Origin of the sequence: Arsenophonus endosymbiont of Aleurodicus floccissimus (assembly GCF_900343025.1) — a bacterium.
Lineage (GTDB): Bacteria > Pseudomonadota > Gammaproteobacteria > Enterobacterales > Enterobacteriaceae > Arsenophonus.
Genome location: NZ_OUND01000001.1, coordinates 1 through 230686, shown reverse-complemented (window position 1 = coordinate 230686; position 230686 = coordinate 1). Strand labels below are relative to the sequence as shown.

General features: G+C 37.9%; 192 protein-coding genes, 5 tRNA genes, 2 rRNA genes, 81 pseudogenes and 1 other annotated feature (1 of these 281 cut by a window edge). Of the genes and pseudogenes, 118 read left to right on the top strand and 162 right to left on the bottom strand.

All coding sequences use genetic code 11. From position 1 onward, the window contains the following. Both ARADI_RS01205 and ARADI_RS01200 read left to right on the top strand, forming a co-directional pair. On the top strand, positions 1-237 hold the 3' end of the coding sequence (locus ARADI_RS01205; RefSeq protein WP_500781987.1) for a porin. It extends 885 nt beyond the left edge of the window; only the last 237 of its 1122 coding nucleotides appear in the window; its start codon lies off the left edge, out of view; its stop codon occupies positions 235-237. A gap of 247 nt (positions 238-484) precedes the next feature. Continuing rightward, on the top strand, positions 485-1675 hold the full coding sequence (locus ARADI_RS01200; protein WP_119710891.1) for an amino acid aminotransferase: 1191 nt from the start codon (positions 485-487) through the stop codon (positions 1673-1675). A gap of 101 nt (positions 1676-1776) precedes the next feature. Here the strand turns inward: ARADI_RS01200 and ARADI_RS01195 are convergent, their stop codons facing one another. From ARADI_RS01195 to ARADI_RS01170, 8 genes and pseudogenes are all read right to left on the bottom strand, one after another. After that, positions 1777-2409: an MBL fold metallo-hydrolase gene (locus tag ARADI_RS01195; RefSeq protein WP_119710890.1), complete on the bottom strand. Its 633-nt coding sequence runs from the start codon at positions 2407-2409 to the stop codon at positions 1777-1779. Positions 2410-2452: 43 nt separating this feature from the next. After that, entirely contained in the window at positions 2453-3001 is a 549-nt protein-coding gene (gene mepK, locus ARADI_RS01190) for a peptidoglycan L,D-endopeptidase MepK (protein ID WP_119710889.1), read from the bottom strand. A 386-nt stretch (positions 3002-3387) separates the two neighbouring features. Continuing rightward, positions 3388-3561: a L,D-transpeptidase family protein gene (locus tag ARADI_RS19330; protein WP_255420585.1), complete on the bottom strand. Its 174-nt coding sequence runs from the start codon at positions 3559-3561 to the stop codon at positions 3388-3390. Between the two features lie 128 nt (positions 3562-3689). Then, positions 3690-3935, bottom strand: coding sequence for a L,D-transpeptidase family protein (locus tag ARADI_RS19325; RefSeq protein ID WP_255420584.1), 246 nt, complete (start codon positions 3933-3935; stop codon positions 3690-3692). 87 nt (positions 3936-4022) lie between these two features. Then, positions 4023-4775: a L,D-transpeptidase scaffold domain-containing protein gene (locus tag ARADI_RS16990; RefSeq protein WP_238149058.1), complete on the bottom strand. Its 753-nt coding sequence runs from the start codon at positions 4773-4775 to the stop codon at positions 4023-4025. A gap of 505 nt (positions 4776-5280) precedes the next feature. Beyond that, positions 5281-8174, bottom strand: a pseudogene (gene mukB / locus ARADI_RS01180) (chromosome partition protein MukB); the annotation flags it as partial. 49 nt (positions 8175-8223) lie between these two features. Continuing rightward, a pseudogene (gene mukF / locus ARADI_RS01175) lies at positions 8224-9537 on the bottom strand (chromosome partition protein MukF). A 183-nt stretch (positions 9538-9720) separates the two neighbouring features. After that, the gene (locus ARADI_RS01170) at positions 9721-10131 is read right to left on the bottom strand and encodes a methyltransferase domain-containing protein (protein ID WP_182853019.1); all 411 of its coding nucleotides are present in this window, start codon (positions 10129-10131) and stop codon (positions 9721-9723) included. 404 nt (positions 10132-10535) lie between these two features. Between ARADI_RS01170 and elyC the strand changes: the two are divergent. Then, positions 10536-11308, top strand: a pseudogene (elyC, locus tag ARADI_RS01165) (envelope biogenesis factor ElyC). 34 nt (positions 11309-11342) lie between these two features. On the opposite strand, the gene kdsB reads toward elyC, so the two are convergent. The 14 genes and pseudogenes from kdsB to ansB form a co-directional block, all read right to left on the bottom strand. Beyond that, positions 11343-12092 (bottom strand): 3-deoxy-manno-octulosonate cytidylyltransferase, encoded by a 750-nt coding sequence (gene kdsB / locus ARADI_RS01160; RefSeq protein ID WP_119710888.1) that lies wholly within the window; start codon positions 12090-12092, stop codon positions 11343-11345. Between the two features lies 1 nt (position 12093). Then, positions 12094-12273, bottom strand: a complete 180-nt coding sequence (locus ARADI_RS01155) for a Trm112 family protein (protein WP_032116333.1) — start codon at positions 12271-12273, stop codon at positions 12094-12096. A 129-nt stretch (positions 12274-12402) separates the two neighbouring features. After that, positions 12403-12624, bottom strand: coding sequence for a cold-shock protein (locus ARADI_RS01150; protein ID WP_119710887.1), 222 nt, complete (start codon positions 12622-12624; stop codon positions 12403-12405). Positions 12625-13000: 376 nt separating this feature from the next. Continuing rightward, positions 13001-13993 carry a tetraacyldisaccharide 4'-kinase gene (lpxK, locus tag ARADI_RS01145; RefSeq protein ID WP_119710886.1) on the bottom strand — a complete coding sequence of 331 codons (993 nt, stop codon included), beginning with the start codon at positions 13991-13993 and terminating at the stop codon, positions 13001-13003. Next, positions 13990-15737 (bottom strand): annotated as a pseudogene (gene msbA / locus ARADI_RS01140) (lipid A ABC transporter ATP-binding protein/permease MsbA). Before msbA ends, lpxK begins: the two are co-directional and overlap by 4 nt. A 481-nt stretch (positions 15738-16218) precedes the next feature. After that, complete coding sequence (locus tag ARADI_RS01135) at positions 16219-16479, bottom strand: MBL fold metallo-hydrolase (RefSeq protein WP_119710885.1); 261 nt, start codon at positions 16477-16479, stop codon at positions 16219-16221. Between the two features lie 314 nt (positions 16480-16793). After that, positions 16794-17328, bottom strand: a pseudogene (locus ARADI_RS01125) (ComEC/Rec2 family competence protein). Between the two features lie 348 nt (positions 17329-17676). Beyond that, a complete protein-coding gene (locus ARADI_RS01120; RefSeq protein ID WP_119710883.1) occupies positions 17677-17970 on the bottom strand; it encodes a hypothetical protein in 294 nt (97 codons plus the stop codon). A 355-nt stretch (positions 17971-18325) separates the two neighbouring features. After that, positions 18326-18610, bottom strand: a complete 285-nt coding sequence (gene ihfB, locus ARADI_RS01115; RefSeq protein WP_032116330.1) for an integration host factor subunit beta — start codon at positions 18608-18610, stop codon at positions 18326-18328. Positions 18611-18658: 48 nt separating this feature from the next. Next, complete coding sequence (gene rpsA, locus ARADI_RS01110) at positions 18659-20332, bottom strand: 30S ribosomal protein S1 (RefSeq protein ID WP_119711600.1); 1674 nt, start codon at positions 20330-20332, stop codon at positions 18659-18661. Positions 20333-20472: 140 nt separating this feature from the next. Further along, positions 20473-21180 carry a (d)CMP kinase gene (cmk, locus tag ARADI_RS01105; RefSeq protein WP_119710882.1) on the bottom strand — a complete coding sequence of 236 codons (708 nt, stop codon included), beginning with the start codon at positions 21178-21180 and terminating at the stop codon, positions 20473-20475. Positions 21181-21355: 175 nt separating this feature from the next. Then, positions 21356-22642 (bottom strand): 3-phosphoshikimate 1-carboxyvinyltransferase, encoded by a 1287-nt coding sequence (aroA, locus tag ARADI_RS01100; protein WP_119710881.1) that lies wholly within the window; start codon positions 22640-22642, stop codon positions 21356-21358. 113 nt (positions 22643-22755) lie between these two features. After that, positions 22756-23844 (bottom strand): 3-phosphoserine/phosphohydroxythreonine transaminase, encoded by a 1089-nt coding sequence (serC, locus tag ARADI_RS01095; protein WP_119710880.1) that lies wholly within the window; start codon positions 23842-23844, stop codon positions 22756-22758. A gap of 125 nt (positions 23845-23969) precedes the next feature. Then, positions 23970-25017, bottom strand: a pseudogene (ansB, locus tag ARADI_RS01090) (L-asparaginase 2). Positions 25018-25056: 39 nt separating this feature from the next. Here ansB and ARADI_RS20470 point away from each other — a divergent pair. The 6 genes and pseudogenes from ARADI_RS20470 to pflA all read left to right on the top strand — a co-directional run bounded on the left by ARADI_RS20470 (position 25057) and on the right by pflA (position 30191). Beyond that, positions 25057-25952, top strand: a pseudogene (locus tag ARADI_RS20470) (YcaO-like family protein). 34 nt (positions 25953-25986) lie between these two features. Beyond that, positions 25987-26343 (top strand): YcaO-like family protein, encoded by a 357-nt coding sequence (locus ARADI_RS20465; RefSeq protein WP_369406910.1) that lies wholly within the window; start codon positions 25987-25989, stop codon positions 26341-26343. Positions 26344-26423: 80 nt separating this feature from the next. Further along, a pseudogene (locus tag ARADI_RS20460) lies at positions 26424-26969 on the top strand (hypothetical protein). A gap of 279 nt (positions 26970-27248) precedes the next feature. Beyond that, on the top strand, positions 27249-28100 hold the full coding sequence (focA, locus tag ARADI_RS01080) for a formate transporter FocA (protein WP_119711599.1): 852 nt from the start codon (positions 27249-27251) through the stop codon (positions 28098-28100). Positions 28101-28163: 63 nt separating this feature from the next. After that, positions 28164-29565 (top strand): annotated as a pseudogene (locus ARADI_RS01075) (pyruvate formate lyase family protein); the annotation flags it as partial. A 35-nt stretch (positions 29566-29600) separates the two neighbouring features. After that, positions 29601-30191, top strand: a pseudogene (gene pflA, locus ARADI_RS01070) (pyruvate formate-lyase-activating protein). Between the two features lie 260 nt (positions 30192-30451). On the opposite strand, the gene ARADI_RS01065 reads toward pflA, so the two are convergent. The 11 genes and pseudogenes from ARADI_RS01065 to lrp all read right to left on the bottom strand — a co-directional run bounded on the left by ARADI_RS01065 (position 30452) and on the right by lrp (position 40608). Then, positions 30452-30727 (bottom strand): M35 family metalloendopeptidase, encoded by a 276-nt coding sequence (locus tag ARADI_RS01065; RefSeq protein ID WP_119710879.1) that lies wholly within the window; start codon positions 30725-30727, stop codon positions 30452-30454. Beyond that, positions 30708-31019, bottom strand: coding sequence for a hypothetical protein (locus ARADI_RS01060; protein ID WP_119710878.1), 312 nt, complete (start codon positions 31017-31019; stop codon positions 30708-30710). Before ARADI_RS01060 ends, ARADI_RS01065 begins: the two co-directional genes overlap by 20 nt. Positions 31020-31090: 71 nt before the next feature. After that, positions 31091-32267 (bottom strand): annotated as a pseudogene (locus ARADI_RS21485) (RHS repeat-associated core domain-containing protein); the annotation flags it as partial. Positions 32268-33481: 1214 nt separating this feature from the next. Next, the gene (serS, locus tag ARADI_RS01050; protein ID WP_119711598.1) at positions 33482-34777 is read right to left on the bottom strand and encodes a serine--tRNA ligase; all 1296 of its coding nucleotides are present in this window, start codon (positions 34775-34777) and stop codon (positions 33482-33484) included. A gap of 110 nt (positions 34778-34887) precedes the next feature. After that, positions 34888-35636 (bottom strand): annotated as a pseudogene (locus tag ARADI_RS16980) (AAA family ATPase). Between the two features lie 107 nt (positions 35637-35743). Further along, positions 35744-36259, bottom strand: a complete 516-nt coding sequence (locus ARADI_RS16975; protein ID WP_238149057.1) for an AAA family ATPase — start codon at positions 36257-36259, stop codon at positions 35744-35746. Further along, a complete protein-coding gene (lolA, locus tag ARADI_RS01040) occupies positions 36237-36854 on the bottom strand; it encodes an outer membrane lipoprotein periplasmic chaperone LolA (RefSeq protein ID WP_119710877.1) in 618 nt (205 codons plus the stop codon). Before lolA ends, ARADI_RS16975 begins: the two co-directional genes overlap by 23 nt. Before the next feature lie 55 nt (positions 36855-36909). Beyond that, entirely contained in the window at positions 36910-37287 is a 378-nt protein-coding gene (locus ARADI_RS20430) for a DNA translocase FtsK (protein ID WP_369406965.1), read from the bottom strand. A gap of 186 nt (positions 37288-37473) precedes the next feature. Then, positions 37474-38382: pseudogene (locus ARADI_RS20425) on the bottom strand (DNA translocase FtsK); the annotation flags it as partial. Positions 38383-38610: 228 nt separating this feature from the next. Further along, positions 38611-40002: a DNA translocase FtsK 4TM domain-containing protein gene (locus ARADI_RS22070; RefSeq protein WP_369406905.1), complete on the bottom strand. Its 1392-nt coding sequence runs from the start codon at positions 40000-40002 to the stop codon at positions 38611-38613. 111 nt (positions 40003-40113) lie between these two features. Then, the gene (gene lrp / locus ARADI_RS01030; RefSeq protein ID WP_119710876.1) at positions 40114-40608 is read right to left on the bottom strand and encodes a leucine-responsive transcriptional regulator Lrp; all 495 of its coding nucleotides are present in this window, start codon (positions 40606-40608) and stop codon (positions 40114-40116) included. A gap of 545 nt (positions 40609-41153) precedes the next feature. Here lrp and trxB point away from each other — a divergent pair. The 5 genes and pseudogenes from trxB (at position 41154) to infA (ending at position 47085) form a co-directional block, all read left to right on the top strand. Further along, positions 41154-42119, top strand: a complete 966-nt coding sequence (gene trxB / locus ARADI_RS01025) for a thioredoxin-disulfide reductase (RefSeq protein ID WP_119710875.1) — start codon at positions 41154-41156, stop codon at positions 42117-42119. Between the two features lie 157 nt (positions 42120-42276). Next, positions 42277-44050 (top strand): annotated as a pseudogene (gene cydD, locus ARADI_RS01020) (heme ABC transporter permease/ATP-binding protein CydD). 1 nt (position 44051) lies between these two features. Next, positions 44052-45785 (top strand): heme ABC transporter ATP-binding protein/permease CydC, encoded by a 1734-nt coding sequence (cydC, locus tag ARADI_RS01015; protein WP_119710874.1) that lies wholly within the window; start codon positions 44052-44054, stop codon positions 45783-45785. 28 nt (positions 45786-45813) lie between these two features. Next, positions 45814-46532 (top strand): annotated as a pseudogene (gene aat / locus ARADI_RS01010) (leucyl/phenylalanyl-tRNA--protein transferase). 334 nt (positions 46533-46866) lie between these two features. After that, positions 46867-47085: a translation initiation factor IF-1 gene (gene infA, locus ARADI_RS01005; RefSeq protein WP_119710873.1), complete on the top strand. Its 219-nt coding sequence runs from the start codon at positions 46867-46869 to the stop codon at positions 47083-47085. Between the two features lie 68 nt (positions 47086-47153). Here infA and clpA read toward each other — a convergent pair. Continuing rightward, positions 47154-49451 (bottom strand): annotated as a pseudogene (gene clpA, locus ARADI_RS01000) (ATP-dependent Clp protease ATP-binding subunit ClpA). Positions 49452-49477: 26 nt separating this feature from the next. Then, a pseudogene (gene clpS, locus ARADI_RS00995) lies at positions 49478-49747 on the bottom strand (ATP-dependent Clp protease adapter ClpS). Positions 49748-50102: 355 nt separating this feature from the next. Between clpS and cspD the strand changes: the two are divergent. Beyond that, positions 50103-50315 (top strand): cold shock domain-containing protein CspD, encoded by a 213-nt coding sequence (gene cspD / locus ARADI_RS00990; RefSeq protein ID WP_119710871.1) that lies wholly within the window; start codon positions 50103-50105, stop codon positions 50313-50315. 82 nt (positions 50316-50397) lie between these two features. On the opposite strand, the pseudogene macB reads toward cspD, so the two are convergent. From macB to ARADI_RS00975, 3 pseudogenes are all read right to left on the bottom strand, one after another. Beyond that, positions 50398-52346 (bottom strand): annotated as a pseudogene (gene macB / locus ARADI_RS00985) (macrolide ABC transporter ATP-binding protein/permease MacB). 4 nt (positions 52347-52350) lie between these two features. Beyond that, a pseudogene (gene macA, locus ARADI_RS00980) lies at positions 52351-53470 on the bottom strand (macrolide transporter subunit MacA). 111 nt (positions 53471-53581) lie between these two features. Beyond that, positions 53582-55108 (bottom strand): annotated as a pseudogene (locus tag ARADI_RS00975) (DUF2813 domain-containing protein). A gap of 198 nt (positions 55109-55306) precedes the next feature. Between ARADI_RS00975 and ARADI_RS00970 the strand changes: the two are divergent. The 9 genes and pseudogenes from ARADI_RS00970 to artM all read left to right on the top strand — a co-directional run bounded on the left by ARADI_RS00970 (position 55307) and on the right by artM (position 60739). Continuing rightward, on the top strand, positions 55307-56206 hold the full coding sequence (locus ARADI_RS00970; RefSeq protein WP_119710870.1) for a LysO family transporter: 900 nt from the start codon (positions 55307-55309) through the stop codon (positions 56204-56206). 52 nt (positions 56207-56258) lie between these two features. Beyond that, on the top strand, positions 56259-56684 hold the full coding sequence (locus tag ARADI_RS16955) for an NAD-dependent epimerase/dehydratase family protein (protein WP_238149056.1): 426 nt from the start codon (positions 56259-56261) through the stop codon (positions 56682-56684). A gap of 57 nt (positions 56685-56741) precedes the next feature. Continuing rightward, on the top strand, positions 56742-57167 hold the full coding sequence (locus ARADI_RS16950) for a Rossmann-fold NAD(P)-binding domain-containing protein (RefSeq protein ID WP_238149055.1): 426 nt from the start codon (positions 56742-56744) through the stop codon (positions 57165-57167). Positions 57168-57287: 120 nt separating this feature from the next. Further along, the gene (locus ARADI_RS19320; RefSeq protein WP_255420583.1) at positions 57288-57470 is read left to right on the top strand and encodes a hypothetical protein; all 183 of its coding nucleotides are present in this window, start codon (positions 57288-57290) and stop codon (positions 57468-57470) included. A 14-nt stretch (positions 57471-57484) separates the two neighbouring features. Beyond that, a complete protein-coding gene (locus ARADI_RS19315) occupies positions 57485-57658 on the top strand; it encodes a DUF2867 domain-containing protein (protein WP_255420582.1) in 174 nt (57 codons plus the stop codon). A gap of 174 nt (positions 57659-57832) precedes the next feature. Next, a pseudogene (artP, locus tag ARADI_RS00960) lies at positions 57833-58560 on the top strand (arginine ABC transporter ATP-binding protein ArtP). A gap of 10 nt (positions 58561-58570) precedes the next feature. Continuing rightward, positions 58571-59262, top strand: a pseudogene (locus ARADI_RS00955) (lysine/arginine/ornithine ABC transporter substrate-binding protein). A 66-nt stretch (positions 59263-59328) separates the two neighbouring features. Continuing rightward, positions 59329-60072, top strand: a pseudogene (gene artQ / locus ARADI_RS00950) (arginine ABC transporter permease ArtQ). A gap of 17 nt (positions 60073-60089) precedes the next feature. Further along, positions 60090-60739: pseudogene (gene artM / locus ARADI_RS00945) on the top strand (arginine ABC transporter permease ArtM). A 371-nt stretch (positions 60740-61110) separates the two neighbouring features. Here artM and ARADI_RS00940 read toward each other — a convergent pair. The 4 genes and pseudogenes from ARADI_RS00940 to ARADI_RS00925 all read right to left on the bottom strand — a co-directional run bounded on the left by ARADI_RS00940 (position 61111) and on the right by ARADI_RS00925 (position 62833). Next, on the bottom strand, positions 61111-61269 hold the full coding sequence (locus ARADI_RS00940) for a hypothetical protein (RefSeq protein ID WP_182853016.1): 159 nt from the start codon (positions 61267-61269) through the stop codon (positions 61111-61113). Between the two features lie 133 nt (positions 61270-61402). Continuing rightward, a complete protein-coding gene (locus ARADI_RS00935) occupies positions 61403-61624 on the bottom strand; it encodes a hypothetical protein (protein WP_119710869.1) in 222 nt (73 codons plus the stop codon). Between the two features lie 261 nt (positions 61625-61885). Beyond that, positions 61886-62370 (bottom strand): annotated as a pseudogene (locus ARADI_RS00930) (type III secretion system chaperone family protein). A 178-nt stretch (positions 62371-62548) separates the two neighbouring features. Beyond that, a complete protein-coding gene (locus tag ARADI_RS00925) occupies positions 62549-62833 on the bottom strand; it encodes a DUF1418 family protein (protein ID WP_119710868.1) in 285 nt (94 codons plus the stop codon). A 161-nt stretch (positions 62834-62994) separates the two neighbouring features. On the opposite strand from ARADI_RS00925, the pseudogene ARADI_RS00920 reads away from it, so the two are divergent. From ARADI_RS00920 to ARADI_RS00900, 5 genes and pseudogenes are all read left to right on the top strand, one after another. After that, positions 62995-63253: pseudogene (locus tag ARADI_RS00920) on the top strand (GrxA family glutaredoxin). 557 nt (positions 63254-63810) lie between these two features. After that, on the top strand, positions 63811-64068 hold the full coding sequence (locus ARADI_RS00915; protein ID WP_182853015.1) for a DUF4354 family protein: 258 nt from the start codon (positions 63811-63813) through the stop codon (positions 64066-64068). Positions 64069-64604: 536 nt separating this feature from the next. Continuing rightward, the gene (gene ybjG, locus ARADI_RS00910) at positions 64605-65213 is read left to right on the top strand and encodes an undecaprenyl-diphosphate phosphatase (RefSeq protein ID WP_119710865.1); all 609 of its coding nucleotides are present in this window, start codon (positions 64605-64607) and stop codon (positions 65211-65213) included. Positions 65214-66163: 950 nt separating this feature from the next. Next, positions 66164-67474: a serine/threonine transporter gene (locus tag ARADI_RS00905; protein WP_119710864.1), complete on the top strand. Its 1311-nt coding sequence runs from the start codon at positions 66164-66166 to the stop codon at positions 67472-67474. A 148-nt stretch (positions 67475-67622) separates the two neighbouring features. Further along, positions 67623-68978: pseudogene (locus ARADI_RS00900) on the top strand (L-serine ammonia-lyase); the annotation flags it as partial. Positions 68979-69095: 117 nt separating this feature from the next. On the opposite strand, the gene ARADI_RS00895 reads toward ARADI_RS00900, so the two are convergent. The 8 genes and pseudogenes from ARADI_RS00895 to ARADI_RS00860 all read right to left on the bottom strand — a co-directional run bounded on the left by ARADI_RS00895 (position 69096) and on the right by ARADI_RS00860 (position 74634). Beyond that, positions 69096-69497 (bottom strand): hypothetical protein, encoded by a 402-nt coding sequence (locus tag ARADI_RS00895; RefSeq protein WP_147392331.1) that lies wholly within the window; start codon positions 69495-69497, stop codon positions 69096-69098. A gap of 29 nt (positions 69498-69526) precedes the next feature. Further along, positions 69527-69949, bottom strand: a complete 423-nt coding sequence (locus ARADI_RS00890; RefSeq protein ID WP_119710861.1) for a hypothetical protein — start codon at positions 69947-69949, stop codon at positions 69527-69529. Between the two features lie 493 nt (positions 69950-70442). Then, a pseudogene (locus ARADI_RS00885) lies at positions 70443-71659 on the bottom strand (serine hydrolase). 336 nt (positions 71660-71995) lie between these two features. Continuing rightward, a complete protein-coding gene (locus tag ARADI_RS00880; RefSeq protein WP_119710860.1) occupies positions 71996-72829 on the bottom strand; it encodes an SDR family oxidoreductase in 834 nt (277 codons plus the stop codon). A gap of 107 nt (positions 72830-72936) precedes the next feature. Continuing rightward, positions 72937-73374, bottom strand: coding sequence for a dehydroquinate synthase/iron-containing alcohol dehydrogenase family protein (locus ARADI_RS19310; RefSeq protein WP_147392330.1), 438 nt, complete (start codon positions 73372-73374; stop codon positions 72937-72939). A 10-nt stretch (positions 73375-73384) separates the two neighbouring features. Continuing rightward, positions 73385-73801, bottom strand: a complete 417-nt coding sequence (locus ARADI_RS19305; RefSeq protein ID WP_439647065.1) for a dehydroquinate synthase/iron-containing alcohol dehydrogenase family protein — start codon at positions 73799-73801, stop codon at positions 73385-73387. A gap of 54 nt (positions 73802-73855) precedes the next feature. Next, positions 73856-74017, bottom strand: coding sequence for an iron-containing alcohol dehydrogenase (locus tag ARADI_RS00865; protein WP_147392329.1), 162 nt, complete (start codon positions 74015-74017; stop codon positions 73856-73858). Positions 74018-74487: 470 nt separating this feature from the next. Further along, positions 74488-74634 (bottom strand): AcrZ family multidrug efflux pump-associated protein, encoded by a 147-nt coding sequence (locus tag ARADI_RS00860; RefSeq protein WP_032116287.1) that lies wholly within the window; start codon positions 74632-74634, stop codon positions 74488-74490. Between the two features lie 308 nt (positions 74635-74942). Between ARADI_RS00860 and ARADI_RS00855 the strand changes: the two are divergent. Continuing rightward, positions 74943-75732 (top strand): annotated as a pseudogene (locus ARADI_RS00855) (TOBE domain-containing protein). A 227-nt stretch (positions 75733-75959) separates the two neighbouring features. On the opposite strand, the gene ARADI_RS22065 reads toward ARADI_RS00855, so the two are convergent. The 8 genes from ARADI_RS22065 to ARADI_RS00820 all read right to left on the bottom strand — a co-directional run bounded on the left by ARADI_RS22065 (position 75960) and on the right by ARADI_RS00820 (position 82965). Next, complete coding sequence (locus ARADI_RS22065; RefSeq protein ID WP_500782282.1) at positions 75960-76163, bottom strand: YuaE family lipoprotein; 204 nt, start codon at positions 76161-76163, stop codon at positions 75960-75962. Positions 76164-76983: 820 nt separating this feature from the next. Then, positions 76984-77457 carry a carboxypeptidase-like regulatory domain-containing protein gene (locus ARADI_RS00850; protein ID WP_182853013.1) on the bottom strand — a complete coding sequence of 158 codons (474 nt, stop codon included), beginning with the start codon at positions 77455-77457 and terminating at the stop codon, positions 76984-76986. Beyond that, on the bottom strand, positions 77438-78067 hold the full coding sequence (locus ARADI_RS00845) for an Ig-like domain-containing protein (protein ID WP_119710855.1): 630 nt from the start codon (positions 78065-78067) through the stop codon (positions 77438-77440). The genes ARADI_RS00850 and ARADI_RS00845 overlap by 20 nt, the downstream gene beginning before the upstream one ends. Before the next feature lie 199 nt (positions 78068-78266). Continuing rightward, positions 78267-80543 carry an invasin domain 3-containing protein gene (locus ARADI_RS00840; protein ID WP_119710854.1) on the bottom strand — a complete coding sequence of 759 codons (2277 nt, stop codon included), beginning with the start codon at positions 80541-80543 and terminating at the stop codon, positions 78267-78269. A gap of 26 nt (positions 80544-80569) precedes the next feature. Continuing rightward, positions 80570-81142 carry a hypothetical protein gene (locus ARADI_RS00835; protein ID WP_500782280.1) on the bottom strand — a complete coding sequence of 191 codons (573 nt, stop codon included), beginning with the start codon at positions 81140-81142 and terminating at the stop codon, positions 80570-80572. 24 nt (positions 81143-81166) lie between these two features. Next, positions 81167-82270: an inverse autotransporter beta domain-containing protein gene (locus ARADI_RS00830; protein ID WP_182853012.1), complete on the bottom strand. Its 1104-nt coding sequence runs from the start codon at positions 82268-82270 to the stop codon at positions 81167-81169. 199 nt (positions 82271-82469) lie between these two features. Next, complete coding sequence (locus ARADI_RS00825) at positions 82470-82757, bottom strand: YuaE family lipoprotein (RefSeq protein ID WP_119710851.1); 288 nt, start codon at positions 82755-82757, stop codon at positions 82470-82472. Further along, complete coding sequence (locus ARADI_RS00820) at positions 82747-82965, bottom strand: hypothetical protein (protein WP_119710850.1); 219 nt, start codon at positions 82963-82965, stop codon at positions 82747-82749. Before ARADI_RS00820 ends, ARADI_RS00825 begins: the two co-directional genes overlap by 11 nt. A gap of 1411 nt (positions 82966-84376) precedes the next feature. Between ARADI_RS00820 and gpmA the strand changes: the two genes are divergently transcribed. Next, positions 84377-85117 carry a 2,3-diphosphoglycerate-dependent phosphoglycerate mutase gene (gpmA, locus tag ARADI_RS00815; protein ID WP_119710849.1) on the top strand — a complete coding sequence of 247 codons (741 nt, stop codon included), beginning with the start codon at positions 84377-84379 and terminating at the stop codon, positions 85115-85117. 52 nt (positions 85118-85169) lie between these two features. Here gpmA and aroG read toward each other — a convergent pair. The 56 genes and pseudogenes from aroG to ARADI_RS00615 all read right to left on the bottom strand — a co-directional run bounded on the left by aroG (position 85170) and on the right by ARADI_RS00615 (position 117582). Continuing rightward, a pseudogene (gene aroG / locus ARADI_RS00810) lies at positions 85170-86233 on the bottom strand (3-deoxy-7-phosphoheptulonate synthase AroG). Between the two features lie 195 nt (positions 86234-86428). Further along, a pseudogene (gene pnuC / locus ARADI_RS00805) lies at positions 86429-87149 on the bottom strand (nicotinamide riboside transporter PnuC). Positions 87150-87180: 31 nt separating this feature from the next. Further along, positions 87181-88167: pseudogene (nadA, locus tag ARADI_RS00800) on the bottom strand (quinolinate synthase NadA). A gap of 558 nt (positions 88168-88725) precedes the next feature. Further along, positions 88726-88986 (bottom strand): tail fiber assembly protein, encoded by a 261-nt coding sequence (locus ARADI_RS16935; protein ID WP_439647064.1) that lies wholly within the window; start codon positions 88984-88986, stop codon positions 88726-88728. Between the two features lie 6 nt (positions 88987-88992). After that, entirely contained in the window at positions 88993-89169 is a 177-nt protein-coding gene (locus ARADI_RS16930) for a hypothetical protein (RefSeq protein ID WP_238149054.1), read from the bottom strand. A 2-nt stretch (positions 89170-89171) separates the two neighbouring features. Next, complete coding sequence (locus tag ARADI_RS00790; protein WP_119710848.1) at positions 89172-89399, bottom strand: gp53-like domain-containing protein; 228 nt, start codon at positions 89397-89399, stop codon at positions 89172-89174. A 435-nt stretch (positions 89400-89834) separates the two neighbouring features. Beyond that, positions 89835-90191, bottom strand: a pseudogene (locus tag ARADI_RS16925) (phage head-binding domain-containing protein); the annotation flags it as partial. A 64-nt stretch (positions 90192-90255) separates the two neighbouring features. Further along, entirely contained in the window at positions 90256-90657 is a 402-nt protein-coding gene (locus ARADI_RS22060) for a P22-gp16 family phage DNA ejection protein (protein ID WP_500782278.1), read from the bottom strand. Between the two features lie 104 nt (positions 90658-90761). Further along, a pseudogene (locus tag ARADI_RS22055) lies at positions 90762-91511 on the bottom strand (P22-gp16 family phage DNA ejection protein). Then, a pseudogene (locus ARADI_RS22050) lies at positions 91444-92090 on the bottom strand (P22-gp16 family phage DNA ejection protein). The pseudogenes ARADI_RS22055 and ARADI_RS22050 overlap by 68 nt, the downstream one beginning before the upstream one ends. Before the next feature lie 148 nt (positions 92091-92238). Next, positions 92239-92436, bottom strand: coding sequence for a hypothetical protein (locus ARADI_RS16920; RefSeq protein WP_238149053.1), 198 nt, complete (start codon positions 92434-92436; stop codon positions 92239-92241). Positions 92437-92461: 25 nt separating this feature from the next. Further along, positions 92462-92998, bottom strand: coding sequence for a phage DNA ejection protein (locus ARADI_RS19300; RefSeq protein WP_255420581.1), 537 nt, complete (start codon positions 92996-92998; stop codon positions 92462-92464). Positions 92999-93098: 100 nt separating this feature from the next. Beyond that, positions 93099-93308 carry a phage DNA ejection protein gene (locus ARADI_RS19295; RefSeq protein ID WP_255420580.1) on the bottom strand — a complete coding sequence of 70 codons (210 nt, stop codon included), beginning with the start codon at positions 93306-93308 and terminating at the stop codon, positions 93099-93101. A gap of 125 nt (positions 93309-93433) precedes the next feature. Beyond that, positions 93434-94038 (bottom strand): annotated as a pseudogene (locus tag ARADI_RS00770) (P22-gp17 family phage DNA ejection protein). After that, a complete protein-coding gene (locus ARADI_RS00765) occupies positions 94016-94483 on the bottom strand; it encodes a DUF2824 family protein (RefSeq protein WP_119710847.1) in 468 nt (155 codons plus the stop codon). Before ARADI_RS00765 ends, ARADI_RS00770 begins: the two are co-directional and overlap by 23 nt. Beyond that, entirely contained in the window at positions 94483-94920 is a 438-nt protein-coding gene (locus tag ARADI_RS00760; protein ID WP_439647063.1) for a DNA stabilization protein, read from the bottom strand. Before ARADI_RS00760 ends, ARADI_RS00765 begins: the two co-directional genes overlap by 1 nt. Positions 94921-95012: 92 nt before the next feature. Beyond that, positions 95013-96428 (bottom strand): annotated as a pseudogene (locus ARADI_RS00755) (packaged DNA stabilization protein). Then, positions 96400-96882: pseudogene (locus ARADI_RS00750) on the bottom strand (packaged DNA stabilization gp4 family protein). The pseudogenes ARADI_RS00755 and ARADI_RS00750 overlap by 29 nt, the downstream one beginning before the upstream one ends. After that, positions 96863-97054 (bottom strand): hypothetical protein, encoded by a 192-nt coding sequence (locus ARADI_RS00745; RefSeq protein ID WP_119710846.1) that lies wholly within the window; start codon positions 97052-97054, stop codon positions 96863-96865. Before ARADI_RS00745 ends, ARADI_RS00750 begins: the two are co-directional and overlap by 20 nt. Before the next feature lie 47 nt (positions 97055-97101). After that, positions 97102-98373 (bottom strand): annotated as a pseudogene (locus ARADI_RS00740) (P22 phage gp5 family major capsid protein). 12 nt (positions 98374-98385) lie between these two features. Further along, positions 98386-99247 (bottom strand): annotated as a pseudogene (locus ARADI_RS00735) (phage capsid protein). A gap of 14 nt (positions 99248-99261) precedes the next feature. Beyond that, positions 99262-99423, bottom strand: a complete 162-nt coding sequence (locus ARADI_RS22045; protein WP_500781963.1) for a hypothetical protein — start codon at positions 99421-99423, stop codon at positions 99262-99264. A gap of 37 nt (positions 99424-99460) precedes the next feature. Further along, positions 99461-100231 (bottom strand): portal protein, encoded by a 771-nt coding sequence (locus tag ARADI_RS22040; RefSeq protein WP_500781961.1) that lies wholly within the window; start codon positions 100229-100231, stop codon positions 99461-99463. Positions 100232-100239: 8 nt separating this feature from the next. Continuing rightward, complete coding sequence (locus ARADI_RS22035) at positions 100240-100596, bottom strand: portal protein (RefSeq protein ID WP_500781959.1); 357 nt, start codon at positions 100594-100596, stop codon at positions 100240-100242. Further along, positions 100529-100687: a portal protein gene (locus tag ARADI_RS22030; RefSeq protein WP_500781958.1), complete on the bottom strand. Its 159-nt coding sequence runs from the start codon at positions 100685-100687 to the stop codon at positions 100529-100531. The genes ARADI_RS22035 and ARADI_RS22030 overlap by 68 nt, the downstream gene beginning before the upstream one ends. Positions 100688-100692: 5 nt before the next feature. Then, positions 100693-101097, bottom strand: a complete 405-nt coding sequence (locus tag ARADI_RS22025) for a portal protein (protein WP_500781956.1) — start codon at positions 101095-101097, stop codon at positions 100693-100695. Beyond that, positions 101039-101449 (bottom strand): portal protein, encoded by a 411-nt coding sequence (locus ARADI_RS22020; RefSeq protein WP_500781954.1) that lies wholly within the window; start codon positions 101447-101449, stop codon positions 101039-101041. Before ARADI_RS22020 ends, ARADI_RS22025 begins: the two co-directional genes overlap by 59 nt. Before the next feature lie 2 nt (positions 101450-101451). Then, positions 101452-101583, bottom strand: coding sequence for a hypothetical protein (locus ARADI_RS19290; protein ID WP_255420579.1), 132 nt, complete (start codon positions 101581-101583; stop codon positions 101452-101454). Between the two features lie 33 nt (positions 101584-101616). Further along, positions 101617-101898: a terminase large subunit gene (locus ARADI_RS19285; protein WP_255420578.1), complete on the bottom strand. Its 282-nt coding sequence runs from the start codon at positions 101896-101898 to the stop codon at positions 101617-101619. Positions 101899-101927: 29 nt separating this feature from the next. After that, on the bottom strand, positions 101928-102056 hold the full coding sequence (locus tag ARADI_RS19280) for a hypothetical protein (RefSeq protein WP_255420577.1): 129 nt from the start codon (positions 102054-102056) through the stop codon (positions 101928-101930). Positions 102057-102366: 310 nt separating this feature from the next. After that, positions 102367-102855: a phage terminase large subunit gene (locus tag ARADI_RS16905; RefSeq protein ID WP_238149052.1), complete on the bottom strand. Its 489-nt coding sequence runs from the start codon at positions 102853-102855 to the stop codon at positions 102367-102369. Positions 102856-102871: 16 nt separating this feature from the next. Then, positions 102872-103279, bottom strand: a complete 408-nt coding sequence (locus ARADI_RS00720; protein WP_119710845.1) for a terminase small subunit — start codon at positions 103277-103279, stop codon at positions 102872-102874. Positions 103280-103380: 101 nt separating this feature from the next. Further along, a complete protein-coding gene (gene lysC / locus ARADI_RS20410) occupies positions 103381-103554 on the bottom strand; it encodes an Rz1-like lysis system protein LysC (protein WP_439647062.1) in 174 nt (57 codons plus the stop codon). Further along, positions 103517-103903 (bottom strand): hypothetical protein, encoded by a 387-nt coding sequence (locus ARADI_RS16900; protein ID WP_119710843.1) that lies wholly within the window; start codon positions 103901-103903, stop codon positions 103517-103519. Before ARADI_RS16900 ends, lysC begins: the two co-directional genes overlap by 38 nt. A 4-nt stretch (positions 103904-103907) precedes the next feature. Further along, a pseudogene (locus ARADI_RS00710) lies at positions 103908-104383 on the bottom strand (lysozyme). Then, positions 104373-104462, bottom strand: coding sequence for a phage holin family protein (locus ARADI_RS16895; RefSeq protein WP_238149210.1), 90 nt, complete (start codon positions 104460-104462; stop codon positions 104373-104375). Before ARADI_RS16895 ends, ARADI_RS00710 begins: the two are co-directional and overlap by 11 nt. A 106-nt stretch (positions 104463-104568) precedes the next feature. Next, positions 104569-104820: a hypothetical protein gene (locus ARADI_RS20405; RefSeq protein ID WP_119710842.1), complete on the bottom strand. Its 252-nt coding sequence runs from the start codon at positions 104818-104820 to the stop codon at positions 104569-104571. Continuing rightward, complete coding sequence (locus ARADI_RS19275) at positions 104789-105097, bottom strand: hypothetical protein (protein ID WP_182853011.1); 309 nt, start codon at positions 105095-105097, stop codon at positions 104789-104791. The genes ARADI_RS20405 and ARADI_RS19275 overlap by 32 nt, the downstream gene beginning before the upstream one ends. Next, a complete protein-coding gene (locus tag ARADI_RS00690; RefSeq protein ID WP_119710840.1) occupies positions 105057-109583 on the bottom strand; it encodes an RHS repeat domain-containing protein in 4527 nt (1508 codons plus the stop codon). The genes ARADI_RS19275 and ARADI_RS00690 overlap by 41 nt, the downstream gene beginning before the upstream one ends. 122 nt (positions 109584-109705) lie before the next feature. Then, entirely contained in the window at positions 109706-109852 is a 147-nt protein-coding gene (locus tag ARADI_RS00685) for a hypothetical protein (protein WP_182853010.1), read from the bottom strand. Positions 109853-110224: 372 nt separating this feature from the next. After that, positions 110225-110443, bottom strand: coding sequence for a hypothetical protein (locus ARADI_RS00680; protein ID WP_119710839.1), 219 nt, complete (start codon positions 110441-110443; stop codon positions 110225-110227). 437 nt (positions 110444-110880) lie between these two features. Next, positions 110881-111328 (bottom strand): annotated as a pseudogene (locus ARADI_RS00675) (antiterminator Q family protein). Positions 111329-111339: 11 nt separating this feature from the next. Then, positions 111340-111528, bottom strand: a pseudogene (locus tag ARADI_RS00670) (RusA family crossover junction endodeoxyribonuclease); the annotation flags it as partial. Between the two features lie 33 nt (positions 111529-111561). Beyond that, a complete protein-coding gene (locus ARADI_RS19270; protein WP_255420576.1) occupies positions 111562-111696 on the bottom strand; it encodes a RusA family crossover junction endodeoxyribonuclease in 135 nt (44 codons plus the stop codon). Further along, positions 111697-111852, bottom strand: coding sequence for a hypothetical protein (locus ARADI_RS00665; RefSeq protein WP_182853009.1), 156 nt, complete (start codon positions 111850-111852; stop codon positions 111697-111699). A 161-nt stretch (positions 111853-112013) separates the two neighbouring features. Next, positions 112014-112223 carry a hypothetical protein gene (locus tag ARADI_RS00660; protein ID WP_119710837.1) on the bottom strand — a complete coding sequence of 70 codons (210 nt, stop codon included), beginning with the start codon at positions 112221-112223 and terminating at the stop codon, positions 112014-112016. Positions 112224-112268: 45 nt separating this feature from the next. After that, entirely contained in the window at positions 112269-112589 is a 321-nt protein-coding gene (locus ARADI_RS00655; RefSeq protein WP_119710836.1) for a hypothetical protein, read from the bottom strand. 3 nt (positions 112590-112592) lie between these two features. Further along, on the bottom strand, positions 112593-112733 hold the full coding sequence (locus tag ARADI_RS16885; RefSeq protein ID WP_238149051.1) for a hypothetical protein: 141 nt from the start codon (positions 112731-112733) through the stop codon (positions 112593-112595). 222 nt (positions 112734-112955) lie between these two features. Further along, the gene (locus ARADI_RS16880) at positions 112956-113285 is read right to left on the bottom strand and encodes a Rha family transcriptional regulator (RefSeq protein WP_238149050.1); all 330 of its coding nucleotides are present in this window, start codon (positions 113283-113285) and stop codon (positions 112956-112958) included. 183 nt (positions 113286-113468) lie between these two features. After that, entirely contained in the window at positions 113469-113663 is a 195-nt protein-coding gene (locus ARADI_RS20400; protein ID WP_369406964.1) for a DUF1187 family protein, read from the bottom strand. Positions 113664-113746: 83 nt separating this feature from the next. After that, positions 113747-115600 (bottom strand): annotated as a pseudogene (locus tag ARADI_RS00640) (toprim domain-containing protein). A 116-nt stretch (positions 115601-115716) separates the two neighbouring features. Then, on the bottom strand, positions 115717-116067 hold the full coding sequence (locus tag ARADI_RS00635) for a DNA replication O domain protein (RefSeq protein ID WP_147392327.1): 351 nt from the start codon (positions 116065-116067) through the stop codon (positions 115717-115719). 69 nt (positions 116068-116136) lie between these two features. Beyond that, positions 116137-116523: a hypothetical protein gene (locus ARADI_RS00630; protein ID WP_182853007.1), complete on the bottom strand. Its 387-nt coding sequence runs from the start codon at positions 116521-116523 to the stop codon at positions 116137-116139. A gap of 126 nt (positions 116524-116649) precedes the next feature. Continuing rightward, positions 116650-116916 (bottom strand): hypothetical protein, encoded by a 267-nt coding sequence (locus tag ARADI_RS00625; protein ID WP_119710832.1) that lies wholly within the window; start codon positions 116914-116916, stop codon positions 116650-116652. A gap of 9 nt (positions 116917-116925) precedes the next feature. Continuing rightward, positions 116926-117237 (bottom strand): CII family transcriptional regulator, encoded by a 312-nt coding sequence (locus ARADI_RS00620; RefSeq protein WP_119710831.1) that lies wholly within the window; start codon positions 117235-117237, stop codon positions 116926-116928. Between the two features lie 108 nt (positions 117238-117345). Beyond that, positions 117346-117582: a transcriptional regulator gene (locus ARADI_RS00615; protein ID WP_119710830.1), complete on the bottom strand. Its 237-nt coding sequence runs from the start codon at positions 117580-117582 to the stop codon at positions 117346-117348. A 109-nt stretch (positions 117583-117691) separates the two neighbouring features. On the opposite strand from ARADI_RS00615, the gene ARADI_RS00610 reads away from it, so the two are divergent. Further along, the gene (locus ARADI_RS00610) at positions 117692-118036 is read left to right on the top strand and encodes a helix-turn-helix domain-containing protein (protein WP_119710829.1); all 345 of its coding nucleotides are present in this window, start codon (positions 117692-117694) and stop codon (positions 118034-118036) included. 489 nt (positions 118037-118525) lie between these two features. Further along, positions 118526-118837 carry a hypothetical protein gene (locus ARADI_RS00605; RefSeq protein WP_119710828.1) on the top strand — a complete coding sequence of 104 codons (312 nt, stop codon included), beginning with the start codon at positions 118526-118528 and terminating at the stop codon, positions 118835-118837. 153 nt (positions 118838-118990) lie between these two features. On the opposite strand, the gene ARADI_RS00600 is transcribed toward ARADI_RS00605, so the two are convergent. Then, complete coding sequence (locus ARADI_RS00600) at positions 118991-119218, bottom strand: transcriptional regulator (protein WP_119710827.1); 228 nt, start codon at positions 119216-119218, stop codon at positions 118991-118993. Positions 119219-119670: 452 nt separating this feature from the next. Here ARADI_RS00600 and ARADI_RS00595 point away from each other — a divergent pair, with 452 nt between their 5' ends. The 15 genes and pseudogenes from ARADI_RS00595 to ARADI_RS00545 all read left to right on the top strand — a co-directional run bounded on the left by ARADI_RS00595 (position 119671) and on the right by ARADI_RS00545 (position 127076). Further along, positions 119671-120051, top strand: coding sequence for a S24 family peptidase (locus ARADI_RS00595; protein WP_119710826.1), 381 nt, complete (start codon positions 119671-119673; stop codon positions 120049-120051). 490 nt (positions 120052-120541) lie between these two features. Further along, positions 120542-120778 carry a hypothetical protein gene (locus ARADI_RS00590; protein WP_119710825.1) on the top strand — a complete coding sequence of 79 codons (237 nt, stop codon included), beginning with the start codon at positions 120542-120544 and terminating at the stop codon, positions 120776-120778. 202 nt (positions 120779-120980) lie between these two features. After that, on the top strand, positions 120981-121043 hold the full coding sequence (locus ARADI_RS22015; RefSeq protein WP_500782275.1) for a hypothetical protein: 63 nt from the start codon (positions 120981-120983) through the stop codon (positions 121041-121043). Continuing rightward, positions 121024-121239, top strand: coding sequence for a hypothetical protein (locus ARADI_RS22010; RefSeq protein ID WP_500782273.1), 216 nt, complete (start codon positions 121024-121026; stop codon positions 121237-121239). The genes ARADI_RS22015 and ARADI_RS22010 overlap by 20 nt, the downstream gene beginning before the upstream one ends. Before the next feature lie 114 nt (positions 121240-121353). Continuing rightward, complete coding sequence (locus tag ARADI_RS00585) at positions 121354-121620, top strand: antA/AntB antirepressor family protein (RefSeq protein ID WP_119710824.1); 267 nt, start codon at positions 121354-121356, stop codon at positions 121618-121620. A gap of 112 nt (positions 121621-121732) precedes the next feature. Then, entirely contained in the window at positions 121733-122110 is a 378-nt protein-coding gene (locus tag ARADI_RS00580; protein ID WP_182853005.1) for a hypothetical protein, read from the top strand. A gap of 659 nt (positions 122111-122769) precedes the next feature. Then, a pseudogene (locus ARADI_RS16870) lies at positions 122770-123462 on the top strand (Sak single strand annealing protein); the annotation flags it as partial. Next, entirely contained in the window at positions 123404-123613 is a 210-nt protein-coding gene (locus tag ARADI_RS20395) for a PDDEXK family nuclease (protein WP_369406904.1), read from the top strand. The pseudogene ARADI_RS16870 and the gene ARADI_RS20395, both read left to right, overlap by 59 nt. Positions 123614-123642: 29 nt before the next feature. Beyond that, positions 123643-123993 carry a YqaJ viral recombinase family protein gene (locus tag ARADI_RS20390; RefSeq protein ID WP_369406903.1) on the top strand — a complete coding sequence of 117 codons (351 nt, stop codon included), beginning with the start codon at positions 123643-123645 and terminating at the stop codon, positions 123991-123993. Continuing rightward, complete coding sequence (locus ARADI_RS00570; RefSeq protein ID WP_119710821.1) at positions 123945-124385, top strand: single-stranded DNA-binding protein; 441 nt, start codon at positions 123945-123947, stop codon at positions 124383-124385. The genes ARADI_RS20390 and ARADI_RS00570 overlap by 49 nt, the downstream gene beginning before the upstream one ends. Before the next feature lie 68 nt (positions 124386-124453). Next, complete coding sequence (locus ARADI_RS00565; protein ID WP_119710820.1) at positions 124454-124738, top strand: hypothetical protein; 285 nt, start codon at positions 124454-124456, stop codon at positions 124736-124738. Positions 124739-124783: 45 nt separating this feature from the next. Then, positions 124784-125203, top strand: coding sequence for an antA/AntB antirepressor family protein (locus tag ARADI_RS00560; protein ID WP_119710819.1), 420 nt, complete (start codon positions 124784-124786; stop codon positions 125201-125203). A 24-nt stretch (positions 125204-125227) separates the two neighbouring features. Next, a pseudogene (locus ARADI_RS00555) lies at positions 125228-125515 on the top strand (phage antirepressor KilAC domain-containing protein); the annotation flags it as partial. Positions 125516-125790: 275 nt separating this feature from the next. Further along, positions 125791-125901: pseudogene (locus tag ARADI_RS19265) on the top strand (helix-turn-helix transcriptional regulator); the annotation flags it as partial. 147 nt (positions 125902-126048) lie between these two features. After that, positions 126049-127076 (top strand): annotated as a pseudogene (locus ARADI_RS00545) (site-specific integrase). A 31-nt stretch (positions 127077-127107) separates the two neighbouring features. On the opposite strand, the gene ARADI_RS00540 reads toward ARADI_RS00545, so the two are convergent. From ARADI_RS00540 to sdhC, 20 genes and pseudogenes are all read right to left on the bottom strand, one after another. Further along, positions 127108-127183: transfer RNA gene (locus ARADI_RS00540), tRNA-Lys, on the bottom strand. 147 nt (positions 127184-127330) lie between these two features. Continuing rightward, positions 127331-128092, bottom strand: a complete 762-nt coding sequence (gene ybgF, locus ARADI_RS00535) for a tol-pal system protein YbgF (RefSeq protein ID WP_119710816.1) — start codon at positions 128090-128092, stop codon at positions 127331-127333. Between the two features lie 9 nt (positions 128093-128101). After that, a complete protein-coding gene (gene pal, locus ARADI_RS00530) occupies positions 128102-128602 on the bottom strand; it encodes a peptidoglycan-associated lipoprotein Pal (protein ID WP_119710815.1) in 501 nt (166 codons plus the stop codon). Between the two features lie 45 nt (positions 128603-128647). Beyond that, positions 128648-129940: a Tol-Pal system beta propeller repeat protein TolB gene (gene tolB, locus ARADI_RS00525; RefSeq protein ID WP_119710814.1), complete on the bottom strand. Its 1293-nt coding sequence runs from the start codon at positions 129938-129940 to the stop codon at positions 128648-128650. 138 nt (positions 129941-130078) lie between these two features. After that, the gene (gene tolA, locus ARADI_RS00520) at positions 130079-130933 is read right to left on the bottom strand and encodes a cell envelope integrity protein TolA (protein ID WP_119710813.1); all 855 of its coding nucleotides are present in this window, start codon (positions 130931-130933) and stop codon (positions 130079-130081) included. Positions 130934-130967: 34 nt separating this feature from the next. Continuing rightward, a complete protein-coding gene (gene tolR, locus ARADI_RS00515; protein ID WP_119710812.1) occupies positions 130968-131390 on the bottom strand; it encodes a colicin uptake protein TolR in 423 nt (140 codons plus the stop codon). Positions 131391-131407: 17 nt separating this feature from the next. After that, entirely contained in the window at positions 131408-132091 is a 684-nt protein-coding gene (tolQ, locus tag ARADI_RS00510) for a Tol-Pal system protein TolQ (protein ID WP_119710811.1), read from the bottom strand. Next, entirely contained in the window at positions 132088-132483 is a 396-nt protein-coding gene (ybgC, locus tag ARADI_RS00505) for a tol-pal system-associated acyl-CoA thioesterase (RefSeq protein WP_119710810.1), read from the bottom strand. Before ybgC ends, tolQ begins: the two co-directional genes overlap by 4 nt. 112 nt (positions 132484-132595) lie before the next feature. Next, a complete protein-coding gene (gene ybgE / locus ARADI_RS00500) occupies positions 132596-132895 on the bottom strand; it encodes a cyd operon protein YbgE (RefSeq protein WP_119710809.1) in 300 nt (99 codons plus the stop codon). 2 nt (positions 132896-132897) lie between these two features. Then, positions 132898-133020 carry a cytochrome bd-I oxidase subunit CydX gene (gene cydX, locus ARADI_RS00495; RefSeq protein WP_119710808.1) on the bottom strand — a complete coding sequence of 41 codons (123 nt, stop codon included), beginning with the start codon at positions 133018-133020 and terminating at the stop codon, positions 132898-132900. A gap of 12 nt (positions 133021-133032) precedes the next feature. Beyond that, positions 133033-134172, bottom strand: coding sequence for a cytochrome d ubiquinol oxidase subunit II (cydB, locus tag ARADI_RS00490; RefSeq protein WP_119710807.1), 1140 nt, complete (start codon positions 134170-134172; stop codon positions 133033-133035). A gap of 16 nt (positions 134173-134188) precedes the next feature. After that, complete coding sequence (gene cydA, locus ARADI_RS00485) at positions 134189-135751, bottom strand: cytochrome ubiquinol oxidase subunit I (RefSeq protein ID WP_119710806.1); 1563 nt, start codon at positions 135749-135751, stop codon at positions 134189-134191. 585 nt (positions 135752-136336) lie between these two features. Further along, positions 136337-137212 (bottom strand): succinate--CoA ligase subunit alpha, encoded by an 876-nt coding sequence (gene sucD, locus ARADI_RS00480; RefSeq protein ID WP_119710805.1) that lies wholly within the window; start codon positions 137210-137212, stop codon positions 136337-136339. A gap of 7 nt (positions 137213-137219) precedes the next feature. Next, positions 137220-138386 (bottom strand): ADP-forming succinate--CoA ligase subunit beta, encoded by a 1167-nt coding sequence (sucC, locus tag ARADI_RS00475; RefSeq protein ID WP_119710804.1) that lies wholly within the window; start codon positions 138384-138386, stop codon positions 137220-137222. A gap of 133 nt (positions 138387-138519) precedes the next feature. Then, positions 138520-139749, bottom strand: coding sequence for a 2-oxoglutarate dehydrogenase complex dihydrolipoyllysine-residue succinyltransferase (gene odhB / locus ARADI_RS00470; protein ID WP_119710803.1), 1230 nt, complete (start codon positions 139747-139749; stop codon positions 138520-138522). Between the two features lie 3 nt (positions 139750-139752). Continuing rightward, positions 139753-142579, bottom strand: a pseudogene (gene sucA, locus ARADI_RS00465) (2-oxoglutarate dehydrogenase E1 component). A gap of 283 nt (positions 142580-142862) precedes the next feature. Continuing rightward, positions 142863-143579, bottom strand: coding sequence for a succinate dehydrogenase iron-sulfur subunit (locus ARADI_RS00460; protein ID WP_119710802.1), 717 nt, complete (start codon positions 143577-143579; stop codon positions 142863-142865). Between the two features lie 36 nt (positions 143580-143615). Further along, positions 143616-145382 (bottom strand): succinate dehydrogenase flavoprotein subunit, encoded by a 1767-nt coding sequence (gene sdhA / locus ARADI_RS00455; RefSeq protein ID WP_119710801.1) that lies wholly within the window; start codon positions 145380-145382, stop codon positions 143616-143618. Further along, positions 145383-145727 (bottom strand): succinate dehydrogenase, hydrophobic membrane anchor protein, encoded by a 345-nt coding sequence (gene sdhD, locus ARADI_RS00450; RefSeq protein ID WP_119710800.1) that lies wholly within the window; start codon positions 145725-145727, stop codon positions 145383-145385. After that, positions 145721-146113 (bottom strand): succinate dehydrogenase cytochrome b556 subunit, encoded by a 393-nt coding sequence (gene sdhC, locus ARADI_RS00445; RefSeq protein ID WP_147392325.1) that lies wholly within the window; start codon positions 146111-146113, stop codon positions 145721-145723. The genes sdhD and sdhC overlap by 7 nt, the downstream gene beginning before the upstream one ends. Positions 146114-146673: 560 nt before the next feature. Between sdhC and ARADI_RS00440 the strand changes: the two genes are divergently transcribed. Then, positions 146674-147969: a citrate synthase gene (locus ARADI_RS00440; protein ID WP_119710799.1), complete on the top strand. Its 1296-nt coding sequence runs from the start codon at positions 146674-146676 to the stop codon at positions 147967-147969. A gap of 140 nt (positions 147970-148109) precedes the next feature. Here the strand turns inward: ARADI_RS00440 and ARADI_RS00435 are convergent. Together ARADI_RS00435 and ARADI_RS19260 are read right to left on the bottom strand one after the other, a co-directional pair. Further along, positions 148110-148857: pseudogene (locus ARADI_RS00435) on the bottom strand (Nif3-like dinuclear metal center hexameric protein). A 134-nt stretch (positions 148858-148991) separates the two neighbouring features. After that, positions 148992-149195 (bottom strand): annotated as a pseudogene (locus ARADI_RS19260) (YbfA family protein). A gap of 334 nt (positions 149196-149529) precedes the next feature. On the opposite strand from ARADI_RS19260, the gene kdpF reads away from it, so the two are divergent. The 8 genes and pseudogenes from kdpF (at position 149530) to ARADI_RS00380 (ending at position 159821) form a co-directional block, all read left to right on the top strand. Continuing rightward, a complete protein-coding gene (gene kdpF / locus ARADI_RS20385; protein ID WP_074167953.1) occupies positions 149530-149619 on the top strand; it encodes a K(+)-transporting ATPase subunit F in 90 nt (29 codons plus the stop codon). Then, positions 149620-151297 (top strand): annotated as a pseudogene (kdpA, locus tag ARADI_RS00415) (potassium-transporting ATPase subunit KdpA). 175 nt (positions 151298-151472) lie between these two features. Beyond that, positions 151473-153366: pseudogene (gene kdpB, locus ARADI_RS00410) on the top strand (potassium-transporting ATPase subunit KdpB). A gap of 13 nt (positions 153367-153379) precedes the next feature. After that, a pseudogene (kdpC, locus tag ARADI_RS00405) lies at positions 153380-153975 on the top strand (potassium-transporting ATPase subunit KdpC). A gap of 9 nt (positions 153976-153984) precedes the next feature. After that, a pseudogene (kdpD, locus tag ARADI_RS00400) lies at positions 153985-156703 on the top strand (two-component system sensor histidine kinase KdpD). Next, complete coding sequence (kdpE, locus tag ARADI_RS00395; RefSeq protein WP_119710797.1) at positions 156675-157307, top strand: two-component system response regulator KdpE; 633 nt, start codon at positions 156675-156677, stop codon at positions 157305-157307. Before kdpD ends, kdpE begins: the two are co-directional and overlap by 29 nt. Before the next feature lie 571 nt (positions 157308-157878). Then, a pseudogene (locus ARADI_RS20375) lies at positions 157879-158472 on the top strand (CDP-diacylglycerol diphosphatase). Positions 158473-159602: 1130 nt separating this feature from the next. Continuing rightward, positions 159603-159821: a hypothetical protein gene (locus tag ARADI_RS00380; RefSeq protein WP_119710794.1), complete on the top strand. Its 219-nt coding sequence runs from the start codon at positions 159603-159605 to the stop codon at positions 159819-159821. A gap of 431 nt (positions 159822-160252) precedes the next feature. Here the strand turns inward: ARADI_RS00380 and ARADI_RS00370 are convergent, their stop codons facing one another. Both ARADI_RS00370 and ARADI_RS19255 read right to left on the bottom strand, forming a co-directional pair. Beyond that, on the bottom strand, positions 160253-160825 hold the full coding sequence (locus ARADI_RS00370) for a LuxR C-terminal-related transcriptional regulator (protein WP_369406901.1): 573 nt from the start codon (positions 160823-160825) through the stop codon (positions 160253-160255). Positions 160826-160981: 156 nt separating this feature from the next. After that, positions 160982-161104 carry a hypothetical protein gene (locus ARADI_RS19255; RefSeq protein ID WP_255420575.1) on the bottom strand — a complete coding sequence of 41 codons (123 nt, stop codon included), beginning with the start codon at positions 161102-161104 and terminating at the stop codon, positions 160982-160984. Positions 161105-162047: 943 nt separating this feature from the next. Between ARADI_RS19255 and ARADI_RS00365 the strand changes: the two genes are divergently transcribed. The 4 genes from ARADI_RS00365 to ARADI_RS00350 are packed head-to-tail and all read left to right on the top strand — an operon-like array spanning position 162048 to position 164071. Beyond that, the gene (locus tag ARADI_RS00365; protein WP_119710792.1) at positions 162048-162809 is read left to right on the top strand and encodes a penicillin acylase family protein; all 762 of its coding nucleotides are present in this window, start codon (positions 162048-162050) and stop codon (positions 162807-162809) included. Between the two features lie 26 nt (positions 162810-162835). After that, the gene (locus ARADI_RS19250) at positions 162836-163114 is read left to right on the top strand and encodes a hypothetical protein (RefSeq protein ID WP_255420574.1); all 279 of its coding nucleotides are present in this window, start codon (positions 162836-162838) and stop codon (positions 163112-163114) included. 20 nt (positions 163115-163134) lie between these two features. Beyond that, positions 163135-163602 carry a penicillin acylase family protein gene (locus ARADI_RS00355; RefSeq protein ID WP_119710790.1) on the top strand — a complete coding sequence of 156 codons (468 nt, stop codon included), beginning with the start codon at positions 163135-163137 and terminating at the stop codon, positions 163600-163602. Continuing rightward, positions 163574-164071 carry a penicillin acylase family protein gene (locus ARADI_RS00350; RefSeq protein WP_119710789.1) on the top strand — a complete coding sequence of 166 codons (498 nt, stop codon included), beginning with the start codon at positions 163574-163576 and terminating at the stop codon, positions 164069-164071. Before ARADI_RS00355 ends, ARADI_RS00350 begins: the two co-directional genes overlap by 29 nt. Before the next feature lie 91 nt (positions 164072-164162). Here the strand turns inward: ARADI_RS00350 and ARADI_RS00345 are convergent. The 3 genes and pseudogenes from ARADI_RS00345 to seqA all read right to left on the bottom strand — a co-directional run. After that, positions 164163-164318: pseudogene (locus ARADI_RS00345) on the bottom strand (RNA-guided endonuclease InsQ/TnpB family protein); the annotation flags it as partial. Positions 164319-164449: 131 nt separating this feature from the next. Then, positions 164450-166087: a phosphoglucomutase (alpha-D-glucose-1,6-bisphosphate-dependent) gene (gene pgm, locus ARADI_RS00340; protein WP_119710788.1), complete on the bottom strand. Its 1638-nt coding sequence runs from the start codon at positions 166085-166087 to the stop codon at positions 164450-164452. A 65-nt stretch (positions 166088-166152) separates the two neighbouring features. Further along, positions 166153-166690: pseudogene (seqA, locus tag ARADI_RS00335) on the bottom strand (replication initiation negative regulator SeqA). Between the two features lie 619 nt (positions 166691-167309). Here seqA and ARADI_RS20370 point away from each other — a divergent pair. From ARADI_RS20370 to fur, 14 genes and pseudogenes are all read left to right on the top strand, one after another. Further along, entirely contained in the window at positions 167310-167525 is a 216-nt protein-coding gene (locus tag ARADI_RS20370; RefSeq protein WP_369406900.1) for a hypothetical protein, read from the top strand. Next, positions 167437-168428: pseudogene (locus tag ARADI_RS20365) on the top strand (ABC transporter transmembrane domain-containing protein). The gene ARADI_RS20370 and the pseudogene ARADI_RS20365 overlap by 89 nt, the downstream one beginning before the upstream one ends. 212 nt (positions 168429-168640) lie before the next feature. Continuing rightward, a complete protein-coding gene (locus tag ARADI_RS20360; RefSeq protein WP_369406899.1) occupies positions 168641-169393 on the top strand; it encodes an ATP-binding cassette domain-containing protein in 753 nt (250 codons plus the stop codon). Positions 169394-169404: 11 nt separating this feature from the next. Beyond that, positions 169405-170013, top strand: coding sequence for an HlyD family secretion protein (locus ARADI_RS20355; RefSeq protein WP_369406898.1), 609 nt, complete (start codon positions 169405-169407; stop codon positions 170011-170013). A 27-nt stretch (positions 170014-170040) separates the two neighbouring features. Then, entirely contained in the window at positions 170041-170265 is a 225-nt protein-coding gene (locus tag ARADI_RS20350; RefSeq protein ID WP_369406897.1) for a hypothetical protein, read from the top strand. Then, on the top strand, positions 170237-170533 hold the full coding sequence (locus tag ARADI_RS20345) for a beta-barrel domain-containing protein (RefSeq protein ID WP_369406896.1): 297 nt from the start codon (positions 170237-170239) through the stop codon (positions 170531-170533). The genes ARADI_RS20350 and ARADI_RS20345 overlap by 29 nt, the downstream gene beginning before the upstream one ends. Continuing rightward, positions 170493-170738: a hypothetical protein gene (locus ARADI_RS20340; RefSeq protein ID WP_369406895.1), complete on the top strand. Its 246-nt coding sequence runs from the start codon at positions 170493-170495 to the stop codon at positions 170736-170738. Before ARADI_RS20345 ends, ARADI_RS20340 begins: the two co-directional genes overlap by 41 nt. Positions 170739-171339: 601 nt before the next feature. Further along, a complete protein-coding gene (locus tag ARADI_RS16865; protein ID WP_119710787.1) occupies positions 171340-171678 on the top strand; it encodes an ABC transporter transmembrane domain-containing protein in 339 nt (112 codons plus the stop codon). 43 nt (positions 171679-171721) lie between these two features. After that, positions 171722-172105 (top strand): ATP-binding cassette domain-containing protein, encoded by a 384-nt coding sequence (locus ARADI_RS16860; protein WP_238149049.1) that lies wholly within the window; start codon positions 171722-171724, stop codon positions 172103-172105. Between the two features lie 154 nt (positions 172106-172259). Then, positions 172260-172388: a hypothetical protein gene (locus ARADI_RS19245; protein WP_255420573.1), complete on the top strand. Its 129-nt coding sequence runs from the start codon at positions 172260-172262 to the stop codon at positions 172386-172388. Between the two features lie 21 nt (positions 172389-172409). Next, positions 172410-172667 carry a hypothetical protein gene (locus ARADI_RS16855; protein ID WP_238149048.1) on the top strand — a complete coding sequence of 86 codons (258 nt, stop codon included), beginning with the start codon at positions 172410-172412 and terminating at the stop codon, positions 172665-172667. Positions 172668-172849: 182 nt separating this feature from the next. Continuing rightward, the gene (ybfE, locus tag ARADI_RS00315) at positions 172850-173131 is read left to right on the top strand and encodes a LexA regulated protein (RefSeq protein WP_119710786.1); all 282 of its coding nucleotides are present in this window, start codon (positions 172850-172852) and stop codon (positions 173129-173131) included. Between the two features lie 187 nt (positions 173132-173318). Continuing rightward, a complete protein-coding gene (fldA, locus tag ARADI_RS00310) occupies positions 173319-173849 on the top strand; it encodes a flavodoxin FldA (RefSeq protein WP_119710785.1) in 531 nt (176 codons plus the stop codon). Between the two features lie 160 nt (positions 173850-174009). After that, a complete protein-coding gene (gene fur, locus ARADI_RS00305) occupies positions 174010-174477 on the top strand; it encodes a ferric iron uptake transcriptional regulator (RefSeq protein ID WP_119710784.1) in 468 nt (155 codons plus the stop codon). Between the two features lie 76 nt (positions 174478-174553). Here the strand turns inward: fur and ARADI_RS19240 are convergent, their stop codons facing one another. From ARADI_RS19240 to nagE, 5 genes and pseudogenes are all read right to left on the bottom strand, one after another. Continuing rightward, positions 174554-174688: a hypothetical protein gene (locus tag ARADI_RS19240; protein ID WP_255420572.1), complete on the bottom strand. Its 135-nt coding sequence runs from the start codon at positions 174686-174688 to the stop codon at positions 174554-174556. Positions 174689-174756: 68 nt separating this feature from the next. Next, entirely contained in the window at positions 174757-174927 is a 171-nt protein-coding gene (locus ARADI_RS00300) for a hypothetical protein (RefSeq protein WP_182853003.1), read from the bottom strand. Positions 174928-175050: 123 nt separating this feature from the next. Further along, complete coding sequence (locus ARADI_RS00295) at positions 175051-175377, bottom strand: hypothetical protein (RefSeq protein ID WP_119710783.1); 327 nt, start codon at positions 175375-175377, stop codon at positions 175051-175053. Between the two features lie 369 nt (positions 175378-175746). Continuing rightward, on the bottom strand, positions 175747-177414 hold the full coding sequence (glnS, locus tag ARADI_RS00290) for a glutamine--tRNA ligase (protein WP_119710782.1): 1668 nt from the start codon (positions 177412-177414) through the stop codon (positions 175747-175749). 210 nt (positions 177415-177624) lie between these two features. After that, positions 177625-179644: pseudogene (gene nagE, locus ARADI_RS00285) on the bottom strand (N-acetylglucosamine-specific PTS transporter subunit IIBC). A gap of 347 nt (positions 179645-179991) precedes the next feature. Here nagE and nagB point away from each other — a divergent pair. The 6 genes and pseudogenes from nagB (at position 179992) to ARADI_RS00255 (ending at position 184089) form a co-directional block, all read left to right on the top strand. Beyond that, the gene (nagB, locus tag ARADI_RS00280; RefSeq protein WP_119710781.1) at positions 179992-180798 is read left to right on the top strand and encodes a glucosamine-6-phosphate deaminase; all 807 of its coding nucleotides are present in this window, start codon (positions 179992-179994) and stop codon (positions 180796-180798) included. Between the two features lie 95 nt (positions 180799-180893). After that, positions 180894-182072, top strand: a pseudogene (gene nagA, locus ARADI_RS00275) (N-acetylglucosamine-6-phosphate deacetylase). Positions 182073-182087: 15 nt separating this feature from the next. Continuing rightward, positions 182088-183314: pseudogene (locus ARADI_RS00270) on the top strand (ROK family protein). Positions 183315-183819: 505 nt separating this feature from the next. Beyond that, positions 183820-183896, top strand: a tRNA-Met gene (locus tag ARADI_RS00265). 6 nt (positions 183897-183902) lie between these two features. Beyond that, positions 183903-183987, top strand: a tRNA-Leu gene (locus tag ARADI_RS00260). A 29-nt stretch (positions 183988-184016) separates the two neighbouring features. Next, positions 184017-184089: transfer RNA gene (locus tag ARADI_RS00255), tRNA-OTHER, on the top strand. An 851-nt stretch (positions 184090-184940) separates the two neighbouring features. On the opposite strand, the pseudogene ubiF reads toward ARADI_RS00255, so the two are convergent. Then, positions 184941-186123, bottom strand: a pseudogene (ubiF, locus tag ARADI_RS00250) (3-demethoxyubiquinol 3-hydroxylase). Positions 186124-186315: 192 nt separating this feature from the next. On the opposite strand from ubiF, the pseudogene miaB reads away from it, so the two are divergent. The 20 genes and pseudogenes from miaB (at position 186316) to lipA (ending at position 206570) form a co-directional block, all read left to right on the top strand. Further along, a pseudogene (miaB, locus tag ARADI_RS00245) lies at positions 186316-187747 on the top strand (tRNA (N6-isopentenyl adenosine(37)-C2)-methylthiotransferase MiaB). Between the two features lie 43 nt (positions 187748-187790). Further along, positions 187791-188828, top strand: a pseudogene (locus tag ARADI_RS00240) (PhoH family protein). A 16-nt stretch (positions 188829-188844) separates the two neighbouring features. Next, positions 188845-189312 (top strand): rRNA maturation RNase YbeY, encoded by a 468-nt coding sequence (ybeY, locus tag ARADI_RS00235; RefSeq protein WP_119710780.1) that lies wholly within the window; start codon positions 188845-188847, stop codon positions 189310-189312. Positions 189313-189382: 70 nt separating this feature from the next. After that, the gene (gene corC / locus ARADI_RS00230) at positions 189383-190264 is read left to right on the top strand and encodes a CNNM family magnesium/cobalt transport protein CorC (protein ID WP_119710779.1); all 882 of its coding nucleotides are present in this window, start codon (positions 189383-189385) and stop codon (positions 190262-190264) included. Between the two features lie 5 nt (positions 190265-190269). Continuing rightward, positions 190270-191802 carry an apolipoprotein N-acyltransferase gene (gene lnt, locus ARADI_RS00225; RefSeq protein WP_439647061.1) on the top strand — a complete coding sequence of 511 codons (1533 nt, stop codon included), beginning with the start codon at positions 190270-190272 and terminating at the stop codon, positions 191800-191802. Positions 191803-191988: 186 nt separating this feature from the next. After that, a pseudogene (locus ARADI_RS16850) lies at positions 191989-192713 on the top strand (amino acid ABC transporter ATP-binding protein). 272 nt (positions 192714-192985) lie between these two features. Continuing rightward, positions 192986-195568, top strand: coding sequence for a leucine--tRNA ligase (gene leuS, locus ARADI_RS00205; RefSeq protein ID WP_119710778.1), 2583 nt, complete (start codon positions 192986-192988; stop codon positions 195566-195568). A gap of 17 nt (positions 195569-195585) precedes the next feature. Beyond that, complete coding sequence (gene lptE / locus ARADI_RS00200; RefSeq protein ID WP_119710777.1) at positions 195586-196137, top strand: LPS assembly lipoprotein LptE; 552 nt, start codon at positions 195586-195588, stop codon at positions 196135-196137. After that, entirely contained in the window at positions 196134-197174 is a 1041-nt protein-coding gene (gene holA / locus ARADI_RS00195) for a DNA polymerase III subunit delta (protein ID WP_119710776.1), read from the top strand. The genes lptE and holA overlap by 4 nt, the downstream gene beginning before the upstream one ends. Continuing rightward, positions 197158-197838, top strand: a complete 681-nt coding sequence (gene nadD / locus ARADI_RS00190) for a nicotinate-nucleotide adenylyltransferase (protein ID WP_119710775.1) — start codon at positions 197158-197160, stop codon at positions 197836-197838. Before holA ends, nadD begins: the two co-directional genes overlap by 17 nt. Positions 197839-198115: 277 nt before the next feature. Next, positions 198116-198433, top strand: coding sequence for a ribosome silencing factor (gene rsfS, locus ARADI_RS00185; RefSeq protein WP_119710774.1), 318 nt, complete (start codon positions 198116-198118; stop codon positions 198431-198433). 2 nt (positions 198434-198435) lie between these two features. Next, a pseudogene (rlmH, locus tag ARADI_RS00180) lies at positions 198436-198898 on the top strand (23S rRNA (pseudouridine(1915)-N(3))-methyltransferase RlmH). Between the two features lie 22 nt (positions 198899-198920). After that, positions 198921-200834: a peptidoglycan DD-transpeptidase MrdA gene (mrdA, locus tag ARADI_RS00175; RefSeq protein WP_119710773.1), complete on the top strand. Its 1914-nt coding sequence runs from the start codon at positions 198921-198923 to the stop codon at positions 200832-200834. 3 nt (positions 200835-200837) lie between these two features. Further along, positions 200838-201950 carry a peptidoglycan glycosyltransferase MrdB gene (mrdB, locus tag ARADI_RS00170; RefSeq protein WP_119710772.1) on the top strand — a complete coding sequence of 371 codons (1113 nt, stop codon included), beginning with the start codon at positions 200838-200840 and terminating at the stop codon, positions 201948-201950. A 201-nt stretch (positions 201951-202151) separates the two neighbouring features. Beyond that, positions 202152-202619 (top strand): endolytic peptidoglycan transglycosylase RlpA, encoded by a 468-nt coding sequence (gene rlpA / locus ARADI_RS00165; RefSeq protein ID WP_238149207.1) that lies wholly within the window; start codon positions 202152-202154, stop codon positions 202617-202619. A 109-nt stretch (positions 202620-202728) separates the two neighbouring features. Beyond that, entirely contained in the window at positions 202729-202902 is a 174-nt protein-coding gene (locus tag ARADI_RS00160) for a hypothetical protein (protein WP_182853000.1), read from the top strand. Positions 202903-203054: 152 nt separating this feature from the next. Then, positions 203055-204267: pseudogene (dacA, locus tag ARADI_RS00155) on the top strand (D-alanyl-D-alanine carboxypeptidase DacA). A 152-nt stretch (positions 204268-204419) separates the two neighbouring features. Continuing rightward, positions 204420-204683 carry a DUF493 family protein YbeD gene (ybeD, locus tag ARADI_RS00150; RefSeq protein ID WP_119710771.1) on the top strand — a complete coding sequence of 88 codons (264 nt, stop codon included), beginning with the start codon at positions 204420-204422 and terminating at the stop codon, positions 204681-204683. Between the two features lie 154 nt (positions 204684-204837). Next, positions 204838-205467 (top strand): lipoyl(octanoyl) transferase LipB, encoded by a 630-nt coding sequence (lipB, locus tag ARADI_RS00145; protein ID WP_119710770.1) that lies wholly within the window; start codon positions 204838-204840, stop codon positions 205465-205467. A 125-nt stretch (positions 205468-205592) separates the two neighbouring features. Further along, positions 205593-206570, top strand: coding sequence for a lipoyl synthase (gene lipA, locus ARADI_RS00140; protein WP_119710769.1), 978 nt, complete (start codon positions 205593-205595; stop codon positions 206568-206570). Positions 206571-206599: 29 nt separating this feature from the next. Here lipA and cspE read toward each other — a convergent pair whose 3' ends face one another. Together cspE and ARADI_RS00130 are read right to left on the bottom strand one after the other, a co-directional pair. Continuing rightward, positions 206600-206809, bottom strand: a complete 210-nt coding sequence (gene cspE, locus ARADI_RS00135; protein ID WP_119710768.1) for a transcription antiterminator/RNA stability regulator CspE — start codon at positions 206807-206809, stop codon at positions 206600-206602. Between the two features lie 195 nt (positions 206810-207004). Then, positions 207005-207487 carry a methylated-DNA--[protein]-cysteine S-methyltransferase gene (locus ARADI_RS00130; protein ID WP_119710767.1) on the bottom strand — a complete coding sequence of 161 codons (483 nt, stop codon included), beginning with the start codon at positions 207485-207487 and terminating at the stop codon, positions 207005-207007. A 307-nt stretch (positions 207488-207794) separates the two neighbouring features. Here ARADI_RS00130 and ARADI_RS00125 point away from each other — a divergent pair. The 13 genes and pseudogenes from ARADI_RS00125 to ARADI_RS00080 all read left to right on the top strand — a co-directional run bounded on the left by ARADI_RS00125 (position 207795) and on the right by ARADI_RS00080 (position 218955). Next, positions 207795-208021: pseudogene (locus ARADI_RS00125) on the top strand (glutaredoxin family protein). A 9-nt stretch (positions 208022-208030) separates the two neighbouring features. Continuing rightward, positions 208031-208444 carry a class Ib ribonucleoside-diphosphate reductase assembly flavoprotein NrdI gene (nrdI, locus tag ARADI_RS00120; RefSeq protein ID WP_119710766.1) on the top strand — a complete coding sequence of 138 codons (414 nt, stop codon included), beginning with the start codon at positions 208031-208033 and terminating at the stop codon, positions 208442-208444. A 19-nt stretch (positions 208445-208463) separates the two neighbouring features. Beyond that, positions 208464-208677, top strand: a pseudogene (locus ARADI_RS20335) (class 1b ribonucleoside-diphosphate reductase subunit alpha); the annotation flags it as partial. Further along, entirely contained in the window at positions 208672-208959 is a 288-nt protein-coding gene (locus ARADI_RS20330; protein ID WP_369406962.1) for a ribonucleotide reductase N-terminal alpha domain-containing protein, read from the top strand. The pseudogene ARADI_RS20335 and the gene ARADI_RS20330, both read left to right, overlap by 6 nt. 37 nt (positions 208960-208996) lie before the next feature. Continuing rightward, a complete protein-coding gene (locus ARADI_RS20325; RefSeq protein ID WP_369406894.1) occupies positions 208997-209155 on the top strand; it encodes a ribonucleotide reductase barrel domain-containing protein in 159 nt (52 codons plus the stop codon). Then, positions 209142-210546 (top strand): annotated as a pseudogene (gene nrdE / locus ARADI_RS00115) (class 1b ribonucleoside-diphosphate reductase subunit alpha). The gene ARADI_RS20325 and the pseudogene nrdE overlap by 14 nt, the downstream one beginning before the upstream one ends. A gap of 66 nt (positions 210547-210612) precedes the next feature. Next, positions 210613-211255: pseudogene (locus ARADI_RS00110) on the top strand (ribonucleotide-diphosphate reductase subunit beta); the annotation flags it as partial. Positions 211256-211804: 549 nt separating this feature from the next. Next, positions 211805-213006, top strand: a pseudogene (gene proV, locus ARADI_RS00105) (glycine betaine/L-proline ABC transporter ATP-binding protein ProV). After that, positions 212999-214050: pseudogene (gene proW / locus ARADI_RS00100) on the top strand (glycine betaine/L-proline ABC transporter permease ProW). Before proV ends, proW begins: the two co-directional pseudogenes overlap by 8 nt. Positions 214051-214123: 73 nt before the next feature. Then, positions 214124-215114: pseudogene (gene proX, locus ARADI_RS00095) on the top strand (glycine betaine/L-proline ABC transporter substrate-binding protein ProX). Between the two features lie 621 nt (positions 215115-215735). Further along, positions 215736-216194 (top strand): annotated as a pseudogene (gene mprA, locus ARADI_RS00090) (transcriptional repressor MprA). 149 nt (positions 216195-216343) lie between these two features. Then, positions 216344-217563 (top strand): annotated as a pseudogene (gene emrA / locus ARADI_RS00085) (multidrug efflux MFS transporter periplasmic adaptor subunit EmrA). Further along, positions 217564-218955, top strand: a pseudogene (locus tag ARADI_RS00080) (DHA2 family efflux MFS transporter permease subunit). Positions 218956-219042: 87 nt separating this feature from the next. Here ARADI_RS00080 and ARADI_RS00075 read toward each other — a convergent pair. Continuing rightward, on the bottom strand, positions 219043-220044 hold the full coding sequence (locus tag ARADI_RS00075; RefSeq protein ID WP_119710765.1) for a tRNA/rRNA methyltransferase: 1002 nt from the start codon (positions 220042-220044) through the stop codon (positions 219043-219045). A 448-nt stretch (positions 220045-220492) separates the two neighbouring features. Between ARADI_RS00075 and ARADI_RS00070 the strand changes: the two genes are divergently transcribed. After that, on the top strand, positions 220493-220732 hold the full coding sequence (locus ARADI_RS00070; RefSeq protein ID WP_147392323.1) for a type III secretion system chaperone family protein: 240 nt from the start codon (positions 220493-220495) through the stop codon (positions 220730-220732). Between the two features lie 130 nt (positions 220733-220862). Here ARADI_RS00070 and ARADI_RS00065 read toward each other — a convergent pair whose 3' ends face one another. Then, on the bottom strand, positions 220863-221093 hold the full coding sequence (locus ARADI_RS00065; RefSeq protein WP_119710763.1) for a hypothetical protein: 231 nt from the start codon (positions 221091-221093) through the stop codon (positions 220863-220865). A gap of 65 nt (positions 221094-221158) precedes the next feature. On the opposite strand from ARADI_RS00065, the gene ARADI_RS19235 reads away from it, so the two are divergent. After that, positions 221159-221284 (top strand): hypothetical protein, encoded by a 126-nt coding sequence (locus ARADI_RS19235; RefSeq protein ID WP_255420571.1) that lies wholly within the window; start codon positions 221159-221161, stop codon positions 221282-221284. Positions 221285-221575: 291 nt separating this feature from the next. Here the strand turns inward: ARADI_RS19235 and ARADI_RS20320 are convergent. The 7 genes and pseudogenes from ARADI_RS20320 to ARADI_RS00030 all read right to left on the bottom strand — a co-directional run bounded on the left by ARADI_RS20320 (position 221576) and on the right by ARADI_RS00030 (position 223623). Then, a pseudogene (locus ARADI_RS20320) lies at positions 221576-221920 on the bottom strand (hypothetical protein). Further along, positions 221907-222041: a hypothetical protein gene (locus ARADI_RS22005; RefSeq protein ID WP_500782269.1), complete on the bottom strand. Its 135-nt coding sequence runs from the start codon at positions 222039-222041 to the stop codon at positions 221907-221909. The pseudogene ARADI_RS20320 and the gene ARADI_RS22005 overlap by 14 nt, the downstream one beginning before the upstream one ends. Before the next feature lie 101 nt (positions 222042-222142). Next, positions 222143-222808, bottom strand: a complete 666-nt coding sequence (locus tag ARADI_RS00050) for a hypothetical protein (RefSeq protein WP_119710760.1) — start codon at positions 222806-222808, stop codon at positions 222143-222145. A 39-nt stretch (positions 222809-222847) separates the two neighbouring features. After that, on the bottom strand, positions 222848-223129 hold the full coding sequence (locus ARADI_RS00045; RefSeq protein WP_119710759.1) for a pentapeptide repeat-containing protein: 282 nt from the start codon (positions 223127-223129) through the stop codon (positions 222848-222850). Between the two features lie 76 nt (positions 223130-223205). Next, entirely contained in the window at positions 223206-223289 is an 84-nt protein-coding gene (locus tag ARADI_RS20315; RefSeq protein ID WP_369406961.1) for a pentapeptide repeat-containing protein, read from the bottom strand. After that, positions 223282-223440, bottom strand: coding sequence for a pentapeptide repeat-containing protein (locus ARADI_RS00035; RefSeq protein WP_119710757.1), 159 nt, complete (start codon positions 223438-223440; stop codon positions 223282-223284). The genes ARADI_RS20315 and ARADI_RS00035 overlap by 8 nt, the downstream gene beginning before the upstream one ends. A gap of 6 nt (positions 223441-223446) precedes the next feature. Beyond that, positions 223447-223623: a hypothetical protein gene (locus ARADI_RS00030; RefSeq protein WP_182852998.1), complete on the bottom strand. Its 177-nt coding sequence runs from the start codon at positions 223621-223623 to the stop codon at positions 223447-223449. 541 nt (positions 223624-224164) lie between these two features. Between ARADI_RS00030 and ARADI_RS19230 the strand changes: the two are divergent. Both ARADI_RS19230 and pssA read left to right on the top strand, forming a co-directional pair. Next, positions 224165-226722, top strand: a pseudogene (locus tag ARADI_RS19230) (bifunctional acetate--CoA ligase family protein/GNAT family N-acetyltransferase). A 193-nt stretch (positions 226723-226915) separates the two neighbouring features. Next, a pseudogene (pssA, locus tag ARADI_RS00020) lies at positions 226916-228272 on the top strand (CDP-diacylglycerol--serine O-phosphatidyltransferase). Between the two features lie 115 nt (positions 228273-228387). Here the strand turns inward: pssA and rrf are convergent. From rrf to ARADI_RS00005, 3 genes are all read right to left on the bottom strand, one after another. Continuing rightward, positions 228388-228512, bottom strand: a 5S ribosomal RNA gene (gene rrf, locus ARADI_RS21475). A 162-nt stretch (positions 228513-228674) separates the two neighbouring features. After that, positions 228675-230010 (bottom strand) — a sequence feature (23S ribosomal RNA rRNA prediction is too short). A 378-nt stretch (positions 230011-230388) separates the two neighbouring features. After that, positions 230389-230464 (bottom strand) — tRNA-Glu (locus ARADI_RS00010). 87 nt (positions 230465-230551) lie between these two features. Beyond that, positions 230552-230686, bottom strand: a 16S ribosomal RNA gene (locus ARADI_RS00005); the annotation flags it as partial.

Here is a 230686-nt window from a genome sequence, read left to right as displayed (position 1 = left end):
ATTAGGCTGAAACCATCTGTCACTTATGTCCAGTCTAAAGGTAAAGATTTACCAGGTACTAATAAGCAAGATTTAGTGAAATACGTTTCACTAGGTGCTTTCTACTATTTCAACAAAAACCTGACTGTAGTTGTTGATTACAAAATTAACCTAATCGATGGCAACAATGGCTTTGCTGATAAATATGGTATTGGCAGAGACAACCTGGTTGGTTTAGGTTTAGTTTACCAGTTCTAATTATCGCTTAACGGTTGATTTAACAGTAAAAGTGAAAACGTAAATTCAAAAAACAGCGCTTTAGCGCTGTTTTTTTATCAATTTATGTTAATTGGTAAAATATTGTTACTAGCTAAACAATATCAACCGAATCTAATATCACAAGTTTGCCTTATTTTTATCGCAGAGTGTTGGCAAATCATTTGCATCGCGTTAACCTGAGATCCCTCGATTACCAAATCACAATTGAGTCATTGGAATTATAAATATGTTGGAAAATATTATTGCTGCTCCTGAGGATCCTATTTTAGGTTTAGCAGAGAGTTTTAATGCTGATCCGCGTAAACAAAAAATCAATTTAGGTATTGGTGTTTACAAGGATGAGTCAGGGAAAACCCCCATTCTTACTTCCGTCAAAAAAGCAGAAAAATATCTGTTAGACAACGAAGTGACTAAAAATTATCTTGCTATTAGCGGGATAGCCGAATTTGCCACCGTTACTCAAAGCTTACTGTTTGGCAACAACCATCCAATAATTGCCGAAAATCGTGCCCGCACTTCGCAGGCGCCAGGCGGCACCGGTGCATTGCGTATTGCTGCTGAATTTATTGCTAAACAAACCTCTACCCAACGCGTCTGGATCAGCCAACCAACCTGGCCAAATCACCAGAATGTATTTAAAGCGGCTGGCCTGACGTGTTGTCATTACAATTACTATAATGCTGAAAAGCATAATCTGGATTTTGCTGGCATGTTAAGTAGCTTAGAAGATGCAAAACCAGGTGATGTATTATTGCTACATGGTTGCTGTCATAACCCTACCGGTATCGACCCAACACCAAAACAATGGGAAATTCTATCTACTTTGGCAGCTGAAAAAAACTTATTACCGGTTTTTGATTTTGCCTACCAAGGTTTTGCTAAAGGCCTGGACGAAGATGCGCAAGGTTTACGTATTTTTACCAACAAAAACCCTGAAATCATTATTGCCAGTTCCTACTCGAAAAATTTTGGCTTATATAATGAACGAGTCGGTGCCTGCACAATTATTGCCAATAATAGTGATCAAGCTGAGCGAGCGTTTAGTCAAATAAAATCGATTATCCGAGCAAACTATTCTAATCCACCAGCTCACGGTGCAGCCATTGTTACCACGATTTTATCCGATGAATTACTAAAGAAAGAGTGGATCGAAAAGCTGACAACCATGCGGCAGCGCATCCAACTTATGCGACAGCTATTTGTGAATACATTACAAGAAAAAAGCGCTAAGCAAGATTTTAGTTTTATTAGTAAACAAAACGGTATGTTCTCTTTTAGTGGTCTTAATGAAGAACAAGTCACTCAGCTACGTGAAAAACATGCTATCTATGCAATTAGTTCAGGTCGTATTAACGTCGCTGGCTTAACGTTAGAGAATATGGTTCCTTTATGCAAAGCTATCATTGACGTATTATAAACAAACACACTGTTAATTCAGACAATTACCGATTAGACCAATACCCTAATCGGTTTTTATTATTAAAAGCCTAACGGCGAAATTGTTGTAACTGAATAAAACTAGCCTTGTAAAAAGGGATTAAATTGCCGTTCAGCCGCCAAATTAGACATTGGCCCATGGCCAGAAATAAATTGATAATCATCACCAAGGGGCAAAATTTTTGTTTTAATTGAGTGGATTAATGTTGCATGATCACCTTTAGGGAAATCAGTGCGGCCAACGCCACCCTGGAAAAGCACATCTCCCATAGAAATTAGCTTATCTGCATGATTAACAAAGATAATATGTCCAGGCGTATGGCCTGGGCAATGTAGAACAGCCAGTTTGATGTCAGCAAAAGTAATTTCATCACCCTCTTGCAAGTAGCGATCTGGCGTAAAGTCTGGGCATTGTGACACACCAAACATTTGGCTTTGAATTGCCAATCCGTTGATCAAAAATTCATCTTCTTTTTGCGGACCATAAATTGGCACCGAGAAATGCGCTGCTAGCTCAGCACAACCACCAACATGATCAAAATGACCATGGGTTAATAAGATATACTGTAAATTTAATGAACGCTTTGTAATTTCTGCAATTAATTTTGCTAATTCACCGCCCGGATCAACAATAACGGCATCCAAGCTCTTTTCATCCCAAATTAGCGTACAATTCTGCTTAAAATCGGTTACAGGAATAATATCAAATTTCATATAGTAGTAAGTCCATTATTTAAATAAAAATTTATTTAATATCTTACCATTTTCTGACCGGTCCTGTATCAATATGGATAAAATTACTATTAGGATAATAGCCTACTCCACCTGCTCGCATTTTTAATGTTGCTTTGCGAATATGGTTAAGGTAGACCTCTTGGATATGAAAATCCATTGCTCGGCCATGGGTATGATAGCTGTTTTTAGCAACCCCACTGCTTTTACATCGAAGTGCATTATTGGTTTCGACTGAGCGATAGCCAGAAACTAGTTGAACATTTTTATTGGTTCCCATTAGTACTTGCAACAAATAAATCCGATCAAATAATTTCGGATCAATGATTTTAATTTTATTATTACGATGATCACGGAATAAGTGATTCAAACGGGTCAATTCAGCGTTATTATAACGACGACTATCAAAAAACTCAGTCTTAAGAAACTCACCAGTATGAAGATTTTCAAAGCGAAGAATCTTGGGTCGCGGGGTTGTTAATGCCGCAAAGGCATGTCTAGGTAATAAGCTAAAACCCAATGCTATTGCTCCATAACCTAACCATTTTCGTCGATTTTGATCAATATTGTCCATAGCCAATTAACTCAAATAAAAAGAAAAAAATAACCCCATTATCCGTCAAAATTTTGTTACCGCCTGAGTTTAGTCAGTTATTTTGCAAAAAACATAATTTATCACTAAAAACGATATTTATGCATCTATACTAAGTAAGTTAGAAAATAACACGTGATTGAAATTTAATATAAAAGAGGCTTTTGCCCCTTTTATATCATTTTTATCTATTAGTTAAGCGTGGATCTTATTTCATTTAAATAATTCTTCGCCCCATAAATGACATTGTCATAGCCATAAATATTATCCCTAAAATTGGCAATATTTTTGTTATCAACCTAGGCGGTTTGGTAATAAAGATAAATCGGTATCCTGCCTGGAATATTAATATAACGTTTGTCACCTAGCTAAAGCGCACCGTCAATACGCTGTTGATCCCAACTAGCTCGCGCCAGTAAAATTGATGCTAACACTGATGCCTTACTTACTCGTACACAACCGGAGCTAATTGAATGATTTTGCCGATTAAATAAACTATGGTTAGGGGTATCATGTAAGTAAATTGCATCAGAGCTTGGCATGTTGAATTTATTAACGGCCAAGGGCCATTGGATGGCCCTGGTGCCTGGCGTACACGATAGGGGAAGGATGAAGATGAGATGGCATTCGAATTAATTGAGTAAGGAACAATAGGATAGGCATCACGCTCCTAACCGGATAAAACCGTTAAGCCTCGGCGTGCAAAATAGCCTGGATCTCTTCTGGCTTGAGGCAAGATATCTTTACGAACCATGCTAACAGGAACATTCCAGGGTAGATTAATCACAACACTACTAAGTTCACTGCTCATTATCGGAATTTTACGATCAGGGCGCCCAACAATCACTTTATAATCTATAATCAATTGATTATTCGAATAAAAATGTAATGTATAAACCGGAATATTAACTAACATGCCAGAACTGCTTTCATTGGGAATAATTCTTAAGCGTTGGATATTAATCGCCAGTAAACTAGCCCTATCGATAGGTGAAGTGTTTAACTATTTTAATGTTGCGTTACCAATAATACCATCCGGCTCTAGTCCATACATTCGCTGAAATTGTTTAACTGCACCAACTAATAATCCATCATAACGGCGACTATTTTGATCAGTAAGTGGATCCTCCGTTAACACCCCATTGCGAGTTAAAATTTCACTTAAAGAAACCAGATCATTGCTTGCTTGGCCTGGCTTTAATAGGCTAGCCGTATTTATTTTAGGCCATATTTGTTGCTCTGATAAATAAGCCAACATCTTCGTTCTCATTGGTAAGTACGAGGCGTGTTGTGGTGCTAACGTTTTGAGCCAACTAACTAATTGTTTAGAATTAATCGCAGTTTGCCACCGAGAAACGGCAGCAACCGTCGGCTCACGAAGTTGATAAGGCGTTTTTTGATATAACCAATCTTTACCATTAAATTTTACATTACATATAAAATATAAATAACCCAACATAGCATCTGACAAAATAATATCTAGTTCCATCTGATTGAGTTGTTTATTTTTTACTAATAGGGATAGCCATTTACCAAACTGAGGCTGAAAACCGGCCAACGCTAATTCTGCTAACTGCTGCTTAAATTCTAATACCACTGCTGCTTCATCCCACAATGGTTGTATATTATTTTCAGCATAGAGCTTAGCTAATCTGTCGGTATATACTAAATTAGGACCTTGTGATAAGAAGCCTTGCAGCTGCTGACGACTTTTTTGTATCTCTTCAGCAGTTACATTTTTCTGCTCAGAAACCAAATTGGTTAAAGGAACTTAGATATTTGTGGTTGTGTTTATTTGCGCGAGCTGTCCACACGCTGGTATTATTGTCAATATTACACAGCCTATTAATGAAGCACGCATAGTGTTGACTCGTTTATTTGCCATAATACCACCTTTATAATTCATTTTTATTGTTAATACCAGAGTAAAAAATTTATCTTTAGAAGGTTAAAATTAACTAATCTGTTGTGGTTTATTTGATACAAATTTAAATAATTTTTTATTTAAAAATAATCATATTTATAAATTAATTTATAACCTTCACTGATAAAGTAAATTTTCATTTAAAAAAATCCCATAAATTTTAGATTTAATACTTATTAAAAATTAAATTACTAACCTACTATTTAAAATATAATCTCCGATCACTTTATTTTCAATTGCAATATTTAATTTACTTTTAAAACATACCTGTAACAAAAAACCGCTATCATGAAATAGCGGTTGTTAAAATATAAAAATAAATTTTTACTACTTGAAATTAAGTGACAGCAGAAGATATTTTTAACTGTTTATCTTCTTGTCCAAAACCTTTCAAACCAACGACATGAACATGCTCCTGTTGGCCAAATACCTTACGTACCAGCTTATAAATCGTCCCTTTTTACGGACTGATATTTTCAGGCGCAGCAATAATTAATTGCATTTTTTAATCGTTCACAAAGTTCAAATAATGTTGCAATCGATTTAGCATCCAATCGAGCCGCTTCATCCAGGAATAAGAACCTACAAGGTAAAATATCTTTACCTCGTAATCATTATGACTCTTCTTCCCAACTCTGTACCACCATCACCAAAATTGACATGCCTGTACCAATTGCTTCTCCCGTCGACAGCGCGCCACTTTCAGCTTTGAGCAACCCATCCGAACCACGATTAACTTCAACATCCAGTTCTAGATAATTACGATAATCGAGTAATTCTTCACCAATTGTTTGAGGCAGGCGTTGGCCAATATCTAGCTGAGGGTTTAAACGTTGATAAAGCTTTGCCATCGCTTCAGAGAATGTCAGACTTTTATTTTTAAACAGATCCTGATGATGTTCGTGCTCTTCTGATAACACATCAAGTAGTGATTCATGACTTTGTCTAATATTAACATTAAGCCGAACCCCTTTTACCTGTCCAAAAGCAACGGACTGTAGCCCTTGGTTAAGCAGGCGGATGCGATTTTGCTCACGATGGATCGTTTTACGGATAATATTTGCCACACTTTTCGCACTAATGGCCAATTTTTGTTCACGGGCCGGCAGTTCTTCTGTCAAACGTGCTAATTCAATTTCCATTTGTTCAATCGCATCAACCGGATCATCAGTACAAATAATGTCTTGTCGAATACGCTCACGTAAATGTTGATAAACCGCAATAAAGAACGCTACTTTACGCTCTGGTCGTTTAAGATCTTAGAGGCACGTAAATACATCACGTAAATGTTCATTATGCGCTACTGCTTGTCTAAGCGCACCTAGTGCTTTATCTGACATCGAACGTAAACTATCACCATCCATATAAGCTAATTCACGCCGATGTAAACGACGCTCTACACCGTTTTCTCTAACCATATGCATTACAGCACCACCAGCCAGATTTACCGGATACCACCTGCTCCCGAAGTTGGTAATAATCCCGCTCTAATTTGCGTAATTTTTTCTGGCAATTGTCCATTTCAGCTTCACAAAATGCGATCTGTTTTTCCAATTGGTTAATGCGCGAGCGATTAGCATTTACAGCTTCATAAAGTTGGTCTTGGCGTTTGCGTGCCGGTTTTTCAGCATTGCTATCTGCTTGAACGCCAATCGCTTTTATTTTAGACTCTAATTCTCTTAGCATATCCTGCTTAGTTTCATAAGAGCTACGCAGTGAAGCTAATAGTTGATTAAATTGCGCCGTTTTAGTTTGTTGTTGCCTTAGCTGTTCATGTGCCTGACTACGCTCTTTTTCAGCCTGTTCCAGACGCTTTCGGAGTTTATTATTTAAATCGGTATTTTCTGACAGCATCTCCGTCGAGTCGTTATAGCTAAAATGAGCGCGACGTTGAGCAACTTCAATTAAAGCAAAAGATTGCTGTTTAGATTGTTGCTGTAACTGTTTGACTTGTTCATATTCATGACGTAATTGCTCATGCTGCTCAGGATCACTTTGTAGGACGTTAGCTATTGTCTCTAATTTTGCTAACGATTTTACATGCTTATGCAAAAAGTGCCCTGCTTCTTCTGTCTCTGCCAATGCTTCACGGATTTCTTCAATCCCAGAGACTAGCGTTTCATCCATTAACAAATTAATTTTTGGCAACAATCGGTTTAAACTCGACAAACGTTCTTTGGTCGCAGTATGTTGCTGTTTTTGTTGTTGTGTTTGTACTTCAAATTGAGCTAACTAGCGCTCAAACACATTTTTACGTTGATTTAAGGAACGAATTTCAGCTTCTGGATCGGCATCAAAATCCACCGCCAGATGTTTACCGATAAAACCACTAAATGCATGATGTGCGCGCTGTAATTTCTGCATATCAAATGGCAGAGTCGCATAACGCTCAGCTAGGGTATCTCTCTCTTGGCTCAACATCTCCAGCTGATTTTCACGCGCCGCCGGACCAAATAGGGGCACTTCAGGGTAACGAGAAAAACGCCATTGACGTTCTGGCGATCGCACTAATACTCCCTGGTCAAATTCTTCTGCATTAAACACCCTATCATCAAAAGATTGCGGATCGCCTTCAATAAAATAGACATCATCAGGACATTCGGCTATCAATTCACCAAGCTGTGAGTGAATTTTTGCTAGCTCAGGAATAACAATACCATGTCTTGCTGAGCCATAGAGCGCTGAAAAATAAGGCGCGTCATCAATAGTAATATCATCATAAATTTCAGATAACAAAATACCACCAAGCCGTTCAGCTAGGCCAAGTAGGCGGTTATCGTCAGCGCCGCTCGGTTGACTAAGATGAGCTATCTGTTGCTCTAATTCACGCTTTTGACTAGCGACTTCATCACGTTCAACTGTAATTTCACGTTCTTGTTCCAACAATTGCTGTAGATGCTCAGTAATTTCATGACTATGGCTAAAACTATCATTAGCCTGCACAGTTAATTGATTAAGAGTATCTTGTGCTGCCAGCCAAGTAGGTACTTTTTTGGTTAGGGTTTGAATTTTTTGTTTGATCTGCTCAAGCTCTTGACGCATTAACATGCGATGCTCACTACTTTCACTAAGAGAAATACTCAGTTCCTCTTGCTGAGCTTCTAATTCTTCTAGTAGTGTCGTTAACTCATCTGGCTGATATTGCTGTTCAAAATCCATCAAAAAGGCATGATTATCCAGATCATCAATGCCAATATGACGCCCAGCTCGAAACTGGCTATCCAATTCAGGGAAAAGGGAGCTGACTAAAGCTTGTGCCAATTTTACTGGCATAAATTGTTCAATATTTATCGATGACATGTGCCTGTACCTTGGCTCCGTAATCATTAATCGCTAACCATTCAGGGTGGATACCTGAGAAATCCGCTTCTGCTATACCTAACTTAACTGCCTGATCGACAATAATACGCGCAACATCAAAATGCCGTTTCTGTGGATATTTAGTCAAGTATTCACGTAATATTAAACCAATATCCAATGTATGCTGATCTTTCTTATAACCAGCCAATGCCTGCTCCATTATCTCAATCAGTTATTCATTAATCTCATTAAATTCTTCATATTCCAGTTCAGCTGGCAACTCACCCGTCACTTCTTCATTACTCAATACCATATCTTCATCACGCACATCAAACAATCGTTCGGCATTGGCTACCGTTAATGCCCAAGGATCGGTAAAATAATTTTGCACCGAGAGGTGTAGGCGTTGTGAAAATATTCTATTTTTATCCATATCGATGGCAGTACGAATAAATTTGTGCACATGGCGATCATAGCCAATCTAGAGGTCGATAGATTGTTGCCCCCAGTTAATAATTCGATCAAACTTACTTTGTAGATCAAATACTAGCTTATCAACCAATTCTGAACCATTGGCCTCTTGGATACGTAACAAATTAGTCTGTAATTTATCACCAGCCGCTTCTAGCGTGTCTTGTCATTCACGTAATGTGCCGGAAGTTTCCGTTAAAAGTTGTTAACAATTGGCAATCGCTGCCTGCCAATCCTGACTGAGTAATGCGGAGATGTCTTCCTTTACACTATTTTGCTGTTCATCCATCACACACTGTGACATATCAATACTGTCAAAAATTTCTGCCACCGAATATTTTAATAGTGCAAAGACATGGAGATGCTAATGAAATTCATCTCCCCCTTCTTCTGGGGCATCCGCTGCTCGACTTAATTTACCAGCTACTATAGAAAGTTGCATAGATAAACGTAAGGAAGAAAATTCCCGCTGGCGAATATAATAATCACTGATACCTATACCAAGTGGCGTTAAACGATAAATTGCATTACCTTCAATGATTTCACTTGAAAAACAATTAAATAATTTCTGCCTTACCATATCATTAATGGCATAATTAGCTCTAGAAGTAACCGTTTCTGCGGTCTGCTCGAATCCTTTACTGACTTCACGAAAAGCATCAATTAATTCACCTTCACTCATTTCGCCATCAAGCCGCTCACTATTAAGAACAGCAACAGCCAATAAAAAGGCCAGACGCTCAGCAGGTAATGAGATTGAAAAATTATTTTTCCGCGACCAGGATACCAATTCCGGAACAGTCTGGGAAAATTCACCTGTAATTCATCCTTTCACATAGACTTGCATGCCATAACATGAATATAGCGCCCCAGATCAATATAGGGTTGTTGTCGACAATAACGCTGCTCCAAAGCAAGCAACGCCGGAAAATCTTTATTTTGTAACTGACGGTTTTGTAAATAATCATGAAAAACCCGTACACCTGTTTTACCAACTATTCTAAAATCAAATTCTGCCAGCCATTGATATACTGTTTCTGGTAATAACGGATTTAGAGGGGTAAGTGAACGTTTGCGGCGGCGCTAAATGGAAGTTACCTAATACAGCATTTCTCATCACCAACCCATTTACATTATAAAACATGATAGAAAATGCACCACCTGGGTTAATTATATCCGCTAGGGTTTTTATTGCAGATTTTTGTTCACTGATCCATTCAATAACTGCATGAAACAATACTAAATCAACTGCTCCCATTTCTGTTAAATATTGCGTAATATTTTGAACCGAAGAGTGAATAAATTGCATATTATGGCTTACTTTTTTCTTCAGCCAATAATTTGGCGCGTTCAAGCATTGTTGCCGAAATGTCACAAACAATAACTTGATGCTCCATCGCAGCCAGTTTGCTTGCAAAAAAACCTTCCCCCCACCTGAGTCTAATATCTTTAACGGCTTATTTGGTAATAAATCAAGCAAAGAGTTAAGATCCTACCAAATAACAGCTTTGCGTATTTTTGCCTTGGTTGTACCATAAATATTTTGTGTAAACTTATCTGCAATATCATCAAAATTGCGATCTACTATGAAAAAATACCCCGATAACCACTATTATAAAACTTAATCGCCATTGACGATAAAATATCTATTCAACCTACATATTGTTAATAAAAAACAATAATATTTTCATTGAAAATGATTTCTATATTAATAATTTATTAACTATTATCTATATGATTAAATTATACTATACTCGATAAATTGATTAACTAGGATTGAAACATGTTGTTTACATTAAAAAATATATTAGTGCGCTTTTAATGTCATTACCTTACCTCTCCTTATTTTAATTAGCTTCATCGGATTATTACTACTTTGGTTCACTCATGGGCAAAAAAGTGGCAAATGTTTAGTCTCCTTTAGTTGTTTAACTATTTTATTACTAAGTCTACAACCTGTCGCTGATAAATTACTACTATCGTCAGAATGTTTGTTTAACAAACGCTATGAACTTTTACACCCTAAAAAAAAGACATCCAATATATCGTTGTACTTGGAGGTGGATTTACTTACAACCCTGATTGGCCGCCAAGCGCTAACCTTATTAATAATAGCCTGGCTAGAGTGACGGAAAGAATTAGCCTTTATTCTCAACATCCAAGGGCTAAATTAATTTTTACTGGCGGGCACGGTAACAATTTAATTAGTAATGCTGAAGTGACAGCAAAAGTAGCTCTATCTTTAGGAGTACCAGAAACAGCCATAATTACCTTAAGCACCCCCAGAGATACCCAAGAAGAAGCCTTCGAAGTAGAAAAATCGTTGGCCAGCAACTTTTTCTATTGGTGACTTCAGCTAACCATATGGCACGCGCTGAACGTTTCTTTATAGCTAGAAATATGCATCCCATTACAGCACCCGCCAACCAACTTGCCATTACCTCACCATTGCAACCCTGGGAAAAATTTTTCCCATCGATTTACTTTTTTCCCACTCAGAACGCGCTTGGTATGAATTTATTGGCTCAATATGGCAGTCAATAAAAATTGACAATACCCAACCTCTAATGCTCAGTTCCAATGTAGTGGAATAGATAGTTTTTTATAATTGATGACATCAGAATAATTTTAACTAAGAAAAAATGCTTTTCGAATAGCATCGAGATCCTGCTGATTATCGACTCCAGGCCCTGGTGTTTTAACTGCCAGGGCAACATGAATTTTTTCACCGTACCACAGTACACGCAACTGCTCAAGGATTTCTATCGTCTCTAACGGACTTATCGACCATTGGATATAACGACGAATAAAACCGGCCCGATAAGCATAAATACCGATATGACGCAAAAAATGCTGGCCAATTTCCATTTTACTAACAGCAAAGCGATCACGTTCCCAGGGAATCGCCGCTCTGGAAAAATATAAGGCATTGCTCTGTTTATCCGTCACGACTTTTACAATAGCCGGATCAAATACTTCGTGTGGATCGTTTATCGGTGCCGCTAATGTTGCCATGCCGACGTTATTTAGCATCAGATTACTAGATAATTGATTAATTATTTCTGGTGGGATTAAAGGTTCGTCACCTTGTACATTGATAATAATTTCATTATCAGAAAACTTATATTTTTCAATAACTTCTGCTAATCTTTCAGTGCCTGATTGATGTTCAACGTTGGTCATGCAAACTTCTCCATTGGCCGCTTGCACCACATCAAATACGGCCTGATGATCAGTCGCCACAATAACTCGCGTCGCATCTGATATTAGCGCTCTTTCCATTACTCTAATAATCATAGGTTTGCCATGAATATCAGCTAACGGCTTGCCGGGTAAGCGATTAGAAGCAAAACGCGCCGGAATAATGACTGTAAACATGTTACTTTTCTTCATCTAAAGGCAACTCACGAGCCTCTTCTTTTAATAATACCGGTATGTTATTACGCACAGGATAAGCAAGATGATCAAATTTACAGATAAGCTCTAAATTTTGTTTATCATAGACTAGTTTGCCATGACAAATAGGACAAGCAATGATATCAAGTAGACGGTGATCCATATATTCCTCATCAAAAACGTAATTTAAGATGAAACCAGAATAGCATAAGCATGCATCACCGTTAACTTTAATATCTGCTCTAATGTGTATTTATCAGTAATCTGGCAAATTGGCAGCTAACTTTTTAGGTTAAAATTCATAAGCGATAACATCAGCGGCAGCAATGCCATAAGCGTTACGCGTAACTGAAAATTCAACACACTGGCCTTTTTTAAGCCATTTATTTTTAGTGTTCGCAATAGCTCGACGATTAACATAGATATCTTGACCGCCATTCACTGGGGAGATAAATCCATAGCCTTCTTTTACATCAAACCATTTTACGCGACCCATTTGTAATTGTAATGTCATAATAAAACTCCTTTTGTTCACTAGGTGACAAAATTTCATTTTCTCCTAGTGCTCCCTACTCTTTTATTAAGCTTTCGACAGAAACCCCATTTTTTCTTTCACCAAATACCCTTAATGTCAGAGTAGTATTATTATATAAAAAAACACCAACTCAGTAGTGTTTATTGCTATTTAGGATCTGTTTAAACATCAAACAACCCAACACATGCCAAATTATTCATTACTAGAGTTTATCAATCAGATTTGATACTAAATAAAATTAAAGGGTTTTGTATTAATGAAATAATAGCTGGCGTGGTATAATTGAAATGAAGTCACTACATTGTTGGATTCCTAACTAGATTCCATTTATAGATAACATGATAATGTTATTATTTCAAGCATTTTTACCAGACTTGACCAATTCATTAATGGCGAAAAGGGTTTTTCCTGCTCCAGGCTGTGCAAGTTGGGCATTTACTGGCAGATACCACCAATTTAATTGAGCAAAATGAAAACATTTCACTGCATCCTTTTCAGTCATTAATAATGTTTGATGATCAGTCACTAAGGTTGATAATTTAGAAAATTCATAACACTGGTGATCAGCGAAAGCGTGTGTTGCAATTAATGGCACTCCTTTTTGTTCAAGACTTGAAAAAAAACGTGCTGGGCGCCCAATTCCTGCAATGGCAACAACTTGCTCCAATTCACAGACGGAGCGTTTTTCACCGGTCAACATATTGATAGCAATATCGCCTGTTAACTGCATGGCAATCTCCCCATACTTAGCCATACCACCATTAGTAATAACAGCATTAACGGTATTCAAACGATATTGACACTCACGTAATGGACCAGCAGGCAGCAGCCAACCATTGCCAAAACGACGGATACCGTCGATAATAATGATCTCAAAATCCCTTTGCAGTGCATAATGCTGAAGACCATCGTCCGTAATAATAACATCCAGTTTTTGTTGCTTGAGTAGCATCTTAACTGCGTCTACTCGTTTAGGAGCAACTGCTACTGGCACACCAGTTCGCCGATAAATTAACGCAGGTTCATCGCCAGTTTCTTTTATTGATATACTTTCATTAACTAATAGCGGATAAGAGGTTGCTTTACCTCCATATCCACGGGATACAACACCAACACGATAACCTCGTGATAAAAGCTGCTCAACTAACCAAATAACAACCGGTGTTTTACCGTTACCGCCGACAGTCAAATTACCCACAACGATAATAGGTATCGGCGCTTTCCAACTAGAGAAAATTGCCAAATGATAGCCAAGGCGTCTTAATCCAATAATCATGCCATATAATATCGACAACGGCAGTAGCAAAAGATATAGCCACGAACCACCTAACCATATTTTATCAATCATTGTTTAAATTGCATGCTATAAGTTGAGCATATGCCCCATCGCTCTTAAGTAGCGTTTGATGGGTACCTAGTTCAATAATTTTACCATCCTGAATAACTAAAATTTCATCTACATTTTCTATTGTCGAAAGACGATGGGCAATAATAATCGAAGTCCGATTTTTCTGTAACTCGTCCAATACGGCCTGAATTGCCCTCTCTGACTCAGTATCAAGCGCAGATGTAGCTTCATCAAGAATTAATATAGATGAGTTATGTAATAAAGCACGCGCAATCGCAATTCGTTGGCGCTGCCCACCAGAGAGCATTACACCATTTTCACCAATAACGGTATCTAGTCCATTATCCAGTTTTTTAATAAAGTCCATCGCATAAGCCATTTTAGCGGCTTTTTCGATCGCTTTTCGACTGAAACGACCATCGGTTGCGTAAGCAATATTATTGGCAATAGTATCGTTAAAAAGATAAACATGCTGAGAAACGAGTGCGACTTGACTACGTAGAGAGCTTAAAGTGTATTCACGTAAATCATGATCATCAAGCAGTATTTGACCTTCATTAACCTCATAAAAGCGGGTAATTAGATTCGCGATAGTCGATTTTCCTGAACCTGATCGTCCGACTAAGGCAATGGATTTTCCTGCCTGAATTTTAAAGCAGATATCATGTAATGCAGGATGCTCTTTTGTTGCATACTTAAAGGTAACATGTTTAAACTCTATTTCACCTTTCGCTTTTTTTAAGGTTAATTTACCCTCGTCTTTTTCCTGCTCCATATCTAAAATGGTAAACAATGTCTGGCATGCGGCCATACCTCTTTGAAATTGTGCATTAACATTTGTTAATGACTTTAATGGGCGCATCAGTGCAAACATGGATGAAAAAACCACACTGATAGTGCCTGCTGTCAATGTTTGCATAACTTCAGGAAAACTCGCAATATAAAGCGTGAATGCTAATGCTAAAGAGGCTATCAGTTGGATAATAGGATCAGAGATAGAAGATGCCGTCACCATTTTCATCGTTTGCCGACGCATATGATTACTCACTTCGCTAAAACGCTCAGTTTCAACTTTTTGCCCACCAAAAATCAAAACTTCCTTATGGCCTTTTAACATCTGTTCCGCACTAGCAGTTACTTGTCCCATGCCAGTTTGCATACTTTTACTAATATTCCTAAAGTGTTTAGAAACCGAGCGAATAGTTAACGCAACAATAGGAGCAATAACAATTAATATTAGTGAAAGATGCCAACTGTAATAAAACATCAGCCCAAACAGACCGATAATGTAAGCGCTTTCTCGAACAATAGTGATTAAAGCGCTAGAGGAAGATGAAGCGACTTGCTCAGAATCATACGTTATGCGAGAAAGTAAAGTTCCTGTCGACTGCTGATCAAAAAAAGAAACCGGCATCCCCATCATATGGCCAAACAAACGCCTACGCATATTCATTACGACTTTACCAGAAACCCAGGCAATACAATAATTGGAAATAAAACTCGATATTCCTCTTATCAGCATCAGCCCCCATATAGCAATGGGTAACCATTTTAGTGTGCTGTTATCAGCTTTACCGAAACCTTCATCAAGCAAAGGTTTTAATAAGGAGATCATGAATGCATCGCTGGCAGCGTTAATAATTAACGCAACAGCAGCTACACTTAATCCCAGTTTAAATGGCAAAATCATAGGCCATAGTCGGCGAAATGTTTGCCATGTAGAAAGATCTTTATCATTCATTATCATTGTCTTATTAAATACCCATAAAAATAAGCCATTTATTTTACTTGAGAAATCTCTAAATACCAAACTGCTGATGATACCAGCGAGGATAAACTTCCTGTCTATAACGCATTATTTCAATTTTATCAAAATAGAACTGCGCTATAATTTACCCTGATTCCGCTGTACTCAGCCAATTTGCCCCTATAATTCTCATATCGTTGACGTACTTTATCAGAAGGTAAAACGCGCCAACGGCTATAACGTGCAACAGAAGTAAGTGCATATTGCTGTTTAATTGCTTGAATAAACGCCATCGTCGACGACGTATTACTACCATGATGAGGAACTTATAATAAATTAGCCGGCAAACTTGCTATTGCTAGACGCACGAGTTCTTTCTCCGCTGTTTTTTAAATTTCGCCAGATAAAATAACCGAATGATAGCCATCACTAATTTTTACTACACATGATTCATTATTATGTGATCTTTTTTGATCAACTATTGGCCATAATACTTCAAAATGTAATTTCTGCCATTGCCAATAAATACCTCGATGGCATGGAAAATAATTTTTTTATCAAAGTGACTTCTGATCTTTAATCCAGGATAGCTTAATAATAAACTCGCTACCCCACCAGTGTGATCGATATGATTATGACTAAGTATAATGCCTTCAGGTGTTAAACGATGATATCGTAAATAAGGCAAAATAGTACTATTAGCCAATACTGTTTTTCTTCCATGAAATACTAGTGTCATAAATTAACGCTTTTCCCTGTCGCTCAATAATAATTGCTAAATCCATGCCCCACATCTAACATAATCAATCGCCAAAGAACCAAATCTCTTTGTTTCATGGTCGTGATTGACCAATAAATTAACATTATTATCAGCAACTTATACTGCACAAACCAACTAAACTGCCAACATAAAATAATAAGCCAACTAAGCCTAGTTATGATAATTGGAAGATGGCCAGTATCAAGCCAGTAACGCTCAATATGAGCCAGGGGCCATAATGCTAAACTAATACTTTTATCAATTATACCAAATAATAAATTTTGTACTGCGTACTAAAAAATACAAATATATGAAACCATAATTAACGGTATGGTTATAAATGAAATAATTGGCACAGCCCATAAATTAGCAAAAATACTAGTAATATTAACTCCTTGAAATAAAATCAATTGAATAGGAATTAATAGAATTAGCATACCTAATTGCAAATGAACCAATTTAACTATCCAATTAAGCCAACTGTGTTGAAACTGTACACTCAATTTGACAAACGAAAACCAAAATATTAATGCCGCAACCGCAAAACGATAAGGCAAATATAGCCCGCATTACAGGTATCGCCCAACCACACAACCAAACATAACCTAAAGCAAAGCACCAACCTACTAACATCAGCATACGAAGATCGATAAAACAAATGGGTAATAAAAACTGAATCAAACAATATAGCCAAAAACCAAAAAAATAAGCCATGCCAATATGTAAACCTGAGATAACCATCAAATGCGCAATACCGGTTCGTTGCAATTCTTGCCTTAATACGGGTTCTAATAATCCACGTTCACCAAACGTTAAAACATAAATCACCGCCTGGTTATGATATTTACTGATAACATTAACCGACGCTGCAATTATCTTTTGCCTTAAAGAACAGTGTTTATTGAATATAGTAAAGTTTTGAACATTAAACGTACCTAGCAAACGCTGACTTAAGGTATAACGTTGTAAATCAAATCCACCTTCATTTAATAAACTATGAACAGGTTTTAATCGGCCAGAAAAAATGAATTTTTGTCCGGCACAAAAAAATTATTTTTTGTCCGAGCATTAGATTTAAACTGAAGATAAGCGTACAATATAGGAAATAATTCTTTATTATTGATTAACAACCTTACTTTTATTCGAATATTATTATTCCTATTAACTAAACTATCTTCAATAATAGCTACATGACGTTGTTCTTGCTGACTTAATAATTTCATTGTTTCTAATAAATAATATCCCTGCCAACATCCCCCACAAAAAACTTATAGCTAAAACAGCAATAAATTTTGCTAAATAAAATGGAATAAACAAAAATAAACAGAATATAACAAACAACCACAGTTGTAATGATTTATTTGGTAATTGAGATAAAAAAAGTAAAGGTAATAATCCCAATATTACAGCCACTGACGCTGAATTAATATTTATCTGCAGCCTATTTATATGGACTGACATTTTTTCCATATAGCTCTTCCCTGGCCAGATCTATATTACAAAAATTAGTATTAATATTGAATTTTTTCAAAAGGATAAATGATATTTCATATAAAAGGTCAAAATAATATTTATCTCTTTTCTACTATTTTCATTTTTTTGCGAGATTATTCTCAACTAATGTTAAGTTAAGAAAATTTATTTTTGATTATAAAATTTTATTATTATTTTTTTAATAATTAAATGTCTTATAACAATAAGGAGAGCTTTTAATAATTTAAAAAAATTGTATTGAAAAAATTGAACTGAGCGCGACAATAAAAAATGGTGCCTTAATATTAAGGCACCATTTTTAAGAGAATAAATAAATTAAATTTGTTAATATTTATACATAAATATTAACGCGATCACGTAATTCTTTACCCGGCTTGAAGTGAGGAACATGTTTTCCTTTCAAATCAACTTTATCACCTGTTTTCGGATTACGGCCTATGCGCGGTGCGCGGTAATGAAGAGAAAAACTGCCGAATCCGCGGATCTCAATACGCTCTCCCTTAGCAAGTGTTATTGCCATATGATCAAGCATTTCTTTTACAGCTTCTTCAATAAGTTTTGCTGGTATATGAGCTAATTGGTTAATAAGTCTTTCAATTAATTCAGACCTGGTCATAGTACCTCCCCTAAACTACCGTTACGGTGTTGCGTTATGGATACTTAATTATTCACCTTTCGCTGCTTTGAATGCTTCTGCCATCGCATTATTGGCAAAATTGGTATCTTCCTGTTTGTTCACAGAAGCAATGGCATCTTTTTCATCTGCTTCATCTTTTGCACGAACAGACAAGGTAATGATCCGGTTTTTGCGATCAACACCAGTATATTTAGCTTCAACTGTATCGCCAACGTTCAATACTTGAGTAGTATCTTCCACGCGATCACGTGAAGCTTCAGATGCACGTAAGTGACCTTCAACACCAGCAGCCAACTCAATCGTTGCTCCTTTCGCATCAACAGCCAATACTTTACCGGTAATGATAACACCTTTCTTATGAGCAGACAGATAGTTATTAAATGGATCTTCCGCTAACTGTTTAATACCCAAAGAAATACGTTCACGTTCAGAGTCAACTTGCAATACAACTGCAGCGATTTCATCGCCTTTTTTATATTCACGAACCGCTTCTTCACCTGCAACATTCCAAGAAATATCAGACAGATGAACTAAACCATCAATACCACCTTCTAAACCGATGAAGATACCAAAATCAGTAATAGATTTTATTTTACCTTCTACCCGATCATTCTTATTGTGCGTTTCTGCAAATTGCTGCCATGGATTCGGTTTACACTGTTTCAAACCTAATGAGATACGACGACGCTCTTCGTCAATATCCAGAATCATAACTTCAACAACATCACCCACATTAACAACTTTAGATGGATTAATATTTTTATTAGTCCAATCCAATTCGGAAACATGTACTAAACCTTCAACACCGTCCTCAATTTCAACAAAGCAGCCATAATCGGTAAGATTAGTGACGCGCCCTGTCAACTTAGTGCTTTCTGGATAACGCTTAGCAATAGCTACCCATGGGTCTTCTCCAAGCTGCTTCAGGCCTAAAGAAACACGTGTACGATCACGATCAAATTTCAATACTTTAACATTGATTTCATCACCAACATTGACAATTTCACTTGGGTGTTTAACACGTTTCCAAGCCATGTCAGTAATGTGTAACAAGCCATCAACACCGCCCAGATCAACGAATGCACCATAGTCAGTTAAGTTCTTAACAATACCCTTAACTTCCATGCCTTCCTGCAAGTTTTCCAGTAATTGATCACGTTCTGCACTGCTTTCAGACTCAATCACAGCACGACGCGAAACAACAACGTTATTGCGTTTCTGATCCAGTTTGATAACTTTGAACTCAAGCTCTTTACCTTCCAGGTGAGTTGTATCACGAACTGGGCGAACATCAACCAATGAACCGGGTAAAAATGCACGAATTCCTTTTAATTCTACTGTGAAACCACCTTTCACTTTGCCATTGATAATGCCCATAACTGTTTCAGCATCTTCATAGGCTTTTTCTAGCATCAACCAAGCTTCATGACGTTTCGCTTTTTCGCGAGACAGGATAGTTTCACCGAAACCATCTTCTACAGCATCTAAAGCAACATCGATTTCATCACCAACCTGAATTTCTAGCTCACCTTGCACATTTTTAAATTGTTCTACTGGGATCGCTGATTCTGATTTCAGACCGGCATCAACTAACACGACATCTTTGTCGATAGCAACAACAACACCACGAACAATAGCCCCTGGACGGGTTTCGATACTCTGTAAAGATTCTTCAAAGAGTTGAGCAAAAGATTCTGTCATAGTAAGATCTTCAAAAATTTTAATTGCCATTCAACATCCTGCCAAATGGGGTTATTTTACATACCTCGCAACACTCCTTGTTACAAAGCTTTACTTAACTGAACACAAATTCAGCTACACCAAATAGGCATATTATCTTATTATATGTCAATATTGAGCATATTATATAGATAATATTTGCTTTTTTTTACATAAGCAAGTACTTGCTCGATGACCCCTTCAATTGATAACTTCGTAGAATCCAGGATCAACGCATCTTTTGCAGGTACCAATGGCGCAATTAACCTATTACGATCACGATAATCACGCTCTTTAATATCAGTTAAAAGATCGCTTAATTTAACATTAAAGCCCTTTTCCTGCAACTGTTGCATTCTTCTACGAGCGCGCTCTTCAGCTGTGGCATCAAGAAAAATCTTTACCGGTGCGTCTGGGAAAACCACCGTTCCCATGTCACGACCATCAGCAATCAAACCCGGTTTAGTGTGAAATGCTCTTTGCCGACGCAATAATGCTTCTCTAACACGAGGAAAAGTTGCACTAAGAGATGCCGTATTACCAACAACTTCACTACGAATTGCATTACTGACATCCTTCCCCTCAAGCATAACAACTAATTCGTTTTCTCTTGGTTCAAAACGGACATCAAGATTAGCTGCTAATGGAACTAATGCTTCTTCAGACTTAATATCAACATGATGATGTAATGCTGCTAAAGCCAGAACACGGTAAATGACGCCAGAATCAAGTAACTGCCAGCCCAGTTTATTTGCCAATGCCTGACATAATGTACCTTTACCTGCGCCACTTGGACCATCAACTGTGATAACGGGGGGTAAAACCACCATTATACTCCTCCTTTGTGATAGAATTACATTTTAGCAACTACTTTCTATCAGGCCAATAAGTACCCTATTATACTCAATTCATTCTATTAAGGAAAACAAAGAGATATTTAGAGCAAATTTAGCGTTGCAGGCATAATACTTGTCATTCAGTATTATACTAATGTTTCGGCATACGCTAGTATCGATAACTTAATTTTTCTAGTTGATTAAAGTAGTCTGGAAAAGTTTTGGCGGTACAATTTGGATCCAAAATAGTAACCGGCGTATCTGACAACGCGACAAGTGAAAAGCACATCGCCATACGATGATCATTATAAGTTGCTATTTCAGCATGCTTTAATAATTTAGGCGGTAAAATACGTATATAATCACGTCCTTCTTCCACTTTAGCATCAACTTTTGTTAATTCAGTCGCCATCGCAGTTAATCTGTCAGTTTCTTTTACCCGCCAGTTATGAATATTACGAATAATCGCTTCACCACGAGCAAAGAGCGCCAGAGTCGCAACCGTCATCGCCGCATCGGGGATCGCATTCATATCCATATCAATACCAATTAACTCACCTCGTTGACATTCGATATAATCTTTACCCCAACGTATTTTGGCACCCATTTTTTCTAGTACAGCAGCGAATTGGGTATCGCCTTGCAAGCTATCTTTGCCAATACCTGTTACCCTAACGGTACCACCTTTAATTGCTGCCGCAGCTAAAAAATAAGAAGCAGAAGAGGCATCGCCCTCAACAAGATAATCCCCTGGTGAAATATAGTGTTGTCCGGCTTTAATATGAAATCGACAATAGTGTTGATTGTCTACTTCAACGCCAAAATCACGCATCAGTGCCAGGGTAATGTCAATATAGGGTTTAGAAACCAGTTCTCCTTTTATCTGAATAGTCGTATCATTAGGCGCTAAAGGTGCGGCCATTAAAAGAGCTGTTAAAAATTGGCTAGATACGCGTCCATCTACTGTGATATTCCCACCGCGAAAGCCGCCTTTTATCCTTATAGGCGGATAACCAGGTTGCTCAAGATAATCAATATTTGCCCCACCCTGCTGTAGCGCATCAATCAGATGGCCAATAGGTCGCTCTTTCATTCTGGGCTCGCCGGTTAAGACAATATCATTGTCCGCCAATGCTAAAACCGCAGTTAATGGGCGTATAGCCGTGCCAGCATTACCGAGAAAAATTTCTAAACCTTTTTTATGGCTAAAATAATGGCCACCACCTTTTACAATACACGTGGTAAGATCCTGGGATAATTGATATTCGACACCCAATGCTGCTGTCAAAGCATTAAGCATATGACGAATATCATCACTAGCAAGAAGATTAGTTAAAACAGTTTGGCCTTGCGCTAATGCAGCTAACAATAGTACCCGGTTAGAAATACTTTTAGAGCCAGGAAGATTGATAGTACCTTCAACGTAAGAAATGGGTTGTATTGTCAGGGCTTGCATTAATAGTAGACTCTCCAATAACGAAGTTGGATAAATTATTTAAATCACATTTATATTCATTTGATCGGATTAGACGATATCACTATCAATCTAACCACAAAGGATTATTTAATCTATTTATTCTGATGTTCAAAATCAATCATAAAATCAACTAGTTTCTGTACACCAGCCACGGGCATAGCATTATAAATTGAAGCACGCATGCCACCTGTCGCTTTATGCCCTTTCAGGAAAAGTAGCCCTTGCCGCTCTGCCGCTTTGATAAATTCATTATCTAAGTTAGGTTTTACCATTTGGAATGGAATATTCATGACCGAACGATTAACTGGATCGATTCGATTAATATAAAACTGGCTATTATCAATAACATCATACAGTAAGCTGGCTTTTTGTTGATTGCGTCTTTCTATTTCTTGTAAGCCACCCTGCTGTTTTAACCATTTAAACACCATACCCGATAGATACCAGGCAAAAGTTGGTGGTGTATTGTACATTGAATCATTTTTAGCCAATATGGTGTAATCAAGGATAGAAGGGGTCGCCTTTCTCGCCCGACCTAACAAATCTTCCCGAATAATAACCAATGTGATACCTGCTGGCCCAATATTTTTTTGCGCACCAGCATAAATAACACCAAAACGGCTGACATCAAGTGGCCGTGATAAGATAGCTGAGGAGTAATCAGCAATAACGATTTTATCGGCCGAAAAATCAGGTAGTGTGTGGATAGCTATACCATCAATCGTTTCATTCGGACAATAATGAAGGTATTTGGCACTGGTCGTTAATGGCCATTTATCCATCGGTTGCACGCTTAAATAAGTTGATTTTTCCAGCCGAATATCAATCTCATTGATAACATAATATTTTGCTGCCTCTTGCGCAGCAGAATTTGCCCAATAACCACCAACAATATAGTCAACGGTTTCATCAGGCTGAAATAAATTTAATGGCAAGGCGGCAAATTGACCTCTGGCACCACCGTGACAAAAAAGGATTTTATAATTATCGGGTATTTTGAGTAATTGACGTAGATTTTGTTCAGCTTCTTTAACTATCTCCATAAATGCTTCACTTCGATGGCTTATTTCCATTACCGAAACACCCATACCATTCCAATTACAAAGTTCTTGTTGTGCACGATATAAAACTTCTACCGGTAACATGGCCGGACCAGCGCTAAAATTATATACCTGACTCATCACCCACCCCTATTGACCTAATTAAGCTTTTACTATTATTTAATCTCTGGTTAGGGTTTAACATTACCACTGAACAGCTGTAAATAAAACAACTGGCCGGCAAACAGCATTTTTCTGATAACCAATTAATATTTATCAAACATCGCTTGAATTTTTATTGGGTCATGGATTTGAGTCAAGGCTAACTGTAGTAAAACCCTAGCCTTCTGCCGATTCAAACGTTCTGCAGCAACAAATCCATATTTACTATCATCCACTTCTGCATCGCGAGTTGTAAAACCTGTTGGCACACGACTAGCGCGAACAACCCCAATGCCTTGTTTTACTGCATCGGCCAATACATTAAAAATTTTGTTATACATATTGCCGTTGCCTACTCCAGCACTAATAATGCCTTGATAGCCATGATAGATAAATGACTTGGCTGGTAGTGCTGATGCATTTGAATAATTATAAACAATACCAACTTTAGGTAATTTATTATCTAACTGACTAACATCAAAAATTGCGTTCTGCGCTCTGGGTTGAGCCGCGTTTAAATAGTGCACTTTGCCATTGTAGATAAAACCTTCAGCGCCAGCATTAACAGCTTCAAATGCCTCAACAAAGTTGGTATTCATTTTAACCACATTACGACCACTAATAACTTTATCGTCCATGGCTAATAAGACGACTCGTTTGCCCGCCTCTTTATCAGTGGCAATAATAACGGCATTATAGAAATTTAACGGCCCATCAGCACCTAATGCTGAGGCAGGCTTCATCACACCAACCATTACAATAGGTTTATGATAGTGGGTAGTTAAATCTAAAAAAATAAGCGGTTTCCTCTAGCGTGTCAGTACCATGAGTAATGATAAAACCAGCTGTCTTGTGACAATCGGCATTAATTTTCTTCTCTAAAGTTAACCATACCTGATCATTCATATCTTACGAACCGATATTAACAATTTGTTCGCCATCAAGATGCGCAATTTTCTTTATTTCCGGTACCGCATTAATTAATGCATCAATACTCACTTTACCGGCTGTATATTGGGATTGAGTGGCTGAATCACAGCCACCAGCTATCGTACCTCCAGTGGCTAGTACCGTAATGGTTGGTAAGGCAGAAGCAGCACTGTTAGTTAACAACATAGCACGAACTAACAAAGAAACATTTAACTTCTTCATAATAAAATGCCATTTTAAAAATCTGGTAAATTATATAAAATGCAAAATATATTTCTGTTATTTACAGCAAAAATAGCTATTAATTTCAATGCTGCATTTTGCTACTATGGCCTATCCCCGAATAGAGAAGCAAACAAAAATGCCGTATTATCTGCTTTTAGTTATCAAAAACGAATAAGTAACCCATTTATGAGCCAAACCTTTATTCCTGGCAAAGATGCCGCATTAGAAGATTCTATTACCACGTTTCAGCAACAACTTAAAAAACTCGGTTTTCATATTGAAGAGGCCTCTTGGTTAAATCCAGTGCCGAATGTCTGGTCAGTCCATATCCGTGATATAGACTGCCCTATGTATTTTACTAACGGTAAAGGCGCCAGTAAAAAAGCCACCTTGGCCTCTGCACTGGACGAATATTTTGAACGTTTAGCAACCAATTACTTTTTCACTGATTTTTATCTAGGCGCTAAAATTGCAAGTGCTAATTTTGTCCACTATCCCAATGAAAAGCGGTTTGCTCTAACATCGGACGATCACTTACCCGAAGGAATGTTGGATGCAAAATTACGTGCTTTCTACGATCCCGATAATAATTTGTCCGCTAGTATGCTGATTGATTTACAATCAAGTAATAAGGCCCGGGGATTTGTACGTTACCTTTTATCCGCCAATCCGATCAACAAACAGTTTATATTCCAATGAATATTATTGGTAATCTGTATGTGTCGAATGGCATGTCAGCCGGTAATACGCAAGATGAAGCGCGGGTGCAGGCATTGTCAGAGATCTTTGAGCGTCGTATTAAAAACCGTATTATTGCCGAGCGAATCAGTTTGCCTGTTATTCCTGAGCATGTCATGAAGCGCTATCCTGGCGTTGTTCAGGCGGTTGCTAAATTAGAAGAGGAAGGTTTTCCTATTTTTTTTCTGTTTTGATGCTTCGCTCGGTGGTAAATACCCGGTTATCTGTGTGGTACTTTTTAATCCGAGTAATGGCACTTGTTTCGCTTCTTTTGGTGCCCATTCTGATTTTGGTATTGCACTTGAATGTACGGTTACCGAATTACTGCAAGGCCGCAGTTTAAAAGATTTAGATGTATTTAATATGCCAACATTTGATGATGATGAAGTTGCAGAGCATACTAATCTGGAAACACATTTTATCAATTCAAGCGGTTTAATTAGTTGGGATCTATTTAAACCTGATGCCGATTATTCCTTTGTCGATTGGAACTTTAAAGGCACCCCAAACGCAGAATTTGCTACTTTGATGGCGATTTTCAATCACATGAATGCTGAAGTTTATATTGCCGATATCAGCATTTAGATGTTTATGTCTGCCGTATTATTGTTCCGGGAATATCGGATATTTATCCAGTCGACGATCTGCAGATTGCCAATAACGCGATGGCGATAGATTTACGTGATACCATTATGATGTCGCCGCCTGATAGTCAGTGGCAAAAAGATGATTATCTGAGGTTGTTAGGGCGACTGGATGATGAAGGTTTTGATGATTTTACTCGTGTTCGTGAATTATTAGGTATTGCCGTTGGTAGTGGTAATGACTGGAGCCATTGACGGATCGGTGAATTAAAATCGATGCTAGCACTGGCAGGTGGTGATTTTGCTCAAGCGCTACTATGGGTTGAATGGACGTTAGAGTTCAATTCTTCGCTATTTACTACCGAGCGAGCTAATTATTCTCGCTGTCTACAAACATTACTGCAACTAACTCAAGAAGCTGAGCGTCAGCCTTTTCAATATGATGAAGCTTTCAACAAAATGTATGGTCAACAAGCTGTTACGGCCGCATCAAAAGCTATTGCCGGTGAAAATTGTTTTTATGGCTTGTGGTCAATTGATGCTGAGTTACAAAGGCTGCTGGCGCATCAAGCGTTACTCAATGCTTATCATAAACTGCAAACCGCTAAACAGGCTTACTTTAACTGATTAGTCAAATCTAACAATAAATATCAGGTTAATCTTTATTGGACAAAAAACTGCTTTCAACGATAATTTAACATGATTATTTATTTCTCAATCGTTTTTATAAAATTTTTTTATAAAAATTAAAAATTTTATAATATAAATCAAGTAGTTATCATAATTTTTTGGTTTTATTGCTATTTATTAACCAAATAATAATGATCTATATCAAATTTATCTGATGTCCCCTTTGTTAATATTGCTAACGTCATAATTCCTTAAATTCATAAGAGCATGTTGGTTATGAAAGCTAACAACTTGTCCAATTTATTATCACCGGCTGCAATGGCGCAACTTGCCGATAATACAGGGGTATATAAAGTTAATAAGCATCCTCGAATTACTTATTTATCTGCTATTACCGCAGGTATATTTATTTCCATTGCTTTCGTTTTTTATATTACTGTCATCACTGGTATTGCTACTGTTCCTTTCGGACTGGCTAAACTTGCTGGTGGTCTATGTTTTTCGTTAGGACTCATGCTGGTGTTTATCTGTGGGGCTGATCTTTTCACTTCTACCGTGTTAACCATTGTGGCAAAAGCAACCGGCAAAGTCTCTTGGAAACAGATGTTTGTTAATTGGTTTCATGTCTACATTGGTAATCTTGTTGGTGCGCTGTTGTTCGTTGCATTAATCTGGTTTGCCGGACAGTATATGGTGGCTAATGGCCAATGGGGACTTAATGTTTTACAAACTGTAAATCATAAACTTGATCACACTTTTCTCGAAGCGCTTTGTTTAGGTATTTTAGCCAACTTGATGGTTTGCTTGGGTGTCTGGATGAGTTATTCCGGTCGTAGCTTGCTAGATAAAATTTTTGTATTAATTTCACCAATAGGCATGTTTGTTACCAGTGGTTTTGAACATAGCATTGCCAACATGTTTATGATCCCGTTAGGTATCGTGATCAAAAATTTTGCATCACCGGATTTTTGGCTGATGACCGGAGTAAATGAAAGCCAGTTTTCTCATTTAACTGTGGCCAATTTTATTACAGAAAATATTATACCTGTCACTATTGGTAATATCATCGGCGGCGCTTTGTTAGTCGGTATGACATATTGGTTAATATATTTACGTGATGTATGTTAACATTGATCGATCGCGGTACTGGTTGTCAGCATTTTATTATTTAAAAATAAAGGTAAAAATATGATGTCCAAGTTAAATGAAAAATTCTCTGCTGCATGGCAAGAATTTAATCAGGGGAACTGGCAAAAAGACGTTGATGTGCGTGATTTCATCCAAAGCAATTATACTCCTTATGAAGGTGATGAATCATTTTTAGCCGGTGCAACCAAAGCGACTGATACCTTGTGGGAAAAAGTGATGCAAGGGATCAAGATCGAAAATCGTACTCATGCCCCTATCAATTTTGATACTGCTATTGCTGCCACTATTACTTCCCATGATGCCGGTTATATTGAAAAAAAGTTAGAGCAGATTGTAGGTCTACAAACTGATGCGCCACTTAAGCGCGCATTGATCCCCTTTGGTAGCATCAAAATGGTCGAAGGTTCATGTAAAGCCTACGATCGTGAACTGGATCCATCGTTAAAAAAAATCTTTACCGAATACCGTAAGACCCATAATCAAGGGGTATTCAATGTTTATACGCCCGATATTATGAAATGCCGTAAATCAGGTATTTTAACCGGACTGCTAGATGCCTATGGTCATGGCCGGATAATCGGTGACTATCGTCGGGTAGTACTTTACGGTATTGATTTTTTACGTGATAATAAACTAGCTCAGTTCAACTCTCTGCAAAGTAAGCTAGAGCAGGGTGAAGAGCTGGAAATGACCATTCAATTACGTGAAGAGATTGCCGAGCAACACCGTGCGTTAGGTCAAATGAAAGAGATGGCGGCAAAATATGGCTATGATATTTCAGACCAGGCTACCAATGCGAAAGAAGCGGTTCAATGGACCTATTTTGTCTATCTGGCGGCGGTTAAATCGCAAAATGGCGCCGCTATATCTTTCGGCCGTGTTTCTACTTTCCTTGATATTTATATTGAACGCGATCTAAAAGCTGGTCTTTTAAACGAGCAACAAGCACAGGAGCTTATCGACCACTTAGTCATGAAACTGCGTATGGTGCGTTTCCTGCTGCGTACCCATGAATATGACGAGCTATTCTCCGGCGATCCTATTTGGGCAACCGAGTCACTGGCTGGTATGGGTGTCGATGGACCATACCTTAGTGTCGAAAAATACTTATCGTTTCCTCAATACGCTATATACGATGGGTCCTTCTCCGGAACCCAATATGACAATTCTTTGGTCAGAAAAGCTGCCACTGAATTTCAAAAAATTTGCCGCTAAAGTGTCTATTGATACTTCATCAATTCAGTATGAAAACGATGATTTGATGCGACCAGATTTTGACAATGATGACTATGCGATTGCGTGCTGTGTCAGTCCGATGATCGTCGGTAAACAGATGCAATCTTTCGGCGCACGCGCAAACTTAGCCAAAACATTGCTATATACCATTAATGGTGGTATTGATGAAAAATCTAAACTACAAGTTGGGCCTAAAATGCCTGCCATAACCGAGATACCTGGGATACCAACGGTGGTAAACAAATTACCGTCGAAGAATTGATGAAAGAAGTGGTTAGCTACCGCCATTTTATGAATGCTTCCGGTGGCGGGATGACCGCTTCCGGCGGCGAAGCCATTTTGCAGGCTGAATTTATTCGAGACTGGTTTCGCGCTTATCAGCAACAAAGCATTCATACTTGTCTTGATACTAATGGTTTTGTCCGCCGTTATGATAAAGTGATCGATGAATTACTGGATGTCACCGATTTAGTGATGTTAGATCTAAAACAACTGGACGATAGCATTCATAAGAATCTGGTTGGCGTTTCCAATCATCGCACTTTAGAATTTGCCCGCTATCTGGTGAAACGTGGACAGAAAACCTGGATCCGTTATGTAGTGGTACCTAGTTGGTCAGATGATGTCTAATCCGCCCACTTACTAGGTCAATTTACCAGTGATATGCCTAATATCGAAAAAATAGAGCTGTTACCCTACCATGAATTAGGCAAGCATAAATGGCTAGCGATGGGGGAAGAGTACCAGCTGAGTGATATCAGACCTCCATCAACGGAAACCATGGAGCGAATAAAACATGTTCTGCAAGGATATGGCCATAAAGTGGTTTATTAATTTATTCGATGAGCGATAAAAAATCTTGTGATTTAATTTTTCAGTTTTAATAAATAGGGCTTTTTTCATAGTGGTATGAACAGAAAAAAGCCCTAATATTAAAAATAACGCTAAGATTAATCTGCTAATGCCGGCCGATTGATAACAAAGCGTTCGAATTGCTTTCTCCGTTTACTGTCTTTAGACGCTGAATAGGCTAAAAGCGCTGTGGCATAAGAAAAAGAATCTGCATTCATATATACTATTTTCGCAAAATTTTCTTAACCTGATGGTGTCATAACATTTTTATATGCATCAAGTTGATCTTCTTTTGCTAACATTCCTTTAGGCAGAGCATAAAGCGGGATCAGATCCACCCCAGCAAGAATTTTTCCATAGGCATAATCTTCTATATAAAGTGCAGCATGTGAAAATTCATGGATCATAGTACGTGCCATATAATCATCTTCCCCCTTTTCTTTGGCTATGCTCCAGTTTTTCGAATTTATATAGAGAAATTTTGCTTGTTTTTGGGCTTTATATATCTTTTTTTTCATTTAGTTGCATTTTAAATTCATCTTTATCCATAAAGTCTGCATTTTGATAAACTCTTTTTTTAGCATTTCTATATTCCAAATAGAATGAAAGCTTCTCATCCACGATCGCCGCAATAGCATTACCCATTTCATTCTCAGAAGATTTAAGAGCATTTTTATCAACATCATTTTCATTCATCAATTCCTGTACTTTTGCTAAATCTTTACTCCATTTCTGTTTAAGCTCATCAGAATTATCACCAAAAAAAGTAGTCATCACCGCCTCAACCGCCTCAGTATTATCCTTTAGCATCTTTTTACTTGATCAATGATTGTTACACCCTCACTAATACTTTTTTTCACATCTCTTTTTAAAAGCGGTGCCATCCCTTTTTCATCAACTAAAGTGACTGGATTATTTCTACAGAATCGATAGAGATTTAGCCCCAATAGTACCGGCCGGAACAGCACTCAACCAACGCCCCACCCAGAGCTGGTAGTAGCGATAACCGTAATAATAGAGTCCACTGGCATCCAATTCTTTTCCTGAATAGCGGATAGTTTTATAATTGACTTCTAACTGACTGACGGCCAGTAATATCGAGGTGCCGCCATAGGGATAATACTCTTCCTGGCTTATCAGTAGCCTATTTTCATCCACCTCTAGCCGACTGTTGCCTAGCTGATCATCATAACTGTAGCGCAGCTGATCGTTGTTGATCTCCGTTGGTTTACCTGTTGTCCAGTACAGCGCTCGTACTTGCGCTGGTCCTGCCTCACACCCATGGTTGTTATTTCCAGCAGCTCTTGCGCGCCATTACCATTGGTTGTAGTACGCAGTTCAGCACCTGTCAGGTAAATTCACTTGCTGTGTCTGCTCGGTATTACTCTGCTGTCTTACGCTGGTTTTAACCAGTCGTTGACTGTTGGCATCGTAACGATACCATTCCAGATCGGCGGGTTGGTCATTATGGACGGCTAATGTTACCGTTAGTAACTCTCCACGTGGCGTCCAGGTAAGCGCTTGCCTCGATAATAATTGCTGCTGCTGTCCACCTGGGGTAAACAGCCTGTCTACCATAGTCGGATCTTCGGTTAAGCTACTTAATACCGCCCGATTAGTGCGATCAGATACGGTAATATTGACGGTATAATTATTGTTACTGGTCGGGGCACTATGGCGTATTTGCGATAAATTACCACCACTGTCGTAAGTCTAGATTCGGCTATAATTGGCGAAGGTATTACTATCGATCGGAGATGCTGGCGGTAACTGCGTAGTTTGTTGACCAATATTGTCCATTTCTCGGCCGGTAGCTTGCACCAGCTGGTAGAGACTATCATAGCGATAGTGATTTTCCGGCACATTTTCTGATTACGCCAGAAGCGGGTCGCGTTAGCATCATTGGTAATACGTAACACATTACCTACTGAATCATAGTCATAACGCAGATCTTGCAGTATCTTGGCGCCTGCCGTATGGTCGTTCCGTTTTGATATTAAGCAGACGCTGAGTTTCTGGCTCATACCTATAGCTAGTCACTATCCCATTGCCGTGCTCTTCACGTAATTTTTGTACTTTGGCGGCATAGGTTAACAATTTAACAATGACCTGCTCTCGGCCTAATTTTAGTGTCAGCCAGCTACTCATTAACATACTAGCCACGTCATAGGACTGCCGCTGGCGATTACCGATCGCATCGGTAATCGTCAATATCGCACCAGTCGCATCACAGGTATACTGGTTAGTATAAATCGCTGCCGATAACTGCGCATCCCAGTCAGATCCATCCTGTCCCTGCCAGTTAGCAACCAGATTATCTTGTAGTAAGCGACGTGAAGTGGATAACATGGCACCGCTTAAGGCGATGCTATTGATTTGTTCAAGTCCCGCCGTATCATAGTGACGAATACAGGCACCGACTAAATTTAGTTTTTTCTCTGCCTGGCTATTACCAGCCCAGATAAAACGTTCACTGATCTGAGACTCTTTACCTGACTGTTGTTCCGTGATCGACAACAATCGCCCAAGGGAGTCACTATCTTCATACTATCAGTGACAGCGGTATGAGGTGGCATTGACCGCAAAATGTGGCCTTTGAGCAATATCTTTCATTGTCACCGTCATTCCTGCATCAGCACTCTCTACCGACAATACTTCACCACTAAGCGATGCTATGTAGCTGAAATTTGGTTTAACAGTATTATCAGTTTACTGCTGTTGATATAAACGGGGATCTATGCTGCGAGCCAAAAAACCCAGCATATTATTTTGATATCGCGTGATTAACGTCTCGGTATTCTTAGGTGTATCTGGATGGCGATTATATTGAATTTGTCTGATGGCTAGCCCCCTACCATCTTATACTAAGATGGTAGGGGTACTTTTAAATAATGCTGTGTCCATACTGCCTCCTTGGTTTTTGAGTGTTAGATTAACTCAGTAGTAAGGGAAACGTATTTCTTAAACATATTCAATTGATATTTTTTAATTAACTAAAGCATAAACAGCAATAAACTTAATTTAAGCGATTAACAAGAAAAAATTATCTTCTTTGGCACAGGAAATAAATAGAAAACTCACCGTCAAGACTAAAATATGATATCTACTCAGCACTTTTGTCATGGCCGGTCCGCGCAGCAATAAATAAAGCTACTTTTAAATAGTAGCTTTATATTATGTCTGATTACATTTGGCTAATATTCGCCGAATATTACAGACAAGTTTATTTGTTGATCACAAGCGTTGTTATTTTAATAACATCACTCCTTGCGTTAACCAATATACTCTAACTCCTTCATGTAAGGACGTAAAACTTCAGGCACTTCAATCCGTCCATCAGCTTGCTGATAATTTTCCATTACCGCCACCAAGGTACGACCAATAGCCAAACCAGAGCCATTTAAGGTATGCACCAACTGTGGTTTTTTATCCTCTTTATTATGGAAACGCGCTTGCATGCGACGTGCCTGGAAGTCGCTGGTATTTGAACAAGAAGAGATTTCGCGGTAGGTATTTTGGGCCGGTAACCAAACCTCTAAATCGTAAGTTTTACAAGCTGCAAAACCCATATCGCTAGTACATAAAACAATTTTACGGTAAGGCAATTTTAGTAATTGCAATACTTTTTCTGCATGGCCGGTTAATTCTTCCAGTGCCGCTATCGATTTTTCTGGCTCTACTATCTGCACTAATTCAACTTTATCAAATTGGTGCAAACGGATCAGGCCGCGCGTATCGCGGCCATAAGAACCCGCTTCAGAACGAAAACAAGGAGTATACGCTGTCAGGCGGAGAGGTAAACTATCTGCCGCTAAAATTTCATCCCGAACTAGATTAGTCACCGGCACTTCAGCGGTTGGGATCAACGCATATTGCTGATTTGATGCCTGTTCTTCCAATGGTGTGGTATGAAAAAGATCTTCACTGAATTTGGGTAACTGGCCGGTGCCATAAAGGGTGGCATGATTTACTAAATAGGGAACATAAGTTTCCGTATAACTATGTTGTTCGGTGTGTAAATCTAACATGAATTGCGCTAATGCCCGATGCAAGCGCGCAATTTGGCCTTTCATGACCACAAAACGGGAACCAGTAATTTTTACCGCAGCCGAAAAATCTAAACCATCAGTTAATTCACCTAATGCCACATGATCCCTAATGGTAAAATCATATTGACGCGGCTCACCACCCCAACGACTTATTTCGACATTGTCGGTTGCATCGTTGCCATCTGGTACACTGTCATCGGGTAAGTTGGGTAAACTCAAAGCAATATTACGAATGTCATCCTGTATTTGCGTTAGTTTATTTTTAGCACTATCCAGCTCTTCACCTAACTGGTTAACTTGCTTACGTAAAGCTTCAACATCTTCACCGCGCGCTTTTGCTGCACCGATGGTCTTCGAGCGGGAATTTCGTTCTGCCTGCAAGCTTTCTGTTTTAATTTGTAAATCTTTGCGTTCTTGCTCTAGTTTACGCAACATATCTACATCGAGAATAAATCCCCTACGAGCCAGTTTTTCAGCAACTACGTCTAGCTCATAACGCAGTAAATTTGGATCGAGCATGCTTAACCCTGTAAAATTATTATGGTTTAAAAATAAAAACAAACTGTCAGTTTTCTCTGACGCTTAACACTTTTTTAGCCTGATCTGGCTACATTACCCCATTGAGATTTTTAACGATAGCGTTTTGTTAAGCTATTTTGATCCAATTCTGTCAGCCAGGATAATTTTTTGCCAATTTTTCCTTCTAAACCACGATTTGATGGAAAATAATAACGTGTTTCTTGCATCTCGGCTGGAAAGTAATTTTCACCAGCAGCATAAGCATTGAGCTCATCGTGGGCATAGCGATATTCTTGACCTAAGCCCATCTCTTTCATTAACTTAGTCGGTGCATTACGTAAATGAAAAGGGACACATAATCTGGCTGTTGCTTTGCGTCTGTTATGGCGGCCTGAAAAGCCTTATAAACGCCATTACTTTTAGCAGCACAAGCTAAATAGACAATTGCTTGGGCAATGGCTCGCTCTCCTTCCGCTGGGCCAACACGGGTGAAACAATCCCACGCCGCTATCGCAACTTACATTGCTCTTGGTTCGGCATTGCCTATATCTTCAGAGGCAATAGCCAGCAGGCGACGAGCAACATATAAGGGGTCACCGCCAGCAGTGATAATTCGGACATACCAATAAAGTGCTGCATCGGGTGCAGAGCCACGGACAGATTTATGTAATGCGGAAATGAGATCATAATAACGATCGCCTTTATTATCAAAACGAACGCTTCTTTCACCACTAACTTCTTTTAGTAAATTTACGGCTAATATTCGCTGATCTTTATAATTGTTCTCAGCCATATCGACCATCATTTCCAGTAAATTTAATGCTCGTCTGGCATCACCATTGGCTAATTGGGCTATCATATCACGAGTGTCATCGGGCAAAATAATTTTCTGGCCACCATAACTACGTTCTCTATCCTCCATTTCCTGCTGCAAAACCATGAGAATTTCTTCATTAGAAAGCAATTTCAGTAGATAAACCCGCGCTCGTGAAAGTAAGGCTGAATTGAGCTCAAAAGAAGGATTTTCTGTTGTGGCTCCAATAAAAACGTTACCGTACCATCTTCTATATGAGGTAAAAAGGCATCTTGTTGACTTTTATTGAAGCGATGAACTTCATCAACAAATAAAATCGTTCTTCGCCCTAATTGCCGATTTTGGCGGGCAATTTCAATCGCCTCGCGGATCTCTTTGATACCTGAGGTTACGGCTGAGATCTTCTCAATGGCGGCATCCGCATAATAGTGACCGATAATTTCAGCCAGGGTCGTTTTTCCGGTACCTGGCGGCACCCACAAAATCATGGAATGCAGTTGTCCTGAACCAATAGCGCGGGCGAGTGGCTTGCCCTTAGCTAATAAATGTAGCTGGCCAATATATTGCTCTAAGTTGATTGGCCGCATTTTTGCGGCCAATGGTTGAAATTCATTAGATGAAAAATCAAGTGGCAAATTAATCACCTCACCTCCTTGACCTTTGATCATCAACAGTTACACCTTGTGGTGGATCAAATTTAAATTTGCTGTCATCAACATGGCTATTTTGCTGACCTTTGAGCTGGTATGAACTCATCTGGCCATCCCGCTCTACCGCAGTAAATTGTTGAATAGTGCCATCAGGCTGAACAGTAATGGAAAAATGTTTCAAATTTCCCTTATTTTGGGTCGCTGTTAGCAGAAAATCATTATCATTTTGACTAATCTGATAATGTTTCCAATCCTGCGGATCATTACGGGTTATCAACATAAACGGTGTATCCGTCGTTGCCTGACTCAATAAAGTTACCGTAACTTGCTCAACAAAAGGATTATAAAACCAAAGATTAGTACCATCAGAAACTAACCAACTTTCATCCGGCGCTACCATATGCCAGTTAAATAAATTTGGCCGTTTGATCCGTAGCTGACCTTCACCTTGCTGAATTAAATCACCATCAGCGCTGGTCACCTTTTGCGTAAAATTGGCATGAAAACTATTTATTTTATTTAGGCGCATTTGCAGTTCAGAATCTGCATTCGCCCATACCTGGCTAATATGAAAAGTTATCGCTAACAAGACTAATATTATCAATTTTTTCATTAAGTAATGACCTTTTTATCCATCATATTTATTGGTTTTAAGATAATATGTTAAATCAATGTCCTGTTGGTAGTGGTGTTAAGACTTCGCGATTACCATTGTGGCCTGGCTCACTAACGATCCCTTGCGCTTCCATCTGTTCAACAATCCTCGCGGCACGATTATAACCAATGCGGAATTGTCGTTGAACGCCCGATATTGAGACACGTTGCTTTTCCGTCACAAATTGAAGAGCTTGATCAAATAGTGGATCAAGCTCTTCATCACCATCATAACCATTACCACCCTCATCGCTAGCCTTAGTAATGTTATCAATATACTCGGGCTTACCTCTAGCTTTCCAATCTTTAACCACATCATGCACTTCCTGATCGCGAACAAACGCACCATGGACACGAATTGGAATAGAGGAGTTAGGTGGTAAGTAAAGCATATCGCCCATGCCTAATAAAGATTCGGCGCCACCTTGATCAAGGATGGTGCGAGAATCTATCTTGCTTGATACAGTAAACGTAATCCGAGTGGGTATATTCACCTTAATTAAACCGGTAATAATATCAACCGATGGCCTTTGCGTCGCCAAAACAAGGTGAATACCGGCTGCCCGCGCTTTTTGTGCCAAACGTGCAATTAGCTCTTCAACTTTCTTGCCAGCGGTCATCATGATGATTAGCAAATTCATCAACCATAACAACAATATAAGGCTCTTTTTTCAGTACCGGGTGACTACTATCCATGCTATCACCTGGCTTCCAAAATGGATCAGGTATCGGGCACCCCATATACGTTCAGCAGCATTAATTTTATCGTTATAGCCCACTAAATTTCTTACTCCTAAAGCAGACATTAGCTTGTAGCGACGTTCCATTTCATTAACGCACCAACGCAGTGCATTAGCTGCATCTTTCATGTCGGTGACAACTTCGGTCAGCAAATGAGGAATGCCCGCATAAATAGAGAGTTCCAACATCTTAGGATCGATCATGATAAAACTAACATCCTCAGGCTTTGCTTTATACAAAATACAGAGGATCATGGCGTTAACCCCAACAGATTTACCCGAACCAGTGGTACCGGCAACCAATAAATGGGGCATGTTTTCTAAATCGGCGATAACCGGTTCACCTTCAATATCTTTACCTAACACAATGGTTAATGGTGAGGGGTTGTGCCGAAATTTATCACAATCAAGCACTTCGCGTAGGTAAAGCGTCTGACGCTTTCTATTGGGCAATTCTAATCCTACATAAGGTTTACCCGGTATCACCTCGACAATACGTACGGCAGTTGCTGATAAGGAACGGGCTAAATCCCTTGATAAATTAGAAATACGTGCCGCCTTCACGCTAGGAGCTAACTCCAATTCAAAGCGAGTAATAACCGGCCCTGGAGAAAAACTAACAACTTCTGCTTTTACCCGATAATCGCTTAAACGCGCTTCAATTAAACGGGATGTTTGCTCAATTGCAAACATATCAACCGGCTTATTTTGGGCGGGTGGACTGGCAAGTAGGGCTAATGATGGCATCGGTGTCGTAGATTTTGGTAATAGTTGATCACTACGTACCAGAAACGGATGAAAAAGACTTCCCTGCTCGGGTAATGTTTTTTCGACGTTTTGCTTTTTATCCTTAGTAGATAAAGGTATTTCGCTGACCTCTTTTGCTAGTTGCTTCTGCGATACTTCTTCATCTTCTGCCAATGGCCATTTATGCTCAATATGCGGCTGGCTTTCAACTGATGTATTTAATTCTGCCTAATCTGATGTAATCGGTTTGTCTTTGTCATCAATTCTATCTGTTGGCGGATTAAGATTGTTAGATATATCAGTATTATAACGTTTATTTTGCTGCTGCAAAAACTGTTCGCGTAATTTATCTTCATTCCAATCATCAATACTAAACTCAGCACCATCCGGTTGCGTTACTGAATTTTGATAAGCGTTTTGGTCTGCAGCCAACTCCTCCTCTTTTTGTGTTGTTAGACGATTGCCGTAAAGTTCACGTCGGGTTGGTAAACGAACAGGATTAAGACGTGGAAATTCTGGGCCAATTCCCTTTTTAATTTGCGATTTCACTGGGGTGAAAGCAGTACTATGGTCAACCTCGATATCTATTTTTGTTACCGATGATATTAATGTTTCACTTAGATTTGCGGTTTTATCTTGCTCGCTAACTTGAATAACGGTATTAGTATCTATCGGTTTATTTAAATTAACATCATCATCCATTGGAACAAGTATATCTGAAGGTTTGCTAAAGATATCTTCATCATATTTGTCCAGCGCTGCTGATTGAATATCAAAACTAACTTCAGTTTCATCAGACATCAGAGTAGATGTCTTATAACCATGCAATTCATGGTTTTTATTATTGCTCAATTCCTCTTTCGCTAGCTGACTAGTTGGCGAAGGTGAAAAAAGTACATCATCGGGATCGATATAATCTATATTGCTGCCATCGTACAATTTAGCCGGATGAGGTGAAACATAAGCTTCTGTTGTCCGACGCTTGTTATTTCTACGAGTAAGATTAGTGATTAGTGATATGGTTGCTAAAACTAGTGCGCCAATCTTTTCCGCAATCGTCAACCATGACCAACCGGTAAATAAGGTGAAACTAACTGCCCATATACAAAGTAACTCTAAGATTGTTCCTAAAATATTAAACCAAGGCAAGATGGCATTACTAAAAACACTACCAATAATTCCGCCAGAGGAAAAATTAGGTAAATCATCAATATTAAGTGATGCAAGAGCACACGATGTAATTATTAGCGCCAACCCACCGATTAGACGTAAGGAAAAGACAAAAAAATCCAGACAATTCTGGTTATCAATATCTTTAAATACATTCCAACATCCTAACAACATAACTAATGGTATAGCATAGGCTAAAACGCCAAAAACAGAGAAAAGAATATCAGCTGACCAAGCACCAATACCGCCAGCTAAATTTTTAATCGGCTCATTCCAGGTGGTCTGCGACCAGCTAGGATCGGAGGGATGAAAACTTATCAGGGCCACCATTAAAAAAATCGCCCAGATAGTAATTTTAAGTAAAATAATCTCTGTCAGTATCTTGCCATTACTGATCTTTTTTAACTTAATATTTTTGTCTTCTATATATTCCTGGCCCAAAACTAACACTCCAGGTTTTTCCTGTTGATTGAAAGGAACAACGCTGAGTAATGCTCAGCGTTGAAACTATACGCATAAACAGGAGTGTACCTAACTTTTTCCAGTTTTGCATCTATTTGATTAGCGTGTCTTAATGACCAAACGATTACTCTGTTTTACCTCTTCCATTACTACATATGTGCGGGTGTCATTAACACCTGGAAGACGAAGTACAGTCTCTCCTAACAATTTACGATAAGCAGACATATCAGGAACCCGTGTTTTAAGTAAATAATCAAAATCCCCAGAGACTAAATGACATTCCTGAATTTCCTCCAGTTTTTGCACAGCGGCATTAAACTGTTCAAAAATATCCGTAGCACCACGGTTCAAGGTAATCTCAACAAAAACCAATAAAGATGCATCTAGATAGTGTGGATTTAATAAAGCAGTATAAGCTGAAATAAAACCTTGACGTTCCAACCGGCGCACGCGTTCCAAACAAGGTGTTGGTGATAACCCTACTCTCTTAGAAAGCTCTACATTAGAAATACGACCATCCTTTTGTAATTCATTCAGTATGTTCCTATCTATACGATCAAGATCTTTTCCTGGACGCTTTTTGTTATCAATCATTTCGTTATCTCTCTTTTATCTATTTTTTATACCCATTACATTCCCTATTTTCTTTTCTTATGATTGAATTGGAAAAGATGCAATAAGGTTAAACTCCGCCTGACCATTAGTATTTAGTAGTATAATTCATCTTGTAGATAAATCATCTGGTTAGTTTTCAATTTGATAATGAAAAGTAGGATATTTATCTATTTGTTTAAATGATGTTCAATTTCAATTAATAAAATGAGGTAATTAATCCTACAAGATGTTTTCTCAAATACACAACCGATTGTCAAAGATTATGAATAAAAATCAGAACATCATATGGAAACAAATGTCTTATTAATTAATTGTCAATAAGACATAAGGAAAATTCTTAATTTAAAACGTTATTTCACGAAAAATAATCTTTTTTCATGACTTGATGCCTTAATAAAATGTTAAAGACAAGCTAATAAAAATGACTATTCCTTATCATCTTTTAATTCAATTTACTTTTTTTAATTTTTCTAATCTCTTACAATCGCCACATTGAATAAATATTCTTAAAAAATGGAACATCTATGAATACCACCAATCATAGTAAAGTTGTTATTCTAGGATCTGGCCCAGCTGGCTATACAGCGGCTATTTATGCCGCCAGAGCAAACTTAGGTCCAGTATTAATCACCGGCGTTCAACCAGGCGGACAATTAACCACAACCACCGAAGTTGAAAATTGGCCTGGGGATCATTCCGAGTTAATGGGGCCGGTATTGATGGAACGGATGCTACAACATACTAAAAAATTTACGGCAGAAGAAAACATTATTAATGATCACATTCAGAAGGTTGATCTGCGACAACGGCCGTTCCAACTGACTGGCGATAACGGAATATATAGCTGCGATGCACTTATTATCGCTACCGGCGCCTCAGCTCGCTATCTGGGTTTACCTTCTGAAGAAGCCTTTAAAGGTCGTGGTGTTTCAGCCTGTGCCACCTGCGATGGTTTTTTCTATCGCAAACAAAAAGTTGCTGTTGTGGGGGGTGGAAATACCGCTATTGAAGAAGCGCTTTACCTATCAAATATCGCTTCAGAAGTCCATGTTATTCATCGACGTGAAACATTTCGAGCCGAAAAAATCCTTATTCAGCGGATGATGGAAAAAGTAAAAACTGGCAATATTGTATTACATGCCAATTTTACTCTCGATGAAGTATTAGGTGACAATAGTGGTGTCACTGGAATCAATTTACGTTCAACCCAAAATGACAACATAGAGATGCTTTCCGTGACTGGCGTATTTATCGCTATTGGCCATACGCCCAATACAAGTATCTTTGCCGATCAGTTAGTGTTAGAAAATGGCTATATTCAAGTACAATCTGGGACTAAAGGCAATGCGACCCAAACCTCAGTTGAAGGTGTTTTCGCTGCCGGTGATATTATGGATCATATCTATCGTCAAGCGATTACCTCAGCAGGTACTGGTTGTATGGCCGCCCTTGACGCCGAACGTTATTTAGATGCATTATACCGAAAATAAATGTTACAAATTATAATAAGTTAATAAAGTTCTTTATCAGGCGCTGTCGAAATAGCGCCTTTTTAGCTGTAACATACCTATAAAGTTGATATTAGATAAAATTAACATCAACCCGTTGTAATAATTAACTTAACGCCGGTATATAAAAATCATCACTATGGATAAACAAAAACAAACTGAACTGGTCAAATGGTTGAAACAACAATCAGCACCAGCAAAACACTGGCTACGCTTATCCATGTTACTGGGAATTATTAGTGGCCTACTTATCGTTACCCAAGCCTGGCTTTTAGCCACCATTTTACAAGCATTAATTATAGACAATGTACCTAGAGAACAACTATTTGTTCAATTTTCATTACTCATTTGTGTATTTATTGCAAGAGCAATAATTAATTTTATAAGAGAAAGTGTTGGATTTGTTTGTGGCAAAATTGTTCGCCAACAGATCCGTAGCATGGTACTAAATAAACTTAACCAATTAGGACCTATTTGGGTTAAAAATAAACCTGCTGGTAGTTGGGCTACTATCATCTTAGAACAAATTGAGGACATACAGGATTATTACGCCCGCTATTTACCTCAAATGTATTTAGCCGCTATGATCCCGATTATTATTCTGATTGCAATTTTCCCGCTTAACTGGGTTGCTGGCTTAATTTTATTTATCACCGCACCTTTAATCCCCTTATTTATGATATTAGTTGGGATGGGCGCCGCTGATGTTAATCGGCGAAATTTTGTTGCTTTAGCCCGATTAAGCGGTAGATTTCTCGATCGTTTATGTGGACTGGATACCTTACGACTTTTTTTCCGTGCCAACAAAGAAATAAAAGATATTGAACAAGCAACCGAAGAGTTTCGTAAAAGAACGATGGAAGTATTACGGATGGCATTTCTCTCTTCGGCAGTGTTAGAATTTTTCGCGTCAATCTCCATCGCCATTGTCGCGGTTTATTTTGGTTTTTCTTATTTAGGCGAATTGCATTTTGGTAATTATGGCATACCGGTTACCCTTTTTGCTGGCTTTTTGGCTTTGATACTAGCCCCGGAATTTTTTCAGCCACTACGTGATTTAGGCACTTATTACCATGCTAAAGCACAAGCAGTAGGCGCAGCAGAATCTCTATTTACATTATTAACCAGCATAGAACAACCAACACCACTATCGCAAAACAATCAGCTAATGACGCCGGCTCAACCATTAACTATTACAGCACAGCAACTAGAAATTTTTTCTCATGACAATGTACGCCTAGCTGGCCCGTTAAATTTTACCCTATTGCCAAACCAATGCATCGCGTTAGTCGGCCAAAGTGGAGCTGGCAAAAGTTCATTACTAAATGCATTACTGGGTTTTCTACCCTATTGTGGATCGCTAACGGTTAATGGAATCGAACTTAGGGATCTCGATATGACTGATTGGCGCAAACAACTTAGCTGGGTTGGCCAAAATCCCCATTTACCCGCACAAACCATCATTGACAATATACGTCTCTATTCAGCCGAAGCTTCCGCAGACGCAGTTAATATTGCAATGGAAAATGCTTATGTAACCGAGTTTATTAATCATCTACCAGCGGGAGTTGATACCCAAATTGGCGAAAATGGCGCTCACTTATCCGTTGGACAAGCACAACGAATTGCTGTTGCTCGCGCGTTATTAAACCCCTGTCATTTGCTTTTATTGGATGAGCCTACGGCAAGTCTTGATATGCAAAGTGAGCAACGTGTGATGACAGCACTTAATACGGCCTCTACTAAACAAACAACCTTGCTGGTTACACATTTATTAGCAGAAGCTGCCGCATACGATCAAATATGGGTGATGGAAAATGGTTTAATTATTGAACAAGGCACACAGGAGCTAGCTAAGCCAGACTAAAGGAGCTTTTAGCCGCCTGCTAACTTATCGCGCGGAGGAGATATAATATGCGTGTACTACTCCCTTTTCTTGCGCTATATCGTCGTCATTGCTTACTACCTAATCTTGGCATTATATTAACCATTGTTGCGGTACTGGCGAGTATTAGTCTACTGACTCTATCAGGTTGGTTTTTAGCCGGAACGGCACTTGCAGGCGCTGCTGGACTGTATACCTTTAATTATATGCTACCAGCAGCAAGCGTTCGTGGCTCAGCAATTATCCGTACTGCAAGTCGTTACGCCGAACGGTTAGTTAACCACGATACAACTTTTCGTGTCTTAGCACATTTAAGGGTATTTACATTTCAAAAACTATTCCCGCTTTCACCTGGCGCTATCTCACACTATCGCCAAGGAGATATCCTTAATCGTCTGGTAGCTGATGTTGAAAGCCTTGATCACTTGTATCTACGGGTGCTTTCTCCCATTTTTGCTGCTTTGGTTATTACTATTTTACTCACTTTGGCATTAAGCACATTAGACTTATTTCTTGCCCTTACACTGGGCACAATTATACTGTGTTTGCTGATTACCTTACCCTGGTTTTTTTATCAGGCGGGAAAATCTATTGGACACGATCTCACTATATTTCGCAGCCAATATCGCGCTTGTTTAATCAATATTATTCAGGCAAAAGCGGAACTAACTGTTTTTGGGGCATTACCTCGTTTTCGGCAAGTATTGACCGATCTAGAAACCAATTGGCTAAAACGCCAACAACAGCAATCTAACTTAACCGCGCTATCACAATCTATTATGATTTTTATCTCCGGCCTTACCGCAACCCTAATAATGTGGATGGCAGCAACTGGTGTTGGTGAACAGCATAAGCCCGGTGCGCTTATTGCTCTGTTCGTCTTTTGTACCTTAGCTGCATTTGAAGTTCTTGGGCCGGTGGCGGTTGCATTTCAATATTTAGGGCAAGTGGTTACTTCAGCAAATTGCTTAATGGAGTTAATTAATCAGAAGCCGGCCGTGACATTTCCCGCTTCAGATATAACGACGAATAATCAGGTTGACATCAAATTGCAAAAAGTACACTTCAGTTATCCTCAACAACCGCAACCCACATTAAAAAATATCTCTTTAACACTCAATGCAGGTGAACATGTTGCGCTACTAGGTAAAACTGGTTGTGGTAAATCTACGCTGTTACAATTATTAACCCGTGCATGGGATGTCAGCTCAGGCCAGATCTTGATAAATGGCCACCTAATTAATCACTATAATGAGAAAACATTACGTAAATTAATGGCGGTAGTTCCACAGCGAACACATATTTTTAGTGATACTTTACGTAATAATCTGCTAATAGCGAAAGATGATGCAAGTGATACCTTACTGACAAAAGTAATAAAACAAGTCGGTTTAGACAGCATGATTAAAAATCAAGGGCTAGATAGTTGGATCGGTGAAGGTGGCCGACAACTTTCAGGTGGCGAACAACGGCGATTAGGTATCGCAAGAGCCCTACTTTATGATGCGCCAATAATTTTATTAGATGAGCCGACTGAAGGATTAGATGCAAAAACTGAAAAACAGATACTAATTCAATTGCAACAACACTGCCACAACAAAACTTTGTTAGTTATTACCCATCGCTTACAGGGTCTGGAAAAAATGGATCAAATATATGTTATGGATGATGGAAAAATTATTGAGCAAGCGACCCATGAAGAACTATTACAACTGAAAGGACGCTATTTTCAATATTATCAAGCTCAAATAGTACTAACATAATTACAAAATTAGTTAATAGGACGGTTATATGTTTCAGCTTGATGATGGATCCTATATCTTTCCAGCGCCCGAATATGCTCTACATGAACCCAATGGTTTACTAGCCATCGGCGGTGATATGGCTGTTGGTAGATTACAATCTGCCTATTATGAAGGGATTTTCCCTTGGTTTAATCCAACGGAAATCCCATTATGGTGGTCGCCAGATCCACGTGCAATTCTCTTGCCAGCAGAAATACACATTAACCGAACAACTAAAAAAAGAATGAGAAAAACCGCTTATGCCATTACGCTAAATCATGACTTTGAACAGGTTATTGCCGCCTGCGCACAACGGCAAGAAGGAACCTAGATCACCCACCAAATAATAGAAACCTATACTGCTTTGCATCAGCTGGGCGTTGCTCATTCCGTTGAAGTTTGGCACAATACAAAATTAATTGGTGGACCATATGGCATCAATATTGGTAAAATTTTTTGTGGTGAATCGATGTTTAGCCATGTTACTGACGGTTCTAAATATGCACTTATTGCTTTTTATTACCATTTCCTGCGTTTCGGTGTAAAACTGTTTGATTGTCAAATAATTAATGCATATACCACCTCTTTAGGTGTGAAAGAGAGATCCCTCGGGTACAATTTTTAAATTATCTCTATCAATATCGCGATCAACCTATCGATAAAGCATGTTGGCTAAAACAAACCATAATTTTACCCAGTACAGCAGAAATTAATCATTTTGAATGATTAACTAAAAAATATTTTTCTACTTAAACAAAGGCAACAGATAGCATAGCTGATTTAGCATTAATTTGAAGATATAAGTGGCAGAACCATTCATTCTATTGCAAACTAAGTTAGATGGTTGGCAATGATATTATTATATTTTATTTTTTTATCGTTCGCGTTGTTCAAACCATATACTTGTTGTATATTTTTGTACTATTAAGCTTTAATGCTGTAATTTTCGTATCTTGATAAAAAGAAAAAGTGACTTTAAACTCTACACTCCTTTACATAAGGAGGGTTTTTCGGCATTATCTTGCCCGTAAAAAACTTGGTGATTAACTCAGAGGATTAGATGGCCAAAGAAGACAATATTGAAATGCAAGGTACAGTACTAGATACTCTGCCCAATACCATGTTCCGTGTTGAACTAGAAAATGGACACGTAGTTACTGCGCATATTTCTGGCAAAATGCGTAAAAATTATATCCGTATTCTGATGGGCGACAAAGTGACTGTCGAGTTAACACCTTATGATCTGAGTAAAGGCAGAATCATCTTTCGTAGCCGTTGATCGCCTCTTCTCTCAGGCGCTTGCCATAGACGATTGGAATATCATCTATGGTTATAAACCATCTGTAATTAAATTATTGCATTCTCTGGTTTAGTTTTGTGCATACCTTCAAAATGATAAGTTAATTTTTGCGTCTTCTTATTCAGATCGATCTTAACAGCACCACCGTGACTCAACTGCCCAAACAAAAGTTCATTAGCTAAAGGTTTCTTTAGATTATCCTGGATCACTCTTGCCATCGGCCTGGCTCCCATCGCCTTATCATAGCCTTTAGCACAAAGCCATTGACGTGCCGCATTACTGATTTCAATTGACACACCTTTTTCATCAAGTTGCGCTTGTAACTCAACAATAAACTTATCAATAACTTGAGCAATAACTTGAGCAATAACTTCTGGTGTTAAACCATTAAACCAAATTATACCATCCAATCGATTACGAAACTCAGGCGCGAAAATTCGTTTTATCTCTGATAATGCATCGGTACTATTATCCTGCTCAGTAAAACCAATCGATTTACGTTGTGTTTCTTGCACACCCGCATTAGTAGTCATCACCAAGACAACATTACGAAAATCAGCCTTACGGCCATTATTATCGGTTAAAGTACCATTATCCATCACTTGTAATAAAAGATTAAATACATCAGAATGCGCCTTTTCTATTTCATCTAATAAAACGACCGAATAAGGATGTTTTATAACCGCATCTGTCAATAAACCACCTTGATCAAAACCTACATATCCTGGTGGGGCACCAATTAGCCGACTAACTGTATGATGTTCCATATATTCTGACATGTCAAAACGCAATAATTTAATATCTAATGCCTTTGCCAGTTGCACAGTGACTTCTGTCTTACCGACACCTATTGGCCCAGCAAATAAAAATGCACCAATAGGTCTATGGTCACTACCTAACCCTGCTCGATTCATTTTAATCGCTTCGCTGAGGGTTTGAATAGCTTGCTCTTGGCCAAATACCAGTAATTTCAATCTATTATCTAAATTTTTCAATCGCTCTTTATCGCTAGAAGAAATTGTTTTTTCAGGAATACGGGCAATGAGGGAAACAACTGATTCTATCTCCTGTACCCCAATTATTTTTTTACGTCGGTTTTGTGGCATCAAACGCGTTCTTGCACCCGCTTCATCAATAACATCAATTGCTTTATCTGGTAAATGGCGATCTGTGATATATTTTACTGATAAATCAACCGCAGCTTTAATCGCTTTAGGACTATAACGAACATTATGATGAGCTTCATACTTAGCTCGTAATCCATTAATAATCTGTACCGTTTCGTCATCAGAAGGTTCGACGATATCAATTTTTTGGAATCGTCTTGCAAGCGCACGATCTTTCTCAAATATATGACTAAATTCTTGGTAGGTAGTTGAACCGATCACCCGGATCAGGCCACTCGATAGTAATGGCTTAATCAGATTAGCCGCATCAACTTGTCCGCCAGATGCCGCACCAGCACCAATAATCGTATGGATTTCATCAATAAAAAGAATACTTTTTTCATCTTTTTTTAACACATTTAATAATGCTTTGAAGCGCTTTTCGAAATCACCACGATACTTAGTACCCGCTAGTAGTGAACCGATATCCAGGGCATAAATAGTGCAATCTTTCATTACTTCCGGGATATCATTTTGTATGATACGCCATGCTAGCCCTTCCGCAATCGCTGTTTTACCTACCACAGATTCACCCACTAATAGCGGATTATTCTTTCGCCGCCGACAAAGAACCTGGATCGTTCTCTCCAGTTCCAGCTGACGCCCAATTAAAGGATCAACTTTGCCGGCTTTTGATAATTGGTTAAGGTTGGTAGTAAAGCTATCCATACGTTCTTCAACGCTAATAGCTTCTTCATTCTGATAAGCAATATTAATAGAATCGGAATAGCTATTATCAGCCTCACTACCTTTGACCATGCCATGAGAAATAAAATTAACAACATCAAGCCGACTTACATCATGTTTACGCAATAAATAGGCAGCTTGAGACTCTTGTTCGCTAAATATAGCAACCAGCACATTAGCACCAGTAACTTCATTACGCCCAGATGACTACACATGAAACACGGCACGCTGCAATACTCGCTGAAAACTTAACGTAGGTTGAGTATCCCGACTATCATCCTCAGGCAATAATGGTGTTGTTTGTGAAATAAAATGCTCCAATTCCTGTCGCAATACTACAAGGCCAACTTTGCAAGCTTCTAAGGCTTCCCTGGCCGATGTATTACTGAGTAACGCCAGCAATAGATGCTCAACCGTCATAAATTCATGCCTGCTATCTCTTGCCTTGGCAAAAGCTACATTAAGACTAAGTTCAAGTTCTTGGTTAAGCATAATCACCTCCCTATAAATTAGTCTAATCAGACTTCTTCTATCGTGCAAAGTAATGGATATTCATGTTCTCTTGCATAAATATTAACTTTCGCGGCCTTTGTTTCTGCAACCTCAACAGTATAAACCCCACAGATCCCTTTCCTGTGAAAATGAACATCCAACATAATTTGTGTGGCTTGCTCTTCATCAAAAGAAAAGTATTTTTTTAACACTTGTATTACAAAATCCATTGGTGTGAAATCATCATTATTCAAAATCACCTTATACATTGAAGGTGGTTATAAAGCATGTTCCACTTGTTCCTTGAGCCTGACATCCGTCTAATAATCTGATTAACACTCACTCATTATGTAAAAATCCAGTTAAATATTTTAATTATACATTTTTTTTGATTATTCTTAATTTATCACTTTGATCCTATTTGTGACCAATTATCCTTTAAAAAGTAAGTAATAAAAAAACAGTGACCTATAGCGTTATCTAAATCAAATTTTAGCAACTGAACCAGTTTCTACGAATAGAGTACACTTGACGCCATATATCTTTTTAATACAGTATATTTTATGAACAAACAATTTTTAGTTCGCTGCAATATGAAATGAGCTGTTCACAGGCACTTGTTTGATAAAACCCCATTATGAAGGATGATGTATGGAGACAGGTACAGTTAAGTGGTTTAATAATGCTAAAGGTTTTGGCTTCATCTACCCCAAAAATGGTGGCGAAGATATCTTCGCACACTATTCCAGTATCCAGATGGAAGGGTACCGTACATTGAAAGCTGGACAAAAGGTCAATTTTAGTTCAACTAAAGGGCCTAAGGGTAACCATGCCAGCCTTATTATCCCTGTAGAAAATGGATAGGTTGGTTTTCATTGCCTTTAATCATTTGCTATTTTAATTATTGCTCCCAAACTTCTTTTGGGAGCATATAAATATTTATTACTTATTCTCTTGCCAAAGCATCTACTGGATTCAACTTTGCCGCGTTGCGGGCGGGTAAAAAACGAAAAATGAGGCCAATGATGGTTGAGCAAACTAAAGCGCAAAGCAGTGGCATTAGGCTAAAAGCAAACTGCCAATCTGGTAATAGTAAGCGAGCAATAAGCGCCACGATATAAGAGAGCAAGATCCCTAAAAAACCGCCAAACAAACAAATAAAAATTGCCTCTATCAAAAATTATTGCATAATATCGCTATTTCGAGCACCGATTGCTATGCGAGTACCAATTTCTTTCGTCCGTTAGGGGTTACTGAAACCAGCATGATATTCATCACACCGATACCACCGACTAGCAAGGAAATAACCGCGACTAATGTTAAAAATAACTGTAGCGTATTGGTCGTTTTTTCTATCGTTTTAATCAATGTATCGAAGTTGTAGGTAAAAATATCCTTTTTTCCATGTAATACCGTTAATAATCGTGTCAATTGTTGCTATGCTTCTAACGAGTTATACCTCTGTTTGATTCTAATATAAAGATTATCAAAATAAGAGCCATTCATCAGACGACTACTCATCGTAGTATAAGGCATCCAGATCTGTAGCATATTGCTATTGCCATAAACTGACTTCTGCTCAGCTGCCAGCCCAACAATAGTAACAGGCATATTACCGACTAATATTATTTCACCAACAACCTGTTTCTGTTTAGGAAAAAACATATCCTTGGTATTTTAATCAATAACAATTACCTGTCCATGGTGCTTAACCATATCGCTGGTGAAAATTATGCCTTCGCTCATTGACATGGCATAAACATCAAAATATGACTCTCCAACGCCAAATGCACTTGCTGCTGAATTCCGATTGCCATAACATAAGCGAACATTAGTACTCATTTTACCTGATATAGCAAAAACATATGGTTACTTTTGTAGCCCATCCACATAGTTTATGGTCAGCGCCCGTCTATCTTCTGGGCTGACGTCACTAAATCCTTTACCAGGAAAGACCGTAATAGTATTTGTTGCAATTGACTGAATATCAGCTAATACCGATCTTTTGGACGCATTGCCAATAACAAGAATACTAACGACCGAGGCAATACCAATATTGATGCCAAGCATAGTGAGTAATGTGCGCATTTTGTTAATTAATATCGCTCGCCATGCCATTAGTAACTCTTCTCTAAACTGATTAAGTCGTTGCGTCATTGAAATTTGCTGCTTTTTAGCAGAGAAAATCGGCGGTAATATTTTTGTTGGCTTGCGTTGCACAGAATGATGGATAATTTCGCTATTTTTAATTTCAATTATCCGCTCTGCCTGCGCTGCTATCTGCATATTATGGGTAACCAAAATAACAGTATATCCCTCTTGGTATAGCTGTTTAAGAATAGCAGTAACTTCATCACCGGAATGGCTATCAAACGCCCCCGTTGGCTCATCAGCTAAAATAATTTGCCCACCATTGATCAATGCCCGAGCAATACTGACCCTCTGCTGTTGGCCGCCAGATAATTGTGTCGGATAATATTTAATTCGGTCACTCAAACCAAGGCGCGCTAATAATCCAATTGCTCGTTTACGGCGCTCTTGCTGGCATGTACTGGTATAAATAGCCAGAATTTCAACATTCTGTTCGGCAGTCAAATAAGGCAACAAATGATAACATTGGAATATAAAGCCACAGTATTCGCGGCGTAAAACAGAAAGCTGCCCGTCATCCAGCTCAGCTATATTTTGCCAAGCCAGATAGTATTCACCATAACTTGGTTTATCTAAGCAACCAAGAATATTCATTAAAGTTGATTTGCCAGAGCCTGAAACGCCAACAATTGCTACCATTTCTCCTGTGTTTATGGTCAAAGAAATATTTTTTAGTACCTTTACCTGTTGTTCACCTGTTCGATAATTACGACCGATATTACTCAATTCAAGTAATGCACTCATTCCTTCATCCTTTTGCTATCTTAGAGTTAGTAATTACTAAGTCACCTTCAGCAAGACCGGAAACAATTTCTGCATCAATATAATTTTGGGTAGCAACTTCGACTCTCCTTTCCACCTGTTACCCATTTTGTAGTAGTACAACAATATATTGATTATTAGCAACATTTTCTCTCAAGGCAGATAGTGGTAAAAGCAATACATTTTTATGTAATGCAAGTTGAATTTTAATTTGTGTAGTCATTTGTAGTTTTAAAATATGATGCGGATTGGGTACTTCAAAGCGTGCATAATAAAAAATTGCATCATTAACTTCTTCCGGCGTAGGTAAAATATCTTTCAAAACTCCAGCAAAAGTTTTACCCAGTGCGCCAAGAATAGTAAAAGAAGCTTTTTGCCCCGGTTTAAGATTAATAATGCCAGCTTCAGAAACTTGTGCTTTTACTAACATTGTATCCAAATCTGCTAATGTCATGATAATTGGCGCTTCTTGGGAAGCGATTACCGTTTGTCCCTGAAACGTTTTAATGTTAGTAACAATCCCACTTAATGGCGCAGTAAGATGGGTATATTTCAAATTAGTTTTAGCTGTATTTAACGAGGCTTGATTACGATTAATTTGGGCAATATAAATTTTTACCCGCGCTTTTTTAACCGCAACATCAGTTTTAACTCGATCAAACTCCTGCCATGAAATAGCCTAATGCTTTGCCAAATCGACATAGCGCTGATAAGTCATTTCTGCTAATTTCAATTCAGCCTGCGCTAAGGCCAAATTAGCTTGATGTTCACGCAGCGTCTCCTCTGATTCTTTAACAACATTTTGCGCCTTTTACGGATCGATTACCGCTAACAAATCCCTTTTTTTTACCATATCCCCCTCTTTTACATAAAGGGTCTGTAACTGGCCACTAACCTGATCGCCAACACCTACCTTACTCAACGCGTCCAGCTTACCCGTGGCAAAGTACATGTTTTTCGATATTTCCTCTGATAACGGGTACAGTTTGATAATTTATTTTTTTGGGTAAATTAATTATATAAAGCATCACAGCGGTGATGATAATAATTAATTTCAACATCAGAAAAATTAATAAACGCTTTTTTTGATTGCGAAGAAATTTCATACTAAAAATACCTTTTTTAATATGGAATAGGTTAAAACCCTATAAGAGCCCCTGCTGCCTCGACTAAAACCAGCAAACAAATGCCACACTATCTTTATTGCTTACTGTTTACTAAGATTGCCCTCTGGCTAGCCATGCAACACCTGAAAACATATGGCGCAACAACGAAAGAATTGAATTAACGCCTTTTTCTGCCGCTCTATTGGCGACTTCAATTGCTAAATCAGGTTTAGAAGTTCGATCAATTGCTTTAATAATGATACGACGCGGTGATATTTTACCATTATCAGGAATAGCGGCAATCTGATGATAAATATCGCTGAAACCTTCACGGTAAAGAAAATGCTCCATATCTGACGCAGGGTAATATAGTTAGTCTATCTCGAGGAGTATCATTGATTCTTTCAGCATAAGAAATTGCTGAATCAGCATACTGTTTCCCTGTATTATCGCCATCAAACAAAGTATGCCACTCGATCCCCATACTATTAGCAAACTTTAATAATGGCTTAAGACCGCATTGCGCAAACTCAATTACTTTAACACCTTCTGACTCAAAATGATAATTACATTGGCGTGCTAATTGATTCATCCACCAGATTTCGGTTTCACCTTCAACCAATAACCAGCAGCGTGTAAATAGTGCTGACGGGCGATTAATACGTATGTGAAATGAAAGACGGCGCATATCTTCCAGTGATAACTTGTTCGCCTTTAACCGATAAACAACCACTAGATTTGAATTACGTACTAAGCGGCATATATTTTCCAGTGAAACTTGTGAAAGCAATTCGCCTGAATTAGTTGAATTAATACGCTGCAATGAAAAAAGCTACCAAATAATTAACCGAATAGAATGCTGTTCCGGTTTACCGACTATACGATTGATATCCTCTAGCACCCTACAGCCTCTTCTATTAGGTGAGTGATAGGTAATATTTGACTGATGTGATCGATTAAATAAGCGCATATTTTGTTCGGCAAAATAATAACCGAGCAATTGATGCATTACCACAAAGCCATCTTCAATCTCTTCATAAGACAATTTTGGTGATGCTTTTTAATGCCTGGGTTAATTGCTGTAATTGGCTGGCAAATTTAACAGAGGATTTTTTATAGTCAGTATCATAAGATTCAGCTGCTGTAGGGCGTAAAAAGCGGGCATCTCTTAGACGTAGTACGGGATATAGTCGAATAATCTGCTAGATATATTTGCTATTATCATTTAAAACTAGTTTATTACCGTCTTTATCTAAAAAACATCTTTCGGTAGCCACAATCTTATTTTGTCGTTCAGCACTCATTCGATAATAAATACGTTTATTATCATTTCCTTCAATCCCATAATGCAGATAAGGACTTAAATCGTCTAGCGTTGTGACTATTTGACTGGTTTTCCCAAAAAACTAAAATAATTTGTAGATTATTGACTTGTTCATCTGTATCTACCAATTGATGGAAATCATGTTGGCTAAATTGATATAACGGCTGCTTAGGTGATAATAAAATAGTCAGCGCATCTAACAAACTTGACTTACCCCAGGTATTTTCACCAATTAACACAGTATTATGATCTAAGGTTAATGAAAGCCGATTGATACCGCGAAAACCAGAAATCTCCACTTGTTGCAAATACATGGTTAACCTCTTTTTATGCCTATCAGCAATAGTTCTGGATTATCCTGTGAGCAAATGAATTACGTTTAAATATTATTCTATGATATTGCGCCTAGTTTGAGTCTGTTATAGAATATTTATCATTATTTTGCCTATCTTTTTCACATTATTTCCACAAAATCACCGCCATAAAAGCGTTAATTGTAATAAGGATGGACTATGTATTCAGGACTACTTATCATTCTTTTACCGTTAACTCTAGGCTATCTATTTCGCTTCAAGAATAAGAAGATTTTAGCGCTTACTCATCGCCTATTAGGTGTGATGGTTTACATTATTTTATTTTTAATGGGCATCACTTTGGCATTATTGGATAATATTAGTACTCATCTTACTGCAATTTTTATCTATACCATGGTTTTCTTTTGCTGCACCTTTGCCGCTAACCTGATTGCTTTATTATTATTGGATAAACTTTTTCCGTGGGAAATTGCGAAACGGGAAACCAATAAACCACTCTCTCGATTAAAAATGATTTTAAGTTCACTACCACTATATGGCGTGTTAATACTAGGTTTCCTGTTAGGATTAACAAAGTGGCAATTTTTATCCTATGCCAAACATAGTACTGAAATTACCCTTATCTGTTTATTATTATTGGTGGGTTGCCATCTTCGTAATAGTGGGATATATCTTCGGCAAATTTTAATCAATTTCAGAGGCGCAATCATTGCGCTAATTGTTGCCATCAGCGCGCTACTTGGTGGTATTTTGGCGGCATTTTTATTAGGGCTACCTACTAAAGTAGGTTTAGCAATTGCAGCCGGATATGGTTGGTATTCTCTAACCGGTATACTGCTTACTGACGCTTACGGACCAGTCATTGGTAGTACCGCTTTCTTTAACGACCTAATGCGTGAATTAGCGGCTATTATGCTTATTCCGATTATTATCAATCAATTTCGTTCTACTGCATTGGGGATTTGTGGCTCAACATCGATGGACTTTACGCTACCCATATTACAACGTAGCGGGGGGGTGTCTATTGTACCTGCTGCCATTGTCCACGGTTTTGTACTCAGCCTATTGACGCCATTACTGATTGCCTTCTTCGCCTAATAGATAACTAAATTTTCGGCCAATCACTCTGGTGCTAAATAGGTAACCAAATATGGGTAAAAAACGGATTTTAGTACTTGGTGCTAACAGTTATATTGGTCAAAATCTGCTCCCCGCGTTAATCAAACAAGGACATATGATCACCGCAGCAACACGTCAACTTGATTGGGCTAGAGCACAAAATTGGCCAAATACTCAGTGTTGTTATGTTGATCTACGCGCAGCGAAAACCTTAAACAATATTATGACAAATATTGATATCGTTTACTTTCTTGTTCACAGTATGTCAGCTAATAATAATCTTATTGAACAAGAATGCCTGGCTGCTCTTAATGTTAAAAATGTACTCAAGCACTCTCAAGTAAAACAAGTTATCTATTTAAGCGCACTACAAAACCATTGCTGTCATTCACAACATCTGATGGCACGTAAACTGACCGGAGAAATCTTACGTGAAAGTAAAATTCCGTTGACATAAATTAGGGCACCAATTATTATTGGTGCTGGCTCCGTACCTTATGAAATAATTCCGGATATGACTTACAACTTATTCATTCTCACTCGCCCACGTTGGATAAGGTCAAAATCTTGTCCTATTGCTTTAGAAAACATGCTGTACTACCTGACGCAATTGATAGCCCATCCAACTAATGAGCATCGTATACTTGATGCTGGTGGGCAGGAATATATTGATTATCAAACACTTTTCAAGCGCTTTATGCAGACAAGCGGTAAGTATCGACCGCTTATCCCGCTACCTATCCCAATTAGATTAATTTCCATTCAATTCATTAAACTAATAACTTCAGTCTCTCCCTCTATTACCAAAAGTTTAATTCAAGGGCTACAGCACAATCTGCCAACTAATGATCAAGCGTTAAAACAGCTTATTCCGCAAAATTGCTTAGCGTTGATGAAGCAATCAAACAAGCGTTTATTCACTCGCCAATGCCATCAATAAAGCGGATTGGGGCTCAGATCCAATCCTAAAAACAAAATAGTATGACAAATATAGTTATTATCCGAAAGATGCCGGTTTTACATTAACAACCCGCGCTACTACCGGACTATTTGGCAAATCATGCAACAAATTGGTGGCAAAAGAGGATATTTCTACGCCAATATTTTATGGCAATTACGCGCCTTGATTGATGATTTAATGCTCAACAAAGTAAAATATGACCGACCTATACGTGAGGAATTATATTTAGGCGACATGATCGATAGCTGGAAAGTGATTAATATCAAACCTGGACATCATTAACCCTATTATTTGGTATGAAAGCACCGGGGCTAGGGCGTTTAACTTTTACCATTAAGGATTGTGGCAAATATCGAACGTTAGATGTCAGAACATGGTGGCATCCTGCCGGTTTTTCAGGACTAATGTATTGGCTAATCATGAGCCCAATTCATCGTTTTATATTTAAGGGGGGGACCACACATGGCTAAAAAAATCAATAAAATTGCATTAATAATGCATAAAAAACAATAAAAATTAGCTTAATAAAGCCAAAAAACCTTATAAAATATCAATATTAGTCTATTTGTAGAAATTACATATTGCATAACTTATTCCATTAAGATTATCATTGTTTAACTTGTTTATTTATTGAGATTTTTAGCATGAGTATTCAATTAAAACAAATTAATTGCTTTTATGGTGAAGAGCAAGCCCTACACAATATCAATTTGACGGGTGAAACGATGGTATTACTTGGCCCAAGTGGTGCTGGCAAAAGCTCATTATTACGTGTCTTCAATTTACTAGAAATGCCCCGTTCAGGCCAACTGAATATCGTTGGGTACCATTTTGATTTTTCACGCCAAACCAAAAAAATGAAATCAGAGCGTTAAGACAAAAAGTGGGAATGGTATTTCAACAATATAACTTATGGCCACATTTGACCGTAATGAAAAATCTGATTGAAGCGCCTTGTTTAGTATTAGGTTTAATTAAGGCAATAGCTAAAGAAAAAGCAGCAAATTTATTGCACCGTTTACGGTTAACTGAATGTGCTAATCGCTTCCCATTGCACCTTTCTGGAGGTCAGCAACAGCGAGGGGCAATTGCCAGAGCATTAATGATAGAGCCTTAAATACTGTTATTTGATGAACCAACAGCCGCTCTCGATCCTGAAATTACAACCCAAGTAGTTAATATTATACAGGAATTATCAAAAACGGGCATCACCCAACTGATAGTGACTCATGAAATTGATTTTGCCCGTAAAACAGCGAGTAAGATAGTTTATATGGAAAAAGGGGTAATTGTGGAGCAAGGCGATATTGATCGTTTCACTAGACCACAAACTCAAGGCTTGGAAAATTATCTATCCCATTCATCTCATTGAGAATAACGTAATGAAAAAATCACTGTTAGCTATTATCTTATGCAGCCTATCCATATCAGTACTAGCCTCACCAAAAGAGACGATACGTTTTGCAACTGAAGCAACATATGCCCCATTCGAATCAATTGATGCCAATAATAACATTGTCGGTTTTGATATTGATCTGGCCAATGCCATATGTAAAAAACTCAATGCCAACTGTACATTTACTCATCAATCTTTTGATGGCTTAATTCCCAGTTTGAAAATGCGTCGATTTGATGCTTTGATGGCTGGAATTGATATTACCCCAGAGCAGCAAAAACAAGTTGATTTTACTGATAGTTATTACAATAACTCAGCAACATTTATTGTGCTAAAAAATAAAATTAATAAAATATCATTATTAAAAGGTAAAAAAGTTGGCGTGCAAAATGGGAACTACCCATCAAAAATATATCATCCAACAGCATAAAGAGATGCAAGCTGTGCCGTATGATAATTACCAAACTGCTATCCTCGATTTACAAAATGGCCGTATAGATGCTGTGTTTGGAGATACAGCTGTCACGACGGAATGGTTAAAAACAAAAGGTAACGAAAACCTTACCCCGCCGTGGGTGAAAAAATAACAGATGCTAATTATTTTGGTGTGGGTCTTGGTATTGCAGTACGAAAGGAAACAAAACCCTGCTATATAAATTAAATAAAGCAATGGCATAAGTAAAACAAAATGGCACCTATGATGCTATCTATCAAAAATGGTTGCAAAAATAGTTGATTATCGTAATAAATAATCTGTTGTTTCTAATAAATGCCGCTGGTTTGACAATTACTCTTGCTGGCATCGCTTTGATACTAGGGCTGTTATTAGCCGTATTATTTACTGCTTGGGAATCTGCTCGCTGGCGGTCTGTAGCCTTATTTGGTTCTTGCTGGGTGACTTTAATACGCGGATTACCTGAATTATTAGTTGTGCTGGTCGTTTACTATGGCACATTACAATTTATTATGTTGTTAGGTGACGGCATTAATATTAATTTTATTTTCTGACAAACAACCTGGCAAGTTGATCCTGAATGGTTCTTCCCACAAAATAGTGAATTCGATTTTATCCCTTTTTTCTGTGGTGGTGTTGCTCTACTCTATGCTGCCTATGCATCGCAAACCTTAAGAGGCGCCCAAAAAGCGATACCATCCCGCCAAATGGGAATCAGATCATGCATTTTTGGGTCTCACTCAATCAAAATATTGCTTTCCTACGGCTTATTATGCCCCAAATGTGGCGTCATGCATTACCTGGCTTAGGCAATCAATGGCTGGTATTGCTAAAAGATACTGCATTGGGTTTCATTGATTAGCGTAAATGACTTGATGTTGCTAACCAAAAGCATTGTCAATCGTACTCAGAAACCTTTTACTTGGTACTTAATTGTGGCGTTAATCTACCTGGTTATCACCCTGGTAAGTCAATTTATTTTACGGCGCATAGAATTACGCACAACTCAGTTTGAACCAGGAGTTGCAAAATGATCGATTTAATCATTTAATTGCTGCCAGACTTATCAACCAGTCTATCATTAACATTATGCGCGTTACTGATTGCCTTTTTGTTAGCACTATTTTTGACTATTATTTTATCGTTAAAAACAGCAATTTTTTCAGCTATTATTCAAGGCTATATTATGCTATTTACCGGTACTCCTTTGCTGGTTCAATTTTTTCTATTTACTATGGACCCAGTCAATTTCCCGCACTAAAAGAGTACCCTGCATTATGGGGATTGATTTCTACACCATGGGTTTGTGCCCTGTTAGCGTTAGCGCTTAATAGTGCCGCCTATTCCACTTTATTACTTCATATTTCATGTGCAGTAAAAGCAATTCCTAAAGCTAGCTGGCAATCTTGTCAGGCCTTAGGTATGTAAAATTACCAAACCCTAAGAATTATTTTGCCTTACGCGCTTAAACGTGCACTTTCAGCCTATTGTAATGAGGTGATCCTTATCTTTAAAAGCACTTCACTAGAAAATACCATAACGCTATTAGAAATTATGGGATATAGCCAACAAATTTTTGGCCAAACTTATAATGTCGATGTTTTTATTGCAGCGGGAATTATCTATTTATGCGTGAATGGCATTTTAACTTTATTAATGCGTTGGCTTGAACAATACACTTTATCTTTTGAGAAAATTTAACCAAATAAACCTGGCTTTCTCTATATTTATTATGATTTTTTAACTAATTACGCAAAGATTTGATGTGTTCAATGTGTGCTAATCTTTAACGTTTAAAATTATAATATGTAAGATTTCAATAACACTGAACACCACTTGATAAACGTTTTTTTATTTAATGCAATATAACCATCAAGAGACTGAGAGTTTTTACAATTAAAATAATCACTTCGTTTTGTAAAATAGCAAACTACCCTAGCTATTCAGAATAAATGGCAGGCTAAATATATTGCCTTATTCGTTTATGTAAATCAGCTGGAGAGATTATTTTTATACTATACATCTTTTGCATATCTTGTTTGTATTGGACATATTTCAGCGATTGTTTTTCCTTAGGCTAATTTACCGTCTAAATTAATTGTATCTGGTAAAAACTCAGGAAAAATTTTTGTTTCAATACCTTTGCCAGCCGCTTCTTCTAATTCACTTAGAGTAACACTACCACCACCAAACGCTAAAAAACATCCATTTTTACTTGCAGCGTATACCATATATAAGAATCACCAGAATCATCCAAAACTTTCCAGCTGTTATCCGGATCCTTTATCTGCATAACATTCTCACGATTTTTTGATAGGCTATTTGTTGACGCTTGTTGTGAAGCAATGCCAAAAGTGCTTACCCCTAAATTTTTAGCAATATCATAGACACAGCCAATACCTTCAGGAGTCGCGCCGGCAATGATAAGTAAATTATGAATCCCATGCCAGAAAATCCACTAAAAACCAATACAAATTTATTGTCGATTTTTTTATTGATTTCTACTTTTATCGGATCAAAATCAGGACTGGAAGCAACAAAAGATTCTATATTATTGACACTAGCAGATTGCAATGAACTAATCATATTCTAATTCCTTTTAGAAAGCGGTTATTATTCGAATATTATTTGCTAGATAAAGTGCAAACGAAGCGGTTAACAGGAATAAAAAGAATCTAGCGAAATAGCCAGTCCTTTTAAAGTAATAAATAGTCTGAGAGTCTGAGAGTCTGAGAGTCTGAGAGTCTGAGAGTTATTGTTATTCTTTTAATCTTCATAAATGTAAAATAGATAATCCATTATCCATCCACATGAATAGCAGATGCCGATTGCATCTATTTTTATAACTTAATGTAGCAGAAAGCGAGCAGGTAAAGGTCGCTCCGATAGCTCTTCATCGTCAATATCTTCTAGACCGCTATACAGCAGATCATTGTTATAAACTTCAAAAATAATAGCCGCCATCTGCTCTTCAGCTTGTTGAAGAAAACTGGAGAATTGATTACAAGTCACGCCAGTCAATAACAAAAAAGATTGACTAACCACTAGTTTAGGCGAATTTTCATCATTAATTTCCATAAATACTTTCGCCGTTAATGAGCTGGCTTATTGCTAATATGGTAATAATCGATGTCGGTTTGAGTTCAGCCAAAACAGAGAAAACTAATATGTTTTCAACAATATCAACTTTAGCATCGAAAATACCATCAATATTTTGCATATGTGGCAAATGCAATGCCTGCCTGGCAATTATCACATTTAAAACATGAAGTTTTGAGTTGAACAAGCCACTCCCGCAATTTAGCTATGTCAGGGAAACAAATCGAATCCATTAATTAACCTTATTTTACACAAAATACTAACAATTCTACCTATGAAAATTCGCTATCTATCATCTTAAACCAAAAACAAACCATATTTTATCATGTTAAATCATATTTAACGAGCCATTCTCCTACTAACAATTTAATCCATCTTGCGATGATTACACTGCTTAACTTTTAGCTTTCGTTAGTGATGTTCCGAACTATTTTTTTGTTGGTCAATGCCGAAAAAACTAAGCTTAGGCAGTGCCCTCCAAACAATATGAACGATTGCCGGTATCATACAACCAATTGCCAGCATAATCATAGCAAGCAAAACACCTTTTTTCATAAATAAAGCAGCTAATTCAATATAGTTATTTATCACTAAATAGACCAATAACAATAATAACAAACCAATAACTTCGAGTATTATCAGAAATTTAGGCATATCACCGAAAGAACGCATAGCGGATAATTTTTTTTTGCTCATAACAATCTATGTTTCCTATTAAAAAACACTATCCTGTTATATTAGGTAATTGTTAACATTTCAAATAGCAATAAAAATAAATTGTGTTTTTTTTTGACGCTAACTATAGGCATAGTAATTAAACTGTAGATAATAAATAAAATTTAGTTGAAGGAGATATGATGTTTACTGTTATTTTTGGTCGCTCTGATTGCCCCTATTGCGTCCGCGCAAAAAGAATTAGCAGAAAAATTAAAACATAAACGTGATGATTTTGATTATAATTATGTTGACATACAAGCGGAGGGGATCACTAAAGCTGATTTAGCTAAAAAAGCGGGTAAACCTGTTGAGACTGTTCCGCAAATTTTCATTGATGAACAGCATATTGGTGGTTGTACAGACTTTGAAGCCTACGCAAAAAAACATCTACTTTATTAATTAACTGATTTTATTAAAATTATTTTCTATTTTAATTTTATATGCTAAGTTTCAGGCACAAATCACAAAAGCATTTTTTGATCAAAAAATGCTTTTTTTTCTTCTTTAAGAACTTTATGAATAATAAATAGTCTTAACTTATGCCACTGCTTTTCTTTGAATGTCCCCAAATTATTGAGGAATCCGATAGTTTAAATTATGTCCTATTTAAACTATCGGTTTTTTATTTATACTATCTACTTGACCTTGCAATGTTACAATAATTTGACGTTACCACGGTGATTATCAATATGGATACAAATTGCCGCAAATAAGTAAAAAATTATAACCGCGCAGTAAGCATTAAATAATATCCATTAAGACAGGATTTAAGTTTTATCTCAAATCTAGTTGCCAAATAAATGACTAGTTGTTCATAAAGGAGGTTGTCAATGAAAACGGTATGTAAGGTCCTTCTTTCTTCACTTGTTCTACTCTCATTTTCTTCCATAGCGGCAAAGATTTACATAATAAACTGATCATCCAAGCTATTCCTTCCTCAAAAGGTACTGTGGTGGTTGGAAGGGCAGCCGAAGTATGAAAAAACGTTTAATGTTGTTGTATCTAGTGTAATTGATCAGCCAATTCAATTAACCGGTGATGTGGACTGCTACAAAGCGTTCGATGAAAAAGGTAAAGAGTTTGATGAGCGGCTGGTGCAGGCTGAGCTATTGGGAATATTGAAAGACAGCCCAAAAACGGGAGCAGCCACGTTCGTCAGCGACGATGAATCTGTCTATAACGCCAAATTCGTAAAATGGTCTTCGCAATGCTAATCTCTGGCTAAGCACACACAAAAATGGGTATCATTTGCAAGGGCTATATGATATATAAAATCTTTTACTATCATATTGTTATTATTTAAATGTGGGCCGCTTAAACGGCCTTTTCGTATTTCTCAATTTTATAAACCGTAGATCAGGTAATATTGAGCTGATGGGCAATTTCTATTAGCCAGTGCCTTTCTGACGAAAGACCAACACAGTGTTGCTATCGAAGGTACGTCTGTGGCCAAAACGATACTTTTAAACTTTGTCTTCCATCTATTTTGATTCGTGCGCGCCAGTATTCTCCGTCGTTAACCTGAGCCATGGTACAGAGAGTGGTGCCGACTATTTTTCCCATTTCACCATCAGCTGCTTGTCCCGTCATCAACAAACCGGACGCCCACGCCCTGAGCATCGAATTCTTTTAATAAATGAATAAGTTTTATAAAAATATTACCAAACTTACTTTACTCTATGTAAAAGACATTTTACCCTTGGCTATCTAATATAAATAATCAGGATACATATTCAATGAGGGCTCTACCTTGCTAAACGATATTAACTTAAGTTTGTTTAGTTTTATTAATGCCGCCCCAATTACATCCATTGGTACATTAACACTGGCAATTTTTTTGGCTAAACGTCTCATTCTTATATTTCCCTTAATTACCATCGCCTGCTGGCTTTGGGGAACATCGAAAAACCTAGTTCACCAAAGAGTATTTGTCTATAAAACCGCTCTCGCTGTTATTATCGGTTTAGCTATTTCCGGTTTTATTGGCGTGATTTTCCCACAAGAACGACCTTTTATGTTATGGATAGGCCAACATTTTCTTGCTCATGCCCCAACGCCATCATTTCCCAGTAATCATGCTACTATTGCTTTTACCTTCGCTTTTGGCTTTTTATTCTGGTTAAGAAATTGGATTGGACTGTTATTATTTATACCGGCTTTCACAATTGCGTGGGCTAGAATTTTTCTAGGCGTACATTGGCCTTTAGATATGGCAGGCACATTTTTGGTGGCGATTATAGCTTGTGGAATTAGTCAAATAATCTGGAAAATTGGTGGCCACAAATTATTACCATATATAATAAAAGTTTATCAAATCTTATTTTCACCTTTAATTAAAAAAGGCTGGATTAGAGATTGAATACTAAAATAATTTAAATATATAGATAAATAGCCTTTGTTAATTCAATAAGTTACTAATTTTAACGAGGCTATTTTATCACTCAACATTTTTAATAAGTTAAATAAACAGATAATTATTTATGATAAGCGTTACCTAAATGAAATAACATTGTCTAATTTTACTAAAATAGAATTAAACGTTGCTAGATTTAATATTTATGCCATTTATCATTTAAATTTAGGTTATTAATTTATAACGATTATATCTTAAAATGAAATCATTTCACTATGAAATCTAAACAGCAAGTTAATAAAAATAAACTATTTTTCGTACAAAAGTAAAAAAACAATAATATAATGTTTAAAATGAAAACAGCCAATAACCAACAATAAATTAGTTAATGATTATAACTAAGTGAAAGCGTTAAATATTATCAGTAAATTGTCCGTTTATTTATATACATTAAAAAAATTAATAAAAATATTTTTATCAAAAGTTGAGCTTATTAACTGAATGATTAATCATATTTATTAAAACAACTTTTAAGTAAATATTAACTAACAATAGCCAACTTTAACAAAATAAAAACAAAAAAAACTCACACTTACTTACAATAAACCATAGATGATTATACTTTTTGGATGCTGATCATCGAACTTTATGCCGATAAATAATAATATTTGCGTCTGAAAAACTAAAATATAATTTTGACATATAAAAAAACAAAATAAAATTGATTCTAAACAGTATTGTGATAATGACACTAAACCATAATGTGGTATAGTATGATAATTAGCCTTTACTAGAATAATCAGTTACTTTATTTACATAAATTTTAACTATATATTTTGTTTATGCAGATAAAGAATATTGTATAAATATACCTGCAATCATAATTATATTGACCGGTTTTCATACATTAAAAATTTACTATTTTTTGTTTCTCGTTTTATATTTTGGAGATTACCATGGATACAACTCGAGTTGATTCCATCACTTCCTCATATGCACACCAGGACGTAAAAGTTTGGCGTAAAAATGATACAGTTTGGATGTTAGGTTTATACGGCACCGCGATCGGTGCGGGTGTACTCTTTTTACCCATTAACGCAGGTATGAGTGGTTTATTACCCGTCATTCTAATGACGTTACTCGCATTTCCAATGGCCTTTTTTCCCCATCGCGGTTTAACCCGTTTTGTATTATCCGGCTCAAAACCTAATGGCGATATTACTGAGGTTGTAGAAGAACATTTTGGCCGTTCTTCCGGTAATTGGATCACACTGCTCTATTTTTTTGCTATTTATCCTATCTTATTGGTATATGGCGTATCAATTACCAATAATGTCAAGAATTTCATCGTTGAACTCCTCGGTTTTAATGCTCCACCACGCTGGCTATTAGCACTTATTCTTGTCGGTGGTATCATGGCTATTGTTAGCCTGGGTGAGAAATATATAGTCAAAATAATGAGCATGCTAGTATTCCCGTTTATTGCGGTTTTGATCATATTTTCACTCTATATGATCCCTCACTGGCATAGCGCTGCATTAGAAACACTTTCATTCTCCAATATTAATATGGATAGTACCGAAAATAACCAGAGTATATTGGTTACGATTTGGTTAACTATTCCTGTTATGGTCTTTGCATTTAACCATTCGTCTATTATTTCTACATTTGCCGTTGCCAATCGTAAAGAATATGGCAAGCATGCTGATCAAAAAGCTTCTCGAATTCTAGCTTCAGCACATATTTTAATGGTTATAACCGTAATGTTTTTCGTTTTTAGCTGTGTATTTACTTTATCTCCTACTGATTTGGTAAAAGCAAAAGCGGCAAACATCAGTATCCTCGACTATTTATCTGGCTATTTCGATAAACCTTTTATTAAATGTGCCGCTTCAATAATTGCCTTCGTCGCAATTATAAAATCGTTCCTAGGACATTATCTCGGTGCGCGCGAAGGTTTTAATGGTTTGGTTGAACGTGCTTATCGGGCAAAAGGTAAAACAATCAATATCCAAAAACTAAATAAAGCGACTACGATTTTTATGTTAGTCACTATCTGGTTAGTTGCTACTTTAAATCCAAGCATTCTGAGCATTATTGAAAGTTTAGGTGGGCCTGTTATTACAATTTTATTGTTCATGATGCCAATGTACGCAATTAGTAGAATACCCGCTATGCGTAAGTATTCTGGTCACATTAGTAATATTTTTGTAGTCATTGTCGGTATTATCGCTATTTCAGCTGCAATATATAAATTATTTCTTTAACGTTTTACGATATTTGGGAAAGTTAATTCATTTATTGGAATAAATGAATTAACTTTCCCAAATATCGTAAAACCGCAATATTAACTTCAACTCTTCGGCCAGCTTATTACTAAAAAATTAACGCCTTTAACAAGGAGGCGAATACAATATGAGTAATGTTTTTGATATTTTTAAAATTGGCATTGGCCCATCCAGTTCTCATACTGTCGGACCAATGAAAGCCGGGAAACAATTTGTTGATGATCTAATTGAAAAAGAGATTCTGACTTCAGTAAAGCTTATTAGCGTTGATGTTTATGGTTCATTATCTTTAACCGGTAAAGGACATGCCACTGATATTGCTATTATTATGGGATTAGCCGGTAATCTACCCGATACGGTAGCTATTGATTCTATCTCCACTTTTGTTAAAAATGTTGAACAAACTCAGTGCTTATCACTTGCCAATGGACAACATGTGGTGGATTTTCCAACACAAGGTGGTATGAATTTTCATACCACCAATCTGCCGCTGCATGAAAATGGTATGGTAATTACCGCTTTTGCAGCTGAAGATAAACTGTATAGTAATACCTATTATTCTATTGGCAGTGGTTTTATCGTTGATGAACAGCATTTTGGTCAAGAAAGTGGATCGCCGGTTAAAGTGCCTTATCCATACCAATCAGCTGCTGATCTACAACGTCACTGTAAGGATACCGGCCTTTCACTTTCTGCACTGGTGATGCAAAATGAATTGGCGCTGCGCAGCAAAGAAGAAATCCAAAATCATTTCGATGCAGTTTGGCAGGTTATGCAGCAAGCTATCGAACGAGGTGTTAATACCGAAGGTCTATTACCTGGCCCACTTCGGGTACCACGCCGTGCAGCGGCATTGAGAAGAATGCTAGTTACCTCCAATAATACAACAACGGATCCCATGGCGGTTGTTGATTGGATCAATATGTTCGCCTTGGCAGTCAATGAAGAAAATGCAACTGGTGGACGAGTGGTTACCGCACCAACCAATGGTGCTTGCGGTATCATTCCAGCCGTACTTTCTTATTATGATAAATGTATTCACCCCATTAACGAAAATTCATATACTCGCTTCTTTTTGGTTGCTGGCGTTATCGGCACCCTTTATAAAATGAATGCTTCAATTTCTGGTGCTGAAGTTGGCTGTCAAGGTGAAGCTTGTGTGGCCTGTTCTATGGCCGCAGCTGCGCTAACCGAACTAATGGGAGGTAGCCCTGCTCAAGTCTGTATCGCAGCAGAAATCGGCATGGAACATCATTTTGGGCTTACTTGTGATCCGGTTGGCGGTCAAGTCCAGGTTCCCTGTATTGAGCGTAATGCGATTGCAGCGGTTCAGGTGATTAATACTGCTCGGATGGCTTTACGTCTGGTCAGTGATCCGCGTGTTTGTCTGGACAAAGTGATTGAAACCATGTATGAAACCGGCAAAGATATGAACGCCAAATATCGTGAAACTTCACAAGGTGGGTTAGTGATTAAACTATTACAACAATTAAATAATAAGCCAGTTTTAACAACTGGCTTATTGAGTGTTAATAAATTATTTTATTTACTATTATGTTAGTATATATCAAACAACTTGTGGCACATATATGCTTGGGCATTAATCGGTGGTAGACACTGGAGCATAGATATTATCAGCGGTCGATTCTTTATTTTTAAATTCTGACATTATTTGCACCAATCTTTCTTCTCGCATATCAATATCAAATATATTTCCTTCAATAGAAAAGCTACTATAACTATCGATATTAATTATATTTATTTGATTATAATTTATATTTATTAGATTGTTATCAGTAGCAGATTTAAGAGTTTGCACTCCCAATCTTAGGGCTAAATCTATCTGTGATTGCGTTATTAGGTTTTCTCTGGTTTTCTCTGGACATACACACGATTTATCCACCTTTGGCGTTTCCACGGTCGGACTTTCCTCTATAGGGCTATCCTTTGTTGGGCTTTCCTCCGTCAGCACTTGCTCTGGATACATACACGTTTTTTCCACTACCGTTGTTTCACATACTAACGCTCCCGTTACATTAAAATATTGTCACCTGCTGTGACATCACCGATCCCTACACTACCATACTGCACTGCTGTTACCGTAATGGCGTTTTCTTTACCCGCGGTAACATCCTTAATAATTGAATGACCGCTCTCTTCAGCAGTTTGTCTAATGGTATTCTTTTCACAGGCAGTAACATCACCTATCTCTGCATTACCATACTGTTTTGCTGTTGCCGTAATGTGATTTTCTTTACCCGAGGTGATATTGCCAATCTGTGATTTACCACTATCCGCTACTACTATATTAATATTGTTAATCGCTCTAACTGTTACAACAGCTCCATTATCATTTACCGTTACAGAAGGGCCAAATTTTATTTTTTCCTTTATTTTATTTTTCATCTCTCCTTTTAATTTATAATTTTTGACTTTGAATCTATCAGCATCCATTATACACACTCCATCACAAGATTTTATTTAATTAACAATAGGGAATGCGGAATAACTTTGAGGTAATCCGAAATAATTAATTGACAAAATTAAAGTAATTAAAATATAATTACTTTATTACTTTATTACTTTATTACTTTATTACTTTATTACTTTATTACTTTATTACTTTATTACTTTATTACTTTATTACTTTATTACTTTATTACTTTATTACTTTATTACTTTATTACTTTATTACTTTATTACTTTATTACTTTATTACTTTATTATACACAAAATAATTATGAATTAATTAATTTAATGTCACAATAAAGTTTTCCTGTAAATAAAAAATAAATTTATAATGAACAAATAATATTATATTTAAATAACTTTAAAATAGTAATTAAATATAAAACTAATTTAATTTGATAACGATTTATTTATTTTTATAAAAATTAATTATATAAAAAAAGACCCACAGGTCTTTTTTTATAATCTAACGGTTTAACTAGCCAAATAATGCATGCCACCAACTGAAAATAGTGACAACAATATAGTCCAATAATCGACTCATCCCCCCCTCCGGCTCTATTGCTTGTTTCACTACCAGTGGGCGTTTATCAATCAATTGATCGTTTAAAAAAAATTAACTGTGCCAAAACCGCCTGATTTTTGCTTAATGGCGCTTTGAGATAATCTGATCAGGCTATAGGTCGCTTTTAGGTCTTGTTCTCTTCCTTTCGGGATAGTGATTGCTGCATCTTTTTCAGTTCCCAATAACACCGTAGACTGGTTACCATACCATACCTTTTCAGTAGTAAATGGCTTATCTGCCGTTATAGGAACAACGGTTATAAAAAGACGAAATCCCCCAATTTAGCAACTTTTCACTTTCGGTAAAACGAATGCGATCACTCGATGCGCCCAACACAACAGCAATCAATCGCATTGGTCCATCCGTTGCAGATGTGATAAGATTATACTCCGCTACACTGGTATTCATAGACCAGTTTTAACCCCATTCACCTGCAAGCTTTTGCTCCACAATAAATGATTGCGATTGTATTTCTTAATTTTATTGTAAGTAAACACTTTTTCGCTGTGTAATAAATATTCATCCGGCACATCTCTAATTAATACCTGGGTCAATACCGCCATATCATTGGCAGTACTAAATTGGCCTTCTGAATCTAAGCCATCTACGGTCTTAAAATGAGTATTTTTTAATCCTAATGAGGTAACATACTGGTTCATGAGGTCGACAAAAACAGTTTGACTACCCGCAACGTAATCTGCCAATGCAATACAAGCATCATTACCAGATTGAATGACAATACCACGATTTAAATCCAGCACTGAAACCCTATCGCCGGGTTTTAAAAACATTAAAGAAGAGCCTCGTAAAACAGGATTACCGGTTGCCCAAGCATCTTCTCCTACGGTGACAAGATCATTGACGCTAATTTTACCCGCTTTAATCGCTTGACCCACTACATAACTGGTCATAATTTTTGTTAAACTAGCAGGATCTAAACGTTCATCTGGATTATTAGCCGTTAAAATTTTACCACTATGGTAATACATCAATACATAAGCTTTTACATCAAGTTGCGGTGTAACCTGCGATTCATCGGCATGAACATTCATAGAGGCAACAAAAATAAAAAATAGACCTAATCCAGTTGTCAAACGATTAATTATTTTCATCAAGCTCTTTTTCATTATCGATCTGCCGCGCTTTCTGATTAAATATATCAAGTATGCTACTATAAAGAGCTTATAATGATTAAAGTTAGCTAAAAAACATAAAGAATATCGCTATCTTTGATCTACTACACAAATTGAGGTAGAAAAAATAGATTGTCAACCGTTTCAGTTGATAGAATTAAGATAATATAAGTATTCGCCATAAGCAGAAAAACCGATAATCTTCAGATAATGTTTGTTCGCCGATGGCACAAATAAATTAGCCTAAAAGCCTTTAATAACTAATTTTTGGCGCTAACCGACAATTTTACAGACGGCCTAGCTGCAAAATATATCTTACAATCAATTCACTAATTATAAACTCATTGGCATATTACCAGGATCAGGGTAATTATATTCAAAACCAAGCTCCTTACAAATACGGCTACCATCAATGATTTTTCCTATAATAGGCGTTGATTCAGCAATAAACTCTGGCGGTTGTAAAGCTACCTGTTGCGACGCCGCAGTATAATAAGATGATCTAACCGGATGTTCAGGTGCACATAAATTATAAATATCGCCACCCTCTGGCCGTAATATTAATAATTTTATCGCGGTAATAATATCATCTTGATGAATAAGATTAACCGGCTCATTTCCGCCTGTTAAGGCTGTTTTACCAGCTAAAAACCGTCCTGCATGTCGAGCTTCACCCACTAAACCCGCTAACCTAAGAATATCTACCGATATATTTGGCAATTGATGTAACCAATTTTCTACCTCAACCAGCGTTTTGCCTTCCTCGGTATTAGGATATAGCTTAGCATCTTCATTTAAAGTTCCACTTTGTGCACCATATACTGATGTTGAACTGGTAAAAATAATACGTGGTATAGCGTAGGAAAGTGCAGTATCAACTAGAAGTTGTACCGCTTTCAAATAACCAATACCGCCTTTTGCGGTTTTGTTGACCGGTAACATAATAACCAGCATATCCGTAGCATTCATTAACTGTTCTAGATCTTCGGCTTCACATACAATATCTGGCGTAAACCGAAGCTGGTAACAATCAATACCTGACATTCTTGCTGCATTTACACCATCTGACGTAGTCTTACTACCAACCACTGCCATTCCTGACCGCATTAACTCAAGTGCCAAGGGTAATCCTAACCAACCTAAACCAATAATAGCGACCTTCTTCATAAATCTCACTACCTCCGATCAACTCAGTAGTTACATTATACTTACCTACTTATTAATATAATTCAAAGATCACAATTCTCTAACAATAATTAGTTATAACATAAAGATTACATTGCTAATTGATAAATAGTGATCAAATCAGCCTGATTAGCCTGATTAGCCTGATTAGCCTGAACAGGATTAGTGATACCGGTGGCACTTTTCAATGCGGCTTGAGCTAATTTAGCTAAATCACTATCCTGAACATTCAATCTTCTCAGTCCCGAAGGCAGACCAAGATCACAATTTAGCCGCCTTATTTCAGCAATACAAGCTTTTTCACCACGTTGATCGGTCATATGAGCAACTCGAATGCCCATTGCACCAGCAATATTTTTTAACTTTTTTGCTACTACCTTCAGATTAAAAGCTTGCACTTGAGGCAACAAAACGGCATTGCAAATTGTTAACGGTTGATGATAAAAATGGCTCACTTGCCAGACTAAGGTTTGTACATACCGCTGTGAAGCATTATTAAAAACCATCCCCGCCAGGAAACTGCGCATAAGCAATATTTTAGTGCGCCTGTAGATCTAATGAATAATTAACCGCTAAACGTAAAGCATTATTTAATATTTTTATCGCACTTAGAGCACAGGCATCGGTAACAGGATTAGCTGCGATTGAAACATAAGCCTCAATTGCATAGGTTAAAGAGTTCATACCTAATGCAGCAATAAATTCACTTGATAAACCTAGCATTAACTCTGGCTCAGTCACTAAAAGTAATGGTGTAATACGTGATCCGGCAATTGCCAAATTGATCAATTCATTCTTGGTTTGATCAAGCAATGGATTAAAATTATCGATATTTGAGGCGGAAGTTGTATTGATAGTAATTAATGGCCATGGTTTTTTAATATCATCACTAATAAAAATGGCATGATGAGATTGTAAATAAATCATTGCCTTAGCATAATCATAGGCAGCCACTTCACCCATTGAAACAATACAATCAATCTGTTCATGTTGATAACAATCGATCGACTATTTTACGATTTCTAACGATGACACCAATTTAGCATCAATAAAAAAATGACTTTTAATCTTATTATGTAAAAAAACTCTGGTGACTTTTTCAACCAAACCACTTTTCATTAAAAAAGGATCAGTCACAATAAGTACTTGCTGATAACCATAATCCTTCATTAAATTTACCACATCGACTAAAAACGCCCCCGGCCAATTTTATTAATAGTAGTAATGCAAAAAGTTGATAGCGGTATAGTAATTATCCTTAAGCTAAATAAAACAAATAGACTTATCGTGATATCTAATGACAACCAAGCTATTTTTTCACAGTTAGCAATAAAAATCGCTTTATCAATCACTTGGCAATTTACAGTTTTATAGTTTATTTATACTTTTAAACTTAAAAGGATTATTTTGTTTGATATTTTGGCATCTGTACGACATTAAATAGAGTATTAAGCTTACTGCCGAACAAATAATAAACAGCCAAGAATAGATAACGGTGAGATCATTGAGGCATTTGTTATGTCTAAATTAAATATGTCATTTCAGATTAAAAATAAATAATAAAGCGCCTGAAAAAGCACAAAACGCTTTTTCAGGCAATGCCAAAAAATGTGGCTAACTATCAAGAGAAGATAAACGAATTAATGTTGTTTCTTTGAATGACGGAACTGTGCCTTCGACAATATGTTAAAAAGCTCGCCAATGCCATAAATTAATAACATAATGCCGCCCATCACAATAGGCACCATACATAGTGCAAAAAGCATACTTTTTAAAATTTCTAGCATTGAGCGCCTCAGCAAAATAATGACTTATTCAATTACGTAAAATATGAATATAGCTAAATAGTACCCTTATAAGTTAGATTATTCTATTTATTTTCTCTTTTGAAGGCTAGCATTAGATATTTTTATTTTTTTACACCAATAATACTGTTAGTGACAGATATTACTATATTTTAACAATATTAATTCTCTATTAGCAGATATTTCTTAGAAACAATCAACAGCATTCATTCTATTCCCACTATTTGATATAACAAAGTGCAATATACAATAAATTAATTAACTGTGTTTAGGCTAATAAGGCTGTTTTTATGGATATTTTCTTAACGCTAAAACGTCATGATCGGCTATTTGCTGACGCACGGCGGATCAACTTACTCCAATTATAAAATCTTCTGGTTCGATCAAACAAGCAGCACAATTGGCGGGCATGAGTTATAAAAACGCCTGGCATGCAATAAACGAAATGAATCAAATAGCTGATAAAGCGCTACTTACCAGTGCAACTGGCGGTAAAGGTGGGCAGTGGTACCACTTTAACACCCTATGGCGAACGGTTATTGCAACTCTATGGATTATTAAAACAGATCCAGCAAAAAGTCTATCATGTGTTAAATGATGAAAATTTACCGCTCGATAGCAAGCTTACTGGCGGCAATTTCACGTTTTTCATTGCAAACCAGCGCGCGTAATCAATTTTTTGGTACTTTAATTGAATATGATAACCACTCAATTCCGCAAAATATCAAAATTCAGTTAACTAATAGTAATACCATTATCAATGCATCATTAACCAAGCAAAGTAGCAAACGATTACACTTAACTGCCGGCAAAGAAGTTTTAATTTTAATCAAAGCGCCGGCAATAAAATTGCTGCTACAACAAACAGTAACCCCAGCAGCCGATAATATAATAATTGGCACGGTAGCTGATATTGAAAAAGATGATAAAGATAGCGAGCTGAAAGTGAAACTAGAGGATGGATTATTACTTTGCTCAATCATGTCAAATCAAGTAATAGCAGAGCAAAAGATAAAAATTGGCAGTAAAGTGACAGCAATTTTTGCCGTTAGCCAGATTATCATCGCAACACTACAATAATTACCTATCATAGCATCAGATTAATTTGATAAAATTTATTTTAAGATATAAAAAGCTTAATTAGACCAGCCAATAATTAAACTTTTTATATAATAAAATATAAAAAATCAATATGGATATAATACATATAACAGAAGATTAACTACTTTTGATAGGAATCAACTAACTTCTGTATTTTCTTTTTAGTGCTGACAAAATTATTATATTTTATCTTTGCACATAGTAAATCAAGTTTTAGTATTAAGTGCCATCACTAACAGATTTTTTGAATCACTATCCATAATATTTTTATTGATATTCCAATATTTAATATTATCCATAATCATGACGTAATCTTTAATATATTTTCGATATTTAACCGGTTCTGTTTTTTTAAGTATATTTAAGTGAATCAATACATTGATTATTTGTTGAAGAAATAATAATACCATTAAATAATATTCCAGATTTATCGACTGGAACTGGAGATTCAACTGCCGCTGTCTGCTGACTATCGATATTGCTATTTTTTTAGCGAGACCCGCACATCCTGTCAACATTATAAGTAGCGAATAATACACTAAACCAGATTTTTTTACTGTACGTCATGTCATTGAATCCTAAAAATATTATTTTCTTTGATCTACACTAAATTATTAATTTGTAAATTAACTGATAAAAGAAGTAAACAACTTTTTTATCTAACAATTAATAAAGCAATCTACCTCTCATATTAATCACCATAGCTTTAGAATATAGGTTGCCATCCCTGGTAGGTTAACTACGTCCTATAACTATTATTTAAGTCGAAATAAGTTTAATTTTGTTTGCTAATTAGAGTAACGATTTTATTTTTAGCGCTTGATATAGCAAGTTGAAAATAATTAAAGCTACTCATTAACGATTAAATTTTCACTTTATTTTCTCCACTCTATATATTTATCAATCCTGAATGCATATTCACTATGCATTCAGTTTTTATTAATTGATTAATTTAATTATCGTTAGTTTGGTTCAGTATCAGAGATTACGTTGACCGGCCGGATCTCTCCGGTATCATCATCCATTTCAAATACCTCCCACCACCGTCCGGTACCTGATATCGGTATATCATATTCGCTAACTTTGGTATCGCCATCTTTGTCTTTTTGGGCAACAACTACCTTAAATTAGATTTAATAATTTGCTCTTCATTGCTATAATTCTGAACAACAAAACGATAACTCCCTAGGTTTAATGGTAATTGTTTCAGGGCCAAAGCCATTTTTCTCATCAATATCCAGAATTGCGCTTCCCGTCTGGTGCATCTTTTTTACTAAAAAACACTTTGAATCGAGCACCAGTATTTGTATTCCTCCATAAATAAGCATCTAAATCTCTAGGCTTCGGTCCCCAAGATAAGACAATATGCGCATAATCATTACCCAACTCAGGTATCAGAAGAATTCTCTGTAACTGCTGTTCTGGATTGGTAATGTCAAGTTTATAATCAATATATTTATTCGCCTTGGTTTTCAGGGTATAACGTTGGTCAAGCACATCAGGAATAGAAAATTTTCCATCGTTATCACTTGTTACCTTATATTTAGGGTCTGAATCACTATCTGAGGTATAGAGCCCAACATCTGCCCCTTTAATCGGTTTATTGGTTGTGGCATCTGCAACGACGCCTTTTAAGTTAAACTTGCGAAGAAAATTGACTGTTTTATTTGCTTTAATCGCTTCATCATCGCTTTTTTTTAGCAAAAACCTGTACCTCAGTAACGGTGTTTGTCGTACTGGTCAAGGTGATTTTAGCTTTACCTTCAACATCAATTATACTCTCACCTTTATCCGATAAGGTAACCTTATTACCCTGATTTTGCAGCCATTTTAAGGTAATCTCCGGCACGGGATTATCGTTGGCATCCTTAACCACCGCGATAAAGGTAAGGTTATCGCTACCATTAGCTACTTTACTAGTATTATCACCATCCAATGTCACCTGTTTTAATACCGCGGTGTTACTATCAGCGATTAAAGTAACATCGGTTTTGATAGCGAACTCCTTGTCATTAACATTCACCTTAATGTTACTAACACCGGCTGTTTTTCCTTTCAATTTAGCAGTATAAACTCCTTTATTAATCTCTTTAACCTCATCGAATTGACTGTTCGCCAGACTGGGCTCAAATTTCACTACTTGGCCTGCAATCGGATTATCATTAGCATCCATTAATGTTAACTTTAAGGTTGAACTCTGTTTATCATCAGCAACAATAGTGGTAGGCTCGGCGACGAGTTTGGATTTATTTAAACTAGAATTTTTGCTATCTGCCGTTAAAGTTACTGTTACCGGCGCAAGTTTTAACTCCAATCTATTGAATTTAGCCGTTATGCTGATGTCTCCCGCTTGTTGGGTGCCAGTCAGTTTTGTGCTATAAACCCCCGGATCCTGCTCGGTGACTGTTTCTAGCTTAATTTTACTGTTTGCTTGTTTGCTGGTTCGGCACTAAAGACTACTTTATCCGGATAACCGGTAATTGGAGTATCTTTAATATCGATTAAGGTTAGCTTCAAGGTCGTGCTATTTTACCATCTTCGACAATAGTAATAGGCTCAGTTGTTAGCTTGGATTCGTCTAAACTTGGATTACTGCTATCAGCAGTTAAGGTTACTTTAGCCGCATCTTTAACCGGCAACACAACGTCATTAACTGTAACTTCAATAGACGTTTCACCAGCGGTGGTACCAGTCAATGTGGCAGTATAAATACTGTTACCCTCATCCTTAACCTCATCACTTGCATGACTATTTTTCAAGCTACTCTTAAACTTAACCACTTGGCCTGCCCGCAGGTTATCATTCACATCCAGCAAGGTCAATTTTATCGTCGAGCTAGCTTGACCATCAGCAACAATGGTTGTCGGATCGGCTTCTAATTTAGATTTGTCCTTACTGGGTTTGCTATTATCGGCGGTTAAGGTCACGGTAGCGGTCTTACCAACCAGTGGTTTACCATTAACACCAGCACTAATCGTAACTTGGCTAGCTTTAGTTCCAACTAAAGATGCTTCATAAATTCCATTACCCTTTTCAGTCACCTTGCCGATCTCGCTACCCGATAGACTAGGGGTAAGCACTACACCTTGCTCGGCAAGTGGATTACCGTTAACATCCTTCAATTCCAACGTTATTGTTGAAGATATTTTACCATCAGCAACGATACTGCTAGGATTGGCCGCTAATATAGACTTATCGGCACTCGGTTTACTATCATCGGCACTCAAAGTGACTTTTACCACTTGACTGACAATTAATGGTTGATCCTTGACTTTAACACCAAAGGTAGTTTCTCCCGCCGTTGTTCCTGTCAGTTTTGCCGTGTAAACGCCATTATTTTCCTCTACGGTGTCACCAATTTTGCTATTTATCAGAGTGGTACTAAATTTCACTTTATCTTTCAGACCAGAAATGGCATTACCATTAACATCCTGTAAGATTAGTTTTACTGTTAAAAATGCTGATCCATCGGCCACAATACGAGTAGGATTAGCTTCCAATGTCGATTTATCAGCGCCAGGTTTGCTACTATCAGCCGTCAATGTGACTACAACTGGGCTGACACTTAATACAGGACCATTGACTTCAACACCAATTACTGCTTCTCCAACCTGAGTACCCGTCAGCGTTGCGCTATAAACACCTTCATTGGTCTCTTTTGTTCCACTTGTCTGACTTTTCGCTAAATTGATAGTAAAATTAACTTGCTGACCGCCAAGTAAATTATCATTAATATCTTTTAGCGCCAAAGTCAGAGTGGAAGTCTCGACACCATTAGCAACAATAGTACTAGGAGCAGCGGTTAATTTAGATTTCTCACCACTCACATTACCACTATCAGCGGTTAAAATTACTGTTACCGGACTCACTGTCAGCAACTTATTACCTGCTACTTCAACACTAATTTCAGTCTTGCAGGCTTTATTTCCGGTTAGTGGTGCAGTATATATACCAGGTCCGCTTTCCGTTACTGCGGTTGCACTACTGTTAGCTAACGTGGTGTTAAATTTCACGCTTTGACCTGAAATCAAATTACCATTGACATCTTGCAGCGTCAGTTTCAATGTTGAAACAGCTTTACCATCAGCCATAATATTATCCGGTTTGGCTTCCAGTTTAGATTTAGTGGGGCTTGGGTTGTCACTATCTGCAGTTAATACCACTTTTGCAGTTTTATTTTTCAGCACTGAACCATTAATTTTAACGCCAATGGTGCTTTCTCCGGCAGTAATACCCGTCAGTTCAGCGGTATAAACCTCATTGCCTACCTCTTTAGTATTTTTGATCTGACTATTGGTCAAACTCGTGGTAAAGTCCACTTTATCACCAGAAATAGGATTGCCTTGCGCATCTTCCAGTTCAAGTTTCAAGTTAGCGGCAGTTTTACCATTGGCAACAATCTTTGCAGGTTGTACAGTCAATAATGATTTTTCTGCGCTCGGGTGAGCGGTGACAAAAGCAACTGACTGGGTTTTTTGACTACCATTAATTTCTGCAGTAACTTCGCTGCTACCCGCTTTGGTACTAGTAACACCAAAGATCAGCTCTCCACGCTGGTTAGTATTTGCCGTTGTTCCATTCTCAATGACTGCGCCATCGGTTGCTGTAAGATTAACCGCTATATTCTCTACCGTGTTACCATTTTGAATAGTCACCAATGCATATAGCATATTCTTTTCTTTATCATCAGCTAATGCTTTATCCTTAGTAACATTTAACTTGGCAATCTGAGCTGAATTTCGATCTGAGCTAAATTTGAGCGTGCCATTTTTATAATTGCCGTTTTCCATCGTTGCGGTGATCTTGCCTTCTCCAGCTACTTTACTCTGGTTATATAAATTACCGCTTTTCCTTGGCTATCGGTGGTTGACGTTATCCCATCCCTATTGGTAGCACTCTGGGGACCATTAGACAATGTTGCCCCCAATTTACCATCCGGTTGCTTTAAACCATCAACATGGAAAGTAATTACTTGATGACTCAAGGGCTGTCCATGTTCATTGGTGATCACCGCGGTGGTTGTGAAATGATCGTGATCATTAGCCGGTAGAACTGCATTAGGCTCGGCAATCAAATCATTAACCACATTTCTGGGAGGTTTTACCCGTATTATGGTCGTCGCTCTGTTTGATTCATTGTCATTATTATCTATCCCCACCGCACTGATTTGATATTCTTGCGCAGTATTCTTTTGTGTTTTATAAACATAAGCCGGTAAGATAATTTCTAATTGAGTTGGTGAAATAACCTGATAACTGCCACCATTGACAGTAAAACTAGGCGAAACTGTCCAGTTGATTTTTTTCAAACCATATTTGGTTTTATTAACAGTAGCAGGAATAGTAATCGTTTCTTTTGCTTCCGCTCTCATTTCGGCTGGTAACGAAATATTAATTAATTCCTGTTTCCGATATTACATAACAATATCATAATTTCGATCGACAAAATCATACTTATTACCAACCAAACTACGCATGACATCAATAGCATCAGGATCTAACTGTTGCGATAATGGTACGCCAAAGCGATAAATAATATCTATTCCAACCATAGTGTCATTACGATCACCGGCCGCATGCTCACCTTTTAAGGTAATTAATGGTATTGGCGTGTAATTTATGCCTAATGTCAAGGCGTAAGGATCGTCTTTTAATTTATCTGGATCGACACCGGTACCAAGATGGATTCCTTTGCCAAAATATTTTTCATATTTAATACTACCACCCAGTTTAGGGTAAGTCGGTAAATAGGCTTCGGCGCGAACATCAAAGCCTGTTGCCGGACGCTCATCATAATCATCCATTACTGCTATTTTTGATTGGTGCCAGTCAGTTAAGCCAAAATAACCATTGGTGGCCAATTTTAAATAATCAGTCCAAGCTTCGCCGCCAAGACCTAATCGTGCATTGCCACCGCTATAATCATAATCATAGAAAGTATTAATGCCATACATCCAATCGCCCCAATATTGGCGATAACCTAAACCTAAATTTAAAGTATTTCTGTCTTTATTGGTTCTTAATCCCAATTGGGTAAAAAGCAGACTGTTTATGCTATCAATAACAGGCAATAAAAAATCACCAGAAAATTTTCTATTAGTACCGATAGGAATACGGGCAGTATCGTACTGATTTAACCAATCATTAAGTCGTTGGTTAACCAAACCTTCGCCAATATTTTTTGCATAACCGATTGAAGCATCAACTGCATTTCTATTTGCTAAAATATTACCAACCTGGCTGGCAATTGAAGCTAAAGTTTGATCTGTATTATCTTCAGGTGGTGTTTCCGCTCCACCTAAATTAGGTAAAATAGTATTAATCGTATTGGCACTATTGCCTTTCGTTTCAAGAGTAGGTGGCATTTCTAACGGATAATGCCCTGAACTTAAACGTTTAGAAGGAAATAAAGAAGTTTCCCCCTTAAATGACGATGCAGTATTATCTTTAGTAACTATATTATTACTCTCGTTTGCATCATTCATTAAGGATTGAATACCTGAGATAGTATCTGCCATCTCAGCATTTTCAACTGCACTAGCTATTGATATTGAAGAAAAAAAGAAGGGAGAAAATAGTTGTATTAAAAGCAGGCACCACGTGATTATTTTCCTTCCCCTGGATGAAAATGGTGTCATAATTAATTTACTCTCACATGTACACTCACAGCAAGAAACCACCTTCAATCAATTAAAGGTGGTAAGATATGAATAATATTTAAATACTTGATAATGCTTTAACTTTTTCTTTTACGCTTTGAAAACTAGAAAATTGAACTTTCGAACATAAAGTATCTAATTTAGTGCTCAACGTCATAGATAATAATTCTTTTGAATCTTTATCCATAATATTTTTATTAACATTTAAAAACGTATAATCTCTGCCGATTTTATTATAATCATTAGAATATTGTTGGTATTTAACACCATTCGCTTCTTTTAAAAAATTAAAGCGATCAACACATTCATTATTTGACGAGGCAATAGTAATACCATCAAATAACATCTTTTTTTTCTATATAATTTCGTTCAGGAATACTACTCTGGTTATTGACAATAGAGGTACTATTATTAGTTTGACTCGCTGTTTTATAATTGACTTTTTTATTCATCTTTTTTGATACAGGTACAGAACAAGCATTTAATAAAAACATAGCACTAAATACTAAAGCCCATTTTTGTAAATTAACATTCATAACAAAGCCTTTATTCAATTACGTAGCTAATTAACAAGCTCCATTAAGGAGCCATTTCGAGTGATCCAAACTAATAATTAAGTACTACACAATATCATAAAAATGATAGAAAAAAGTAGTCCTAGTTTTTTAAAAAAAAGATAGTCGTTTCGACATATAAAAGCGAATCCTTAAAATTTAATTAATAATAAAATTAAGTAAAAATGCTCACTTTTAACAAAGTAAAATATCGAATAACTATTATCCATAGATAAACTATATTTATAAATAATATGACAGTAGTTAAACTATATTCAAATGCAAATTATTTAAAAGTTCCAACAATAGGTATTCTCATCATATAGATGATTAGATTAAAGTGTAAACTAAAACAAAAAAAATAAATTCTATAATTTAAGCTTGTAATGAGTAAAATGATATATATAAATATTAAAACGGCAAATCATTTTAATCTATCATAAATCAAGAATTAATAGATAACAGCTATCAATTATCAACTTATGATCGTTTTCCAAATTATTTAAATTAATAAAAATCAATGAGATATAAAAAATAAAAATATTTAGATACATATTTAATTATAGTTTAACTATACAGAAATTATAAAATTACATATTATTTTCTTTAAAACTAATATAGAAAATAAAATTAAATGATATTGCAAAATAAATCATTACAAATACAACAAAATAAAAACAACTTAATAACAAATTGACTTTGAATATTCTCTACAGCTAGCAGATATTGAATAATAAATATTTATACTCTAAACCTTAATGATTTCTAAACTAATATTCTATTTAACTAGTTTGCAAATATACTTAATATATGGAAATATAACATATCAATTGGTATTTTTTATTATATTAATTGCTTTATTCTATTTTGTGCCTGAAACTAACGGAGAAGTTTCTATTATAAAAGGAAAAATGGAGCCAAATGGCTCCATTTTTTATCTGTTTTTACAATATATAAATATACCCATATAATTTAAAATATTTATATATTATCCCTAGAATCTATTATTAATAATTTATTTACATCTATATATATAAACCGCCAAATTAAATAATTAATTTAATAACTTAATATTCTGTCGTCATAGATAAAAACAATTTTTTTAATAAGTAGCCTTAATGTCAAGACTATTCTATTATTTATCTATTTAATTAGCATTCATTTTTTAACTTCAAAATTATCCAGCTAATATTAGTTTAATATCAAGATACTCAAATAATGTTTATTTATATAATAGCAAAATAAGCTATTTTGCGGTGTTAAGCAGCTAATTTAATGACAGACAGGTTAAATCAGTATAGATCTTACTCAGCAATTTAAAAACTACCATCAGTTGTATTGGTATTCACTTGCACGGATAATATAATAGTTCAGATCGATTTTAATGAATGTACTAATAGGAGTTTAAACTATGGCAGTAACTAAGCTGGTTCTAGTAAGACACGGCGAAAGCGAATGGAATAAAGAAAACCGATTCACTGGTTGGACTGATGTTGAACTTTCCGATAAGGGCCGAGAAGAAGCAACAGATGCAGGCCAGCTATTAAAAAAAGAAGGTTTTGTTTTTGATTATGCTTATACATCCGTTTTAAAACGCGCTATTCACACCTTGTGGAATATTTTAGACCAAATAGATCAACAGTGGCTAACCGTCGAAAAAAATTGGCTGCTCAATGAACGTCATTATGGTGCGCTGCAAGGTTTAGATAAAGCAGAAACTGCAGCAAAATATGGTGACGATCAAGTTAAACTATGGCGCCGTGGTTTTGAAATTACACCACCAGAATTAACCAAAGATGACCCTCGTTACCCCGGTAATGATCCTCGTTATGCAAATTTGAAACCGTCAGAGCTCCCTGTCACTGAAAGTCTCGCTACCACAATTGAACGTGCTGTCCCCTATTGGGAAGAGGTTATTAAACCAAGAGTTGTTAAAGGTGAAAAAGTCATTATTGCTGCTCACGGTAATTCATTACGAGCATTAGTCAAACATCTGGACAAGATGAGTGAAGACGAGATCCTTGAACTTAATATTCCAACCGCTGTTCCATTGGTCTATGAATTTGATGAAAATATGCAACCCATTAAGCATTACTATCTTGGTCATCAAACTGAAATAGCCGCGGTTGCTAATCAAGGTAAAGCAAAATAATCAATTAAACTTTATAAGCATAAGGCCACTTTGTGGCTTTATTAAGCATTAATTAGTAGCTCTTTTCACGACGGATCCGAACCGCGTCTGCTAAACGATATAATAATTTTTCACTATCTTGCAAACCAATACAAGCGTCTGTCACACTTTTACCATACGCTAGTAGTTTATTGGTAGCTATATCTCGGTTTCCTTCTAAAAGATGACTTTCAATCATTACCCCAATGATTGCTTTTTCACCTTGACCTATTTGATGCAATATCTTCAGCCACTTCAAGCTGCTTTTTATACTGCTTACAACAATTTGCATGACTAAAATCAATCATAATTTGGGCTGATAAGCCTGATTTTTGCAAATCCTCTTTAACGGCTTGTATATCTGATTCACTATAATTAGGCTTTTTACCGCAGCGTAAAATAATATGGCAATCGTCATTACCGGTAGTATTTACAATTGCTGAATATCCCCATTTGGTAACCGATAAAAAACAGTGGGCAGCTTTAGCAGCATTAATTGCATCAATAGCCACTTTTATTGTTCCGTCGGTACCATTTCTAAAACCTACCGGACAAGAAAGACCGGATGCTAATTCACGATGTACCTGAAATTCAGTAGTTCGTGCGCCAATTGCTCCCCAACTAGTAAGATCTGCAACATATTGCGGAGTGATCATATCAAGAAATTCACCGGCAGTTGGTAAGGCTAAATCATTAATAGTTAACAATAAATTACGTGCAATACGCAATCCTTCATTAATATCAAAACTGTTATCCATAAAAGGATCATTAATTAAACCTTTCCAGCCAACAGTAGTACGCGGTTTTTCAAAATAAACACGCATAACAATTTCTAACTCATTCTTCAATTCATCATGAATTTTTTTTAGTTTTTGGGCATATTCAATTGCTGCTTTAGGGTCATGAATTGAACATGGGCCAATAACGAACAAAAGTCTATCATCCTTACCAGTTAGAATTTGATGTATTGATTGACGAGCTGTTTGAACTGTCAAAGCGGCTTTATTTATCTGTTGCCGGAAACTTTTCTAATAAGGCAACTGGAGGTAATAACTCTTTAATCTGTTTAATTCTGACGTCATCATTCTTATAAGTCATCTTTTCTACTCAATGTATAGCTCTTTAGCCAGTATATTCTCTAAAAATAAAAGATGAACTCAATTTAACCTCTAGTGATAAAAGTGTAAATATGTACTCATACTTATATTATAAATATTTAATGGCAATATATAATATGATATAAAAATTGTTAATTTTTTTACAATCATAATGTTATGCCAATGTAAATAACTATTAACCTGCTAAAAATATTGAACCATTTTCTTTAGCTGACCGACTCCAAAGGCGAAAACCATTGATTGAAATACCAAGTAGCATCAAATATTCAAATGACATTGCTAAAACACCTTGTAAGTAGAAAATAACAACACTAATAACATTGATAATGATCCACAGTAACCAACTTTCAGCATACTTTCGTGTCATTAATATCATCGCAATAATTAATAACACCATCATGATTGAATCCCAAAAAGGAAATGTATCGGGCTCTATTTGTACCGGTTCAAGATAAAAACCTAATAAATGAGCAATGTCCCAAGTAACGTGGGCAAGAAAAATAAACATTTTATCAATGTTAAAACTTAATAACAGCGTTAAAATAATAGCGATAAATAGAGTTACCACTACTTTTGAAAAACTCATCCAGCGGATCCTTAAGACTTGCTTCATGATAAGCATCTACTCGACTCCAGGCGTACTAACTATAGGTATTCGCTGCGAAAAAGAAAATTTGTAACAACAAGCTTCCATATAATTGTATTTAAAAAAAGATAACCGAAAATAATGTAACGTTTATTAGACCAAAAAGATAATTGATAATTTTTTCCTGACTGGCAAGCCAAATACATAAAAATCCTGCTATTGTTGCCACGGCTTCAATATAAAATAAATTATAACCATTGCTGCCAAGAGCAATATGTACCATAGTATTACTAATATTGAAAAACTCCATTCTTATTACCCTATTAACACTTATAATTCAGCTACTTAATGCTGGCAGCAAACGACAACATCCGTTCCAAAGGTTTAAATGCTCTCTCTCTTAATTCATCATTAATCGATATTTCATGTAATTCACCCTCTTTTTTTAATCCTTGTTCTATAGTTTTTAAGCTATTCATTGCCATCCAAGGAAAATGTGCACGTACGGCAGGGCAGGACCGCACTTTCACCTGCCGTTGGGGCAATATAAAATGATTTCTCTGGACATGCTTGCTGCATTTTATAAAAAATACTTTTATCCGTTGCCACAATTATTTGCTGATTTGGCAAGTTTTGTGCTACTTGAATCAATTGACCGGTTGAGCCAACTGCATCCGCTAAATCAACAACCGCCGAAGGGGATTCTGGATGCGCTAATATTGCCGCATTAGGATACAACATTTTCATTTTCTGCAAGGCTTGAATTTTGAATTCATCATGTACAATACACAAGCAGCTTGCCAGCAAAGAATATCTGCCCCAGTTTTTCTTTGTACATAATTACCTAAATGCCGATCCGGGGCCTAGATAATTTTTTGTCCTTGACTATCTAAAGAGTCAATTAATTCAACTGCAATACTCGAAGTTACAACCCAGTCAGCTCTATCCTTAACTGCTGCAGAAGTATTGGCATAAACAACCACGGTTTTCGCTCTGGGTGTTGATCACAAAATTCAGCAAACAGCTTTGCAGGACAACCTAAGTCTAATGAGCACTCCGCTTTCAATGTAGGCATTAATATTGTCTTTTCAGGATTTAAGATCTTAGCTGTTTCCCCCATAAATCTTACACCTGAGACAATTAAAGTCGATGCGGAATGTCGTGAGCCAAAACGTGCCATTTCCAGTGAATCTGCTACACACCCACCAGTTTCTTCGGCCAGAGCTTGAACGTCAGGATCGGTATAATAATGCGCGACTATAACCGCATTTCTTTTTTCCAACAATAGCTTAATAGATATTTACAATGTTTTTTTTATTATCCGGCAAAGGCGCTGATTTAACAGGAAATGGGTAGCTAGCTAAAAATTGAAATCGATAAAATTAGGCATTTCGCACTCTTCTGTTTAGTATTTAATGTTTTAAGTGATATTTTTTAGCCAAAAAATTATTTATTTGCTAATTTTATTTTGCATACTAAACAAGATAATCAATCTTTAAAATTTTGTCGCTTAATTTTTACTATCAAATTGGCTCTCGATAACCTATTTATCCATTTTATTATAATAAAAATGAATACTATTTTTCATCTACATTCTGTATGTACAGTAAAATAAGACAGATAACATGAAATTAGCTTTTGACAGAAATAGTCCGAATATCTTTAGATGTGGGTCGTACAGGATTCAAACCTGTAACCAATTGATAAAAAGTTCCTTCACCTAACATTAAGATATTGATTTTAAATTATATATCAGCTTTCATTTCCGTTAATAATGTCATATAGTGACATATTGATGACACGTTAATGGCACCTCAACAAGTCACATTTTTGACTCACCTCTATTAAACGCTCAACTACTAAGATAATGTCTTTATGATGGCGCGTTATTCCGGTTTCTTAGGCAAGTCAATATCCGGCGCGTTTAAGGTATCGACACGATTAAGCAGTACGCGATATTTTTTCCAGGCTGTGAGTTTTTGCTTCTCTTCTTCCGTCGCCATCTCCAAATCAACGGCATCTTGCAACGGGATAATCACCTCCGTTGCATTCTGCATTAGCCCCTTTTTTTCATTCTCAGCCTCTGCGATTAATTCTTTCTTTGTTTTTAGGGGGGATATCAACCCAAATGGGGTCACCCTTTTCACTGATCCCTAACGTTTTACCGATAGGGGGTGGATTAAGCGCAAATTCACGATAAACGCTGTAGGGGACTTTTTAGCTTTATCATCCCAGCTACCCGCTTCGATATAATCCTTTTTCATTGAATCTGTCAGCCAGGCTAATTCTCTCTGACCAAAATAATAAGTTTCTTCGTTTACTGAGTTCATAATTACCATCCTATTGCTATCCATCTCATATCCGTGAATGGAGAAGCATTAGATCCCTCAGTGACCTTACTCTGACGCATGCTAAATCCAACTTTATCCGCACTCATTATATTAGGCGCATACATTTGAGATAGAGTAGAATTGGAATTAAAATTAGCCAATCCCATTCCTGCTAAGGTATTTGGGAAAGCTATAGGAAATAAATTTCTTGAACTATCATTTCTAGGCACGCTACCTCATTGAATAATCAGGCTCGTATTCAGATCTTTCAGCCAACCATTTACCAATTTATTCGCTGTTCAGTTCGCTCAATTTATTTTTTTATCGACTTCTGTTTTTTTATAGTTCTCTTTCTGTATCGCCAGGGTACCATTTTTTTGCGGAAACAGAACCGTTGTTTTCAAAGCAACATCATGAATCTGTGTTCTTTTTGAATTTTTGATATACGCAAACTCAGAACCTGCTGACCCGCCTGTACCGCCCAGATTAAAAATCGTATCACCGTTTGGGGATTCAAGGTTAAGTTTTCCCGCTTTGAGGGGTTCTTTTGAATTTTTCTTGGCAAAAGTATTTGTGCAGCCTTTTTGGCTTATCACATCGGTTGTTGAGTCACCGGTCGTTTGTTGAATCGTTCCCTTTAATTTTTCGATATACGCAATATATTGTTCTGTTTGTTCTTTAAATCTATAGGGGTCGTATTTCAATATGTCAGGAAAATAAAATTGTTGTGCACCATAAGCATCATAGGCCGCCATTGCGTGCCCTTCGACCGTTACAAATTTTACCACCTATCCATGATAAACAGGGAACCCGGCGTGATTAATCATAATGGGTTGAGACGCGGGGAAAGTTGAGCCCTCTTCATTTTCAAGATACACTTGAATCTGGTTCTTTGGTAGGGTTGGGTCAGTATCAATCTTACCGATATAGATTTTACCGTTAGCGCATGCCTGAAATTTGCCTCGCAAGGTAAATAACTGAGCAGGCATGCTCACGACAATATTAGGGATAATTTCTAACACGCATTTCTCCTGGCATAGAATAAGTTTTTTTATTGCGTTTCTGATTGCTGTTGACTGGAAGAGGCTACAATGATAGGCCGCGAAATATTAATAGCCTCATTAAGGCCCACTCATAAGCTGGCGTGCCTGTCTTGGTGTTTGCTAGCCTCAACAAGGCGTTTCTTACCGGCTTCGACTCATATATTCTCATGATGATCCCGAAGCCCACTTCACCGGCTAGAGACGCCCCTCCCGAGCCAAAAGCCGCGCCAATCCTGGGCGGATTAGCCAATGCCTGACGCGTCTGTGTCACTACATTTGCCGTATCCGCGCGCTGAGTTGTCTGGAGTACATCATTTAGCGCCTCAAGCTCCTTCATATGCCTTCCGCTGAATACCGTGTTATAGATTTCTCCACCGGCTTGCTTCTTGAGCTTGCTAATTTGTGTCATAAATTTTGCGGGCGAATCCCCTACCGTTTCAGCAATTTTGGCGATATACGCTGCACGTACGGCATCCTTTCCGGTATTATCCAGGGCTGGCTAGATACGTTTAATATCCGAGGCATGACGACTGTATACTACGTTGTTAATTAACTCGGGTGTTGTTTCAGGCTGGTTTTATTTAGGTTGTTGGCAATAAGTTTATTCAGCACCTTGTTGTAGACGTTGGCGTAATTAGAATTCGCTTTGAGGTAGGTGGCGGCTTCCTGAGGGCCAAGGGACTTGCTGACTGAGTTCCGCAAATCTTTTGTCATGGCATTTTCAACGCTATTCGTCATGGCTTTGGCAACACCATGGCATCACCCTGAACATTTGAGCGAAAGGCCCGTTCGGTGTTGCTTAAGCAGGTCAAAATCAACACCGCCTTGCTGAGTTAACTCCCCCTTCAAATTCCACAGTGTATTAAGCAAATTTTGGTCTGCCGATGTCCCTAGCTTCTCAAGTCTTGATATACCGGTATCAATAGCGTTAACGGCATGGGTTGTTTCTACCAAATTTCGGCCCATTTTTTGCGTTATATCGTCAATAACACGCCCCGCGGCATCTTTACGACTTTTCAGATTGGATGTCAGTGACTTAACCACCGTATTAGGATTGTACTCACCAAACCTGTCAAGATAATCCCTGACAAGTTTGCTACGTATTGTCTGTTGCGTTGCTCTACGCGCCCCCGTACCCAGCAAGGCGCCTTCCCCACCCTAAGTAAGCCCGCGAGTCAGTGCATTCTGAGGTGAAAGCATGTCTGATGTCATGGGGGCAACTCCCATTGATTCAGCCGTGGTAATCTTCTGTGCTGCCTGTGGAGAGATATCGCCTTTTAATGCCGTTATCCCCTTCACTACCCCCTTTTTCAGCTGCAGACAGCAACCCTTGTGTTGCAAGGTTAACGCCCGCATTTGTCGCGGCGTTCTGAGTAAAGTCGCCTTGTTGATTCGAGGCATTAGCCAGCGAACCTACCATCATTTTTCCTACTCCGCCAAGTCCTGGGATAAGGTAATCGCCAACTATCTCCCCCGCCTAGGCGTAAGGGTCTGTAGGCCTGTCTACAGGACGATAAATATCGCCTAATAATTGACCCCCACCGACCCGCTTGACTCTTAATGCATCGATGAGATTAACGCCGCCTTGAAGGACATCAAAGGGATATTTACTAAACCCCGGGCCGCTTCCGTGAAGGGTTCTTGTCCTTGCGACGATCCCGGGGGTTTTTCTTTATCATGATAAGCTACGATTTCATCCGTGGGTATATCAAGATTGGCCATCTGCGCCGATGACAAAGTATTATTATCGTGATGATGAACGGCTTCACCAGACTGAGTAGCTTGTCCAGCAAAGTACTCGTCAAGCGTCGTACCAATATCATCCGTGGGAGTACCATTTGGAAACTCAAACGTTTTGCCCTTTGCCGTGACTTTCATCACTCCACCTTAAATTGAATGCCGGACTTTGATGTATAGTGACCCCCTGATTGCTGAAGTTGATTGTTGGCCGCGGAAGAGACGACCAAAGCATTATAGACTCTTCCTGATTAACCTCTCAGTGCGTTGTATTGTCCTTGTATCTTTTTCATTTTTGTTTCCCCGTTGCGAGGTTAGAATCACCAGGCTGAGGTAAATACATTTTCGCATATTCTTGCATTTCTGGAAGAGTAATGGCCGCGCCGGTTTCTGGCCGAGGAATGGCATACAGGGCATCCCGTGCATTTACCATATATTGTTGTTCTATCGGAGACAGACTCAGGTTTGCCAGTGTTCCATCACCCAACTAGCGATTGATTAATGCCACCCGTTTAGTGTCTATCTTTTTCCCTAATTCCATGCATTGAATCCATGGAATCCTTCAGGCGGAGGGCGAATCCCGCTGCTTTTTTTGATCCCTCATTGGCTTTATCCATGATACTTTGCGCGTGTGGGAGGTTGATTGGCTTCATACCATCACCCGCAATAGGCTGGTTTATTTTTCCCGTTTCTTCACTCCCATCCGTGTAATATTTGGTTACTGAGCCATCGTCATTTTTCTCAACCTTCATGAGCTTTTTACTGACGGTATTAATACCCGCCGCATCCGGATCTGACTGAAGCATTTTAACGTATTGACGATAGTTTTGCAGCGGCGCATAGGCAGTCGTTAACGCATTTTCTCTACTGATGTCCTGTCCTCGCATCGTGACAGACAGTTTATTTTTATCAATGTCACGCCTTACCATTTTATCCTGAATGTCAAAATAGTTTTCTGGCCCCAATGCGTGCAGGCCAATTAAATCGGTAATTTGATCAAATTGCTGCGGGTCCTGCTTATAGGATAAAAACGCGGCTTCCGGTGTCAAACCGAGTTGACGTAATACCGGTGTATTTTTTGTAACCACGCCATAAAAGGCTCATCCCCCCTTTTAGCCGCTAGGCGCAAATCCATTGCCGCATCGCCAATCATTTGCTTGCTATCCTGATAACAAATCCCATCCCTTTTTGAATGCGTTCTATGTGTTCAGGATGCGCCGCCGCGAGTTTTTTCATGGCATGACGATCATTGGCCGCATAAGCGGCACCAAAGGATTCCATAAAATCGGCTTCGACTTGCTGTTGTTTGCCAGCCGCCAATCGGTCATAAATGCCACCCAAGCCTTGCGCTAGTATCACGCCCGGATTAGGACGTTTTCAGCATATTATGGGACGGTGGGCAACCCTAAGCTCCCTACCGTTTGATTTTTTATTTGCTGACTTGGAAAGCCAGACAGTTGAAACGTTGCCATAATCACTCCCGATTAAAATAAACTCCCTAACAGACCGAGCCCACCACCGATGGCAGCACCTCAGGGACCACCAATACCCCCTTCATCTCGCCAATGCTTGCCCCGGTTAACGCACGGTGAAATCCAGAAGGACTATTGGCCGCCGCGGCATTAGCCGCCCCAATGTTCTGTACTAACTCACCGACATTATTGGCGTAATTTTGTCCAGCTGCAGCCTGTCCACTGGCAGCATTCATACCAATACCCACTAAATTACCGTAATTTTGCATCTGTCCCGATAACCAGTTTTGACCCAATGCCGGGGCTATCGCCGCTAATTGATTCCCGGTGGCCGTCGACCCTAAACCGCCTGTCGCTTCGGCGGCATTTACCTGTTGATATCGAGCTTGATTGGCTAAATCATTAAACTGTTGAGAGTGGTAAAATTGGTTTAATGCTTATCCTTGAACGTCTAATGTCGTCAGATTTTGCAAATCTCCTAATGCCGGGGCGCCCACTTTCATATATGGTGCCAAATTTTGCATGACCTGATGCCATTGGTCTCCTTGCAAGGCCAGGGCGTCACGTGACGCCCTAGCCTGTTCGTTAGCGTCGTTATCTCCGCTGCTTCCACCCATTGGCTAACTCCTCTTTTGTTACTTGATACAGGGTCATATTGATTTGGTGATGACCCGCCGTCAAGGCGTTATCAATCACCCCCACTTTTCGCATATTCATTAATTGGCAAATCACTTTTGCCCAGGGCGTTTTTTCAGGCACATACGTCATCACGGTTGAGAAGCTGACATTATCCATCAACCATTTTGAAAAACTTCTGGGGGCGCTCAATGCATATTTCCCCCGGAAACCCGGCGCAAATATCGGATGGATTTCCAGCAACTGGTTACGAATAAATTCGATTGAAAAGAAACCAACCAGCATCAATCCTTCATAAACCCCGACATAAAGTTGATTATTTTTTAATTGATAATCCCCGTTATTTTCCACGGCATCACCGATATTCGCTTTATCGGTAAAAAACCGATAAAATTGTTCGATGTTCTCAATCACTTTAATTTCCATCAATCAATTAATCCGTGTGAACGTAACGCATCTTCTAATGCTTTAATCCGTTGTCTGGCAGCGATTAATCCATTGGCTAAAGCCTGAACTTCAGACTGATTATACGTTGTGCCTACATTAAATGATTGATTCGCATTAAACACGTCTTTCAACGCCGTTCCGGTGGCAGCAGTAAATCCTGTCACCCGTTGGCCAATCACTTTGATACCATTCACTAAATAAGCCGTCTTGACATTCAGTGACGAGGAGAGCGATTGTAAATCAACCTGCGATTTTGAAATAGTGTCTGCCTGAACCGCATTAATCTGCTGCGCCTGTGTCACCAGTTCCCTATCTTGCTCATCATTTCTGGTTTTCGACTGATAGGCATCGTCCGCCGCTTCATTGGCTTTACCGGCCACCCTGCCCATATCCGATAAACTGTTTAAGACAATCATCCTGTAGGCGGTCGAAAAATTAGCCGGTAAAATCGTCGGGTCAATGTGCGTAACCTAGATTTCAACCAGGTTATCCGCATTACCTAGGTTCATTATGCCATCCTGATTGAAAAATCAGATAAGATTACGGGTGATTTCGTGATAATGCGGATTTTAAAGCCGATATTTTTTCTGACACGACCTATACGTCGCCAGATAATCCTTTTATCATAGCGGAAAGGTGAATTTTGCTCTATCATCTGCTCTCTACTGTAGTTAATCCCATCTGTTGTTACAGATAGAAATAATTTATCCGCTATTTCAGCCACTCCAGTTGACGCTTCCAGTTCAAAATCAAATAATCACGCATTATCCGCTTTTATCATCGGGGTATAAAGAATATGTTCAGCTTGTTGTCCATATTGACTTGATGCATTAAAGACTAATTTCCCAATCAATGATTCACGCTTATCACCCACTGTTATCTGATTATCAAAAAACATGAAGTCAATCGCCCGATAAGGTTCATCGTAAAAGCCGATTTTAAGTAATGACCATTGTGAATATTGATGGCTTGCCGAGCCATCAAAACAAAGCGTGTGTTTGGGCAGGTGAAGGAGTAATAATTCATGGTTGTCAAATCGAATCGACTCCATAAAGGAAGCCGCTAATTCATCCGCAGAATAATCACGGATAATTTTATCGATGGTGGCGATGGATATTTTACTTTTTTCACCGGCGCCAATGAGATAAACAGCCGGTTGCCCAGTCGATTGATGGCTCAGGATGGCGTATTTGTCTTGATAACGACATTTACAATCACGACCGGCAATACCTCCTTGGATCATATAAGCGGCTTGATTACTATAAAGCGGTTGGGACATATCCGCCGATCCGGTTAAGGCGAAATACTCGATACTTGACGAACCAAAACAAACAATCAGGTCTCGCCATGCGTCGACGGAAACGATGCCATCTGGCTGCGATTCAGCACCATAAAAAGGCCGATATCTATCCGGTTTTGATTCATCTTCCAAATCCGTGACGCCAAATCGTTCACCCCCTTTTTGTAACTAGATGTAACGCCCCCGATTTCGACAGACATCAATCACTTCACCTAAATCATATTGCGGGTATTTATCCTTTGGCCAGTTTGATAATTCCTTCTTGCTACCGTTATATCCGTATAACTTGAGTTTACCTTCAACACAAACCGCCTGACTATGACTCGAGTGAGACATCGACACGCGGCGCATTCCCGCTATATCAGCCACTTCGTTGTCATTACGATAAAATCTATTGCCACAGACCCGATAGCACGCGATCTTTTTGGTATTAAAATGGACACCCCGTGAAACACCCTTTACGTCCTGCTTTTTCTCAATGCCAGAGAAAGAGCGTAAATAACCCGATGTATTCAGGACTTCTTTCGGTGTGGCTAATAGATTAACCAGTAAGGCATCAATATAATCGGCGGTCTTGGCCTCTTTAACTAATCCTTTAGCTAACGGGATCTGTATTTTTGGCACGGAACCCCCGCTCAGCATAATAACTCTCAGTCCCTAACGCGGTATATTTATTACCCTGCCAAACCGGCATATCACCCCGTCTTTCTATTGATGGAACACTAAGCGTGTCAATAAGCAGCGCGTCATAGGATGCGCTGGCGGCCGCTTCTTGTCTCGGCGTCGGCTCAATACCATAATCGGATAACATTCTCAGCATCAATTGATAACCAATGGCATGCTTATATTTGCGCGGCAGGCCTGACGCATCATCTGGTAAGGGATTTTCTTCTGCTGCTGAAAACTAATAGCCCAGGTCCCCAAATGTAATCTGGCGTTCTGCCATCAAATCTTCCAAGTCATGAATGCCATCTTCAACAGATTGTGGTTCTACGGCAGTTAATGTGGCGTCTGAGGTGATATCCGCCTTGCGCAAGGCAAACAGAACAATCTCCCCTTTAGTCAGCGGTTGTGTCATCGTGAGCCCTTTTCGTATTTTGAGGTGCTTTAGCTTTCTCGGTTGCCTTTATTTCATCAATCGACGCCACAAAGCCCCTTTTTTTGAACTCATGAAAATCCCTTGTCGCTATCACTGCCTGGACAAAACCGGCTTCATTATCAGCCCACACAAAAACACTTTTTCTTTCCACCTTTACCTAGATAAAAAGGGCACTAAAGCGCCCACTTTGTCATAAATTTAAGGATTACCAAAAAATTGACCACCCCGATGTGGATTAAAACAGACATAGGCAGGCAATAGGTCAAAACGCATCATCTGCTTATTTGCATCGCCATCTGCATATTTGTGGACCCGAATAGAAAACTCTTCATAGGTAGCCACTGCCGAGTCAAGGCTATGTAATTTTGGCAAGGGGATGGGCCTCACCCACAGAAAAACTTATTGTAAAAAAGATTAAGTTTCATCTGTTGTTTCGCGCTGCCGATAATAGCGACTTCATCCCCCGCCTTCACTTTTCTGTCAACGGCATTATATTGTGCATGGGTTTCGTCATAAATAGGCACCCCCGACAATTTAACCGTAACATCCCCTGAGGCATTTGAATCAACATCTTCTAATACCGTTGCTGTAAAACGCATTGCCGCCGAACCATTATATAACGTTTGCTTACTTTGCTGATTTAACCAGTGAGTAGACGTAAATTTAAGTTGATCACTGGCTTTTAAAAATCTCTTCTTACTCGGTGTCGCCCCGGTCAATGTTACCGTAAATTGGTAGGCATCCTTCACCGACAGATAATCAACGTTAGGTGCCGTTTTTACTGTGATTGTACCACCAAAATCACCTTGCTCTCTTGATGCAAGATCATTAGACATTAAGGCACGGATCCCCAAAAAATTACCCGATATCTGCGCATTCTCCCAAGCAGTACGGACTAATTGTTCGGTGGCATGCAAACCCGACTGCGCATCCGCAAGCCGTTGGGCTGATCACGGATCCATGACTGCGTAGTTTTCACTGGTTTTAATGCCAATATCTTTTATGAATGAGGCCGTTTGAGCCGCATCTGACCATTTCTTTATCGGTGTATTGGGTGAGCCCAGCGATAATACGCCATTGTTCATCATAAAATGGGCTAATTCTGTTTCCAGATCAGTGACTATGCGCTCATGAATCGGGGATAGAATTTGCTCAAGTTGATTCAGCTTTAGCGCTTCTTCAATTTGTGTCCATTCAACCGCCACCGTGATATATTTACCCGCCTTGCCGGTCGCTTTTCCCGCGAGAAAGACTATTTTTCGCTTTTCCGGTAATATCACCGGTTTCTGTTCTTTACGATTTGAACTAATGCGGACGCTTAATGCTCACACTATCGCCGGTATTTGAATTTATCTCACCGGATAATAATTGCCTATCAACGATTTTACACAACACAAGATCTGACATAAAGCCAGGTAAAAATTTCTTTAAAACGATTTGACTGATATTTGATTCTAAATTATTTGCCATATTTTTATACCCTTATTCAATCATTGCACCGGGGCACAATTTGTTAAATTCATCGGATTTCACGTTTCCTGCACCCCCTTTTAGCGCTGGCTCTGGCTTAGGTGTCTTTTTAGGTTTGGGCGCCAGTTTTACCTTCTGGCTAATTTGACCTAACAGAAACGCGGCACGTATTGGATCATTCTCAGCGGTCAGCCGCTGGCGCAAAGCATTGTTTTTACCCAGCGCATAAGTAATCAGCTCACTTCCCTCATCGGCGGCATGGATTAAAATCTCCTGCTGCAATACGGGCACTTCTGAACGAATAATCGCTTGCATCTCTGGGTAATCTTTCACAGGCAATCTGGCTGCGTGTTCTTGATGTGATTTCAGGCGGCTGATAAATCTTGCTTTGTTGCTTTTGCTGCTCGAGTTTTTGCCAATCTGTTAACGCTTTATCGTATATTTCTTCATCATAATCACAAGACTCAAGCATGGGTTTATTAGCTAACATGAAATCATCATGATTATTTTGCGATAGCTGATGCGACTGTTTGGCTGTTAATTCCTAAAGTTGTCGTTTCAGTTCTCGATTTTCTTTCTGTATTTTTTCAAAACCTCTACGAAGATCTTTCACCCATTGTGGGGCCACCTTATCTTCGACAAAATCATCATTCAACGCAATTTCTTCATCACCGATTTGTAAAGTGTAATCTTGTTCCGGATCGGTTTTCTGATCTGAATGAACTTTAGGGCTGCCATTGACAGCAATTTCTTGCTCTTGAGTCGCTTTTTTTTCACTTTCTGCTTAAGTATGATCGTTGATATCCTGCTCTTGTGGTTCTGAATTTTCAGGCGCAGAGACCGCCTGACCATCAATAATCAGTTCATTTTCCATTTTACTACTCCCCCTTAACGCTGCGAGAAGTCCGCAGGAGACGGTGGGTTATGTTGAGATTGAAGGGTTTTCGCCGTATCAATAGGTTGTCTATGCGGCGTATCGGTGACTTTTAGCATTAACTCAGCATCCGCTCTAGCCCCATCCCCTTGTTCTTTCTGGAGTTTGTGGAGCATTTTAAGGGCTTCCCGAATTTCCGCGCGTTTAGTGCTGTCAGCAGCGGCAAGTAGCTGGACCACTTTTGCTTCTTGCTACCCGTGCTTCCGTTTGTGCCTGAAAGGCTTTCACCTGAATAGCGAGCGCTTCGTTCTTGGCTTTTTGAACCTCCGCCTGACCTTGTATTAATACCCCTTGAGCGGTGACAAGTTCGGCATTAGGCTGTTGTGATTGCTGCATCATTTGCGCAACTATCTGCTCTTCTTCCGTATTGCGCGGTTTAACGACGCCTTGGGTTAATAACTGTTTACGGTTATATTCCTTAAACTCGTCGAGGCCTTCACCATCCATATTGTCTAAAATAATACCCTGGACAACGGCCCGCATCGGGTCTTGCGGTAACGTGCCAGCCAACAGATTGGTCAGCACTGAAACCGTCGCATACCGTCTTGCGGTATAAGACAGCCCCACATCGACCGTAACATCATAACGACCGCTGGATAAATCATTCATGGACAACACTTGCCCGGTCTGCTTATCGTTGATGACCACCGACATTAAGGCGATATCGTCAGTCCCGTCCGCATTAACAATGCGAACCTGTCTATCCGAGCCGTAGACTTCACGGGCCATTGACAACCAAACTTCACACGCGCGCTTAAGGCTCTTCGCCATATTGTCTAAATAGATAAATGAGGACATATCGGACCGATGCATCAGATTGTTAACGGTTTCTTTCGCTATATTGCTGGGCATTTGCTGCATCGCCTGGCTTGAACCCGTCACCTCCTGGATATCCGCCCCGGTTTGCTGTAATAACGCGGCCATCTCCTGATTCAGTGGCTGGGGTTGCGTGTATCCGAGTGGCGTGGGGGCGCAATAATATTGCCTTGCTTGTTGTCAACAATCTCATTGAGTGGCAAGAAAGCCGGCCTATTTTTATTTCGATTCGCCCAATATTTCTCCAGGGTTTTTATCTGACTCTTACCGACAATGGGAATGGAACCGGTATCCTGCGTGGCCGAATCTGCCAGCATCGACACCTGTAAGTTGTAAAGCCGCTGGGCTTCCATGGCTTTTGCGATATGCCCTTCCACTCGCTCAACATCATCGATAAACCACCGCTTACCATACACCAGAATTAAACGGGATATGCTCACCGGGTATGCGCTGTGGCTTTTCAAGAAAGTCATCACCATCCACCACCGAGACATAAACCCGCCGGCGCTTAAGGGTTCTTCGAGCCACTTCAACGAAACCAATCTCAATCAGTTCGTCGACCACCTTTTCTAATTGGTTTGGTCACTGTCATAGGTGACAATTTCACCGCTAAAGGGGTTTTGAAAACACACAACATCCACCGACTCTTTTTTTACTTCGTAGTATTTAGCGATATAAACCACATCAACATCATACCAATCGTAATCCCATGATCGGTTAATGCCACGACTTAACGTGGCCGGGTCTTTGTTGTATTCCGCCTGATACTTTTCAGCAGAGAGTGCGTACATGCAAAAAGCCCATTCTGCGTCAGATTTATCATATTTCTTCGCATCCGTGTCGAACCAAACCGAACGCGCCGGATCATAAATGGGCGCCATCGCTATCCGCTGTCTCTCATCCATCGGATCAGCTTCATTGACCCAATGTGTCGTTAGCCGAAAGCAACCAAAGCCCCCCGGTAGAGGCATCATCAAAGGTGTTATGACACGCTTCGTAGTCGGCGTGGAATAGCCCGTTGAGTTTATTGGCTAACGCTTCGCTGGCGGCATTATCACCCGATCTAAATTTCACTGTAATGCGATTATTGCGATATTCGCTGATTATTCGATTGAGCTCCGTCGATATTTTATTAATTTCAAACTTCGGATACTTTTCAAAATGGTTGCCTAATTCAGAGCCCGCGGCTGTTGCCCCTTCCCATTGCCCACCCGGGAATCTTGTCGCCTCGATACATTTTTCTCTCACGGCTGCTTGTGGTGAGTGCACCCGGTCAAACTTGCGCATAATTTGCTTATGCCTTTTTTGTAATGTTTCAGCCATCATGACTAACTTGACGATGAGGAGACAACGATTTCCGTGTCTTCTGTTATGCGGATAGGATTGGCACATGACATCATCAGCGTATCCGACATATTGGGTGATTTAAGCCCTTTCGCTCGCATCTCATCTTTGCTCATCAATTGGATAAATCGGTTACATGGTGTACGTTTTCATTGTTGCTTAATGAGCTCTGACTTCAGTTGTGACAGTTTGGCTATTTTCGAAGACAGACTTATCAACGCATCCGGATCGAGATATTCGCCCTTTTCAACGGCACGCCACGTTTTATAAAATCGGTCGGCTAAATAAACCCCATATTGTGCGCGTTTATTTTTAAAGGTATCACGGTGGGTTCTGTCATCATTATTTGAAGAGGGAAGGTATTCACCATTCCCTGGCACATAGATTTCATGAGGATAATCGGGCGGATCCCCAGCGCCAAAGCCCGTCACCACCATCTTATTACCATCATTGTTATGTCTTAATGAGTTTTTACTGTACCCGCACCTAAACCAATGTTGTCATAAATAAAATCATCAGCTAGATAGTCAAAGGCTTCATCAAAAGCCTTTAGGGTAGCATCAGCAACATCACCTTCTAACCAGCTCACGCAATCTTCAATCAGCACACCATAGCGTTTTGATAAGGCTTTCTCGTCCTGACCAGAATCAGCCGGGTCGAAAGTGACAACACGTATCCCTCTTGGCGGAAAGCCTAACTTGGTGTGTGCATCAATCGCCGCGTCTACCCACTCAGGCTGAATTCATACATCATCGTAATTCGCATCACATTCGCCCCCATAAACATGCCGCCATTTTTTATAGTTTTCCCGTTTCATCTTCTGCGCATCATTTTTAAGTTATGCCGGTAACCAAGGATTATCCAGGTAGCTCACTTTGCCAACATACACCTCATCATCTTTATAAGTAACCTTGCGTATCGATTATCGCTTTATATGGCTTGACGAATCGCTGATAAACGGCACCGTTTTCTTCGGCAGGATTAAAGGAAAACCACAGCTCAGAGCCGGGCTTGCGAATCGTGGGAATGAGCGTATCCAAACTTTTTTCCGATACCGTCTCCGCTTCTTCTACCCATGCAACATCAAAATCATGTTTGGATTTGATAGAAGCAATATTACGCGCCAACTGGCCATATTTGAAAATAAACGCATTGATGCCTTCAATGTAGCTATTGCGCACCCGAAATCGGGCTTGTAATCCTAACGTAGCTACCTCGGCATGTAATACCGCATGGACAGAATCTTCAATCGAATTCATAAATTCCCGCAAACATAAAAACCGGCGCTTATACATTGCGGCCGTGATTAAGGCTATTTTAGCAAACGAAACCGTTTTCATACCACCCCGATCGCCAAAGTAAACTTTGATGCGTTTCGGTTTGAACATGGGAGCGAACTTTTCGCTAATTTGTACCTTCACATTTAGGCATGCCTACAAATTCAATGGTCATCTTGCTATCTGTTTCAATCGTACCGCCATCTTTATCTGTAAGCGCAGTTTCTTGTTTTTCTGCATAACCGTGATTAGATAACATTAGCTTGGCTATCGTAGCATTAAATTCGCCTGTCAGCCATTTATTTATCAAGCTATTTTCTTGAGTCGTTTTGATGGCCGCTAACGTGCCCGAAAAAGCACTATTTTCCTTGGCATATTCCTGTGCGATAGACCGCCTTATCGCTAAATAACAGGCTAAACCCGCCACACTGGGTACAACATCCCCCACGGTTTTGTATTCGCTCATTAAATAGGCGTTGGCCTTTTCGAGGCTCACGGCTAACTTACTCGACCGCCCTATTTTCTTCTTACTCACCCTCTTTTAGTCTCCCGATTGACGGGAACAGGCGTAACGCCGCTTGCCCTTTTCATTGTTGACTATCCTTTTTCCTATTTTCAATGACGAAGCCTCGGCAGTTATTCTCGCTGCTTTTCAATTTGCCTTATCGCCGCTTTATCTTGGTTACACATCTCCAGCGCCAGCAGCAATTGCTCATTGAGTATCAGGCTATCGCCCCAGGTCATGTGTTCCGATATCACCGGCAGGGCGCAATCATCGAGTAACGTTGCTGGAATGGGTGCTGGTGGCACGGGGAGATATTTTATCTGCGTGTGCACACAACCGGTTAATAGCGGCAGTAGGCACAGGCAGACGAGCACAGCGTTCAGGCGTAATCGTTTTTTGTATCTCAACCATTTCGGGCTGCGATTCGTGTATCGCCTGTTGGTGCGCATCCTCGGTGGCTCCCGCTATCGTGTTAAAAATATCAACTGCCTGCGCATAATGGGTAAACTGTGCCCGTGCAGCATCACGCTCGGCTATTATCGACTGGTTGGCCAATTTTAGACGGACGTTCTCAACATATTGAAACCGGACCACGATGGAAAGTGCGGTGATTATGATAAATAATATCGCTGCGAAAAGGAATTTGACGTACATAATGTTAATCCGATAGACACAGTTCACGTTCTACCGCTCGGCGATTAACCAGCCCTTTTGATACATTGCCTTCGTCATATTTCCACCGCCGCATCTCATTACAGGCGCCACGCATATCATCGGCATTCAGTTTTTTCAGTAACGTTGACTGCACAAAAGCCCCACTCCCCACGTTGTAGACAAATGAGGTAAGTGCGGCTTTCTGTGTGTCCGTAAGCTGCACGATAACGTTACTCTCAACCACCGCAATCGCCGCCTTCAGGTCACTATCCAGTAAAGCCTGACATTCCGCGTCTGTGTAGCGCTTACTGGGAGTAACCTCTTTCCCGGTATACCCGCGTAGCACACGGTTAATATACCACCACCGTCTTTGTAAGGTTTATGCCTGAGTCCTTCGTGCCACTGTAGTAATACTGCCGAAATCGCAATGGCACCTCCGGCCATCGCAGTCACCAGTCGTCGTTTAAGGTCAGGACTCATTCTCTTTTTTCACACGAAAACGGTATTCCTTATGCCGGTAGCACCAATTCACCCCACAGGTCAATAGCGTACAAACGATGCCAGTAATCAGCGTCCAGTCACTGAGGAAAATACGCCCAATAGACGAGTGGCAAAGCTCCAGCTGTAAGCGGAGCCGGTAGTGTATTTTTCCACAATATATAACTTTAAAGTGAAATAAGATCTATATGGCCAAACTCTATATTATCATAAAAATCACTTAGATAAAGAGTTATAAGTGGTAAATCAAGATGTTCACAAAGTGAACTGTTATTGCGACTAAAACAAAAAGCTAAAATTACATCACAAGAAGGCTCATCATAAATATGCTTATAATTTTTTGCAGTCATTTTTGAAGATGTACGAACATCTATCGTAATATTTTTATCAAAAATTTTTTTTGAGACGTCTATCTTCACGATAAAAATCTCTATGAATAAGATCCTTACGACGAAATCCACTGACTGCAAAGTTATCCCCTAATTCAGTTCCATGTGTTGCAGATATAACAGTTATATTTCTAGGGTTCCCTGTTAGTTTATTTTTTTTATTATTGATTCTCGTAATAAGATCAAGTACGTCATTATAAGTAACTTCCTGATCTGAAACATAAATGACTTTCCCCCTATGACTAATTGGGTGCCATTTTGGAGTTCTATTTGTTCCGTTTCCAGCAAAAAAAGCTAGGGCCTCCATTATAGTCATCAGGTCGAAAAGTTGAGGTTTTTAATGACCTAGAAAGATTATAACTACCATTTTTTCCAAAAACCTTGTTAGTACCCCAGTTGTCAATGCCCACCGCCATCCCCGCCAGCCCCGTAGCTAGTGATACCCAGCCCAGAGTAGCTGAAGCCTCCGGATTTGAATCTTCCATCGCGCCGCTAGCTATGCCCGTGATATCCGAAGCAACACCCAGCCCAACGATAATCAGTGAAGAGGCTGATGCTGAACTCAGGGCCGCCATAACGCCACCGGCAGCTGCTATTGATGAACCAGCTGTAAACACTGCCAAACCAAGTCCTATGGTGCCCGCTATAATCCCTGTAATCGCCTGCCAGCTTAGATGACCTGAAGGGTAGGTATGATTGATGGGGTCCCCTGAATAGTAAGCATAAGGATTAATACCACCCGTACCAAAGGGACTGAGGTTATCCGGACAGTTAAAACGCATTAGGACCGGATTGTAGGCTCGGTAGCCGTTGCCTAAATGATACGTACCACTTACTGGGTCAACACGTTCGCCGTTAAAACCAGGAAGCCTATCACTCGGTTTACCACTGCCATATGGTGACCAGACGTGAAGCTCACCTTCGTTAGACGTACCGGTATCTTCAGACCATAGCAAACTGTCGTTTTTGTCTCCAGCTGTTAGCGTCAGTCCCTTGTCGTCAGTGATACCCAAGCAGGTATGACCGGTTTTAATCAGCCGAGTTTCTTTATTTGTTGAGGTAGTTACTTCATTAACCAATTCAGCCCCACGATAATACAGTTCCCTCGTATCATTGTTGCTGGCATTACGGGTAATCAAGCGGTTTAATGCATCGTAACTATAGGTACCTGAGCGGTGGGTCTTTTCATCGCTCACGCTAGTCAAACGTCCCATGACGTCATAGGTAAGAGTTCTGCCTGCTTCATCACGCGTCATTCGACCTTCAGCGTCATAGCTTAAGTTGATGGTCTTCGGATAGTTATCGTGTGTATTAGTTAGCGTTGTCTGTTGGCTAGGATCGCTAGCGTTCTGATAACTGTAGGTCGCCATATTCGTGCTGCGGTCAGCTAGAGTGGTCTTCACTGACGTTAGGTTATTTAACGCGTCATAACGGTAAGTTTGTGCGGTCATTCTATGTCCATACGTGTCAATCGGTAGACTATCACCCAATGCAGTATAACTTACTAGCCGGTCACGTTCGTCATAACCATATTGTTCTTCCCGCAGTTTAATACCGTTTTTCTGTGTAGTGCGTGAAGCCAGTAGGCCGTTTTTTAACCAAGATTGAGCCAACATCACTGTGATGCCACGTTTATCGGTGATGGTACGGGTAATTTCGCGCCCAAAGCTGTCATAATTGAACGCAGTCGTCAAAGACGAGGTGGAAGCCTTACCCCGCACTGTCTGGCTATTTAATCGCCCTAGTGCATCATAGGTCAGGTTAACTGTTAAGCTATCATCGGTAATACTGGTGACGCGGCCATATGCATCCATGCTGTATTGCGTTTGTTTGCCAGCAACGTCGGTATAGGTAACCGGGGCGCCTTTCAGAGTATAAGTATGCTTTGCTTTGCGGTTCTGCGCATTATGCCAAAATGCCTCTTCTTTCAACTGATCGGCCTTTGACCAAGTGTTTTCAAGCTTGGAATTCGCTTCTTGAGCGTTCAGCAATTTTCCGGTTTTCTTGTCATAATTGAATGTTTGGATAATGCCATCAGCCTTCATGCTGCTAACAACATTATCTAGCTCTGAAATATAAGTGTATTCCACCGTTTTACCCGATGGCAATGTAACCATTGACGGTACTGGCGAGGCACCCTGATAGCTGTATGAAGTAGTGCGGCCACCGCTGACGCGTTTTGTCACCCTTCCGAGACTATCAAATGTTTGCGTCCCGAGCGCCCAGATTTTGGACGTGCCATTGGCATCGGGTCCTGTGACGCTGATGGAGGCGACATAATTATCCGTTAAGTGTGCTGCATATGTTCGGCTAACGATGGTGCCGTCAGCCAATATTTGAGTTAACACTCGACCATATTCATCATAGGTTCTTTTCGTAACCCTCTCGAGCTCATCTTTTTCCTCCCGCAGCTGGCCCAGTCCGTCCCAAATATAATCGCTGGAACTATATGCTTGTCCGGTGATGTTTTCTTGTAATATTTTTCTAGTTGGAAGTTGACTTTTTTCATCAAGGATTGTGGTTATGTTACCGCTGGTAAGCGCAGTGTTACCTGTGCCACCCTGGCAATACACCGTTTGTGTGAGCACAATAGGGTCAGTCTGTCGTAGTGTTTTTATACCATCAGAAAACACGACTTCTTTCTCGTATCCCCATCCACCATAGGTAATGTTTGCTGTCATGGAGTAATTGTTGGGATTACCTGCAGGTAGGTAGTCTGTTACCAAGCCTGTACTAATTTCACCTAAGGAATTGTACGCACATGAAAAAGTTTCGTACCACTTTGCAGTCTCTGCATCGAATCGTTGCTCACTAATAGCACGTCCAGCACCGTCAAAACCAGTCTTATTTTTATTTCCGAAAACATCTGTTTCGATTAAATAGGGACCTCCATTACCCACACCATACTCCCAGATAGTGGTGGTTTCATAGTCTGAACCCGGGCAGAGGGTACGATTTATAAGACGCCCCAGTTTATCATAGGCATAACTTATTTCTATTCCTTGGGCTGAAGTTTCAGATAGCACATTGCCTATCCACGGGTGACGAACAGTAGTTTTTTTTGCTGTTAGACCATCGTGTCCAATAAACTCACGATTTTCAGTGATTTTATTAGCCGTAATGTTGTAAGTGAATAGCTCTTTATTGGTAAACGTTTCTTTTTGATTAATATCGGGTGTCAACGTAACATCTTGACAATTAACTCGACCATATAGTGCCGGTGAAATCTTATCAGAATAATAGGTATTATTCATTAAGCTACGTTTATTACCCGTGGTTTGTTCGACTATTTTCTGCACTATGGCACATCCGTTACCTGTTAATGCTTCCAATTTCTGCCAGGTGTAACGAGTCATGCTTATTGCTTCATCCCCATTTTTTTTCGGTGGGGTGACAGTTTGTGTTTTTATATACCGGGTAAACCCATACGGGTCGGCCGGACACTCGTTGCCTTCGCCGGCGGCCGGATAATAGGTATATTCACTAATTGTCCCATCCGGCGCTTCTTGACGAACGGGATTTCCAAATTCATCAAATTGATAAAGCGTAACTGTACTGCGGGTGCGTTCTTTTTTTTCACACTCTTCGTCTTCGCACCAGGATTCTGTACGTTTTGTTGGTAATACATATTGAGCTGGTTGCTTGACAAATTCGACTCCCTTTTTCGCGTAATATTCGGTCTCACTGACGTGGGTTTTGCCATCTCTGACTGTTGTTTCAGACACCATAAGATGATATGAGTTGTAACGTCTGGTCACCTCGCTCAATGTTACTCCCTCTGCGTTTTTTAGCTCAGCAGTCGACCCATATTGATAATCAACAAGCAGTATATTTAGCATTGCGTCCTGGTCAGGTTGCCATTGATTCATCTGAGCATTGTTCCCTAAGTAATTTTTTTCTTTGGTGTAAGTCCATAGGGTGACCTGTTGAGGCTGTCCCGCGCCAGGGATAAGCCTGTGCTGATGCACACAGGGCAATGGAGGGAGATTGGCTATGGTCGGAAAAGCCATTCTATCTTCCGCCTGAGTGTAATAGCTGACTTTTTCTATCAGCCCAGTAGGTGAATGAACACCTGTAATAACCCTATAACTCCCTTGTGGGTCAATATCATCGTAGTCAAAAGACCAAGTCAATGTAGGGGTGACAGCCTCACTGGTAATGCTTATCAGCCTTTCATTATTAAACGCAAAAATGATGTTGTAGCTAAATTCTACGTTATCCTGTAAAAGTGTGAAACGTGTGATGGCAGAGGTATTATCGGGATAAGCCACAGAGCAAAGAATATGTCCGTTATCATCAGTGACCCGAGTTAGCCGAGCCGGAGAAAAATGTGAATCCCATGCCAAATTGAGTGAACGCCCATCAGTAGATGAAATCTTAGTGGGAACATAAATTTCACCGCTATGCAAAGTAAGGCATTCTGTGAGGCCGGATTTATAGATAATCTGACAGGTGTTATCATCTAACTTTTTAAAGATAAAGTTTTTTAATTGTTGTTGTTTTACTTGGTTATTGTTACCAATCCGGTATTCCTCACCATTAGAAAGCAATAACTGTCGGGTATTTTTATTATATTGGGAGAGATTAAGCCTAAACCCTATCCCGAAACCGTTATTGACAGTGGATAACGGTGAGTATGAGAGGGCGAGCCATAACCTGGGGCCCATTAATGCATTCGCCTGTGTATTTACCAGCGGGAGGTGAACGTTAAAAAGTCCAGTTCGCGGGTCAACGCCACCCTGAGCGGCGCTGATAAAATTACCCGCATTAGTATAGTATGAAGGTGTATTCATGATTATATTGTTTCCAAAATATTGTTAAATTAAGCGCTATCAATTGACAATCAGCTAAATTGGGTAATTAATATAGAAATAATTTTTACTAACCATTCTGTTATTTTTTAATAGTCAGCCAATCATACGATGCCAGGTATATCAAAATTATCACTGTCGTTAAATGCTAGTTGAAAAGTTCCTTCATTGCCATAAAAGTCAGTAACCTTAACTGTTGGGCTTTTAACGCAGTCCTTCCACTCTCGTTGAACAGCATCACTCTCGTGCATAGTAAATTTATACAATATAAGTGATGCAAAACCCTCCTCATAATCTCCTTCATGGTCCTCTTTAACAAAAGGACAAAAACGAAAATTATAATCATCCCTGTCTCTATGTGTAAAAATTTGTACTTTGAATAAAAAGTGTTATTCCGTCTTGATCATCAAATTGTCACAGTATGTGGTGAAATTACATCAGGTTGCCAACAATAACCAACATAAAGGTATCTATGAAAATCGAAATAAAACCAACCACTTCCTAATTGTTTATTATTTTCAGTTTCTGAAAAACTTGAAAAACTGTAGTTTTTTATAAATCTATTATTATTATACACAGTAGTTAAATTATAATTTCTTTGCCTAGTCGTTAAATAAACATACTTATCTTTTGACCACTTTTCCTCCCCCTCTACTAAAGTCAGTATAATTAAAATCTACATTTTTGGTACCATAGTAAATAGGTCTTAGTGTTTTAATTGCGACAGACATTTTCTCTGCACCAACAGGATTATCTGCGGTAGTAAAATGCTTGCCATTATTAGTATCAAGATTGACTGAAATCCGTTTTATTTTATTTGCATCATAGCTGTAAACATACATAATAATATTTATATTTTCGTTTTCTTTATAAAATATTAAATGTTTTTTTTATTTTAACTGACAGGGGTTCTATTTGAAAATTCTCAGTGGATAGAATTTCTTCGCTATAATCATTTATTACATCAGTGTAACACCAACCACTACTTCCTTTTTTAGTAAGTTTTTCTCCATTTTCAGAAAAGCATAAGCTTAGTATACTTAGCCACGTATCGTTAGAAAAGTTAAGAACTTTACCATCCTTATAGCTTTATGTTAATGGAGGTAGAGTTTTCTTTAAAACAAACTTCTAATCACCAACTTGTTCGATAAATATGATTTTCAATAGATAGCAGGAGAAATTTTTACTATACTATAATAATAACCACTCATGTTACACAGCAAAACTGCAAACCAAATTACGGTTGTAGAACAACTTATTGAGCTTTACAAGCTACGATTCATACTACATTACCAAACTTTTTGCGGACCGCACTAATACTTTTTTTTACATTTTTTGGGCGAATAAATTTTAACCTTAGGGTCCATGTCTAATCGCATAGCCAGCAGGGATAAGCAACCGTCAATAAATCCTTCAGCAATCTGTAATTTTGCCCGGATTAGCCGCTCATCCACTCGATGTCGGCGTGCGATAGCCCGCTTCGAATAACCCTTGACGTAATACGCGATAATCAAGTTTAGCTCTTCTGGCTAGCACACTTTTTGCAGTTGTAAAACGCAATTATCGATAATCAGCCCATCATCATCTGAGCACGAAGGGCGCAAGGATGAGCGTAAAGGGAGTAATCTCTTAAAACCTGCCGCTACCGGCGACCAGTCTATCGCGGTGTCGTTATCCCGGGCCCAGGTTTCCCATCGTGCTAACACTTGTTGAATGTCTCTGCGCATCATCATTCCTGCTACTCAATTTGCCAAATATTGATAATCAGTTTCCCACCCTTAACGATTTCTTTCCGCTCGATATGCAACACATCTATCTGCGCATCATCAATTATCAAACCACCATGACACAGGGCATCAATCGGCGCTTTCATTAGGTTATCTAAATCTCGCTTGCGACGGTCAGGCGGATATACCCTTATCTCGACCCCTAATCGTTGTGATAATTACTTATAAAGCTTTTAACGCATTATTTCAGCAACTACCAACTGACAATATAATTTACCTTTTACGGTGATGAAGTGTTTGTGTTTGGCGTGATACCAGTAGTGATTAATAGAAGGTGGGAAAGGAACGGTGATGTTATAAGTTTTCATTCATAGCTTAATCTCTCTCATCTCAACGCCTTTAGCGGTATAACCTGTTAAATGTTTACCTGCTATCCGTTGACGTTTCTTTGTCAAAAAATGGATATAATCTTCATAAACATAACGGTATTCCCCATAGACCAAAAGAGGTTTAAACGCTTTCATTGGTTATTTTGTATACTGCACAAATGTAGTTAAATTATTGTTTTTAATGCTTTCTTTTGTGCGCACCTCTTTGAGCGTTTTATCTTTACATCGGTAAATCCAAAAATCATTGAGCTTTCCGGTTATCTTTCTGGTACGTACTTTGATATAACCCAGTCGCTTCAAGAGTTGGCTAAATTCCGCGTCATTGCGGAGCGGATTAAGCTCCCGATATATCCTAGCGGTTCAGCTTGCCAGCCTTTAGCATGATAGATTTTCATCAATGCTCGATGATAATGTTTATTCAGAATGGTATATTTATCACCTTGTTCCGGATGACAGTAAAGCGTCCAATTATCGATAGCTTTTTTCCGTGCTTGTTGGTCAATCAACAATGCGCAGGTAGCTAAAGGGGAACCCTCTTTCCGTTCAGTGAATTACTGACTGACTTTGCAAATAATATTCAGTGCATAACTATCAATATCTTTGGGCTGCACAAATTTATAATAACCATTACTTTTCAATCTATTAGCTGTGCGCAACCCTGAATGGTAATCATAAGATTGCTTATCCTGACCTGTTAGTCTAATATCGCTATCTGCCTCATGAACAAAAATCCCAGAGTTAAGCCATACCAGACCATTGCCATTGTGTCTCAGTCCTAAATCCGTTAATGTGCAGGTACCGTTATTAATCGCTGCCCAGCAGGTACTAGAAATAACAACTTCTCTAATGGCTTGTGATTCTATCAATTGCATTTGTCAGCTTCTTTCTATCTGCTGAGATGGCGTCATTAGCGTTGCAAACATATCGATGCATTTACTCACTTCGGGTACTGCCTGAGTCGGCGATAGGCCTGATTGAATGGCCGCCTGAAATGCAGCTTGTTCTATCTTCTGCATACAAAGTAAAATACCCAGCTGTTGTTCGTTGGCTTTACTCCGTTCACCTAAACATAAACCGGCTAACCGATTCTCAATATTGGCCAGATTGATGTAATGGTGCTTCTCGGCACCTAAATCACGTAAAGCATCACGGGACTCATGGTAATAGGGTAAATACTCTCTTCGGATAGGTTCAGCCGCCCGTTTTTTAGCGAATGCTTTTGTCAGATCCAGTTTAAATTACGTTATTTTCTGGTAATCACGTCCACGGACAATACGACACATAAAATCAAACTGGTTTTCATTGAGTAGAACATACTGATGTTCATGGGCGCCCAGTTGAACAGTATTTAATCGCTCAGTTTGAAACGGAAGGATGCCAAACTCACGTAAGTTTTTTGAGTTCTTTCTGATTAATTCATAAAGATGTTTGTGTTTAATACTTAGCCGTTTAGCAAACAGCCGGCTATCTATCCTTGGCTCGGTTCTATGTTGAATTAAAATACTGGGGTCTTCACTTTGGGCGCAAAAAAGCCTCTCACGGCGGATTGCCATGCTTTGCATTTTCATATTGTTGCCTATTTAATTTGAGTGGGTTTTAACGGATGAAGGTAATGACAAGTGAGATTTTTAGTACCGAGAGTTTATAGCTAGGCGACATTATTTTGATTACAAAGAGATATGTTTTTATTCAATATAAATTTACTGATATAGAGTAATTACTTGTAATCATTTTAAAGTCGCTTAGCTATATCAGCAAACTTTTCTACAAGCGAACCGTTCCAGTCTTATTTTTATTTCATTCTGTCGATAGTGGTTAAATTCATTCTTATCACATTTCGATAACATTTTCAGGCAATCCTGCTTTGAGAGCATCTTGTCACTATAGCGCTGCCAATGCACAGGTGCACCGCTATTTTTAACAAGGGTTGCTTCGCGATAAGGTATTTCATTTGAGGTGTCCTGCTGGTTTGATGAGGGTATTTAAGTAATAAAAATCAATCTTTTGATACGTTGTTGTTCATCCAAATTTAGTTATAGTCACTGTTGGGCATATTGGCGATGTTAATTTGTAAGGGCTTGTATTTTCTTCTGCCTAAAATTGATGGGTTTGTTTATCCAGATACAATGAGATTTTTCCTTCCCATCCTTCCCCGTTTCTCTGCTTTTCTAAACACAATATGGATGCAGGCTCTTTTAAATATTTCTGATCTTTTTCAGTCAATATTTGACTAGCCTCTCGCTTCTGTAATGCCCTTTTTCTGCGCTTATTACGCCAGATGATAAAGGTTATCGGCAAGGTCAGTGATTGAACCTGAACCTTTTACGTCCATTTTCCCTGCGGGTTTTTCTTCACTTTCCGATTTACGACTGTGTATTACTAAAATAACATGGCTTGAGGTTTTGTTTTTAAAATCACACAATGCATCCATGAAGGCTTTTTGTCCGTTGCAATCATCATCGGCAAGTCCGCATTTCATGAGACTATCAATGATAAACAGATTGATACCATATCGGCGGTTTGCATATTTAAATATTTCCAGTAATCGTGATGATTTCGCTGTCCCTGTTAAGCCAAATAACCAGAGTCTATCGTCATAAAACTTAAAAGCCGATTCAATTTCTAATTGTGAGGGTAATTTAGTGCATGTTGACTGACGGGTTAGGTGCTTTAGAAACGTTGCAGGTTTTAACTCAAACGAAGCAACACAAGCTCTCATTTCCGACACATCGCTTCACACAGAATATGCCCTAAAATTTCACTCTTACCGTGTCCATTGACCCCATTGAGTAGCGTTAACTCAGATTCACGATAACTGAAATGGCGATTTAATGACTCCCATGGTGTCTTGAACAAATATTCCTCTCTACCGTAAAATGCATCAAGCGTACTCTGATAAAAATCTCTTGCTGTACAGAGTTCTTCAGGGTCAAAATAAGAGGCTGTTTCAAGGTAGTGTACAATTTCCTGCTGTGTCATGCCAGCCTGTAAACATTCGTTAATGTCCTTGTGGGGCAATTTGACCAAACGACACCGATATTCCCCTAATCGACGAGCAATTTCTAACGCTGCTTGTTGTCCCACTTCGTTATTGTCCATCGACAACCAGATTTCAGTAAAGCGATCAAGGTTATGAAATTCATACTCAATCCACTGTTGCTTGGCACCACAGTCCCCACCAAAGGGAACCGATAACACACTTAACCCGTACTGATGATAACTCATGCAATCAATTTCACCCTCGCACAATATGACTGCACGAATCGCTTGAGGTAGAGCTTGCCAGCCAAACAGGCGAGGCTCACAATCTGCTTCAACTGAAAATAACCTTCTTCCCACTAGGTCTTACTGTGCTAATGCGCTTAACCTGTATTAGCTCGCCTTCTCGCTTGTAAGGGAACGCTATAGCGGGTAATTTCCTGTTATCTTCAGATGACCAGACAATCGCATCACTGACTTGGAATTCTTCTGCCGTTTTGCGGTCTATGCCTCGTGCTTGAAGATATTCGTAACAGTTATGCGGTTTACTAACGTTTTTTTTCAGTGATGCTGTTTGTGGGCGTTTAAACTGTTTTTTCCGTTTTGCTTCAAATGCACCGTATTCATCTGCTATCCCTAGAAACTGTTTTGCCTCTACCATCGCCTGATGCAAACTACAGTCCCTGTCCTGAACCCACAAATCCAGTAAATCACCCCCTGTTCCCTAAGCAAAATCTGACCAAACTTTTTTGCAAGAGAGATTAATTTTTAAACTTTTCCCCGACTCCCCATGCACAGAGCCTGCTACCCACTCATGACTCTCTTTTTTGCCTTCAGGTAAGAGATATTTAGCCACTCTGACAACATCAAGCCATAAGCGCTCAGATAATTCCGTAATGGTTATCATGCTTCCCTCAGATTAAATTTGTTAAAACCGTATTGAACAATGCCAGCACTCAGCCAGCCGTAGTTGTACCCACGGATGAGTATTGATTTAATAATTGATTTCATGATGATTTTTTAGAAAAATACCAGTCCGTTACTAACCGTAAACGTTGATGTGGTCGTTGTTTGGGGTTTGGTTGAATGTGATTGTATTACCGGTTTATCATCCAGCCAGCGTTTACCATTGAGGTAAGTGGTAGGATGTAACTTTTCAAAACCAAATTGATTAGCCTGTAATCTAACACGGATATCAGCTACGAGAAATTCTGCAAACTGTTCCGGTGTCTCACCTATTTCTTTCCGCCACAACTTGAATTGAGTTCTAAATGCTGATTTGGCTGATTGCTTACCCACCTTACGCTGAACCTGTGGCCAGAATATGCCTTCAAACACTACATCAATCGGATTTGGATTGGGTTTTATCATTCCAAACTCTGTTTTTTCAACCTCAGATCGAACGGGTTTGATCAATATGTTTTTATTCTTTGTAGTAATCTATGTAGTAGTCTCTGTATACGTCTTACGTTTCAACGTAGGAGGTGTTACATAAACTGACTCTGATTCAAGTTGATTATCAGTGAATTGTCTAGAGTTGGTTATTTCATCAATACGCGCAGGAACAGATTCAATAAACAAAACATTGCTACAAGCCCCTGTTGAAGTATTAATTGTACGGAGTTCTAGTGTAATAATACCATGCGATTTCAATCGTTTTAAAGCATCAGTCACTTCTCGTTTTGTAAATCCGAATTGATCAGCAAAAGATTGATAGCTACGCTGTAATTTGTCACTCTGAAAACGCTTGCGCCATCCTTTCAGTTCACCCGTAGACTCATCTCTGATTTCAGATGGACGATACCAGTAAATAATTTCAGACAACAAAATAATAGCCGTGCTATCAGGCTTTCCACTTGGCCTTTTAATGTGATCACCAGTTAGCAGGGATAATATTACCAGACAAATTTAAACGACCAATTTGGTTAACTGTCTCGGTTGGAGTGAGATGTTTCATTGATTACCTCGAATTGATTCTTGACGATGTTTAAGCCTTAATTTTGCATCTTCAAATGCGGCTTTTAGCTTCTTGGCGGCTAACTCCGTGAAAGAGCGATTGCCCCTCTCTCGAATAATGTTTTTATGGATATTTGACTGGCAAAAACATGGATTTTTGTGCATAATGACTTCGCTGAAATTGAAAGAAAAAAGGGAAATTTGTGGTTTCCCTTCGGTTAAACTTCCTGAAATATTAATCAAAAGCAAAGCTCTATCTGACATTTAGAGGCTTCATCGTTTTTTAACTTTGAAGCTTCTTTTTTTTAGCAATCTTAAATGTTCTAGCATGTCAATCAGCTTGCGTATTTCTTCGCCTGAGATATTCGTAATGACAACATCCTGTGATGGTGAGTCGTAGCTAATAGCATCAAGTAGTTTTGCCATCTTCACAACCAATCCGTTTTCTGCCTGCCAACGTGTTACTTGTGATTCGTGAACGCCAATAGTTTTGACTACTTCCCTACCAGAAGTTAATAAAATTCCTTTCCTAATCCTGGCTTCGATTTGTTTCGCATTTGATTTGCGTATAATTGTTGTTTCCATGATGGATAATCCTTAAGTAATAAAATTCCCGAACTCGATATTCCTATGAGGTTGTAGTGGCTCTAACGCATATTCAGAGCGAGTCAAAATGTTAAAGAACGGTGTTACTTAGATGGTATTTTGCTTATCAGCAGGGATGCCATCTATTGGGTTTAGGTAAAGATCAGGGCGTAACTCGTGGGGTGTGACCTCCCATTCTAGAGCTTTAGCCATAGAAAAAACGCATTCAGCTGGGACATGATTTTTAAACCAAACACTAATTGTTTGTGGACGTTTACCAAATTTACGTCCCAATTCAGACTGTGTTGTAATAGCAAATATTTTATTTTGTAGATCTATGTCCATAAGATCTCCTCCAATTCGAGCTTATAAATATTACAAATTAAATTTCAAATTATATTTGCAATGCTAATAACAAAAAAATTTTGTATGCTTTAACAGTTACAACTATTTAATGGATAAAAGTATGAGTTTTCCTAAAAGACTTCAGCAAGCATTAGATGAACTAGGCTGGAATCAATCAGAATTAGCTCGCGGAATGGGAGTGAAGCCTCAATCAGTTCAAGGGTGGTTAAAAAATGTAATACCTAGGATGGATAAACTTAAGAAATTATCTGAAGTAACAGGGAAACTTTTAGATTGGTTTTTCTCTCCTCAATTACAGAATCAAGAAAAAAGTTATGAAACTTTTCATAAAGAGAAGAATACACTTACAGAAAAACAAAAGCTAATACTTGAACTATTTGAAGCTCTTCCTGAAAGTGATGTAAATCTCATTCTAAAAAAGTTGGAAATTTAAAAAGCCTTTTATGAAAAGAAAATAGCTGAACTTTTAAATCAAAAGAAAAATATAGTCTAATTTTTCCATTTCTTTCCCCGATTCTCTGTAAAAATATCAAATTTTACCAACCAAAATTAAAAATTAAATTTTAATTATTATTGATAATTTCAATTTGTAGATTATATCCATCAACTCACTGCAACAGGCAAAACGCCAAGACAAGACTTCGAGTTATCTTAAGCCGAGCCAAACGTTGCTAAGTAGCCAGCCCGAGGCGTATGAACATGAAGGCAAGTGAAGTCAGCAAGTAACTAAGTCATTTCGCTCTTTAACATATTGGAATCAAGCTCTGAATAAGCGTTAGAGCAACACCACCCAGTGAGTTTTTGGGTATGTAAATATAGAAAACAGTCAAATCTCGTTTCTACACCAGGGAATAAACTGACTGTGAGTATAAATCCGAACTATTCGGCACACACTACTAAAACTTATTTCGGAGGTAACAACATGGCAACCATTATTTTTAAACCTAAAAAAGACAATGCTAAATCTCGTCGCCTGGCGAAACAAATGGCATTTTGGGATAGAAAACGCGCTGAATACGAAGCGAAACCTATACCCCGTTCTACAGAGCAAATCCTTGATTCCATATTCAACAAGCAAGATGACACCGTTAATACTATCGCATCAATCATTTTCAATCTAAAAGACAAAAAGCCACAGCCTTCATTTGATAATTGTTGCTTACCGAATACGTATCTCTATTCTGTAAGAAAATGCTCGAAAACACACAAATCAAATAACATAGAAACGAAATGATTTGATAGTGCTTACAACGATCTTACCTACACTTAATTCCATAAGTTGTAGATAACAGTTATCCCTCCCGATGGGTTGGGCAGGTAATCTCTCCCAATTTCAGGGAGGCCAAGTTGTTAAAGAGCGGTTGTACTAAAAAATAGCAATTATTTTTTATTCACTGTCAAGATGAGGGAATAACCTTAGTAAATCTGGTCTAAAACGATAAGCTGGCACTTTACCTTGAGTCGCTTCAACTAAATCAGGTACGCATTTTGAGGATACTGGTTTTTTACCATTTAACCAATCGGAAACAGTTGATTGCGCTAAGCCACATTTTTTTGCTAATGCTTTTTGACTTCCGGTTATTTTTATAGCGTTTTCTATTCCATAATTCTTCATTAATCTCATCTCCTATAAATTAGAGTGATTATTAGAATGCATAAACGAATATTAAATCGTATTTGCTATCTTGAATATATATCGTTTATACGATATTATTTTAGGGACTATTTAATCAGGTTATTCATGTGAATTTTTCAAAAAGACTAAAATAAGCAATGCAAGAAAAAAGCTTTACTCAAGGATCTTTAGCTAAAGCGGTAGGAATGGCTCAATCAAGCGTGTGGAGACTGACTAGCGGCGACCGCATCAGGAACAAAAATTAATAAAAATAGCGAAAGTTTTAGGTGTCAACCCCCTGAATGGCTTTCAGATGATATTGGAACAATGAAAGCTCATGAAATAAAACCTAATAATCAATTAATTATTGATTCTATATTGGATTATACGGACAAGACTCAGGAATATGACAAGGATAATATTGTTAAATTAAGATTATATAACTAACCGCATTGAGTGGGTGTTTTTCCCCTAGCGTTAAGGGTGAAAAGGACACTTATTCTATATTTTTAATACCTAAAAATATAATTCAAGAAACCAATAGCTCCATTAAAGATTCAATATCAATAATTGCGCCTGATGACAGCATGTCACCGATTATTCAGGAAAACTCAACCGTTGCGCTCGATACAAGTACAAAAGATATTAAAAATGGTAAGATTTATTTGGTATCTTATGGCGGGGTGTTTATGGTACGCGCACTTTACAGTTTGCCTAAAAATGAAATTAAGTTAAAAAATTATAAATCTGATGATTACCCAGAATTTATCGTTTCTGCCTCAGAACTGCTAATAGTAGGCAAAGTCTACTATGTAGCAGGTAAAATAGAGTAAACATAACCAGCCCACTTGGATACTGGGCTTCAACTCGCTTTATATTCCAAATCTACTTTGCATTTCAAAATCAATAACAATCATTTTTTTAAATAAAAGACATATATTATCATTTAACGTTTAAAAATTTATTATCTATTTTAATCGTTTTTACGATTGACAATTGAAATAGAAAAACCTATCATTACTTCATCAACTCACCGCAACAGTAAAAGGCCAGACAATACTGCGAGTTATCTGAACCTTTGCCAAACGTTGCTAAGTAGCCAGCCGAAGGCATATGAACATGAAGGCAAGTGACGACAATTAAGCAGTCCCGCTCTTTAAGACTATCTCGCTGAAAAAGCAAACCGCGACAACAGTCGGTTTTGGGTGTGTGAATACATCAATCAACATTGACTTTCGTTTCTATACCGGGGAAATAGCAACGTTGATACCTCACTGAATACATTCAGCACATACCACCAAAATCCATTGTTAGGAGGTAGGTATGTGTAACTTTCGCGGTTATAATAATGCGCGCAGTCGAAGAAATGAACGCGGAAGAACCAAACAAGAGGCCTATAACAGAAACAAAACCCTTAATATGGCTTTAAAAGCCGCATTAAATCCAACCAAGCAATCGAATCAACAAATAATATCAAAACCTAAGCAGGGGCCCCCTAGTTTCACTCAAAAGGAACGTGATGCGCCGCGTAGAGCTAGCGCTATTATTCAGCAGAACTAAAATTTATGACGCCTTTAATAATTGTTGTCTTCCAAAGGTGGCTTTGTATTCAGTAAAAAATCAATGTCGTCATCATCTTTTTGGGTCAAGGGAAATTACCGCAAAAGTATAATTTATTTTTGTTCTCATAATCTTAGCGGATTTTCAATGCGTCATTGCCCATAGAATAACCCCTAATTTTTCTAACTAAAGGAATAAAAGGATGAAACTCAACAATCCACACATTGTAACGGCAAAGCACCCAAATATGGGCAACCCTAGTTAGTGTCACTAACGGGAGTCATAAATTTTGTGATTCACACTATCTCAGCAGTATTGATATACGTAATGACGACGACAGGGAAACAAGAACATTTAAAACAATAATTCACTATTTAACAGCAGAAAATACCTACCTCAAAAAAGAAAATCGCAGACTCCTGAAGATAAATCGTGAGATTGGCGGATTGTGCAGGATCTGAACCTACAGCCGAAGAAGTAAATCCGATGAGATACGATTAAGCTAACAACTTCTCTTATTTAATACAAGCATAGATCAAAATTTATCATCGTTTTTAGTAGCGAGGAATTCTTACATGAAAGATTTAATTAATATTGAAACAAAAAACATTAACAGTGAATTAATCCAAACGATTAATGCCCGTGATTTACATGCGTTTTTAGAAATTACTACGCGTTTTAATGATTGGATAAATAGGCGCATAACAGAATATGATTTTGAAGAGAACATTGACTATATTATTGTTGAAAATTTGCACTACTCAAATTTGAGTAGTGCAAAATCTCGCCAACGGCCTATGAAAGATTATTGCATCAGCATCAATATGGCCAAAGAGCTATAGCTAAGCGACATTATTTTGATTACAAAAAATATGTTTTTATCCAATATTAATTTACTGATGTAGAGTAATTAATTGTACATTTCTTTCGATATGTCGAAAGAGCTATCAATGGTTGAACGTAACGAAAAAGGGAAACAGGCAAGGCAGTACTTCATTGAATGTGAAAGACGAATTTTACAACCTCAAACATTACTACCAACAAAAAAAAGAACTTGCTATCATGGTCATTCGTGCCGAGGAAGAGAATGAAAAGTTATTACTGGAAAATAAAACCCTATCAACGGAAGTGGATTGTCTTAAAAATCTCTTCAAAGAAGGTATGGGGACCCCTACCCAATTTAGCAAAATGCTTAATGGCGTTAATAGTCAGCAGATAAATCATTTTCTGGCAGAGCGGAAGTGGCTCTACAACGAAAGTAAATCAGGCATGCGCTGGCGTGTTGCTTCTTATGCGCGGGATAAATATTTAACCGAAAAAAAAGCGAAATAAGCCCTCATGGTGCTTACAGATTCATCAGTTATCAACCTGTCTTGCTCAAAAAGGGTGTTCAACGTCTCTATGATTTGTATATGGATTACAAGCTGCCCATGAAATTAACCTGGAATGGAACACATACTTATGACAAATCCATTAATGGTATTCACTTGAAACATTAATTACTTTTTTCTGTTAACACATTAATTAATAAAGAGCTAAAAACATGAACCAGCTTAAACAGCAGGAGCTTCGCTATCGTTTAAATAGCGACAGTTTCGCTAAAAAAGATGCCATAAAAATTATCCCCACCTTGCTCATCATCGCGTTGGCAAGCCTCGTTTTACTCTTAGCAAAATAGGAGGTTAAATGAACCCTTACGCCATGCAAGATGACTGGTACGAACAACAGCAAGAAATTGCTTATTAGGAAGACAGGCTAGATGACGAAATCATCGAGCTTGTCCAGCCTATCTATGATTGCCTGCCTTCCTACGTCATGCGAAAACTCAATCATGAGGATTTTGACGATATCTGGCAGGCACTGTTTAACCATTTCAAAAGTGAGAACATACATCGATACAAAGCAATTCGAGTGCCAAAGAAGAAATATCTATGAGCGAAATACAACATACCGAAAAAGAAAAAAGTTTTTAACAGCAAGTTTGGGAAACCCTTTCTATGATTAATGTTAACGAAAAGGTAGAAAAGCAAAACGGCCTTTCCTATCTTTCATGGGCTTGGGCGTGGGGTGTATTGATGGCTCACTATCCCGAATCCTATTATTATACCATTGATACGGTTAGCTATAACAATAATGGCAGTGCCATGGTATCATTAACGCTCACCGTCAAAAAGGGAAATAATGATTTTTCCCGCAAAATGCGGTTACTGGTTATGGATTACAAGAATCAGGCCATTTCTAACCCTAATGCGGTTGATATCAATAAAACGCTGATGCGCTGTCTAACTAAAGCCATTTCCATGTTTGGATTGGGTTTTTACATTTATGCCGGTGAAGACTTACCCGAACAGGAAAAAATAATCATTCAAAAAGAAGTAACCCAACAAAAAGAGCGTTACGACCAATTAATTCGTGATTTAAAAACCGCCGCAAAAAACGGTGTTGAATCGATGAAAATGCATTGGCAACAATTAATACCCGAAGAAACCGATATCATTGGCGAAGAAAATAAAATGACTATTTACCGCAATATTGCAATGAAAAACGAGGCTAATCATGAAGCAGAAAACGGACGCGTGGTTTCAGGCAAGACTGGGGAAAGTCACCACCAGCAATTTACACAAGGTGTTATGCAAAAGCAAGCGAACAACCCAACGAAACTACCTCATGCAGTTAGTCTGTGAAACCTTTACTGGACGACGAGAAGACATGAAAACCAATCAGGCCATTGAACGAGGTGTCGCTCTTGAGCCTCAAGCCAGAGCGCGATATTGCCTCAATGAATTTGATGTTACTGTCACTGAAGTGGGCTTTATTCCCCACCCAAAACTATAACGCTCTTTGGCGCCAGTCCTGATGGGCTAGTGAATGATGACGGGCTTATCGAAATAAAATGCCCCAACACCACCACTCATCTCGAAACCCTCATCACCGGAAAACCCAAATACGAATACCTGTTACAAATGCAGGGGCAAATGATGTGCACAGGGAGAAACTGGTGCGATTTTGTCAGCTATGATGATAGATTTCCGCCTAACCTTGCCTACTATAAAATCCGAATTATCAAGGATGATAAATTAGTCAACGAGATTGAACAGGCTGTTAAAACCTTTATCGAAAAACTGAAATCAGAGATCAACAACATTCATCACTATATGGAGGCGCCATGGCAAACCAGAACCAGGGTCACTTTACCGGACGCATCGGAAACCTAGAAATCCGCTATACCCAAGATAACCTTCCCATCACCGCATTCTCTCTCGCTATTCGTAAATCAAGGAAAGATAACAACGGTAAATGGATTGATGACACAACATGGATTAATTGTAAAGCATTTAAGCAAATAGCGGAATATATCAATAATCATGCACAAAAAGGCGCTTTCGTTCGTATTACGGCAACTTATCAGGAAAACAAATGGACAGATAAATCCGGTCAGCAAAGGATATCACCTGAATTTCTGGTCAATGACATTGAAATATTGGGAAACTGGAAAGCAAAAAAACAACAGGAAAGCCAAGGTAAACTGAATATGCTAACAACAAGCCAGCTAAACAGTAACGCTATTCATCAAGCTGATTTTGAAGACCAAGACATCCCCTTTTAAACAGAGGAGCACCAACCATGAGGATATTAATACCGTCCATGTACACTAATTATACCGGAGGTTAAGTTATGAAACTTAATATCATCAAACTATTAATCACGACATTATTTTTTATCAGTGCAGCGTTCGCCTTTGAAATGGTAGTGGGACATCGCGCTCATGCTGATACCGTCGTAGACCCGCAAATTAGATTTAAGCGTGGCGAATTAGGAAGCATTCATTTAGGCGGGCAAGAGCTACTGGCTATCGCTGTCATGATAGTGCCAGCACTCTTAATTTATATAGGAATATTCATCGATACCCTAATAGTTACCAAGCAAGAAATCATTACCCACCTAATCTATTCCACTTAATCAACATCAATACTCATTCATCAATTAACTTTGAGAAATTATTATATGCAAAATTTAATTAACATCGAAACAAGGAATATCAATGGTGAATTAATCCAAACGGCTAATACTCTTGATTTACATACGTTTTTAAAGATAAAAAACCATTTCAAAGATTGGATAAAAGACCGCATTGAAAAGTATGGATTCATTGAAAATGAGGACTTTGCAACTTTTGCGGAAAAAACCGCAAAAGGTAGACCGTCTATAGAATACGCAATCTCCATCAATATGGCCAAAGAGTTATCCATGGTTGAGCGCAATGAAAAAAGTAAACAGGCCAGACAGTATTTTATTGAATGCGAAAGAAAAGCATTAGAAGCTGTCAATCCGGTTGAGATACTAAATAATCCATCAGCGATGCGAGGATTGCTACTCAATTACACAGAAAAGTCATTGCGCTTGAACATAAAGCCGATGAGATGAAACCGCAAGTCGAAGCACTTAAACGAATTAGCTACTCAGAAGGCTCGCCTTTGTATTACTGATGCGGCTAAATCACTCCAAATGAAACCGAAAGCCCTTTTTTCATGTTTACAAGGACATGACTGGATTTATCGGCGTATTGGCGGAAAAAGCTGGGTAGGCTATCATGATAAAATCAAGCAGGATTTAATTGAGCATAAAGTGACTGTCGTTGCCAGAAATGATGGTTCAAAAAAACTAACGGAACAAGTAAGAATTACGCCTAAAGGACTCAGCAAATTATCCATTCTTGTAATGCAACATGCTAAGTAAAAAAGACCAGCGCAAGGCTGGCCAACACCAGGGAAAATTACGTTGTGGTTACCAACACACAACAGCAATAATGCTACCAAAAATAATTAAAAAAGTAATCGCTTTCTGATCAACATTCACATTCAACGAATCTCATACTGCTGACCTAACCAAGAACGAATGCAACCATTCGTGCTTTGTCATTGTTTTATGTGGGGCAACCAAGTACCTGAGAGTGTGTGTTTTTCAAAAAGCTAAAAAATTTATATCTCTATTAAGATTTAAGGATTTTTAAAATGAATACGAATGACGAGATTCTTTTAACTCATCATGTGGCAGCCCTTTTAAAATGTTCAGTCAGGAAAGTCAGGCGATTAATTAAAGAGGGTGAGTTACCCGCCCGTAGAAGGGGAAAAAGAAACGAAGGATCTTATGAAATACTAAATTCTTCCTGTATTGCATATATGCATCAGTTACATCAGAATGTCAGTGTGAAAGCTTATTGTCGTGATAAATCAAAACAGAGGCTTAAAACATTTCAATCAAATTACGATATATATAATGTCTGGCACTGTGATTTCGTTTCGCCAAGCGGTAAACGAATTAGACAGAGTCTTGGCACAGCCAATAAAAAATTAGCACAAGAGCTACACGATAAACTCAAATCGGATATTTGGAAAGTTGAACGTCTCAGTGAAGAGCCAGAGTATCTCTTCGAAGAAGCGTGTTTGCGCTGGCTAAAGGAAAAGCAACACAAGCGAAAATAGATAAAGATAAAGGAAAAATTAAATTTTGGCAGCAGTATTTTTCAGGTCGAAAGATTAGTGAAATCACGAATAATGAATGTCAGGATATTGTTTCAAGGATGAAAAATAGAAGAGGTAAAGTGGGTTTCTCATCGCAATCATCAAGGTATGCTCAATTGGGCTTTTATTCGTGCTTTACTAAAAATAGCCTCAAATGAGTGGGGATCGTTAAAAAATGCACCACCCCCTAGACAATCAAGGATTAAGTGGCTCACAAAAGAACAAGCGCATGCCTTAATTGATAATGCCGTTGATTATCTCAAGCCAGTAATAACATTTGCTTTGGCTACGGGTTTACGAAGATCCAACATTCTAGAATTAGAATGGTCACAGGTTGATTTGGCTCGTAAAGTTGCTTGGATTAATCCTGACCAGTCAAAAAATTTTAGAGCAATTAGCGTTTCGCTCAATGACACAGCCTGTCAGATTATCCATGATCAAATGGGTAGACATAGCCAGTATGTTTTTGTCAGAGAGAAAAAATTAAAGGGTATTACTGATATGATACCAATGAGAACGGATACTAACAAGGCATTTAAATCTGCCATGCGTAAAGCCGGAATCGAGGGATTTCGATTCCACGATCTGAGGCATACTTGGGCAAGTTGGTTAATTCAGTCGGGTGTGCCTCTATCGGCATTGCAAGAAATGGGGGGATGGGAGAGGTTAAACGGTATGCTCATTTATCCCCTTCACACTTGCAAAAGCACGGTAAAAATATCGATGGGATACTCGGGTTTCATGTCACAAATATGGCACGCAAGAAAGTTGTATAAGATGAAATTAACTGTAACTCCTTGTTTTAATTGGTGGGTCGTACAGGATTCGAACCTGTGACCAATTGATTAAAAGTCATTTGCTCTACCGACTGAGCTAACGACCCATCTGAAGTTACCTAAGGTGATGGCGGAGTATATTACTTATTTTTGCTAAGGGTGCAATGTTTTTTTTACCGAAAGAATTTAAATGCTTATTAAGCATACAATTATCCCCGAAATAGATAGCAATAAATACTTCGGGGTTGTTCATATTAGAGTGACGCTAATTTCTTTTCTGCCAATTCCGCGCTAGGGCTATTAGGATATGCCTTAATCACCTGTTGATAAACAGCACGTGCTTTATCATTTTGTCCTTTTTCTTGCATCAGTAACCCTACTTTATAAAGGGATTCTGCCCCTTTAACTGAATTAGGGTAACTTTTAACAACAGTAGCAAAATAAAAAGCCGCATCATCTGTATTTCCCTGATTATAATTCAATTGTCCAAGCCAATAATTCGCATTAGGCTGATAATTAGATTTAGGGTAAGTTTTGATAAAATGCTGAAAAGAACTAATTGCCTGCGCAATCTGCTGTTTAGATTTGCTCTTTATTGCAAGTGCAACGGCTGCATCATACTCAGCTTTTTCATTCGCTGGTTTAGCCGTAACAACAGTATTATTGCTATTACTACTGTCGGTACTTGCCTTAACTTTATTTGCACCAGTCGTCAATGAATCCAACTGCGTATAGAGATCTTTTTGTCGCTCAATAACTTGACTTAATTGATATTGGTTTTCCTGAATTTGACCACGCAATACATCAATGTCCCGCTGAGCATCCGATAACTGTTGCTGAATTTGATATAATAATTGCCCTTGAGAATTGACCGCTGTCTCAATTTGAATTAGACGATCACTTGTAGAGCCTGAGCCGACATTAATGATTGGCGCTTGGGCGGTAGCGACTACTGGAGCCGCTACGCCAACCAATAACGACAGACTCAAATAAAGATGTCTGAAGTTACTGTTCATATAATACTCTTAATAAACAAGTATCGCACGACGGTTTTTGGCATATGCCGATTCGTCATTACCTTGTATAGCCGGTTTTTCCTTACCATAAGATACGATAGCAATTTGCTCACCGTTTACACCTTTACTCTGCAAATATATTTTGACAGCATTAGCACGGCGCTCACCAAGTGCAATATTATACTCTGGTGTACCCTTTTCATCAGTATGCCCTTCCACAGTAATCTTAACTGAAGGGTTACCGCGTAGGAAGAAAGTTGCATGTTGATCTAACAGCTGTGCATATTCTGGTGTAACATCATACTTATCAAAACCAAAGTAAACAATGTTGTTACTTTGCAATTCTTGCATTTGCTGACTAGCAAGTTGCTCAGCTGTTAAGCTAGCATTGCTATCTGCTACATTGTTTTCAGCACTCGTTTTGTCATTGCCCTTTTTTGAGCTACATGCTGCAACGGCTAGCATAGGTAACGCTAACATTAGCCCTTTAAGCACTTTATTCAATTGCATCTTGTTCGATCCTTTAATTATTATTGCTATACTTATTATTATGCATCACAAATACGGCGACCAGGCAGGAAATTTAACTTTTCCATCAGTCGCCGGCAGACGCGCTTTGAAACGCCCATCCGTTGACACCAGGTGTAATACAGTACCTAACCCTTGTGAGACACTATAAATTACCATAGTACCATTAGGTGCAATACTCGGCGTTTCATCCAGAAACGTATCCGTCAAATATTCAACGTTACCCGTTGCCAGATCCTGTTTAGCAATGTGCTGTTTACCATTACTCGAGTTGACCATTACCATAAATTTACCATCAGGGCTGACGCTTGGATCCTGGTTTTGGTTGCCTTCCCAAGTAATACGTTCTGGCACACCACCATTAATATTTAGTTTGTATATTTGTGGACGCCCTGCTTGATCAGAAGTATAAATCAGCGTTTGGCTGTCTGGCATCCAACTAGGTTCAGTATTGTTACTACGACCATCTGTTATTTGGCGAGTTTGACCACTGGCCAAGTCCATTACATAAAGATTTAAACTTCCGCTCTTTGACAGGGCAAAAGCAAGCTTGCTTCCATCGGGGGAGAAGGTAGGAGCACCATTATGACGCGGGAAAGCAGCAATCTGGCGGACTTCGCCTGTTACTAACGTTTGCATAACTAATGCTGAACTACCACTTTCAAAGGTTACATAAACTAATTTTTCACCATCAGCTGACCAAGCTGGCGACATCAGCGGTTCAGGCGAGCGGTGGACAGTAAATTGATTATAACCATCATAATCTGAGACTCTTAATTCATAAGGAAACTTTCCACCATTAGTTTTAACCACGTAAGCGATACGTGTATGAAATGCACCTCGAATACGGGTTAATTTAGCAAAGACTTCATCACTAATAGTATGTGCCGCATAGCGTAGCCATTTGGCTGCCACTTTTAATTGGTTTTGCGTCAATATTGCACCGGGTGAATTAACCACATCAACCAGTTGATAATTAATAATGTACTGACCATCAGCAGCCGGTTGTACCTGACCAACAACAACTGCATTAATACCTAATCCCGTCCAAACATTCGGTGTAATTTCCGATGCGGTAGTTGGTTGTTGAGGCATATGACTGGGATCGATAGGATTAAATTTACCGCTATTGCGTAAATCTGCAGCAACAATTTGTCCTACATCATCGGGTAAAGTACCAGCTCCAGTCCATTTAAAAGGCACAATAGCAATAGGCTGTGCAGTATTGATGCCTTGGGTAATTTCAATCTGAATTTCTGCCTGGGCACATGCCGCCCATAATATTAGAAAACTTAATAATAATTTAAATGCCTGCTTCATTTTTTCTCACTTATCACGTGTATCCCCCCGTCCGTAATAATTAATTTGAATATTAACAAAGGTGAATGCACAAAACCAGAATAACTGAAAAACTTTTGTTAATTTTCCTAGCCTTATGCTATTCATAACATTCATTAACTAAGGCTTGAATACTAAAGTACTTCCCTGTTCATTAAATGCATCGTAAATACTACGACTAGGCGGTTTAGGCATTGTCGCTGTTTTGGCTGCACGTATCGCGGCGTCACAGAGTGATTGATCGTTTACTGCATTACTTTTAGCCGCAATACTAATTAACATGCCGTCAGGAGCGAGTTTTATGCTTAATTTACATGTTTTACCGCGATAAATATCAGCATCATAAAATTTGCTTTCAATTGCGGCTTTGATCTTACCAGCATAATTAGCCACATCCGAACTGGATGCCCTGCCTTTTCTATTTCCTCCTTGACCCGCTGCTGCTGCACCTCCCATTTGCTGAGTTGGTTGTTGGGCAGTTAATCCACCAAGCAGAGAGTCAACTGCAGCAGCCTGTTTAGCCGCATCTGCTTTTTTCTTAGCTGCCGGCGCCTTAGCGGCTTTTTCTTTTGCCTCTGCTTGTGCTTTAGCCGCCGCTTCTTCTGCTTGCTTGCGTTGCTGATCGGCTTCTCTTTCTATTTTTATACGCTCCTTTTCAACCATTTTTAAGCGTTTTTGTTCTTCTTCCTGCTGTTTTCCTAGTTCTTCTTCTTGCTGTTGAAGACGTTTTTTTCGCTCAGCATCGGCTTGTTTGGCACTATTTTGCTGTCGTTGTAGCTGGTTATACTGTTCTATTACTACTCCGGGATCAACCATGATCGCATCAACCACTTCACCGCCTTGACCACCGCCGCCAAGCTTAATAATTTCATCCAATGAACCCAAAATAATAAAACCAAATAACAAAACGTGGAATATAATAGAGAGTACCACAGAGCGACTTAATTTATTTTTTTGCTCTTTTGTCTTTCTCACAACAGATTTCCAAACAAGTAATTATGGAATTACATCAAATAGGCTGAGTCATAAAACCAACCGATTTGATGCCAGCTTGATGAAGTATATTCAGCGCTTTAATAACTTCTTCGTATGGTACATCTTTAGCTCCACCAATTAAAAAAATGACCGGCGGATTTTTTGCCAATGCAGCTTTTGTTATTGCTGCAATCTGTTCTGGCGGTAAAAGCTCTTCTCGATGGCCATCAATAATGACACTATATTGTCCTACTCCAGAGACTTCAAGAATAATCGGTAGATTATCAATACCTGACACAATTTTCGATTGGGTCGCATCAGGCAATTCCACTTTCACACTTTGCGAGATAATCGGCGCCGTTGCCATAAAAATCAATAATAATACTAACAGTACATCCAATAAAGGAACGATGTTAATTTCAGATTTCAGTTCACGCCTATGTCGAGTCCGCGCCATCTTTCTGTTCTCCGCATTTATTGCTTTTCAGAAGCAAAAGCTTGACGATGCAAGATGGCTAAAAATTCTTCCATAAAATTGTCATAACTTTGATCCAATTTATTGACCCGCTGGTTTAGTCGATTATAAGCCATCACAGCTGGAATGGCGGCAAACAAGCCGATTGCCGTTGCAATTAACGCTTCAGCAATACTAGGGGCGACCATTTGTAATGTTGCCTGTTTAACCGAGCCTAATGCAATCAAAGCATGCATAATTCCCCAAACGGTACCAAATAATCCAATATAGGGGCTTATTGATCCTACAGTACCTAAAAAGGGAATATGCGACTCTAATGATTCTAACTCACGATTCATCGATATTCGCATAGCTCTAGAAGCACCGTTCATCACCGCTTCTGGTGTATGAAGATTGGCTTGGCGTAAACGAGCAAACTCTTTAAATCCAGAATAGAAAATCTGTTCTGCTCCCGTGAATGCATCACGCCGAGCCTGACATTCTTTATAGAGACGCGATAGCTCAATACCAGACCAAAAACGATCCTCAAAAGCTTCCGTTTCTCGGGTTGCGGTATTTAAAATTTTGCTTCGTTGAATAATAATTGCCCAAGAAGCAATAGAAAATCCTATTAAAATCAACATGATGAGTTGAACCAAAAAACTCGCTTTTAAGAATAAATCTAAGATATTCATGTCAGTCACTGCTTAAACTCCGCGACAATAGACTCAGGAAGCCTGGTTGGCTTCATTTTAAATGTATCAATTGAAACAATAACTATTTCTGCTGTGCAAATTTCTTTCCCTTGCTGATTAATTAACCGCTGAAAAAAAGCCAATGATGTATGTTGAACATAGCTAATTGTTGTTTCAACGGTTAATAAATCATCCAATTTAGCGGGGTGTAAATAATCAATTGTCATTTTACGTACGACAAAAGCTAAATTTTCTTTTCGTAATTTCTGCTGTTCAAATCCTTTTTCTCGCAACATTTCCGTTCTCGCACGTTCGAAAAAATGCGCATAACGAGCATGATAAACTACACCTCCCGCATCAGTATCCTCATAATAAATACGGATAGGCCAGCAAAACAGCATATTTTTACTCCCCTTGCTATAAATAAATTACCGATCACTATACTTAAGTGAATCATCTATTGGAATGATTTATAAACAAAGTTACAAAAAAATAGTGAAATATAAACTTATCTTATGAAATGAAACTAATACGAAAGAAATAAAATAGTCCACAAACTAGGATCAAAACAGCAGGTAAAGAATGAAAAAGATAACGCCAAAAAGCATTTTTAGGTAAAAACCCAATACCAAAAATTATCCCATTACATGTTGCCCAAATGAGCAATAATCCCTGCCATATAGCAAGAGAACTGGGATTTGAGGCAAATAAGGTTGGATCCCAGATCACACAAAAAGCCATGACAAATGCCATAAAGAGAATAAGGATCCGAAACGGACCCTTATGCATTGATGAGTAAATTTTATCTACCATTATCATTCACCAGTATGTTTAGCTTTGTTAGCAGCATTAGCCTCAACCTGTTCGATAGCCAGAGCTGCAATGACAGCGAAACTACAGACAAGAAGCGTTCCTAAAATCCAAGCAAAATACCACATGCCATTCGCTCCTTAATATAATGAATGTTTGTTATTTTCAATATGCGCTTTGTCAATTCGACCAAACATTTTGTAATAACACCAGGTAGTATACGCCAAGATAATTGGCACAAAAATGATGACGACAACTGTCATCACTTGCAATGTAAATAAGCTCGACCTGGCATCCCAAATCGTCAAACTGGCATTAGGCTGTATATTTGAAGGCATAATGAATGGGAACATACTAATACCGAAAGTTAAAATAATACAAGCAATTGTTAGTAATGAAAATAAAAATGCCCATCCTGCTTTATCAAGCTTGGTAAATAGGATAGTCAGTATTGGAAAAAATAAGCCAAGTGCAGGTAATGTCCATAGTCCTGGATTATTATTAAAATTAACCAACCATGCCCCTGCTTCTTTTGCTACTTCTTTATGTAGCGGATTAGAAACAGCGTAGGTATCGATTGTACTTTTAATCGCATAACCATCAATTCCATATATCAACCAAAAACCAGCTACAGCAAAAGTAATTAAGGTGAAAAAGGCGGTGATATAAGTGATATTACGTGAACGTAGATGTAATTCACCTAGCGTGCGCATTTGCAGATAAGTCGCGCCTTGGGTGATTATCATCATAATAGAAATAATGCCTGCTAATAAGCCATAAGGATTGAGTAAACCAAAGAAAGTGCCGGTATAATTCAAATACAATAGGTCATTAACTGTAAAAGGAACGCCCTGTAGCAAATTACCAAAAGCAACACCAATGATCAACGGAGGAACAAAGCTACCAATAAATATGCCACGATCCCACATATTGCGCCATTTGGAATTCTCAAGCTTAGAGCGATAATCAAAACCTACTGGTCTGAAAAAAAGTGCAGCCAAGACTAATATCATTGCAACATAAAAACCTGAGAATGCCCCAGCGTAAACAATCGGCCAAGCCGCAAATAGTGCACCACCCGCAGTCACTAACCAAACCTGATTACCATCCCAATGAGGTGCGATTGAATTGATCATGATCCGACGCTCAGTATCAGTTTTTCCCATAAATGGCAATAAGATACCAACGCCCATATCAAAACCATCGGTCACGGCAAAACCGATCAGCAACACACCAATCAGTAGCCACCATATAAATCTTAGAACTTCATAATCAAACATAATGGACTCCTGTTTACTAAGCGTCTTGGGCTGAAATATTTTGTTGCTCATAATGATAACGACCTGTTTTAAGACTACTCGGCACTTTACGTGCGAATTTGAACATTAGGAACAATTCAATAACCAAGAACAAAGTATACAGACCACATATTAGTCCCATCGAGAAAAGTAGATCTGCACTACTTAATGATAAATGTGCAACAGCTGTCGGTAAAATTTCACCAATTGCCCACGGTTGACGGCCATATTCTGCAACAAACCAACCTGCTTCAACGGCAATCCATGGTAATGGAATACCAAACATGGCTAAACGTAAAAGCCATTTTTTCTCACCAATACGGTTACGAATAACAGACCAGAATGATAAAGCAAAAATAAGTAACATTAAGAAACCACAAGCCACCATAATGCGAAATGCCCAGAATAGAGGCCCGACTTTAGGAATACTATCTTTAGCGGCCGCTTTAATATGTTCTTCGCTGGCATCAATAACATTAGGTGTATAGCGCTTTAACAACAATCCATAACCAAGATCTTTTTTATTCGCATCAAATGCTTTTCGTATAGCAGGATCATTATCACCAGCTTGTAATTTTTTTAACAGAACATAGGCATTCATACCATTGCGGATACGAACTTCATGTTGCGCCATTAAATCTTTTAAACCCAAAACCGGGGTATCAATAGAACGGGTAGTGATAATTCCCATTAACCATGGAATTGCTACTGTGAATTCATTTTTCATTTTTTCGCTATTCGGTACAGCAATAAGATTAAATGAAGCCGGCGGCGGTTGGGTTTCCCATTCAGCTTTAATAGCGGCTAACTTGGTCTTCTGAACATCACCCATTTCATAGCCAGATTCATCACCCAAAACAATAACAGATAGTACTGAAGCAATACCAAAGCTTGCCGCTATCGCGAAAGAGCGTTTAGCAAAAGGTCGATGACGGCCTCTAAAATAATAAGCACTGATGCCTAAGACGAACATAGCACCTGTACAATAGCCGGCGGCAACGGTATGAACAAATTTAACTTGTGCCACGGGATTTAAAACTAATTCTGAAAAACTGAGCATTTCCATCCGCATGCTTTCAAAGTTAAAATCAGACGCAATCGGGTTTTGCATCCAACCATTAGCAACTAAGATCCACAGCGCAGAGAAATTAGAACCTAACGCAACCAGCCATGTGCTAGCTAAATGTTGGGTTTTACTTAAACGATCCCAGCCAAAAAGAAATAAACCAACAAATGTTGACTCCAGGAAGAACGCCATTAATCCTTCAATTGCCAATGGCGCACCAAAAATATCACCAACATAGTGTGAATAATATGACCAGTTAGTCCCGAATTGGAATTCCATGGTCAAACCTGTTGCAACACCTAAGGCAAAGTTAATAGCAAACAACTTACTCCAGAATTTTGTCATATCTTTATATATCTGTTTACCTGAAATGACATACACCGTTTCCATTATCGCTAGTAAAAACGACATACCAAGTGTTAATGGTACAAACAGGAAATGATACATTGCAGTTAAGGCAAACTGTAACCGGGACAGTTCGACAATATCAAAAATCTTGACTCCTTGCTCCTAGCAGGAAGACACCGACTTACGGCGACCTGACTTTCATAATGCAAAAGATGAAAGCCTCATAACTACCAGCTTTATACATCTTAAAATAACGATAAAAAATTTATTAAAATACAACAAACATCTTAATAATAGTACGCTTATATACACTTATAATAAATAGATTTAATACGATTAAGATTGAAATTTTGCGATTAAATCAACATACCGGCTACATTTAAATACTCACTAAATTTTATCAACAACAATTTCATCGAAAAAATAAATAAAACTTATTTTATTGTTTGATTTAAATCAATTTTTATTAAAGTCATCAATATAGTAAATAGCTGTTTATTGTTTTGTTCATGCCAAAAAAATAGGCAATAATTCATTTTAAACATATACTTGTTGTTGACTTGAGAAAACTCGCCAAAACGCTATTAAAAAAACCATCAATAGGATATTTTTAATCCACATAATGCCACTTTTGATATCGAAAAAATCAAGTTTACCAGTATTACTCACAGCCTAAACATAAAAAAAGCCGCTATCTATGAGTGGCTTTTACTAATCATAGTCTAAATCAGGTTATTTACTAGTCACTAATTGCTTAACGGCTTCACCAATATCAGCTAAGCTACGAACAGTTTTTACCCCTGCTGCTTCTAATGCAGCAAACTTCTCATCCGCAGTACCTTTGCCACCAGCAATTATGGCGCCAGCATGCCCCATACGCTTACCTTTTGGTGCGGTTACGCCGGCAATATAAGCAACGACTGGTTTTGTTATATGTTCTTTTATATAAGTGGCCGCGTCTTCCTCAGCGGTACCACCAATTTCACCAATCATAACGATAGCTTCAGTTTCGGGATCTGCCTGGAATAGTTTCAATATATCAATAAAATTTGAACCAGGAATAGGATCACCACCAATACCAACACAAGTAGATTGTCCTAATCCTGCATCAGTTGTCTGTTTAACGGCTTCGTAAGTTAATGTACCAGAGCGCGATACAATACCTACTTTACCCGGTTTATGAATATGTCCAGGTTGGATACCAATCTTACATTCTCCCGGGGTGATAATACCCGGACAGTTCGGTCCTATCATTTTTACCCCAGTTTCATCTAGCTTTGCTTTCACCGTTAGCATATCTAACGTGGGGATCCCTTCGGTAATGGTAATAATCAGTTTGATACCACTATTGATAGCTTCAAAAATCGAATCTTTACAAAATGGAGCAGGAACATAAATAACCGATGCGGTTGCACCCGTTGCTTGTACCGCTTCACGGACTGTATTAAAAACAGGTAATCTTAAATGTGTTGTTCCACCTTTACCTGGCGTTACACCACCGACCATTTTTGTCCCATAAGCAATTGCCTGCTCTGAATGAAAAGTTCCTTGGCTACCTGTAAACCCCTGGCAGACAACTTTAGTATTTTTATCAATTAAAATAGACATTACTTATTTATTTCGCCTCCGCTGCTGCTACTGCTTTTTCGGCCGCATCGGTCAAGCTGGTTGCAGCAGTAATTTTTAGGCCACTATCCGCTAACTTTTGCGCACCAAGCTCAGCATTATTGCCTTCAAGACGAACAATGACCGGGACTATTACCCCAATTTCTTTCACTGCTCCAATAATACCATCAGCAATCAAATCGCAGCGAACAATACCACCAAAAATATTGACCAAAACAGCTCTAACATTTTCATCAGATAAGATAATTTTAAATGCTTCTGCTACACGTTCTTTAGTTGCCCCACCACCCACATCAAGAAAATTAGCTGGAGCACCGCCATGTAACTTCACAATGTCCATGGTTCCCATGGCTAAACCGGCACCATTAACCATACAACCAATATTGCCATCTAAAGCAACATAGTTTAATTCCCTCTCCAACGCATGGGCTTCACGGGGATCTTCCTGAGAAATATCACGCATCTCCTTTAATTCTACTTGGCGGTATAGTGCATTGCTATCCACACTAAGCTTGCCATCCAGACAGATTAAATCCCCTTGTTTAGTTATCGCGAGAGGATTTATCTCGATTAAAGCCAGATCACCCCCGAGAAAAATTGTCGCTAATCCGATAAATATTTGGGTAAATTGCTGGACTTGTTTACCACTCAAACCTAATTTGAAAGCAAGCTCGCGTCCTTGATAAGGCATAGGTCCGGTTAATCGATCAATAATAGCCTTATGAATAAGTTCTGGTGTCTCTGCTGCAACTTTTTCAATTTCGATCCCACCTTCAGTCGATGCCATAAAGACAATTCGACAAGAGGCGCGATCTATCACCGCACCTAAATAAAGCTCTTTATCAATATCCGTTGCTTGCTCTACCAAAATTTGACTAACGGGCTGTCCATGGGCATCGGTTTGGTAAGTCACTAAGCGTTTTCCTAACCACTTTTCAGCAAATAACCGGATTTCATCGCGATTATTAACAACTTTTACGCCACCCGCTTTGCCTCGACCACCAGCATGTACCTGACACTTTACAACCCAAGGACTATTACCCAATTTTGTTGTTGCTTCTTCTGCCTCTTTTGCTGTTTTACAAGCATAACCTGTCGGTACTGGCAAACCATAATGCGCAAGCAGTTGTTTTGCCTGATATTCGTGTAAGTTCATGATACACTATCCATAATTTAGCCTGACAGAGAGTTAACAATTCTCTATATATTTTTATTTAAACATTGGTCAATAAAAAATTAACCAAGCTTTGCTCCAGACTGAGTAAATAACTTCACTCTAAATTGGTTATCTAGACGTCTAACAATAAACGAGCCGGATCTTCCAACATATCCTTTATTGTCACCAAGAAGCTAACAGACTCACGTCCATCAATTAAACGGTGATCATAAGAAAGTGCTAAATACATCATTGGCAAGATTTCGATTTTACCATCAACCGCCATCGGCCGATCTTTGATAGCATGCATACCTAAAATTGCACTTTGCGGCGGATTAATGATCGGAGTTGACATTAAAGAGCCAAAAACACCACCGTTAGTAATAGTGAAGTTTCCACCGGTCAATTCTTCAACCGTTAATTTGCCGTCACGCCCCTTACCTGCCAACTCTTTAATACGCTTTTCAATTTCTGCCATGCTCAACGCATCTGCATCACGTAATACTGGTGTGACTAAACCTTTAGGTGTGGAAACAGCAATACTAATATCAAAATAACTATGATAAAGCACATCTGAACCATCAATCGATGCGTTCACTTCAGGATAACGCTTTAAGGCTTCAACAACCGCTTTCACATAGAAAGACATAAAACCCAAACGCACACCATGCCGCTTTTCAAAGCTTTCACCATAATGTTTGCGCAAATCAAAAACAGGCTTCATGTTGACTTCATTAAAGGTAGTCAACATAGCAGTATTATTTTTTGCCTCCAGTAAACGCTCTGCTATACGCTTACGCAAACGCGTCATTGGTACCCGTTTTTCACTTCGATGAGAAGAAGTTGATGATGGCGTTGTAGATGCGTCATTCTGTTGCTTAATTGGTCTCTTTTCGCTTGCTGTTGATTGGTTTTTAATATATTTCTCAACATCATCACGCGTTATACGCCCACCTACACCGCTACCTTTGATATTGGTCGGGTTTAAATCATATTCTGCAATTAAACGACGGATAGCCGGTGTTAGTGCATTATGAGTCTCTTCCTCAAGGCTAGCAGTCTGGTGTTTCGCTGGTGCTGACTCAGTAGTCTCTTTTACCTCAGCCGGAATTCCGGTACTATCACTAAGATGTATGCGACCCAATAACTGCTTCGATAGAACAGTAGCTCCCTCTTCTTCTAAAATTGATTCCAGAATACCTGAATCTGCTGCTGGTACTTCGAGTACAACTTTATCCGTTTCAATTTCCACTAACACTTCATCACGCTCTACATGATCACCTGGTTTTTTATGCCAAGTTGCAACTGTAGCATCTGCAACAGATTCAGGAAAATCAGGAACAAGAATTTCTATGTTACTCATTTTCTATCCTTTTAATTTATTTATTTTTAGTGCATCATCAACCAATGCTTTTTGCTGTTCTTGATGAATAGAGGCGTAGCCTACGGCTGGTGAAGCAAATGCGGGGCGTCCCGCATAACTTAATAATGAACCTTTTGGAATTGCTTCCCAAATATTGTGCTGACTACAGTACCATGCCCCCTGATTGAGAGGTTCCTCTTGACACCAGACAAAATCGCGAACATGCGCATAAGGCTTGAGCGTAGTTTCTAAATCTTTATGGGGAAATGGATATAATTGTTCAATACGAACGATAACGATATTTTTTTGTTTGTTTTTACGACGTTGTTCAAGTAGATCATAATAAACTTTACCGGAACATAAAACGACACGTTTGACCTCTTTCGCATCTATTGGATCAATTTCATTAATTATCGGCTGGAATTCACCATTTGCTAACTCTTCCAAACTAGAAACCGCAAGAGGATGACGCAGTAATGATTTGGGTGACATAACAATCAATGGACGTCGCATATTACGAAGTATCTGGCGACGGAGCATATGATAAACCTGAGCTGGAGTAGACGGAACACAGACTTGCATATTTTGTTCCGCACATAATTGTAAATAACGCTCTAAACGGGCTGAAGAGTGCTCTGGGCCTTGTCCTTCATAACCATGGGGTAACAGCATCACTAATCCGCACAGACGCCCCCATTTCTGTTCACCAGAACTAATAAACTGATCGATAACCACTTGCGCCACATTAGCAAAATCACCAAACTGAGCTTCCCAAATAGTCAAAACCCGTGGCTCGGCTGATGCATAACCATATTCAAAAGCAAGTACCGCTTCTTCAGACAAAACGGAATCCCAGCCAGACGTCAAATATTCCTTGATTTTCACGTATATTAGCCAGAGGGACGTAAACTGAACCATTAGTTTGATTATGAATAACCGCATGACGATGAAAAAAAGTACCTCGGCCGGCATCTTCACCTGATAAACGAACTTGTATCCCTTCATCAACTAATGTTGCATAAGCCAAAGTTTCTGCTGCTCCCCAATCAAGCAATTTTTTACCGTTCGCCATTGCCAGACGATCACTGTAAATTTTTTCAACCCGAGGCTGCATGACAATCTCCACCGGAATAGTACTTAAACGTTTTGCTAAGTCTTGTAGTCGTTTCTTTTTAACTTTAGCGGAGTAAGCATCATTCCATTCATGATTTAAATAAGGTTTCCAAACCGAATAGTCAGTTCCCATTGGACGCCATTCATCAACGACACAATCACCGTGATCTAGCTTATCACGGTAAAGATTAACCATTTCTGTTACTTCGTCGCTAGTAACTGTCTTTTCTGATATCAATTTATCCGCATAGATTTTACGCGGTGTAGCGTGTTTTTTAATTTTTTGATACATAATTGGCTGGGTAGCACTCGGCTCATCCGCCTCATTATGACCATGGCGACGATAACAAACTAAATCAATGACCACATCACGTTTAAATTTATTGCGAAAATCTAATGCCAGTCGAGTAACAAAAGCAACCGCTTCCGGATCATCGGCATTAATATGAAAAATAGGTGCTTGCACCATTTTCATAATATCAGTGCAATATTGTGTTGAACGTCCATCTTTAGGATTGGATGTGGTAAAACCTATCTGATTATTAACCACGATCCGTACTGTACCGCCAACCTCATAACCACGAGTCTGAGACATGTTCAGCATTTCCTGAACGACTCCCTGGCCTGTTACCGCTGCATCACCATGGATAGTAATAGGCAGTACCATATTACTACGACTTTCATCTAAACGATCACGACGAGCACGGACAGAGCCGATGACTACCGGACTAACTATTTCTAAATGTGATGGATTAAAAGCCAAGGCTAAATGAACCAAAGCACCTTCTGTTTTAAAATCAGAAGAAAAGCCCTGATGATATTTAACATCACCAGTCCCTAAATGATCTTTATGCTTACCTGCAAATTCATCAAACAGCTCTTTTGGTTGCTTACCTAAAATGTTAACTAAAACATTTAATCGCCCACGGTGCGCCATTCCCAATACGACTTCACACGTATCCTGTTGACCTGCATAACGGATCAAATCTTTTAACATGGGAATGAGCGAATCACCCCCTTCTAGGGAAAAACGTTTTGCACCAGGAAATTTTGCCCCAAGATAGCGCTCTAATCCTTCAGCAGCAGTTAATTCTGATAAGAAGCGAATCTTTTCTTGTGTGCTAAATTGTTGACTAACCGGCGTTGCCAGTTCTAGGCGCTGTTGGATCCAACGTTTATCTTCAGTATTAGTAATATGCATGTATTCGGCACCAATTGAAGCGCAATAAATACGCTTCAGTAAATTATACAGCTCACTTAATTTCATTGTTTCCTGGCCAATTGCAAAAGAACCAACATTGAACGTTTTTTCAAAATCAGCATCTGTTAAATCATGAAATGCAGGATCTAAATCAGGTACAGTTTCTTGTTTCCAAAGCTCTAATGGATCAAGGTTTGCATTTTGATGTCCTCTAAAACGAAATGCGTTTATTAATTGAAGGACTTTAACTTGCTTCGCATCCAAAGACGGATCACTAACCGAAGTTTGATAACGTGTAGAATCTTTCGCCAATGAACAAAAATATTCACGTGTTTGAGAATGGGAGTATTCACCGTTAGAGCTTGCACCTGGTAATTTATTAAAAAAGTCTCGCCAGTCTGCATTAACGGAATTAGGGTCAATTAAGTAGTTTTCATAAAGCTGTTCGATATAAGACTGATTTGCACCAGCTAGAAAACTTGAATCTAGCCAGTCCTTCATTACGCCGTTGTGCATTGTGATCCCTTAAGGTTATAGGCTTTAGTTTTCGTCGTAGTTAACAGTACCGCTTTTTATATAAACGGTTTCAATAAAGATTCTTTAAACGTGTTCTATGCACGATTATTAATCAAGGAGCGCTTAATTAAATTCCCCTTATTTATAAGAACCTTTAAAAACCGCAACCGGTTTTTAAAGGTTCTTTCTGTAATTTACCACATAAAATAAATATCAATTTTAAATAATAGCTTTCCATTTTTTATTTCCCGTAACATTTCGATTACGGGAATTTTTGCCAAAACTATGCACTACGTTTTAATAACATTGATTTAATATGCCCAATAGCTTTAGTTGGATTTAAACCTTTTGGACAAACACTGACACAATTCATAATGCTATGACAGCGAAATACACTAAAAGCGTCATTTAAATTATCTAATCTGTTATCGGTTTCGGTATCCCGACTATCGATTAAAAAACGATAAGCAGCTAATAAACCGGCAGGACCAATAAATTTATCCGGATTCCACCAAAATGATGGACATGAGGTTGAGCAGCAAGCACAAAGAATACACTCATATAAGCCATCCAATTTTTCTCGTTGTGCAGGAGTCTGTAAATACTCACGAGCTGGTGAATTCTTGCCATCATTGATAAGGTAAGGCCGAATTTTTTCATATTGAGTATAAAATTGAGCCATATCAACAATTAAATCTCGAACAACCGGTAAGCCTGGTAATGGGCGCACAACAACCTTTTTTTTATCACGACACAAAGCTGACAATGGAGTAATACAGGCCAAGCCATTTTTACCATTCATATTTAATCCATCAGAACCACAAACCCCTTCACGACAAGAACGACGAAATGCTAAAGTAGGATCTTTTTCTTTTAGTTGGATTAAAGCATCCAGCAACATCATGTCACGCTCTTTAGCGATCTCCAAACTGTAGTCTTGCATACGTGGCATATTATAGACGTCTGGATTGTAACGATAAATGGAAAATTCAATTTTCATAATCTACTTTCTCCGCAACACTATTAACGCCACGCATTAATAAGTACGTATTTTAGGTGGGAAGGGATCACGTAACTCGGGTTGCATATTGACTGCTCGGCGAGTCATAGTTCCAGACTGTGGTAAATATAGCGTATGACATAACCAATTTGTATCATCACGATCAGGGTGGTCAAAACGACTATGTGCTCCCCGACTTTCGGTACGAAAATTTGCCGCCTCTGCCATTGCAAACGCTGTTTCTACCAAATTATCCAACTCTAAACATTCAATGCGTTGGGTATTAAATTCGCGTGAAGTATCATCCAAACGGGCATTTTTCAAACGCTCACGAATTACCTTTAATTCTTCTAAGCCCTTAGCCATCGCATCGCCTTCACGAAAAACGGAAAAATTATGTTGCATACAGGCTTGTAATGCTTTGCGAATTTCTACCGGATCTTCACCGCTTTGTGTATTATCCCAGCGATTTAAACGCGTTAAGGCCGCATCAATATCAGATTCACTGGTATCACGCATTGAACCTTGTTCCAGTAAAGATTCTTTCAGATGTAAGCCGGCAGAACGCCCGAATACTACTAAATCAAGCAATGAATTTCCGCCCAAACGGTTTGCGCCATGAACGGAAACACAAGCTATTTCACCAACAGCAAATAATCCCGGGATCACAACATCTTCACCTTTTTCGTTAATCATCAATGCCTGTCCGGTGACTTTAGTTGGGATCCCACCCATCATATAATGACAAGTAGGGATAACAGGAATCGGTTCTTTAACCGGATCAACATGAGCAAAAGTCCTGGATAATTCAAGAATACCTGGTAATCGTGATTCCAACACTTCTTTACCTAAATGATCCAGTTTTAATTTAACATGTGGTCCCCAGGGGCCATCACATCCCCTTCCTTCACGGATCTCTATCATAATTGAGCGAGCAACAACATCTCGGCCAGCCAAATCTTTTGCATTAGGCGCATAACGCTCCATAAAGCGCTCTCCATCTTTATTAAGTAAATAGCCGCCCTCTCCCCGACATCCCTCTGTCACTAATACACCCGCACCAGCAATTCCAGTTGGATGAAATTGCCACATTTCCATATCCTGCAATGGCACACCTGCCCTGACGGCCATGCCAACACCGTCACCGGTATTAATATGGGCATTAGTTGTTGATTGATAAATTCTTCCTGCTCCACCTGTCGCAAGAATAGTGGCTTTAGCTTTAAAGTAAACAACCTCACCGGATTCCATACATAATACGGTACAACCGACTATGTCACCATCCTGATTTTTAACTAAGTCAATTGAATACCATTCGGAGAAAATCGTGGTATGGTTTTTTAAATTCTGTTGATAAAGAGTATGCAAAAGGGCATGCCCAGTTCTATCCGCCGCCGCCGCAGTGCGAGCGGCTTGTTCACCACCAAAATTTTTTGACTGGCCACCAAATGGACGTTGATAAATACGACCGTCGTCTAAACGTGAAAATGGTAACCCCATATGCTCAAGTTCTAGTATGGCCTCAGGTCCGTTTTTGCACATGTATTCGATGGCATTTTGATCACCTATATAATCAGAGCCCTTGACAGTATCATACATATGCCATTGCCAATTATCTTCATGCGTATTACCTAACGCAACGGTGATCCCGCCCTGAGCAGATACAGTGTGTGAACGAGGCGGGAAAACTTTAGAAACTAATGCACATGACAAACCTAACTGAGAAATTTGCAATGCAGCTCGCATCCCAGCGCCACCAGCACCAATAACAACGGCATCAAACTCTCTTACTGGTAATTTCATTTACGCTCCCCACACTACTATTGTTCCATAAATTAAATAAGTCATTAATATAACAATAAAAAATAGTTGTAATGATAATCGCAAGGCAATTGACTTAACATAATCGGTTAATACTTGGCATAAACCTATCCAGGCATGTATTAATATGGAAATGAGCGTTAAAATAGTAAAAATTTTTGTTATTGGAAAAGCAAAAAAAGTCCGCCAAACAATATAATTTAAATCAGTTGTGACTATAAAACTAACAATATAAAACGTATAAAGAGCGATAATAATGGCAGACGCTCGAAGTAGCAGCCAATCTTGTGTGCCAGTGCGGCCTAATGTTGATGCATTAACTACCATACAAAAACCCCCGCTAAGATCGACAAAATAGCGGTAATAATAAACGCAACTATCGCTGAAATACGTCCCACAGACAAACTCTCATCAATAAAACCAAAATCCATTAGCATATGACGAATACCGCCACAAATATGATATATCAGTGCAGTCAAAACACCCCAAATAATGAATTTTATAAAAAAGCTACCCATAATTTCAGTAGCATATTGAAAACCTTCCAGTGAAGAAAGCGATAATCCCAGCAGCCATAACAAAATACCGACCGCAATAAAGGTAATAACGCCAGAGACACGATGTAAAATCGAAGCTATTGCAGTAATCTGAAAATGAATTGTCTGCAATTGAAGATTAATAGGTCTTTGTTTTTTCAAAATTTTTGCCCACACAGCTCTTTATTGTTTTCCTACCTCCGGACCTGGAGCAGAAATCAAACAGCGATCGTGATAACAAAGTTGTTACTCATTAACGCTGGGTACTCCTGCCACAAGGTAATCCGGAGACCTCATTTGCAGTATATGACCTTCACATGCCCATTACAATTACAACACATTATGTTTGGAGAGATTTAGCTTGAACAGTGAGTGTGATCACGATTTAAACATCGGTCATTAAATTGATAATGTAATTTGACAAGAAACAAACATTTATCTTACATATGATTAAGTTGAATTAATTAGTGATTATCGCCACACAAAAGAAGAAATTATGTAAAATAAACATGCTAGATTGTTATCTATAAAAAACCTAATGTTATTGTTGGTATAATTTAAAATATATAAGGAACAAAATAGATTATGAATTGTTAATAAAAAATTTTATTAGATAAAAACTTCGTTAAAAACATGATTCAAGCCTTTTAATAAATGAAATATCATGCAATTTCTAAGCGTTTTATCATGCTTTAATGGTTGTCGGAAATTACCTTTTAGCGCTAAGGAGACCCGTAATGGCAGGCAAAGAAAAAAAGACTATAAAATTAGTCGATAAAGATGCAGAAAAAATTGAGCTTGAAGTACTAACCCCTACACTTGGGATCGATGTAATGGATGTCCGAGGATTAGACTCTAAAGGTTATTTTACCTACGATCCTGGCTTTACCTCAACCGCATCCTGCGAGTCTAAAATTACCTATATAGATGGAGATAAAGGTATTCTTTTGCACCGCGGATATTCTATTGATCAATTGGCTACCAATTCTACTTATTTAGAAGTTTGTTATATACTACTTTACGGTGAAAAACCTTCACAAAACGACTATGACAACTTTAAAAAAATTGTCACCGAACATACAATGATCCACGATCAAATTACTCGGCTTTTGCAAGGTTTCCGTCGTGATTCTCATCCAATGGCAATCCTTTGTGGTATAACCGGCGCACTAGCGGCTTTCTATCACGACTCATTGGATGTGAATAATCCGCGTCATCGTGAAATAGCTGCATTTAGGTTACTATCAAAAATGCCTACCGTTGCAGCAATGTGTTATAAATACTCTATTGGTCAACCTTTTATTTACCCACAAAATTCCCTCTCTTATTCTGCGAATTTCCTTCATATGATGTTTGCTACACCTTGTGAAAAATATCGGGTTAATCCAATCATCGAACGGGCCACGGATCGTATTTTTATTCTGCATGCTGATCATGAACAAAATGCATCAACTTCAACAGTAAGAACAGCTGGTTCTTCTGGCGCTAATCCATTTGCTTGTATTGCTGCGGGAATCGCCTCTCTTTGGGGGCCGGCTCACGGTGGTGCCAATGAAGCCTGTTTACGCATGCTAGAAGAGATTGAAACTGTCGAAAATATTCCTAAATTTATCAAACGGGCAAAAAACAAAGATGATCCCTTTCGTTTAATGGGGTTTGGCCATCGGGTTTATAAAAATTATGATCCCCGCGCAACTGTTATGAAACAGACCTGCGATGAAGTACTTAAAGAACTTAAATTAAATGATAATATATTAGAAGTCGCCAAGCAATTAGAACATATTGCCCTAAATGACCCCTATTTTATTGAGAAAAAACTTTATCCCAATGTGGATTTCTATTCTGGCATCATTTTAAAAGCAATAGGGATCCCAACAACCATGTTTACGGTTATTTTTGCTATTGCTCGTACAATTGGTTGGATTGCTCACTGGAACGAAATGCATGATGAAGAATTAAAAATAGCACGTCCCCGTCAATTATATACCGGCTATAAACAAAGAGATTTTCATAGCGATTTAACCAAAAAATAGTTAATTATTATTGATAAATAAACTGTGTCTTACTATTTTATTTTGCATAAACAATCATCATATAGAATACAAGACACAGTTTAGTGATAACCCTTTGTTTTAATACTTTTTAGCTGGCTTGGTGTTTATCTTTACAAAAATTAGGCAGGATTGACTATATCGATAAAAGTCACCTCAAATCCATAATCTTTTTGCAGCCATTCACCTAACATTTTAATGCCAAATCACTCCGTTGCATGATGACCTTCGCCATAAAAATGGATCCCCATTTCTCTGGCAATATGGATCGTTTGCTCAGAAACTTCACCCGTCACAAAAGCATCAACACCTGCCTCTGCTGCTTGTTGAATAAAATTTTGTCCGCCCCCTGTACACCAGTCAATAGTACTGATCTCTTTTGGGCCATTATCACCACAATACAAGGGTTGTCGAACTAACTTATTGGTTAAACGCGACATTAAATCATCAGCCGTTATCGGTTGAGCAAAACTACCCATTGGCAATAAAGGCGAAATAAGCTTTTCAAACCGAACCACCATGATATTCGCCAACTGCACGTTATTACCTAAAATGGGCTGGGCATCAATGAGCAAATGATAACCATAAAGGTTAATATCATTACAAAGCAATGTTTTTAATCGATTACGCTTCATATTAAGAATAATGGTGGCCTCATTTTTCCAAAAATAACCATGATGAACAATAATCGCATCTGCAGCTAATTTTACCGCTTCATCAAGTAACGCTTGCGATGCAGTCACACCACACCGGTCATGATTTTTTTACCTCTGAGCGCCCTTCCACCTGAAGTGCATTGGGCACATAGTCTTGATATTCATAAATATTCAAGTGCGTATTGATTAGTTGTTCTAATTCAATATTATGCATTACTTACCTATCCTATTTGTAAAACTAATTTATTTTATTAGATATTAAACTTAAAAATATGATTCACAGCGGCTTAAAACAAAAACGCCTTATCACAACAAGTAATAGGACGTTTTATTTTTTTAATCAATTAATTACTTCATCGATTCGGTATCTTCATCGCTAGCCAGCCAAACAGGTTTATCACTAGTCTTTAGCCACATACGATGTAGCTAACTATAAAAGCAGCTACGATCATGTCGAAAAATCATGATATGAAAAGCCACAATGCCTAATAATACAACACCAACACGACGCAAGAGAACTTGATGACAAGGGTATTGTCGATACTCAGACATAAAGACCCGCCTTATAATGAATGAAAATTTTATCTAATAAATACCGGTATTACTACTCATCAGACCACTTTTTTACTGTTTTTTTCAGCACTTTTCTTTATATCGTGATTTATTTGCTTATTAAACAATAAAAAAGCAGCCATTATTACAACAAATAAACATTATATTAACTATAGTTTATTTATTGTAACAAAAAATAGCGATCATAGTAATAACAGACAAACTATTATATTGGTATTTTTATACTATTTTTACACTATGTGTAGACTTTTTATCAGATTCTTTGGATTGAAAGACTTAAGCTCAGTACATTAAAATCATCAGGAGACAAACTGTGTCCATCTTTTCTATCACAGGGATCATTCTAATTGGAATATTATTTCTCTATTTGATTTATGCGCTTATTCATGCGGAGGATTTTTAAATGGTAAGTAGTGCTTTATTAATTGCCAGTTTTTTAATTCTCCTACTTGTTATAGCTAAATTTGTAGGAAATTATATCGCTTTATTGATTGAAAGTGATTTACCGATTTAGGTTTTTAAAATAGAATCCGGCTTATGGAGTTGCTGTCGATTGCGCAAACCTGGCGGTGAAATAGATGAAATGAATTGGCGACAATACATTACTGCTGCGCTGCTGCTGTTTAACGTTATTGGTGGCGTATTTCTCTTTCTGCTATTAATCAATCAATACAATCTACCGCTCAATCCACAAAAATTTGTCAATCTAAATTGGGATCTTGCACTTAATACCGCAATTAGTTTTATCACCAATACTAATTGGCAATCCTATAGTGGAGAACACACCTTAAGTTATTTTAGTCAAATGACGGGGTTAACGGTACAGAATTTCTTATCTGCCGCTACCGGTATTGCAGTAGCTTTTGCGCTGATCCGCGCCTTTGCACACCAAGGTGTAAAAACGCTGGGCAATGCCTGGATAGCGATTGCTCGTATTACACTCTATCTTTTACTACCGCTGGCGATTATTTTTGCCTTATTTTTTGTCAGCCAAGGTGTGTTACAAAATTTTTCGCCATATACGCCATATATAGTAGTAGAAACATTACAAAATCAAAACCAAATTATCCCAATGGGACCCCTCACTTCACAAGAAGCAATCAAATTATTAGATACTAATGGCGGTGGATTTTTTGCCACCAATTCAGCACACCCTTTCGAAAATCCTACCGCGTTAACCAATTTTAGCCAAATGATTGCCATTCTTTTAATCCCCACTGCACTCTGTTTTACATTTGGCCGCGTAGTCGGTGATAGTCGGCAAGGTACAGCATTAATTTGGATAATGGGGATCATTTTCACTCTTGCTATCGCTATCGTTGTTTACGTAGAAATGCAGGGTAACCCACAATTGATGCTTTCAGATGCTAAGAGTAATATTAATCTGGAAGGTAAAGAAAGTCGCTTTGGGATTTTAAATTCGGCACTCTATGCTGTCATCACAACAGCAACCTCCTGCAGTGCGGTAAAAACGCCATGCATGATTCTTTTACTGCATTAGGAGGGGTGATACCAATGTGGCTCATACAACTTGGTGAGGTGGTATTTGGTGGCGTAGGTTCCCGGGTTATATGGCATACTACTATTTGTTATGCTAGCGGTTTTCCTGGCTGGTTTTAATGATAGGTCGAGCGCCTGAATATCTGAGGGAAAAAATCGAAATTCAGGAAATGGAGTTAACCGCTATCGCTATTTTAATCACCCCCTACTTTAACATTGCTAGGAACAACACTGGCGCTCGCGGCTTTAGTGAAGTTCTTTATGCGTTTTCCTCAGCTGCGAATAATAATGGTAGCGCTTTTGCAGGATTAAATAGCAATAACCTATTTTATAATATTACGCTAAGTATTGTTATGTTTGTCGGTCGTTTTGGCTTAATCACTGCAATAATGGCTATTGCGGGTATTATGGTAGGGAAACAGCGCCGGCCTGAAAGCTTTGCCACATTACCCACTTATGGTCCACTCTATATTGGCTTGTTAATACTAACTGTTTTCGTTATTGGTGCACTCACTTTTGTGCCTGCACCGGCACTAGGGCCAATTGCTAAAGATTTACAACTTTGGCATTCCGCTCAATAAAGGAATATAAATGAACAAAAATATCAGCCTATTGTTTGATAGTAAATTGATCCACCAAGCATTATTTGACGCTATAAAAAAATGTGCTCCGCAAATTCAGTGGCACAATCCAGTTATGTTTATCGTTTATCTCGGTAGTATATTGACGACATTAATCTGGTTTTATTAATTATTCATGCCATCAGTTGATAATAATGCGCTATTTACCGGCATAATTGCGGTTTGGTTATGGTTTACCGTTCTATTTGCTAATTTTGCCGAAGCACTGGCCGAAGGACGCAGTAAAGCACAAGCAGCTAGCCTTAAAGGTGTTAAAAAATAAAGTATTACTACTCGTTTAGCCAGTGCCGATTATCAGGCAGCAAAAGAGAAAATTAACTCTGATCAAATAAGAAAAGGCGATATCGTACTGGTTGAAGCGGGCGAAATTATTCCTTGCGATGGTGAAGTACTTGAAGGCAGTGCTTCCGTTGATGAGAGCGCCATTACCGGTGAATTAGCTCCTGTTATTAGGGAGTCTCTGGCGGTGATTTTTCTTCAGTAACGGGAGGAACGCGGGTACTATCTGATTGGTTAATTATCCAATGTACGGTCAATCCTGGTGAAACTTTTCTTGATCGCATGATCTCGATGGTTGAAGGTGCACAATGACGCAAAACACCTAATGAAATCGCCTTAATCATACTATTAACTACATTAACGATTATTTTTCTATTAATCTGTTCAATACTCTATCCTTTCAGTTTATTTAGCGCTGAAATCAATGGTAGTGGTAGTCCAATTTCTATTGTGGTACCGATTGCGTTATTAGTTTGTTTGATCCCGACTACGATCGGCGGATTACTCTCTTCAATTGGCGTTGCCGGTATGAGCCGAATGTTAGCCGCAAATGTGATAGCAACTAGTGGATGCGCTGTAGAAGCTGCCGGTGATGTCGATGTCTTATTGCTCGATAAAACAGGTACTATTACGTCAAGCGTCTAAATTCTTACCCATTAAAGGTGTTTCAGAGCAACAACTGGCTGATACTGCCCAACTATCGTCACTGGCTGATGAGACACCAGAAGGACGTAGCATTGTTATCTTAGCTAAGCAATTGTTTAATTTACGTGAACGTGATCTACAGGCATTAAATGCTACTTTTGTTCCCTTTTCTGCCATGACACGTATGAGTGGCGTTAATGTGGGTGATCGTGTGATCAAAAAAGGCTCGGCCGATTCTATTCGTCGTTATTTGGAAACCAGTCATGCCAGAGTCCCAGCTGAAACAGAAAAATTAGTCGAAGAAGTTGCACGTAAAGGGGAAACACCATTAGTTGTTGTTGAGAATCAACAAATTCTTGGTATTGTCGCCTTAAAAGATATTATAAAAGGAGGCATCAAAGAACGTTTTGCTGAAATGCGTCGGATGGGAATTAAAATCGTGATGATCACCGGTGATAACCATTTGACGGCTGCAGCCATTGCCGCTGAGGCCGGCGTTGATGATTTTCTGGCCGAGGCAACCCATGAAGCTAAACTGGCATTGATCCGCCAATATCAGGCAGATGGGAGCCTGGTTGCTATGACAGGTGATGGTACTAATGGATGCGCCAGCATTGGCATAAACCGACGTTGCTGTTGCCATGAATTCTGGTACTCAAGCAGCAAAAGAAGCCGGTAATACGGTCGATCTTAACTCAAATCCGACTAAGCTTATCGAAGTCGTTCACGTTGGTAAGCAGATGTTGATAACCAGAGGCTCTCTTTCAACCTTTAGTATTGCTAATGATATTGCCAAATATTTTGCCATTATTTCCACTGCTTTTTCAGTGACCTATCCTCAGCTTAATATATTAAATATCATGCAATTACACTCGCCCTCTTCAGCGATCCTGTCAGCAATTATTTTTAATGCATTAATTATTGTTACCCTGATCCCATTAGCGCTAAAAGGCGTTAGTTACCATCCGATGAGTGCAATAGCATTATTACGCCGTAATTTATGGATTTATGGATTAAGTGGTTTAGTTATACCATTTATTGGTATCAAGCTGATCGATCTACTGCTTAGCCTGTTTATGTCCTAATAAGGTATTGAATATGAATGTGTTACGTTCTTCATTTGTGTTATTTATTTTTCTAACTATCACAACCGGAATTGTTTATCCATTATTTATTACTGGTTTATCAAATGCTTTCTTTAATTATCAAGCTAAAGACTCATTGCTCGAAAAGAATAACCACACTATCGGTGTTCGGCACTGATCGGCCAATCGACTACTGATGTTAAATATTTTCATGGGCGGCCATCAGCAACGCCTGACAGCCCTTATAATGGATTAGCCTCGAGTGGCAGTAACTTAGCGGTCAATAATCCCGAATTGCACAAACAGTTTGCTGTTCGTGCTCAACAAATTAAAATTTTCAATAATCAAAATAACGTGGCTGTTCCTGTCGATCTGATAACGGCTTCAGCCAGTGGATTAGATCCTTATCTTTCACCAAGTGTAGCATATTATCAAGCAGTTAGAATTGCTAAAGGGCGCCGACTCACTTTACATAAAATTAGACACTTAATTGCCGATAACACTGAACGACCTTTTTTTAGTTTCTTAGGTGAACCTGTCATTAATGTGCTTAAACTTAATATAGCTCTTGATGTGCTTGAACAATCTGAGAATGCAAAAATACAATAAGGTTGATAGATGGAGAGCCAGGAACCTAAACGCCCTACCCCCGAAGATTTATTGAGTATTGCCAATGAAAAAATTCGCTGCAACTTAAAGATCTTCTTCGACGCCTACGCTCGAGTAGGAAAAACCTATGCAATGCTACAAGAAGCCCAACGGCTTCGCTCTCAAGGGCTTAATGTTGTCATTCTTGTGGTAGAAACGCACAATCGATCAGAAACTGCTGCGCTATTGGAAGGTTTGCCACAACTGCCAGCAAAACGGATCCGCTACCACGGACGTAAAATTAATACCTTTGATATTGACGGCGCTTTAGCACGTCACCCGGCCATTATTTTAATGGATGAATTAGCTTTTAGTAACCCCCATGGCAGTCTTCATCCTAAACGCTGGCAAGACGTTGAAGAGTTATTAAATGCCGGTATTGATGTTTTAACCACCATCAACGTACAATACTTAGAGAGTTTAAACGATATTATCGTCAGTATTACCGGTATTCGCGTACGTGAAACGGTACCTGATCATGTTTTTGACCAAGCCAGTGAAATTGTTTTAGTCGATTTACCACCTGACAACCTACGCCAACGGTTCAATGAAGGAAAAGTCTATATTGCCGGACAAGCAATTGAACATTTCTTTCGCAAAGGCAACTTAATTGCCCTAAGAGAGTTATCACTAAGGCGTACCGTCAATCGTGTCGATAATCAAATGCGTGAGTATCGCGATACCCAAGGTTACTTTCAAGTTTGGCATACTCACGATAATTTATTAGTTTGCATTCGTCACAACATAGGAAATGAAGAATTGGTTAGATCGGCAGCCAGATTAGCCGCTAAGCTAGGTTGTAGTTGGCATGCCGTGTATGTAGAAATCCCTAAATTACATGCTATAGCAGAAGAGAAACGACGCGCTATTCTCAAAGCACTAAAATTGGCGCAAGATTTAGGCGCAGAAACCTCAACCCTGGCTGTTGCAAATGAAGAAAAAGCTATTTTATATTATGCTCGCGAGCATAATTTGGGTAAAATTATTATTGGCTGTAAGCAAAATAAAACGTGGAGACTACTAAACTGTAAAATTCGCCCTGATTTTGCTGAACGCTTAGGCAAGTTAGGGCCTGATTGAGATCTGATTATCATTGCACTGGATGAAAGTACCTCATGGGAAAAGAGACTGAACGCCGGCCGCTAAGTGACAAATGGCGAGGAAATATCCAGGGTTATCTGTTCGCCGCTCTGTTATGTATTACCATCACCTTATTTTCTAATCGCTTTTTGCTTAATTTTGATCAGGCTAATGTTGTCACTGTTTATGTATTAGCGGTTGTTATTATCGCTCTGCTGTATGGCCGAAATCCTTCTATCTTTGCTGCATTTATTAATGTTATCGGTTTCGATCTATTTATTGTCCAGCCCCATTTTTCCTTTGTTGTTTTTGATATGCAATATTTGATAACCTTAATTGTCATGGTGGTTGTTGGTCTTTTAGTAGGTAATCTCGCTGCTGGTATGCGCTATCAAGCTAAAGTCGCTCGTTATCGTGAACAACGGACGCGCCATCTTTATGAAATGACCAAAGAGCTAAGCCGAGCTCTGAATGAAATTGATATTGCAAAAACAGGTTATCACTTCTTTTCCAATGCCTTTAAAGCAAAAGTCAGTCTGTTGCTACCCAATGATCATCAACAACTGGTTCCGCTTAAACTGGCTGACTATGGTCAAGTACAAATTGATCAAGCAATTGCATTATGGAGCTTTGATAAAAATCAACCAGCGGGGGTGCCGGAACAGATACATTACCTAGTGTGCCTTATCAATTACAACCCATTGCGACTTCAAAAGAAACTTTAACCATATTAGCTATCGAACCACAAAATTTGCATCAATTATTGATCCCGGAACAACAACGACTGCTACAAACTTTTACTGGCTTAATTGCCAATGCATTTGAACGATTACAACTTGCTAGACAAGCAGAATCTGCCAAACTGGATGCTGAACGCGAACAACTGGGAAACTCTCTATTGGCAGCACTTTCTCATGATTTGCGAACCCCACTCACGGTAATATTTGGCCAAACAGAAATATTGATATTGGAATTAAGTGCTGAACATTCACCTCATACCGAAAAGGTTAACCAAATACGTCAGCAAATCCTAAGCACCTCAAGATTAGTCAATAATCTGCTAGATATGGCGCGGATCCAGTCCGGTGGCATTATACCAACTCTTACCTGGGAGTCATTACAAGAAATTATCGGTAGCGCATTACGTTATCTCGAATATGCATTAAAAAGCCACCCAACTAAAATTAATGTTCCTGCTGAGCTATTACTTTATTGCGATGCCAATTTACTCGAACGTGTGATCATGAATTTACTGGAAAACGCAATTAAATACTCAGCTAAAAACTCTCCTATATTGGCATTGATGCCTATCCTCAAGGTAAATATGTCCATATTGAAATTTGGGATAAAGGTATCGGCATACCGGAAGGACAGGAAGAACTTATTTTTGATAAATTTTCTCGAGCTAAAAAAGAATCTTCCATTCCTAGTGTGGGTTTAGGCCTGGCCATTTGCCAAGCGATTATTGAGCTACATAATGGCGAAATTTGGGCGGAAAATAACAAAAAAAAGTGGAGCAACTTTCCACTTTGTTTTACCTTTAAAAGAAGTTCCTACTATAGAAGAGGAATTGAAACGGAGTGATCCAGCACAATATTTTAATCATTGAAGACGAAAAAGAGATACGACGATTTGTCAAACTGACATTAGAAGATGAAAATTTTCGTGTATATGAAGCAGAAATCTATCAGCGGGGACTTATCGAATCAGCGACTCGTAAGCCGGATTTGTTGATCCTCGATCTTGGTTTACCTGATGGTGACGGTATTGATTTGATCCGTGACTTACGCCAATGGAGCCATATTCCGGTATTAGTATTGTCGGCACGGGCAGATGAAACAGATAAAGTTATGGCGCTGGATGCCGGTGCAGATGATTATTTAACCAAACCATTTGGCATCAGTGAACTACTGGCCAGAGTGAGAGTTTCCCTACGCCGCTATGCACGTAAAAATCAGTTAGACACAGTATTTCGTTTTGGTGATATTAGTGTTGATTTAATCAATCGACGAGTAACGAAAAATCAGCAAGAACTTCACCTTACGCCAATTGAGTTTCGTTTGCTCAGTGAATTTATCGCTAATAGCGGCAAAGTGTTAACTCAATGTCATCTACTACGACAAATATGGATTCCTAACTATGTTGAACATAATCATTACTTACATATTTATATGGGACATTTAAGGCAAAAATTGGAAGACGATCCAACTTAACCAGTACACCTACTGACTAAAACTGGAATTGGCTACCGTTTTATGCCTTAATAAAAACCAATTTTATCTTTATTATGATAATGCACTTATATTTTGCATTATCACTGTTTTATCAATATTTAACCCAACAAATCTATTATGTGACCTTTATAGATTAACAACCTTCCGACCCTATAGGGCAAAGGAGTGTCAAAGGGATATTAATATAGAACCTAACCAATCCGCTCTTATTTCGGATAATTAATTTAGGTTAGAATCAAATAAAGCAATTCTGGGAATTAAAATTTACCGGACTCGGGAAATTTTATTATAAGAAATGAAAACCTTGTCAATGTTATATAAACATCAGTTTGTACTATAGAATCAATAAATAAATCCGCTGAACCCCTTTTATGTTTTAGCGACTAAAATTCAGCGCCATCCTTAACTACTCAATATTATTGTTACAGAAAATTTACTTTTCCATTGTTTCACCAATACTATTTAAGTTATATAATTTAGACACGAGTATAACTATAAATAAGGGATTATTTAAAAAACGAATTATTCAAAATGTTTATTCTTTTCACTTGTGGTATTAATACTCACTAAAAATACAGCACATGCTGCCAGAAATTTTTTATGGCATAAAATAAATGAAAATTGTGTACCAGAATACATTAATAAAGACAATTATCAACCATGCAGCCTAGTTGATATCAATGAAAAAATCGCGATATACAAAGTTGATAAATATCAATATCTTTTATTACCAACTGATAAAGTAACGGGTATTGAAGATAATAAATTACAAAAAAACAATTCACCAAATTATATTTATAGCGCATAGCTTGCAAAAACATTTTTGATAGAACGACTTGGTAAGCAGATTAAGGAACGTTTTATTTCATTAACATTAAACGCCAAAAATTCTCATAGTCAGGACCAGCTTCATATTCATATATCATGCTTATCTAATTCTGCAAATAAAATCATATCAAAAATACCAGTGAGAGAAATAAATATAAACTGGTCTAAAAAACAGATAACAATACCACCTTATTCTTTTTATTACAGAAAAATAAGTCTAAATGAATTAATGAATAGCAATCTATTTAAATCTGTAGCAGAGAAAGTTAAAAAAATAACAAGGCAAATTAGTACATACAGGAGTTGGGCTGATTAATAGATATTCAGACACCTTCATTATTTTAGCGGGGATAGGAAAAAACTCCAAAGGAGTATCTGCTGAACGGATTCAGGATCATGAATGTGAGCTTGCAGAGCAATAACATAGAATCAATAGTTATAATTATATGAACCAAGGAAATATATTTTTTATATATCTAGCAATTTTTATTGAGAATAACTTCCTTGTATTAATTTTTTATTATTAACGCGAAATAAGAGCTCAAATTTAAACTGACAGTTTTCTATTCATATAATTTAATTAAACATACCCCATTAATAACGCAATATAATCTCATTATTAATGAGTTAAATGACAAAAGGTAAAAATACTAGCTCTCCCGCTGAAATCAGGCATTGATAGCTAAACCTTACCGGTTTGTTATACCTCATTTATTTAAGAATCATGTTGGTATACTCGACACTAGTCCCTCTGATATGCTAGCTGTTTTCATCATCGGTAGGCATTATTAATGCATGAACTATTTCATAATATTTTAAAAAAATAATATGGAAAACTTCAATTTGACATGACTAAGATATCAACTGACAAGTTGATTAAACACACTGGGATCTCAAATAGTGAGCAAAATGAGATCGCTGTAACTGTACCAATCGTTTTGATTGCTCGGTGTTCGAGCTATTTATTGGGGAAATAAAAAAGAGGCACCAGCGTTTATTTTTTAGTAATAAATTATTTATGTAATATATTTTTGTACCAATGGATATAACGTTTTTTTTGTTAAAAAATTATTATTGACTAATAAAATAAAAAATTGAATTTAACATCGTTATTTTTCGGTATTTTAAATCCATTTCTGAAAATAAATTTAAATGTTAATCAAGAAGAAAATAAACAAAATTAAATATAAAATAAATTAATATAAAAATCATGTCCCAGTACCAAAATAGTTTTTATTGATATATATATATATTTATTTAAGTTAAATATATTTAACTTATCTAAATGATCTTATCAACTATTATTATATATTAACATTTCTATTTTATTTAGAATAATTTATTTTATTTTTATTTTCATTATTGTTCTTTTTTAATCTCATTATTATTTAAATAATAATAAAATAAGATCGCTTTTTTATTATATTTTAATGATGAGGAACAATAATGAAATATAGACACGCAAAAAATACTGATTTAGAAAATGTCAATGATATTCTAGCGACGGCCTTTTCTGAAAAACCGGTACACAAGCTTATGTTTCCAGATCGTGACCGTGATAGTCTTATTGATGTATTACGGAATTTTTTTCGTATATACGTTAACCTTGCAAGCAAATATGGCGGTATACTTATTACAGAAAATGAGGCTGGCGCTTTAGTTTAGTCTATTTCCGACCTGAATCTATGCCAATGCCAAAAGAAGAACTCACTCAAATTGATAACCAGTTACGCAAAATCTGTGGATCAGACTATTCAAAAGCCGTAGCGTTTATAGACGGACTTGAGCAATATCATCCACATAACTTTCGTCATTACTATATATCTCTTCTTGCGGTAAAACTTTCGTTCAGAGGTAAAGGCTTAGTTGATGATTTATTCAGCGAATTGAATACTATTCTCGATAAAGAAAACTTACCCTGTTACGCTGAATGCATAAGGTTTAGTACACGAACCTTAATTAGACGATGAAGGTATATTGATGCTAGTTCGCCGATAAGTATTAATGGTTTCCCTAAATTATATCAGATTATGCGTTATCCTCAGGTTAGATTTACTTTTTATCCGTTGGACGAGAAATAAGCTTAAGTTTTACACTTAAGCTGATGGCATGTTTGGCATTAATAACTCCAAGCTTTTTACAACATTTCCAATATGAAATTTTACAGTATAAGTACTTATATTAAGTATGGTGCCTATTTCTGAATAGGTTTTTCCAATACTGCACCAGTATAGTACTTCTGATTCACGGGGTGAAAATATAATCTTTTCGGTTGTATTTTCATCCTTATAAAGTGAAATCAACATTTCATGGGTATGAATTAAGAGTCCTTGAAGCTCATATTTATTACTATTAATAAAAAAATCAATATCCTTTATTAAAAATTTATCTATATAGAGAGATAGTATGGCTAAGTTATTAAGGTGATCATGCAAAACAAAAGCATGCCGGATAATATTAAGCGTTTTGATTGGTTCAAAGACTTTTTTAACTAGAAATATGGAATTAATTTTAATATTTTCATCCCAAGAAAAAGGCGAAACCTGATTTAATGCTTTAATAATGACCGGATCAATATCTTGAATTTTTTTATTAAGATAGTTATTGACAAGATCATCAGATAAATCACTAATAATTATCATATCATCTGTATTTTTTTTATTCATCACAGTGTAGACGTAGTTTACCTTGTCATATTTCGCTAATTGTTTATCCAGATGCTGCTTGATGTAATTATTTTTTTCTCTATTCGAAAAAAATTTTTAGGCATTAAATTTGTTCCTATTGTAAGTGATGATGATATTTTCTTAAAATTCCTTAATGATTTATGAGATCTCTGACTTAGACTGATAGACGCTGTTAGCTAAAAATTCCTGCTCATGATCGGTTTTGGTAAAATCAATTTTTTCCCCTTGACTAACGTAACGGTAAGGGGAAATTTCTTGCAAAGAAGTTTACTAAAAACCATTTTACCACATCACTGTTAATGTAATTTATTGTCATACTAATCGGAATTGATTTATAAAAATAGCTTTTTCGATGAACAAGGGGTGTTTTGTGGCATGTTAGGCTTAATTTCCCGCGCCCTATCTTTTGAATAAGCATTCAATTCAATTTTTGTTAAACCTGTGAATTTCTATTAATAAGATTTGTTTAACATTTTACGATAGCAATCTTCTGATTAATATCAGTCGCCCAATATTAGATAAAAATATCACCATAATTCCTTTGTGATAGATCTTTAATCTTTAAATAGGTTTCTTAATTTTTACTCTGTTAATCCATTGAATTTAATAATAAATTTTATGTCCATAAAGAAACACCTCCACTGGCGTGGGGAAGACAAAATTTTGTTTCATTTAATTTAGTTCGAACAATCTTCACGTTAAATAAAACAAAATCAGGTTATTCATTTGCCAAAAGTAAAAGATAGCTGAACTCAATATCAGATATTTTGCTACTCATGATTGTGTTAGTTTCTTCTCTTTTTTGCCATGATATCAAACTTATTCCATACATTTTCGCACATATGGTTAATGCCCTGTAATTTAATAAAAAATCAAAATGTAATTTTTGATAAGCAATATAGAGGAAGATAAACAAACTGAAAATATATACCGGAAAGATAAATTACCTTAATCAACAACAGGAAAATACTGAAAGGACAAGGTGTTATTTAGGGGTACGAATAAGGACTTGGTCCGGGAATGTATTTTGAACACATGATTAAATAACTCATCAGTGCCGAAATTCTGAGCGGTCTTATCTCAGGGGCTGAATACCTTTCTGATAATAAATCAGATATGCCCGCTTGGCTACAGGCACTATGTAAGCCCAGTTTACCCAATTTAGATGGTATACTGAAACAACCACAGCTAAACGGTAAGGTCAATATTATCTACCTGGGATGCAGAGCTCGGTATACCAGGTATTAGCGGTAAAACCCGGGAAGATGTCAGCTACGCTCTGGGTTTTATTCACGCACAAGATCAATTTCCACAGATGGATTTAATGCGTCGTCTGACCGCAGGTGAACTGGCTGAATTGTTAGGGGTACTTGCTGCGCTAAAAACGGACCAGCAAAACCGGCTATGGCAATTTCGCACAAAAGCACGCGACACTCTGACAAAACTCCCTGTCTCAGAAAAGAAAATTCTCACTCAATACAGCCGTGGAGTTAACGCTGGGCTAGCTTCATTAGCGAGCCGCCATTTTGAATATCTTGCATTACTGACAACTCCCGCTGACTGGAGGGATGAAGATAGCTTACTTGTTTTGTATGCGTTGTCATCCGCGCTTCAACAAAATCAGGCTCCGCGGCTTTATGCGCGTGGCTGGTTTGCTAGACACATCCAAACAGAACAACTGGCGTTTCTTATGCCAGATACGAGCGAATGGGATACCCCATTAACAGGTACTCCGCCTGCACCACCTGTATGGTGGGGACAAAACAGTGACAGCGCTCCCTTATTACCTTCGGAACATACATATGTCGAGAGTAATGGCTGTATTGTCGATGGTCAGCACAGCGAAAGTGGACATGCTATGCTGGCCAACGATATGCATCTTGAGCTTATGCTGCCTAATTACTGGTACCGCGCAAAAATAACATATTGTACCGACAAGGTAAAAATATCACCCTTTCTGGACTGACCCTTCCGGGATTACCGGCGACTGTTGTGGGAAGTAATGGCAGTATTGCTTGGGGGCTCACAAATGCTTATGCCAGTACTTTTGATTTTATACGAACCAAGGAACCAATAACACACTGGACAGTTCATCAAGAAATGATAAAAGTAAGAAAATTGTTGGGAGGATATGACACTGTTGAACTAAATATCACCGTTAGTCCTTTTGGGGCCTGTGGTGTCGACCCAGGAAGGAAATTTAGCCATGCGTTGAGTTCTCCAGTTACCACAAGCCATTTCACTGAATTTCTTATCCTTAAACGAGACTAACAATGTTCGTGAGGCGATCGATGTTACCAAGGCATCAGGCATGCCAGCTGAATACCTTTATATTGGCGATGGTAGCGCAGATATTGGGGTTCCACTCCGGGGAAAGAAAACGCTGCCTTAAACAGGCTGATAAAATCTCTGCCGATGTTATGAGATCGATTCAACTAGATGATAGAGCGCCTTTTATACAAAAATGGAAAAACGTATTATTATTACCGTTACTAGATGAACATGTGATGGGTTATAAACTTTGTAAAGAGGCAGCGGATTTTATTACTGAATGGCAGGATTCTGCTTGCATTGATTCTGTCGGATATCTGCTATTATCAGCATGGCGTGACATGATTTATAGTGGCATATTCAGTAAGGTTGATAAAATACTAACCGCGCAATGGTCTCAAGCCAGCTATATGAAAGCCAATAACCGTTGGGATGAGACGGTGATAACCTTAATCAAGGCTGAAAAAATGGATCCCTTCTCCATATAATTGTTGGGCTGATTTTCTTGTTAATCAACTGGATACCGTACTGACTTCACTGACCAGTGGAGGAAAAAAACTCACTGAGGCAACCTGGGGACAGAACAACAAGGCTGATATTGTTCATCCGTTTGTACATGTGCTTAGTTTTTTGCACCCCTGGTTTGCGGCACCATCGAACCCATTATCAGGTGATCATAATATGCCCCATGTTAATCGCCCTGGTTTTGGTGCATCCAGTCAGCTGGTTGTTGCTCCGGCGAAAGAGCATCAAGGTACGCTAACAATGCCTGGCGGGCAAAGTGGTAATCCGATAAGTCCATGGTTCCTTGCCGGACATGATCACTGGGTAAAAGGGGGAGCCACTTCCTCTACAACCAGGAAAAACGGCCAACACACTCGTTTTGGAACCTGGGAAGAGCTAATATTTGAGGAATCAATACTGAATATTCTATTGCAAAAAATCCTGCGTGTCTAGTGGGTGTTCAAACAGAATGTTACTTCATTTAACTAAGCAACAATATTGATTGAAATCCTCCCCGCCCTGAAGGGCTAGGATCCTACTAGGTTCAGACCGAAGTCTGGATCATTTCGGTATGTTCCTGCTTCAACGGGCGGTCTAATTGCACCATCCCTCTACAGGTAAGCACGGCTTATCCTGCCGCTAAAATATTACGAGCACTGTTGATATCTGCGTTCGCATTATATCCGCATACCTGACACTTATGTGGCGGTGCTCCAATATCGATCATTCGGCAATATATTGAACAGTGGCAAAAGTTAGCTAATCTGAAGACCACGCTTTACATACCCATCTAAAGGACGGAGTTTTACGGCGCAACAGATAATAAACTGCTCAATCTGCAATAACTTGATTAACAATTTGGATAGCTTCCTGTTCAATCAACTTAAGATGCTCCTTACCACGAAAACTTTCACAGTAAATTTTATAAGCTTCTTCAGTGCCTGATGGTCGTGCAGTGAGCCAACCATAATCTGTTATTACTTTTAAACCACCAATCGCTGCGCCATTACCTGGCGCTTTGGTTAAGTGGGCAATAATCGGATCTCCGGCCAGCATATATGCAGATACCATTTCCGCGGACAATTTAGCTAAACGTTGTTTTTGTTGATGGCTAGCTTTAGCCTGGATACGACTATAGCAAGGTTCACCAAAACGATGAGCAAGTTCTTGATACCGCTGCTGCGGGGGTTTCCCTGTCACCGCGGTCATTTCAGCGGCTAACAAACAGAGAATGATACCATCTTTGTCAGTCGTCCATGGTGTTCCATCAAATCGTAAGAAAGTTGCCCCAGCGCTCTCTTCACCAGCAAAACCATACTTACCCTGATATAAACCATCAACAAACCATTTGAAACCAACCGGTACTTCAACTAATTCACGTCCTAAATCGGCAACCACACGATCGATCATGGCACTAGAGACTAATGTTTTGGCCACCGCAACCTCTTTTTTCCATTGAGGTCGATGTCGAAAGAGATAATCGATAGCAACCGCGAGATAATGATTTGGATCCATCAATCCCGCTGACGTTATAATTCCATGACGATCATAATCCGGATCATTAGCAAAAGCTAAATCAAATTTATTTCGCAAATCCAATAAGCCTTTCATCGCCCAACGCGAAGAACAATCCATCCGGATCACACCATCATGATCTAAAGGCATAAAACTAAATGTTGGATCTATTTGTTCATTAACTAACTCTAAATCGAGTTGATAATGTTCAGCAATACGTTTCCAATAATTTATTCCGGAGCCCCCTAACGGATCCACACCTATTTTTAATCCAGCTTTTTTGATCGCAGCGATATCAATAACATCGCTCAAAGCAACCACATAAGGCTCAACAAGATCTTGTTGTTGATAGTGAGGATCTTTAATAGCGACCTGATAATTGATACGTTGGATAGCTAATAATTGATCGGCAATAAATTGATTTGCCCGGCGTTCAATTTTAACCGTTAGTGCTTCATCAGCCGGGCCGCCATGAGGTGGATTATATTTGATGCCACCATCTTCTGGAGGATTATGTGAAGGCGTGATCACAATACCATCAGCTTTTGCTTTATGCTGACGATTATAATCCAATATAGCGTGAGAAATAGCCGGTGTTGGTGTAAAACCATCGTCTTGTTGCGCGATGACTTCAACCCCATTTGCGATCAACACTTCAACAACCGTCATAAAAGCAGGCGCGGACAAAGCATGAGTATCTTTTCCCACTAAACACGGGCCAGTAATTCCATTTAATCGACGGACTTCGATGATAGCTTGTGTAATCGCTAAAATATGTTGCTCATTAAAACTATGACGATAAGCGCTACCACGATGACCTGATGTACCAAATTTAACGCTATGAGCAGGATTTTTTACTTGCGGTTGTAGTGAATAATATTGTGCGACCAACTGTTCAACATTTATTAAATCACTTTGTTGGGCAGATTGCCCAGCACGTTTATGTAATGCCACTTATTTCTCTCCGCAGCAACAGTGGTACACATAGCAATAATAACTAAGCGACCAATAATATTTGTTTAAATCGTACCACATACCTTCTCAACCAATTCAACAGGAAATTTCATATCTTGCATAATTTGTTCAATCATATTGCGTTTACGATTGGTGTTGGTATTGGTAATTACCCAATAAAACGTATCAGGTATCAGGCGAGGTTTTGTCTGCTTACCGCTAGCCAATAAGGTCTATTTATCGTTCGCAAAATAAATGCGCGTCCTTCCATGGGTTGATTCTGTTGCTACCACAAAAGCTTGTTTATTTAAATTGTATAGAGTGGATAAAAGATAAAATAAGCATAAAGCGATCAATCGCTTTGCTTTTAGTTGTATAATTGTTGGAAAGCAATAAATCATGCATCACTTTTACTGCATCATGGGGAAAAACTACTTTATCTTTTTTTACTCCTGCCGTTATATTACTTACGGTGACCGAGAGTGGAATATGCGACTGACTAACGTCAAACCCTAATAGACGTTGTAATATAACCGATGCATTTTCACCTATATGCTGGGTATGATTAGCGATATAGCGGTAAAGTTCTTCGTCAACTTCAATCGTTTTCCTGTTATTTCAATCTGTTTTAATTAAAATTAACTGTCAATTATAAGATATAAACTTAAAAAACAAAACAATCAATGTTTCAATTACTTAAGCTTAGTCTTTTAATAAAAAAGTTTTCGCTTTGATTCTCAATGAGTATAGAAACTGCTTAATAATTTTACCTTACCATGAATAAAAATATCTTTATTGAGATCGGACATTAGTCACATTATTTATATAAATAGTAAAATATTTTCATGGTAGCCTTGCCGATTATATTAGCGAAGCATATCGCAAAGATATTATTGCTCAATTTCCACAAGCTCATCGACAGATTATTATGGGATGTGGTCACTAGGTGCATGCTGAAAATCCAGCAGCTGTCATCCGAGCTATTCATCGTTTTCTCGCCATTCCAGCTGATAAACAATAAATCATCTACAATATATTATTCCTTTAATTCTTTTCATATTCATAAACTAATTTGTAACAAATAATAATTTTAATTCAGCCTAAAAATATAACTAGTCTTAAAAATAAGACGATAGAATAAACTTTTCAACTAATAATAAAGCCTTTTATTAAAATTAAATATATTTAAATTGCTTTATATTTTAATTTGTGATTATTTAATATGGATGAAAATGACCAAAAAAACCTTAAATTAATTTCTATTATCATAAGATTGAATAATAAAATAAATTTAAATGAATATAATAAAGAAATAACTCAGCATGATAATTATGTTGATTGTATAAAAAATCCAACAAAAATATCAAATTACCGTAAAGAAAAAAAGCTGCCAAAAAAAAGAGCTATCGCGTCTGATCCTACCCGCTATTATTTATGATAACGCTAATATCCCATATATACTAGCGAGCTATAATGATGAGCAAGTTTTAATACAAGCGGCTGATAATAAACCACCAGAAATTTGGCAGAAACAAGCTTTTCTTCAACAATGGAATGGAAATTGGCTCAAAATAAATCAAAAACAATCCCGTTTTGATATTCGTTGGTTTATACCTGAATTCTTAAAGCATAAACAGACATTCATTGAAATCTTGTTTTTCTCATTTGTATTACAAATACTGGCTCTATTATCACCGATTGTTATTCAAGTTATTATGGATAAAGTACTTATCCATCAGGCTTTTAGCACTTTAGATGTGCTTATTTTTGTCTTAATAATTGCCGCGTTTATTGAGGTTATATTAAAAGATTTCAGAGAATATATCTATGTCCATACCGCTAACCGTATTGATATCCGGCTCGGATTAAAACTGATTAGGCATCTATTACACTTACCCTTCTCCTTTTTCAAGACCCGTCAAGTAGGCACAATTGTTAATCGGGTTAGAGAATTAGAAACAATCCGTGAATTTTTAACCGGCAGTATGTTTACTTTGATGGTCGACGTGCTTTTTTTATTCGTCTTCATCTACGTAATGTCGATTCTATCAACGACACTAACACTCATTTTTTACTGTCTATTCCCTGTTATTTACTGTTAGCCTGGCGAATAACGCCAAAGATAGAAAAAGCGGCCGAAAAACAATTTATGCATGCGGCAATCAATACCTCTTTTTTAACTGAAAGCGTCGCTGGCAGTGAAACCGTTAAAAGTTTAGCGGTTGAGCCACGTTTTATCCGCCGTTGGGATACGCAAACCGCCGACATGGTTGCGAGTAACTTTCAGGCACAGCAAATACATTCACAAGGCAGTCATATTGTCATGCTCATTGAAAATTGACTATGGCGATAATTTTATGGCTTGGAGCTGCGGAAGTACTGGCATTAAATATGACGATAGGCCAATTAATCGCCTTTCAAATGATGGTCTCTCACAGTAGTCAACCATTGGGGAAATTGGTGCAATTATAGGGGGATTATATCCGTACTCGGGTTGCCATTGATAAACTAGCACAAATCATTAATTTACCAGCCGAACAACATAGTGATGGTTTGCACCCGCAATTAACCGGCAAAATCCAGTTTCAAAATGTGGATTTTCGCTATCAACCAGATCTTCCCCTTATTATTAATCAATATAATTTATCCATTAAAGCCGGAGAGATGATAGGCATTGTCGGTGCTTCAGGTTCCGGTAAAAGTACCTTAGCACGTCTGTTATTACCCCTTTATACACCAGAAAAAAGCGGCATATTACTTGATTATATTCCCCTTTACCAAATCAACATCGCTAGCTTACAACAACAAATTGGTATCGTATTACAGGAAAATTTTCTGTTTAATCAGTCAGTATTTAACAATATTGCTCAATCAAAACCTGATGCGACTTTAGATGAAGTGATTACCGCCGCTAAATTAGTCGGTGCCCATAATTTCATCTTAAAAATGCCTTTAGCTTACGATTCACTAATTGCTGAAGGTGGCCAATCATTATCAGGCGGTCAGCGCCAGCGTATTGCTATTGCTCGCACACTACTTAGCAATCCTCGTATTCTGATCTTTGATGAAGCCACCAGCGCTTTGGATGATCAAACACAAGCCATGATCCAACAAAATATGCAAAAAATTGCCCAAGGGCGTACCGTAATTACTATTCCACACCGCTTATCAACGGTTAGTCATCACCATCATATTATTGTCATGGATCGAGGCAAAATTATTGAGCAAGGAAGCCATACACAATTATTGCAACTTAAAAAACATTACCACTATCTGTGGTCATTACAACAATCGTTAAAGCAGTAGTAGGAAACTTCATGACAAATCGCATTACACGGAAGTTAAAGCCGTTTTCCCCGCCATATAATTATGACTTCTTGCCGGCACATCTGGCGCTGATGAATAGCCCACTATCCCCTTTTGTACGTTTAACCGCACTGACCTTAAGTATTGGTGTTGTTATTACTATTAGTTGGGCCTACTGGGGACAATTACATGTTCAAGCCACTTCAACCGGACGACTTATCGTGTCGGGGCACTCACAAGTTATTCAAGCTTATGAGCAGAGCCGATTAACTGAATTACATATAAAAAAAGGGGAACCGCTGCTCACCCTTGACGCACTGGGTGTTAGTCAGGATATCATCGGTATTTCACATCAAATCAAGTATCATACAATTGAGAAATTGCTTTACCAATCGCTACTGGAAAACAAAATTCCGCACCAACAACTCACCTTTCATCAATTAACAAAACGACAACAAGAAAAAATCAGCCAAAATTATCACCATAAAAAAGCCCAATTTGATGCGCAAATGACTAGTTTAACCTCTGAGATTGAAGTTAATCATTCATCGCAAACTGCAAAAAATAATGATCTTAATGTGCTTTCTTTATTAAAAAAGAATATCAAACAGAGTTTATAAGCCCGTCAAACCTTAAGTCAAAAACAGATGATCAGTAAATCAGAATATTTAGAGTGGGAAAAAGAATTATTAGAAACTAAGCGTTTAATTGCTCAACAAACATCTGAATTGAATATTTTAGTTTCACAAGAAAAAAACCTAAAAGAGCGACTCAATGCATTTCAATCACAAAAACACCATGCATGGAACGATAAAAAAAAAACAGTCAGAGATCCAGCTGTCAATGCTAGAACAAGAATACGTAAAATTTGACGAACGAGAGCAGTTAGAAATTGTACGCTCACCGGTTACTGGCACCGTTCAACAGTTAACCATTTATACTTTAGGCGCAGTATTACAACCAGCACAAAACTTGATGGTCATTGTACCGGATAATGATGTGCAAATTGCTGAAGTTAAGATCTTAAATAAAGACATTGGTTTTATTCGCCCAGGGCAAAACGTCGCCGTTAAAGTTGATGCTTTCCCTTATACCCGTTATGGTACTATCGAGGGGGGAAGTATTATCAATCTCCCGTGATTCAGCCCAAGATGAGCAATTAGGACTTATCTTTCCCGCGCAAATTAGCCTGAAACAAAATAATCTGATGGTTGATGGTCATTCAATTGATATCACACCAGGCATGTCCATTGTGGCAGAAATCAAAACCGATAAACGGCGTGTGATTGATTATCTCTTAAGCCCAATTAGTGAATATCTGTCCGAATCAATGCGGGAGAAATAAGCGATGGAAACTTTTTCTAGCGTAGCAATAGCTAATAATACCACTAACCAAGCCCTAGATGCAATAATCTAGCTGGGTAAAAAACTGAATAAATCCATCACAATTGAACAGCTAACTCACTCCTTAGGATTAGAATCTGAGCATCTAACCGATTGGCAGTTACGAGAGTGTGTGGATTATATGCAATTAAAAAGCAAAGTAAGCTTTTTTGCACCCCGCTGACTGGAACATATCCCGTTACCCGCTTTAATTGAAATAGAAGGCGTATGGTGGATATTTACCAATATAACGCTACAAATTATTGAAGTAATAAATCCGCGTTCAGAGAAAACATTAACTTTTCCTCATTATAATAAGCCCCAAAAACCAATCAAATTTAAAGTACTGCTCGTGGCTGAAAAAAAAATTAACTGCTAAAAAAATCAAGTTTGGATTAGATTGGTTTTCCCCTTCAGTTTTTAGGCAAAATAAAAAACTAAGAGATATTTTTATATCTCGCCAGAGTTGTACAAATATTTGCCCTTATTCACCTAATTCTTTTTCAACATCTGATTGATAAAGTTTTGGTATGACGTAGCCTAAATAGCTTACATATTTTAGCATTTGTCATGTCTCATTAGCAATAGCCGAACCTATTTATAGTTTTATTCGTAATAAAATTTTTAATCATACCTCTGGCCAGATTAATGCTGAATTATCCGGCCGCTTATATCGTCATCTATTAGGACTGCCGCTTGACTATTTTAAACAGCGACAAACAGGGCAAATTATTGCCCGAGTTCGTGAGATGGCGCAAATTAGGCAATTTCTGACTGGCTCAACATTAATGCTGTTTATCGATCTATTTTTTGTCGCATTATTTATTGTCGTGTTATTCAACTACAGTGCCCAACTTGCTGGCATCGTCGTTGGTTCATTCGTTATTTATTTTATCTTTTAGCTATTAATTGGCCCGATTATTCGTAAACGGGTAGAAAAAGAGTATGAAGCTCAAGCCGATAATACCACTTTTCTTACTAAAACAATCACGGGTATTTATACTTAGCGCTCATGTTACTCAGCCGATTCTTCGTCTGGCGCAAGTATGGCAAGATTTTCAGCATACCCTTATCGCACTTAAACGTGTTGGTGATATTCTTGATGAACCTACTGAATTTGACCAAAAGGGGTTAGCCAATACAGCATCTATTAATGGTAATATTGAATTTAATCATATCAGATTTCGTTATGCTAACGACATGCCAGAAGTATTGCAGAATTTATCCTTGTCAATTAAGGCCGGACAATTTATCGGTATCATAGGCCCTTCAGGATCAGGAAAAAGTACCTTAACAAAGTTATTACAACGACTTTATGTTCCTCAGTAGAGTCAAACTACTATTGATGGTATGAATCTAGCTGTCGCCGATCCTGTTACTTTACGTCTTAATATGAGTGTAGTACTTCAAGAAAGTATTTTGTTTGCAGGCTCGGTTCCGCTTAAGCCAACCGGCAACTTCTGACGAAGCCATGACCCAGGCAGTGCAAATTGTAGGCACACTGGATTTTATTCAACAACTTCCTCATGGTTTCAATACGCAGTTAACAGAGAGAGGTATGAACTTATCAGGAGGACAACGGCAACGTATAGCACTTGCCAGAGCCCTGTAACACAACCACGCATTTTAATTCTTGATGAGGCCACTTCCGGCACTAGATTATGACTCAGAAGCCGCTATCATGAAAAATATGCATTATTTGTCTGCTGGTCGGACTGTTATTAGTATTGCCCACCGCCTTAATACCATTCGTCACGCTGATAAAATTTGTGTGATTAATGAAGGTCAAGTGATTGAATTCGATAGCCATGATAATCTGCTCAAGTTAAATGGGTTTTATGCTCAACTTTGGCATCAACAAATAGGAACAATGACAAAAATTAATGCTTAAAAATAGCGCCAGTCGCCAGTAAGATCACTTTTTATACGTTTTACTGGCTATTGCTAACTGCAATTACTCACTAATAGGCTGCTTCAACAATTGAGTATATTTTATCTGTTAGTAGCGATAGTTATCATGCTAGGGTATGATTGGTTTAAGTAATTAGCAAATTTCCATCAACATTTAAATTTATGGCAAAAGAGCAGACTGATCGCACGACCCGGGATTTATTCGCCGATGAACCTAAACCAGGGCGTCCAAAAACCAATCCTTTATCTCGACATGAACAATTAAAAATTAATAAACGTAATCAGTTAAAACGTGATAAAAGCAAAGGTTTACGCCGTGTCGAATTAAAAATCAATGAGCGTGCTGTTGCGGCATTAAATATGCTAGCTCAAGAACAAAAAATAAGCCGTAGTGAATTAATAGAACAAATATTATTGACACAATTAGCAAATAAAAACCGATGAATTGCAATTTTACTGGTTTATTTTGCATAAAACACACAAAATTGACAGAATTATATAGTTATTTTCGTCAAAATAACGGTTATTTAATTATTTATTAATAAATCGTTATTATCTTTGCTATTACTACTGTTAATAACGATAAGATAACAAAACAACTCAAATTAAAATTAAGAGGTTTATTTACTTTATGGCAATCATAGGTATCTTCTTCGGCAGTGATACTGGCAATACAGAAAATATTGTCAAAATGATCCAAGAAACCCTTGGTGGCGCTGATATTGCTGAAATTCATGATATTGCTAAAAGCAGTAAAGAGGATATTGAAGCATTTGATATTTTACTATTCGGTATTCCTACCTGGTATTATGGTGAAGCACAGTGTGATTGGGATGACTTCTTTCCGACATTAGAAGAAATTGATTTTACCAATAAGCTAGTAGCTATTTTTGGTTGTGGCGATCAAGAAGATTATGCGGAATATTTTTGTGATGCCATGGGTACTGTGAAAGAGATTATTCAACCTAACGGTGCTATCATTGTTGGCCATTGGCCGACAGAAGGTTACCACTTCGAAGCATCAAAAGGGCTCGCTGATGACTCTAACTTTATTGGCCTTGCCATTGATGAAGACCGGCAACCGGAACTAACCGCTGAGCGAGTGGAAAGCTGGGTAAAACAAATATCCGAAGAGCTAAATTTACAAGCTATCATCAATTGATAGATGTCATTATTTTTTGTATATGATAATTCCTGCAAATTGTGTAATGATATTATGACATATATAATTATAAAATTAGTTTGAAATAAACAGTATAACTACTGTTAACGATGTTTTGATATTATTGAATTCACTGCTAATGTAACAAGGTAGGATCCGCATGACCGACAACAATAAAGCATTGAAGAATGCAGGGCTTAAAGTAACACTTCCACGTTTAAAAATTTTAGAGGTATTACAAGAGCCAGAATGCCATCACGTCAGTGCGGAAGATCTCTATAAAAAACTCATTGATATGGGAGAAGAAATTGGCCTCGCAACGGTTTATCGTGTTCTAAATCAATTTGATGACGCGGGTATTGTAACTCGCCATAATTTTGAAGGCGGTAAATCGGTTTTTGAGTTGACACAACAACATCACCATGATCACTTAATTTGCTTAGATTGTGGTAAAGTCATTGAATTCAGCGATGAATCCATTGAGACACGACAAAAAAATATTGCGGAACGTCACGGCATCAAACTTTCTAATCACAGTCTTTATCTATATGGACATTGCTCCAAAAAAGATCATTGTGATGAAAACGATTTGGGCCACACTGCCCGCAACCGTAAAGAAGAAAAATAACCCAGCCTATTACTATTTTTGTTATTAATCAGTTAAAAGTAAAAGGAGAATTGCAACCCAATTTCTCCTTTTACTTTCAAGTTTGTAGCGCATAAATAAGACTATGCTTGACATAATTTAAATGTGCCGTTAAAAATTTGTCTTTTTTGTTAGTTGCTTGGGGAATAATATTAATTTTACCAATATGATCAACCGCAAAAAACTTATCCATCTTCGGAATAACATCACCTTCCGACATAATGATGATTGATATTGCGCATAGCTTTCTCTAAATCTAAACTACCATGTTGCTTTAACAAATCGCGCTGCAAAACCTCTGCCAAATTGAGCACTGCTAAAACATTCCGCCAAAATAACATTTTCTTTGCTAGATACCTTCAGTGGTGCATAAGCAGCTAAACCACCACCTAATGAATAACCACTGGTTGAAAGCCTGTATCCATTCCCCATTCATTTGAACTAGTTGTTGCAGATTATGCATTAATTGCGCAGCCTATATATAGCAAGCAGGAATACCGCCAAATACATTATGAATATTTGCCTCGCATTGCTTAATAAAATTATTAATATTTTTTATATAACGTGGAGCCCCTCACCGCTCACTCCATGACCGCTGGTTGTCCCACCAAATACCAATCGAATTTCCCGCTCAACCTTATTGCGAAAGATATAAGCCACCAATCCAGTATGACTATCTTCTAATAGACCATCTTGTGGATAAAGTTTTATATTAGTCATTTTAGACACAAACCTTACCAATCCACGATCAATTCCCCACCGGGTTGCTTCTAAAATTGTGAAGTCACGATTGTAAACAAAATCAGCCAATAGAGCATTATGATAACATTGCTCACTGCTTGCTTTATCTATTAGAAAACTTAATTTTTGACAAGTATGCAAATCCTTTAATGGCCTTTTTTGTACCGATATAACAGCATCACTGTTATAAATACTTTTTAACGGACAGGTGGAAATTGACCTTAGGTGATATCGTTTGCAGTTCTGCTTGTAAAACCGCTTTTTTATTGGAAGAGATGAATTAATAAACTTAAGCATGATATAACATCCTTGTTAGTAACCAATTGATTTTTTTGATAAGGATATTGACTACATATTTTTTGACTTGCTCTAAACGAATAAAAATTTATAACAGAAAGCCATTTTTCTGTTCATAAAAATATCTCGTGAACAATAATGACGATATTTTTTAATAAAAAGCGTGGTTTATATAGCCACGCTTTTTACCATAACTCTTAACGGGGTAATTTCTTAGCTGGCTATTTTTGCCCAACTATCTCTTAAGCCTACCGTGCGATTAAATACCAGCTGCTTAGCAGTGTGATCATGGCTATCTGCACAAAAATAACCCTCGCGCTCAAACTGATAAGCTTTTCCTGGTTGCGCGGTAATTAAACTTGGTTCAACAAATCCATACCGAATCGCTAAAGAATCAGGATTAATGGTAGCTAAAAAATCCGCTTCTGTGGCAGGATTGGGCACAGTAAATAAGCGATCATATAATCGGATCTCTGCTAGCAGGGCATGTGATGCACTGACCCAATGGATAACGCCTTTGACTTTACGTCCATCAGCAGAATCTTTATTTAATGGATCAGCATCATAAGTACAATAAATCGTGGTAATGTTACCTTTTGCATTTTTATCAACCCGATTAGCTTGTACAATATAAGCATTACGTAAACGCACTTCTTTACCCAAAACTAAGCGCTTATATTGCCGATTAGCTTCTTCACGAAAATCAGCCCGATCGATATAAAGTTCCCGACTAAATGGCACTTGTCGAGTGCCCATCTCAGGTTTATTGGGGTGATTATACATCGTCAGCATTTGCTCATCAGCAGACATATTTTCAATCACTAACTTTATGGGATGTAATACAACCATTGCCCGTGGTGCATTTTCATTTAGATCATCACGAATACAAGATTCCAATGCTGCCATTTCAACAGTATTATCTTGCTTAGTCACGCCAATACGCCGACAAAATTCACGAATCGACGCTGCCGTATAACCACGACGACGTAAACCTGAAATGGTTGGCATTCTGGGATCATCCCAGTTTTCAACCCTATTTTCCGCCACTAACTGATTTAGTTTACGTTTTGACATCACCGTATAGGTAAGATTTAGACGCGAAAACTCATACTGTCTTGGATGACAATCAATGGTAATATTATCTAATACCCAATCATATAACCGGCGATTATCTTGAAATTCCAGGGTACAAAGTGAGTGGGTAATCCCCTCCAATGCGTCCGAAATACAATGAGTAAAATCATACATGGGATAAATACACCATTTATTACCCGATTGGTGGTGTTCAGCATATTTTATCCGATATAATACCGGATCGCGCATGACAATAAAAGAGGATGACATGTCGATTTTAGCACGTAGACAGGCCTTACCTTCTTCAAATCCACCTGCTCGCATCTTGTCAAATAGCTGCAAATTCTGCTCAATAGTGCGATCACGATATGGACTATTTTTACCTGGCTGCTTTAAAGTTCCGCGATATTCACGAATAGCATCGGGACTTAATTCATCAACATAAGCTAAGCCTTTTTTAATCAGCTCAATAGCATATTGATAAAGGTCATCAAAATAATCTGACGAATATTTTACGTTACCACTCCAATTAAACCCTAACCACTTCACATCTTCTTGAATAGAATTAACATATTCAACATCTTCTTTAACCGGATTAGTATCATCAAAACGCAAGTTGCATTGACCCTGATAATCCTCTGCAATACCAAAATTCAGACAGATTGATTTGGCATGACCAATATGTAAATAACCATTAGGTTCAGGTGGAAAACGGGTATATACATGAGTATGCTTACCGGTAGCCAAATCTTCTTCAATAATCTGGCGAATGAAATTTGTTGGGCGATGAGTATCTGCCTCATTCATTGTCATAGTTCCTCAATGCAAAAGCATGTTAATAACGCTTTTATCATCTACGATATCTGAATTAGAAACAACCGTTTATTAACATATATTATTAGGCTTTATTTAATCAATAAAAAGCTCATAAAGGAAAAACGGGAGGTTGATAACCCTTCCGTTTTTATTCATTATTAATTATATGGTTATCATATCAAATCATAATGATAAAACACATTACTTCAATACATCATAAATTGGTGTTACTCCAGCGATTACTTCACCAGTTGCAACTATTGTCAATCCCTGATAATCATCAATATTACTGATAACGACTGGACTTATCATTAACTTAGCATGCTGTTCCAAATAATCGAGATCTAATTTCAGGATAGGCTGACCTACCTTTACATCACTATTTTCTTCAACTAAACGCTCACAACCCTGCTCCTTTAACGTTACAGTATCAATACCCATGTGAACGATCACTTCAACACCTTCATTCGTCTCGATGCAGAAAGCATGATTGGTAGCAAAAATTTTTACAATCTTGCCCGATACAGGCGCTAAGACCTCACCACTCGTTGGCTTAATCGCTAAACCATCACCGACAATACCGCTAGCAAAAGCTTCATCCGGAACTTCATCAAGGGAATAAATTTCACCACTAACCGGCGCCACCAGCGTTAAAATTGTTTGTCCCACATGCTTATTTTTTACTTTTACTGCTAACTGTCGATTATCTTTCTCAACAAAATTTAACGGTGCAACAACTTCTCGTGCGGCAATCTTTTTCATTGCTTCCGCAATCATTTCTGCTCGGTTTCCGACAATAATTTGCACATTATGTTTATTTAAACGAATGATGCCTGATGCGCCCAGTTTTTTTACCAAGTCATCATTAACAATATCAACGGCTTTTACACCTAAACGTAAACGAGTAATACAGGCATCGATTACTGTTAAATTATCGGTTCCCACCACCGCTGCAAGATATTGGTATGCTTCATGGGTAATATCTTTAGCACTGATGGTGATATTTTTGTCATAATCATCAACGGTTTGATAGTCATTTATTTCACGACTTGGGGTCATCAAATTGAACTTATTAATCACAACACGAAATATGACATAGTATAAACAAAAGAAAATTATCCCTTGGAAAATCAACATATACCAATGCACTGCTAATGAGTTATGACTCTGCAGTAACATATCGACTAAACCAGCACTAAAACCAAAACCCGATATCCAGTGCATTGCATAGCTGCAATATAAACAGAAAATCCAGTTAATAAAGCATGAATGACATAAAGAACCGGCGCCACAAACATGAATGAGAATTCGAGCGGCTCAGTGATCCCCGTAAAAAAGGCGGCGAAAGCACCTGCCATCATGATACCTACGACTTTTGCTTTATTTTCAGGACGAGCACAGTGATAAATGGCCAATGCCGCACCAGGCAAACCAAACATCATGATAGGGAAAATCCAGCTTGATAACATCCAGTAATACCTTTTTCGGCCAGACCTGCAGCTAATGATTTAGCGCCAGCCAAAAAGTTAAGAATATCATTAATACCCGCCACATCAAACCAAAATACTGAATTTAATGCATGATGTAATCCAACCGAGATCAGTAGACGATTAAAAAAAGCATAAATACCGGCGCCTAATGAACTCAAATCTTTAATATTTTCACCAAACAGCACTAATGCATTATAGATAAATGGCCAAACATACATCAGAACGAAAGATAACAGAATCATCAAAAATGAAGTCAATATAGGTACTAAACGGCGGCCACTAAAGAACGACAATGCTTTCGGTAACTCGACACCGCTATAGCGATTATAAAGTTCCGCCGCCAATACACCAACCAATATCCCAACAAACTGATTATTAATTTTACTAAATGCTACAGGAACTTGCTCGATAGCAATACCCATGATCATCGAATAAGCCGCTGGTGAACATAGGGTTGTTACCACTAAAAAAACAACAAAACCGGTTAATGCCGCCGAACCATCTTTATCTTTTGATAAACCATACGTAACGCCAATTGCAAATAATATTGACATATTATCTATAATTGCTGAACCTGATTTAATCAGTAAAGCAGCAATAGCACTATTAGCTCGCCAGCCATTAGGATCGATCCAATAACCGATCCCCATTAAAATCGCAGCGGCAGGCAACACAGCAACAGGCGCCATCAAAGCACGGCCTATTCGCTGTAAATAACTTAACACATTCACTATGTTTTCCCCTTGAATAACCTCATTACTGAGATCTTATTGCTAAATATTATAAATATTCAATTTTTTTCATATATTATCATTAAGTCACTCAGACCCAATTATTTTGCATCACAAATTATATCAGCTAAAGTTTTGATAAAAGTCTAAATATCACCCTGTTATTTGATTAAAATAGTGGCTAAACAAAAAACCTTTTTTCATGAAAAATATCTTATTTTACTAGAATTCAGGCGTTAATAAATAGACAATCTTTGAGTTATAAAAACTCAAGTAATAACAAAGAATAATACAAAATCATTAAAATATAGCTGATATGAAATAAAATTAAGTGAGGTAAAAAAATAATGAGGCTTATTCCTCTAACAACAGCAAAAGATGTCGGTCTTTTTTCCGCCAATTACATTGCAAACAAAATTAATCAATTTAATCCAACGGCTACACATCCATTTGTATTAGGGCTGCCCACAGGCGGAACACCACTAGCTACCTACCATGAGCTAATTAATCTCTATAAAGCAGGTAAAATTAGTTTTAAACATGTAGTTACTTTTAATATGGATGAATATGTCGGCATCCCAAAAAATCATCCACAAAGCTATCATACTTTCATGTATGAAAATCTGTTTAACCATATTGATATTACAAAAAATAATATTAATTTACTCGACGGTAATGCAAAAGATATCGACGCTGAATGCAAACGTTACGAAGATAAAATTAAGTCTTATGGTAAAATACATCTATTTATGGGAGGCGTTGGTAGTGATGGCCATATTGCCTTCAACGAACCTGCTTCATCTCTTTCTTCTCACACCCGGATCAAAACGCTCACACCAGAAACTCGACAGGCAAATTCTCGTTTTTTTGATAACAATATTGATAGGGTGCCTAAATATGCTGTCACTGTTGGGGTAGGAACCCTACTTGATGCGGAAGAAATTTTAATCTTAGCAACCGGTGCAAATAAAGCATTAGCCGTTGAGGCGGCGGTAGAAGGTTCGATTAACCATATGTGGACAATTAGCTGCCTACAAATGCATGCAAAATCAGCTTTAGTTTGTGATGAACCAGCAACCCTTGAGCTAAAAGTAAAAACTTTAAAATATTTTCGTCAATTAGAATCTTACATCATTAATCAATTTGCTAGTTAAATTAAAATAGCAAAATTCAATATAATAAACCCAAAAAATACCAACAATTCGATAAATTATACTATTTTTTAGCCATTATAGAAGAGTAAAATATCATGTATGCATTAATCAAATGCATTATTTACACAGGTTATGAACGACTGGACAATCATGCAGTTATTATTGAAAAAGAACAGATAAAACAAGTTTGTCCAATTGTAGAATTACCTCAGGATATTGAAATTCATGATTTACAAAATGCGATCCTAGCGCCGGGATTTATTGATCTACAAGTTAATGGCTGCGGTGGTGTACAGTTCAATGGTAATCCAGCAAATATCTCAATTCAGACGCTGGAAATTATGCAAAAAGCAAATGAACGAAATGGCTGTACCAGCTTCCTACCTACATTTATCACTAGCCCTGATCCACTGATTAAAACAGTAATAGAGACGATGCGAGACTACCTGGCCAAATATAAAAACCAGGCATTAAGGCTACATCAGGCATTAAGGCTACATATTGAAGGGCCTTACATTAACCCCGTCAAAAAAGGTATCCACAATGTTGAATATATTCGTTAGCCTTCTGCCGAAATGATCAACTATCTATGTCAAAATGCCGATGTAATCACTAAAATTACCTTAGCACCAGAAATAGCTGCAGAAAAATATATTCACCAATTAGTTGAAACCGGTATTGTTGTTTCAGCAGGCCATTCCAATGCCACTTATGAAGAGGCACAAAATGGCTTCAAGGCAGGTATTCAATTCTCAACCCATCTTTTCAATGCTATGCCTACTATTTCAAGTCGAACCCTGTGATTAGTTGGTGCTATTTACAACACACCTAATGTATATGCAGGAATTATTGCCGATGGATTACATGTTCACTGGGCTAATATTCGTGACAGTAAACAATTAAAAGGCGATAAATTAGTTCTAGTAACAGATGCCACCGCACTTGCTGGTCTGGATTCTAATGGCAGTGAAATGGATTATTTTACCTTTGCTGGTAAAACCATATATTATCGCGATGGATTATGTGTTGATAAAAATGGTACATTAAGTGGTTCATCCTTAACGATGATAGATGCTGTCAAAAATATCGTTGAACATGTAGGTATTGCATTAGATGAAGCATTACGAATGGCCACACTTTATCCAGCTCGTGCTATTGGTGTCGACAAAAAACTTGGGAGCATAGAAAAAGATAAAGTTGCAAACCTTATCGTATTTGATCACGACTTCATCATCCGCAAAACCATTGTTAATGGCCGTGAAATAGAACTGTAACGAGCATATATACTGATGAGTCACAATTACATCTTGAAGCAAATTGGTAATATTGATTTAGTTAAACAATTAAATAGTGCTGTTGTATATCGAATTATTGATCAAAATGACCCTATTTCTCGAATTCATATCTCAGAACAAAGCCAGTTGGCGCCTGCTAGTGTAACCAAAATAACCCGCCAATTACTGGAGCGTGGTTTAATTAAAGAAGTCGCTCAACAAGCCTCTACTGGTGGGCGCCGACCAATTTCAATTATTTCTGAACATCATATTTTTCATAGCATCGGTGTCAGATTAAGCCGTCGTGACTATACATTAGTACTTTACGCCTTAAACGGCAAAATGCTCGCCGAAGCGCATTCACCCTTTACCCTTACCAGAAACCGGTCAACAAGAAATAGAAAATCATTTAATTGCCGCCATTGAAAATTTCATTCAACAACATCAACGCCCTAATCGCGAGTTGATTGCTATTTCAGTTATTTTACCTAGCTTAGTCAATCCACAAGCAGGAATTGTCCATTGTATGCCTCATATAAAAGTACATAACTGGCAGTTACTGCGTAATCTGAAAGAGCATTTCAAAATAACCTGTTTTATCGGTCATGATATTCGTAGTTTTGCACTGGCAGAACATTATTTCGGCGCTACGCAAAATTGCGCCGATTCAATTTTTGTACGCATTCATCATGGCGCTGGTGCAGGTGTGGTTATGGGTGGTGAAATTTTATTGGACAACCGTTACAATCTGGGTGAAATCGGCCATATACAAATAGATCCATTAGGAGAGCGTTGTCATTGTGGTAACTTTGGTTGTCTGGAAACCGTTGCAGCTAATAGCGCTATTGAAAATAGAATTAGGCAACAACTTGAACAAAATTATCCGAGCCAATTAAAATCAAATAACTGTTCTATTAAAGCAATTTACCAGGCGGCAAATAAAAACGATCCGTTAGCAATTGAAGCGATTAAACATGTAGGCCATCATCTTGGTAAAGCAATTGCCATTATTATTAACCTATTTAATCCGCAAAAAGTCGTCATTGCAGGGGAAATTACAGCAGCTGAAAAAGTTCTCCTACCCGCCGTACAAAACTGTATCAAAACCCAAGCGCTAAAAGATTTCCACAATGATTTACCAATTGTTACTTCACAACTGGCACATAATTCAGCTATTGGCGCTTTCGCCTTAACTAAACGTGCTATGTAAATGGCGAACTTTTACAACATTTGCTTGAATAGCAATAGTGTTGTAATACATTTATCTATGCTTTTACTAGCGCGAATATAAAGAATTTATGATGCCACTCACATTTATCTTTTATTTTAATAGACAACAGCAATTATTAATAGCTGCAAAGTAGCTGCATAGATATACAATATTACACGCTAGTTTGTTTACTTTTGCCCACTGACAAGTTGCTCAATGGCCATCAACATTTTACCGCAAGATACCAATAAGATGCTTTTGATTGTTAATGAAAATTATCACTACCATTGAAATAAAAAGCATCGATTCACTTCACGAGCAAAAATATCTTAACTTAATTAGCTTTTATATTTAACATATCAGGCTATTATTATTTGGCAACAACGTCGTTATTTTTTGTCGATTTTATCAACAAAATGATTAAAACCCAAACAAACAGATACTTTTCTGTAGAAATCGTAAAAAAATCAGTTGACGACTCGGGTCGATATACGCATAATGCGCCCCACAACGCCGATAAAGGTTATGCAAAAAGATGGCTACGTAGCTCAGCTGGTTAGAGCACAGCACTCATAATGCTGGGGTCACAGGTTCAATTCCCGTCGTAGCCACCATAATTTGCGGGAGTGGCGAAATTGGTAGACGCACCAGATTTAGGTTCTGGCGCTGCAAGGTGTGCGAGTTCAAGTCTCGCCTCCCGCACCATTTTTTATAAAAATTATTTATATTCCCGTTGGGGTATCGCCAAGCGGTAAGGCACCGGGTTTTGATCGGCATTCCCAGGTTCGAATCCTGGTACCCCAGCCATCAGCTTTCAATTAGCTACAAAATTAAATAATTTTGCAAAGAATTCAAAAAGAAATATCCAGTAAGAATATTTTACTTTCCATAAATTAAATTTAAATGCAACGATACGACATACTTAATGGCGTGTTTTATCTAATTTGAATATGATTTTAAAATGTCTCTGACTGACTGAAAGTGTACCGCCGCCAACAGCCAGCTAACTTAGTAAATTAGGCAAATCAAAAATCCCGAGCGGCATTGAAAAAGAATAAGTTACATATAAAAATTATTTTTTGTTAATAATGATTTTACCACTATATCTCTAGCATTTTACTTAAACATAGCTAAGAGTAAAAAATCCCCAAAGTAAGATAAACTAAAAATTTAATTAAGAATTGCTTGATAATTTGTTCAAATAATTACCAACCATCACAAAATAGCCATTAATTACTTTTTATTAATTATCGTGTAATACGCCTTTTTTTTGCCAAAAACTTAGCTCTATAACCAGTTAAAGAAAAGGAAGTTGATGGTTAATGGCTAATAATTAATAACGCCGCTGAAAAACAGCGGCGATCTACTTCAAACGCGTAAAATAAAAAGTATCAAAACATAGTTATTAATATCACAAGTAACATGACAGAAATAATCAAAAACATATGCCAAGTTGGACTACCAACACCAGTAAAAATGATAAACTTTATGAATAAAAACAAACATCTATATACAGTATAACCCGTGAATCATAAAAAAATAACCAAAATAATGGTTTTTTGACGCATCTCACAATTTAATTAATCTTGACACTCTCTCAACCTGAAAAACAGGGTTTCACAACATAACAGTCAAAAAATATCATGATCGACTTTATATTATAAACCTAAAGCATATTTAAGTAGCTTTTTCTTAAGTGTATTTAGTCGTTGTACTAAACATTAATGCTAAATTTCGACCTGATTTTACACCCGCTAGCTGAGAACTAAATAGTGTATAAATAGCATCCATACCGGCCTGCATCAATTTGTTATCTATCATCCTATCCTGTTGATAAGTAAGTAAAATTTTTCGATCATAAAAAGGTAATAAATAGGTCTTAGCATCAATTAATACTTTCAACAAACTATCAACATCACGGTAACCAAGATTAACTCCCTGACCAGCAAGTGGATTAATGGTATGAGCAGCATCGCCAATCAACGCTAGCCCCTCTTCAACATAACGATTAGCGTGATGGCGGGTCAGTGGAAAACTCCCTTTAGCAACAACTTGCAATGAGCCAAAGCGAGCAGGGAAAGCTGCTATAATTTCTTGCTTAACCTGCTCCGGGGACATAGCTTGCAGTTGTCTAATTCGGGCAGGTGTATTATACCAAACCAAACAGGCCCAATGATCAAATAACGGCAAAAATGCTCGCGGACCAGAAGGAAAAAATTGTTGCCAAGTAATATCCTGTTGCGGTTGGTCAATCTTAACTGTAATAAGCAGACATGATTGATTATATTGCCAACCGCTACTGCCAATTCCAGACAAAGATCGTACCTGAGAACATGCGCCATCAGCAGCAATAATTAACTTTGCCGATAGTTGCAGATTATTACTTAAAGTCATTTCCCACTGTTGATCCTGACGCTGCATTGCTACCAATTTGGCGGGACATAACCAGCTAAGATTGGGATATTGAGAAAATTGCTGCCATAATGCCAATTGCAAAATACGGTTTTCAACCATATAACCCAGCTCAGATAAACCAAGGCTGTCTGCTTCAAACATCACATGTGAGTTGTCCCCTTCCCACGTTTCTAACCTTCGATAAGGTGCTGCGCGCATATTTAAAACACTATTCCACACACCAAGTTGCTTAAGTAGATCCACCGAAGTATAACTTAGCGCTGAAACGCGTAAATCAGGCTGCTCTAACGGATCGAAAGGTGCAGGTTTAGTGTGTTCAAGTAACAGGATCTGCCAACCTTCTTTGGCTAATCCAATTGCCATGGCTGCTCCTATCATACCAGCACCAACCACTACAATGTCATAATTTTCATCTATTCTATTCATATCAACTTAGCTATCAAATAGTCATCAATCTAATAGTAGGCCTAGTTTTTTTAAAGTCATTTACTAATAATCTATCCAACATACTGGTCACCGATGCCCCAAACGAATACAATACATATCAAAATTTTCTAATTTAATACATAATGTTTCCAGTATGACAGATTCTGCTACTGAAAACTTCGGATATACAAAATGTTGACGAATAAAAAACTATACATTAAAACCTGGGGCTGCCAGATGAATGAATACGATTCATCAAAAATGGCTGACCTGCTCAACAGCACCCATGGATATCAATTAACAGAGATAGCCGAAGAAGCCGATATTTTACTGCTAAATACCTGCTCAATTCGTGAAAAAGCGCAAGAAAAAGTATTTCATCAATTAGGGCGTTGGAAAAATCTAAAAGATGTTAATCCCGATATTATTATTAGTGTTGGTGGTTGTGTCGCTTCACAGGAGGGGGATTTCATTCGTCAACGGGCTCCCAGTGTTGACATTATTTTTGGCCCACAGACTTTGCACCGTCTACCAGAGATGATCAATCAAGTCAAAGGTACACGTAGCCCAATCGTCGACATCAGTTTTCCAGAAATTGAAAAATTTGATCGATTACCGGAACCTCGAGCAGAAAGCCCTTCAGCTTATGTTTCAATTATGGAAGGCTGTAATAAATACTGCTCATTTTGTGTTGTTCCTTACACGCGTGGTGAGGAAGTCAGCCGACCATGTGATGACGTTTTATTTGAAATCGCACAATTAGCTGCGCAAGGTGTGCGTGAAATTCACTTATTGGGTCAAAATGTCAATGCCTATCGTGGAATAACTTTTGACGGTGCAATTTGTTCATTTGCCGAATTATTACGTCTGGTTGCCGCCATTAACGGCGTTGATCGCATCCGTTTTACCACCAGTCATCCAATTGAATTTACTGACGATATTATTGCTGTCTATGAAGATACCCCTGAACTTGTTAGCTTCTTGCATCTTCCCGTTCAAAGTGGGTCAGATCGTATTTTGACGATGATGAAACGCTCTCATACAGCCCTTGAGTATAAAAGCATTATCCGTAAATTACGTAAAGCACGACCCGATATTCTCATTAGCTCAGATTTCATTATTGGTTTTCCGGGTGAAACAGAAGATGATTTTCAAAAAACCATGCAGCTTATTGCCGATGTTAATTTTGATATGAGTTTTAGTTTTATCTACTCACCACGCCCTGGTACCCCGGCCGCTGATTTACCTGACGATGTCAGCGAAGATGAAAAAAAACAACGCCTCTATCTACTTCAGCAACGTATTAATCAGCAAGCAATGAATTATAATCGAACAATGTTGGGTAGCATTCAACGTATTCTGGTTGAAGGACCTTCACGTAAAAATATTACGGAACTTTCTGGCCGTGCCGAAAATAATCGGGTGGTAAACTTCGAAGGTAGCCAAAATATGATCGGAAAATTTGTTGATGTCGAAATTGTCGATGTCTATGCCAATTCTTTACGCGGTAAAGTAGTTAAAACAGAAGATAGTATGGCATTAAGGAGCCATGAATCACCTGAATCGGTTATTTGCCCGGACACGCAAAGAAGACGAGCTGGGTGTAGCAAATTACCAACCTTAATATTAAGTAGAGAGACTCAGTGATCGCAAAAGATAATCCACAAATTGCTACCCGCGAAATATTTTTAGAGCCAGCCGATAACCAACGGTTAATCAGCCTTTTTGGCCCGTTCGATGATAATACAAAACAATTGGAACGTAGACTCGGAATCGAAATTAATCGTCGAAATAACCGTTTCAAATTAATTAGCAAATCACTTAAAATCAACATATCACAAAACGCCAGCCAGCAACGTTTTACGCCGCCTATATGTTGATACAGCCCCTATACGTGGCATTATCCCTGAACAAATCCACTTATCTATTATGGAAAGTCAATTTCTTAAGCAATCTATTGAAAATGTTGGCAGTTACGACAAACTTGTAAACATTAAAATCAAACGAGGCGTTGTCAAACCATGTACAGCGAATCAGGCTCAATATATTACTAATATACATAACCATGATATTACTTTCGGCATCGGACTTGCCGGAACAGGTAAAACCTATCTCGCCGTTGCTGCTGCCGTTGATGCTTTAGAACGTCAAGAAATACGTCGTATTCTACTCACTCGCCCCGCTGTTGAGGCCGGTGAAAAACTCGGCTTTCTGCCAGGTGATCATTAGTCAAAAAGTTGATCCTTATTTACGGCCACTTTATGATGCCCTATTTGAAATGCTGGGTTTTGAAAAAGTAGAAAAATTGATTGAGTGCAATGTGATTGAAGTGGCACCATTAGCCTATATGCGAGGTCGCATACTCAATGACGGTTTTATCATTCTTGATGAAAGCCAAAATACCACCATTGAATAGATGAAAATGTTTCTGACCCACATCGGCTTTAACTCTAAAATCATGATCACCGGCGATGTAACTCAAATTGATCTGCTTCGTGGCCATAAATCAGGTTTACGCCACGCAATTGAAGTACTCTCTGAAGTTAAAGAACTTAGCTTTAATTTTTTTCATAGTGATGATGTAGTACGCCATCCTGTAGTAGCAAAAGTGGTTATTGGTTATTGCCTACGAAAACTGGGAAACAAAAGAACAAGAACGAAAACAGTTACTTCGTCAACAAAAAGAACCATCAAGCGCCCTATAGAAAAGGAGATATTTGCTTGCAATCAGTTATTCTTGATCTCCAGCTTGCCTGTAGCGATCATAATGGATTACCCAGTGAAACAACTTTCCAACACTGGCTTGAAGCTTTCCTGCCACAATTTCAATCTGAAAGTGAAATCACAATTCGTATTGTCGATATAGCAGAAAGCCAATATTTAAATCTGACATATCGAGGAAAAGATAAACCAACAAATGTGCTATCCTTCCCTTTTGAAGCGCCAGAAAACATTACATTACCCTTACTTGGCGATCTGATTATTTGTCGTCAAGTTGTTGAAGAAGAAGCGATTAAACAACAAAAAAACCAGGATGCTCACTGGACGCATATGGTAATACACGGTTGTCTTCATCTATTAGGTTATGATCATCTAACTGACTTTGAAGCAGAAGAAATGGAGACAATAGAAACTGAAATTATGCAAAAATTAGGTTATCCTGATCCTTATCAGCATGAAAAAGCATAACTATAATGCTACTTTTATGCTAAATAATTATGATACGATAAACTACTTAGAGAAATTTTAATAAAACGCCATGAGCGACGACCATCCTGCAAACAATGATAATCATCACTCGAAAAAGAGTTTTTTCGGGCGCCTAAACCAATTATTTCACGGTGAACCCAAAAATCGTGATGACTTAGTTGAACTGATTCGTGATTCAGAGCAAAAAGATGTTATTGATCCTGATACCAGAGAAATGCTTGAAGGGGTAATAAATATTTCCGCCGAGCGTGTTCGAGATATCATGATCCCACGCTCTCAGATAGTAACCTTAAAACGAAATCAATCGTTAGATGAATGCCTTGATGTGATTATCGACTCAGCACATTCTCGTTTTCCAGTAATTAGTGAAGATAAAGACCATATTGAAGGTCTATTAATGGCTAAAGATTTACTGCCATTTATGCGTACTGATGCTGAACCTTTCACTATCGATAAAGTATTACGTCCCGCCGTTGTTGTGCCTGAAAGTAAACGTGTTGATCTGTTATTAAAAGAGTTCCGTTCACAACGTTATCATATGGCAATAGTCATCGATGAATTTGGTGGCGTTTCTGGTTTGGTAACAATCGAAGATATTCTCGAATTAATTGTTGGTGAGATTGAAGACGAATATGATGATGATGAAGAAGACATTGATATTCGCCAGTTAAGCAAACATGCTTATTCTGTTCGTGCGCTAACCCAAATTGATGATTTCAACAAAGCATTTAGTACACACTTTAATGATGAAGAAGTTGATACCATTGGTGGCTTGGTGATGCAAGCATTCGGACATTTGCCTGCCCGAGGGGAAGTCATCACAATTGATGGTTATATATTTAAAATTACCATGGCTGATAGCCGCAAAATCATTCAAGTTCAGGTAAAAATTTCTGATGAAGCACCTATCCCAAATCTTATAGAAGAATAGCATTAATGAAAAAAATGCCACTCTATCAACGTCAGTGGTTACGAGCTTTGATCGCTTTAATTTTCGGGCTCTGCGGAACACTGGCTTTTTCACCTTTTGATATTTGGTTAGCCGCGCTTTTTTCTCTTTTTGGCTTACAGCTGCTAATTGTTAATTGCTCAAGCAAACAAGCAGGTTTAATAGCATTTTGTTGGGGAATTGGTCTATTTGGCAGTGGTATTAACTGGGTTTATGTCAGTATTGCCGATTTTGGTGGTATGCCATTAGTAGTTAATGTCTTTTTAGTCATTTTATTGGCAGCTTATTTATCACTTTATCCTGCGCTATTTGCTTATCTACTCAATCGATTCTTTCCGTGCCTTAATATTGCTCGCTTTATTTTTGCCGCACCAGCAATATGGCAAATAACTGAATATTTACGTAGCTGGATACTAACTGGTTTCCCTTGGCTGCAATTTGGTTATAGTCAAATCGACGGGCTGCTTAAAGGCATCGCGCCGATATTTGGCGTTGAGATGATAACATTACTACTGCTGATTATTAGTAGTTGCTTGGTGTTTACTTGCCTAAAACGTAGAATTATTCCGCTAATTACAGCAATTATCTTATTATTGTTACCCCTAATATTTAAAAATTATCACTGGTTCACTCCGGCCGCAGAAAAAAAATCACAAATTGTTTTAGTTCAAGGTAACATCCCGCAAAGCTTAAAATGGCAACCAGGATTTCTCGAACAAACCATTAGTACTTATCTCGATCTCTCTAAACCTTATTTTGGCAATGCCAATATCGTTATCTGGCCTGAATCCGCTATTCCATCGATCGAATTGGATAATAACCTTTGGCTAACCTCATTAGATAAACTACTGCGCTTACAAAATACTCGCCTAATTACTGGTATAGTTGATGCTAAACCAAGCACACAGGGAGGGAGTGATTTTTTTAATAGTATTATTGTGTTGGGAGAAAATAAACCTTACCAATATCCAACCAGTAATCGTTATCAGAAACACCACCTGGTGCCTTTTGGTGAATTTATACCATTAGAAAATATTCTTCGACCAATTGCTCCTTTATTCAATTTACCAATGTCAGGTTTTAGTCGTGGTGATTATGAGCAACAGCAGTTAATTGCTGGTAATATTCATCTAACTGCTGCTATCTGCTATGAAATTATTTTAGGCTCCCAAGTTAGAGACAAGTTTCAATCAGATACCGATTTTCTATTAACGCTTTCAAATGATGCATGGTTTGGGCATTCTATCGGCCCATTGCAGCACTTTCAAATGGCGCGCATGCGGGCACTCGAGCTTGGTCGGCCACTATTACGTGCCACTAATAATGGTGTTACAGCAGTGATCAAACCTAATGGCGATATTCAGGCAGAACTTCCTCAATTCACTCGCTCAGTATTAAATACTGAGGTAATACCAACATCTGGTCTTACACCTTATGCACGTTGGAGTAACTGGCCTATGTGGGCATTGGTTGCCCTATTTATTATATTGGCATGTTTTATTAAACAAAAAGAAGACTAATCAATTTAGCATATATTAATCATCATCATGTCTTAACAACCGATGATACGGTTTTATCTTGTTTATTGATATTTATCATTAAATTTAGTTAATGAGCTCTTTTATTATAATAATTTGTTAAAAAAATTAATATTTGATTAATTTATATAGATTTATGCTGGTTAGCTATCTGAAAAAAGACTATTAATGATTTCTTTAAAAAATGTTTCTAAATGGTATGGACAGTTTCAGGTGCTTACTGATTGTTCGATGAATGTAAAAGAGGGGAGTTGTGGTTATTTGTGGCCCTTCTGGTTCAGGTAAATCAACATTAGTAAAAACCATTAATAGCTTAGAACCAATTCAACGTGGTGAAATATATATTGATAATATTCATTTTAATGACAAAAAGACAGATTTGGCTAAATTGCGCTCAAAAGTCGGTATGGTATTTCAACATTTTGAATTATTCCCTCATCTATCAATTATTGAATAACTTAACACTAGCACAGATAAAAGTCTTGAACAGAAATAAAAAAACCGCTGAAAGTACTGCCTTAAAATTATTAGAGCGAGTTGGATTAGCTAACCATACCAATAAATTTCCAGCTCAATTATCTGGTGGGCAACAACAACGCGTTGCCATTACCAGAGCACTCTGTATGGATCCGATTGCGATGCTTTTTGACGAACCGACCTCCGCATTAGATCCAGAAATGATCAACGAAGTACTAGACGTAATGATAAAGCTTGCTAATTAAGGAATGACCATGATAGTAGTCACTCACGAAATGGGATTCGCTAAAAAAGTTGCTCATCGAATGATTTTTATGGGCGAAGGAAAAATTATTGAGGATAGTAATAAAGATGATTTCTTTGCTGCGCCGAAATCAAAACGTGCTAAAGAATTTTTTGCTAAGATCATACATTAATTCCTCTATCCTTGTTGGGTGACAAAAAATCGTCGCCCAATCGGCTAAATAATAATATTAAAATAGCGCCTAAAGTGGGCTAGACTGACCATCTAACATGCTACCCTCTGAAACAACCCACCATTTGCATTAATAAAATTAATTTAACTTGATCGTTAAATATTTATCAATAGTTGTTGTTAGAGGCATTTATCCGCTATTCTATGCAGATCTAAAATAAACTATATCATTCGCGGCCAATGCCGCATTATCGCCATAGGAACATTGGTGTCATGCAAGAACAATATCGACCAGAAGAGATAGAGCAATACGTACAACGTCATTGGGAAGAAAAACAAACATTTAAAGTAATAGAAGATAATAACAAAGAAAAATACTATTGCCTGTCAATGTTACCTTACCCATCTGGTCAGCTACATATGGGGCATGTACGCAACTATACCATTGGTGATGTTATCTCACGTTATCAACGCATGCTAGGCAAAAATGTACTGCAACCTATCGGCTGGGATGCTTTTGGTTTACCGGCAGAAGGTGCCGCAGTAAAAAATAATACTGCTCCAGCGCCTTGGACTTATACCAATATTGATTACATGAAAAATCAATTAAAAATGCTCGGATTTGGTTATGACTGGAGTCGAGAAGTCACAACCTGTACACCGGAGTATTATCGTTGGGAGCAATGGTTTTTTACTAAGCTTTATGAAAAAGGTTTGGTTTATAAAAAAACGGCTGCCGTTAACTGGTGTCCAAATGATTTAACGGTGTTAGCAAACGAGCAAGTCATTGATGGTTGCTGCTGGCGTTGCGATACCCAAGTCGAACGAAAAGAAATTCCCCAATGGTTCATAAAAATTACCGCTTATGCTGAAGAGTTACTTAATGATTTAGATAAACTCGATGGTTGGCCAGAGAAAGTTAAAACCATGCAGCGTAATTGGATCGGCCGATCAGAAGGGGTTGAAATTACCTTTGAACTAGCAGACATGGATGAAAAGCTAACGGTCTATACTACTCGGCCAGATACTTTTATGGGGGTGACTTATCTCGCTATTGCAGCAACTCATCCGTTAGCAAAAAGCGCGGCAGAAAAAAATGCTAAACTTAGCGCTTTTATTGATAAATGCCGTAATACCAAAGTTGCTGAAGCAGAAATGGCAACCATGGAGAAAAAAGGTATTGCCACCAATCTGTTCGCAATTCACCCGCTAACTAATGAAAAAATTCCGATCTGGATAGCCAATTTTGTATTAATGGAATATGGTACAGGTGCAGTAATGGCGGTTCCAGGGCATGACGAACGTGACGGGGAATTCGCAACCAAATATCATTTACCGATCAAAGCGGTTATTGCTGATAATGAAGGCCAGCTCCCCGATCTAAAAGCGGGGCGGTTGACTGATAAAAATGCACTGATTAATTCAGGCGAATTTAGTGGCATGGACAACAAAACAGGCGCCAATGCCATTGCCGATAAACTGATTTCACAAGGTTTGGCGCAACGTAAAGTCAATTATCGTCTGCGTGATTGGGGGGTTTCTCGTCAACGTTATTGGGGAGCACCAATTCCTATGGTAACCATGGAAGATGGTTCTGTCATGCAAGTACCCGAACAACAACTACCTGTCATCTTACCTGAAGATGTGGTAATGAATGGCATCACAAGTCCTATCAAAGCGGACCAACAATGGGCCAAGACTAACATCAATGGTCATGCAGTATTACGTGAAACGGATACCTTTGATACCTTTATGGAATCTTCCTGGTATTATGCCCGTTATACCTGTCCTAATTATGACCAAGGGATCCTAGATCCAGCCGCTGCCAATTACTGGTTGCCTGTTGATCAATATATCGGTGGTATTGAACATGCCATTATGCATCTATTATATTTCCGTTTTTTCCACAAACTAATGCGTGATGCAGGCTTAGTAAATTCTGATGAACCAGCTAAACGTCTGTTATGTCAAGGAATGGTATTAGCCGATTCCTTTTATTACTTAGGTGAAAATGGACAACGAGTTTGGGTGTCACCTATTGATGTAACTGTTGAACGGGATGAAAAAGGTAAGATTGTCAAAGCAACTGATCAGCATGGACATCAACTCTACTATACCGGGATGAGTAAAATGTCTAAATCGAAAAATAACGGTATTGATCCACAATTAATGGTAGAAAAATATGGAGCGGATACGGTTCGCTTATTTATGATGTTTGCCGCTCCGCCTGAACTTACTTTGGAATGGCAAGAATCAAGTGTAGAAGGTGCAAATCGTTTTGTTCGTCGTCTCTGGCGCACCGTTTTTGAACATACGCAAAAAGGTAAAACAGTGCCATTAGACAGCACCAACCTTTCACCAGAGCAGAAAAACCTACGGCGTGATCTACATAAAACCATCACTAAAGTGACCGATGATCTAGGCCGCCGTTATGCATTTAATACTGCGATTGCCGCTATTATGGAGTTCATGAATAAACTGACGCGAGCCTCCCATGATAGTGAACAAGATCGGGCATTAATACAAGAATCTTTAGAGGCTATTGTGCGGATGCTGTCGCCCATTATCCCCCATGCTTGCTTTATCCTGTGGAAAGCACTTGGTCAGCTGGAATATATCGATAATGCGCCTTGGCCAGTTGCTGACGAACAAGCAAAAATAGACGATACTAAATTAGTCATTATTCAAGTTAATGGTAAAGTTCGTTGGCGTATTACTGTCGATATCAATGCATCACAAGATTCTGTGTTAGCTATGGCAACGCAAGAATATGGTGTGGCAAAATACCTTGAAGGTATGAACATCCGTAAGGTAATTTATGTGCCAGGCAAGCTGTTAAACCTTGTTGTCGGCTAACTTAATAAGGAGACCATGTGCGTTATTTAATTACCTTATTTCTAAGCTTAGCCATGTTGATAACGGCTGGCTGCGGATTTCGCCTACAAGGTACGACGCAAATACCTGAAGAACTAAAAACATTAAGATTAAGTAGTGGTAATCCCTACGGCCCGCTGGCACGTGGAATTAGACAGCAATTACGCCTAAATAATATCAACTTAATCGATGAAAATCTTCAGAATGTGCCGGTTTTAAAAATAGTGGGTTCATCTGAAAACACCAAAACCGTTTCCATCTATCAAGACGGTAAAAGTGCAGAAAAACAATTAAATTTCTGGGTCAGTACACAAATTATCCTCCCTAACGGCACTGTTTATCGGATCAAAACACGCATCGAGCGCGCTTTCTTCGACAATCCGTTAGAAACACTAGCTAAAGACGCCGAAAGCGAACTTGTTAAGCAAGAAATGCGTGAACAAGCGGCTCGCCAATTAATTCGTAAATTACTGATTGTTCATAGCACTATTCAGAATGAGCCAGAAGGATCAGTGGTTGTCGAGAAAGCGCTATCAGTAGACTCAGAATGATCCGTATTTACCCTGAGCAGCTAACTTGGCAGCTTACTGATAAGCTGCGAACCTGTTACCTGATTTTTGGCAATGATCCGCTTTTATCACAAGAAAGCATGGATAAAATTTGTCAAGTTGCTCAACAGCAGGGGTTTTCTGAACGTTATACTTATTCGCTAGATACAAGCACCGACTGGGACTCTATTTATCACCTTAGTCAATCACTTAGCCTCTTTTCTAGTCGACAAATCCTGATCTTAATATTACCTGAAAGTGGCCCCACAACCGTCATAGCGGAAAAGCTGCTTAAGTTGGCTGAATTATTACATCCTGATTTATTACTCATATTATGCGGCGGAAAATTAACGAAAGCACAAGAAAATAGTGCCTGGTACAAAAAAATAGGCCAAGATGCAATCTATATTAATTGTCTGACACCAGAACAGTCCAGACTACCTCAATGGATAACCCAACGAACAAAAGCCATATCTGTTACCTTAGATAAACAAGCTAATGAGCTTCTTTGTTACTGCTATGAAGGCAACTTACTAGCTCTTAACCAAGCTCTTGAACGTTTATCACTCTTATATCCCGACGGTAACCTAACACTATCTCGTGTCAAAGAGGCGGTAAATAATGCCGTTAATTTTACACCTTATCATTGGGTTGATGGGCTACTTGCAGGTAAAATTAAACGCGTTTGGCATATCCTACAACAATTACAACGCGAAGATTATGAAGCAGTGATTCTATTACGTATAATTCAACGTGAACTCATATTGCTTTTGACATTAACACAACAAAATAGCGATAAAGATTTAAAAAAATTATTTGATCAGCATAAAATTTGGCAAGCCCGCCGCCCTCTGATTAGCGCTGCGCTACAGCGTTTATCACTTCGCGAACTACAGCTTGCAATACAGTTAATTACCCATGCTGAATTACATTTAAAACAAGATTATGGCCACTCAATTTGGCCAAAATTAGAAACTTTATCTATGCTATTGTGCGGTAAATCACTGCCTGAGAGTTTTATTAATGACTCAACAAACTAAGCAAACAGCTAATTCTAAATCTATTCAAGCACTATTTGGTGGTACCTTTGATCCTATTCACTATGGTCACTTACTTCCCGTTGAAGCGCTAGCCAAGCAAGTCGGTTTACAACAGGTTGTTTTACTTCCCAATCATGTGCCACCCCATCGCCAACAACCTGAAGCAACCGCTCAACAAAGATTAGCAATGATAAAATTAGCTATCAAAAATAATCCGCTATTTAGTATTGATACCCGTGAGCTTAAACGTAAAACTCCCTCTTATACCGTTGAAACACTACTCTCTTTTCGGCAACAAATCGGTAGGCAAAAACCACTAGCCTTTATTATCGGACAAGATTCACTACTATCAATCAATACCTGGTTTGATTGGCAAAAAATTTTAGACCTTTGTAATTTATTAGTATGCGCTCGCCCAGGCTATACCACTTATTTTTCAACTCCATCAATGCAACAATGGCTGAAACATCATCAAGTGCATGAGCCGGAAATACTCAGCCATAAACCATGTGGTGCCATATATCTGGCTGATACTCCCTTGTTAAATATTTCTGCAACTGAAATTCGTGAACGAAAACGTGATAGAAAAAGTTGCAAAGATATATTGCCACCTGCAGTTTTGCGCTATATTGATAAACATCATCTTTATCAAAATTGCTCATAATTAACAATAAATATAAAAAATTGACAAAAATACCCTTAAACTATTGTGAGTATATAAGGTGATTGGTAATATCTTGGCGCTTTTTACATTGCTGATGAAAATAAGGCATAATTTCCGATAATTTATCTTAAAACTAATTATAAATATTCAGCTGGTTTTACTAAAAATTAGATTAAAATATAGATTATCTTATGCTTATTTCTTTCAACAGAATTTTATAACTGAATAAAATATAACATTAATATTTTTTATTTAACTTGAAATTAAAGGTGAACCTTTGCAAGAAACTGAACTCCAACAATTTATTATCGACAGGCTTGCCGATACAAAAGCACAAGATATTGTCACTATTGATGTACGTGGAAAATCTAGCATTACCGATTGCATGATAATCTGTACCGGAACATCTAATCGCCACTTGACATCAGTTTCGGACAAATTAATTGAAGCATGCCGTGAGACAGGAATAATTCCTCTGGGTGTTGAAGGACAAGGTGTTTCTGATTGGATCGTTGTCGATTTAGGCGATGCAATTGTTCATATCATGCAAGAAGATAGTCGCCGTATGTATGAACTTGAAAAACTCTGGAGTTGAATTTGAAATTACAACTGATTGCCGTTGGTAGCAAAATGGTTGATATTGGATCCAGACCGGTTTTCAAGATTATCTTCATCGTTTTCCAAAAGATATGGCTTTTGAACTCATTGAGATCGCTGCGGGAAAAATGCTGATCTCAAACGTATCATCGAGAAAGAAGGATAACAGATGCTAGCTGCAGTTGGCAAAGGTAACCGCATAGTTACCCTTGATATACCAGGCACAAGCTGGACAACTTGACAGCTTGCTGAACAATTAGATCAATGGAAACAAGATGGACGTAATATTAGCTTTCTAATTAGTGGCCCAGAAGGTCTTGCCCCTCCTTGTAAAGCAGCAGCAGAACAAAGTTGGTCACTGTCATCCTTAACAATGCCTGATCCTTTAGTTCGAATATTTGTTGTAGATAGCCTTTACCGGGCATGGAGCATTACAACAAATCATCCTTACCATCGGGAATAACATATTTATGTAGGTTTTTAGTATGAATGCGAAGAAAGAAACAAAAAAAAAGAAACGCACCCCTTTTCGCGATTATACCGCTGAATCTACTCTATTCATTCGTCGGGCGTTGATAGCTTTTATTATCATTGTGATATTAGTCAGTATTTTAATTGCTAATCTTTATCATCTACAAGTGGTTCGGCATGGAGACTACCAAACTCGCTCTAATGATAATCGGATAAAATTGGTTCCTGTTCCACCTAGTAGAGGTATTATTTATGACAGAAATGGTATTCCACTCGCGTTAAACCGAACATTTTATCAGTTAGAAGTCATTCCTGAAAAAGTCCCTGATTTAACAGAGTTATTGGCACAATTGAGTGATGTGGTTGATCTCACTGACGACGACATTGCAAACTTCAAAAAAGAGCGTAAACGTTCACGCCGCTTTACCTCTATACCGTTAAAAACCTCACTAGATGAAGTGCAAGTTGCACGTTTTGCCGTTAATCAATACCGGTTCCCCGGGATTGAAGTCAAAGGTTACCAACGCCGCTATTATCCTTATGGCTCTGCGCTAACGCATGTTATTGGTTATGTAGCCAAAATTAATGATAAAGATATTGAACGTCTAGAAAATGATGGTCTACTGAAAAATTACACTGCCACCCATGATATTGGTAAATTAGGTATAGAACGGTATTACGAAAATATTTTACATGGCAAAACAGGCTATGAAGAGGTCGAAGTTAATAGTCGGGGAAAAGTCATACGCCAACTTCATGAACAAGCACCTCAGGCAGGCAAAGATATTTATCTCACTATTGATCTCAATTTACAAATTGAGATCGAAAAGTTGCTCGCCACCAGCCGAACTGCAGTTGTTGTAACCGATCCTCGCAACGGTGAAGTACTGGCCCTGGTATCTACCCCCAGCTATGACCCTAATCTATTTGTTAATGGTATCTCTAATAAAGATTACCAAGCTTTATTAAATAATCCCAATCACCCGTTAATTAATAGAACTACCCAGGGATTATATCCGCCCGCCTCAACCGTTAAACCATTTATGGCGGTCGCAGCGTTAAGTGAAAATATTGTCACCGCCAACTCCACCATTTTCGATCCTGGTTGGTGGCAGTTACCAAATTCCGAAAAACGTTACCGAGACTGGAAAAAATGGGGACACGGTAGATTAAATGTCGTTAGAGCCATTATCGAATCAGCCGACACCTTTTTCTACCAGGTTGCTTATGATATGGGTATCGATCGTATCTCCGATTGGATGCAGAAATTTGGCTATGGGCATTACACCGGTATTGATCTTGCCGAAGAACGCTCTGGCATTATGCCAACCCGGGAATGGAAACTTAAACGCTACAAAAAACCTTGGTATCAAGGAGACACTATTCCAGTCGGCATCGGCCAAGGTTATTGGACCACAACGCCGATCCAAATGGCAAAAGCATTAATGACGTTGATTAATGACGGCACAGTTAAAATTCCCCATCTACTTTATGGCACTAAATTAGGTAATACTATGCTGCCTTATGAGCAGAAAGAGCATATCCAAATTGGTGATATTCATTCAGGCTTTTGGGAGTTAGCTAAAGAAGGTATGTATGGCGTTGCTAATGCACCAAACGGTACAGCACGCAGAAGTTTTACCAACACTCCCTACAAGGCTGCTGTCAAATCAGGTACAGCGCAGGTATTCAGTTATGAAACCTATAATGCAAGTAAATTGGCTGAGCACTTGCGTGATCATAAATTAATGATTGGATTTGCCCCTTATCAAAAGCCGACCGCTTCCGTTGCTATTATTCTAGAAAATGGTGGAGCTGGCCAGGCCGTTGGCGATCTTGTCCGCAATGTTCTTGATTATGTATTGATTGGTAAAAAAACGATATCACAAATACCAGATACCAGTGTATCTACAGCAGAAGAACAGTAATATATGACCGATAAATCACATAAATTACCTATTTGGACACGTTTACATATTGATATTCCAATGTTGCTGATTATTCTTGCCTTAACGATATATAGTGTCATGATCATGTGGAGTGCTAGTGGGCAAGATATTGATATGATGCAGCGTAAGCTGATACAAATCGGGATTGGATTTGTTGTCATGATTGTTATGGCGCAGATTTCACCGCGTATCTATGAAAATTGGGCGCCCTACCTGTATATTTTCTGCTTAATGCTGTTAATTTTTGTCGATGCCTTTGGGCAAATTAGTAAAGGTGCGCAACGATGGTTAGATCTTGGCTTCGTTCGTTTTCAACCGTCTGAAATTGCAAAAATTGTGGTTCCATTGATGGTTGCACGTTTTGTTAATCGAGATCTCTGCCCTCCCACCTTAAAAAATACCCTACTGGCATTGATACTTATATTTCTCCCCACACTACTGGTTGCCGCTCAACCTGATCTGGGCACATCTATTTTAGTTGCTGCCTCCGGTTTGTTTGTCCTGTTCTTAGCGGGTATAAATTGGAAATTGATCGCCATTGCGGCCACGGGCATCGCTTGCTTTATTCCTATTCTATGGTTCTTTCTGATGCATGACTATCAAAGAGATCGTGTTATGATGTTACTCGATCCAGAAATAGATCCGCTCGGTGCTGGTTATCATATTATTCAATCTAAAATTGCTATTGGCTCAGGAGGATTATTTGGCAAAGGCTGGTTACATGGCACGCAATCGCAATTAGAATTTCTACCAGAACGCCATACTGATTTTATTTTTGCCGTATTAGCTGAAGAACTCGGTTTAATTGGCGTAGTTATTTTACTGATATTATATCTACTACTAATCATGCGAGGGCTAATAATTGCAGCTAATGCACAAAATACCTTTGGTAGAGTTATGGTTGGTGGCTTAATGTTAATTCTGTTTGTCTATATATTTGTCAACATTGGCATGGTTAGCGGTATCTTACCTGTAGTGGGTGTTCCTTTACCGTTGGTAAGTTATGGCGGCTCGGCATTAATCGTTTTAATGGCTGGATTTGGAATTATTATGTCGATCCATACCCACCGAAAATTTCTGTCAAAAAGCTTATAATCACGAGGTCTGTAATGCACTACCACTGGCTTATATTTAGCATTACTATAGCACTTTTAGCAGGCTGTGTTTCTCAAAAGCTAAACAAAATATCAACATGCCTATGGCGCCGGTACAAGATATATCAGGAGCAGAGCCGCGTTACGAACCTTATCACTCTGGCGCTAATAATAACATCAACTTAATGGCCAAACTTATCAAATAGTAAAAGATCCTGCCCATTTCAGTGAAACAGGCTTTGCTAGCATTTTTGGCTCTGAAGTTATCGGTAAAACAACTACGACGGGTGAAAAAGCCAGCCCTTATGAGTTCACAGCTTCGCACCCTACTTTACCTATTCCAAGTTATGCCCGTATTACTAATTTAATCAATGGCAGAATGATGATAGTCCTCATTAATGATAGAGGCCCCTATATAGCCATAGCCGGTAAAAATATAGCGCTATCACAGGCAGCTGCCGATCGGTTAAATTTAATGCTAACAGCACGTATTAAAATTGATCCGATTTTAGTTTCCCCTACCGGCGCCTTAACTGGACCTGGCACGATTGGTGTTAATATTAAAAAGCAGAGTTATACATTGCCTAAACCACCAAAATTAGAGACCCACTCCTCAAGCAGCAATCAATACAATCAACAAAAATCTCTAGTACGGTATCAACCAATGTAGTGAGTCAAAATAATCCTGCTAATCCGTCTTCAATGAAATCAGCAAGTGTGGCTACTGAACGTTATTTCGTACAAATAGGCGCGTTAAGTGATCAGGTGAGAGCAGCAGCATGGCAACAGTCTGTTTCAAAAAAGCTAAACACACACCTGGGCGTATTCAACCATTTAATAATATCTATCGTGTGCAACTTGGCCCTTTTCAAAATGCTAAAATAGCGGAACAAATAAAAAACAAAATATTAATAGAATTAAATCAATCGGGCATTATCATAAATACCAAATAATCTATTGATTAATCAATAAAATCTCATTAAAGTAAAATAAAAAGCAACTAACCAAGCAGGCATCTCTGTTCCAGAAATAGTATATGACTTTTTAAGCTGATATTACGATGCCCACTCTATTAACATATTGCCAGCGGATCCCGTATATTATTATGAAATATGCAATTTTCTCCCGTTCTATCGGTAGCCTAATACTTAATATTAGCCTTATATTTTCCAGCGCTCTATTTGCTAATAGCAATAATGCTATGCAAATCAACGTGATCCCTTCTGCATCAAATATTGACGCTGAAGCTTATATTCTTATTGATTATTATTCAAGCAAAGTGTTAGCGGAAAAAAATACCGATCAACGTCGTGACCCTGCCAGTCTGACTAAAATGATGACGAGTTATATCATTGGTCAAACAATTAAAGCCGGTAAAATTAGCATGAACGATATCGTCACTATCGACGAGAATGCCTCGGCCACAGGGTAACCCAGTATTTAAAGGCTCTTCGCTGATGTTCTTAAAACCCGGTTATCGTGTCCCTGTATCTCAATTGATACGTGGTATTAATTTACAATCGGGTAATGATGCTTGTATGGCAATGGCTGAGTATGTGGCGGGTGACGAAGCGAATTTTGTCAAATTAATGAACAACAATGTTCAACGCCTTGGTTTAAAAAACACCCACTTTCTTACTGTCCATGGCTTAGATGCTGATGGCCAATATAGTTCCGCACATGATATGGCTCTAATTGGCCAAGCACTGATCCGCGATGTTCCGGAAGAATATGCCATTTACAAAGAAAAAGAATTCACTTTTAATAAAATCCGTCAATTAAATAGAAATGGTGTGTTCTGGGATAAAAGCCTAAATATAGATGATATTAAGACAGGACACACTGCCGCGGCAGGTTACAACCTGGTTGCCTCCGCTACCGAAGGAAATATGCGATTCATATCTGTTGTATTAGGTGGTCATAGCAGTAAAGGGCGAGACCCCGAAAGCGAAAAATTACTCACTTGGGGCTTTCGCTTTTTTAAAACCGTTAAACCATCAGAAGGCGGGGTGGAGTTTGCCTCTCAACCATTTTGGTTTGCTAATACCGATCAGGTAAAATTAGGTATTGAAAACGATCTCTATCTGACTATTCCCCGCGGTCGTATGAAAGATTTAAAAGCTAGCTATACATTAAACAATACTGAACTACAGGCACCATTAGCGAAAAACCAAGTTGTTAGTACCATTAACTTACAATTAGATAATAAGATCATTGAACAACGGCCGCTTGTTGTCTTGAAAAAGGTCGATGAAGGTGGATTTTTTAGTAACATATTAGATTATATTAAATTGTTTTTTCAGCGCTGGTTTGGCTAAAAATTGAAAAATAACATTGCAACCTCCATTATGGTAAATATGTTCAATTTATAACTTAATTTTTATTTAAAATAATATGAATAAATATACTATCTAAATCATATAACATTTAATATGGCAATAAGCGGGGTGGTAGTATTTTAGGAGAAGCTATGAAAACCAAACTGCATGAGTTCCTAGAGTTTCCTTGCTCATTTACCTACAAATTGATGGGTCTTGCTAAACCTGAGTTAACAGATCAAATCGTTGAAGTGGTTCAACGACATGTTCCAGGTGATTATGTACCATCGGTTAAACCAAGTAGTAAAGGTAACTTTCACTCAGTATCAATTACCATCACAGCAACCAATATTGAACAAATAGAAAAACTGTACGAAGAATTAGCTAAACTAGAATTAATTCGTATGGTGTTGTAGACACAAGTTATTGTTGCGCTTGAAATTATAAACCCGAAGATAACAGATTTTCAGGTTTATAATTTCAAGCGTCACGCTAACTATACTAGCAAGAATCATTTATGCAGGTTATACTGCATAAATATTGCATATCCCTATAAGTGGCAGAAAAAGTTTGTTAAAAAAAACCATTATATTACGTCAATTTGAGCTGCATGCTTACCAACCCATTTCTGATGAGATGCATCAGTTTACTAAAAAACGCACGGTTAATACACCAGATGAACTTTGGCTAGTGGAACATTTCCCTGTTTTTACCCAAGGCCAAGCGGGTAAAAAAGAGCACCTACTCGCGCCTGGAAATATTCCAGTTATCCAATCTGATCGTGGCGGACAAATCACTTATCATGGCCCCGGTCAGCAAATAATGTATATTTTATTAGACTTAAAGCGTAATCAAATTGGTGTGAGAGAACTGGTAACTGCACTCGAAAATACGGTAATTAATACTTTATCCGAATTTGGTATTACCGCATACACACAATGCGAAGCCCCCGGGGTTTATGTTGAACAAAAAAAAATATGCTCTCTCGGGTTACGTATTCATAAAGGTTATTCGTTTCATGGCTTAGCATTAAATATTAATATGGATCTTGCGCCCTTCGAACGTATTAATCCTTGTGGCTATGCCGGTATGCAAATGACGCAACTAAATGATTTAGTCCCTGGCAGCCAGGTTAAAGATGTCGAACCTTTATTAATAAAACATTTCTGCAACCTACTAGGATTTCAACTTACAGAATAAGTTGTTATAATTTTTTTATAATTATTAAAAAAATTGAAACATGACATAAATAATGATCACATGTGATAGCATAAAATATATCTATTATTGATCTGCAGCAGGAACCTAATGGAACTGACATAATTATGAGTAGACCAATTCAAATCGAGCGTGGCGTTAAATATCGTGACGCTGATAAAATGGCACTGATCCCTGTCAAAACAATAAGAACGGATCATACAGAAATTTTACCTAAACCTGAGTGGATGAAAATAAAACTTCCCGCTGATTCCAGCAGAATAAAAGAGATAAAAAACGCAATGCGTAAGAATGGGTTACACTCAGTCTGTGAAGAAGCCTCTTGTCCTAACCTCGCTGAATGCTTTAACCATGGTACCGCCACTTTTATGATTTTAGGGGCTATCTGTACTCGTCGCTGTCCATTCTGCGATGTTGCCCATGGACGTCCTAATGCCCCTGATCCTAATGAACCAGCAAAATTAGCAGAAACCATCAAAGATATGGGATTAAAATACGTTGTAATTACTTCAGTAGATCGTGATGATTTGCGCGATGGAGGAGCCCAACATTTTGCTGACAGCATTATCGCTATTCGAGAAAAAAATCCAAATATCAAAATAGAAACGCTAGTGCCTGATTTTCGCGGTCGTATGGATCGCGCCTTAGCAATTTTAGCCGCTGCGCCGCCACCCGATGTTTTTAATCACAATCTTGAGAATGTTCCGCGTATCTATCGCCAAGTACGTCCTGGCGCTAATTACCAATGGTCATTACAACTACTAGCAAAATTTAAGCAAATGCATCCTGAAATACCGACAAAATCAGGATTAATGGTTGGACTAGGTGAAACTAATGAAGAAATAGTTGATGTTATGCGAGACTTACGCCGCCACGGCGTTAACATGCTAACCTTAGGCCAGTATCTCCAACCCAGTCGGCATCATTTATCAATAAAACGTTATGTCAGCCCTAAAGAATTTGAAGAAATGAAAAATGAGGCAATAGCAATGGGCTTCACGCATGCAGCATGTGGCCCATTAGTACGCTCATCTTATCATGCAGATTTACAAGAAAAAATCATAGAAACCCGTCTCAATTATTGAGACGGACTATTATAAATTCTTATAGTAAATCAAATAGCGACAACGTTTATAGCAGATGGCCCTTTCTCCCCCTCAGTAATATCAAACTCAACTTTCTGACCTTCGGCCAAAGTCTTAAAACCTTCGGTTTTAATAGAACTGAAGTGAATGAACACGTCTTTACTGCCATCTTCCGGAGTGATAAAACCAAAACCTTTTGCTTCGTTGAACCACTTAACGCTACCTTTAACTTTTGACATCAATATTACCTTTACATAAATAAAAACACACAGTTTGTGTCTTATATAGTACAGCAAAAATTATGCTTCATTGTCTACTACTAAGATCACGAAATTAATTAAAAACTTAAATTATCATTGTAATATAGGATAACAACCTAAAAAAACAATCAAAAAAACGAATAATAGTATTTATAAATGTTTATTATAACATTTTTAGCCAATTTTTCGACTATTCCCATTTTTTTCATAATCTAAAAGCCAACTTTTTATATCTAACCTACCATTGTAACCTACTAATTTACCATCATGACCAATAACACGATGACACGGAATAATAAGCGCAATAGGATTACGCGAATTTGCCATACCAACTGCTCTACAGAAATTAGCAGAACCTAGTACAATTGCGAGTTCCTTATAACTCCAACATTGGCCATACGGAATTTCACCAAGTTGCTGCCAAACTCTTTTGTGAAAATGAGTACCGGAAGGATTCAAGATGACAGAAAAATTGTCTCTTTCACCATTAAAATATTGCTGTAATTCTTTTATACACTGTTCGGTATGAGCATTTTTACGTTCTTTTTCATTTATTTGGTTAACAAAATCAACACCGATTATTCCATTATGATCAGCGGTAATGTGAATGAAAGGTCTTGGAAAACCTTTTGGGGTAGAAAAATAATGGTGGTACATAACAACTTCCTTAAAATAGTGAACTATTTTAACAATTCATTTTATCCCTCAAGCAAAATTACCGCTGTTGGCAAAAATATTTTTGCCTATTGGAATATTTGTTAAAAAAATATAATAAAAATACAATTTTTTTATTTTTTGTTGAAATAATAAGTTAGATAAAATTCCCACCAAAAATTAGATGACACTATATCAAAAATTAGATGACACTATATATAGCATGGTTAAATAAAAATAAATCAACATATAGTATTTATAATGGCTAACCAATTGTAAACTTAATTATTACCAAATTAAGGAGCCAACGATGAATATTATTGTCTACAGTAAACCAGATTGTGACAGTGCAATGCAATTTGTCTAGCACTAAAACGTAAAAATTTACCTTATGATGTTGTGGATTTAACCCAAGATCATGAAGCATTGCATTTTATTACCAAATTGGGCTATCAACAAATACCCGTTGTTATTACCGGTAAGCAACATTGGTCAGGCTTTCGCCCTGATATGATCAATCAATTAGCCAGTAATTAACATAATATGATGAAAAATCAGTCACTTATTTACTATTCCAGTAAATCGGAAAATTGCCATCGCTTTGTGCAAAAATTGAGCTTCCCTGCTACACGCATTCCTATTGATAGGAATGAGATATTACCAAATGTGACCCAATCTTACGTTTTACTGCTCCCTACCTATGGTGGCGGTGGCACAACCGGTGCTGTACCCAAAGCTGTTACTTACTTTTTAAATCAACCCCAAAATCGAAAGTTTTTACGGGGCGTCATTGCATCAGGAAATAATAATTTTGGTGAAACTTACGCTATAGTAGGCAACATTATTTCCGCTAAATGCCAAGTACCATTGCTCTATCGTTTTGAATTACTCGGTACTGAAAGGGATCTTCAACAAGTACGCCAAGGGTTACAACAATTTTGGCAACAACAAATGCAGTGAAGTAATACGGAGCTTCCTTATGACAGTACAGCCTCAAGAACAACTGGATTATCATGCACTCAATGCCATGCTAAACCTGTATAATAAAGATAATAAAATTCAACTCGATAAAGATAAGCAGGCGGCCCATCATTATTTTCGCCACCATGTCAATCAAAACACGGTTTTTTCATAATTTACAAGAAAAACTGGATTTTTTAGTAGCAGAAAATTATTACGACTCGGCAATACTGGCACAATATGCATTTACTTTTATTAAAAAACTTTTCCAGCAAGCCTATAACCACAAGTTTCGTTTTCAAACATTCCTTGGTGCCTTTAAATATTATACTAGCTATACCTTAAAAACTTTTGATGGTAAGCGTTATGAAGATAGAGTTTGCATGGTTGCTTTAACGCTTGCACAAGGAAATCAAGAGTTAGCTAGTCAACTGGTGGATGAAATTATTAGTGGCCGCTTCCAACCAAAGCAACGCCCAACTTTTTTAAATTGCGGTAAAAAAACAGCGTGGTGAACTGGTATCTTATTTCTTACTACGAATAGAAGATAACATGGAATCGATAGACTGCTCTGTCAATTCCGCCTTACAACTGTCAAAACGTGGCGGTGGCGTAGCTTTCTTATTGACTAATTTACGTGAAGTTGGGGCACCGATAAAACTCATTGAGAACCAATCTTATGGCGTAAGTACCTGTAATGAAAATGCTTGAAGATGCTTTCTCTTATGCCAATCAACTTGGCGCAAGACAAGGGGCTGGAGCAGTCTATCTGCACGCTCATCACCATGATATTTTAAGCTTTTTAGATACTAAACGTGAAAATGCCGATGAAAAATCCGGATTAAAACCTTATCACTGGGTGTAGTGATCCCGGATATTACCTTCCATCTAGCTAAAAATAATCAAGATATGTATCTTTTCTCACCTTACGATATTGAGCGCTGTTATGGTGTCCCTATGTCCGAAATTAACATTACTGAAAAATATTCAGAAATGGTAAATAACAAAAACATTCGCAAACAAAAAATCAATTTGAATCAGGTTATCCCTATATTTTATTTGAGGATAATGCCAATCGCCTAAATCCTATTTATGGTCCGATTAATATGAGTAATCTGTGCTCAGAAATCTTACAAATCAATGATGCCAGCATCTACGACGAGACTTTAGAGTATCGGCATGTAGGTAAAGATATTAGCTGTAATTTAGGCTCAATAAATATTGCCAAAACGATGGATTGCCCTAACTTTGCTCATTCAATTGAGATTGCCATTAGAGCATTAAGAGCTGTTTCAGATATGAGCCAGATCCAATCAGTGCCCTCGATTCAAGCAGGTAATAAAAAATCACACTCTATTGGTTTAGGACAAATGAATTTACATGGCTATCTGGCACGTGAGCGTATTCATTATGGTTCAGAAGAGGGAATTGATTTTAACGATATCTACTTTTATGCCGTAACTTACTACACATTACAGGTATCGAATAAGCTAGCTATTGAGCGCCAACACTATTTTAGCCGTTTTGAGCACTCTCAATATGTCTCTGGCGAATATTTTGATAAATATATTAATCAGCAGTGGCAACCTAAAACTGAAAAAGTAAAACAGCTATTTCAACGCTCAGCCATCCATATCCCAACTACTGAAGATTGGCAAAAACTCAAGTAATCTATTATAGAGCACGGGATCTATAATCAGAATTTACAAGCCATTCCACCCACAGACTCTATCTCTTATATTAATTATTCAACTTCCAGCATTCATCCTATTGTTGCGCGTATTGAAATTCGTAAAGAAGGAAAAATTGGCCGCGTCTATTATCCAGCCCCTTACCTGACGAACGAAAATTTAGAGTATTATCAAGATGCTTATCAAATAGGTGCTGAAAAAATCATTGATACATATGCTGCTGCTACCCAACATGTCGATCAAGGGCTGTCATTGACCCTTTTCTTTACTGATGACGCAACCACGCGAGATATTAATCGTGCTCAGATATATGCTTGGAAAAAAGGGATTAAAACCCTTTATTACATACAGATCCGCCAATCAACATTAGAAGGAACAGAAGTCAAAGGCTGCGTTTCATGTGTACTATAATTTATAGGTTTAACAAATGGCGATAACAAATTCAATAGTACGAGCAATCAACTGGAACCGTATTGAGCTATCTTTTCAACCCTTAGTCTGACTTCCGATGTTGATGATGCTTATCAATGGAGTAAAGAAAATAGCGCTTTACAAAAAAAAAAGCCCATTTAATACTGGAGCACTACTGTCACACTCATCCTCTAAAGAAAAAAATTGCCAGTGTCTTTCTCGAATCCTTTCTCTTCTATTCCGGATTTTACCTGCGAATGTACTGGTCAAGCGGAGGAAAACTAACCAACACGGCCGATCTTATTCGGTTAATCATTCTCGACGAAGCGATCCATGGCTACTATATCGGCTATAAATTTTAAAAATCACTCATCAAATATAGTGATAAAGAAAAAAATGAAATAAAAGATTTCGCTTATGAATTATTATTAAACTTATACGATAATGAAATTAAATATAGTGAATCTTTATATGATGACGTTGGTTGGACAGATGATGTAAAAAATTCCTTCACTATAATGCCAATAAAGCATTAATGAATTTAGGCTATGATTCTCTTTTCCCAGAAGAGATGATTAATGTCAGCCCAGCAATCTTGTCAGTGCTCTCGCCAAATGCTAACGAAAACCACGATTTCTTTTCTGGTTCAGGTTCCTCTTACATCATTGGTAAAATGATCACCACAGAAGATGAGGATTGGAACTTTTAATTTATTAATATTCTATTAAATAATGATAAAAAAGCAGTTAAATAAATACGACATATAATATTATACATGCATATTTTATTTATGCTGTTTTTTATTATCAATAACAGCTAGCAAATCAATTTTTTTAGTTGATAGCACAAAGCAAACCTATCTTTACACTTTTTATTAATCAATTACTCATATTATTCTTCTATAATATAAAAAAACAAAAAATAATTAAATTTATAAATTAATTTAATTAGTAAATAAAAAATCACATTAAAGATTATTTGATAATAAAAAAATGCCACCCTCAAAGCAAAAATCAATATATTTACAACAATAACAATTGGTTAAAAAAGAAAATTTCATTTGTTAAAAAATAATTTAGCAATAAAAATAACGTTTTATGCAATATTGGTTAAAAATCACATCCACCTTTTTGATTAATTTTGTTAAACATAGGGTTGTCATCATATTTCATTATGTTAGGTTATATAAAACATAAATTTAAATAAGGATACAAAAAATTAATACGCCAATTAACTAACCATAGGATATTGTTATTGCATGTCATTTAAAATAGAAGTGAAAAATTTGTACAAAATATTCGGAGATCACCCTAATCAAGCTTTTAAACTTATCAATAAAGGCTTAACAAAAGAACAAATATTTAATAAAACCGGTTTAGCTATTGGTGTTAAAGACGCCAATCTGGCCATTAAAGAAGGCGAAATTTTCGTCATTATGGGTCTCTATCGGGTTCAGGAAAGTCTACCCTAGTGCGCCTCCTCAATCGCCTAATTGAACCGACTAAAGGCCAAGTCTTAATTGACGGCGAAGATATTGCTAGCATTTCGCAGGAAAAATTACGGAAAGTACGGCGTAAAAAAATCAGTATGGTATTTCAATCCTTTGCGTTAATGCCCCATCTCAATGTATTGGATAATATAGTATTTGGTATGGAATTAGCTGGTGTTGCCAAACCAGAACGAACAGAAAAAGCATTAGCTGCTTTGCGACAAGTTAATCTTGAACAATGGACACAATCTTTTCCAAACGAATTATCAGGTGGTATGCGCCAACGTATTGGCCTGGCACGAGCATTGGCAAATGATCCTGATATTTTGCTGATGGATGAGGCATTCTCTGCGTTAGATCCACTAATTAGAACAGAAATGCAAGATGAATTACTGTCATTACAAGGTGATAAACAACGCACGATTATTTTTATCTCTCATGATCTGGATGAAGCTATGCGGATAGGTGACCGGATAGCAATTATGCAAGATGGCGTTATTATCCAAGTCGGTACCCCTGATGAGATCTTAAATAATCCGGTTAATAATTATGTTAAAACGTTTTTTCGTGGTGTCGATATTAGCCACGTCTTCTCTGCCAAAGATATTGCCCGCCGTCGAGCCGACGCCCTGTTACATATTGCTCCTGGTTTTGGTCCACGTTCAGCATTAAAAATACTGAATGATGAAGATCGTGATTATGGTTATTTAATTGAAAGAGGTCAAAAATTTGTCGGTATCGTTTCAATCAACTCATTGGAACAAGCATTACACGATAAAAAAAATATTGAACAGGCAATCTTAACCTCACCTTGTGCTATTGATGCCAACACTCCACTTAATGAACTTATTTCAACTATTGCTCAATCTCCCTGTGCAGTTCCAGTTATTGGTAATAATCAACATTATATTAGCGTTATTTCTAAAGGGATCTTACTACAAACATTGGATAAGGAGACAATAAATGGATAACCAAACTCACATAAATCAAGAAATAATTCATGATCCTTGTAACACTATAACGACAGAAACCTCTACAGATTGGTTAGACATCCCGGTAACTAATGAACCAATAAAACATTTCGATATCATGAATCCCTTTCAACAGCAACTCATACCGCTAGACTCATGGGTTTCACATGCTATTGATTGGATAGTTTTACACTTCCGCCCATTATTTCAAGGGATCCGTCTGCCGATTGATTTTATGTTAAGTCGTTTTGAACATACCCTAACAACATTACTTGCTACTTTTATCATTATTTGTTTCGCACTATTAGTCTGGCAATTATCAAATAAAAAAATGGCAGTAGCAACTTTCATCTCATTGGTCTCCATTGGAGTTATTGGCGCCTGGCCAGAAGCAATGATAACTTTATCTCTGGTATTAACTTCCTTATTTTTCTGTCTGTTAATAGGTTTACCATTGGGAATATGGTTAGCAAATAGCAAAAGAGCATGCCAAATAATTCGGCCTCTACTAGATGCAATGCAAACTACACCAGCATTTGTTTATTTGGTACCTATAGTTATGTTATTTGGTATTGGTAACGTCCCTGGTATTATCGTCACAATTATTTTTGCTCTACCGCCAATTATTCGACTAACTATTTTGGGAATAAGGCAAGTACCCGATGATCTTATTGAAGCTGCAGAATCATTTGGTGCCAGTCGAAATCAACTTTTGTTTAAAGTTCAGTTACCGCTTGCTGCGCCTACTATTATGGCCAGAGTTAATCAGATATTGATGTTATCACTTTCAATGGTTGTTATTGCATCTATGATTGCTGTTGGTGGGTTAGGACAAATGGTACTAAGGGGAATTGGTCGATTAGATATGGGATTAGCAGCGGTAGGTGGTACTGGTATTGTTATATTAGCTATTATTCTGGATCGGCTAACCCAATCATTAGGTGAAAAAGTTTGCATTAAAAAAATACCGCTTGGTATCACTCGGGGCCTATTGGCTTAATCACCTGTTTATTGCAAAAAACTAAAACTCATTTCTGCAAATAAACATGATGTTATTTTTATCATATAAACAATTTTAGCCTATTCATTTTGTCTATACCCCTGGAGGTGAAATCATATGCGTAAAACTATTTTCCTGGCTGCGGCTTTAACAACATTAATCAGTATTAAACTTTCCGCCACTGAACCTACCAGGTAAAGGTATAAAAGTACAACCGATACAAAGCACAATTGCAGAAGAGACTTTCCAAACTTTGATTGTTAATAAAGCATTGGAAAAATTAGGCTATCAAATTTTACCCATCCAAGAGGTCGACTATACCGTTGCTTACGCATCAATTGCGGCCGGTGATGCAACGTTTATGGCTGTCAATTGGCAACCTTACAGAATGCACAATATGCAGCGGTAGGTGGAGATAAGCGCCTATACCGTAAAGGCATTTATATTAGTAATGCCGTTCAAGGTTATCTTATAAATAAAAAAACGGCAGATAAATACCACATCACCAACATAGCGCAATTTAAAGATGCTAATATTGCTAAATTATTTGATACCAATGGTAACGGTAAAGCCGATCTCATTGGCTGTAATCCGGGTTGGGGCTGTGAAACCGCCATTAATAACCATTTAAATGCTTATCAGCTAAACACAACCGTTGAGCATAATCAGGGTAACTATACGGCGATGATAGCGGATACCATTACTCGTTACAAAGAAGGTAAACCCATTTTCTATTATACCTGGGCACCTTATTGGGTCAACGCCGTGCTTAAACCGGGTAAAGACATTGTTTGGCTGCAAGTTCCTTTTTCTTCATTCCCCCAATAATGATAAAAGTGATACCACGCTAGCAAATGGTAAAAATTATGGTTTTCCACCTAGTACAATGCATATCGGCGCAAATAAAGTTTGGGCAGCAAAAAATCCTGCGGCGGCAAAACTATTTGCCATTATGAAAATTCCAATTACAGATATTAATGCCCAAAATCTTCGTATGCATGATGATGAAGCTTCGCAAGCTTACATTGAACGTCATGCTCAAGGTTGGATAAAAGCTCATCAACAACTTTTTAATAACTGGATAAAGATTGCTTTTAAAACTAACTAGCAAAAATCCTGTTGTTACACATTTTATGTGATTTTCTATAAATATGCTTAATGTTATCTTTTTAACCTTTTTTATATTATATGGCAACTTAATGGCAATAAAGGCATTCGCCTTTATTTAAACGAATAAGGATATTAATTGTTAACTTATCATCTAACAATCAAGTAGATAGCTAGTTTATATTAACCATTATTAATTTTTACTTATCTATATTTAATTTAACATTAGTGTTATAACAAAACAATTAATTAATATTAAATGTATATAATTTATTGCAAATGATATTTATTTTTTATTAATTAGATAATGAAATAATTTTGCAAATAAAAAATTATAGACTACTTAAAGCCTATTTTAAAATCTATTTTTCTTATATTAACATTTAAAATATTTATGAAATAAATACCAATAACAAAATAAATTTCGCGATAATAAATAACTATAATTGATAATTTTAGCTTTTGATATACCATTTAGATTGATTATGACAGTTGCTATCTTAGCAACTGAAACTAATAAGGTATATAAATAATGGAAAACACACAAACACAAAAAGAAACTTCATTTTCTCCCATAGAGCAATTACTTAATGAACGCAAACAGCAACAATAAAAATCAACTATTCCGCTACCCTATCAGCAAATTTTGCTAACGCGTTTATGTATGCATGTGCAAGGAAAATTGTTAGAAAATAGAAATAATATGCTTAAAAAAACAAGGAATTAATGAAACGTTATTTATGGCATTAATCATTCTCGACACCCAAACAACACATAGTATTTAACCGTCTGAACTTAGCGATGCTTTAGGCTCCTCGAGAACAAATGCAACGCGCATTGCAGATGAATTGGAAAATCGAAAATGGATTGAACGCAAAGAAAGTCACAATGATCGCCAATGCTTATATCTCCATTTAACCGAAGAGGGTTCAAGCTTTCTAAAAAAATACTTCCTCGCCAAAACGAAAATTTAGAAAAGATTTGGTCTGTTTTTAGCGCTGAAGAAAAAAATACTATCGAAAAATTGATGAGAAAGTTATTAGTTAAACTTGATGATCTTGACAATCAAACTGTATGTTAATGATTACCCCACAGCCATCCCAAATCATAAAAAATTATTAATAATAACCATACCGTTTCCAGTGGTATAATTATAAGCTACTGGAAACTTTTGCTTATTAAGCGTAAATTAAATATTAGTAAAATGAATAATATGGAGTTTAATACAACATGGGCGTTAATGAACAACAATTAATAGCGACTAAAACCCAAAAACTCCAAACTATAATTGTACTAGTTAGCATTTTTTTATCATTACTGCACTAATATATGGAATTTATTGGTTTTTAGTGCTCCAACACCATCAAAGTACTGATAATGCGTACGTTGCAGGCAACCAAATTCAGATAATGTCTCAAGTACCTGACAGCATTATTACCGTTAATGTTGAAAATACTGATTTTGTAAAAAGTGGCACAGTACTGATTAAACTTGATCCCAGAGATGTTATTTTAGAATTGGAAAAAGCAAAAACTAACTTAGCTAACAGCGTCAGGCAAACCCATTAGCATATGATTAATAGCCGACAGTATCAAGCTAATATCTCTCTTCGTCGTTCTGAACTGAATAAATTACAACAAGATCTTCAATGTCGCGAAATACTTGGCCAATTAAAAGTTATTGGTAAAGAAGAATTACAACATGCTCGTGAGACGGTGACCAGTGCTAAAGCTGCCCTCGATGTGGCTGTTGAGCAATTTAATGCCAACCAAGCTATCGTGTTAGATACTCCACTAGATAAACAACCTACAGCTTTACAAGCTTACCACTAAACTTCGTAACACTTGGCTAACATTAGAACGGACGCAAATTGTTACCCCTGTTTGATGGGTATGTTTCACGTCGTAGTGTTCAAGTCAGCGCTCGTATCACCCCGGCAACACCATTTATGGCGGTAGTACCAACTGACAATATGTGGGATTGACGCAAATTTTAAAGAAACTCAACTTGCCGATATTCGTATCGGTCAACCAGCAAAAATCACTACCGAGTTTTATGGTAAAAACATTATTTATCAAGGACGTGTTGAAGGCTTAGATATTGGTACAGGTAGCGCGTTTTCACTATTACCGGCCCAAAATGCAAGTGGTAACTGGATCAAAATTGTGCAGCGCTTACCTGTTCGTATAACCATTGATACAGAACAATTAAAAAAATACCCTTTGCGGATCGGGCTTTCCAGTGAAGTTACTGTCGATACAAGTGACAAAAATGGCCCAATACTTTCACGAAAAACTCGCGATAACCCCGCTTATCATACTAATGCGTTTAAAATTAATATGGCTCCTGTCGATCAACTAGTTACCGATATTATTAATAATATTCAGGAACAAAATAAAAAGGAGCTTATCGTGGCTAAAGAGCCATTACAAGGTAAAAAACTGGCATAGATGACATTTGCGCTATCACTAACTACCTTTATGCAGGTTTTGGATTCTACCATCGCTAATGTTGCAATCCCGACTATCGCTGGTAATTTAGATGCTTCAAATTCACAAGGTACCTAGGTGATCACCTCCTTTGGCGCGTAGCTAATGCAATTTCGATCCCTATCACAGGTTGGCTGGCTAAACGCATTGGCGAAGTTAAACTTTTTCTTTGGTCAACCGCGCGCTATTCACCCTAACCTCATGGTTATGTGTTATTGCTGGCAGTTTGGAAACATTGATTTTCTTTCGCATCTTACAAGGAATGATGTCAGGTCCGCTTATCCCTTTATCACAAAGCCTGCTGCTTAATAACTATCCTCCTCTTAAACCCGTAATATGGCACTTGCATTTTGGTCAATAACAATTGTTATTGCGCTCATTTGTAGGCCGATCTTAGGCGGCTATATTAGTGATAATTATCACTGGGGATGGATTGTTTTATTAATGTCCCATGAGGTATTGCTATTATTTTCATTATTATGCAAACACTCGCTGATCGTGAAACCGCAGCTGAGATAAAGACAATTGATACCATTGGATTAACATTACTGATCGTTGGTATCGGTGCATTACAAATTATGCTTGATCGAGGTAAAGAGTTAGATTGGTTTAATTCAACATAAATTGTTGTGCTGGCAATAACCGCAGTAATTGCATCTACTGTGGTACTATTGTATTACTACCACAGTTATTACAGGAAGTGTTTGGTTATACGGCAACATGGGCGGGTTTAGCCTCCGCACCAGTTGGGATTTTACCACTATTAATAACGCCATTGATCGGGCGCTATAGCCATAAAATTGATATGCGTGTTATCGTTACTTTCAGCTTTATTGTTTACGCCGTCTGCTATTATTGGCGAGCATGGACATTTGAGCCATCGATGGATTTTGCCGCTGCGGCATGGCCACAATTCGTGCAAGGATTAGCTATTGATTGCTTTTTCATGCCACTTACCACCATTACTTTATCTGGTTTGCCAGCTGAAAAGCTCGCCTCAGCATCCAGTCTATCAAATTTTGCCCGGACACTTGCCGGAGCGATAGGAACGTCTGTGACAACCACTTTATGGACACAAAGGGAAGCTATGCATCATGCCCACTTTACTGAAATTATTACCCCCTAAATCCAGAGTCGCAACAATTCTATGCAAAATTGTCCGCATTAGGATTAAATGAGCAACAGTCATCCGCTTATCTAACAAAAATCATTACTGATCAAGGATTAATTATCACAGCCAATGAAATTTTTTGGTTATCAGCAGGTGTTTTTACTGCTCTTTTAGTTTTACTTTGGTTGGCAAAACCCCCTTTCACTGCCGGCGATAGCCAAAGCAGTAGCGGCGCACATTAAATAGCTAGACTGATAAAAAAATAGGCTAGATAAAAGAAATGATAGTTATTGAGATAGTTTTATACTAACTATCTCAATAAAATATGACTAAATTTTATTTTGTTGCCACCATTTAGCCAATATAATACCGGCAACGACCGAAACGTTTAAACTTTCCACCTGACCTGTACCAACAATACAGAGATTTATACTGTCTTCCTGCCAAGCATTTTCAGTTAACCCATTACTTTCCTGCCCCAATAGTAGTAACATTTTTGCTGGTAAGTCAGCTTTGGCAATATCAATATTACTATTACCTTTATGACTAGGTGTCGTAACAATGGTATAGCCTGCATGATGGAATTTTTTCAGTGTAGCAGAAAAATTATCTGATTGGATGCTTTTAATGTACTCGGCGCCACCTGCTGCGGTTCTAACTGCGGAGCCTGATTCCATCGCTGCAACATCATGGAGAATAATGCCTTGTACGCCGAAATGAGCACCACTACGCATAATCGCCCCTAAATTATGTGGATTGCCAATATCCTCAATAGCTAATACACAATCAATGTTAGTCGACTGGGCTAGATAGGCTTCAGCGTCAAATCCGATTCGTTTTTTAATTAAGAAACAAACACCACCATGATGCTCAGTACCAGAAGCTTTTACTAGCTCTTCTTCGCTAACCACATGATAGGCTTTACGGTTTGCCGCCATCCACTTAAGGGCTTCGCGAAAATGCGGGGTGATGGACTGAACAAACCAGGCGCGAACAATGGCTTCCTGGCGATGTTTAAACGTTGCTTGGCAGGCATATTCGCCGTAAATACGCGTCTCTTCTAAACGCTGACGACGAATTTGTTCGGGATCAACCTGGCTTTTACCACTGATACCAGTATGCCTAGTAATAGGTTCTTTCCGTTGAGAAACCACTTTCCAAGCATCATCAGTTAAACGTTCATTATTACGATCACTGCGGCGTGATGACGATTTTCTATTTTTAACAGAAAGATGTTTATTCTTTCGTCGATCATTATTTGTGTTGTTTTCCCTATTACGAGCATACCTCACTTTTACTTTACCGTTTTTACCGCTATATGAATCGTTCATGAGTGCCTCCAGCCAGGTTATGCCAGGCAGATTATATGATGTTAGGATCTAACGCTACTGACTTTTTATACTTTATCACTAGCACAAGAAAGAAAGCTTATGCATTAACACAAGATAATTTAATTTAGATTGTTTAGAAGGATTTTTTAGCCAACTCCAGCATAAAAGATATTTACCTGACATGTTGTTAGTTATTTTAATCATTTGATCACGCCTAAGTTACCTTATTTTTAGCTAGCAATGTGTATTTTGACATAATTTGAAATATTTCAGGTCTACACCTGATCATGATTGATTTTTATTCATTGAATAATTAAACCATCTAATTTGTATTATTTGAAAGAGATAAATATATGAGAGACGAATTTGCGGCTCAATTAACATTACTATATGAAAATATTGGACTGAAATTGCCGGGAAATTTTCCGTTAGATTGATTGAATACCCTGTGGGTAGATTAGTTTTATGCACGGTTTTACAAAATATCAGTCAAGAAAAAATTATTGATTTAATGAAATATAATTTAATAAGTCACCAGCTCTATCAACCAGTATTAGCAATCAGTGATGATAAACAGCTAGTTATTTGGCAAGGATTTACCGATATTGTTTTTTCTGAAAAAAATTTAATCGGCAGGTTCGATGACTTTGTTCAATTTTCTGAATTAATGCTAACGATAATAACATAATAAATTTGCCACAATAAACTTACTTGCTAGTAAAAATAGCAATCTATTGCCATTACTTAAGCATATTGAATAAGTTTTTCACGAAAAGTTTAAATAGATATAACTAATTTTAAGATCTGCGATTAAATACTTAACTAGGGGGAAAAATGAAGATATTGAATGATTTTATTGCCGGCGTTAAATCAAGCGCTATTTCTAAACCAAGCCACTCCTCAGCAATTAAACCAAATTCGACAGCTGCTTTCTGAGCAGACGCAAAATTGCCATCAACCGTTTGGCAGAGCAGTTTATAATATAAGCGGTAGTATGGGAACTCATTGGTGCAGAGATAGCCAGCTGGAAAGCCAGACAGTATGCGCAAGATAACACTGATGTTGAAATGGTCTCAGGTCAAATACCTCTGCCTTTGCCAGATCATCGGTAGGTTTGGCCCAAATTGGTAATCCTGCTGGTACCATAATGAATTTTGGCGGAGCATTATTAGCCGGCGCAACAATAGATATAACTAATTATACTACAGGAAATATTCCCCGTCTAGAAAAATTAGTTTAAGTTAAATAAATAGCCATATACATATATTACTGCGAGTTCTGTGAGTATTAATTCTTATCATTAGCCAATATTTTGGCCTGCATGTTATCGGTATTATTTTAAGGTTTAGCGTTACAACATGACATTAATACTACACCATGCAAATCAAATGTTGATGGGTAAATGGCAATATGAAAATGTACTTTTACCCTAACTCAGAGAACTCGCTGTTATTATTTGCTAATAACACTATTAAACAATATACAGTTTAAAGCTAAAAAAATTCTATCGGTAAAAATCTAAGATTAACAGTTAATACCAATTAGGCGGTAATACTGTTGCTAATACATTAAAAAATTGCTCCCTTGCATGACATATCATTACACTCGACAATATGGCAGTACAAGAAAAACTTTTATCTAAGCCAAGCAATCTATTTTTCCACTCTTTAATTTATTGTTCAGAATTAAAAATGGTCGGGCAAAGTTGATAAGCTTTATTCAACATCGCGCAGGAAAAAAATCTTAATGCATTAGGCGATTCCATCTCCGTACTAAAAATAGCACTCGAAGTATATTTGACAAATACAGCCGCTAAGCTAAAAATTTTTTCTGCTTTTTCTTTATCGCTTGCCTCTTTTAATTCATAGGTATTGATAAATATTCTGATAAAAATTTTCAGTTAATTTATAATCATCTGGCTCAATAAATTGATATGTTTTATGCGCGAATAGTTTTTCTAGCTGAATTTGTGCTTCTGGGTCAACTAATTTCTCTATTGAAATAGATTTTTTGTTGCCTCAATAAATAAATCTTGCAACACTTCACCAAGATCTAACAACTCTAGCAAACGGTTAAAAGTATTTATTCGTTGCCGAGATTAATATCCGCTATAAAATATTGGAAATTTATTTTTAAAAATATCCTCTAATTGATAATCAGCTTGATTTAAATTATTTTGTTGCTGATAGAGAAGAAATTGATTTAATCTTTGATCTTTTTCTGTCAGATTTGGCTTAAGCATTTCAGTTAATATATTCTGCGACAGCATCATGACATAAAAATTTTCGTTAGAAGAGAAGAGAATATAGTTTGCCGCATTTTTGTCTGACCAATCGGTTTTATCATTGCCATAATGACCAAAATCATCCATCTGTACATAAGGCTGGGTTTGACTACTTTTCAAGTAGTGATCATAAATAGCTTTTGCTTTTAATTCCTCTGAATTAGTTTCATATATAGCTTGGGAAATAGTCTGTATAAAGGCTGAATTATAATTAAAAAATAAATCAGAATAATATTGGAAAGTATCTATCATTAAATCAATAACAGAGTCTTTTTGTAATGACATAGGCCAATCACTAAATTTTCCAATATAGTTAATACAAACACTTTTTAGCCAATTTGAAATTTCAGTATTTGCATAATAGGGTTGTTCAACTAAAATATCGATTAATGATACTGTAATGGTGGAAGTATCAACTTTCTGTTTTGTTAATGATGAAATTATTTGCTTTATCATATCTATTTTTGCAACATCATACATTTTATCAATGTTAGCTATTTGCGTTAATACACTATTCGTCTATCGATTATTTATATGATTTAAACATAGATCAAGGTGATACTGATCCCACTTAAAATCTATCGATAAATTGATTGCTTTATTCAACACGACCGAATTGAGATCTAAATTAATTAACGACTCCAAAGATATTGTCACGCCAGTTAAATTGCTGTTAGTAAAATTAACATTTGTTAGATTAGCTTTTTTTAAATTAGCATCCGTGAGATTCACATCAGTCAAATCTGCGCCCCATAAATCGGTATTCAGTAAAATCGCATTGGTCAAATCTACATTTTGCATATCAGCGCAACGAAAATGAGCTCACGTTAAATTTGCACCTTTTAATTTAGCATTTGTTAATATTGAACTTTCACCCTTATAATAAAAATGTTTGCGACAAATTTGCTGACATTAATTTAGCATGGGTTAAATCAGCATATTTTAGTTCAGTTCTACTCACAATTAGCCCTTGCTAAATTACAAAATTTTAAATCAGCATTATTGAGATTTGCGCCTTGCAAATCCGCATTATATATATTCATATCTGTCAGAACCACCCAGTTCAAAAGAGCTTTATTTAATTTTGCATCACTTAAATCTGCTTTGCTCAAATCAGCTCAAAATAAATTGCTACCTTGTAAATATGCATTTTTCATTTTAACCGTGATTAATCTACTACGCATTAAGTTAACGTGACTAATATCAATTTCTGCCGGTAACTGCATGCCCGTCAAATAAATTTCAGCTAACTCAAAATAATCACCAGCTTCTCTTATTTTTTGTAATTGCTCCATTAAACTGGCTAATTTTTATTTTAGCCTGCTCTTCCGTAATAATATTAGGCTCCAAAGAAGAAAATAAAATATTTTCCTCTTTTGAGATCCTAAACATATTAACCTCTATGATGTTGAGTTCTCCATTATTGCCAATAGTGTATCGCTTAAAAACACCATCTTATTAATTTTGTTTAGGGCAATATTCATTGATAATAATATGAATAAATAGTTTTATATTTTATTAATAGCAATATAATATTCCGCACTATTTAAAATGATAAACTTTTATCATTTTTTTGCTTTTAAATTCCGCTCTCAATAGCAAGCTAATTTTTTAACACCATTTAATTTTATCGTGTATATATGCGACGTTAAAATAACCACCATTTAAGAATAAAAAATCCATAAAAAACTAATAATTATGAAATTATCACTACATAACTTATTTTTACAAATAATTTCCAGCAAACATACTTTGTCTTCACGCAGCAAAAATCACAGAGAAATGCGAAAAAATCAGCTACATTGATAGACAATACCCATAAAAAGGTAAATATCTATAAGCCAGCGTGGACTCGACGCATTATTGCTACCTAAATCCATTGCAGTTATTGGTGCCTCAGAAAAACCAGAACGAGCAAGTTCCGTTATTATAAAGAATCTACTTTCTAGTGGCTTTACAGGCCCGATCCTGCAGGTTACAGCAAATAAAAATGCGGTAATGGGAATACTCACTTACCCTACGATTGATAAATTACCATTCTCACCAGACTTAGCTGTTATCTGCACAAATTCAGACAGAAATTTAACCCGCCTAAAGTAACTGGGAAAAATGGGTTGTAAAGCGGCCATTATCCTCTCATCACCACCCTCTCAGTTTGTAAAACTTAAAGCATTAACTCAGCAGTACAATATAAGACTATTGGGACCCAATAGTTTGGGGTTCCTTGCCTCCTGGCAGCAACTAAATGCCAGCTTTTCACCAATTCCAATTCTAAAAGGCAAATTGGCTTTTCTTACTTTATCGCACTGGTAAATAGTTTGAATATTGATATCGATGATCTACTTGATTTTCTTGCCAGAGATAATAAAACTAGCGCCATCTTACTCTATATAGAATATATTTAACAGGCACGGAGATTCCTTTCAGCAGCTCGCAGTGCATCACGTAATAAACCCATTCTGGTTGTTAAAAGCGAGCGTACCCAGCAAGCACAATATTTACTAGGTGAAGTACAAAGTTTTGATGCTGCTTATGATGCAGCTATTCAACGAGCGAGATTACTTCGAGTACAAGAAACCCATGAAATGTTTTCTGATGCTGAAACACTCAGTCACATGTCTCCTCTAAAGGGAGACAGACTTTCTATTATTAGTAATGGTAACGGACCTGCCACAATGGCACTCGATGAGCTTTTTCGGCGCAAAGGAAAACTGGCAATTCTTAATGCTAATACTCAACAAAAAATTCAAGCCATTTTTCGCAATCTTCACTCGAACCAAAATCCAATTAATATCGGTGATGATGCAACCATAAAATATTACATCAAAATCCTAAATATTATGATATTATGTTAGATAGTCAGGATCATGATGCTATATTACTTATTCATTCACCTAGTACCATTGTTCCCTGTTTATTTACTGCTGAAAGGATCATTCAAACCATTCAATCGCATCCCCGTAGCAAGTGGATAACCATATTAACTATCTGGTGTGGCGAATATTCATCACAAGATGCACGTAAACGTTTTAGTGAAGCGAGTATTCCAACTTATCGAACACCGGAAGGCGCCATTACTGCTTATATGCATATGGTAGAATATCGCCGTAACCAAAAACAATTGACTGAAACACCTGCACTGCCTATTGGATTAACGGCTAACACACACAAAAAAACCATGCATTAATCAAAAAGCATTAAAAAAAGGGAGCACCCAACTTGATACACACGAAGTGGAACCCATTTTACGCGCATATGGCTTAAAAATTTTACCCACCTGGATAGCTCATAACAGTGATCAGGCAATCACTATCGCTGAAAAAAATTAGCTATCCTGTTGCTTTAAAATTACGCTCTGCAGATATTCCTCACAAATCTGATATTCAAGGCGTTATACTCTATTTACGTAATGCCAAAGAGGTAGCAGATGCTAGCCAAGGAATTTTTGATCGCACGGCGTAACACTTTCCTAATGCCATGATCCAAGGTTTATTAGTACAAAGTATAGCAAATAAAGCAGGCTCTCTCGAGTTAAAAATAGCCATTGAACAAGATCCTATTTTTGGTCCTTTGATCTTATTAGGTGATGGAGATATCTAATGGCAGCAAGAAACCCATGCTGCGGTGGCAATCCCTCCTTAACATGACATTAGCCAGATATTTAGTTATTCAAGCAATTAAAAATCACAAAATAAAATCAACCAATTCATCCCATCAATTGAACATCGATGGTCTTTGCCAATTACTTGTCCGCGTTTCAAACTTACTAATAGATTGCCCGCAAATTGTACGATTAAATATTCATCCACTTTTAGCATGTGATGAAGAATTCACTTTACTGGATGTTGCTATGGAACTCTGTCCAATTGTCGGTGATTCCAAAACAAGATTAGTAATTAGACCTTATCCTAATGAATTAGAAGAAATTATCTCTCTTAAAAATGGCATAGAATGTCAACTTAGACCTATCCTGCTGGAAGACGAACATTTACTCAAAGATTTTATTACTCAAGTAACAAAAAAAGATCTTTATTATCGTTACTTTAGTGAAATTAGCAAATTTAGCAATATGATACAAATCGACTATGATCGAGAAATGGCTTTTATCGCTATTAAAAAAATTCCGAGATTATTGGCGTGGTTGGTGTGGTAGAAGATCCTGACAATCAACAAGCAGAATTTGCCGTTTTAGTACGTTCTGATATGAAAGGTAATACACTTGGATATCAGTTAATGGACAAAATTATTAGATATAGCCGTAGTCGAGGCACTCGACGACTTACTGCAATCACCATGCCTGAAAATAAAAAATGCTACAGTTAGCACAAAAATTAGGTTTTAGTCTCGATATTCAATTTGAAGATAGTATTGTCAATCTTGATCTAGCACTATGAAGAAAATAATCTTATAACTAAATAAATAGAATTAATAATACAATAAATAGTGGCTGAACAATCGGTCAACATGGCTAGGATTAATAGATACAAAAAATTAAACTAATGGTATCATGAATCACCAATTTTCAATAAACCTAAACCAGAGTATCTAATCTACTCCTTTAATAAAAAAGAGAAAATTTACACTGTGATGTTGTCCAAATTAAAAAAAGTAAAGCATCAACAATATCTTGAGCAATTAGCAAAATTACCTCAGCCTGCTGCTGGGGTTGTCACCCTATACCAAACAGAAAGTTTTCGAAAAGCTCTGTTGGACAAAATTGCCAACGCTCAACGCTATATTTATATTACTGCGCTTTACTTCGAACATGATGATGCAGGACGAGACATACTAAATGCGCTTTATCAAGCAAAAATGGCACGACTAGAATTAGATATCAAAATAATGGTTGACTGGCATCGTGCTCAACGTGGTCGCATTGGTGAAGATGCCAGCGCAACTAATGCCGATTGGTATTATCAAATGGCAGTGGCACACCCAGGATCGAGTATCGCTATTTTTGGTATCCCCGTCAATACACGTGAGGCATTAGGTGTTTTACATCTAAAAGGTTTTATCTTCGATGATACGGTTATTTATAGCGGTGCCAGCATTAATGATGTCTATCTCCAGCAACACCAACGTTATCGTTACGATCGTTATCATATATTAAATAATACCCAATTAGCTGCAACTATGAAAAGCTTTATCGACCAAAGCTTGCTATCTTCACCCGCCATCCAGCGTCTAGATCAAGCACATCGTCCCCGCAATACTCAAATTAAAAGTTTAATTAAACAATTTCGCCATAGCTTAAAAAGTTGTCACTATCAATTGCAAAATAATGCGACAAATGAAGAGTTAGCAGTAACTCCATTAATCGGTTTAGGCAAAAAAAACAAATTAAATAAAACTATTATGCATTTAATGAACAGTACAGAAAAGAAAATGACTATCTGTACACCCTATTATTAATTTACCCGCTATTTTAACGCGTATAATTAGTAAATTATTGCGTGACGGCAAAAAAATTGAAATTATCATTGGAGATAAAACGGCTAATGACTTTTATATTCCACCAGAAGAACCTTTTAAAATTATCAGTGCATTACCTTATTTATATGAAATTAACCTACGCCGTTTTATCTGTCGGTTACAACGCTTTGTAGATAACCAGCAATTAACTATTAGATTATGGAAAAACGGCGAAAATAGCTATCATTTAAAAGGAATTTGGATAGATAATAACTGGCAATTAATAACCGGTAATAATATCAATCCTCGTGCATGGGGACTGGATTTGGAGAATGCAATATTAATTCATGATCCCCAAAAAGTTTTGTTACAGCAAAAAAACAAAGAATTAAAATGTATAACAACTAATACTCATATTGTGAGTCACTATCAAGAGCTTGAAAATATCCAGCGCTATCCAGTAAAAATTAAGAAACTTATTCGCCGTTTACGCAGGATCCGCGTTGATAGGCTAATACGTCGCATTCTTTAATAGATTAGCTCAATTTCCGACTACAAAATAATAAGCTTTCTAAATCAATAAGTTATCAATAATTAAAACGTCAAAAAGCCACCCAAGGGTGGCTTTCTTAACATACATAATTAAAGCATGGCAACTCCCTACTCTCACATGGGGAGGAGACCCCACACTACCATCGGCGCTACGACATTTCACCTCTGATTTCGGCCGGCATGGGGTCAGGTCGGACCACTGCGCTATTGCGCCGCCAGACAAATTCTTTTTTTTATCCCGTCTTATTTCGCGCTGCCTTCCTTCCGGCCTGCTAACCTACCTCAGTAGCGACCACACGCCTCTTACCTTCAGCAAAATCCGACCAGATTCAATTCAAAACAAGCTGAAATTCTTTCTCTCTCAAAACACCTACGGTGTTGTCAGGTTAATCCTCTCGGGTCATTAGTACTGGGTTAGCTCAACGTATCCATACGCTTACACACCCAGCCTATCTACGTCCTCGTCTTGAACACCCCTTATAGGACATTACTGTCAGGGAAGACTCATCTTAAGGCAAGTTTCCCGCTTAGATGCTTTCAGCGGTTATTTCTTCCGCACTTAGCTACCAGGACGATGCCATTATTGAGCATGACAAACTATACACCAATGGTTTAGCCCCGTTACATCTTCCGCGCAGGCCGACTCGACCAGTGAGCTATTACGCTTTCTTTCAATGATGGCTGCTTCTAAACCAACATCCTGGCTGTCTTCTAAGCCTTCCCACTTCGTTTCCTACTTAACCATGACTTAGGGACCTTAGCTGGCGGTCTGGGTTATTTCCCTCTTCACGACGGACGTTAGCACCCGCCGTGTGTCTCCCGTGATAACATTCTTCGGTATTCGTAGTTTGGTAAGTCGGGATGACCCCCTAGCCGAAACAGTGCTCTACCCCCCTAAGATGAGTTCACGAGGTGCTACCTAAATAGCTTTCGGGGAGAACCAGCTATCTCCCGGTTTGATTGGCCTTTCACCCTCAGCCATAAGTCATCAGTCGGTTTGGTCCTCCAGTTAGTGTTACCCAACCTTCAACCTGCCCATAGCTAGATCATCGGATACCCTGCAACTTAACGCCCAGTTAAGACTTGGTTTCCCTACGGCTCCCCTATGCGGTTAACCTTGCTACAGAATATAAATCGCTGACCTATTATACAAAAGGTACGCAATCACACCCTTTCGGGTGCTCCCACTGCTTATACGTACACGGTTTCAGGTTCTATTTCACTCCCCTCGCCGTGGTTTTTTTCGCCTTTTCCTCACGGTACTGGTTCACTATCGGTCAATCAAGAGCATTTAGCCTTGGAGGATGGTCTCCCACACCCCCCCATATTCAGACAGGATAACAAGTGTCCCGCCCTACTCTTCAAGCTCAGAATACTTACCGCTTCAAATACGGGGCTATCACCCTTTATTGCTAGCCTTTCCAGAGACCCTTCTCCTGCGGTAAATATTGATGTTGACTCTGGGCTGCTCCCCGTTTGCTCGCCGCTACTGGGGGGCAATTTCAGTTGATTTCTTTTCCTCGGGGTACTGAGATGTTTCAGTTCCCCCGGTTCGCCTCGTTTGACTATGAATTCATCAAACGATAGTGCATTAATGCGCTGGGTTTCCCCATTCGGACATCGCCGGCTAGTACGCTTCATATCAGCTTACCGACGCTTTTCGCTATAGCGCCTCTGACTGCCTAGGCATCCACGGTGTACGCTTCATTCGCTTAATCTCACAACCCGAAGGTGTTTTTTTATCAAATAATACGGAAGCGTCATGGCTGCGCCCCCGTGCGAAATTTTTTGTTGTGCGGTGCTCGTCATTCTCACGTACTTATGTACGCTGCGCTGACTTTGCGTCTACGCCGCAAGTTTCACTCTGCTCGCTCATGCCACTTGTCTGCCTATTTGAATAACACTTTAAATTGGAGTTTTGAGAGTTTTCCACACTATTTTTCAATAATGTGTATTTCAATTTTCAACTTGTTCCAGATTATTAAAAAGCATAATTGGTAAACCAACTCACTGAATTGGCTTAATTATTATTACGTAAAGCTTAAACAGTGCATAACACTAAAAGGGTGATGCGCCGCCTTTCTAAATCACTAAAGTGGCGTCCCCTAGGGGATTCGAACCCCTGTTACCGCCGTGAAAGGGCGATGTCCTAGGCCTCTAGACGAAGGGGACTTCAAGCTCTTCAGTCAATCTTAGATTGGCTTTACGTGCTATTTCATCAGACAATCTGTGTGAACACTCACATTCCATCTATCTAGGTAAGGAGGTGATCTAACCGTAGGTTCCCCTACGGTTACCTTGTTACGACTTCACCCCAGTCATGAATCACAAAGTGGTAAGCGCCATCCAAAAGGTTAAGCTACCTACTTCTTTTGCAACCCACTCCCATGGTGT

Coding starts and splice junctions, on each gene's coding strand:
- ARADI_RS01200 (WP_119710891.1), top strand. CDS start 485: ATGTTGGAAAATATTATTGCTGCTCCTGAGGATCCTATTTTAGGTTTA.
- ARADI_RS01195 (WP_119710890.1), bottom strand. CDS start 2,409: ATGAAATTTGATATTATTCCTGTAACCGATTTTAAGCAGAATTGTACG.
- mepK (WP_119710889.1), bottom strand. CDS start 3,001: ATGGACAATATTGATCAAAATCGACGAAAATGGTTAGGTTATGGAGCA.
- ARADI_RS19330 (WP_255420585.1), bottom strand. CDS start 3,561: ATGCCAAGCTCTGATGCAATTTACTTACATGATACCCCTAACCATAGT.
- ARADI_RS19325 (WP_255420584.1), bottom strand. CDS start 3,935: ATGTTAGTTAATATTCCGGTTTATACATTACATTTTTATTCGAATAAT.
- kdsB (WP_119710888.1), bottom strand. CDS start 12,092: ATGTTTACAGTCATTATTCCGGCGCGTTTTGCTTCTAATCGCTTACCC.
- ARADI_RS01155 (WP_032116333.1), bottom strand. CDS start 12,273: ATGGATCACCGTCTACTTGATATCATTGCTTGTCCTATTTGTCATGGC.
- ARADI_RS01150 (WP_119710887.1), bottom strand. CDS start 12,624: ATGACATTACAATTACAAATGGGTCGCGTAAAATGGTTTGATGTAAAA.
- lpxK (WP_119710886.1), bottom strand. CDS start 13,993: ATGATTGATAAAATATGGTTAGGTGGTTCGTGGCTATATCTTTTGCTA.
- ARADI_RS01135 (WP_119710885.1), bottom strand. CDS start 16,479: ATGACACTAGTATTTCATGGAAGAAAAACAGTATTGGCTAATAGTACT.
- ARADI_RS01120 (WP_119710883.1), bottom strand. CDS start 17,970: ATGGAAAAAATGTCAGTCCATATAAATAGGCTGCAGATAAATATTAAT.
- ihfB (WP_032116330.1), bottom strand. CDS start 18,610: ATGACCAGGTCTGAATTAATTGAAAGACTTATTAACCAATTAGCTCAT.
- rpsA (WP_119711600.1), bottom strand. CDS start 20,332: ATGACAGAATCTTTTGCTCAACTCTTTGAAGAATCTTTACAGAGTATC.
- cmk (WP_119710882.1), bottom strand. CDS start 21,180: ATGGTGGTTTTACCCCCCGTTATCACAGTTGATGGTCCAAGTGGCGCA.
- aroA (WP_119710881.1), bottom strand. CDS start 22,642: ATGCAAGCCCTGACAATACAACCCATTTCTTACGTTGAAGGTACTATC.
- serC (WP_119710880.1), bottom strand. CDS start 23,844: ATGAGTCAGGTATATAATTTTAGCGCTGGTCCGGCCATGTTACCGGTA.
- focA (WP_119711599.1), top strand. CDS start 27,249: ATGAAAGCTAACAACTTGTCCAATTTATTATCACCGGCTGCAATGGCG.
- ARADI_RS01065 (WP_119710879.1), bottom strand. CDS start 30,727: ATGAAAAAAAAGATATATAAAGCCCAAAAACAAGCAAAATTTCTCTAT.
- ARADI_RS01060 (WP_119710878.1), bottom strand. CDS start 31,019: ATGCTAAAGGATAATACTGAGGCGGTTGAGGCGGTGATGACTACTTTT.
- serS (WP_119711598.1), bottom strand. CDS start 34,777: ATGCTCGATCCAAATTTACTGCGTTATGAGCTAGACGTAGTTGCTGAA.
- ARADI_RS16975 (WP_238149057.1), bottom strand. CDS start 36,259: ATGATCAAAGGTCAAGGAGGTGAGGTGATTAATTTGCCACTTGATTTT.
- lolA (WP_119710877.1), bottom strand. CDS start 36,854: ATGAAAAAATTGATAATATTAGTCTTGTTAGCGATAACTTTTCATATT.
- ARADI_RS20430 (WP_369406965.1), bottom strand. CDS start 37,287: ATGCTTTACTTACCACCTAACTCCTCTATTCCAATTCGTGTCCATGGT.
- lrp (WP_119710876.1), bottom strand. CDS start 40,608: ATGATTGATAACAAAAAGCGTCCAGGAAAAGATCTTGATCGTATAGAT.
- trxB (WP_119710875.1), top strand. CDS start 41,154: ATGAATACCACCAATCATAGTAAAGTTGTTATTCTAGGATCTGGCCCA.
- cydC (WP_119710874.1), top strand. CDS start 44,052: ATGCGTGTACTACTCCCTTTTCTTGCGCTATATCGTCGTCATTGCTTA.
- infA (WP_119710873.1), top strand. CDS start 46,867: ATGGCCAAAGAAGACAATATTGAAATGCAAGGTACAGTACTAGATACT.
- cspD (WP_119710871.1), top strand. CDS start 50,103: ATGGAGACAGGTACAGTTAAGTGGTTTAATAATGCTAAAGGTTTTGGC.
- ARADI_RS00970 (WP_119710870.1), top strand. CDS start 55,307: ATGTATTCAGGACTACTTATCATTCTTTTACCGTTAACTCTAGGCTAT.
- ARADI_RS16955 (WP_238149056.1), top strand. CDS start 56,259: ATGGGTAAAAAACGGATTTTAGTACTTGGTGCTAACAGTTATATTGGT.
- ARADI_RS16950 (WP_238149055.1), top strand. CDS start 56,742: ATGACTTACAACTTATTCATTCTCACTCGCCCACGTTGGATAAGGTCA.
- ARADI_RS19320 (WP_255420583.1), top strand. CDS start 57,288: ATGCAACAAATTGGTGGCAAAAGAGGATATTTCTACGCCAATATTTTA.
- ARADI_RS19315 (WP_255420582.1), top strand. CDS start 57,485: ATGAAAGCACCGGGGCTAGGGCGTTTAACTTTTACCATTAAGGATTGT.
- ARADI_RS00940 (WP_182853016.1), bottom strand. CDS start 61,269: ATGGTATACGCTGCAAGTAAAAATGGATGTTTTTTAGCGTTTGGTGGT.
- ARADI_RS00935 (WP_119710869.1), bottom strand. CDS start 61,624: ATGATTAGTTCATTGCAATCTGCTAGTGTCAATAATATAGAATCTTTT.
- ARADI_RS00925 (WP_119710868.1), bottom strand. CDS start 62,833: ATGAGCAAAAAAAAATTATCCGCTATGCGTTCTTTCGGTGATATGCCT.
- ARADI_RS00905 (WP_119710864.1), top strand. CDS start 66,164: ATGGATACAACTCGAGTTGATTCCATCACTTCCTCATATGCACACCAG.
- ARADI_RS00890 (WP_119710861.1), bottom strand. CDS start 69,949: ATGGATGCTGATAGATTCAAAGTCAAAAATTATAAATTAAAAGGAGAG.
- ARADI_RS00880 (WP_119710860.1), bottom strand. CDS start 72,829: ATGAAGAAGGTCGCTATTATTGGTTTAGGTTGGTTAGGATTACCCTTG.
- ARADI_RS19310 (WP_147392330.1), bottom strand. CDS start 73,374: ATGCGCAGTTTCCTGGCGGGGATGGTTTTTAATAATGCTTCACAGCGG.
- ARADI_RS00865 (WP_147392329.1), bottom strand. CDS start 74,017: ATGAAGGATTATGGTTATCAGCAAGTACTTATTGTGACTGATCCTTTT.
- ARADI_RS00860 (WP_032116287.1), bottom strand. CDS start 74,634: ATGCTAGAAATTTTAAAAAGTATGCTTTTTGCACTATGTATGGTGCCT.
- ARADI_RS22065 (WP_500782282.1), bottom strand. CDS start 76,163: ATGGTATTATTATTTCTTCAACAAATAATCAATGTATTGATTCACTTA.
- ARADI_RS00840 (WP_119710854.1), bottom strand. CDS start 80,543: ATGGAAAACGGCAATTATAAAAATGGCACGCTCAAATTTAGCTCAGAT.
- ARADI_RS00830 (WP_182853012.1), bottom strand. CDS start 82,270: ATGGCAGATACTATCTCAGGTATTCAATCCTTAATGAATGATGCAAAC.
- ARADI_RS00825 (WP_119710851.1), bottom strand. CDS start 82,757: ATGTTATTTGATGGTATTACTATTGCCTCGTCAAATAATGAATGTGTT.
- gpmA (WP_119710849.1), top strand. CDS start 84,377: ATGGCAGTAACTAAGCTGGTTCTAGTAAGACACGGCGAAAGCGAATGG.
- ARADI_RS16930 (WP_238149054.1), bottom strand. CDS start 89,169: ATGAACTCAGTAAACGAAGAAACTTATTATTTTGGTCAGAGAGAATTA.
- ARADI_RS00765 (WP_119710847.1), bottom strand. CDS start 94,483: ATGGAAATTAAAGTGATTGAGAACATCGAACAATTTTATCGGTTTTTT.
- ARADI_RS00760 (WP_439647063.1), bottom strand. CDS start 94,920: ATGATTGTCTTAAACAGTTTATCGGATATGGGCAGGGTGGCCGGTAAA.
- ARADI_RS22045 (WP_500781963.1), bottom strand. CDS start 99,423: ATGCTCCACAAACTCCAGAAAGAACAAGGGGATGGGGCTAGAGCGGAT.
- ARADI_RS22040 (WP_500781961.1), bottom strand. CDS start 100,231: ATGGCCGCGTTATTACAGCAAACCGGGGCGGATATCCAGGAGGTGACG.
- ARADI_RS22035 (WP_500781959.1), bottom strand. CDS start 100,596: ATGACTTTCTTGAAAAGCCACAGCGCATACCCGGTGAGCATATCCCGT.
- ARADI_RS22025 (WP_500781956.1), bottom strand. CDS start 101,097: ATGATGCCTCTACCGGGGGGCTTTGGTTGCTTTCGGCTAACGACACAT.
- ARADI_RS22020 (WP_500781954.1), bottom strand. CDS start 101,449: ATGATGGCTGAAACATTACAAAAAAGGCATAAGCAAATTATGCGCAAG.
- ARADI_RS19290 (WP_255420579.1), bottom strand. CDS start 101,583: ATGAGCAAAGATGAGATGCGAGCGAAAGGGCTTAAATCACCCAATATG.
- ARADI_RS16905 (WP_238149052.1), bottom strand. CDS start 102,855: ATGTTCAAACCGAAACGCATCAAAGTTTACTTTGGCGATCGGGGTGGT.
- ARADI_RS16900 (WP_119710843.1), bottom strand. CDS start 103,903: ATGTACGTCAAATTCCTTTTCGCAGCGATATTATTTATCATAATCACC.
- ARADI_RS19275 (WP_182853011.1), bottom strand. CDS start 105,097: ATGGAGGCCCTAGCTTTTTTTGCTGGAAACGGAACAAATAGAACTCCA.
- ARADI_RS00690 (WP_119710840.1), bottom strand. CDS start 109,583: ATGAATACACCTTCATACTATACTAATGCGGGTAATTTTATCAGCGCC.
- ARADI_RS00685 (WP_182853010.1), bottom strand. CDS start 109,852: ATGCACGAGAGTGATGCTGTTCAACGAGAGTGGAAGGACTGCGTTAAA.
- ARADI_RS00680 (WP_119710839.1), bottom strand. CDS start 110,443: ATGTATGTTTACAGCTATGATGCAAATAAAATAAAACGGATTTCAGTC.
- ARADI_RS19270 (WP_255420576.1), bottom strand. CDS start 111,696: ATGAAAACTTATAACATCACCGTTCCTTTCCCACCTTCTATTAATCAC.
- ARADI_RS00665 (WP_182853009.1), bottom strand. CDS start 111,852: ATGAAAGCGTTTAAACCTCTTTTGGTCTATGGGGAATACCGTTATGTT.
- ARADI_RS00655 (WP_119710836.1), bottom strand. CDS start 112,589: ATGCAATTGATAGAATCACAAGCCATTAGAGAAGTTGTTATTTCTAGT.
- ARADI_RS16885 (WP_238149051.1), bottom strand. CDS start 112,733: ATGCAGAAGATAGAACAAGCTGCATTTCAGGCGGCCATTCAATCAGGC.
- ARADI_RS16880 (WP_238149050.1), bottom strand. CDS start 113,285: ATGAAAATGCAAAGCATGGCAATCCGCCGTGAGAGGCTTTTTTGCGCC.
- ARADI_RS00635 (WP_147392327.1), bottom strand. CDS start 116,067: ATGATAAAACCCAATCCAAATCCGATTGATGTAGTGTTTGAAGGCATA.
- ARADI_RS00625 (WP_119710832.1), bottom strand. CDS start 116,916: ATGTCAGATAGAGCTTTGCTTTTGATTAATATTTCAGGAAGTTTAACC.
- ARADI_RS00620 (WP_119710831.1), bottom strand. CDS start 117,237: ATGGAAACAACAATTATACGCAAATCAAATGCGAAACAAATCGAAGCC.
- ARADI_RS00615 (WP_119710830.1), bottom strand. CDS start 117,582: ATGGACATAGATCTACAAAATAAAATATTTGCTATTACAACACAGTCT.
- ARADI_RS00610 (WP_119710829.1), top strand. CDS start 117,692: ATGGATAAAAGTATGAGTTTTCCTAAAAGACTTCAGCAAGCATTAGAT.
- ARADI_RS00605 (WP_119710828.1), top strand. CDS start 118,526: ATGGCAACCATTATTTTTAAACCTAAAAAAGACAATGCTAAATCTCGT.
- ARADI_RS00600 (WP_119710827.1), bottom strand. CDS start 119,218: ATGAAGAATTATGGAATAGAAAACGCTATAAAAATAACCGGAAGTCAA.
- ARADI_RS00590 (WP_119710825.1), top strand. CDS start 120,542: ATGTGTAACTTTCGCGGTTATAATAATGCGCGCAGTCGAAGAAATGAA.
- ARADI_RS00585 (WP_119710824.1), top strand. CDS start 121,354: ATGAAAGATTTAATTAATATTGAAACAAAAAACATTAACAGTGAATTA.
- ARADI_RS00570 (WP_119710821.1), top strand. CDS start 123,945: ATGGCAAACCAGAACCAGGGTCACTTTACCGGACGCATCGGAAACCTA.
- ARADI_RS00565 (WP_119710820.1), top strand. CDS start 124,454: ATGAAACTTAATATCATCAAACTATTAATCACGACATTATTTTTTATC.
- ARADI_RS00560 (WP_119710819.1), top strand. CDS start 124,784: ATGCAAAATTTAATTAACATCGAAACAAGGAATATCAATGGTGAATTA.
- ybgF (WP_119710816.1), bottom strand. CDS start 128,092: ATGAACAGTAACTTCAGACATCTTTATTTGAGTCTGTCGTTATTGGTT.
- pal (WP_119710815.1), bottom strand. CDS start 128,602: ATGCAATTGAATAAAGTGCTTAAAGGGCTAATGTTAGCGTTACCTATG.
- tolB (WP_119710814.1), bottom strand. CDS start 129,940: ATGAAGCAGGCATTTAAATTATTATTAAGTTTTCTAATATTATGGGCG.
- tolR (WP_119710812.1), bottom strand. CDS start 131,390: ATGGCGCGGACTCGACATAGGCGTGAACTGAAATCTGAAATTAACATC.
- ybgC (WP_119710810.1), bottom strand. CDS start 132,483: ATGCTGTTTTGCTGGCCTATCCGTATTTATTATGAGGATACTGATGCG.
- ybgE (WP_119710809.1), bottom strand. CDS start 132,895: ATGGTAGATAAAATTTACTCATCAATGCATAAGGGTCCGTTTCGGATC.
- cydX (WP_119710808.1), bottom strand. CDS start 133,020: ATGTGGTATTTTGCTTGGATTTTAGGAACGCTTCTTGTCTGTAGTTTC.
- cydB (WP_119710807.1), bottom strand. CDS start 134,172: ATGTTTGATTATGAAGTTCTAAGATTTATATGGTGGCTACTGATTGGT.
- sucD (WP_119710805.1), bottom strand. CDS start 137,212: ATGTCTATTTTAATTGATAAAAATACTAAAGTTGTCTGCCAGGGGTTT.
- sucC (WP_119710804.1), bottom strand. CDS start 138,386: ATGAACTTACACGAATATCAGGCAAAACAACTGCTTGCGCATTATGGT.
- odhB (WP_119710803.1), bottom strand. CDS start 139,749: ATGAGTAACATAGAAATTCTTGTTCCTGATTTTCCTGAATCTGTTGCA.
- ARADI_RS00460 (WP_119710802.1), bottom strand. CDS start 143,579: ATGAAAATTGAATTTTCCATTTATCGTTACAATCCAGACGTCTATAAT.
- sdhA (WP_119710801.1), bottom strand. CDS start 145,382: ATGAAATTACCAGTAAGAGAGTTTGATGCCGTTGTTATTGGTGCTGGT.
- sdhD (WP_119710800.1), bottom strand. CDS start 145,727: ATGGTAGTTAATGCATCAACATTAGGCCGCACTGGCACACAAGATTGG.
- ARADI_RS00440 (WP_119710799.1), top strand. CDS start 146,674: ATGGCAGGCAAAGAAAAAAAGACTATAAAATTAGTCGATAAAGATGCA.
- ARADI_RS00380 (WP_119710794.1), top strand. CDS start 159,603: ATGAAATATAGACACGCAAAAAATACTGATTTAGAAAATGTCAATGAT.
- ARADI_RS00355 (WP_119710790.1), top strand. CDS start 163,135: ATGTTACCAAGGCATCAGGCATGCCAGCTGAATACCTTTATATTGGCG.
- ARADI_RS20370 (WP_369406900.1), top strand. CDS start 167,310: ATGGATGAAAATGACCAAAAAAACCTTAAATTAATTTCTATTATCATA.
- ARADI_RS20355 (WP_369406898.1), top strand. CDS start 169,405: ATGACAAATCGCATTACACGGAAGTTAAAGCCGTTTTCCCCGCCATAT.
- ARADI_RS20350 (WP_369406897.1), top strand. CDS start 170,041: ATGATCAGTAAATCAGAATATTTAGAGTGGGAAAAAGAATTATTAGAA.
- ARADI_RS20345 (WP_369406896.1), top strand. CDS start 170,237: ATGCTAGAACAAGAATACGTAAAATTTGACGAACGAGAGCAGTTAGAA.
- ARADI_RS20340 (WP_369406895.1), top strand. CDS start 170,493: ATGGTACTATCGAGGGGGGAAGTATTATCAATCTCCCGTGATTCAGCC.
- ARADI_RS16860 (WP_238149049.1), top strand. CDS start 171,722: ATGAAGCTCAAGCCGATAATACCACTTTTCTTACTAAAACAATCACGG.
- ybfE (WP_119710786.1), top strand. CDS start 172,850: ATGGCAAAAGAGCAGACTGATCGCACGACCCGGGATTTATTCGCCGAT.
- fldA (WP_119710785.1), top strand. CDS start 173,319: ATGGCAATCATAGGTATCTTCTTCGGCAGTGATACTGGCAATACAGAA.
- fur (WP_119710784.1), top strand. CDS start 174,010: ATGACCGACAACAATAAAGCATTGAAGAATGCAGGGCTTAAAGTAACA.
- ARADI_RS19240 (WP_255420572.1), bottom strand. CDS start 174,688: ATGGATAAGTTTTTTGCGGTTGATCATATTGGTAAAATTAATATTATT.
- ARADI_RS00300 (WP_182853003.1), bottom strand. CDS start 174,927: ATGGGGAATGGATACAGGCTTTCAACCAGTGGTTATTCATTAGGTGGT.
- glnS (WP_119710782.1), bottom strand. CDS start 177,414: ATGAATGAGGCAGATACTCATCGCCCAACAAATTTCATTCGCCAGATT.
- nagB (WP_119710781.1), top strand. CDS start 179,992: ATGAGGCTTATTCCTCTAACAACAGCAAAAGATGTCGGTCTTTTTTCC.
- corC (WP_119710779.1), top strand. CDS start 189,383: ATGAGCGACGACCATCCTGCAAACAATGATAATCATCACTCGAAAAAG.
- lnt (WP_439647061.1), top strand. CDS start 190,270: ATGAAAAAAATGCCACTCTATCAACGTCAGTGGTTACGAGCTTTGATC.
- leuS (WP_119710778.1), top strand. CDS start 192,986: ATGCAAGAACAATATCGACCAGAAGAGATAGAGCAATACGTACAACGT.
- holA (WP_119710776.1), top strand. CDS start 196,134: ATGATCCGTATTTACCCTGAGCAGCTAACTTGGCAGCTTACTGATAAG.
- nadD (WP_119710775.1), top strand. CDS start 197,158: ATGACTCAACAAACTAAGCAAACAGCTAATTCTAAATCTATTCAAGCA.
- mrdA (WP_119710773.1), top strand. CDS start 198,921: ATGAATGCGAAGAAAGAAACAAAAAAAAAGAAACGCACCCCTTTTCGC.
- mrdB (WP_119710772.1), top strand. CDS start 200,838: ATGACCGATAAATCACATAAATTACCTATTTGGACACGTTTACATATT.
- ARADI_RS00160 (WP_182853000.1), top strand. CDS start 202,729: ATGGCAACAGTCTGTTTCAAAAAAGCTAAACACACACCTGGGCGTATT.
- ybeD (WP_119710771.1), top strand. CDS start 204,420: ATGAAAACCAAACTGCATGAGTTCCTAGAGTTTCCTTGCTCATTTACC.
- lipA (WP_119710769.1), top strand. CDS start 205,593: ATGAGTAGACCAATTCAAATCGAGCGTGGCGTTAAATATCGTGACGCT.
- cspE (WP_119710768.1), bottom strand. CDS start 206,809: ATGTCAAAAGTTAAAGGTAGCGTTAAGTGGTTCAACGAAGCAAAAGGT.
- ARADI_RS00130 (WP_119710767.1), bottom strand. CDS start 207,487: ATGTACCACCATTATTTTTCTACCCCAAAAGGTTTTCCAAGACCTTTC.
- nrdI (WP_119710766.1), top strand. CDS start 208,031: ATGAAAAATCAGTCACTTATTTACTATTCCAGTAAATCGGAAAATTGC.
- ARADI_RS20325 (WP_369406894.1), top strand. CDS start 208,997: ATGGAATCGATAGACTGCTCTGTCAATTCCGCCTTACAACTGTCAAAA.
- ARADI_RS00075 (WP_119710765.1), bottom strand. CDS start 220,044: ATGAACGATTCATATAGCGGTAAAAACGGTAAAGTAAAAGTGAGGTAT.
- ARADI_RS00050 (WP_119710760.1), bottom strand. CDS start 222,808: ATGTATGATGTTGCAAAAATAGATATGATAAAGCAAATAATTTCATCA.
- ARADI_RS00045 (WP_119710759.1), bottom strand. CDS start 223,129: ATGCAAAATGTAGATTTGACCAATGCGATTTTACTGAATACCGATTTA.
- ARADI_RS00030 (WP_182852998.1), bottom strand. CDS start 223,623: ATGGAGCAATTACAAAAAATAAGAGAAGCTGGTGATTATTTTGAGTTA.